General features: G+C 65.3%; 218 protein-coding genes, 1 tRNA gene and 1 pseudogene (2 of these 220 only partly in view). 87 read left to right on the top strand and 133 right to left on the bottom strand.

Annotated elements, in window-relative coordinates; genetic code table 11:
- Positions 1-493, bottom strand: the 5' end (the start) of a protein-coding gene (gene leuA, locus ACP4XC_RS10995) for a 2-isopropylmalate synthase (RefSeq protein ID WP_427169471.1). It extends 1247 nt beyond the left edge of the window; 493 of the gene's 1740 nt are visible here — the first part of the coding sequence; its start codon is at positions 491-493; the stop codon falls past the left edge of the window.
- Positions 494-746: 253 nt separating this feature from the next.
- Between leuA and ACP4XC_RS10990 the strand changes: the two genes are divergently transcribed.
- Complete coding sequence (locus ACP4XC_RS10990; protein ID WP_427169469.1) at positions 747-2699, top strand: M13 family metallopeptidase; 1953 nt, start codon at positions 747-749, stop codon at positions 2697-2699.
- Positions 2700-2827: 128 nt separating this feature from the next.
- Here ACP4XC_RS10990 and ACP4XC_RS10985 read toward each other — a convergent pair whose 3' ends face one another.
- The 5 genes from ACP4XC_RS10985 to ACP4XC_RS10965 all read right to left on the bottom strand — a co-directional run bounded on the left by ACP4XC_RS10985 (position 2828) and on the right by ACP4XC_RS10965 (position 8336).
- Positions 2828-4399 (bottom strand): LCP family protein, encoded by a 1572-nt coding sequence (locus ACP4XC_RS10985; protein ID WP_427169467.1) that lies wholly within the window; start codon positions 4397-4399, stop codon positions 2828-2830.
- Between the two features lie 107 nt (positions 4400-4506).
- A complete protein-coding gene (gene era, locus ACP4XC_RS10980) occupies positions 4507-5466 on the bottom strand; it encodes a GTPase Era (protein ID WP_427169465.1) in 960 nt (319 codons plus the stop codon).
- Positions 5450-6781: a hemolysin family protein gene (locus ACP4XC_RS10975; protein ID WP_427169462.1), complete on the bottom strand. Its 1332-nt coding sequence runs from the start codon at positions 6779-6781 to the stop codon at positions 5450-5452. The genes era and ACP4XC_RS10975 overlap by 17 nt, the downstream gene beginning before the upstream one ends.
- Positions 6778-7251: an rRNA maturation RNase YbeY gene (ybeY, locus tag ACP4XC_RS10970; RefSeq protein WP_427169460.1), complete on the bottom strand. Its 474-nt coding sequence runs from the start codon at positions 7249-7251 to the stop codon at positions 6778-6780. Before ybeY ends, ACP4XC_RS10975 begins: the two co-directional genes overlap by 4 nt.
- Positions 7248-8336, bottom strand: a complete 1089-nt coding sequence (locus ACP4XC_RS10965) for a PhoH family protein (RefSeq protein WP_427169457.1) — start codon at positions 8334-8336, stop codon at positions 7248-7250. Before ACP4XC_RS10965 ends, ybeY begins: the two co-directional genes overlap by 4 nt.
- A 452-nt stretch (positions 8337-8788) precedes the next feature.
- Here ACP4XC_RS10965 and ACP4XC_RS10960 point away from each other — a divergent pair, with 452 nt between their 5' ends.
- Entirely contained in the window at positions 8789-9748 is a 960-nt protein-coding gene (locus ACP4XC_RS10960; protein WP_427169455.1) for a GerMN domain-containing protein, read from the top strand.
- Positions 9749-9783: 35 nt separating this feature from the next.
- On the opposite strand, the gene ACP4XC_RS10955 is transcribed toward ACP4XC_RS10960, so the two are convergent.
- The 3 genes from ACP4XC_RS10955 to hrcA form a co-directional block, all read right to left on the bottom strand.
- Positions 9784-10554: a 16S rRNA (uracil(1498)-N(3))-methyltransferase gene (locus ACP4XC_RS10955; protein ID WP_427169453.1), complete on the bottom strand. Its 771-nt coding sequence runs from the start codon at positions 10552-10554 to the stop codon at positions 9784-9786.
- A 2-nt stretch (positions 10555-10556) separates the two neighbouring features.
- Positions 10557-11684, bottom strand: a complete 1128-nt coding sequence (gene dnaJ / locus ACP4XC_RS10950; protein WP_427169450.1) for a molecular chaperone DnaJ — start codon at positions 11682-11684, stop codon at positions 10557-10559.
- Positions 11685-11780: 96 nt separating this feature from the next.
- On the bottom strand, positions 11781-12794 hold the full coding sequence (hrcA, locus tag ACP4XC_RS10945) for a heat-inducible transcriptional repressor HrcA (protein WP_427169448.1): 1014 nt from the start codon (positions 12792-12794) through the stop codon (positions 11781-11783).
- A 223-nt stretch (positions 12795-13017) separates the two neighbouring features.
- Between hrcA and ACP4XC_RS10940 the strand changes: the two genes are divergently transcribed.
- Positions 13018-13869 carry a DUF3097 domain-containing protein gene (locus ACP4XC_RS10940; RefSeq protein WP_427169446.1) on the top strand — a complete coding sequence of 284 codons (852 nt, stop codon included), beginning with the start codon at positions 13018-13020 and terminating at the stop codon, positions 13867-13869.
- A gap of 173 nt (positions 13870-14042) precedes the next feature.
- A complete protein-coding gene (locus ACP4XC_RS10935) occupies positions 14043-14462 on the top strand; it encodes a DUF4870 domain-containing protein (protein WP_427169444.1) in 420 nt (139 codons plus the stop codon).
- Between the two features lie 35 nt (positions 14463-14497).
- Here the strand turns inward: ACP4XC_RS10935 and hemW are convergent, their stop codons facing one another.
- Positions 14498-15727, bottom strand: coding sequence for a radical SAM family heme chaperone HemW (gene hemW, locus ACP4XC_RS10930; protein ID WP_427169442.1), 1230 nt, complete (start codon positions 15725-15727; stop codon positions 14498-14500).
- A gap of 60 nt (positions 15728-15787) precedes the next feature.
- The gene (gene lepA, locus ACP4XC_RS10925) at positions 15788-17641 is read right to left on the bottom strand and encodes a translation elongation factor 4 (protein WP_427169440.1); all 1854 of its coding nucleotides are present in this window, start codon (positions 17639-17641) and stop codon (positions 15788-15790) included.
- A gap of 178 nt (positions 17642-17819) precedes the next feature.
- Here lepA and ACP4XC_RS10920 point away from each other — a divergent pair, with 178 nt between their 5' ends.
- Positions 17820-18347, top strand: a complete 528-nt coding sequence (locus tag ACP4XC_RS10920; protein WP_427169438.1) for a type II toxin-antitoxin system PemK/MazF family toxin — start codon at positions 17820-17822, stop codon at positions 18345-18347.
- A gap of 253 nt (positions 18348-18600) precedes the next feature.
- The gene (gene rpsT, locus ACP4XC_RS10915) at positions 18601-18861 is read left to right on the top strand and encodes a 30S ribosomal protein S20 (protein ID WP_426995864.1); all 261 of its coding nucleotides are present in this window, start codon (positions 18601-18603) and stop codon (positions 18859-18861) included.
- A gap of 93 nt (positions 18862-18954) precedes the next feature.
- On the opposite strand, the gene holA is transcribed toward rpsT, so the two are convergent.
- The 9 genes from holA to ACP4XC_RS10870 all read right to left on the bottom strand — a co-directional run bounded on the left by holA (position 18955) and on the right by ACP4XC_RS10870 (position 31465).
- Entirely contained in the window at positions 18955-19971 is a 1017-nt protein-coding gene (gene holA / locus ACP4XC_RS10910) for a DNA polymerase III subunit delta (protein WP_427169435.1), read from the bottom strand.
- Positions 19905-21836, bottom strand: a complete 1932-nt coding sequence (locus ACP4XC_RS10905) for a ComEC/Rec2 family competence protein (protein WP_427169432.1) — start codon at positions 21834-21836, stop codon at positions 19905-19907. The genes holA and ACP4XC_RS10905 overlap by 67 nt, the downstream gene beginning before the upstream one ends.
- A complete protein-coding gene (locus ACP4XC_RS10900) occupies positions 21833-22858 on the bottom strand; it encodes a ComEA family DNA-binding protein (RefSeq protein WP_427169429.1) in 1026 nt (341 codons plus the stop codon). The genes ACP4XC_RS10905 and ACP4XC_RS10900 overlap by 4 nt, the downstream gene beginning before the upstream one ends.
- A gap of 119 nt (positions 22859-22977) precedes the next feature.
- Positions 22978-23163, bottom strand: a complete 186-nt coding sequence (locus ACP4XC_RS10895) for a hypothetical protein (RefSeq protein ID WP_427169427.1) — start codon at positions 23161-23163, stop codon at positions 22978-22980.
- A 48-nt stretch (positions 23164-23211) separates the two neighbouring features.
- Positions 23212-24216, bottom strand: coding sequence for a DegV family protein (locus ACP4XC_RS10890; protein ID WP_427169425.1), 1005 nt, complete (start codon positions 24214-24216; stop codon positions 23212-23214).
- A gap of 59 nt (positions 24217-24275) precedes the next feature.
- Positions 24276-26801: a leucine--tRNA ligase gene (leuS, locus tag ACP4XC_RS10885; protein WP_427169423.1), complete on the bottom strand. Its 2526-nt coding sequence runs from the start codon at positions 26799-26801 to the stop codon at positions 24276-24278.
- Positions 26802-27157: 356 nt separating this feature from the next.
- The gene (glpK, locus tag ACP4XC_RS10880) at positions 27158-28672 is read right to left on the bottom strand and encodes a glycerol kinase GlpK (RefSeq protein ID WP_427169420.1); all 1515 of its coding nucleotides are present in this window, start codon (positions 28670-28672) and stop codon (positions 27158-27160) included.
- Positions 28673-28762: 90 nt separating this feature from the next.
- Positions 28763-29512 carry an MIP/aquaporin family protein gene (locus ACP4XC_RS10875; RefSeq protein WP_427169418.1) on the bottom strand — a complete coding sequence of 250 codons (750 nt, stop codon included), beginning with the start codon at positions 29510-29512 and terminating at the stop codon, positions 28763-28765.
- Between the two features lie 162 nt (positions 29513-29674).
- Positions 29675-31465 (bottom strand): glycerol-3-phosphate dehydrogenase/oxidase, encoded by a 1791-nt coding sequence (locus ACP4XC_RS10870; protein WP_427169416.1) that lies wholly within the window; start codon positions 31463-31465, stop codon positions 29675-29677.
- Between the two features lie 123 nt (positions 31466-31588).
- On the opposite strand from ACP4XC_RS10870, the gene ACP4XC_RS10865 reads away from it, so the two are divergent.
- The 4 genes from ACP4XC_RS10865 (at position 31589) to ACP4XC_RS10850 (ending at position 35509) form a co-directional block, all read left to right on the top strand.
- The gene (locus tag ACP4XC_RS10865; protein WP_427169414.1) at positions 31589-32551 is read left to right on the top strand and encodes a sugar-binding transcriptional regulator; all 963 of its coding nucleotides are present in this window, start codon (positions 31589-31591) and stop codon (positions 32549-32551) included.
- 70 nt (positions 32552-32621) lie between these two features.
- Positions 32622-33491 carry an aldo/keto reductase gene (locus ACP4XC_RS10860; RefSeq protein WP_427169411.1) on the top strand — a complete coding sequence of 290 codons (870 nt, stop codon included), beginning with the start codon at positions 32622-32624 and terminating at the stop codon, positions 33489-33491.
- 12 nt (positions 33492-33503) lie between these two features.
- Positions 33504-34433, top strand: coding sequence for an alpha/beta fold hydrolase (locus ACP4XC_RS10855; protein WP_427169409.1), 930 nt, complete (start codon positions 33504-33506; stop codon positions 34431-34433).
- Positions 34430-35509, top strand: a complete 1080-nt coding sequence (locus ACP4XC_RS10850; protein WP_427169407.1) for a glycosyltransferase family 4 protein — start codon at positions 34430-34432, stop codon at positions 35507-35509. The genes ACP4XC_RS10855 and ACP4XC_RS10850 overlap by 4 nt, the downstream gene beginning before the upstream one ends.
- A gap of 33 nt (positions 35510-35542) precedes the next feature.
- Here ACP4XC_RS10850 and ACP4XC_RS10845 read toward each other — a convergent pair whose 3' ends face one another.
- The 13 genes from ACP4XC_RS10845 to pyrR form a co-directional block, all read right to left on the bottom strand.
- Positions 35543-37705 (bottom strand): primosomal protein N', encoded by a 2163-nt coding sequence (locus tag ACP4XC_RS10845; protein WP_427169405.1) that lies wholly within the window; start codon positions 37703-37705, stop codon positions 35543-35545.
- Positions 37706-37843: 138 nt separating this feature from the next.
- Complete coding sequence (gene metK, locus ACP4XC_RS10840; RefSeq protein ID WP_427169403.1) at positions 37844-39079, bottom strand: methionine adenosyltransferase; 1236 nt, start codon at positions 39077-39079, stop codon at positions 37844-37846.
- 80 nt (positions 39080-39159) lie between these two features.
- Positions 39160-40395, bottom strand: a complete 1236-nt coding sequence (gene coaBC / locus ACP4XC_RS10835) for a bifunctional phosphopantothenoylcysteine decarboxylase/phosphopantothenate--cysteine ligase CoaBC (protein ID WP_427169401.1) — start codon at positions 40393-40395, stop codon at positions 39160-39162.
- A 27-nt stretch (positions 40396-40422) separates the two neighbouring features.
- A complete protein-coding gene (gene rpoZ, locus ACP4XC_RS10830; protein WP_011692102.1) occupies positions 40423-40683 on the bottom strand; it encodes a DNA-directed RNA polymerase subunit omega in 261 nt (86 codons plus the stop codon).
- 39 nt (positions 40684-40722) lie between these two features.
- Positions 40723-41295 (bottom strand): guanylate kinase, encoded by a 573-nt coding sequence (gene gmk / locus ACP4XC_RS10825; protein WP_427174967.1) that lies wholly within the window; start codon positions 41293-41295, stop codon positions 40723-40725.
- Entirely contained in the window at positions 41292-41639 is a 348-nt protein-coding gene (mihF, locus tag ACP4XC_RS10820) for an integration host factor, actinobacterial type (RefSeq protein ID WP_427174966.1), read from the bottom strand. The genes gmk and mihF overlap by 4 nt, the downstream gene beginning before the upstream one ends.
- Before the next feature lie 90 nt (positions 41640-41729).
- Positions 41730-42602: an orotidine-5'-phosphate decarboxylase gene (pyrF, locus tag ACP4XC_RS10815; RefSeq protein ID WP_427174965.1), complete on the bottom strand. Its 873-nt coding sequence runs from the start codon at positions 42600-42602 to the stop codon at positions 41730-41732.
- Positions 42595-45909 (bottom strand): carbamoyl-phosphate synthase large subunit, encoded by a 3315-nt coding sequence (gene carB / locus ACP4XC_RS10810; protein WP_427174964.1) that lies wholly within the window; start codon positions 45907-45909, stop codon positions 42595-42597. Before carB ends, pyrF begins: the two co-directional genes overlap by 8 nt.
- Positions 45909-47165 carry a glutamine-hydrolyzing carbamoyl-phosphate synthase small subunit gene (gene carA, locus ACP4XC_RS10805; protein ID WP_427174963.1) on the bottom strand — a complete coding sequence of 419 codons (1257 nt, stop codon included), beginning with the start codon at positions 47163-47165 and terminating at the stop codon, positions 45909-45911. Before carA ends, carB begins: the two co-directional genes overlap by 1 nt.
- Positions 47146-47664, bottom strand: a complete 519-nt coding sequence (locus ACP4XC_RS10800; protein WP_427174962.1) for a hypothetical protein — start codon at positions 47662-47664, stop codon at positions 47146-47148. Before ACP4XC_RS10800 ends, carA begins: the two co-directional genes overlap by 20 nt.
- Positions 47664-49049, bottom strand: a complete 1386-nt coding sequence (locus ACP4XC_RS10795) for a dihydroorotase (RefSeq protein ID WP_427174961.1) — start codon at positions 49047-49049, stop codon at positions 47664-47666. Before ACP4XC_RS10795 ends, ACP4XC_RS10800 begins: the two co-directional genes overlap by 1 nt.
- Complete coding sequence (locus ACP4XC_RS10790) at positions 49049-50086, bottom strand: aspartate carbamoyltransferase catalytic subunit (RefSeq protein WP_427174960.1); 1038 nt, start codon at positions 50084-50086, stop codon at positions 49049-49051. Before ACP4XC_RS10790 ends, ACP4XC_RS10795 begins: the two co-directional genes overlap by 1 nt.
- Positions 50083-50667, bottom strand: coding sequence for a bifunctional pyr operon transcriptional regulator/uracil phosphoribosyltransferase PyrR (pyrR, locus tag ACP4XC_RS10785; RefSeq protein WP_427174959.1), 585 nt, complete (start codon positions 50665-50667; stop codon positions 50083-50085). Before pyrR ends, ACP4XC_RS10790 begins: the two co-directional genes overlap by 4 nt.
- Positions 50668-50897: 230 nt before the next feature.
- On the opposite strand from pyrR, the gene ACP4XC_RS10780 reads away from it, so the two are divergent.
- Positions 50898-52184 (top strand): PrsW family intramembrane metalloprotease, encoded by a 1287-nt coding sequence (locus tag ACP4XC_RS10780; protein ID WP_427174958.1) that lies wholly within the window; start codon positions 50898-50900, stop codon positions 52182-52184.
- 71 nt (positions 52185-52255) lie between these two features.
- Here ACP4XC_RS10780 and nusB read toward each other — a convergent pair whose 3' ends face one another.
- From nusB to ACP4XC_RS10700, 16 genes are all read right to left on the bottom strand, one after another.
- On the bottom strand, positions 52256-52666 hold the full coding sequence (gene nusB / locus ACP4XC_RS10775) for a transcription antitermination factor NusB (RefSeq protein ID WP_427174957.1): 411 nt from the start codon (positions 52664-52666) through the stop codon (positions 52256-52258).
- The gene (gene efp, locus ACP4XC_RS10770; protein WP_427174956.1) at positions 52666-53229 is read right to left on the bottom strand and encodes an elongation factor P; all 564 of its coding nucleotides are present in this window, start codon (positions 53227-53229) and stop codon (positions 52666-52668) included. The genes nusB and efp overlap by 1 nt, the downstream gene beginning before the upstream one ends.
- 177 nt (positions 53230-53406) lie before the next feature.
- Positions 53407-53925 carry a tetratricopeptide repeat protein gene (locus ACP4XC_RS10765; protein ID WP_427175087.1) on the bottom strand — a complete coding sequence of 173 codons (519 nt, stop codon included), beginning with the start codon at positions 53923-53925 and terminating at the stop codon, positions 53407-53409.
- A 14-nt stretch (positions 53926-53939) separates the two neighbouring features.
- Positions 53940-55031 (bottom strand): 3-dehydroquinate synthase, encoded by a 1092-nt coding sequence (gene aroB / locus ACP4XC_RS10760; RefSeq protein ID WP_427174955.1) that lies wholly within the window; start codon positions 55029-55031, stop codon positions 53940-53942.
- A complete protein-coding gene (locus tag ACP4XC_RS10755) occupies positions 55028-55627 on the bottom strand; it encodes a shikimate kinase (protein ID WP_427174954.1) in 600 nt (199 codons plus the stop codon). Before ACP4XC_RS10755 ends, aroB begins: the two co-directional genes overlap by 4 nt.
- The gene (gene aroC, locus ACP4XC_RS10750; RefSeq protein WP_427174953.1) at positions 55627-56826 is read right to left on the bottom strand and encodes a chorismate synthase; all 1200 of its coding nucleotides are present in this window, start codon (positions 56824-56826) and stop codon (positions 55627-55629) included. Before aroC ends, ACP4XC_RS10755 begins: the two co-directional genes overlap by 1 nt.
- A gap of 25 nt (positions 56827-56851) precedes the next feature.
- Complete coding sequence (locus ACP4XC_RS10745; protein WP_427174952.1) at positions 56852-57712, bottom strand: shikimate dehydrogenase; 861 nt, start codon at positions 57710-57712, stop codon at positions 56852-56854.
- A complete protein-coding gene (gene mltG / locus ACP4XC_RS10740) occupies positions 57709-59466 on the bottom strand; it encodes an endolytic transglycosylase MltG (protein WP_427174951.1) in 1758 nt (585 codons plus the stop codon). Before mltG ends, ACP4XC_RS10745 begins: the two co-directional genes overlap by 4 nt.
- Positions 59463-60062: a Holliday junction resolvase RuvX gene (gene ruvX / locus ACP4XC_RS10735; RefSeq protein ID WP_427174950.1), complete on the bottom strand. Its 600-nt coding sequence runs from the start codon at positions 60060-60062 to the stop codon at positions 59463-59465. Before ruvX ends, mltG begins: the two co-directional genes overlap by 4 nt.
- An 8-nt stretch (positions 60063-60070) precedes the next feature.
- Complete coding sequence (gene alaS / locus ACP4XC_RS10730; protein ID WP_427174949.1) at positions 60071-62749, bottom strand: alanine--tRNA ligase; 2679 nt, start codon at positions 62747-62749, stop codon at positions 60071-60073.
- A 145-nt stretch (positions 62750-62894) separates the two neighbouring features.
- The gene (locus ACP4XC_RS10725) at positions 62895-63125 is read right to left on the bottom strand and encodes a DUF6167 family protein (RefSeq protein ID WP_427174948.1); all 231 of its coding nucleotides are present in this window, start codon (positions 63123-63125) and stop codon (positions 62895-62897) included.
- A gap of 19 nt (positions 63126-63144) precedes the next feature.
- Complete coding sequence (locus tag ACP4XC_RS10720; RefSeq protein WP_427174947.1) at positions 63145-63519, bottom strand: DUF948 domain-containing protein; 375 nt, start codon at positions 63517-63519, stop codon at positions 63145-63147.
- A 147-nt stretch (positions 63520-63666) separates the two neighbouring features.
- Positions 63667-64293 (bottom strand): 30S ribosomal protein S4, encoded by a 627-nt coding sequence (gene rpsD / locus ACP4XC_RS10715; RefSeq protein ID WP_011692125.1) that lies wholly within the window; start codon positions 64291-64293, stop codon positions 63667-63669.
- A gap of 220 nt (positions 64294-64513) precedes the next feature.
- Entirely contained in the window at positions 64514-64909 is a 396-nt protein-coding gene (locus tag ACP4XC_RS10710) for a cupin domain-containing protein (RefSeq protein WP_427174946.1), read from the bottom strand.
- A 205-nt stretch (positions 64910-65114) separates the two neighbouring features.
- Complete coding sequence (locus tag ACP4XC_RS10705; protein WP_427174945.1) at positions 65115-65756, bottom strand: cation transporter; 642 nt, start codon at positions 65754-65756, stop codon at positions 65115-65117.
- Between the two features lie 148 nt (positions 65757-65904).
- The gene (locus tag ACP4XC_RS10700) at positions 65905-67317 is read right to left on the bottom strand and encodes a replication-associated recombination protein A (RefSeq protein ID WP_427174944.1); all 1413 of its coding nucleotides are present in this window, start codon (positions 67315-67317) and stop codon (positions 65905-65907) included.
- A 66-nt stretch (positions 67318-67383) separates the two neighbouring features.
- Between ACP4XC_RS10700 and ACP4XC_RS10695 the strand changes: the two genes are divergently transcribed.
- The 5 genes from ACP4XC_RS10695 (at position 67384) to ACP4XC_RS10675 (ending at position 72956) form a co-directional block, all read left to right on the top strand.
- Positions 67384-68031, top strand: coding sequence for an acVLRF1 family peptidyl-tRNA hydrolase (locus ACP4XC_RS10695; protein ID WP_427174943.1), 648 nt, complete (start codon positions 67384-67386; stop codon positions 68029-68031).
- 506 nt (positions 68032-68537) lie between these two features.
- Positions 68538-68831, top strand: coding sequence for a hypothetical protein (locus ACP4XC_RS10690; protein ID WP_427174942.1), 294 nt, complete (start codon positions 68538-68540; stop codon positions 68829-68831).
- A 50-nt stretch (positions 68832-68881) separates the two neighbouring features.
- Positions 68882-70171, top strand: coding sequence for a glycosyltransferase (locus ACP4XC_RS10685; protein WP_427174941.1), 1290 nt, complete (start codon positions 68882-68884; stop codon positions 70169-70171).
- Between the two features lie 42 nt (positions 70172-70213).
- On the top strand, positions 70214-71836 hold the full coding sequence (locus ACP4XC_RS10680; protein WP_427174940.1) for an ArnT family glycosyltransferase: 1623 nt from the start codon (positions 70214-70216) through the stop codon (positions 71834-71836).
- A gap of 10 nt (positions 71837-71846) precedes the next feature.
- Positions 71847-72956 carry a glycosyltransferase gene (locus tag ACP4XC_RS10675; protein WP_427174939.1) on the top strand — a complete coding sequence of 370 codons (1110 nt, stop codon included), beginning with the start codon at positions 71847-71849 and terminating at the stop codon, positions 72954-72956.
- Between the two features lie 105 nt (positions 72957-73061).
- Here ACP4XC_RS10675 and ACP4XC_RS10670 read toward each other — a convergent pair whose 3' ends face one another.
- The 5 genes from ACP4XC_RS10670 to ACP4XC_RS10650 all read right to left on the bottom strand — a co-directional run bounded on the left by ACP4XC_RS10670 (position 73062) and on the right by ACP4XC_RS10650 (position 78722).
- Positions 73062-73385: a 2Fe-2S iron-sulfur cluster-binding protein gene (locus ACP4XC_RS10670; protein ID WP_427174938.1), complete on the bottom strand. Its 324-nt coding sequence runs from the start codon at positions 73383-73385 to the stop codon at positions 73062-73064.
- 16 nt (positions 73386-73401) lie between these two features.
- Positions 73402-74661: an NAD(P)/FAD-dependent oxidoreductase gene (locus tag ACP4XC_RS10665; protein ID WP_427174937.1), complete on the bottom strand. Its 1260-nt coding sequence runs from the start codon at positions 74659-74661 to the stop codon at positions 73402-73404.
- Entirely contained in the window at positions 74654-75925 is a 1272-nt protein-coding gene (locus tag ACP4XC_RS10660) for a cytochrome P450 (RefSeq protein WP_427174936.1), read from the bottom strand. Before ACP4XC_RS10660 ends, ACP4XC_RS10665 begins: the two co-directional genes overlap by 8 nt.
- A 221-nt stretch (positions 75926-76146) precedes the next feature.
- Positions 76147-76887 (bottom strand): IclR family transcriptional regulator, encoded by a 741-nt coding sequence (locus ACP4XC_RS10655; protein ID WP_427174935.1) that lies wholly within the window; start codon positions 76885-76887, stop codon positions 76147-76149.
- Positions 76888-76994: 107 nt separating this feature from the next.
- Positions 76995-78722: an FAD-dependent oxidoreductase gene (locus tag ACP4XC_RS10650; RefSeq protein WP_427174934.1), complete on the bottom strand. Its 1728-nt coding sequence runs from the start codon at positions 78720-78722 to the stop codon at positions 76995-76997.
- Between the two features lie 141 nt (positions 78723-78863).
- On the opposite strand from ACP4XC_RS10650, the gene ACP4XC_RS10645 reads away from it, so the two are divergent.
- The 6 genes from ACP4XC_RS10645 to ACP4XC_RS10620 all read left to right on the top strand — a co-directional run bounded on the left by ACP4XC_RS10645 (position 78864) and on the right by ACP4XC_RS10620 (position 84329).
- Complete coding sequence (locus ACP4XC_RS10645) at positions 78864-79649, top strand: IclR family transcriptional regulator (protein ID WP_427174933.1); 786 nt, start codon at positions 78864-78866, stop codon at positions 79647-79649.
- 106 nt (positions 79650-79755) lie between these two features.
- A complete protein-coding gene (locus tag ACP4XC_RS10640) occupies positions 79756-80517 on the top strand; it encodes an SDR family NAD(P)-dependent oxidoreductase (protein WP_427174932.1) in 762 nt (253 codons plus the stop codon).
- Between the two features lie 83 nt (positions 80518-80600).
- Positions 80601-82295, top strand: a complete 1695-nt coding sequence (locus tag ACP4XC_RS10635) for an FAD-dependent oxidoreductase (protein WP_427174931.1) — start codon at positions 80601-80603, stop codon at positions 82293-82295.
- Between the two features lies 1 nt (position 82296).
- Positions 82297-82626, top strand: coding sequence for a Dabb family protein (locus tag ACP4XC_RS10630; RefSeq protein WP_427175086.1), 330 nt, complete (start codon positions 82297-82299; stop codon positions 82624-82626).
- A gap of 10 nt (positions 82627-82636) precedes the next feature.
- A complete protein-coding gene (locus ACP4XC_RS10625; RefSeq protein ID WP_427174930.1) occupies positions 82637-84058 on the top strand; it encodes an MFS transporter in 1422 nt (473 codons plus the stop codon).
- 43 nt (positions 84059-84101) lie between these two features.
- On the top strand, positions 84102-84329 hold the full coding sequence (locus tag ACP4XC_RS10620) for a hypothetical protein (protein WP_427174929.1): 228 nt from the start codon (positions 84102-84104) through the stop codon (positions 84327-84329).
- Positions 84330-84355: 26 nt separating this feature from the next.
- On the opposite strand, the gene ACP4XC_RS10615 is transcribed toward ACP4XC_RS10620, so the two are convergent.
- Together ACP4XC_RS10615 and aspS are read right to left on the bottom strand one after the other, a co-directional pair.
- Complete coding sequence (locus ACP4XC_RS10615) at positions 84356-85129, bottom strand: GNAT family N-acetyltransferase (protein WP_427175085.1); 774 nt, start codon at positions 85127-85129, stop codon at positions 84356-84358.
- Between the two features lie 122 nt (positions 85130-85251).
- A complete protein-coding gene (gene aspS, locus ACP4XC_RS10610) occupies positions 85252-87036 on the bottom strand; it encodes an aspartate--tRNA ligase (RefSeq protein WP_427174928.1) in 1785 nt (594 codons plus the stop codon).
- Positions 87037-87135: 99 nt separating this feature from the next.
- Between aspS and ACP4XC_RS10605 the strand changes: the two genes are divergently transcribed.
- The gene (locus tag ACP4XC_RS10605; RefSeq protein ID WP_427175084.1) at positions 87136-88392 is read left to right on the top strand and encodes an APC family permease; all 1257 of its coding nucleotides are present in this window, start codon (positions 87136-87138) and stop codon (positions 88390-88392) included.
- Positions 88393-88432: 40 nt separating this feature from the next.
- Here the strand turns inward: ACP4XC_RS10605 and hisS are convergent, their stop codons facing one another.
- The gene (gene hisS / locus ACP4XC_RS10600) at positions 88433-89779 is read right to left on the bottom strand and encodes a histidine--tRNA ligase (protein WP_427174927.1); all 1347 of its coding nucleotides are present in this window, start codon (positions 89777-89779) and stop codon (positions 88433-88435) included.
- A gap of 245 nt (positions 89780-90024) precedes the next feature.
- Between hisS and ACP4XC_RS10595 the strand changes: the two genes are divergently transcribed.
- The 3 genes from ACP4XC_RS10595 to ACP4XC_RS10585 all read left to right on the top strand — a co-directional run bounded on the left by ACP4XC_RS10595 (position 90025) and on the right by ACP4XC_RS10585 (position 93276).
- Positions 90025-90831 (top strand): peptidylprolyl isomerase, encoded by an 807-nt coding sequence (locus tag ACP4XC_RS10595; RefSeq protein WP_427174926.1) that lies wholly within the window; start codon positions 90025-90027, stop codon positions 90829-90831.
- 61 nt (positions 90832-90892) lie between these two features.
- Positions 90893-92566, top strand: coding sequence for a DUF349 domain-containing protein (locus ACP4XC_RS10590; RefSeq protein WP_427174925.1), 1674 nt, complete (start codon positions 90893-90895; stop codon positions 92564-92566).
- Between the two features lie 89 nt (positions 92567-92655).
- Positions 92656-93276 carry a hypothetical protein gene (locus ACP4XC_RS10585; RefSeq protein ID WP_427174924.1) on the top strand — a complete coding sequence of 207 codons (621 nt, stop codon included), beginning with the start codon at positions 92656-92658 and terminating at the stop codon, positions 93274-93276.
- On the opposite strand, the gene ACP4XC_RS10580 is transcribed toward ACP4XC_RS10585, so the two are convergent.
- From ACP4XC_RS10580 to pdxT, 9 genes are all read right to left on the bottom strand, one after another.
- Positions 93273-95666 carry a RelA/SpoT family protein gene (locus ACP4XC_RS10580; protein ID WP_427174923.1) on the bottom strand — a complete coding sequence of 798 codons (2394 nt, stop codon included), beginning with the start codon at positions 95664-95666 and terminating at the stop codon, positions 93273-93275. The two genes, ACP4XC_RS10585 and ACP4XC_RS10580, sit on opposite strands and share 4 nt — an antisense overlap.
- 135 nt (positions 95667-95801) lie before the next feature.
- Positions 95802-96821 carry a protein translocase subunit SecF gene (gene secF / locus ACP4XC_RS10575; protein WP_427174922.1) on the bottom strand — a complete coding sequence of 340 codons (1020 nt, stop codon included), beginning with the start codon at positions 96819-96821 and terminating at the stop codon, positions 95802-95804.
- Complete coding sequence (gene secD, locus ACP4XC_RS10570; RefSeq protein WP_427174921.1) at positions 96822-98579, bottom strand: protein translocase subunit SecD; 1758 nt, start codon at positions 98577-98579, stop codon at positions 96822-96824.
- A gap of 118 nt (positions 98580-98697) precedes the next feature.
- Complete coding sequence (gene yajC, locus ACP4XC_RS10565; RefSeq protein ID WP_427174920.1) at positions 98698-99111, bottom strand: preprotein translocase subunit YajC; 414 nt, start codon at positions 99109-99111, stop codon at positions 98698-98700.
- A 228-nt stretch (positions 99112-99339) separates the two neighbouring features.
- Positions 99340-100425: a Holliday junction branch migration DNA helicase RuvB gene (gene ruvB, locus ACP4XC_RS10560; protein ID WP_427174919.1), complete on the bottom strand. Its 1086-nt coding sequence runs from the start codon at positions 100423-100425 to the stop codon at positions 99340-99342.
- The gene (gene ruvA / locus ACP4XC_RS10555; RefSeq protein WP_427174918.1) at positions 100418-101062 is read right to left on the bottom strand and encodes a Holliday junction branch migration protein RuvA; all 645 of its coding nucleotides are present in this window, start codon (positions 101060-101062) and stop codon (positions 100418-100420) included. The genes ruvB and ruvA overlap by 8 nt, the downstream gene beginning before the upstream one ends.
- Positions 101063-101153: 91 nt before the next feature.
- Positions 101154-101741 carry a crossover junction endodeoxyribonuclease RuvC gene (gene ruvC / locus ACP4XC_RS10550; RefSeq protein WP_427174917.1) on the bottom strand — a complete coding sequence of 196 codons (588 nt, stop codon included), beginning with the start codon at positions 101739-101741 and terminating at the stop codon, positions 101154-101156.
- 49 nt (positions 101742-101790) lie between these two features.
- Positions 101791-102546: a YebC/PmpR family DNA-binding transcriptional regulator gene (locus ACP4XC_RS10545; RefSeq protein ID WP_427174916.1), complete on the bottom strand. Its 756-nt coding sequence runs from the start codon at positions 102544-102546 to the stop codon at positions 101791-101793.
- A 3-nt stretch (positions 102547-102549) separates the two neighbouring features.
- Entirely contained in the window at positions 102550-103251 is a 702-nt protein-coding gene (pdxT, locus tag ACP4XC_RS10540; RefSeq protein WP_427174915.1) for a pyridoxal 5'-phosphate synthase glutaminase subunit PdxT, read from the bottom strand.
- Positions 103252-103342: 91 nt separating this feature from the next.
- Between pdxT and ACP4XC_RS10535 the strand changes: the two genes are divergently transcribed.
- The 7 genes from ACP4XC_RS10535 (at position 103343) to ACP4XC_RS10505 (ending at position 110877) form a co-directional block, all read left to right on the top strand.
- The gene (locus tag ACP4XC_RS10535) at positions 103343-104659 is read left to right on the top strand and encodes a MurT ligase domain-containing protein (protein WP_427174914.1); all 1317 of its coding nucleotides are present in this window, start codon (positions 103343-103345) and stop codon (positions 104657-104659) included.
- Positions 104656-105423: a type 1 glutamine amidotransferase gene (locus ACP4XC_RS10530; RefSeq protein WP_427174913.1), complete on the top strand. Its 768-nt coding sequence runs from the start codon at positions 104656-104658 to the stop codon at positions 105421-105423. The genes ACP4XC_RS10535 and ACP4XC_RS10530 overlap by 4 nt, the downstream gene beginning before the upstream one ends.
- A 51-nt stretch (positions 105424-105474) precedes the next feature.
- Entirely contained in the window at positions 105475-106683 is a 1209-nt protein-coding gene (lhgO, locus tag ACP4XC_RS10525; protein ID WP_427174912.1) for an L-2-hydroxyglutarate oxidase, read from the top strand.
- A gap of 174 nt (positions 106684-106857) precedes the next feature.
- On the top strand, positions 106858-107790 hold the full coding sequence (locus ACP4XC_RS10520; RefSeq protein ID WP_427175083.1) for a S1C family serine protease: 933 nt from the start codon (positions 106858-106860) through the stop codon (positions 107788-107790).
- 179 nt (positions 107791-107969) lie between these two features.
- Positions 107970-109100 carry a serine hydrolase gene (locus ACP4XC_RS10515; RefSeq protein WP_427174911.1) on the top strand — a complete coding sequence of 377 codons (1131 nt, stop codon included), beginning with the start codon at positions 107970-107972 and terminating at the stop codon, positions 109098-109100.
- 681 nt (positions 109101-109781) lie between these two features.
- Entirely contained in the window at positions 109782-110417 is a 636-nt protein-coding gene (locus tag ACP4XC_RS10510) for a matrixin family metalloprotease (RefSeq protein WP_427174910.1), read from the top strand.
- A gap of 166 nt (positions 110418-110583) precedes the next feature.
- Complete coding sequence (locus tag ACP4XC_RS10505; protein WP_427174909.1) at positions 110584-110877, top strand: protein-tyrosine phosphatase family protein; 294 nt, start codon at positions 110584-110586, stop codon at positions 110875-110877.
- A 19-nt stretch (positions 110878-110896) separates the two neighbouring features.
- On the opposite strand, the gene ACP4XC_RS10500 is transcribed toward ACP4XC_RS10505, so the two are convergent.
- On the bottom strand, positions 110897-111859 hold the full coding sequence (locus ACP4XC_RS10500) for a 1-phosphofructokinase family hexose kinase (protein ID WP_427174908.1): 963 nt from the start codon (positions 111857-111859) through the stop codon (positions 110897-110899).
- A 31-nt stretch (positions 111860-111890) separates the two neighbouring features.
- A complete protein-coding gene (locus ACP4XC_RS10495; protein ID WP_427174907.1) occupies positions 111891-113075 on the bottom strand; it encodes a cytochrome P450 in 1185 nt (394 codons plus the stop codon).
- Positions 113076-113220: 145 nt separating this feature from the next.
- Between ACP4XC_RS10495 and ACP4XC_RS10490 the strand changes: the two genes are divergently transcribed.
- Positions 113221-114549 (top strand): nicotinate phosphoribosyltransferase, encoded by a 1329-nt coding sequence (locus ACP4XC_RS10490; RefSeq protein WP_427174906.1) that lies wholly within the window; start codon positions 113221-113223, stop codon positions 114547-114549.
- 90 nt (positions 114550-114639) lie between these two features.
- Positions 114640-116652, top strand: a complete 2013-nt coding sequence (locus ACP4XC_RS10485; protein WP_427174905.1) for a M3 family metallopeptidase — start codon at positions 114640-114642, stop codon at positions 116650-116652.
- A gap of 149 nt (positions 116653-116801) precedes the next feature.
- Here the strand turns inward: ACP4XC_RS10485 and pdxS are convergent, their stop codons facing one another.
- From pdxS to ACP4XC_RS10455, 6 genes are all read right to left on the bottom strand, one after another.
- Entirely contained in the window at positions 116802-117728 is a 927-nt protein-coding gene (pdxS, locus tag ACP4XC_RS10480) for a pyridoxal 5'-phosphate synthase lyase subunit PdxS (protein WP_427174904.1), read from the bottom strand.
- Positions 117729-117925: 197 nt separating this feature from the next.
- Positions 117926-118564, bottom strand: a complete 639-nt coding sequence (gene pgsA, locus ACP4XC_RS10475; protein WP_427174903.1) for a phosphatidylinositol phosphate synthase — start codon at positions 118562-118564, stop codon at positions 117926-117928.
- The gene (locus ACP4XC_RS10470; RefSeq protein WP_427174902.1) at positions 118557-119147 is read right to left on the bottom strand and encodes an HIT family protein; all 591 of its coding nucleotides are present in this window, start codon (positions 119145-119147) and stop codon (positions 118557-118559) included. The genes pgsA and ACP4XC_RS10470 overlap by 8 nt, the downstream gene beginning before the upstream one ends.
- A gap of 22 nt (positions 119148-119169) precedes the next feature.
- Positions 119170-121179: a threonine--tRNA ligase gene (gene thrS / locus ACP4XC_RS10465; protein WP_427174901.1), complete on the bottom strand. Its 2010-nt coding sequence runs from the start codon at positions 121177-121179 to the stop codon at positions 119170-119172.
- A 133-nt stretch (positions 121180-121312) separates the two neighbouring features.
- Positions 121313-124831 (bottom strand): DNA polymerase III subunit alpha, encoded by a 3519-nt coding sequence (locus tag ACP4XC_RS10460; RefSeq protein ID WP_427174900.1) that lies wholly within the window; start codon positions 124829-124831, stop codon positions 121313-121315.
- Complete coding sequence (locus ACP4XC_RS10455) at positions 124828-125160, bottom strand: DUF6504 family protein (protein WP_427174899.1); 333 nt, start codon at positions 125158-125160, stop codon at positions 124828-124830. The genes ACP4XC_RS10460 and ACP4XC_RS10455 overlap by 4 nt, the downstream gene beginning before the upstream one ends.
- 154 nt (positions 125161-125314) lie before the next feature.
- Between ACP4XC_RS10455 and ACP4XC_RS10450 the strand changes: the two genes are divergently transcribed.
- A complete protein-coding gene (locus ACP4XC_RS10450; RefSeq protein ID WP_427174898.1) occupies positions 125315-125701 on the top strand; it encodes a hypothetical protein in 387 nt (128 codons plus the stop codon).
- Between the two features lie 62 nt (positions 125702-125763).
- Here the strand turns inward: ACP4XC_RS10450 and ACP4XC_RS10445 are convergent, their stop codons facing one another.
- Positions 125764-126090 carry a chorismate mutase gene (locus ACP4XC_RS10445; RefSeq protein ID WP_427174897.1) on the bottom strand — a complete coding sequence of 109 codons (327 nt, stop codon included), beginning with the start codon at positions 126088-126090 and terminating at the stop codon, positions 125764-125766.
- A 14-nt stretch (positions 126091-126104) separates the two neighbouring features.
- Here ACP4XC_RS10445 and ACP4XC_RS10440 point away from each other — a divergent pair, with 14 nt between their 5' ends.
- A complete protein-coding gene (locus ACP4XC_RS10440) occupies positions 126105-126527 on the top strand; it encodes a VOC family protein (RefSeq protein ID WP_427174896.1) in 423 nt (140 codons plus the stop codon).
- A gap of 42 nt (positions 126528-126569) precedes the next feature.
- On the opposite strand, the gene ACP4XC_RS10435 is transcribed toward ACP4XC_RS10440, so the two are convergent.
- A complete protein-coding gene (locus tag ACP4XC_RS10435; protein WP_427174895.1) occupies positions 126570-127319 on the bottom strand; it encodes an SOS response-associated peptidase in 750 nt (249 codons plus the stop codon).
- 183 nt (positions 127320-127502) lie between these two features.
- On the opposite strand from ACP4XC_RS10435, the gene ACP4XC_RS10430 reads away from it, so the two are divergent.
- The 3 genes from ACP4XC_RS10430 to ACP4XC_RS10420 all read left to right on the top strand — a co-directional run bounded on the left by ACP4XC_RS10430 (position 127503) and on the right by ACP4XC_RS10420 (position 129733).
- Positions 127503-127760, top strand: coding sequence for a mycoredoxin (locus tag ACP4XC_RS10430; protein ID WP_011692168.1), 258 nt, complete (start codon positions 127503-127505; stop codon positions 127758-127760).
- 258 nt (positions 127761-128018) lie between these two features.
- Positions 128019-129104, top strand: coding sequence for an S-(hydroxymethyl)mycothiol dehydrogenase (locus tag ACP4XC_RS10425; protein WP_427174894.1), 1086 nt, complete (start codon positions 128019-128021; stop codon positions 129102-129104).
- Positions 129101-129733, top strand: coding sequence for an MBL fold metallo-hydrolase (locus ACP4XC_RS10420; protein WP_427174893.1), 633 nt, complete (start codon positions 129101-129103; stop codon positions 129731-129733). The genes ACP4XC_RS10425 and ACP4XC_RS10420 overlap by 4 nt, the downstream gene beginning before the upstream one ends.
- 51 nt (positions 129734-129784) lie before the next feature.
- Here ACP4XC_RS10420 and ACP4XC_RS10415 read toward each other — a convergent pair whose 3' ends face one another.
- Positions 129785-130531, bottom strand: coding sequence for a lipoate--protein ligase family protein (locus tag ACP4XC_RS10415; protein ID WP_427175082.1), 747 nt, complete (start codon positions 130529-130531; stop codon positions 129785-129787).
- A gap of 16 nt (positions 130532-130547) precedes the next feature.
- Between ACP4XC_RS10415 and ACP4XC_RS10410 the strand changes: the two genes are divergently transcribed.
- Positions 130548-130931, top strand: a complete 384-nt coding sequence (locus ACP4XC_RS10410; protein WP_427174892.1) for a DUF2177 family protein — start codon at positions 130548-130550, stop codon at positions 130929-130931.
- 5 nt (positions 130932-130936) lie between these two features.
- Here ACP4XC_RS10410 and ACP4XC_RS10405 read toward each other — a convergent pair whose 3' ends face one another.
- Positions 130937-131740: a thioesterase family protein gene (locus tag ACP4XC_RS10405; protein WP_427174891.1), complete on the bottom strand. Its 804-nt coding sequence runs from the start codon at positions 131738-131740 to the stop codon at positions 130937-130939.
- Positions 131741-131912: 172 nt separating this feature from the next.
- Between ACP4XC_RS10405 and ACP4XC_RS10400 the strand changes: the two genes are divergently transcribed.
- The 5 genes from ACP4XC_RS10400 to ACP4XC_RS10380 all read left to right on the top strand — a co-directional run bounded on the left by ACP4XC_RS10400 (position 131913) and on the right by ACP4XC_RS10380 (position 137870).
- Positions 131913-132620: an endonuclease/exonuclease/phosphatase family protein gene (locus ACP4XC_RS10400; RefSeq protein ID WP_427175081.1), complete on the top strand. Its 708-nt coding sequence runs from the start codon at positions 131913-131915 to the stop codon at positions 132618-132620.
- Positions 132621-132758: 138 nt separating this feature from the next.
- Positions 132759-134027 (top strand): alkaline phosphatase family protein, encoded by a 1269-nt coding sequence (locus tag ACP4XC_RS10395; RefSeq protein ID WP_427174890.1) that lies wholly within the window; start codon positions 132759-132761, stop codon positions 134025-134027.
- The gene (locus ACP4XC_RS10390) at positions 134024-135217 is read left to right on the top strand and encodes an alkaline phosphatase family protein (RefSeq protein WP_427174889.1); all 1194 of its coding nucleotides are present in this window, start codon (positions 134024-134026) and stop codon (positions 135215-135217) included. Before ACP4XC_RS10395 ends, ACP4XC_RS10390 begins: the two co-directional genes overlap by 4 nt.
- A 129-nt stretch (positions 135218-135346) precedes the next feature.
- A complete protein-coding gene (locus ACP4XC_RS10385) occupies positions 135347-136039 on the top strand; it encodes a DedA family protein (protein WP_427174888.1) in 693 nt (230 codons plus the stop codon).
- Positions 136040-136178: 139 nt separating this feature from the next.
- Entirely contained in the window at positions 136179-137870 is a 1692-nt protein-coding gene (locus tag ACP4XC_RS10380) for a SulP family inorganic anion transporter (RefSeq protein WP_427174887.1), read from the top strand.
- Between the two features lie 51 nt (positions 137871-137921).
- On the opposite strand, the gene ACP4XC_RS10375 is transcribed toward ACP4XC_RS10380, so the two are convergent.
- Complete coding sequence (locus tag ACP4XC_RS10375) at positions 137922-139607, bottom strand: DUF5671 domain-containing protein (protein WP_427174886.1); 1686 nt, start codon at positions 139605-139607, stop codon at positions 137922-137924.
- Entirely contained in the window at positions 139604-140068 is a 465-nt protein-coding gene (locus ACP4XC_RS10370) for a hypothetical protein (RefSeq protein WP_427174885.1), read from the bottom strand. Before ACP4XC_RS10370 ends, ACP4XC_RS10375 begins: the two co-directional genes overlap by 4 nt.
- A gap of 114 nt (positions 140069-140182) precedes the next feature.
- Between ACP4XC_RS10370 and ACP4XC_RS10365 the strand changes: the two genes are divergently transcribed.
- A complete protein-coding gene (locus ACP4XC_RS10365; RefSeq protein ID WP_427174884.1) occupies positions 140183-141667 on the top strand; it encodes a DUF5129 domain-containing protein in 1485 nt (494 codons plus the stop codon).
- A 33-nt stretch (positions 141668-141700) separates the two neighbouring features.
- On the opposite strand, the gene mctP is transcribed toward ACP4XC_RS10365, so the two are convergent.
- The 6 genes from mctP to ACP4XC_RS10335 form a co-directional block, all read right to left on the bottom strand.
- Positions 141701-143410, bottom strand: a complete 1710-nt coding sequence (gene mctP / locus ACP4XC_RS10360) for a monocarboxylate uptake permease MctP (protein ID WP_427174883.1) — start codon at positions 143408-143410, stop codon at positions 141701-141703.
- Positions 143407-143721 (bottom strand): DUF3311 domain-containing protein, encoded by a 315-nt coding sequence (locus ACP4XC_RS10355; RefSeq protein WP_427174882.1) that lies wholly within the window; start codon positions 143719-143721, stop codon positions 143407-143409. The genes mctP and ACP4XC_RS10355 overlap by 4 nt, the downstream gene beginning before the upstream one ends.
- 114 nt (positions 143722-143835) lie before the next feature.
- The gene (locus ACP4XC_RS10350) at positions 143836-144678 is read right to left on the bottom strand and encodes an amino acid ABC transporter permease (protein WP_427174881.1); all 843 of its coding nucleotides are present in this window, start codon (positions 144676-144678) and stop codon (positions 143836-143838) included.
- Between the two features lie 10 nt (positions 144679-144688).
- Positions 144689-145336 carry an amino acid ABC transporter permease gene (locus ACP4XC_RS10345; RefSeq protein ID WP_427174880.1) on the bottom strand — a complete coding sequence of 216 codons (648 nt, stop codon included), beginning with the start codon at positions 145334-145336 and terminating at the stop codon, positions 144689-144691.
- A gap of 10 nt (positions 145337-145346) precedes the next feature.
- Positions 145347-146327 (bottom strand): glutamate ABC transporter substrate-binding protein, encoded by a 981-nt coding sequence (locus ACP4XC_RS10340; protein WP_427174879.1) that lies wholly within the window; start codon positions 146325-146327, stop codon positions 145347-145349.
- 175 nt (positions 146328-146502) lie between these two features.
- Positions 146503-146697, bottom strand: a complete 195-nt coding sequence (locus ACP4XC_RS10335; protein WP_427174878.1) for a DUF1918 domain-containing protein — start codon at positions 146695-146697, stop codon at positions 146503-146505.
- A gap of 72 nt (positions 146698-146769) precedes the next feature.
- Between ACP4XC_RS10335 and ACP4XC_RS10330 the strand changes: the two genes are divergently transcribed.
- Together ACP4XC_RS10330 and ACP4XC_RS10325 are read left to right on the top strand one after the other, a co-directional pair.
- Positions 146770-147426: a TMEM175 family protein gene (locus tag ACP4XC_RS10330; RefSeq protein ID WP_427174877.1), complete on the top strand. Its 657-nt coding sequence runs from the start codon at positions 146770-146772 to the stop codon at positions 147424-147426.
- A 253-nt stretch (positions 147427-147679) separates the two neighbouring features.
- Positions 147680-149176, top strand: coding sequence for a polysaccharide deacetylase family protein (locus tag ACP4XC_RS10325; RefSeq protein WP_427174876.1), 1497 nt, complete (start codon positions 147680-147682; stop codon positions 149174-149176).
- 86 nt (positions 149177-149262) lie between these two features.
- Here ACP4XC_RS10325 and ACP4XC_RS10320 read toward each other — a convergent pair whose 3' ends face one another.
- Positions 149263-150762 (bottom strand): FAD-dependent oxidoreductase, encoded by a 1500-nt coding sequence (locus ACP4XC_RS10320; protein ID WP_427174875.1) that lies wholly within the window; start codon positions 150760-150762, stop codon positions 149263-149265.
- 162 nt (positions 150763-150924) lie between these two features.
- Here ACP4XC_RS10320 and ACP4XC_RS10315 point away from each other — a divergent pair, with 162 nt between their 5' ends.
- Together ACP4XC_RS10315 and ACP4XC_RS10310 are read left to right on the top strand one after the other, a co-directional pair.
- Positions 150925-151179 (top strand): hypothetical protein, encoded by a 255-nt coding sequence (locus ACP4XC_RS10315; protein ID WP_427174874.1) that lies wholly within the window; start codon positions 150925-150927, stop codon positions 151177-151179.
- A gap of 58 nt (positions 151180-151237) precedes the next feature.
- Positions 151238-152386 (top strand): cation:proton antiporter, encoded by a 1149-nt coding sequence (locus tag ACP4XC_RS10310; RefSeq protein WP_427174873.1) that lies wholly within the window; start codon positions 151238-151240, stop codon positions 152384-152386.
- A 51-nt stretch (positions 152387-152437) separates the two neighbouring features.
- Here the strand turns inward: ACP4XC_RS10310 and ACP4XC_RS10305 are convergent, their stop codons facing one another.
- Positions 152438-153115, bottom strand: coding sequence for a DNA alkylation repair protein (locus tag ACP4XC_RS10305; protein ID WP_427174872.1), 678 nt, complete (start codon positions 153113-153115; stop codon positions 152438-152440).
- A 238-nt stretch (positions 153116-153353) separates the two neighbouring features.
- On the opposite strand from ACP4XC_RS10305, the gene ACP4XC_RS10300 reads away from it, so the two are divergent.
- Complete coding sequence (locus ACP4XC_RS10300) at positions 153354-154142, top strand: ABC transporter ATP-binding protein (RefSeq protein ID WP_427174871.1); 789 nt, start codon at positions 153354-153356, stop codon at positions 154140-154142.
- Positions 154123-154977 carry an ABC transporter permease gene (locus ACP4XC_RS10295; protein WP_427174870.1) on the top strand — a complete coding sequence of 285 codons (855 nt, stop codon included), beginning with the start codon at positions 154123-154125 and terminating at the stop codon, positions 154975-154977. Before ACP4XC_RS10300 ends, ACP4XC_RS10295 begins: the two co-directional genes overlap by 20 nt.
- Positions 154978-155065: 88 nt before the next feature.
- Here the strand turns inward: ACP4XC_RS10295 and ACP4XC_RS10290 are convergent, their stop codons facing one another.
- The 18 genes from ACP4XC_RS10290 to ACP4XC_RS10205 form a co-directional block, all read right to left on the bottom strand.
- Positions 155066-155581 (bottom strand): mycothiol transferase, encoded by a 516-nt coding sequence (locus ACP4XC_RS10290; protein WP_427174869.1) that lies wholly within the window; start codon positions 155579-155581, stop codon positions 155066-155068.
- 488 nt (positions 155582-156069) lie between these two features.
- A complete protein-coding gene (locus ACP4XC_RS10285) occupies positions 156070-156525 on the bottom strand; it encodes a universal stress protein (RefSeq protein ID WP_427174868.1) in 456 nt (151 codons plus the stop codon).
- Between the two features lie 94 nt (positions 156526-156619).
- Entirely contained in the window at positions 156620-157060 is a 441-nt protein-coding gene (locus tag ACP4XC_RS10280) for a universal stress protein (protein ID WP_427174867.1), read from the bottom strand.
- Complete coding sequence (locus ACP4XC_RS10275; protein WP_427174865.1) at positions 157057-157695, bottom strand: V-type ATP synthase subunit D; 639 nt, start codon at positions 157693-157695, stop codon at positions 157057-157059. The genes ACP4XC_RS10280 and ACP4XC_RS10275 overlap by 4 nt, the downstream gene beginning before the upstream one ends.
- Positions 157692-159137, bottom strand: a complete 1446-nt coding sequence (locus ACP4XC_RS10270) for a V-type ATP synthase subunit B (RefSeq protein ID WP_427174863.1) — start codon at positions 159135-159137, stop codon at positions 157692-157694. Before ACP4XC_RS10270 ends, ACP4XC_RS10275 begins: the two co-directional genes overlap by 4 nt.
- On the bottom strand, positions 159134-160882 hold the full coding sequence (locus ACP4XC_RS10265; RefSeq protein ID WP_427174862.1) for a V-type ATP synthase subunit A: 1749 nt from the start codon (positions 160880-160882) through the stop codon (positions 159134-159136). The genes ACP4XC_RS10270 and ACP4XC_RS10265 overlap by 4 nt, the downstream gene beginning before the upstream one ends.
- Positions 160870-161391, bottom strand: coding sequence for a hypothetical protein (locus ACP4XC_RS10260; RefSeq protein WP_427174861.1), 522 nt, complete (start codon positions 161389-161391; stop codon positions 160870-160872). Before ACP4XC_RS10260 ends, ACP4XC_RS10265 begins: the two co-directional genes overlap by 13 nt.
- Positions 161388-161609, bottom strand: a complete 222-nt coding sequence (locus ACP4XC_RS10255; protein ID WP_427174860.1) for a V-type ATP synthase subunit F — start codon at positions 161607-161609, stop codon at positions 161388-161390. Before ACP4XC_RS10255 ends, ACP4XC_RS10260 begins: the two co-directional genes overlap by 4 nt.
- 17 nt (positions 161610-161626) lie before the next feature.
- Entirely contained in the window at positions 161627-162070 is a 444-nt protein-coding gene (locus ACP4XC_RS10250) for an ATP synthase subunit C (protein WP_427174859.1), read from the bottom strand.
- Positions 162067-163395, bottom strand: a complete 1329-nt coding sequence (locus ACP4XC_RS10245) for a V-type ATPase 116kDa subunit family protein (RefSeq protein WP_427174858.1) — start codon at positions 163393-163395, stop codon at positions 162067-162069. The genes ACP4XC_RS10250 and ACP4XC_RS10245 overlap by 4 nt, the downstream gene beginning before the upstream one ends.
- Complete coding sequence (locus tag ACP4XC_RS10240) at positions 163382-164308, bottom strand: hypothetical protein (RefSeq protein WP_427174857.1); 927 nt, start codon at positions 164306-164308, stop codon at positions 163382-163384. Before ACP4XC_RS10240 ends, ACP4XC_RS10245 begins: the two co-directional genes overlap by 14 nt.
- Positions 164305-164769 (bottom strand): hypothetical protein, encoded by a 465-nt coding sequence (locus ACP4XC_RS10235; RefSeq protein ID WP_427174856.1) that lies wholly within the window; start codon positions 164767-164769, stop codon positions 164305-164307. The genes ACP4XC_RS10240 and ACP4XC_RS10235 overlap by 4 nt, the downstream gene beginning before the upstream one ends.
- A 139-nt stretch (positions 164770-164908) precedes the next feature.
- The gene (locus ACP4XC_RS10230) at positions 164909-165319 is read right to left on the bottom strand and encodes a hypothetical protein (RefSeq protein WP_427174855.1); all 411 of its coding nucleotides are present in this window, start codon (positions 165317-165319) and stop codon (positions 164909-164911) included.
- 41 nt (positions 165320-165360) lie between these two features.
- A complete protein-coding gene (locus tag ACP4XC_RS10225) occupies positions 165361-166083 on the bottom strand; it encodes an SDR family NAD(P)-dependent oxidoreductase (protein ID WP_427174854.1) in 723 nt (240 codons plus the stop codon).
- A 20-nt stretch (positions 166084-166103) separates the two neighbouring features.
- Positions 166104-166871 carry an SDR family NAD(P)-dependent oxidoreductase gene (locus tag ACP4XC_RS10220; protein ID WP_427174853.1) on the bottom strand — a complete coding sequence of 256 codons (768 nt, stop codon included), beginning with the start codon at positions 166869-166871 and terminating at the stop codon, positions 166104-166106.
- A complete protein-coding gene (locus tag ACP4XC_RS10215) occupies positions 166868-168262 on the bottom strand; it encodes an MFS transporter (RefSeq protein WP_427174852.1) in 1395 nt (464 codons plus the stop codon). The genes ACP4XC_RS10220 and ACP4XC_RS10215 overlap by 4 nt, the downstream gene beginning before the upstream one ends.
- Positions 168262-169149 carry a polysaccharide deacetylase family protein gene (locus ACP4XC_RS10210; RefSeq protein WP_427174851.1) on the bottom strand — a complete coding sequence of 296 codons (888 nt, stop codon included), beginning with the start codon at positions 169147-169149 and terminating at the stop codon, positions 168262-168264. Before ACP4XC_RS10210 ends, ACP4XC_RS10215 begins: the two co-directional genes overlap by 1 nt.
- Before the next feature lie 53 nt (positions 169150-169202).
- On the bottom strand, positions 169203-170222 hold the full coding sequence (locus ACP4XC_RS10205; RefSeq protein ID WP_427174850.1) for an asparaginase: 1020 nt from the start codon (positions 170220-170222) through the stop codon (positions 169203-169205).
- 280 nt (positions 170223-170502) lie between these two features.
- On the opposite strand from ACP4XC_RS10205, the gene ACP4XC_RS10200 reads away from it, so the two are divergent.
- Entirely contained in the window at positions 170503-171528 is a 1026-nt protein-coding gene (locus ACP4XC_RS10200) for a LacI family DNA-binding transcriptional regulator (protein WP_427174849.1), read from the top strand.
- Between the two features lie 126 nt (positions 171529-171654).
- Here the strand turns inward: ACP4XC_RS10200 and ACP4XC_RS10195 are convergent, their stop codons facing one another.
- Positions 171655-173097 (bottom strand): PucR family transcriptional regulator, encoded by a 1443-nt coding sequence (locus tag ACP4XC_RS10195; protein ID WP_427174848.1) that lies wholly within the window; start codon positions 173095-173097, stop codon positions 171655-171657.
- A 119-nt stretch (positions 173098-173216) separates the two neighbouring features.
- Here ACP4XC_RS10195 and pxpA point away from each other — a divergent pair, with 119 nt between their 5' ends.
- The 9 genes from pxpA to ACP4XC_RS10150 all read left to right on the top strand — a co-directional run bounded on the left by pxpA (position 173217) and on the right by ACP4XC_RS10150 (position 181440).
- A complete protein-coding gene (pxpA, locus tag ACP4XC_RS10190; RefSeq protein ID WP_427174847.1) occupies positions 173217-173969 on the top strand; it encodes a 5-oxoprolinase subunit PxpA in 753 nt (250 codons plus the stop codon).
- A 37-nt stretch (positions 173970-174006) separates the two neighbouring features.
- Complete coding sequence (locus ACP4XC_RS10185; RefSeq protein WP_427174846.1) at positions 174007-174252, top strand: acetyl-CoA carboxylase; 246 nt, start codon at positions 174007-174009, stop codon at positions 174250-174252.
- Positions 174249-175598: an acetyl-CoA carboxylase biotin carboxylase subunit gene (locus tag ACP4XC_RS10180; RefSeq protein WP_427174845.1), complete on the top strand. Its 1350-nt coding sequence runs from the start codon at positions 174249-174251 to the stop codon at positions 175596-175598. The genes ACP4XC_RS10185 and ACP4XC_RS10180 overlap by 4 nt, the downstream gene beginning before the upstream one ends.
- Positions 175595-176500: a 5-oxoprolinase subunit B family protein gene (locus ACP4XC_RS10175; RefSeq protein ID WP_427174844.1), complete on the top strand. Its 906-nt coding sequence runs from the start codon at positions 175595-175597 to the stop codon at positions 176498-176500. The genes ACP4XC_RS10180 and ACP4XC_RS10175 overlap by 4 nt, the downstream gene beginning before the upstream one ends.
- On the top strand, positions 176490-177476 hold the full coding sequence (locus ACP4XC_RS10170) for a biotin-dependent carboxyltransferase family protein (RefSeq protein ID WP_427174843.1): 987 nt from the start codon (positions 176490-176492) through the stop codon (positions 177474-177476). The genes ACP4XC_RS10175 and ACP4XC_RS10170 overlap by 11 nt, the downstream gene beginning before the upstream one ends.
- 143 nt (positions 177477-177619) lie before the next feature.
- On the top strand, positions 177620-178012 hold the full coding sequence (locus ACP4XC_RS10165) for a GntR family transcriptional regulator (RefSeq protein ID WP_427174842.1): 393 nt from the start codon (positions 177620-177622) through the stop codon (positions 178010-178012).
- Complete coding sequence (locus ACP4XC_RS10160) at positions 178009-179091, top strand: DUF1648 domain-containing protein (RefSeq protein WP_427174841.1); 1083 nt, start codon at positions 178009-178011, stop codon at positions 179089-179091. Before ACP4XC_RS10165 ends, ACP4XC_RS10160 begins: the two co-directional genes overlap by 4 nt.
- Before the next feature lie 204 nt (positions 179092-179295).
- Positions 179296-180324, top strand: coding sequence for a transglycosylase domain-containing protein (locus ACP4XC_RS10155; RefSeq protein ID WP_427174840.1), 1029 nt, complete (start codon positions 179296-179298; stop codon positions 180322-180324).
- 285 nt (positions 180325-180609) lie between these two features.
- Complete coding sequence (locus ACP4XC_RS10150) at positions 180610-181440, top strand: hypothetical protein (protein WP_427174839.1); 831 nt, start codon at positions 180610-180612, stop codon at positions 181438-181440.
- A 66-nt stretch (positions 181441-181506) separates the two neighbouring features.
- Here the strand turns inward: ACP4XC_RS10150 and ACP4XC_RS10145 are convergent, their stop codons facing one another.
- Positions 181507-182469, bottom strand: coding sequence for a DUF389 domain-containing protein (locus ACP4XC_RS10145; RefSeq protein ID WP_427174838.1), 963 nt, complete (start codon positions 182467-182469; stop codon positions 181507-181509).
- Between the two features lie 268 nt (positions 182470-182737).
- Between ACP4XC_RS10145 and ACP4XC_RS10140 the strand changes: the two genes are divergently transcribed.
- The gene (locus ACP4XC_RS10140) at positions 182738-184717 is read left to right on the top strand and encodes an amino acid transporter (RefSeq protein ID WP_427174837.1); all 1980 of its coding nucleotides are present in this window, start codon (positions 182738-182740) and stop codon (positions 184715-184717) included.
- Between the two features lie 465 nt (positions 184718-185182).
- Positions 185183-185803, top strand: a pseudogene (locus ACP4XC_RS10135) (HNH endonuclease); the annotation flags it as partial.
- Between the two features lie 140 nt (positions 185804-185943).
- Here ACP4XC_RS10135 and ACP4XC_RS10130 read toward each other — a convergent pair.
- Together ACP4XC_RS10130 and ACP4XC_RS10125 are read right to left on the bottom strand one after the other, a co-directional pair.
- Positions 185944-186912 carry an IS481 family transposase gene (locus ACP4XC_RS10130; protein WP_427174836.1) on the bottom strand — a complete coding sequence of 323 codons (969 nt, stop codon included), beginning with the start codon at positions 186910-186912 and terminating at the stop codon, positions 185944-185946.
- Positions 186913-186998: 86 nt separating this feature from the next.
- Positions 186999-187649, bottom strand: a complete 651-nt coding sequence (locus tag ACP4XC_RS10125; protein WP_427174835.1) for a TetR/AcrR family transcriptional regulator — start codon at positions 187647-187649, stop codon at positions 186999-187001.
- A 78-nt stretch (positions 187650-187727) separates the two neighbouring features.
- Here ACP4XC_RS10125 and ACP4XC_RS10120 point away from each other — a divergent pair, with 78 nt between their 5' ends.
- Positions 187728-188240, top strand: coding sequence for a cupin domain-containing protein (locus tag ACP4XC_RS10120; RefSeq protein WP_427174833.1), 513 nt, complete (start codon positions 187728-187730; stop codon positions 188238-188240).
- Positions 188241-188451: 211 nt separating this feature from the next.
- On the opposite strand, the gene ACP4XC_RS10115 is transcribed toward ACP4XC_RS10120, so the two are convergent.
- The 7 genes from ACP4XC_RS10115 to ACP4XC_RS10085 all read right to left on the bottom strand — a co-directional run bounded on the left by ACP4XC_RS10115 (position 188452) and on the right by ACP4XC_RS10085 (position 194527).
- Positions 188452-189345: a ribonuclease Z gene (locus ACP4XC_RS10115; RefSeq protein WP_427174830.1), complete on the bottom strand. Its 894-nt coding sequence runs from the start codon at positions 189343-189345 to the stop codon at positions 188452-188454.
- 112 nt (positions 189346-189457) lie between these two features.
- Positions 189458-190282 carry a DUF1206 domain-containing protein gene (locus tag ACP4XC_RS10110; protein ID WP_427174827.1) on the bottom strand — a complete coding sequence of 275 codons (825 nt, stop codon included), beginning with the start codon at positions 190280-190282 and terminating at the stop codon, positions 189458-189460.
- Between the two features lie 240 nt (positions 190283-190522).
- Entirely contained in the window at positions 190523-192064 is a 1542-nt protein-coding gene (locus ACP4XC_RS10105; RefSeq protein WP_427174825.1) for an alpha-N-arabinofuranosidase, read from the bottom strand.
- Between the two features lie 38 nt (positions 192065-192102).
- Entirely contained in the window at positions 192103-192951 is an 849-nt protein-coding gene (locus ACP4XC_RS10100) for a carbohydrate ABC transporter permease (protein WP_427175080.1), read from the bottom strand.
- Complete coding sequence (locus tag ACP4XC_RS10095) at positions 192939-193241, bottom strand: hypothetical protein (RefSeq protein WP_427175204.1); 303 nt, start codon at positions 193239-193241, stop codon at positions 192939-192941. Before ACP4XC_RS10095 ends, ACP4XC_RS10100 begins: the two co-directional genes overlap by 13 nt.
- Positions 193242-193249: 8 nt before the next feature.
- Positions 193250-193972: a hypothetical protein gene (locus tag ACP4XC_RS10090; protein ID WP_427174823.1), complete on the bottom strand. Its 723-nt coding sequence runs from the start codon at positions 193970-193972 to the stop codon at positions 193250-193252.
- 141 nt (positions 193973-194113) lie between these two features.
- Positions 194114-194527: a hypothetical protein gene (locus ACP4XC_RS10085; RefSeq protein WP_427174821.1), complete on the bottom strand. Its 414-nt coding sequence runs from the start codon at positions 194525-194527 to the stop codon at positions 194114-194116.
- A gap of 1136 nt (positions 194528-195663) precedes the next feature.
- Here ACP4XC_RS10085 and ACP4XC_RS10080 point away from each other — a divergent pair.
- Positions 195664-196089 (top strand): class I SAM-dependent methyltransferase, encoded by a 426-nt coding sequence (locus tag ACP4XC_RS10080; protein ID WP_427174820.1) that lies wholly within the window; start codon positions 195664-195666, stop codon positions 196087-196089.
- 274 nt (positions 196090-196363) lie between these two features.
- Here the strand turns inward: ACP4XC_RS10080 and ACP4XC_RS10075 are convergent, their stop codons facing one another.
- Both ACP4XC_RS10075 and ACP4XC_RS10070 read right to left on the bottom strand, forming a co-directional pair.
- Positions 196364-196978, bottom strand: a complete 615-nt coding sequence (locus tag ACP4XC_RS10075) for a carbonic anhydrase (RefSeq protein ID WP_427174818.1) — start codon at positions 196976-196978, stop codon at positions 196364-196366.
- Between the two features lie 150 nt (positions 196979-197128).
- Positions 197129-197569, bottom strand: coding sequence for a VOC family protein (locus ACP4XC_RS10070; protein WP_427174816.1), 441 nt, complete (start codon positions 197567-197569; stop codon positions 197129-197131).
- A 114-nt stretch (positions 197570-197683) separates the two neighbouring features.
- Here ACP4XC_RS10070 and ACP4XC_RS10065 point away from each other — a divergent pair, with 114 nt between their 5' ends.
- Positions 197684-197992 carry a hypothetical protein gene (locus ACP4XC_RS10065; RefSeq protein WP_427174814.1) on the top strand — a complete coding sequence of 103 codons (309 nt, stop codon included), beginning with the start codon at positions 197684-197686 and terminating at the stop codon, positions 197990-197992.
- Positions 197993-198161: 169 nt separating this feature from the next.
- On the opposite strand, the gene ACP4XC_RS10060 is transcribed toward ACP4XC_RS10065, so the two are convergent.
- Positions 198162-198461, bottom strand: a complete 300-nt coding sequence (locus ACP4XC_RS10060) for a hypothetical protein (RefSeq protein WP_427174812.1) — start codon at positions 198459-198461, stop codon at positions 198162-198164.
- A gap of 978 nt (positions 198462-199439) precedes the next feature.
- Here ACP4XC_RS10060 and ACP4XC_RS10055 point away from each other — a divergent pair.
- The 4 genes from ACP4XC_RS10055 to ACP4XC_RS10040 all read left to right on the top strand — a co-directional run bounded on the left by ACP4XC_RS10055 (position 199440) and on the right by ACP4XC_RS10040 (position 200913).
- Entirely contained in the window at positions 199440-199775 is a 336-nt protein-coding gene (locus ACP4XC_RS10055; RefSeq protein ID WP_427174810.1) for a hypothetical protein, read from the top strand.
- Entirely contained in the window at positions 199765-199992 is a 228-nt protein-coding gene (locus ACP4XC_RS10050; RefSeq protein ID WP_427174808.1) for a GNAT family N-acetyltransferase, read from the top strand. Before ACP4XC_RS10055 ends, ACP4XC_RS10050 begins: the two co-directional genes overlap by 11 nt.
- Before the next feature lie 118 nt (positions 199993-200110).
- The gene (locus tag ACP4XC_RS10045) at positions 200111-200314 is read left to right on the top strand and encodes a tautomerase family protein (RefSeq protein ID WP_427174806.1); all 204 of its coding nucleotides are present in this window, start codon (positions 200111-200113) and stop codon (positions 200312-200314) included.
- A 44-nt stretch (positions 200315-200358) separates the two neighbouring features.
- The gene (locus ACP4XC_RS10040) at positions 200359-200913 is read left to right on the top strand and encodes a hypothetical protein (protein WP_427174803.1); all 555 of its coding nucleotides are present in this window, start codon (positions 200359-200361) and stop codon (positions 200911-200913) included.
- Between the two features lie 156 nt (positions 200914-201069).
- Here the strand turns inward: ACP4XC_RS10040 and ACP4XC_RS10035 are convergent, their stop codons facing one another.
- A complete protein-coding gene (locus ACP4XC_RS10035; RefSeq protein ID WP_427174801.1) occupies positions 201070-201726 on the bottom strand; it encodes a DUF1345 domain-containing protein in 657 nt (218 codons plus the stop codon).
- Between the two features lie 544 nt (positions 201727-202270).
- Here ACP4XC_RS10035 and ACP4XC_RS10030 point away from each other — a divergent pair.
- The 5 genes from ACP4XC_RS10030 (at position 202271) to ACP4XC_RS10010 (ending at position 204757) form a co-directional block, all read left to right on the top strand.
- On the top strand, positions 202271-202519 hold the full coding sequence (locus ACP4XC_RS10030; RefSeq protein WP_427174799.1) for a helix-turn-helix domain-containing protein: 249 nt from the start codon (positions 202271-202273) through the stop codon (positions 202517-202519).
- The gene (locus ACP4XC_RS10025) at positions 202519-203166 is read left to right on the top strand and encodes a helicase associated domain-containing protein (protein WP_427174797.1); all 648 of its coding nucleotides are present in this window, start codon (positions 202519-202521) and stop codon (positions 203164-203166) included. Before ACP4XC_RS10030 ends, ACP4XC_RS10025 begins: the two co-directional genes overlap by 1 nt.
- 182 nt (positions 203167-203348) lie before the next feature.
- Complete coding sequence (locus tag ACP4XC_RS10020; protein ID WP_427174796.1) at positions 203349-203741, top strand: N-acetyltransferase family protein; 393 nt, start codon at positions 203349-203351, stop codon at positions 203739-203741.
- A 166-nt stretch (positions 203742-203907) separates the two neighbouring features.
- Entirely contained in the window at positions 203908-204060 is a 153-nt protein-coding gene (locus ACP4XC_RS10015; RefSeq protein WP_427174795.1) for a hypothetical protein, read from the top strand.
- Between the two features lie 67 nt (positions 204061-204127).
- Positions 204128-204757: a hypothetical protein gene (locus ACP4XC_RS10010; RefSeq protein WP_427174794.1), complete on the top strand. Its 630-nt coding sequence runs from the start codon at positions 204128-204130 to the stop codon at positions 204755-204757.
- Between the two features lie 105 nt (positions 204758-204862).
- Here ACP4XC_RS10010 and ACP4XC_RS10005 read toward each other — a convergent pair whose 3' ends face one another.
- Together ACP4XC_RS10005 and ACP4XC_RS10000 are read right to left on the bottom strand one after the other, a co-directional pair.
- Complete coding sequence (locus ACP4XC_RS10005) at positions 204863-205465, bottom strand: hypothetical protein (RefSeq protein WP_427174793.1); 603 nt, start codon at positions 205463-205465, stop codon at positions 204863-204865.
- A gap of 190 nt (positions 205466-205655) precedes the next feature.
- A complete protein-coding gene (locus ACP4XC_RS10000; protein ID WP_427174791.1) occupies positions 205656-206021 on the bottom strand; it encodes a DUF6994 family protein in 366 nt (121 codons plus the stop codon).
- Positions 206022-206065: 44 nt separating this feature from the next.
- Between ACP4XC_RS10000 and fdh the strand changes: the two genes are divergently transcribed.
- From fdh to nrfD, 3 genes are read left to right on the top strand one after another with little or no spacing between them, the layout of a single operon-like run.
- On the top strand, positions 206066-209380 hold the full coding sequence (gene fdh, locus ACP4XC_RS09995; RefSeq protein WP_427174789.1) for a formate dehydrogenase: 3315 nt from the start codon (positions 206066-206068) through the stop codon (positions 209378-209380).
- Positions 209381-210391, top strand: coding sequence for a 4Fe-4S dicluster domain-containing protein (locus tag ACP4XC_RS09990; protein ID WP_427174788.1), 1011 nt, complete (start codon positions 209381-209383; stop codon positions 210389-210391). It begins immediately after the preceding gene.
- A complete protein-coding gene (gene nrfD / locus ACP4XC_RS09985; protein WP_427174786.1) occupies positions 210388-211476 on the top strand; it encodes an NrfD/PsrC family molybdoenzyme membrane anchor subunit in 1089 nt (362 codons plus the stop codon). Before ACP4XC_RS09990 ends, nrfD begins: the two co-directional genes overlap by 4 nt.
- Positions 211477-211523: 47 nt before the next feature.
- On the opposite strand, the gene selD is transcribed toward nrfD, so the two are convergent.
- Positions 211524-212528, bottom strand: a complete 1005-nt coding sequence (gene selD, locus ACP4XC_RS09980; protein ID WP_427175079.1) for a selenide, water dikinase SelD — start codon at positions 212526-212528, stop codon at positions 211524-211526.
- Between the two features lie 63 nt (positions 212529-212591).
- Here selD and ACP4XC_RS09975 point away from each other — a divergent pair.
- The 5 genes from ACP4XC_RS09975 to ACP4XC_RS09955 all read left to right on the top strand — a co-directional run bounded on the left by ACP4XC_RS09975 (position 212592) and on the right by ACP4XC_RS09955 (position 217927).
- A tRNA-Sec gene (locus ACP4XC_RS09975) sits at positions 212592-212686 on the top strand.
- Between the two features lie 37 nt (positions 212687-212723).
- Positions 212724-214055 carry an L-seryl-tRNA(Sec) selenium transferase gene (gene selA / locus ACP4XC_RS09970; RefSeq protein WP_427174785.1) on the top strand — a complete coding sequence of 444 codons (1332 nt, stop codon included), beginning with the start codon at positions 212724-212726 and terminating at the stop codon, positions 214053-214055.
- Positions 214056-214058: 3 nt separating this feature from the next.
- Positions 214059-215849, top strand: coding sequence for a selenocysteine-specific translation elongation factor (selB, locus tag ACP4XC_RS09965; RefSeq protein WP_427174783.1), 1791 nt, complete (start codon positions 214059-214061; stop codon positions 215847-215849).
- 53 nt (positions 215850-215902) lie between these two features.
- Positions 215903-216982: a hypothetical protein gene (locus tag ACP4XC_RS09960; RefSeq protein ID WP_427174782.1), complete on the top strand. Its 1080-nt coding sequence runs from the start codon at positions 215903-215905 to the stop codon at positions 216980-216982.
- A gap of 492 nt (positions 216983-217474) precedes the next feature.
- A complete protein-coding gene (locus ACP4XC_RS09955) occupies positions 217475-217927 on the top strand; it encodes a hypothetical protein (RefSeq protein WP_427174780.1) in 453 nt (150 codons plus the stop codon).
- A gap of 546 nt (positions 217928-218473) precedes the next feature.
- Here ACP4XC_RS09955 and ACP4XC_RS09950 read toward each other — a convergent pair.
- The 7 genes from ACP4XC_RS09950 to ACP4XC_RS09920 form a co-directional block, all read right to left on the bottom strand.
- Positions 218474-219601: a Gfo/Idh/MocA family protein gene (locus tag ACP4XC_RS09950; RefSeq protein WP_427174779.1), complete on the bottom strand. Its 1128-nt coding sequence runs from the start codon at positions 219599-219601 to the stop codon at positions 218474-218476.
- Complete coding sequence (locus ACP4XC_RS09945; RefSeq protein WP_427174777.1) at positions 219598-220410, bottom strand: ThuA domain-containing protein; 813 nt, start codon at positions 220408-220410, stop codon at positions 219598-219600. The genes ACP4XC_RS09950 and ACP4XC_RS09945 overlap by 4 nt, the downstream gene beginning before the upstream one ends.
- Positions 220407-221507 (bottom strand): Gfo/Idh/MocA family protein, encoded by a 1101-nt coding sequence (locus ACP4XC_RS09940; RefSeq protein ID WP_427174776.1) that lies wholly within the window; start codon positions 221505-221507, stop codon positions 220407-220409. The genes ACP4XC_RS09945 and ACP4XC_RS09940 overlap by 4 nt, the downstream gene beginning before the upstream one ends.
- Before the next feature lie 61 nt (positions 221508-221568).
- On the bottom strand, positions 221569-222465 hold the full coding sequence (locus ACP4XC_RS09935; RefSeq protein ID WP_427174775.1) for a carbohydrate ABC transporter permease: 897 nt from the start codon (positions 222463-222465) through the stop codon (positions 221569-221571).
- Positions 222465-223322 (bottom strand): carbohydrate ABC transporter permease, encoded by an 858-nt coding sequence (locus ACP4XC_RS09930; protein ID WP_427174774.1) that lies wholly within the window; start codon positions 223320-223322, stop codon positions 222465-222467. Before ACP4XC_RS09930 ends, ACP4XC_RS09935 begins: the two co-directional genes overlap by 1 nt.
- A 77-nt stretch (positions 223323-223399) precedes the next feature.
- A complete protein-coding gene (locus tag ACP4XC_RS09925) occupies positions 223400-224740 on the bottom strand; it encodes an ABC transporter substrate-binding protein (protein WP_427174772.1) in 1341 nt (446 codons plus the stop codon).
- Positions 224741-224933: 193 nt separating this feature from the next.
- The gene (locus tag ACP4XC_RS09920) at positions 224934-225947 is read right to left on the bottom strand and encodes a LacI family DNA-binding transcriptional regulator (RefSeq protein WP_427174770.1); all 1014 of its coding nucleotides are present in this window, start codon (positions 225945-225947) and stop codon (positions 224934-224936) included.
- A gap of 557 nt (positions 225948-226504) precedes the next feature.
- On the opposite strand from ACP4XC_RS09920, the gene ACP4XC_RS09915 reads away from it, so the two are divergent.
- Positions 226505-226987, top strand: coding sequence for a hypothetical protein (locus ACP4XC_RS09915; protein ID WP_427174769.1), 483 nt, complete (start codon positions 226505-226507; stop codon positions 226985-226987).
- Positions 226988-227273: 286 nt separating this feature from the next.
- On the opposite strand, the gene ACP4XC_RS09910 is transcribed toward ACP4XC_RS09915, so the two are convergent.
- Positions 227274-227888 carry a TetR/AcrR family transcriptional regulator gene (locus tag ACP4XC_RS09910; protein ID WP_427174768.1) on the bottom strand — a complete coding sequence of 205 codons (615 nt, stop codon included), beginning with the start codon at positions 227886-227888 and terminating at the stop codon, positions 227274-227276.
- Positions 227889-227984: 96 nt separating this feature from the next.
- Here ACP4XC_RS09910 and ACP4XC_RS09905 point away from each other — a divergent pair, with 96 nt between their 5' ends.
- Positions 227985-228326 carry a hypothetical protein gene (locus tag ACP4XC_RS09905; RefSeq protein WP_427174767.1) on the top strand — a complete coding sequence of 114 codons (342 nt, stop codon included), beginning with the start codon at positions 227985-227987 and terminating at the stop codon, positions 228324-228326.
- 1389 nt (positions 228327-229715) lie between these two features.
- Here ACP4XC_RS09905 and ACP4XC_RS09900 read toward each other — a convergent pair.
- Positions 229716-230686, bottom strand: partial view of a BTAD domain-containing putative transcriptional regulator gene (locus ACP4XC_RS09900; RefSeq protein WP_427174766.1) — the 3' portion only. The gene runs 793 nt beyond the window's last position; 971 of the gene's 1764 nt are visible here — the last part of the coding sequence; its start codon lies beyond the right edge, outside the window; the stop codon is at positions 229716-229718.

The following is a 230686-nucleotide window of genomic DNA, read 5'->3' as shown; positions in this document are numbered from 1 at the left end:
GGGCGCCCTGTAGCGCGATGTCCAGGATGCCGTCTTCGTCCTGGTTGAAGACCACCCGGCGCTGGAGGATCGAGGTGGAATTGTAGAGGTGGACGATTGCCTGCTTGGCTCCCACCAGCGACTCGTACGTCCGCTCGATCAGGTGCTCGCGGGCCTGCGTCAGCACCTGGATGGTGACGTCGTCCGGAATGTGGTTTCCTTCGATCAGCTGCCGGACGAAGTCGAAGTCCGTCTGGGAGGCCGACGGGAACCCGACCTCGATCTCCTTGTAGCCCATGCGGACCAGCAGATCGAACATCTTCATTTTCCGGGCAGGGCTCATGGGGTCGATCAGCGCTTGGTTTCCGTCCCGGAGGTCCACAGCGCACCAGCGCGGGGCCTTCGTGATGACCTTGTCGGGCCAGGTGCGGTCAGGCAGCTCAACGTTGATCTGATCCTGGAACGGGATGTAGCGGTGGACCGGCATTCCCGAGGGCTTCTGTGCGTTTCGCATTAGTATCGTGGCCTTTTCTATGATTCTTGGTGAAAGGGTGGCCGGGCAACACAAACTCCGCAGCGAGGGTGGGCCTTGCGCTAGATAGCGTCTGAAGCCTCGCCGCGGCAGCTAAGAAGAAGCAGTTCTGCGCGCACCATTTCACAGTAACACGGGTGCGTAAGATGAAGGAGCAACACCTCCCGCCACGTCCACCATGCAGACGCCGCACCGGTGCCAGCACCGGCTGCAGCCCTCACACGAAGGAGCACCTGTGCCAAACTCGGGGATCGCCCTGTCCAACATCGACGCCAGCGTCAGGCCGCAGGACGACCTGTACCAGCATGTCAACGGCGCATGGCTCAAGAGCACCACCATCCGGGACGACCGCGCACTGGAGGGAACCTTCACTGCCTTGCGCGATGATTCGGAGCTCGCGGTCCGGGAGATTATCGAGGAGGCGGCCGGCCGCGGGGCCGACGCCAGCGGGATAGAGCGCAAGATCGGCGACCTGTACAACAGCTTCATGGACGAAGCCGCTGTCGAGGCCAAGGGCATGGACCCCATCCGCGACCGCCTCGCCGCGGTGTACGCCACCGGGTCCACCACCGACGTGATCGAGCTGGCCGGCCGCCTGTTCCGCTCGGATGTTTCGGGCCTTTTTTACATCTACCCGGCGCCGGACGCCGGCAATCCCGACCGGATCCTGTTGTACACCGGACAAGGTGGCCTGGGGCTGCCGGATGAGTCCTACTACCGCGAGGAAAAGTTCGCCCCGATGGTTGAGGCGTATCGCGATCATGTGGGTTCGATGCTTCGCCTGGCAGGCGTGGAGGATCCGCAGGAAGCCGCAGCCCGCGTGGTGGGCCTGGAAACGAAGCTCGCCTCCCACCACTGGGACAATGTGACCCTCCGCGATCCGCAAAAGACCTACAACCTGAAGTCCGCGTCCGAGGCGCATGAGCTATTCCCACTCATGGAAACCTGGTTCGACGCCGCGGGCATCGTCCCCGAAAAGCGTGAGGAACTGGTGGTGGCGACCCCGGACTTCTTTGCCGGGGCCGCTTCCCTGATCAACTCGGAATCCCTGGCTACCTGGCAGGACTGGCTCGCCATGCGGGTGGTCAGTTCCGCGGCGCCCTATCTTTCCGCTGAGTTCGTTGACGCCAACTTCGCCTTCTACGGCACCACCATCAGCGGAACACCCCGGAACAAGGACCGCTGGAAGCGCGGTGTGGCAGTGGTCGAAAATGCACTCGGCGAGGCCGTGGGCCAGATCTACGTGGCCAAGCACTTCCCCGAATCACATAAGGCCCGGATGCAGTCGCTCGTGGCTAACCTCATCGAAGCCTACCGGCAAAGCATTTCCGGCCTCGCCTGGATGGGTGAGGACACCAAGCACGAGGCGCTCAAGAAACTGGAAGCCTTCCGTTCAAAGATCGGATACCCCGATGAGTGGATCGACTACTCCGCGGTGGAGATCGAGCCCTCCGACCTTCTGGGCAACGTCGAAAGGGCGCACAGCGCCGACGTCGACCGTCACCTTGACGAGGTGGGCAAGCCGGTGGACCGGAACAAGTGGCTGATGACGCCGCAGACCGTCAACGCGTATTACCACCCTCTGCTGAATGAGATCGTCTTCCCTGCCGCGATCCTCCAGGCGCCCTTCTTCACGGCCGACGCCGACGACGCAGTCAACTATGGCGGGATCGGTGCCGTGATCGGACATGAGATCGGGCACGGCTTCGATGACCAGGGCTCGCAGTTCGACGGCAGCGGAGCGCTGCGCAACTGGTGGACGGAGGATGACCGCACGGCCTTCGAGGAATTGACCTCGAAGCTCGTGGCACAGTTCGACGCGCTGTCCCCCTATGCCGCGCCCGGCCATCGCGTGAACGGCAAGTTGACCCTCGGGGAAAACATCGGCGACCTTGGCGGCCTCACGATCGCCTACAAGGCCTACCTGATCAGCCTCGATGGCGCGGAGCCTGACGTCCTGGACGGTATGACCGGAGAGCAGCGCTTCTTCGCATCCTGGGCGGCCAGCTGGCGGCAGGTGATCCGGGCCGAGGAGGCGATCCGCCGCCTGGCCACCGACCCGCACTCCCCCAACGAATTCCGAGCCAACGCCATTGCGAAGAACCTCGACGCGTTCCATGACGCTTTTGGCGTGGCCGAGCAGGACGGCATGTGGATGCCCCCGGCGGAGCGCGTCAGCATCTGGTAGCGCGGTGCAGCGGCGCTGCACATGAGAAGGACCGGACCAGCGGTGCTGGTCCGGTCCTTTGTCCACGGCGCTGTGGCCACCGCGTCGCTCGTCGCTACCGGCGGGCGGTGTGGCAAACGCTGCGGCCCCTAGCGAACAATGAGCTCCGGGTTGGCCTGCTGGCACACGGTATCGCCCGCCGTTTGATTGACAATGTCCTTTGGAAGTGGCGCTGCCGGCAACGTCGTGCCGGTGGCGAAGTCGGACCCTGCATACACCTGCACCCCAACCACTCCCGTGGCCGGAAGGACCTGGCTGGCTGGAATATCCAGCAGGGCCGCCACATCGGCGGCCACATCGGCAAAGCCTGCACCGTAGTACACGGCGGTTTTGTCGACGGGCCGGGCTGCAAGCTGCCCCACCTTGGTGAAGCCGCCGGCCATGACGGCCTGGGCGATTTCCTGTGATCGGGCGGGAACGCCCGTGCCGTTGGCAATGGTGACCGGCTGCAGCGCCTTCTCGTAGGCGGAAGCGGAAGGTGAAGGCGTGGCTGACGGCGTGGGCGCCGCGCTGGAACTGTCCGACGGCGCCGGGGAGGCGCTCGGTGTCGCGGTGGGGTTTGTCAGGTCCACATTTTTCCGCATGGCTGCGAACAGCTGGGACGCGGCAGGTTCCGCCATCTGCAGGCGGTTCGGGTCGGACGCTGCGGGGACGGTGGGCACGGCCACGAAGGCCACCTTGCCGACGTCGATGTTCTTCAACCGGTTGGCCACGGTCAATAGGGTGGGGATCGATGCCAGCCCGTTGTCGATGGTCAGGTTCTTGGTGACGGCATCCGCGATGTCCAGCATTTTGGCTGGGTTCGAGAGCGTGCCCTCGGACTTCAGCTTGCGTGTCAGCGAGGACAGGAAGCCCTGCTGGGCTTTGATGCGGCCAAGGTCGCCGCCATCGCCGAAAGCGTGACGCGTGCGCACGAACGAGAGCGCCTGCTCCCCCTGCACCGTGGAGGTGCCCTTGGGGAGCCGCAGCTTGGAATCGGGGTCGTAGACCGCGTCGCTGACGCAGACCTCCACGCCGCCGACCGTGTTGGAAAGTTCCTTGACCGCGTTGAAGTCGGCCATCATAAAGTGGTCGATCTCCATGCCGGTGAGCTTGTTGACGGTGTCCACCGCGCAGCCAATGCCGGCCTCTGACATCGCCGAGTTGATCATCACGTTTTTTTGCGCCGGGTACTCGGTTCCGGTCTTCTCGTCCTTGCACTTCGGGACGTCCACCAGCAGATCACGGGGAAAGCTGATCACATTGACGTGGGAGTTATCCGCCGAGATGTCCAGGAGCATCATGACATCCGAGTGCCCGTAGCCGGCTGAATCGTCGGCACTGCCGTATTGCGAATTCTTTCCGTCACGGGTGTCCGAGCCCAGGATCAGGATCTGCATCCTGTCCGTCGAGTCATTCACGGACCCTTCGCTCTTGCTGCTGCCCGCGCCCAGAGATGAGGTTGTGAGGTTTCCCTGGAGCCGGATCACCCAGTAGGCGCCAAACGCCAGGACGCCCACCAATAGGATGGCAACAGCAGCGGTTATCACTTTGAGCCAGGCAGGCATCGACCGAAGGGGACCCAGATGCCGGGCAGCGCCGAGCGGCGTGTTGTCCGTGTGCCGGGCAGCGGAACCGGGCACGCCAGTTCCTGCCGCAGGGTCGTCGGGGCGTCTCACCACGTGGTGAACCTTCCTCTATAAAAACGGGATCGACCCATTTTACGGGCCTAATCTGGGAAAACGCCCGATGAGCCGTCAGCCACGCGCGTCCGGGAGCCCGGTGCGGCCTAAAATCCCAGCTTTACCAGCTGCTTGGGGTCCCGCTGCCAGTCCTTGGCAACCTTGACGTGCAGGTCGAGGTAAATGCGGGTGCCCAGGAGCGCTTCGATGCCTTTCCGGGCGTTGGTTCCCACCTCGCGCAACCGGGCACCTCCCTTGCCGATGATGATCGCCTTTTGCGACGGTCGCTCAACGTACAGGTTGACCCGGACGTCGAGGAACGGGCTGTCCTCCGGACGTCCCTCCCGGGGCACGATCTCGTCAACCACAACCGCCAGGGAATGCGGAAGTTCGTCGCGCACACCCTCGAGGGCGGCCTCGCGGATGAGTTCGGCCACCATAACGGCCTCGGGTTCGTCCGTCAGCTCTCCGTCCGGGTACAACGGAGGCGACGGCGGCATGTGACTGATCAGGACGTCGGCCACAGTCTCCACCTGGAAACCGTCAGTGGCCGAGACAGGAACGATGTCCTTCCAGCCCTCTTCGCCCATTACTTCGCGGCCCAGTTCCGCGACGGCGAGCAGCTGTTCAGTCAGCGCCTGGCGGTCCACGGTGTCGGACTTGGTCACGATGGCGATGATCGGCTTGTTTCCCACAGCGGCGAGCTGGGCGGCAATGAACCTGTCGCCCGGACCGATCTTCTCGTTGGCCGGAAGGCAGAATCCAATGGCATCAACCTCGGACAATGTGTCCGCCACCAGGTCGTTGAGGCGCTTCCCCAGAAGCGTTCGCGGGCGGTGCAGGCCGGGCGTGTCAACGAGGATCAGCTGTGCATTCTCACGGTGGACGATGCCGCGGATCGTGTGGCGGGTGGTCTGCGGCTTTGCCGAGGTGATGGCCACTTTCTTGCCCACCAAGGCATTTGTCAACGTGGACTTGCCCGCGTTGGGCCGGCCCACGAGAATGGAAAATCCTGCGTGGAAGCCGCCGAAGGCCTCCCCGTCGTCCGCTTTATTCTGCTTGCTCACGTGGAACTCCCTGTTGCGTTGTTTTGGCCTCGTCGAGAAGCTCTTCAAGGTCAGTGTCTTCCTTTGGCGCAAGCGCCGCAATGATGTGGCTGACGCGGTTGCGCCGGCCCTCGAGCCGGTCGGCCCGCAGTGAGACGCCGTGGACTTCCACGGAGCTGCCCACGATCGGAACCCGGCCGAGTGCCTTGGCCAGCAGGCCGCCGACGGTGTCCACCTCGTCGTCGTCGAGTTCGACGTCGAACAACTCGCCGAGGTCATCGATGCTCATGCGGGCACTCACCCGGTAGCTGCCGTCCCCGAGTGCCACCGCTTCGGCGCTTTCAGTGTCGTACTCGTCCACGATCTCCCCGACGATCTCCTCGATGAGGTCCTCGAGCGTCACCAGGCCTGCCGTTCCGCCGTATTCGTCGATCACGATGGCCACGTGCGTGGACTCTTTCTGCAACTCGCGCAACAGGTCGCTGACCGGTTTGGAATCCGGAACGTACCGGACATCCCGGGCCAGTTCATCGACCGTGGGCGGTACCTCGCCCGGTCCCAGGCTGTGCAGCACCGCCGCCACATCCTTGAGGTAGACGATCCCCACGATCTGGTCCGCGTTGTCGCGGATCACCGGAATGCGCGAATAGCCCGAACGGAGGAACAACGACATTGCGCGGTGAAGGCTGGAACCGGAATCAATGGTCAAAACGTCGGTCCGCGGCACCATCACCGCACGGACCAGCGTGTCGCCAAAGTCAAACACCGACTGGATCAGTTCGGCCTCGTTGTCCTCGATCATGTCCGACTCGGTGGCACGGTCAACGAGTTCGCGGAACTCTTCTTCGCTGAAGAAGCCTTCGTCGCCGCCGGGGCCGCCAGGAGCTACAGCACTGCCAACACTCACGAGCCAGCCGGGGATGGGGCCCAGCACCCAGCACAGGAACCGGATGACCGGAGCGGTGAACCGGACCACGGCCGCCGAGTGGACCCGGCCGAGCTGGCGCGGCGAGACGCCCACGATGACAAAACCAACCAGCGCCATGATCCCGGTGGCGGCCAGGCCGGCGAGCCACACATTCCCCAGGACGCTGTGGAGGAGGACAGCGACAGCCACGGCCGACGCCATTTCGAACCAGATCCGCCAGAACCGCAGGGACCGCATGTGGGAAACCGGTTGGTCCATAATCCGCTTCAGCGCACCGCCGCGGCTTTTGAGTATGGCGTCTTCGGCATCGTGCCGGGGAAGGAAGCTGAACGCGGATTCCGCCGCGGTCAGCAGGGCTGCAAAGCTCAGGAATACCAGCGCCATGCAGACCAGGATCAGTGGGGTCACTGAATCGTCTCTGACGGGGCGTCCTTGCCCGTGAAGTCAGCCAGCAGTTCGCGCTGCAAGCCGAACATCTCCGCCTTCTCCTCGGGGTCCGCGTGGTCGTAACCGAGCAAATGCAGGATTCCGTGCGTGGTGAGCAGCAACATTTCGTCCTGCGTGGAGTGGCCCGCGTTCCGTGCCTGGGCTTCCGCCACCTGCGGGCAAATGGCGATGTCGCCGAGCATCCCCTGGGGGGTTGGCTTGTCCGGCGTCCCCGGGGTGAGCTCGTCCATGGGAACGGACAGGACGTCCGTGGAGCCGGGCTCGTCCATCAGTTCAATGTGCAGCTTTTCCATGGCAGGCTCGTCCACCAGAAGGATGGACAACTCGGCCTGCGGGTGGATGTAGAGCCGCTCGAAGATAAACCGGGACAGGGCCACGAGCTCCGCTTCGTCCACCAGGACACCGGATTCGTTGTTCACTTCGATGCTCATGCGTGTTCTCCCCGCTTGTCCCGGGGCACGGAATGCTTCACCCGGTTCCGCTGTATCTCGTCCCAGACCCCGTAGGCATGGACGATGTCGCCCACCAGCCGATGGCGGACAACGTCCGAAGCATCAAGCACCGTGAAATTGACATCTTCAATTCCCTGCAGGATTTCCTCGACGATCCGCAGCCCGGACCGGGTGCCGAACGGCAGGTCCACCTGTGTCACGTCGCCGGTGACCACCATCTTGGAGCCGAAACCCAAACGGGTCAGGAACATCTTCATCTGCTCGGGGGTGGTGTTCTGGGCCTCATCCAGAATGATGAAGGCGTCGTTGAGGGTGCGGCCGCGCATGTAGGCCAGGGGCGCCACCTCGATAGTGCCGGCCGCCATCAGCCGTGGAATCGACTCCGGATCCATCATGTCGTGAAGCGCGTCGTACAGCGGCCGCAGGTAGGGGTCGATCTTGTCGCTGAGGGTTCCGGGCAGGAAACCGAGCCGCTCTCCCGCTTCGACGGCGGGCCTGGTCAGGATGATGCGGCTGACCTCCTTCTGCTGAAGGGCCTGGACGGCCTTGGCCATGGCCAGGAACGTCTTTCCCGTGCCGGCGGGCCCAATGCCGAAAATCACCGTGTTCGCATCGATGGCGTCCACGTAGTTCTTCTGGTTCAGTGTCTTGGGCCGAATGGTCTTGCCGCGGCTGGAGAGGATGTTGTGCGTCAGCACCTCGACAGGATTCTGCAGGGACTGGCTGCGCAGGAGGGCGGCGAGCTGCTGCAGCACTGCCGGTGTGATGACTGTGCCGCGTTCGACCAGGCCGCGCACCTCGTGGATGAGCCGCATGATCCGCGGAACGTCCGCGGCGGGGCCGCTGATGGCCAGTTCGTTGCCACGGACATGGAAATCCACAGCGGGGAACTGCTCTTCGATAAAGCGCAGTGCTTCGTCATGGCTGCCCAGGGACTGCACCATCTGCTCGGAGTTGTCGAATATGACCACCTCCGTCCGGACACCGGGAAGACTATGGGGAAATTCACCTGTGGTGCGCTCTCCGGCGCTGAACCGGGGCTTTCCGTTTGTTGCTTCAGTCATGGTGCCGGCCTGCTGGCCTCTGGTCCCCTCCAGTTAGGAAATAGTTGCTCCGAATGATCCATTGACCCGCCGGCCTACCGGGCAGGTTCCGTGTTAAGCGGAGTCCTTCCATCTTACGCCAGCGACCCGACCGGCGGCCCCGGCCCGGCCACGCGATGCCCGTCCTGGAACGATTCCGTTGCGCGTTTCCGTCATTAGGTATCAACTTTGTATCGGCCTCATATCGTTCCTGTTGCAGTTCGGTTCACCGTGCCCAAAGGCCGCGGGCGGCCGGGGACCGTGTGTAATGCTGGGATTCAGCGGCCTTGCGCCGGCAGTCGAGGGTGCCAACGGGCCCTTCCCGGCGGTTTCTGCCGGACCTGCCACGCGCTCGTAAAGCAAGAGTCACACAGCGGGCCCCGCCGGGGCGCGCATCCGAAGGAACACACGAGGGCGGGGGAACACCGGAGCCGATGGGATTTAGCGGGATGGGGCACAGAAGGAGACCAGCGGGACAGCGTGTGCGTTCCGCCGTTCTGCTCTGGGTGCTGCCTGCCGCGATCCTGCTCTCCGGCTGCGTCGCCACTCCCCAGCCCCCGGAGGACTCGGCAGGCACACCGCAGATGCTGTCCGGTTCCGCCACTGCGGGGGTTCCCAGCACCAGCGCGCCGTTGGAAACCACCCAGGCCTCCAACAAAGCGCCGGTGTACTGGATTGGCCGCAGCAACGACAATGTGTTCCTGTACCGCGAGTTCCGCGACGTGCCTGAGCAGGATAATCCGGTGACGCGCGCACTGCGCGCCATGATGTCCCAGAAGCCCCTCGATCCTGACTTCTTCACCCCATGGCAGAACCCGAAGAAGCTGGCCACGTCCATCTCCGGCAAGAATGTCATCACGGTGGATGTCTCCGCCGACGCTTTCAACAGCAACGTTGACACTTCCATGGCCGAGCGCGCCATCCAGCAGTTGGTCTATACCGCGACCGCGGCGGGAGCCAGCTCCGGGCTGGTGGATGCCGGCCAACAGATCCAGGTGGTGATTCTCGTGGACGGGCATACAGACTATCTCGCCTTCAACCGCGTCCGGCTGGGGACACCGATGTCACGAAGCGCGGGCATGGTTGCCCCCGTGTGGATCATTGACCCGCAGGAGGGGACCCAGGTCGCCGATGGCAGCGTCAAAGTCAGCGGCCGGAGCATCGTCCCCGGCGGCAAGCTCCGCTGGAAGATCCTCCGGGTAGACGGCAGCGCGGACAAGTCACCGTACCTGAGCGGGGACATGACAGCCTCCTCCGATGCCTCACAGTCCGGACTGTTCTCGCTGACGGTGAACCTGGGCCCGGGAAACTACGAAGTCAGGGTATGGCAGATTGACCCCAGCCGAAATGACACGGAGCTGAACGTCGACAGCCGCGGCTTCTCGGTGAAGTAACAGATTCCCGAAGGAGTAGCAGGCGGGCTGCGCCGCTACCATCGGCCAAGCACGTCGCTGGCCAGGACCGTTGCCGCCGGGCCGGCCGTGGATGATCGAAGGACATGGTGGCCAAGCAGCGCGGTGACCGCCCCCGCGCCGCAGAGCCGGGTGACTTCCCTCGGACTGATCCCGCCCTCAGGCCCCACGATAAGCAGGATCTCCCGGGGCCCGGTTCCCGACGGCATCGAGTCCCGCCATGACTCCAGCACGCCGCGCAGCGGCCGCACGGCATCCTCGTGAAGAATGACCGCCAAGTCGGCGGCAGCCACCGCCGCCTGCAGCCCGGGGCCGTCGACGGCGGCACGGACCTCGGGAATCCACGCCCGGCGGGCCTGCTTTGCGGCCGCAGTCACCACGGACTGCCATTTTGCGTGCGCTTTGGCCGCGCGTTCGCCTTTCCACCGCACGATGGCACGTTCGGACTGCCAGGGGATGATGGCGTCGATGCCCAGTTCGGTGGCTGTCTCGGCCGCCAGCTCGTCCCGGTCGCCTTTGGCAAGCGCCTGGACCAGGACCAGGCGGACGTCCGGGCGGCTTTCGATTTCCAGCGCCGAACACTGCACCGTGAGCTGGCCAGGGCCAACGGCGGCCACCGTTCCGGTAAGGCGTTTTCCTGCTCCGTCGGCTATGTCCACAGACTCCCCCACGGCGAGCCGTTTCACCGTCACGGCATGCCGCGCCTCGGCGCCGTCGAGAACGAATTGCGAACCGGGGACCTGGTCATCCAAGGTTCCGGCGGCGGTGAAAAAGACCGGGTTGCTCACTGCTACAGGTTACCGAGCCGGTCCCGCAGCTTGGCGAAGACCCCGCCGCTGGCGGCAAGTTTCCCTTCGGTGTATTGCTCCCCGCGCAGCTTGGCGAGCTGCCGGAGCAGGTCCTCCTGGGCAGGGTCGAGCTTGCTGGGGGTCTCCACCTGCAGGTGGACCTTCAGGTCGCCACGGCCGTAACCGCGCAGGTGGGTGACGCCGAGGCCACGCAGGGTGATGATCTCGCCGGACTGGGTTCCCGCCTTGACGTCGATTTCCTGCGTGCCGTCGAAGGTCTCCAAGGTGACCTCAGTGCCGAGCGCCGCCGCGGTCATGGGAATGTTGAGCGTGGCGTGCAGGTCGTCGCCGTCGCGCAGGTAGGTGGGATCGTTGTTGACCCGGATCTCCACATAGAGGTCTCCGGAGGGTCCGCCGGCAGGTCCGGCTTCGCCCTGGCCGCCGAGCTGGATCCGGGTTCCGGTCGCCACACCGGCGGGAACCTTGACGGTCAGTGTTCGCCGGCTGCGGATGCGTCCCTGCCCGTTGCACTCGTTGCACGGGTCCTTGATGACGGTTCCGAAGCCTTCGCAGGAGCCGCACGGAGCGGCCGTCATAACCTGGCCCAGGATGGAGCGGACGGCCCGCTGGACCTGACCGCTGCCGCCGCAAATGTCGCAGCGCTCGGGGTGGGTCCCCGGCCTGCAGCAGGAGCCGTCACAGGTGGGGCACGTCACGGCCGTGTCCACTTCGAGCTTCTTATTGACGCCGAAGACAGCGTCCCGAAGGTCGATGCGGACGCTGATGAGGGCGTCCTGCCCGCGGCGGACGCGGGAAGCCGGACCGGAGGAGCCGCCGGCGCCGAAGAAGGTGTCGAAGATGTCCTGGAAGGCGAAGCCCTGGCCCGAGTAGCCGGCACCGCCGAAGCCATTGTCCGTGCCGTTCTCGTTGCCGGTTGCGTCGTAAATGCGGCGCTTCTGCGGGTCGGAGAGCACTTCATAGGCGTGCGTGACCGCCTTGAAGCGGTCCGAGGCGTCCTCACCGGGGTTAACGTCCGGGTGGAGGGTGCGCGCAAGCTTTCGGTAGGCCTTCTTGATCTCTTCGCCCGTCGCTTCGGGTGAGACTCCAAGAACGTCGTAGTGGCTGCTCAAAGTTCGTATCTCTTCCTGGTTGTACTGCCTGTGATGCTGCTGCCGTGTCCGGGAAACCGGGACACGGGAAGGCCTGGTTGGCTGGTGCCGGACCCGTCAGGGCCCGAGGATCCTGGAAAGGTAGCGTGCCACGGCCCGGACCGCGGCCATAGTGGTGGGATAGTCCATCCGGGTGGGGCCGAGCACCCCCACCTTGGCAGTGGAACCGGGACCGTATCCCGTGGCCACCACCGAGGCTTCCGCAAGACCGTCATAAGGGTTCTCGCGGCCAATGCTGACGGTCACGCCCCGGGGATCCTGAGCCATTTCGCTCAGCAGCCGGAGCATCACCACCTGCTCCTCGAGCGCTTCAAGGACCGGACCGATGCTCAGCGGAAAGTCAACATTGGACCGTGCCAGGTTGGCGGTCCCTGCCATCACCATCCGCTCCTCGCGGGTGCTGCTCGCCAGCGCGTCCAGTCCCCGTGCCAGAGCCTGCGCGGCATGGCGGCGTGAGGGTTCGCAGCCGGCGACGACGGCGGGCAGCGCCTGCGGGAGGAGGCTCAGCGGCGTGCCGGCCAGGCTCTTGAGGAAGCGCGTGCGAAGTGCCGCGACCGCATCGTCACTGAGTTCCTGGCCGGTGTCGATGACCCGCTGATCAACTTTTCCGGTATCGGCAATCAGCACCACAAGGACCTTGCGCGGCGCAAGCAGCACAAATTCGATGTGCCGCACCATGGCGCGGCTAAGGTGCGGGTACTGCACCACGGCCACCTGGTTGGTCAGCTGGGACAGCAGCCGCACCGTGCGCTCCAGGACATCGTCCAGGTCCTCTGAGCCTTCCAGCAACGTCTGGATGGCGCGCCGCTCGGCCTGCGAGAGTGGCTTGACGGCGGAAATCTGGTCGACGAACAGGCGGTAGCCCTTGTCCGTGGGAATGCGGCCGGCACTTGTGTGCGGCGCGGTGATGAGTCCCTCATCTTCCAGCGCCGCCATGTCGTTACGGATAGTGGCACTGGAAACACCCAGATGGTGCCGTTCCACCAGCGCCTTGGAGCCCACGGGTTCGCGGGAATGCACGTAGTCCTCCACGATGGCGCGCAATACTTCAAGCTTGCGTGGCTCGCTCATTCTCCACCTCCGATCGGCTTTTCCCGGGCGACGGGCTGGGACTGCACCCAGGCAACCGTTAGCACTCGTCATGTCTAAGTGCTAACCAGTCTAATATGAGTCGCCGCGTTGTTAGCATTGGTACCGCTCCGGGCGAAACTCCGGGCTGGGAATGGACGTGCACATTCGCGAAGCCACTGCCTCCCAATATTCAAACCTCCTAGAGCAAGGCAGTGTGTAACGGATGTCGTACCAGAACTGGGGCCCGCAGGACATCTCGGCTCCCCGGAAGTCCGAGCTTCCCGAAGTGCCGGTTGAACGCGGCATGGTGCTGGAAGAGGTGCAGTCCGGCTGGGTTGGCGCTGTGACAAGAGTGGAGAAATCCGGCGGCATGCATGTGGTGGCTCTCGAGGACCGGCGGGGCAAATCACGCAGTTTCCGCCTTGGCCATGGTTTCCTGCTGGAGGGACTGCCCATCCGGCTGATGCCTCCCGCACCCCGGGCGCAGGCAAGCGCGGCCGCCCCGGCCAGGACGGCGTCAGGATCCGTCCGGGTGGACGGGCAACGCGCCCAGGTGGCGAAAGCCAGCCGGATCTGGGTGGAAGGAAAGCACGACGCCGAACTGGTGGAAAAGGTCTGGGGCGACGACCTGCGGGCGGAGGGCATCGTCGTCGAGCCCCTGCACGGAATCGATGACCTTGCAGGTGCCGTAGCGGACTTTGGTCCCGGACCGGGGCGCCGGCTGGGAGTGCTGGTGGACCATTTGGTGCCCGATTCCAAGGAATCGAGGATCGCCGAAGGGGTCATGCGATCCTCCGGGGCGGCCGGAAACGTGCTGATTGTGGGCCATCCCTATGTGGACGTCTGGCAGGCGATCAGGCCAGCAGTCCTTGGCATCGAGCAGTGGCCGGTGATCCCACGCGGCGTTGACTGGAAAACCGGGATCCTGACGGCGTTCGGCTGGCCCCACTCCACGAAGGAGGATATCGGGCTCGGATGGCAGAAGCTCCTCGGTGCAGTCCGGAGCTACGCGGACCTGGAGCCCTCGCTGCTGGGCCGGGTGGAAGAGGTCATCGACTTCCTCACCGCGCCATAGCCAGCCCCTGTGCTGTAACCCGGCGCTGACCTGTGTGTTTCCCGCGCGGCAGGGTGCCGCACTCTTCGAATGCGGGTCCCACCCAGTATTCTTGATACGGCGGTTGCTGCTCCTAGCTCAGCCCCCGCCTTTTCCGGGAACCAACGCACCACTGCAATCCGAAGGACGAAACCGTGGCAGAAGACGCACGTGAACACAGGGACAACCAGGCCGGGCATGGCCAGCCCCAGTATCATGGTGTGCCGGCAAACGCGCTGCCGCTGACAGCCAGCGAAGACCGGCAGTGGGCCACCCTGGCGCACTTCGGCGGCATCCTCGGGTGTGTGCCCTCATTGCTTATCTACCTGATTTTCAAGGACCGGGGACCGTTCACGGCCCAGGAGTCCAAGGAAGCATTGAACTTCACGCTACCGCCCACCATCGCGGCGGTTCTCTGCAATCTCCTGGTGATGCTGCCGGTGGTGGGGAACATCTTTGCCGTGCTGGCCACGCTGATCTGGATCGCGGTTACCTGCTTCTCGGTAGCCGCCGGGATCCACGTAAACCGCGGCCAGCCGCACCGCTACGAGTACAACCTGCGCTGGATCAAGTAGGGCGGATCACGTAGAGACCTGGTCAAGTAGCCCTGTCAGTCCGGCAGAATCCTGCGGACCACTGCGTCCGCGAGGAGCCGGCCCTTAAGGGTGAGGACGAGGTTGCCCTTGAAGGCCGCGGCGGGGTCCACCAGGCCGTCCGCTATCAGTCCCGCGACGGCATGCCTCCCGGATGTCCCCAGCGATTCGACAGCCAGGCCGGAGCTGAGCCTGGCCTCAAGCATGACCCGTTCAACATTGCGGGTCTCGGCGTCCAGGGTCTCCCTGCCCGCGGCCGGCGAGGCGCCTGACGCCAGCCGCCCGGCGTAAGCGGTGGGGTGCTTGACGTTCCACCAGCGCACCCCGCCCACGTGGGAATGCGCGCCGGGGCCAACGCCCCACCAGTCGTCCCCCCGCCAGTAGGCAAGGTTGTGACGGCAGGCCTGGCCCGGGGTGCGGGACCAGTTGCTGACCTCGTACCAGGCGAGGCCTGACGCGGTGATGAGCTCATCGGCGAGTTCGTATTTGGCCGCGTGGTCATCGTCGTCGATCCCGGGGACTTCTCCCCGCCGGATCTGAGCCGCCAGTTTGGTGCCCGCCTCCACGATCAGGGCGTACGCGCTGATGTGGTCGGGCTGGTAGGACAAGGCGGTTTCGAGCGAATAGCGCCAGTCCTCGAGCGACTCCCCCGGCGTCCCGTAAATGAGGTCCAGGCTCACCGACAGGCCAGCGGCCCTGGCCCACTCAACAACTTGCGGCACCCGGCTGGGCGTGTGGGTGCGGTCCAGGACTTTCAGCACATGCGGTACCGCCGACTGCATGCCGAAGGAGACCCGGGTGAACCCGGCGTCGGCCAGCAGTTGGAGGGACTGGGGCGTGACTGAGTCCGGGTTGGCTTCGGTGGTCACCTCCGCCCCGGGGGCAAGGCCCCATTCCTCGACGGCCGCCGCGAGGATGCGCGCCAGGTCAGCCGCCGGAAGCAGGGTGGGTGTGCCCCCGCCAAAAAAGACGGTCTGCAGCCGACGTTCCGGCAGGCCCGACGCCGTCAGGGCGGCGCCGGCAAACTCCACCTCGGCGATGGCCGTGGACGCGTACGCGTCCTGGGACGCCCCGCCGCCCAACTCGGTGGCCGTGTAAGTGTTGAAATCGCAGTATCCGCAGCGCACTGCACAGAACGGGATGTGCACGTACAGTCCAAATCCGCGGTCCGCCGCGCCGTCGGCGGCCTGCGCAGGCAAGTGCCCGTCCGACGGCGCGGGGTCGCCCAAGGGAAGAACGCTAGGCACTGGTGCGGCCTCCTCCAGGGATTTCCGCCACAGTCGTTGCCGCGGTTGTTACTTTCACTGCTACTTCTTGGCCTTGTCCTTGGATTCGTCCGTGGTGAGCGCTGCGATGAACGCTTCCTGCGGGACCTCCACGCGGCCCACCATCTTCATGCGCTTCTTGCCTTCCTTCTGCTTTTCCAGCAGCTTGCGCTTTCGGGTGATGTCACCGCCGTAGCATTTGGCCAGGACGTCCTTGCGGATGGCCCGGATGCTTTCACGGGCTATGATCCGGGATCCGATCGCGGCCTGGATGGGCACCTCGAACTGCTGGCGGGGTATGAGCTCGCGCAGCTTGCCCGTCATCATCACGCCGTAGGCGTACGCCTTGTCCCGGTGGGTGATGGCGCTGAAGGCGTCCACCTGTTCGCCCTGGAGCATGATGTCAACCTTGACCAGGTCGGCAACCTGGTCGCCGTCGGCCTTCCAGTCCAGCGAGCCGTAGCCGCGGGTCTTGGACTTGAGGATGTCGAAGAAATCGAAGACGATTTCGGCCAGCGGCAGCCGGTACCGGATTTCGACGCGGTCCTCGGAGAGGTAGTCCATGCCGCCCATCACGCCGCGGCGGCTCTGGCACAGTTCCATGATGGCCCCGACAAACTCGTTCGGCGCCAGGATGGTGGCGGAAACCATCGGCTCCCGGACCTCGGCGATCTTCCCGGTGGGGTATTCACTGGGGTTGGTCACATGGACAACCCTCTTGTCCTCGAGGGTGACCTCGTATTCCACGTTGGGTGCGGTGGAGATCAGGTCCAGCTTGTACTCGCGTTCAAGGCGTTCACGGGTAATTTCCAGGTGCAGCAGCCCCAGGAAGCCCACGCGGAAGCCGAAGCCAAGCGCGGCCGAGGTTTCCGGCTGGTACACGAGCGCGGCATCGTTGAGCATGAGCTTCTCCAGCGCATCACGAAGGACCGGGTAGTCCGTGCCGTCCAGCGGGTACAGCCCGGAGAAGACCATGGGTTTGGCATCCGCATAGCCCGGGAGGGATTCGGAGGCAGGCTTGGCCAGGTTGGTGACGGTATCTCCCACCTTGGACAAGCGAACGTCCTTCACGCCGGTGATGAGGTAGCCCACTTCGCCGACGCCGAGGCCCTTGGAGGGGGTCGGTTCCGGGGAGCTGACACCGATTTCAAGGAGTTCGTGGGTGGCGCGGGTGGACATCATCTGGATGCGTTCGCGGGGGTGCAGCATGCCGTCGACCACGCGCACGTAGGTGACCACGCCGCGGTAGGTGTCATAGACGGAGTCGAAAATCATGGCGCGGGCAGGCGCGTCCGGGTCGCCGACGGGCGCGGGGAGATCACGGACGATCTTGTCGAGCAAGAGCTCCACGCCGGCGCCGGTCTTGCCGGAGACCCTCAGCACGTCCTCCGGCTCGCCGCCGATCAGGCTCGCCAGCTCGGCGGCATACTTCTCCGGCTGGGCCGCCGGGAGGTCGATCTTGTTTAGGACCGGGATGATGGTGAGGTTGTTCTCCATCGCCAGGTAGAGGTTGGCCAGGGTCTGCGCCTCGATGCCCTGGGCCGCGTCTACCAGAAGGACCGCGCCTTCGCAGGCTGCCAGCGAGCGGGAGACCTCATACGTGAAGTCGACGTGGCCAGGCGTGTCGATCATATTCAGCGCGTAGCTGACACCATCGAGCTCCCAGGGCATACGGACTGCCTGCGACTTGATGGTGATTCCGCGCTCACGTTCGATATCCATACGGTCCAGATACTGGGCCTTCATGTCGCGGGATTGAACGACGCCGGTGAACTGCAGCATGCGGTCGGCCAGTGTTGATTTGCCGTGGTCAATATGCGCAATGATGCAGAAGTTCCGGATGATGGCCGGATCTGTTGCGGCGGGCACCGGGGCGGTGCGGGCCATGGGAGACACGCAGGGTCCTTACTGTTGGCATTTCCGCGGCGGTGTTCGGGATGGCCGGGGCCGTCGCGGAACACACCGCATGTGAGCTTCTAGTGTCCCACGTCCGGCCCCCGGCCGGTGCATTCTCAGCCAAGCTCCAGCTCCGGGAGGTCCTGCCCGGTCGTTACAGGGGCAGTATCGTTGCCTCATGACCCTGAACCTCCGCTCCCTTGGCAATGCCGTCCGCGCCACATGGCGCTACCTTGAAGGACTCCGGTCACCGGGGCGGCCAGTCCGCCCCGCTCCCGGGCGCCGGGTCGCGGCCGGACTCTCGGGCAAGTATCCCGGCGACTTCCAAGGCGCTGTGAAGGTTCGGTACGCCCCGTCTCCCAACGGCAAGCCCGAGCCCGGCGAGGTGGTCTGGACGTGGGTGCCCTACGAGGAGGACTACTCCCTGGGCAAGGACAGGCCAGTGCTCCTGATCGGCAACCGCGGCACACACCTGCTGGGCCTCATGCTCACCAGCAAGGACCACGATCAGGACCGGAGGGATGGGGATTACGTGGACCTCGGCCAAGGTAGCTGGGACCGCCAGCGCCGCCCCAGCGAGGCGAAGCTGGACCGGGTGCTGCAGATCAGCCCTGCGGACATCCGCAGGGAAGGCTCAGTCCTTGACCGCAAGCGCTTTGATCTTGTGGCCGCGGCACTTCGGGCGCGGCAAGGCCAAACCGCCTGACCCCACGTCGGGTACTTCACACGCCGTGGCAAGGCGTGCCACGCCCTGCCAATGGGCAGGATTGGTCCTCAGCCGCGCCGGATTGCCGTCAACGCACAGCTTTGCACCACGTCTGCTATTATTGACAGCTGTGTGTCCGTGCAGGTCGACGGCCACTGATGGTTGGCCGCCATAGGTATCCCCACGCCGCTCAGTCAATGGCCAATCTGAAAGCCCTCTAGACCATCTTCCGCATTAAAAAGAGAGTTCACACGTGGCTAATATCAAGTCCCAGAAGAAGCGCATCCTGACCAACGAGAAGGCCCGCCTGCGTAACAACGCAGTCAAGTCTGAGTTGAAGACGGCCATCCGCGCCGTCAACACCGCCGTTGAGTCCACCGACAAGGAAGCCGCTGCTGCTGCGCTGGTTGCTGCAGGCCGAAAGCTGGATAAGGCTGTCAGCAAGGGCGTTCTTCACAAGAACAACGCTGCAAACCGCAAGTCGGCGATCTCCAAGAAGGTCAACGCACTCTAAGGTTTTCCAGTTCAACTGAACTGATGATTGTGGCCGGCACCCTCGGGTGCCGGCCACATCCAGTTAACGGGCGCTTGCCCCGTAACTAACCAATTAGTTCCGACGCACGGACATTGCGATGACCCTCACGGCGTGTTCCACAGCGTAGACCGGGTCCCTCGACAGACCCTTCACCTGTGCGTCTGCCTCGGCCGTCACCTGGATGGAGCGCACCAGTCCCTCCGGCGTCCAGCGCCGCACGTCACGCTGCGCCTGCTCCACGAGCCAGGGCTGCATGCCGAGCTGACGCGCAATCTGCGCCGAGGATCCCTGGGCTCCGGCCACTTTGGCCACCGTGCGCAGCTTCGCCGCCAACGCCGCCACGAGCGGCACAGGATCGGCCCCTGTGGCCAGGGCATGCCTCAGGGTGGACAGTGCCGCCGGGCCGTTCCCTGCCATGGCCGCGTCGGCAACTTTGAAGGCGGTGGCCTCGATGCGGCCGCCGTAGTACCGGTCAACCATTTCGGTATCGACGGCGGTGGCGGCGTCCGCGATGAGCTGGCTGCAGGCGGCCGCCAGCTCCGAAAGGTGGGCACCCACCGCATTGACCAGGGCATGAACCGCATCCGGCTCGATGCGGCGGGAGGCCGCTTTAAATTCAGCGACGACAAAAGCGGACTTGTCCGCGTCCCTTTTCAGGGGCTGGCAATCCACTACGGGCCACCCGCCTGTTTTGATGGCATCAAGCAGCTTCTTGCCCCGCACGCCGCCGCCGTGACGCACCGCCAGTACTGCGTCGGGCTCAGGGTGCGCCAGATAGGCGAGGGCGTCAGCGAGGAAGGCGTCATTCATTGCCTCAGCCGCTTCGACCTCGATCAGCTTGGATTCGCCGAAAAGCGAAGGGCTCACGAGCATGGTGAGTGATCCCGGCTCATAACTTCCAGCGTTGACCCTGGTGATTTCCACATCCGGCTCAGCGGCCCGCACCTGGGACCGGATGCGGTCCATGGCGCGGATGCCCAGGTACTCCTCGGGACCGCCGATCAGCACAACGGCGGCCGGCGTCACGTCCCGCCACGTGGCGGTGTTCGACGCCGTGGACTTCGATCGTGGGGTCTGTGCAGCGGCCACTCTTGGTTCCTCCCGGAAATCGGATTTCTCCCTCTAAGGTTGTCACGGCCGAGGCGGTGCTCCAAGCCGCGGGTTCGGCGGGGAAGGCCCGGGAGGAGACGGTCCAGCCAGACGGTGATGCCACCGTGGCACCGCCGGACCAACCGGGCGGTGCACCGCGGATGGGCGGCCACCCAGACCGACGCCAGGGTGGTGGCGGATAACATCAGCATGGTGGCAGCGCCCAGCGGGCCGTCCGGCCAGGGAAGGGCCGATCCGGGGAGGCCGGCGAAGAACCTGGCGATGGCGGCCACTCCTCCCGCGCACGTGCCGCCGACGGCGATGGGAGGTACCGCGGCCCAGGGCAGAACCGGCACCAGCGGAACCGCCGCCGTGCCCAGGATGGTCACGGGCGCCACAAGAGGAGCCGCCGCGACGTTGGCCACCAGCGCATACAGCGAGAATTGCGGCTGGAGCAGGACGATCACCGGCCCGCAGAGCAGCTGGGCAGACAACGGGACGGCAATGCCGGCAGCGAGCCACCGCGGGATGACCTGCGGCAACCACGCCACAATACTCCGCCCGAGGACGATGATCCCCAGCGTGGCCAGAACGGAGAGGAGGAACCCGAAGCTGGTTCCCAGCGAGGGGTCGGCCAGCAGAAGCCCGATGACCGCAAGGCAGAGAAAGCTGAGTCCCCGGCCGGCCCGGCCGCCGGACAGCGAGGCCACCCCGACGCCTCCCATCAATGCTGCCCGGAGCACGCTGGCGTCCGGGCCGACCATAAGGACAAACAAGGCCAGGCCGCCGAGGGCGAAGGCGGCGGCCGGGGCGCGGGGCAGGCGAAGGCTCCGCGCCGTCAGGAGCAAGGCCCCAAGGATCAGGCTGCAATTCGCCCCGCTCACCGCTGTCAGGTGGGTCATGCCGACGGTTTTCATGGCACTGCCAAGCTGTTCATCCAAAGTGCTGGTATCGCCCGTGACCATGCCCGGCAGCAAACCCCGGGCATCGCCGCCCAGCCACGCCGCGGCAAGGGCAAAACGGCCGCGGAGCTCCGCGGGCCCCTCCTGCCAGGCCCCGGGGGCTTCGCTGGTGAGCGGCGCCGTTGTGGCGGACAGTAGTCCGGCCTCGGGCTGCCCGTCTTGCGGCGGCTTCAACTTACCGGCGGTGCGGATCCGCTGCCCCGGCACCATCTCCTCCCAACCCGCGCCGCCCATGATCATCAGTTGCGCTGCCGTGTGGATCTCCGTGCCGTTGGAAATGACCACCAAGGCCGTGGCTGGCACAACCCACCGGTCATCCCCAGAGCGGCCCGGAGCTTTGAGTGCCCGCGGCGCCCCTGTGATCTCAGCCTCGACCACCACGGCCAGACGCTGCGCCACTGCATCCGCTACCGCCCCCTCTGCCCGCTGCGTCGCGGCGACAGCAGAATGCGCTGCGGCCGCGGCGGCCAGCAGGAGCGCTATGTGGAACGTCATCAAGGCACTGCGAGGCCGCGGTCGCGTGGAGAATTCCCTGGCCCGGTGACGGAGCAGCACACCGGCCAGCGCCACGGCGCCGGCCACCAGAAAGGCAAAGCCTGCCACGATCGCCGCCGGCGGCAGCCAGACGCCCGCAACCGCAGCTGCCCAGACCAGCACCGCCGGAGGCACCAACCGGAGATCCGTCCGGTGGCGTGGTTTGTCCGCCGCTCGAGTCCCTGCCGGATCCGGCACAAGAGCACTTGCGAGGCGGATGCGCACTTCCCTGGCTACCGTGAAGGGACCGCGGTCCGCAGGGGCTGTCCGCGGCTCCGCAGAGGATGGCATGTCCGAACGGACCGCCGCGTCCACGTAGCGCTGCCAGGGGCTGGCCTTGCCACCGTGTGGGGGACGTGCCGGGTTCATACCTTGACCAGCGGCAGCAGGGTTTCCAGCATTTTCGGACCCACGCCGTCCACGGCATCGAGTTCCTGAATGGTCTTGAACTTCCCATGCTCTTTCCGCCATGCGACGATTCGCTGGGCCAGGACAGGTCCGACCCGCGGCAGGGTCCCCAGTTCCTCCACGCTGGCAGTGTTGAGATCGACCTTGGTGCCGGCCGCACCGGAGGTGCCCCCGGCGCCGCTTCCCGCGCCCCCGCTGGCTGTCCCGCTGCCGGCAGCACCGCCGTCATCAATCGGTGCTCCTTCCGGAGTGCCCTCACCGGCTTGCGGGACATAGATTTTCTGGCCGTCCTCCAGCACGGCGGCGAGATTGAGCCGGTTCAGATCGGCTGCTGCGGTGCTGCCGCCCGCGGCCGTGATCGCCTCGTGGATCCGACTTCCCGGGGGCAATTCCACCACTCCGGCCCGGCCCACTGCGCCCGCGACATGAACCACGATCTTCCCGGCGGTGGCACCGCCCGAGGCGCCGGCCCCCGGCGACGCTCCAGGCGGGGCCTCCGTACTGCCGCCGGCCGCGGCAGCCTCGCCGGCTGCACTGCTGACATCACCGAGCGGAACCACCGTGGGGGCGCTGACCGCCACACGCCACCAAAACCAGGCACCCAGGAGCACACTGACAACTCCGAGCAACACAGCCACACGGGTTCCGGTCCGCCACCTGAACCGCGGCGTCCCCGCGCCGGCGCCGGATTCGCCAACCTCGTCGTTCTCACCGCCGGCGCTCCCTGAGCCGCCCTGGTGACCCCGGCCGCCGCCGTACACGAACTGCCCCGATGGGGTGCCAGCCCCCGGGTTCAGGACCGTGCTGCCATCCAACAGTCCACCGCCTACGGCCCGGAGACCGGGGAGGGCATTCGCCGCCCCCTCTCCTCCCCCGCTTGCTCCCGCGCGGGCGCCTGCCGGGGCATTCAGGGATGCGGACAGCCTCCCCCTGGCGCGGGTGACGGCGGCGTGGGCTCCCGCTTCCGCGTTCCGGCGTGACATACGCCAACCCTAGGAGAACCGCGGGGACCCGGAACAGCGCGAACACGGCCTATGTGGAAACCGGCGGAACCTGGCAGCAATCCGCACTGGCGGCGCAGCGCGGCCAGGACAGCCGCAGGCTACTGCTGGTAGGTGATGTACGCCTCGTACTGCACGCGCCACTTCTCCGGGGCCTTGGGATCGGGAATGGTGGTGGTGAGGAACTGGACGCCGGTGACCTGCCCCTTCAGGTACTTCAGCCACTTGGTCACTTCTTCCGCAACATCCCTGTCCAACTGGGCGACGTGGTGGACCTGTATTGCCATGGGAGCCTCCTTGCTTGGTGAGGCGACTTTACTCCCCGCGTTCGGGCTTCAACCAGTCCCGGTTGCCGGGGCGGTGACCGGCGTGCTGCTTTCGCCCACAATCACGGCAAGGACTCCGAGGCCGGCATGCGCCGCCAGGACAGCAGGAAGCGAGCTGATTTGCGCGGGAGGGGTGCCGGGCAGCGCCAGCGCCAGTCGGGCGGCCAACTGCTCCGCCTCGCCGGGGTTCCCGAAGTGGTGGACGGCCAGCCGCGCCTGCCCCGGGAGGCGGCCGGCGGCGTCGGCCGTCACAATCTCCTCAAGCCGTGCGACCGCGCGTGCCCCGGACCTGACTTTTTCGAGCGGTATGATCCTGCCGTCCTCCACCGCCAGGATCGGTTTGATGGCAAACATGGTCCCCCACAGGGACGCGGCGGCACCGATTCTGCCGCCCCGGCGCAGTTGCTCCAGGCTGGGAACGTAGAAGTAGACATTCGTGCGGGACAGCCGCTGCTGGGCAAATTCCCTGACTTCAGCGGCCGTGCGGCCGTCCGCCGCGGCCACCACTGCGCTCTGGACGCCCATTCCCAGCGCCATCCCCACGGTCTTCGAATCGACCACCTCCACCGGGATGTCCACCCGGCCGGCGGCGAGCCTGGCTGAGTCGGCGGTGCCCGACAGGGCGCCGGACAGATGTATGGAGACAACGGCTTCGAAGCCCCGCCGGCGGGCCGCCTGGTAGGCCTGTTCGAACTGGCCAGGAGAGGGACGCGACGTCTTCACCGGCGTCCCCGCGGCCAGGGCGACGGCAATGGTCTCGGTGATGTCGTCTTCACCTTCGCCGTAGATCTCATCCCCCACCATGACAGGCATGGGCACCACTGTCAGCCGGCCGTCGCCGGTAAACGCGGCCACCCAGTCCGCGGGCAAGGCAGCGGCCGAATCGGTCACCACTGCGGTGCGCACGACGGCGGCAGGCACCTCCGCGGGGACAGCCTCCGGCCTGGTGGACTGACGGAGCCGGATGAGGCGGTCCCTTAGCCACGGCCAAGCGGCCGGCTCGCGGTCAGGCAACGGCGCTCCTCTTACAGTCATGGCCGGCCGCCGGCAAGGAGCCGGCGGCCGGTGTCCGGCTAGGCCGGGACGATGTTGACCAGTTTAGGGGCACGCACGATGACGGTGCGGATTCCCCGTCCATCCATGGCGCGCTGGACGTTCTCCGAGGCCAGCGCCAGTTCGCGGAGTTGGTCCTCTGTGATGTCCGGGGAGACTTCCAGCCGGTCACGGACTTTCCCCTGGACCTGGACCACGGCGGTCACCGTATCCTGCACCAGGAGCGCCTCGTCGTGGGTGGGCCAGCCGGCGTTCGCCACGGAAGCCGGGTGGCCGAGCACATTCCACATGTCTTCGGCCGTGTACGGCGCAAAAAGGCTGAGGATCACGGCAACGGCCTCGGCGGCCTCACGGACGGCGGGGTCGGCGCCGCCGGCACCGGAATCGATGGCCTTGCGGGTGGCGTTGACCAGTTCCATCAGCTTGGCGACCACCACGTTGAACTTGTTGTTGTCCAGCAGGGCGGCCGCATCCGCAATGGTGCGGTGCGTGACGGTGCGGAGCGCACGGTCTCCGGCGGAGAAATCGATGCCGGGTTCGCTCGTGACGTCCTGAGCGAGGCGCCAGGCCCGCGCCAGGAACTTTGCCGAGCCCGACGGCGAAACGTCCGCCCAGTCGACGTCGTCCTCGGGCGGCGAGGCAAAGATCATGGTCAGGCGCACGGCGTCCACACCGTACTTGTCCAACTGTTCGCTCAGGTCAACGCCGTTGCCCAGCGACTTGCTCATGGCCTTGCCGCCGTTGAGGACCTGGCCCTGGTTCAGCAGCGCGCTGAACGGCTCGTCGGCCTCAAGCATTCCGAGGTCGTGGATGACTTTGGTGAAGAACCGTGCGTAGAGCAGGTGCAGGATGGCGTGCTCGACGCCGCCCACATACTGGCCCACGGGCATCCAGTCGTTGATCTTTTCCGGATCGAACGGGCCTTCGGTGTACTGCGGGGAGACGAAACGCAGAAAATACCATGACGAGTCCACGAAGGTGTCCATGGTGTCGGTGTCCCGTTTGGCCGGTCCGTGGCAGTTGGGGCACTCGACATTGACCCAGCCCTCCGCTGCCGCCAGCGGGGACGTTCCCTTTGGCGAGAGATCCTCGCCGCGCAGGTCTGCCGGCAGGGTCACGGGAAGCTGCTCGTCCGGAACCGGCACTTCGCCGCAGGCGGGGCAGTGGATGATCGGGATGGGCGTGCCCCAGAACCGCTGGCGGCTGAGCAACCAGTCACGCAGGCGGAAGTTGACGAACTTCTCGCCCGTGCCCTGTTGCCGCAGGATTTCGATGGCCGCCGGAATGGCCTCAGCCTTGGGCAGCCCGTCCAGCGCGCCGGAGTTGATCAGCTTGCCCTCGCCTGTGGTGGCCGTGCCGCTGACCGCTGGGTCCTCTTCGCCGGTGTCCAGGACCGCCCGCACGGGGAGGCCGAAAGCCTTGGCAAAGTCGAGGTCGCGCTGATCGTGCGCGGGGACAGCCATGATGGCCCCGGTGCCGTAGTCGGCAAGGACGTAGTCAGCAGCCCAGACTGGCAGCTTTTCGCCGTTGAGGGGGTTAATGGCGTAGCGGCCGGTGAACACGCCGGTCTTCTCGCGCTCGGTGGACTGGCGCTCAATTTCGGACAGTGCCTTGACCTGCTCGCGGTAGGCGTCCAAGGCTGCGGCGTGCTCGTCGGTGACGAGCTCCACTGCCAGGGGGGCATCCGCGGCGACGACGAAGAAGGTGGCACCGTAGAGCGTATCCGGGCGCGTGGTGAAGACCGTGACGTCCTTGGCGGGTTTGCCGCCGTCGGCCTCAATCACGAAGTTCACGTGGGCGCCCTCGGAGCGGCCGATCCAGTTCTTTTGCATGGCCAGGACGCGCTCGGGCCAATGGCCGCGCAGTTCGTCCATGTCATCGAGCAGCCGGTCGGCGTAGTCAGTGATTTTGAAGTACCACTGGTTCAGCGACTTCTTCGTTACGGGCGTGCCGCAACGCTCGCAGGCGCCGTTGACCACCTGTTCATTGGCCAGCACGGTCTGGTCCTTGGGGCACCAGTTCACCGGCGAATCCTTGCGGTATGCCAGCCCGCGCTCGTAGAACCGCTTGAACAACCACTGCGTCCAGCGGTAGTACTCCGGGTCGGAGGTGTGGATGCGCCGCGACCAGTCTGCGGAGATGGCATAGCGTTTGAACGACGCCGCCTGGGTTTCGATGTTGGCGTAGGTCCACTCGCTGGGGTGCGCGTTCCGCTTGATGGCCGCGTTCTCCGCCGGCAGGCCGAAGGAGTCCCAACCGATCGGGTGCAGCACGTCGTAGCCCTGCTGGCGGAGGTAACGGGCCACGACATCACCCATGGCGAATGCCTCCGCGTGGCCCATGTGAAGGTCGCCGGAGGGGTACGGGAACATGTCGAGCACGTAGCGACGCTCCCGGGAGCCGTCGTCGACGGGGGTGAAGACCTTCAGGTCCTCCCACACCTGCGGCCATTTTGCCTCCATCGCCGCGAAGCTGTAGGCGCCCTCCTCGGGGCCGTCCGTTGCGACTGCTGCTGTTCCGGTCTCTGTCTCCGGCTGAACGCTCACTGCTGCCCTCTTCTGTTCTGTACCGCTTTTCGTACGGCCAGGGCTTCCTGTTCCGCCCCGGCCCCCTAATCCCCTGCTGCCCGCCCCGAAAGGCTCCAGACACACAAAAGCCCCTCGACATGGAGGGGCGGCCGCGCGGTAATCCGATGTGTTTCCGGGATACCGGGCGGCTAGCTAAGCAGAAGGATCGCACGCATACAACTACTTTAGCGCACCCGCACCACCCGCTGAACGTAAGTCGCCACGAGCGGCTGGATAGCTGACGGATGAGTTGATGGCAGCCGCACCTCGCCCGGGTGTGGTGGGCACCGCGAAGCGGGCGGGGCAGGTGCGGCTGCCATCAACGACAGGTCAGACTACTTCACGTCCTCGTCGACCCAGTCCATGGACTTCGTGACGGCCTTCTTCCACAAGCGCATCTGGCGCTCGCGCTCGGCCTGATCCATCTTCGGTTCCCAGCGCTTGTCCTCCGCCCAGTTGGCCGAGCACTCGCCCAAGTCCTTCCAGAATCCGACCGCGAGGCCGGCCGCGTAGGCGGCGCCCAGGGAGGTCGTCTCAACCACCTTTGGCCGGATTACCGGAACACCAAGGATGTCGGCCTGGAACTGCATCAGGGCATCGTTGGCGACCATACCGCCGTCGACTTTCAACTCTGTCAGGGGGACCCCTGAATCGGCGTTGACGGCGTCGAGCACCTCGCGGGTCTGGAAGGCCGTGGCCTCCAGCGCCGCGCGGGCGATGTGGTTCCTGTTCACGAACCGGGTGAGGCCCACGATGGCGCCGCGCGCGTCCGAGCGCCAGTAGGGTGCGAACAAGCCCGAGAACGCAGGCACGATGTAAACCCCGCCGTTGTCCTCCACCGACGCGGCCAGGGTTTCCACTTCCGGGGCGCTGCTGATCATGCCGAGGTTGTCACGCAGCCACTGGATCAGCGAACCCGTGACGGCGATGGAGCCTTCCAGCGCGTAGTGCGTGGGGGCGTCGCCCAGCTTGTATCCCACAGTGGTGAGCAGGCCGTTCTTGGAGTGGACGATTTCCTCACCGGTGTTGAAGATGAGGAAACAGCCCGTGCCGTAGGTGTTCTTGGCCTCGCCCGCGTCGAAGGCCGCCTGCCCGAAGGTGGCCGCCTGCTGGTCCCCGAGGATACCGGCCACCGGGACCTCGCGGAGCAACTGGGAGGTGTGGACCGTGCCGTAAACCTCGGAGGAGGACTTGATGGCGGGCATCATGGACGCGGGTACCCCGAAGGCATCCAGGATCTCCTGGTCCCATTTGAGCGTGTCCAGGTCCATGAACATGGTCCGGGAGGCGTTGGTGACGTCGGTGACGTGCACGCCGCCGTCCACGCCGCCGGTAAGGTTCCACAAAACCCAGCAGTCCGTGTTGCCGAAAACGAGGTTTCCGGCTTCGGCTTTGGCACGCGCGCCTTCGACGTTATCGAGGATCCACTTGATCTTGGTGCCGGAGAAGTAGGTTGCCAGCGGCAGGCCCACCTTCTGCTTGAAGCGTTCCGGGCCGCCGTCCTTGGCCAGTTCGTCCACGATGCCCTGGGTACGGGTGTCCTGCCAGACGATTGCGTTGTAGACAGCCTCGCCGGTGGTCTTGTCCCAGACCACGGCTGTTTCGCGCTGGTTGGTGATGCCGACGGCGGCGATGTCGTGTCGCGTCAGGTTCGCCTTCGACAACGCGGAGGCGATGACCTCGCGTGTGTTGTTCCAGATCTCAGCGGGATTGTGTTCCACCCAGCCCGCCTGCGGGAAGATCTGTTCGTGCTCCATCTGTCCCGAGGAAACGATGTTCCCGCTGTGGTCGAAGACGATGGCGCGGGTGCTGGTGGTGCCCTGGTCGATGGCGATTACGTACTGGTTCATAACGACGTCCTTGTCTGCTGGTCTTTACTGCTGGTCTTTACTGCGGGTCTTTACTGCGGGTGGTGTGAACTGGTGGGGCCGATGAGGAGATCAGGAAGCGGCCTTGGCGATGATGGGAACAACAGCGGCCACGGCGCCGGCGATGGTTCCGCCGAGCAGGGGGCCCACGACGGGAATCCAGGAGTAGCTCCAGTCGCTGGAGCCCTTGCCCTTGATGGGGAGCAGCGCGTGCGCGATGCGGGGGCCGAGGTCACGCGCCGGGTTGATGGCGTAGCCCGTGGGGCCGCCAAGAGATACACCGATGCCGACAACCAGCAGCGCGACGGCGAGCGGGCCGAGGCCGGAGGGTGTGCCGCCGAACGTCAGGATAACGAAGACCAGCACGAAGGTGCCGATGATCTCGGTAATCAGGTTCCACGGCGCGGAGCGGATGGCGGGGCCGGTGGAGAACACGGCAAGTTTGCTGGCGGGCAGGGGCTCGGCGTCAAAGTGCTGCTTGTGGGCCAGCCACATGACCACTGCCCCCAGGAAGGCCCCCAGAAGCTCGCCGCCGAAGTACGTGAACGTTGACGCAAGATCGACCTTGACGCCGGGAGCATATTCCGCCTTGCCGTTCACCAGCAGGCCAAGGGTGACTGCCGGGTTCAGGTGCGCGCCTGACCTGGCTGCAACGTAGACGCCGGAGAACACCGCAATACCCCATCCCCAGGTGACCATAAGGAATCCGCCGTTGTTGCCCTTGGTGCCTTTGAGCGCGACGTTTGCCACAACGCCGCAACCCAGCAGGGTCAGCATTGCGGTTCCGAATACTTCGGATAGGAAAACAATTCCAAGAGACATCTTTGACTCCTCTATTTTCTGTTGTGGCCCCTCGCGAGTTTTGAGGTGCCGTTGAGCCGGGATTGTTGTGGCAACCCCGGCCAGCTGCCGCGCCGGCTGCTCCTCTGCGGAACCGCGCAGCCCTTGGCCGACCGGGCACCGCTGCCCGGGCGGGCAAATTCGTCAGGCGACCAGGCTGTGGACCTGGACACCGTGGAAGCGTTCAAGCACCTCCTGGGCGTGATGGATTTCGGCTGCCTTTTCTTCAGCGCTCCAGCCGAGGGCCCCGGCCAGGACATCGGCCACCTCGTTGAGGAGTTCGCCGGTCACCAGCCCGCGGAAGGCCAGTGATGTCCGCCGGATCAGAACATCGATCAGCCGCCCAATCTGTTCCTGTCCGGCCATGAATTCCAGCTCACGGACGCTCAGCTCCCTGGTGGAGTGCAGGAGCCGGTCGGGGCCGCCGTCGAGGTGCTCCAGCACATCGGAGGCGCGGGTTCCGTAACGGGTCAGCAGGCCCGATATCCGGTCCGCATCCCGGCCGTCCGTCATATGCGCCTTGATCCACTGCTGGATTCCGGCGTCGGACTCCGGGAAACCAGCGCCGCCGCCGATGGCGAGTTTCGCCGTCGAGACCTTGCGTTCCCGGCCGAGCACGTCAAGCACCTCATTGCTCAGGTGTTCGGCCAACGCCCGGAAAGTGGTCCACTTGCCACCCACGAGGCTGAGAACGACGGCGCCGCTGCCGCCGGATAAGGGGGCTCGTTCAATGCGGTAATCCCGGCTAACGAATCCCGGCTGGGTGGCGTCATGCTTCGGGAGCGGCCGCACTCCGGAGAAGGTGTACACGATCTGCTCCCGGGCCACGTCGATGCTGGGGAAGACGTGGCCGATGAGGTCGAAGAAATAGTCGATCTCGGCGTCGGTGCAGATGGCGTCCTCCGCCATGTCGGCGTCGACATCCGTGGTGCCGACCAGGACGCGGTCGCCCATCGGGTAGATCAAGACGATCCGGCCGTCGGTGTGCTCAAAGAAAATCTCGCGGCCGTTGCAGGCCTCGAGAAGTTCGGGGTGGTCCAGCACGATGTGCGAGCCCTTGGTGCCTCCCATAAAGCTGGAGGCGGCGCCCATGGCCTGGTTGGTCATGTCAACCCAGGCGCCGGTGGTGTTCACAATAACGTCAGCTGTGAAGTCGAAGACCTCGCCGGTCAACTCATCACGAAGCTGGACCGTGCTGGTCTTTCCCGCGCCCGCCCTTTCCGCGCCCGATGACGTTCCCATGGAGACGACTGAGAGGTAGTTGCTGGCCCGCGCGTCGGCCGGACCGAGGGAACCGGCTTTCTCACCGTCCCGCAGCACGTCAAGGGTGAGCCGCTCCGGGTTGTGCACCGAGGCATCGAAGTAGGTGGCCGCGTATTTGATGCCGGGGTGCAGTTTGGGCAGCTCAGCCAGCGCCCGGCTCCGGCCGCGGAACTGGTGCCTGGGGACGGACCCGCCGTCCCTGGAGAAGAAGTCGTACATGCTCAGCCCGAGCTTGATGAGGAAGGCGCCCCGTTCCCGGGGCTTGCCCTGCTGCTTGTGGGTGAGGAAGCGAAGGGGGGCATTCAGGACACCGGAGAAGGTACTGAAAATGGGGATGGTGGTTTGGAGCGGCTTGACATAGTGCGGGGCGATCCGAAGGAGCCGGTTCCGTTCAACCACGGATTCCCGGACCAGCCGGAACTCGCCGTTTTCGAGGTAGCGGATCCCCCCGTGGATCATGTGGGACGAGGCACCACTGGCTCCCTGGCAGTAGTCACCGCGCTCCACGAGGGCCACATCGATGCCCTGCAGCGCAAGGTCCCGGAAAGTGCCGACTCCGTTGATTCCACCACCGATGATGAGGACCTGGGCGCGTGGCCTGATCCGCAGTTCCTGCACTGATGCGCGGGGGGTGGTGGACGCCGTATGGCCTGATGAATCCGTGGGTCCCAAATCTGCTCCTTCGGGTTTGGTCCTGTGCCAGCGCCTCGCGGCGCGGTGCCGTTCATCACTATTGTTTGGACTAATGGAAAATGGAGTCAAGCACTATGCACAAACGTGCAGAACGGAGGCGGGATGCCGCGCTCACGCCACTCAGAAGCCCTCAGGGCTGCACAACTGTATTACCTTCAGGACCTCACGATGGACGCCATAGCCAGGGAGCTTAGGACCTCCAGATCCACGGTCTCGCGCCTGTTGTCGGCTGCCCGCGAGACCGGCCTGGTCCAGATCCAGATCCGCAATCCACTGGATACCGGGCCGGAACTGGAAAGCATGATCCGTTCGGAGTACCGGGTGGACGTTCATGTTGTCCCCGTGGTGGACACCCTTAACGAGGCGGAGACGCTTGACCGGGTTGCCATGCAGGCGGCCAGGACCATCGGCCCGCTGGTGGATTCAAATGCCATCATCGGGGTGGCCTGGGGATCCACGCTAAGCGCCGTCAGCCGGCATCTGACCAGGAAGATCACGCACGATAGCGTCATAGTCCAGCTCAACGGCGCGGGAAACATGCAAACCACGGGCATCACCTACGCCAGCGACATCATGCGGCGCTTCGGCAGCGCCTATGGTGCCCGCGTTGAGCAATTCCCCGTTCCCGCGTTCTTCGACCACGCCGCCACCAAAACGGCAATGTGGAATGAGCGAAGCGTCCAGCGGATCCTGGAGCTGCAGTCACGCATGAGCATCGCGATCTTCGGCGTGGGATCCGTCGACGCCGACTACCCCAGCCATGTGTATGCCGGCGGCTACCTCGACGAAAGCGACCTCAGAATCCTGGCAAGTTCCGACGTGGTGGGAGATGTGGCCACGGTGTTTTTCCGCGGAGACGGGTCCTCCGACGGCATCACGCTCAACGAGCGGTCGACCGGCCCGGCGCTGGCGCAGCTCCGGCAGGTGAGGCGGCGGATCTGCGTGGTGTCCGGGGCGTCCAAGATTAACGGCCTGCGCGGCGCGCTCGCCGCCGGACTGGCCACCGACCTCATCCTCGATGAAGCCACGGCCCGTCGCCTGGTCGGTTCCGACGGCCTGTCCTGAGCGCCGGACTGAGGGGCGTGACCGGCCTGTCCACAGCCGCGCTGCCCCGCCAATGGGTAGAGTCTTTGCTATGAGAATTTCCCCCCGGCTTGCCCTGAACAACGGCGTGATGATCGACCGTCTGGGATTCGGGCTGTATAAAGTGCCTTCCGCAGACACCTCAGGGCTCGTGACCATGGCGCTGGAGGCCGGTTACCGTCACTTCGACACGGCGGCAATGTACGGAAACGAGACGGGTGTGGGAAAAGCCGTGGGCGCGTTGTCCGCCTTCGACGGCTCAGCCGGTGGAGGCGCGGAGACGGCCCCCTCCCTGCGCCGCGAAGACTTGTTCATCACCACCAAGGTCTGGAACGAGGACCACGGCTACGACGCGACAATGCGCGCCTTTGATACCTCCATCTCCAATCTTGGCCTGGAGTACATCGATCTCTACCTGATTCATTGGCCGTGTGCGAAGCGCGGGCTCTACCCGGAGACCTACCGGGCCCTGGAGACGCTGTACCGCGAGGGGAAGGTACGGGCCATCGGGGTCTCGAACTTCCAGCCGGCCCACCTGGACCGGCTCCTGGACACCGCCGAAGTGGTGCCGGCGGTCAACCAGATCGAGCTTCACCCCTGGCTTCAGCAGGCCGAACTACGCGGGAAGCATGAGGCCCTCGGGATCCGAACTGAGGCGTGGAGTCCGTTGGGCCGGGGGCAGGTCCTGCAGGATCCTGTGATCCTCGCCCTGGCGGCTGAGCACGAACGCACTCCGGCGCAGATCATCCTCCGCTGGCACTTGCAGCTGGGCAACATCGTGATCCCCAAGGCCAGCTCCTACGCGCGCATCCGCGAGAACCACAACGTGTTCGGTTTTGAACTGTCCGGCACGGACATGGCCGACGTCGCCGCGCTGGAGCGCGGCTTCCGAACCGGCTCCCACCCGGACAACGTCAACTAGGAGACGAGTCGAATGGAACAAGTGGACACCCCGCCCTCCCACCCGGCGCCCCTCTTCAGCCCCGGGCTCGACGGTCGGACGCGCGCAGCCGAAGTGGAGCTCAACGGCACCAGAGTCGCGTATTGGACCTACGAACCGCTCCACGTGACACCGGCAACGCGCACCATCCTGGTAATCCATGGTTTCCGCGGCGACCACCACGGGCTGCTCCGGGTTGCCGACCAGCTCCCGGAAATGCGCCTGATCATGCCGGATCTTCCCGGTTTCGGAGAGTCCGGGACCTTTACGGATGCCGAGCACAGTGTGCAGCGCTACGGCCGTTTTATCAGCGATTTCATGGCCGCCCTGGGCCTCGGACCGGAGACGGTCCTGCTGGGCCACTCCTTCGGTTCGATCATCGCCAGCCACTTTGTGGCGGCCAGCCCCGGCGCTGTGGGAGAACTGATTCTCATCAATCCGATCGCGTCGCCCGCGCTTGAGGGCCCGAAGGGGCTGATGACCAAGCTGGCCGTGCTGTATTACGAGGCCTCCGCCCGCCTTCCCCGCAGCCTGGGGCTCTCCCTTCTCCGCAGCCAACTGATCGTCCGCGTGATGAGCGTGGCCATGGCAAAGACCAAGGACAAGGCGTTGCGGCGCTTCGTCCATGCCCAGCACAGCGCCTACTTCTCGGCGTTCGCGGACCGGAACAGCCTGCTCGAAGCGTTCAAGGCCTCGGTGGGCAGCAACGTGGCCGAGGTCGCGGACCGCCTCACTCTGCCTGTGCTGCTGGTGGCCGGGGAAAAGGACGAAATCGCCGTCCTCCCGGACCAACACAAGCTCGCGGCGCTGCTGCCGGACGCCACTCTGAAGGTGATCCCCGGCGTCGGGCACCTGATCCACTACGAAACTCCGGAGCCGGCCGCCGGTTTCATCAGAAACTTCCTGAAGGACCACCCCGCGTGAAAATAGTCATCGACGCCCGTTTCACCCGGCTGGACCAGCACGACGGCATTAGCCGTTACGGCGCCAGCCTCATCGCGGCGACGGCTAAAATCGCCGATGTTTCGATGCTCATCAGCGACCCCAGGCAGCTCGACCTGCTGCCCGATGTCCCGTACACCCTGATCAACAGCCCCCTTTCCCCCGCAGAACTTTTCGTCGCGGCGAAAGTCAACAAGCTCGGCGCCGACGTGGTGGTCTGCCCGATGCAGACCATGGGAACCTTCGGGCGCAGGTACGGACTGGTCCTGACCCTGCACGACCTCATCTACTACGAGCACCCTGCTCCCCCGGGCTTCCTCCCGGCGCCCGTCCGGCTGCTGTGGCGCTTGTACCACAAGGCGTACTGGCCCCAGCGCGTCCTGTTGAACAGGGCCGACGTCGTGGCCACAATCAGTCACACCACCGCCGCCCTGATCACCAAGCACCATCTCACCAAACGGCCCGTCCGGATCGTGGGCAACGCGCCCCAGCAGGGGCACACTCCGCGCGACCCCGGAGCGGGCGCCGACAAGACGCTCCTCTACATGGGCTCCTTCATGCCCTACAAGAACGTGGAAACCATCATCCAGGGCATGGCTGAACTGCCGGACATGACGCTGCACCTGTTGAGCCGCATCACTCCGCAACGACGCGCCGAGCTCGAAGACCTGGCACCCGCGGGGGCCCATATCGTGTTCCATAACGGGGTCACCGACGCCGAATATGAGGTGCTGCTGGCACGCACCACAGCCCTTGTGAGCCTCTCGCGCGCGGAAGGATACGGGCTTCCCCTCGTGGAGGCGATGTCACACGGCACGCCGGTCATCGCCAGCGACATCCCTATTTTCCGCGAGGTGGGCCACGACGCGGTCAGCTATGTCCACCCTGGTTCTCCCTCGGAGTTCGCCGAGGCCGTGCGGCGCCTCGAGGTGCCGGAGCTGTGGAAAGCCCGCTCGCAGCGTTCGGTGGAACGGGCCGCCGAATTCAGCTGGGAACACTCGGCGCAACAGCTGCTGCAGGCGGCCGAGGAGGCCGTCGCGCTCAGGCGCCGACGCTGAACCCCGGCGGGGAACCCGAGAGCCGGATCCCCGCTAGAGGACGTCGACGCCGTCAAGCCTCAGCTGGACCGGATCGTCGGTGCGCCGCGCCGCCGCGGCCGCCTTCACCGCCCGCATCACCCTCGTGGCCTCGGCCGCCTGGGCATACGGGATAAAGAGTAGTGTCCGCACGTCCTCGCCGCTTTCGGGCCGCGCTGCGTCCCGGCTGATTGCGTCCCTGCTGGCTGCGCGGTGGGCTGCCGCTCCTGTGAGCACCAGGGGTGCGGGACCGGCGGTGCGGAGCACGATCCCCACGCGGGCCAGGTGTTGTTCGATCGCTTCGGTGAAATGCACGACGGCGGTCCTTGCGCCAGTGACGGATGCGATCCGGACCGCGGGCGGCAGGTGCAGTTCCTGCCGCAGGGCAAGCTCGCGCCCGGCGTAGCCGCCGGCATCCCAACGCAGGAGCGCACCGACGCCCGCCGTGTCGTCGGCCGTGATGACCACGAGCCCGCCTTCCTGAGCGGGCCGGACCAGTACCGCCGCGTTGAACCACCGCCGCACGGCGTCTTCCCCGGCGCGGAGGTTTTCACGGCGCAGCAAGGAGTCACCGTCGAGCAAGAGGGCCGCGGCATAGCCGCCGGCGGCAACCGGTTCGGCGCCCACTGTGGCCACCACCAGGGACTTGGCGTCCGGCACATCGGCTTTGACCTGGTCCCCGGACGAGGTGACAACCGGTGTGCCCGGGAAGGCCCGGCCCAGTTCCTCGGCTGTGCGGAGCGCACCCGTGGCTGCACGGCGCAGCCGGGGGCTGTTGCAGTGCGCGCACCGCCAATCGGGCGCCGATAGTGCGCACCATCGGCATTGCGGCACCGCCGAGGCGCCGCTGGCTCCCGCGATCGCCAACGGTCCGCCGCAGGTGGTGCAACGGGCAGGTTCGCGGCAGGAGTCGCAGACCAGCGACGGCGCGTAGCCGGAACGGGCCACCTGGACCAGGACCGGTCCTCGCTCAAGGCCGTCCTTGGCCGCCCGCCACGCAGCGCCGGGCAACCTGGCGATCCGTGCCAGCGGGTCCCGTTCCTGCTCGAAGCTGTCGGCCGTATTGAGTACGCGCGGGACCGTGCGCCGCACCTCCGCTCGCTCGGCTTCCACGGGACGGGCCCACCCGGCCTCCACGAGCCGCTGCAGTTCCGTGCTGCGCGTGTGCGCAGCCAGGAGGCACGCCGCGCCCTCCTGCTCCGCCCTCAGGAGCAGGACTTCGCGCGTGTGGGCGTACGGCGACCGCTGTTCAATATGCAGGTCATCACCGTCGTCCCAGCACACCACGAGACCCAGGTTGTGTACTGGGGCGTATGCGGCCGAGCGCGTGCCCACGGCCACTGCCGCGGTTCCCTTGAGGATCCTGAGGTAGCTGCGATACCGGGGCGCCTGGCCGTCGTCGGCTGTGAGCCGGGCAATGTCCTCCCGAGGGAGGAGTTCGGTGAGTGCGCTTTCAACGCGATCAAGGTCCCGGTGGTCGGGCACCACCACGACGGCGCCGCGGCCTGAGGCCCTGACGGCCGCCACCGCTTCGGCGATGAGCCGGGGCCATCCGGCCGGACCGAAACCCTGGAGGGCGCTGAGCACGGCGCGGGGAGACTCCCCCGCGGACAGATGGTGAAGGAACGCGGCCCCGTTGACATAACGGGCCCAGACGCCGGGACCCGGCGCTGCGGAAGGCGCCTCGGGTGGCGCCAGCATAACCGCGGGCACCCCGGCGGCCAGTTCCTTCTCCACTTTCACCACGCGTGGCGGGATGGCGACGCGCAGCACATCGCTCACAGTCCCGGCATAACGGGCGGCCACCCGCCCGGCCAGTTCGGCCAGGGCCGGCGACAGGACCGGCACCGGCGACACCACTTTGCGCAGCGGCAGGAGGGTGTGGCCGGCGTCGGATTCCGCCATGCGGTCCAGGATGTAGCCGTTGAGTTCCTGTCCGTTGAACGTGACTTTGACCCGGGCGCCGGGTTGAGCGGCCTGGTCAATCGCGGCAGGCACGCTGTAATCGAACGGCCGGTCCAGGTGCGGCAGGGACGACTCGATCAGGACTCGTGCCACCGGCAGCTCAGGGGCCAGGGGCGGCCCGGAAGGTGACGGAGCCCGGTCCGGAAACCCGTGGAGCAGCGAGAGCTGAACGGGTTCCTCCGGCACATGGCGTGCGATGTGAGGGGCCACCATAAGAAGAACCTCCGTTCAGCAGCCTCGGGCGGACCGTGTCCGGCCGGACCTGGGTCTGGTCCGCTTGAGCGGCGGCCCTGCTACAGCAAAGCACAGCCCGCCGACAATATAACCGTCCACCAGCTCCGGTCCGTGGACTTAGGCGTTGAAGAAGGCCTTCAGCTCGTCCACGCGGTCCAAGCGCTCCCAGGTGAAGTCCGGATCATCCCGGCCGAAGTGGCCGTGCGCGGCGGTCTTGGCGTAAATGGGCCGCTTGAGGTCCAGGGCGTCGATGATGGCCCGCGGTCGCAGGTCGAAAATCTCGGCAATGGCTTGGCTGATCTTCTGCGGGTCCACCGTTTCGGTGCCGAAGGTTTCCACGTAGGTTCCCACGGGGCGGGCCTGGCCAATTGCGTAGGCGATCTGGATCTCGGCCCGTTTGGCGAGTCCTGCAGCCACAACGTTCTTGGCCACCCAGCGCATGGCGTAGGCGGCCGACCGGTCCACCTTCGACGGGTCCTTGCCGGAAAAGGCACCGCCACCGTGCCGTGCCATGCCGCCGTAGGTGTCAACAATGATCTTGCGTCCGGTAAGACCCGCATCACCCACGGGACCGCCGATGACGAAGGCGCCGGCAGGGTTGAGGATGTTCACGGTGCGGGAAATATCCAGGTTCGCGGACGCGAGCACCGGGTCGATCACGTGGGTGGCCAGGTCGGCGCGAAGGCGGTCCAGGCTTGCGCCCTCGGCGTGCTGGCTGGAGATGACGATGGTCTCCACCGAGACGGGACGGTCACGGTCGTAGCCCACGGTGGCCTGGGTCTTGCCGTCGGGACGGAGGTAGGAAAGCTCGCCGTTCTTGCGCACTTCGGTGAGGCGCTCCGAGAGACGGTGTGCGATCCAGATGGGAACGGGCATGTAGGACGGTGTCTCGTCACTGGCGTAGCCGAACATCAGGCCCTGGTCCCCGGCACCCTGAAGGTCGTAGTCGTCCTCCTGGCGTCCTTCCCTGGCCTCCAGCGAATTGAAGACGCCGCCAGCGATGTCGTTGGACTGCTGGCCGATCGAGACGGACACCCCACAGCGGGCGCCGTCGAAGCCGTTGGCCGAGGAGTCATACCCGATCCCCAGGATGGTCTCCCTGACAATCTGCGGGATCTCCACGTACGCGTCCGTGGTGACTTCGCCCGCGACGTGGACCAGCCCCGTGGTGGCCAGCGTTTCCACGGCTACCCGGGATTCCGGGTCCTTGGCCAGCAGTGCGTCCAGGATGGCGTCACTGATCTGGTCACAGATCTTGTCCGGGTGACCTTCGGTCACTGACTCCGACGTGAAGAGCCGAAGGGACGGGGGCGTGGCGCCGTGGGCTGCGGGGATGTGCAAGGGTAAAGTCACTCAACTACCTTACTGGTTGGAAAACGGACAAGCGGCAGCATATGTCCCCCTGCTAAGGCGGATTTGCCGACGCCGCCCGTTCAGGCTCGGGGAAAGACTCGGCTCAACTCCGAGCTGATGCGGTCAATGACAGCGGCGGCAACATCGTTCTTGGAGCCGGACGCTGCTTGGGGTTCGGAGCCGGAACGCGAAAGGATGACTACGGAGTTGTGGTCCTGGCCGAAGACCCTGCCCCCACCCACGTGGTTGACCACCAGGAGGTCGCAGCCTTTGCGTCGGAGTTTGTCCCCGGCATAGTCCAGGATATCGCCGCGCTCATCTCCGGTTTCGGCGGCAAAACCCACGATCAGCTGTCCTGGCCTGCCCGCATCACGTACTTCCACAAGCTCCTTCAGGATGTCCGGGTTCCGCAGCAGCGTGATGACGGGGTCCGTGGCGTCGTCGCGCTTCTTGATTTTGGTGTCCGAGACCTCAGCCGGCCGAAAGTCCGCCACAGCGGCGGCCATAATCACGACGTCGGAAGTGACCGCTGCGGTCAGGGCGGCTTCGCGGAGCTGCAGCGCGGTCTCAACTTCCACGACCTCGACACCGGCCGGGGCGGGCACCTCCATATGGGCGGCGATCAGCTTCACGCTGGCACCGGCGTCGCGCGCGGCGGTGGCAAGGGCCACGCCCTGTTTGCCGGAGGAGCGGTTGCCCAGGAAGCGGACCGGGTCCAAAGGCTCGCGGGTGCCCCCGGCGCTGATGGTCACGGTGCGGCCGGCCAGGGGAAGGTGGCCGCGGATGGCTCCGTCGTGCACCAGGGCCATGGCGGCCGCGAAGATGGCGTCGGGCTCCGGCAGCCGGCCGGGCCCGGAATCCGCTCCCGTCAGCCGGCCGCTGGCAGGTTCGAGCACCGTCACGCCCCGGCTGCGGAGCGTCTCCACATTGGCCTGTGTGGCGGCGTGCTGCCACATTTCGGTGTGCATGGCCGGGGCCATCAGCACCGGTCCACTGGCCATCAGGAGGGTGTTGGTCAGGAGATCGTCGGCGTGGCCGCCGGCAGCGCGGGCAAGAAGGTCCGCTGTGGCCGGGGCAACCACGATCAGTTCGGCCTCGTGGCCAAGGCGGACGTGGTTGACCGAGGGCACGTCGTCGAAGACGCTGTTGCTGACGGGGTTTCCGGACAGCGCTTCCCAGGTGGCGGTGCCGACAAACCGGCTTGCGGCCTCCGTGGGGATGACCGTGACGTTGTGCCCGGCTTCAGTAAAAAGCCGGAGGAGCGATGCCACCTTGTAGGCGGCGATCCCTCCCCCGACTCCGAGGACTATGCGCACGTGACCTCCGTCAACAGGCAGTCTGTTTTACTCTGCGGGTTCGATCGGCGTGGAGACGAGCTTGCCCTCATTGATTTCGCGAAGCGCGATGGACAGCGACTTCTCGTTCAGCTTGGTGTCGACCAGCGGGCCAACGTATTCGAACAGGCCCTCGTGCAGCTGGGCGTAGTAAGCGTTGATCTGACGTGCACGCTTGGCACCGAAGATCACCAGGCCGTACTTGGAATCGGCCGCTTTGAGCAGCTCGTCGATCGGCGGGTTGATGATGCCTTCAAGGTTCGTGGACACGAATTCTCCAAATTCTAACGGGCCGGTGCGTCCCGGCGGCTAGCGCGGGTGCGGGGTCAGCCCCATGAGTGAAACAAGCTCGTCCGCTGCCCGTCGAACGTCATCATTGATGACGGTGTGATCGAACTCCGGTTCAGCGGCAAGTTCTAGTTTAGCGGTTTCCAGCCTTTGCTGTTGTTCCTCCGCGGTTTCGGTGCCGCGGCCCACCAGTCGGCGGACCATTTCATCCCAGCTCGGCGGCGCGAGAAAGACGAATTGGGCGTCGGGAACCGCCTGTTTGACCTGGCGTGCTCCCTGCAGATCTATTTCCAGCAACACCGACCGTCCCTCGGCGATGGCGTCCTCGACGGCGCTGCGCAGTGTGCCGTAGCGGTTCCGGCCGTGGACCACGGCCCATTCCAGCATTTCGCCGCGCTCCACCAGATCATCAAATTCCTCGGCGGACTTGAAGAAGTAGTGGACTCCATCCTTCTCACCCGGACGCGCCGGACGCGTGGTGGCTGACACGGAGAGCCAAACCTCGGGATAGTTGTCACGGATGTAGGTGGACACGGTGCCTTTGCCAACAGCCGTGGGGCCGGCGAGGACTGTCAGTCCCGGTTTCTTACTCACATATTCCTTTGGGCGGTATTCGAATGGCGCTTCTCGTTCATAAAATCTACCAGCGCCCGGCGCTGGTGAATGCCGAGCCCCCGCAGCCGGCGTGAGGCGGCAATGCCCAGCTCATCCATCATGGCCGCCGCCCTGACCCGGCCTATGCCTGGCAGCGCCTCGAGCATCTCGGACACCTTCATTCTTGCGATGGCCGGGTCCGAGGCGCCCGAACTGATGAGATCGTCAACAGAGAGCGCACCGGACTTGAGCTTCTCCTTCGCCGCCGCCCTGGCCGCCCGCGCCGCGGCGGCCTTGTTCAGCGCATCACCGCGCTCCCCCGGTGTTAAGGGTGGCAAGCTCACTTACGTCATCCCCGTCTCATCCGACCGGTCCACGGCTGCGGACGCGGAATCACCTGAACGTACACTTTGGCTGTCTCCCAAATCAATGCCTCAGCCGGGCAGCAGCGGATCCAACGTCCGCCGGGCGGCGTCGCGAAGGGAGGTGACGGCGGGGCCAGCGGAGAGGATATCCCGGCTTGAAGTGCCCAGAACCTGGGCATAGGCGGCACCGAAAGTTGCCCGGAGGTCCGCCGCGGTTGCACCCTGTGCACCGAGGCCGGGCGCGAGGATCACCCCGCGCACAGCTGCCAGATCAAGTTCAAGATCCTGCAGGGCTCGCCCCACGGTGGCACCGACCACGAGGCCCACGGACCCCAGGGAACCTTCGTAACGCCGGTTTTCCGAGGCTGCGGACTCCGTGATGCGGCGCGCCACCGAATCGGAGCCGCCCACGTGCTGCACGGACGCACCCTCCGGATTGGAGGTCAAAGCCAGTACAAACACTCCGCGGCCGGACTGTGCGGCCAGGTCGAGGGCCGGCCGCAGGGATTCGAAGCCAAGATAGGGGCTCAGCGTCACCGAGTCCGCGGCCAGGGGGGAGCCGTCCCGCAGCCAGGCGTCGGCATAGGCAGCCATCGTGGAGCCGATGTCCCCGCGTTTGGCGTCGGCAATGGTCAGCACGCCGGCGTCGGAGGCAGCTGCAAGCGTCCGCTCCAGCACTGCCATCCCGGCTGAACCGTGGCGCTCGTAGAGCGCCACCTGCGGCTTGAGCGCTGCAGCGAGCTGTCCCACTGCCTCCAGGACCGTGAGGGAAAAACGCTCCAGGCCAGCGGCGTCGTCGTTCAGGCCCCAGGCCTTCAACAGCGCGGGGTGCGGATCAATCCCCACGCACAGGGGGCCGCGTTCGGCCATGGCCCGGCCCAGCCGGGAACCGAAAGGCTCCCGGCCGGGCACCGTGCCGCTACCGGCGACGACCTCAGGCATTCTGCGCGGCTTTTTTCTGGGATGCAGCGAGGTTGGCGGCGTGCTCCTGCAGGCTCGTGACGGACCACTCGTACGTGCGCAGCGCCTCGATGGCCTGGACGGCGGCGTTGAACTCGGCCACCGTTGTGATGCACGGGATGCCAATCGACGTCGCGGCGGCACGGAGTTCGTAGCCGTCGCTGCGGGCCTCGCCGCCGGAAGGCGTGTTGAAGACCATGTCGATCTCGCCGGCGATGATGAGGTCCGCGATGGTGCCCTCGCCTTCGGCGCTGGAGCCTTCGGCAACCTTCCGGACCGGGGTGGCCTGGATGCCGTTACGGCGCAGGACATCTGCCGTGCCGCCGGTGGACACGATTTCGAAGCCGAGGTCCGAGAGCCGCTTGACGCCCATGATCACGGACCGCTTGTCCCTGTTGGCCACCGAGACGAACACCTTGCCCTCAGTGGGCAGGGCGTTGTTGGCGGCGGCCTGGCTCTTGGCGAAGGCGGTGTCGAAGTGCTTGTCGATGCCCATGACCTCGCCGGTGGAACGCATTTCCGGGCCGAGGAGGGAGTCGACGACCTTGCCTTCGGGGGTCCGGAAGCGGCTGAACGGCAGCACGGCCTCCTTCACCGAGACGGGAGCGTCCAGGGGCAGGGTGGAGCCGTCCCCGGTTTCCGGCAGCATTTTGTAGGCGCTGCGCAGCTGGTTGATGGTGACGCCGGTGCCGATCAGGGCCGCAGCCTTCGCCATCTGGACGCCGGTCGCCTTGGAGACGAACGGCACGGTCCGGGACGCCCGGGGGTTGGCTTCAAGGACGTACAGCACGTCCGAGGCCAACGCGAACTGGATGTTGATCAGGCCGCGGACCCCCACACCCTCCGCGATGGCCCGGGTGGCCGTGCGGACCCGCTCCAGCACGTTGTTGCCCAGCGTGATGGGAGGCAGGACGCAGGCGGAGTCACCGGAATGGATCCCGGCCTCCTCGATGTGCTCCATAATGCCGCCGAGGTACATGTCCGTTCCGTCGTACAGGGCGTCGACGTCGATTTCGACGGCGTCCTCAAGGAACCGGTCGATCAGCACCGGGTGGTCCGGCGTGATTTCCGTGGCGTTGGCGATGTAGCGGGAGAGGTTGGGCTCGTCGTAGACGATCTCCATGCCGCGGCCGCCGAGGACGTAGGACGGGCGGACCAGGACCGGGTAGCCGATTTCATCGGCGATCTTCTTGGCGTCTTCGAAGGAAACGGCGGTGCCGTTCTTGGGCGAGATGAGTCCGGCTTCGTCGAGGACGCGGGAGAAGGCGCCGCGGTGTTCGGCCAGGTCGATCGCCTCCGGGGACGTGCCCAAGATGGGAACGCCGGCGTCGGCGAGCTGCTGTGCCAGCTTCAGCGGGGTCTGGCCGCCGAGCTGGACGAAGACGCCCATCACGCCTCCGGTGCGCTCCTCGGCGGCGATGACTTCGAGGACGTCCTCGAGGGTGAGCGGCTCGAAGTAGAGGCGGGTGGAGACGTCATAGTCGGTGGAGACGGTTTCCGGGTTGCAGTTGACCATCACGGTCTCGTAGCCGGCCTTGCGCAGCGCCATGGAGGCGTGCACGCAGGAGTAGTCGAACTCGATGCCCTGGCCGATCCGGTTCGGTCCGGAGCCGAGGATGATGATGGACGGCTTGGCGTGCAGCGCCACCTCGTCTTCCTCGTCGTAGGACGAGTAGTGGTACGGGGTGTAGGCGGCGAACTCGGCGGCGCAGGTGTCCACGGTCTTGTAGACCGGACGGATCCCGAGGGCCTGCCGAACGCCCCTGACCACGGCCTCGGAGTTGTGCGTGAGTGCGCCGATCTGCTCGTCGGAGAAACCGTGGCGCTTGGCGCGCTGCAGCATCTCCTGGGTCAGGGCGGTGGACTTGCGGATTTCGACCGAGATCTCGTTCAGCAGCTGGAGCTGGTCCAGGTACCACGGATCGATCTTGGTGGCTTCGAAGAGCTGCTCGACGCTGGCTCCGCCAAGCAGGGCGCGCTGGACCTGGTGCAGGCGTTCGGTGGTGGGCCGCTTGGACTTCTCGATCAGTTCCGGCACCTCCCACTCCGGGACGTGGCTGAAGTCCAGCTGCGAACCCTTCTGCTCCAGGGAACGCAGGGCCTTCTGCAGCGCCTCGGTGAAGTTGCGGCCCATGGCCATGGCCTCACCCACCGACTTCATGGTGGTGGTCAGGGTGGGGTCCGCCGCCGGGAACTTCTCGAAGGCGAAGCGCGGAACCTTCACCACGACGTAGTCCAGGGTCGGTTCGAACGAGGCGGGCGTCTTCTGGGTGATGTCGTTGGGGATCTCGTCGAGCGTGTAGCCGAGGGAGAGCTTGGTGGCGATCTTGGCGATGGCGAAGCCGGTGGCCTTGGATGCCAGGGCGGAGGACCGAGAGACCCGCGGGTTCATTTCGATCACGACGACGCGGCCGGTGTCGGGCTCCACGGCGAACTGGATGTTGCAGCCGCCGGTGTCCACGCCCACTTCGCGGATGACCGCGATGGAGATGTCGCGCAGGCGCTGGTATTCACGGTCCGTGAGGGTCAGGGCGGGCGCCACCGTGATGGAGTCACCGGTGTGGACGCCCACGGGGTCGAGGTTCTCGATAGAACAGACAACCACCACGTTGTCGTTCTTGTCACGCATCATCTCGAGCTCGTATTCCTTCCAGCCGAGGATGCTCTCTTCGAGCAGCACCTCGCTGGTGGGGCTGTACTGCAGGCCCTGGCCCACGATCCGGCGGAGATCGTCCTCGGTGTAGGCGAGGCCGGAGCCCAGGCCGCCCATGGTGAAGGACGGACGGACCACCATCGGGTAGCCCAGGTCCTCAGCGGCCTCAAGTGCCTGGTCCATGCTGTGGATGATGTGGCTGCGGGCCGACTCCGCGCCGCAGCGCTCCACGACGCCCTTGAACTTCTCGCGGTCCTCGCCCAGCTCGATGGCAGCGATGTTCGCGCCGATCAGCTCGACGTTGTACTTCTCCAGCACGCCGTTCTTATCCAGGGCGATCGCCGTGTTGAGGGCTGTCTGGCCGCCCAGGGTGGGCAGGATCGCGTCGGGGCGTTCCTTGGCGATGATCTTTTCCACCACCTCAGGGGTGATGGGTTCCAGATAGGTGGCGTCGGCGAACTCGGGGTCCGTCATGATGGTGGCCGGGTTGGAGTTGACGAGGATGACGCGCAGGCCTTCCTCCTTGAGGACGCGGAGAGCCTGGGTGCCGGAGTAGTCGAATTCGGCCGCCTGGCCGATCACGATGGGGCCGGAACCGATGACCAGGACGCTCTTAAGGTCAGTTCTCTTAGGCATTACTTCTTGTCCTCAGTCTTGGAATCGGTGGCAGTCTTTGTTGTGGATGCGGTGTCGGCCATCAGCCCGATGAAACGGTCGAACAGGTAGGCGGCATCGTGCGGGCCAGCTGCGGCCTCCGGGTGGTACTGGACCGAAAATGCCGGTATATCCAGGCAAGAAAGCCCTTCCACGACGTCGTCGTTGAGGCTCACGTGGCTGACCTCGACGCGGCCGAAGCGCTTCTCGGGTGCCGTGGTGGCGCCGTCGAGCGGGGCGTCCACGGCAAAGCCGTGGTTCTGCGAGGTGATCTCCACCTTGCCGGTGCGGCGGTCCATCACGGGCTGGTTGATGCCGCGGTGGCCGTACTTCAGTTTGTAGGTGCCAAAGCCCAGGGCGCGGCCCAGGATCTGGTTGCCGAAGCAGATGCCGAAGTAGGGCAGCTTCTCATCCAGGACGGACCGGAGCAGCTTCACCTGTGTGTCGGCGGTGGCGGGGTCGCCGGGACCGTTGGACATAAAGAAGCCGTCCGGGTTCACGGCCCGGACATCCTCCAATGTGGCGGTGGCCGGCAGGACATGAACGCGTACGCCGCGCTCGGCGAAGCGGACGGGGGTCATGCGCTTGATGCCGAGATCGATCGCGGCAATGCTGAACCGGGGCTCGCCTTCCCAGCCGTGGTCCTTGGGCTCCACGGTGTAGGCCTCGTCGACACTGACTTCCTCGGCGAGCCGTGCGCCCTCCATGGGTGCGCTGGCGAGGACGGCGTCCAGCAGTTCCTTGTCCGTCCGGCGCGCCGCGTCGCCGGAGAAAATGCCGGCGCGCATGGTCTTGTGCTCCCGCAGGTGGCGGGTAACGGCGCGGGTGTCCACGCCCTGGATGCCCACGATGCCCTGTTCGATGAGTTCGTCGTCGAGGCTGCGTTCGGAGCGCCAGTTGGAGGGGCGGCGGGCGGCGTCGCGGACGATATAGCCTGCCACCCAGATGCGGCGTGACTCGGCGTCGTCCTTGTTGACCCCCGTGTTGCCGATATGCGGGGCCGTCTGGACCACCAGCTGGCGGGCGTAGGAGGGATCGGTGATGGTCTCCTGGTAGCCGGTCATGCCGGTGGCGAAGACGGCCTCGCCCAGGGCCGTTCCGGTTGCTCCGTAGCTGGTGCCGCGGAAGAGCCGGCCGTCCTCGAGCACAAGAACTGCGGGGGTGGATGCTGCAGCGGGTGCAGTGTGGTTTGCTGTCACTTTGGAATCCGTCACTTTGTTACTTTCCACTATCGGCATCTGCCTGAGGGGCTGCGGAGATCAGTTCTTGGAATGCTGCAAGCAGCGTTTTTTTGTCTTCGGCGCGGCGGGTCCGGAAGCCGGTGTCCAGTTCGCGGGAACCCAGGGACCAGGTGAGGACCAGCAGCCCGTCTTTCTCGACGAACTTTCCGGCCATTCCGCTGTCCTGGCGAGCTCCGTGGAGGGCGGTCACCGGAATAAAGACCGGGCCCGATCCGGAGCGTTCGAACAGCACGCCTTCGGGGTGCACGCTCAGTTCGGCGTTGGTGCGGATGCCCAGTCCCTGCACGGCAATGCGGTCCAGCCAGTCACCGGCCGTGGTGGTGGCAACATATTGGCCATCAGCCGAGGCAAGCGCGCGGCCGAGTTGGGCCGGGACGGCCGGCAACTCTTCGACGTCGGCCTGCCGGCGGAGTCGGCTCCGCCAGCCTACGCCGAGAAGGACGAACACGACGGCGATGATCGCCAGCATGAGCAGTCCGGGAAGGATTTTATCCATCAGTGCCGGCCCGCCGGCACGTCGGCGGCTGAGACATCAACAGCCGACTCCGCCGCGTGGCGGTAGGGGGTGTTGAGCTTGCCGTCCAGCACAGTGGGGTGGCCCTTGAAGAACGTCGCCACCACCCTGCCGGGGAGTTCCCTGCCGGCAAACGGAGAGTTACGGCCCATGGTTGCCATCTTAGAAGGCTCAACGGTCCAGCGCGCAGACGGGTCCACGAGTGTGACGTTTGCGGGCTCCCCGGCTTCCAGCGGCCGTCCCTGGTCTGTTACCCGGCCGATCGCGGCGGGGGCAGTGGACGTGACGCGGGCAAAGTCGGCCCAGCCCATCAACCCTGTTTCGATCATGGTCTGCTGCACCACGGAGAGTGCCGTTTCCAGGCCTGTCATGCCCATGGCCGCCTGCGCCCATTCACATTCCTTGTGCTCGCTGGGGTGCGGGGCGTGGTCGGTGCCGACGACGTCGATGGTGCCATCGGCGAGACCGGCGCGCAGGGCCTGGACATCGGAATCGGTGCGCAGTGGAGGGTTCACCTTGTAGACGGGGTCGTAGCTGCGGACAAGTTCGTCCGTAAGCAACAGGTGGTGCGGCGTCACCTCGGCGGTGACGTTGATGCCGCGCGCCTTGGCCCAGCGGACGATCTCCACCGAGCCCGCGGTGGAAACGTGGCAGACGTGCAGCCGTGAACCGACGTGCTGGGCGAGGAGAACGTCGCGGGCGATGATGCTTTCCTCGGCGACAGCGGGCCACCCGGTCAGTCCCAGCACCGCCGAGACTTCGCCTTCGTTCATTTGCGCGCCGGCTGTGAGGCGGGGTTCCTGCGCATGCTGGGCCACCACCCCGTCGAACGCCTTGACGTATTCGAGGGCGCGGCGCATCAGCACAGGATCGTGGACGCAAATACCGTCATCGGAGAAGACGCGGACCTGGGCGCGGGAATCGGCCATGGCGCCGAGTTCGGCGAGTTGCTCGCCGGCGAGTCCCACGGTGACCGCGCCCACGGGACGGACGTCCACCCACCCGGCGGTCCGGCCCAGGCTGTGCACCTGTTCGACGACGCCGGCCGTGTCCGCCACGGGGGTGCTGTTCGCCATGGCGTGGACGGCGGTGTAGCCGCCCAAGGCTGCGGCACGGGTGCCGGTTTCGACCGTTTCGGCGTCTTCCCGCCCCGGCTCCCGGAGGTGCGTGTGGATGTCCACCATGCCCGGCAGCGCCACCAGTCCGGCGGCCTCGATGACGGTGGCGCCGTTGGCGTCCAGGTGCTGGCCGCGGGCGGCGATGACGCCGTCCCGGATCAGGAGGTCTTCGGCGTCTCCGCCGAGGATTGCGGCACCGCGGATGAGGTAGGTGGCGCCCTTGGCCGCGTCCTGTTGATCGTGTGCCATCAGTGGCTCTCCCTGTTCAAGTTGGCGGTGTTGGAGTGGGCCGCGCTTGGGGCGACGGCAGTTACGGCGGGTTCACGGGTATCCCCGGACAGCAGCAGATAGAGGGCCGCCATCCGGATCGAGACGCCATTGCGGACCTGCGCCAGCACGGTGGAGCGGGGCGAATCGGCGGCCGCGGCGGAAATTTCAAGCCCCCGGTTCATCGGGCCCGGGTGCATGATGATGGTGTCCTTGAGCCCCAGCTCGTCCAGGGCGCGGAGCCGGTTGTCGTCGAACCCCCAGCGGCGGGAGTATTCGCGTGTGGAGGGGAAGAAGGACGCATTCATCCGTTCGCCCTGGACCCGCAGCATCATGACCGCGTCGACGCCTTTCGCGAGCGTTTCGTCGATGTTGTAGCTGACGCTGCACGGCCATTTTCCGACGCCGATGGGCAGCAGCGTGGGCGGGGCAACGAGTGTTACCTCGGCGCCGAGGGTGCGGAGCAGCCAGACGTTCGAGCGGGCCACCCGGGAGTGCAGGACGTCGCCGGCAATGGCGACGCGCATGCCCTTCAGGTCGCCCCCGGCCGACGGTGTCCCGTGGAGCTTGGCCCAGTGCCGGCGCATGGTGAAAGCGTCCAGCAGCGCCTGGGTGGGATGTTCGTGGGTGCCGTCGCCGGCGTTGATCACGGCGGCGTCGATCCAGTCCGTGGCTGCCAGGCGGTGCGGCGCACCGGAGGCCCAGTGGCGGATGACGACGGCGTCGGCCCCCATTGCGGCGAGCGTTTGGGCCGTGTCCTTGAGGGACTCCCCCTTGGAGACGGAAGATCCCTTCGCGGCGAAGTTGATGACGTCCGCGGAGAGCCGCTTCGCTGCCGCCTCGAAGGAGATCCGTGTGCGGGTGGAATCCTCGAAGAACAGGTTCACCACCGTGCGGCCGCGGAGCGCGGGCAGCTTCTTGACTTCGCGGTCCCCCACGGCCGCCATCTCCTCGGCCGTGTCGAGGATGCGGATGGCGTTGGCAAGGCTGAGGTCCCCGGTGGAGAGCAGGTGTTTCATGCGCCTGCCTCGATGACCACTTCGTTGACGGGGGCGCCGTCCACGGTGTCGGTTTCTTCAAGCCGGACCCGGACCTTTTCGGAGGAGGACGTGGGGAGGTTCTTGCCCACGTGGTCGGCGCGGATCGGCAGCTCGCGGTGCCCGCGGTCGATCATGACAGCCAGCCGGACGATGCGCGGGCGGCCAAGGTCCACGAGGGCGTCAAGGGCGGCGCGGATGGTCCTGCCGGAGTACAGCACGTCATCGATCAGGACCACGACTTTGTTATCGATGCCGGTGCGCGGCAGCTGCGTGGGATATGGCGGCCGTGTGGGCTGGTGGGACAGATCGTCCCGGAACATGGTCACATCCAACTGGCCCACGATGGCGGCGGCGTCCACGGTGGGGTCTGCGGCGGCGATCTTCTTGGCCAGGCGGACGGCCAGCGGGTAGCCGCGGCGTGGAATACCAAGCAGCACCAGATCCTGGGAACCTTTGTTGGCCTCGAGGATCTCATGGGCGATACGAGTGAGTGCACGGTCGATATCCGCAGAGTTGAGCACAACCCTGGCCGGAACCGGCGCTTCTGTGACTGAAGTCAAAGCTCGTCTCCCCTTTCCCCGCCTCACGGGACGGAATTAAAAAAGGAACATTTGCTTTCCAAAATTACCACACTCAGCATCCAGGACCGGCGGTGTGGCCGGGGCCGGGAAGGCGTTTAACGTCACACGTGCGGGGCGGTGAGGCCAGGGCGATCCGTGTCACCGCCGATCTGTCCGCCCTTATGGGCCAGACAGTGACGCGAAGGTTACCTGACATTAGGCTCAGTCCCATGACATCGAACGTGCCGCAGCACGACCCCTCGGACGGACCTGGCTTCCGGCCGCCGGCGCGACTTTGGCAGGAGCGCAATCCCACCTGGATGGGCCAGGTCCAGGACCACCATTACCGGGCCGCACCGGAACACCCTGCCGGCGGCAGCCACCCCGGGCCGCAACCGGCGCTTGCGTCGGCCTTGCGGTCCGCCGCGCTTCCTGCCCCGGGCGGGCGGTCCGCCGGGGTGGTCCTCCTCGTGGCAGGGGGTGGCGCCCTGGCGTTTGCTGGCTTGTTCCTTGTTCTTCCCTATCTGCTGGCCAACACCGGCCTTGCCGGGTTTGTGGTGGGGTTCGTCGCGTCGTTGATCCCACTGACGGCTGTACTGCTCGCTGTGTTCGTCATTGACCGGTGGGAGCCGGAACCCAAGCGCCTGCTTGTATTTGCCTTCATTTGGGGCGCTGTGGTGTCCGTTGCCGCCACGCTGGTGATCCAGCCCGTGTTCGCCATGGCCGCCGCACCGCCGCCCGGGGTGGACTACAGGACCTTCGCACTGACCGTGCAGGCACCCGTGGTGGAGGAATTCGCCAAGTCACTGGGACTGCTGTTGCTGCTCCTCTTGGCGCGGAAGCACTTCGACGGTCCGGTGGACGGGGTGGTGTTCGCGTTCACCATCGCCGGCGGTTTCGCCTTTACGGAGAACATCCTGTATTTCGGCAGCGCCATAGCCCAATCAAGCACCCCTGGCGCCGACCTCGCCGTGGCCTTCTTCCTGCGCGGTGTGATGTCCCCGTTTGCCCACGCCATCTTCACCGGATCCACGGGCCTCATTCTTGGCCTGGCAGCGCGCCGTTGGCGTGTTGGCCTGACCCTGGGGGCGTTCATTGTGGGCCTGGTGCCGGCCATGATCCTGCACAGCACGTGGAACAGCATGGGCCAGGACTTCCTTGCCCAGTATGTGCTTGTTCAGGTGCCCATTTTCCTGCTCGCCGCGGCTGTCATCGCCCTGCTGAGGGTGGCCGAAAGCCGGCTGACGCGGCAGCGGCTGACGGAATATGCGGCGGCAGGCTGGTTCACGCCGGCCGAGGTGTCCATGCTGGCTACGGGACGCGGGCGCCGGCAGGCCGTCCGCTGGGCGAAATCATTCGGCCATGGCGCGCAGATGAAGTCATTCGTGGGCTCCGCCACCGAGTTGGCGTTCATCCGCCAGCGCATCCTCAGCGGACGGAACGTGGCTGAGCATCAGCGGGACGAACAGCAGCAATTGCGCCGGATCGCCGCTGACCGGGATGCACTCCTCCACTGAGGACGTGGCCGCGCACGGCAAAGGGGCCGGTGCCCGCCATACGGCGTGCACCGGCCCCTTCTGGAATCAAATCAGGCGAGCAATGAGGGCTTCAGTTGCTGAAGCCGGCCCAAGAGCCCGTTGATGAACGACGGCGACTCATCGGTGGACAGAGTCTTGGCCAGGGCGACGGCCTCACTCACGGCCACACCGTCCGGGACGTCGTCGTTATAGAGCAGTTCCCAAGTGCCGATGCGCAGGATGATGCGGTCCACCGAAGGCATACGCTCCAAGGTCCAGCCCTGCGAGTAGGTCTCGAGGAATTCGTCGATGGCCGCCTGGTGGGACACCACGCCCTCGACGATTTCGAGGGTGTAAGGATTAACGATCTGGTCCGTCTGTTCGCGCCGCGCCCTCAGCACGTCGAAGGCAGAGACGGAGCGTTGCTCCGCCTCGAAAAGCACATCCAGGGCCCGGTTACGGGCCTTACCGCGGGCGCTCACTAGTCGTTGACCCGGCCAAGGTAGCTGCCATCGCGGGTGTCGACCTTGACCTTGGTGTTGTTCTCGACGAACAGCGGGACCTGGATCTCGTAGCCGGTTTCGAGAGTGGCGGGCTTGGTGCCGGCCGAGGAGCGGTCGCCCTGCAGGCCAGGCTCCGTGTAGGTGATCTCGAGCACGACGCTCGGGGGCAGCTCGATGTAGAGCGGGTTGCCCTCGTGGATGGCGATATTGACCATCTGGTTCTCAAGCATGAAGTTCGTGGCGTCGCCCACGGTGGCGCCGGAGACGGTGAGCTGGTCGAAGTCCGTGGTGTCCATGAACACGAAGTCAGCGCCGTCCTGGTACAGGTACTGGTAATCGCGGCGGTCTACCGTGGCGGTCTCGATCTTGAGGCCGGCGTTGAAGGTCTTGTCGACGACCTTGCCGGACATCACGTTGCGCATCTTGGTGCGGACGAAGGCGCCGCCCTTGCCCGGCTTGACGTGCTGGAACTCGATGATGTTCCAGAGCTGGCCCTCGAGCTTCAGCACTGTTCCGTTCTTGATGTCGTTTGTGGTTGCCACTGTATCCTCTTAGTTTCTATCTGGTTCTGTCGCCCAGACGTTCTATGCCACGCATGCACGCCTATTGGCCCGCCAGCGAGTATTTGTCAAAAATCCAAGACCTATTCTACCGGTTCCGCGCGCGCCTTGCCGGACGTGGTGGTGGAGGGCCCCCGCGGAGGGCCGGCCTGGCCGGTTTCAGGTGCCGAGATCCAGCACGTCGCGGGCGCGTTGAAGCGCCACAGTGGAGGCGTAAATCAGGGCCGCGTCGGCGGCCCCGGCCACGCGCAGGTCCAGGGCCCGGGCAAAGCTTTCGACGGCGGCAGCGATATTGCCGCTGGCGAAGTAGGACCGTCCGAGGTGCTCGCGGATAACGGCCTCGTCCGGCGTGCCGTGTGTCTCGGCCAGCAGCTGGCGGAACAATCCAACCGCCCGGTCGAGCCGGTTGGAGACCCGGAGTACATCTGCTTCGAAGATGCGCAGCCGCAGCGAGGAGGGGTCGTTGTACCGGGCCTCGGCGAGAAGCTCGGCGGCCTCGGCGGGGCGTCCTTCGACGAGCCGCACGAAAATCAGGTCACCGGGGTCCGCGGAGGCCGCCAGCGCTTGGGCGACGGCGTCGCCGCTGACGATCTGCGGAACCAGCGTGACCGGGTTGATCTTGATTCCGGGAAAACCTGCATCCGGCCACTCGCTCGTACCGCCCATGGCATCCATCATGACTTCGCTCATCATCAAGAGGCAATCTCCTGGTATGCGGCGAACAGCAGGGACGTGTCCGGGACGTCGAGGATTCCTGGCCGGGCAATGCCGTCGAGCACCACGAAACGGAGCAGGTCGCCACGGGATTTCTTGTCCCGGCGCATGCCGTCCAGGAGGCCCTGCCAGCGGTCCCGGCGGTAGGTGATGGGCAGTCCGAGTGTTTCCAGGATGCTGCGGTGGCGGTCGGCGTCGGCGTCGCTGAGCCGCCCCACGCTGCGTGCGAGTTCGGCGGCAAACATCATCCCCACCGACACGGCTGCGCCGTGACGCCAGGAGTAGCGTTCCACCAGTTCGATGGCGTGGCCCAGCGTGTGGCCGTAATTGAGGATTTCGCGCCTGCCGGATTCTTTGAGGTCTTCCGACACGACGTCGGCTTTGACTGCGATGGCGCGCTCAATGAGCTCCCGCAGGACCGTCGACTGCGGATCGGTGACGGCGGCGGGATCCTTTTCCACGAGGTCGAGGATTGCCGGGTCAGCGATGAAGCCGCATTTGATGACCTCGGCCATTCCGGAGATGATCTCGTTGCGCGGCAGCGTGTTAAGCGTGTCTAGGTCCACCAGGACACCGGCCGGCGGATGGAAGGCGCCAACAAGGTTCTTGCCCTCGGCGGTGTTGATCCCGGTCTTGCCGCCCACGGAGGCGTCCACCATGCCAAGGAGGCTGGTGGGCACATGGATGACTTTGACGCCACGAAGCCAGGTTGCGGCCACGAATCCGGCAAGGTCGGTCACGGCCCCTCCGCCCACGGCCACCACAGCATCGGAGCGGGTGAAGTCGTTCTGGCCGAGAACCTGCCAGCAGAACGACGCCACCTGGATGTGCTTGCCTTCTTCGGCGTCCGGGATTTCGGCGGTCAGTGCCGTGAAGCCGGCGGCAGCCAACTCGTCGCGGACAGCGTCACCGGTGAGCCTCAGGGCGCGGGGGTGGACCACCAGGACGCGTTTGACGCGTTCCCCCAGGAGCGCCGGAAGGCGTTCGAGCAGGCCGCGGCCCACAACGACGTCGTAGTTGTCCGCGGCAGACTTGCCGGTGACTTTGATGACAGTTGATTCGCTAGTCACTTATTAACTTCCTTTGTTGCGGCCACGCTGTCCGGAGCGGTCGTTTTCGATGCCGCGAACTCACGCAGCGCCTCTTCCAGCCGGCGCCCGAGATCGGCAACCGAGCCACGGCGCACATCGAGAACGAGGTCGGCAAGCCGTTCATACACGGGTTTCCTGGTTGCGAAGAGCGCCCGCCAACGTCCCATGGCGTCGCCCGCAAGAAGGGGTCTGCCCGAATTCCTGGCGATGCGTTCGGCCACGGTGTCGGCGTCGCACTCAAGGTAGACCACTGTGCAGCGTGCCAGGAGCTGCTGGGTGCCTGAATCCAGCACCGCTCCCCCGCCAAGGGAGATGACGGTCCTAGTGCGCTCGGCCTCCTCAATGGCCTTGGCCACGGTGCGGGCTTCCAGTTCGCGGAAGGCGCCCTCACCGCGTGCGGCGAAGATGTCCGCGATGGTCCCGTGGTTTTCCACGATTATGACGTCGGTATCAACGAACGCCGCACCCAGTTGCTGGGCCAGTTGCTGTCCGATGGCTGACTTGCCCACAGCCATGGGCCCTATCAGCGCAATAGGCCGCTCCACTGCTGTGCTTTTACCGCTACTGACCGGCACTAGTGTCCGATCGAGTCCAGGGAAGCCGGAATGTTGTCCAGGTAACCCTTGATGTTCCGGGCCGTTTCAGTCACGGAGTCGCCGCCGAACTTTTCCGCAACGGCTTCGGCCAGCACCAGTGCCACCATTGCCTCGGCGACCACGCCCGCGGCGGGGACTGCACAGACGTCCGAACGCTGGTGGTGGGCCTTTGCGGCCTCCCCCGTGCTGACGTCAATGGTCCTGAGAGCCCGGGGGACGGTGGCGATGGGCTTCATGGCGGCGCGGACGCGCAACACGTCGCCGATGCTCATGCCGCCTTCGATGCCGCCGGCGCGGTTGCTGGTGCGAATGATCCTGCCATCGGAGTCCTTGACGATCTCGTCATGGGCGGCCGACCCGCGGCGGGAGGCGGTGAGGAAGCCGTCGCCGACTTCAACGCCCTTGATCGCCTGGATGCCCATGAGTGCGGCAGCAAGCCGCGAATCAAGACGACGGTCCCAGTGGACGTAGCTGCCGAGTCCGGGCGGGAGGCCGTAGGCGAGGACTTCCACCACTCCACCGAGAGTCTCGCCTTCCTTATGGGCGGCATCCACCTCGGCCACCATGGCGTCGGAAGTCTGCCGGTCAAAGCAGCGCAGCGGATCGGCGTCGAGGGCCATGACGTTGGACGGGACCGGCAGCGGACGTCCTTCCGGCACGGCGACGCTGGCGATCGAGACGGTGTGGCTGACCAGTTCGATCCCGAGAGCCTTCAGGAACTGCGCGGCAACTGTTCCGAGGGCCACGCGGGTGGCGGTTTCCCGGGCGCTGGCGCGTTCCAGCACGGGACGCGCCTCAGCGAAGCCGTACTTCTGCATGCCGGTGAAATCAGCGTGGCCGGGACGCGGACGTGTCAGGGGCGCGTTGCGTGCCTGATCGGCCAGAACCTGAGGGTCCACGGGGTCCGCGGACATGATCTGCTCCCACTTGGGCCATTCTGTGTTGCCCACCTGGATGGCAACGGGGCCACCCTGGGTTATTCCATGGCGGACTCCACCAAGGACGGTGACCGCATCTTGCTCGAACTTCATCCGGGCGCCGCGGCCGTAGCCGAGGCGGCGGCGGGCGAGGGCATCGGCGATCTGGCCGCTGGTGAGTTCAACACCGGCGGGCACGCCTTCGATTATTCCGACCAGGGCCGGACCATGGGATTCTCCGGCAGTCAACCAACGCAACATAAATCCATCCTGCCACGTCGGGCGGTCAGAACACTCGTCGGGGTACCCCGACTGCGTCACACATCACATCTATGACTTCAGTGGCCACGTCCCCGCCAAGGTCCGTGAAGAGGCGCACCTGCTCCACGGCCTGGTACAGGAGCATTTCAATGCCGGGGACCACGGTCCCGCCGCCGCGTTGCCACACCGATGCGATCCGGCTGGGCCACGGATCATAGGCCACGTCCAGCAGGATCCCTGGCGTGGGCTCCCGCAGGGTGGCCAGTTCCTCAGCCAGCGTGTCGGCCCCGAGGGGAGGGAGGGTGGATATGACGATGTCGGCCGCCGCCATCACAGGCGGCGCCGCGGACAACGGAAGTACGCGGATGGGCAGGTCCACTCCTGCGGAGGCGGCACGGGCTTCGCTGGCTCGGCTGACGTTCCGCACGAAAACGTCAGCCGATGGGGCACCGAGCTCTTTCAACGCCGCAATCGCCGCAGCGGCGGTACCTCCTCCGCCGAGTACAACGGCTGAAGGGGCAGGTGCAACGCCTGCATAACGCACCGCGTTGACGATGCCGGCCACGTCGGTGTTGTAGCCGATCCGGCGCACAGTCGCTCCATCCGTTTCGAACGCCACGGTGTTGACCACGCCCAGGATTCCGGCCACGCCACGGACTTCGTCCACCTCGGCCACCATGGCGGATTTCAACGGCATGGTCACCGAGAGTCCCCGCCAGCCGGCCTCTTCACGGACGGACGCCATAAACGCGGGCAGCGACGGTACGGTGACGTCGATGGCGGAGTAGGCCATGTCCACGCCAAGTTTGGCATAGGCCGCCCGATGGAGGGCCGGTGACTTGGAGTGGCTTATCGGATGGCCAAGAACGGCCGCCCGCTGGCTCACGTGCAACGGTTCGCGTGGGCCGCGCACCAGGCGTTGTACTGGTCAACGTAACCGAGGTGCTCCGCGAGCGTCTTGGAGAACTTGGTCTCCTTGGTGTCGAGGTTGATGGTCACCCAGTACAGGTAGTCATTGCTCTTCGGCTTCGCTGCGGCGTCGATGGCCGTCTTACCGGGTGAACCAATGGGGCCCACCGGCAGGCCCGGGTTGGCGTAGGTGTTGTACGGATTCGACTTGTCCGCTTTCTGGGTCTCGTCGAGTTGGAGGCTCTTGATGCCCAGGCCGTAGGTGACGGTGGCGTCTGACTGGATCAGCCCGGCGGTCTCCGTGTTGTTGGGCTTGAGCCTGTTGTAGATGGCACCGGCCACGTCGCCGTAGTCCGCCTGGCCGCCCTCGGCCTGGACGATGCTGGCCACGGTGATCACGTCATATTGTTTCGCCGGATCCGTGACTCCCTGTGCCTTGAGCTCGTCCTCGGTGCTGCCAACCAGGTTCTGGAGGATGTCCTTCGCGGACGTACCCAACGGGAACCGGTGCTCCCCCGGCGCCAGGAATCCTTCGAGGTTCTTGGCCTTCGCCGGCAAGCCAAACTGGGCGGGCGCGTCGCTGAGCGCCTTGAGGTCTGCGACCGGGATGCCCGAACCGTCCGAGATCGCCTGCAGCGACTCACCGACGCGCAACCCGGCTTTGAGCGCAAAATACATCACCTTGCCCTGTTCCTTGCCAATGAGGATGGCGACGGCGTCGGAGTTCTTCATTTCCTGTCGGAACTGGAACTGGCCGGGGGCAAGGGTGCCGCCGGCGGCGGTCAGTTCGCGCAGGAAGGTGTCCGCGTTGGCAATGACCTTCTGGTCCGCGAGCTTGGTGGCGACGGATCTGGTTCCTTCGCCGGGCTCCACGGAAACGTTGACCTGGCCGGAGCCGGGCCCGGGATAATCAGCCACCTTGTCGCCGCCCAGCAACGGCTTGAGGAACTGGGCCCCCACCACTAGGGCGGTGGTGAAGACGGCAAGCGTCAGCAGGAGTGCGAGTAAACGGCGTCGTCGCCGGACCTTCTTGGACTTGGCCGGGCTCACCGCTGCCGTGACCTCTTCGGCCGCGAGCGGGTGCCCGGGGTCATCGGCATGGTGGTCGTCGTGGAAGACGTCGGCGTCGTCGTAGAGATGGTGGGCCTCATCTTCGTGGTGGTCTGCGTAGGCGTGTCCTGGCGCATCGTGGGCGTGTGCCTCGGGGTAAGCATCGTAATCATGGAAAGCGTGATCATGGACGGCGTGATCATCGATGGCGTGCGCGTCATGGACGTCATGGGCTGGCGGGGCGTACTCGGAAGCGCCATGCGTCTCGGCGCTTCCACCGTGGGCTGCGTCCTCAGACAAGGGCTCGGGATCAGCCGGAAGGTGATGCATGGCGTGGTCCTCGTGCTGCTGGTCCTCGTGCTGCGTGGAATGTGCGGCGGGATGCTCAACAGTTGTCGCAGCTTCCGGCATGTCCGGCACCGGCGTTTGTTGAGCCGCGGTTTCGTGAACTGACGGGGCTACGGGAGGGACCTGCGGATGCACTCCGGGGTGCTCCTCAGGTTCAGCCTGCTCTGGCGGCTGGACCGGTTCGTGACCGGTTACGAAGGCTTGCGGGGGGACCACGTCATTGTTCTCCGTGGCCAGGAACTTCTCCCTGGCACGGATTTCCTTACGGGTCAGCTGACGTCCCAGGTCACTGAATTCGTCACCTGAGGACTCGCGGCTGTTGACCGGGCTCACTGTAGCCTTCCATCTTCTGAAGATTGCATGTTTGTTCCGGGAACGGCACGTGCAGCACCTTTGGCTGCGGCCTCCCCGGAATGCCCCGTCTGCGGTGCCGCAATGACGCGGCTCCCAACATCCGTTCCCCTGGCTTTTTGCATGTCGATTGCGTGCTGCAGAATGCCCGCAGCCGCGACCTGATCCACTACCTTACGGTGATCCCTGCTGCTCATGCCAGCTTCGTGCAGGTTCCGGTGGGCCGTGACGGTGCTCAGGCGCTCGTCAATCAGCTGGACGGGAATGGCATGGCCGCCCTTTTGCAAGGCGTCGACCAGCAGTTGGGCGTAGTCCGTGGCCATGCGGGCGGAGGCATGCTCCTCACCCTTGAGGGTCCGCGGCAGGCCGACGAAAATCTGCACGGCGTTGAGTTCGGCGGCCAAAGCCGCCAACACACGCACATCCGTGTTTTTCTTCACGTTCCGGTCGAGGGTCTTAAGGGGCGTGGCCAGGATTCCGTCGCGGTCGCAGACTGCGACTCCCACCCTGACCGTGCCCACGTCCACCCCCAGTTTGATCCCCTGGGGGTAGGCGCGGGACGCAGTAGATTCATTCACAGGTTCAGCTATCGACGGGTGATGGCATCCACGACGGCGGTAAGCGCCGCCTCCACCTTCGTGGTGTCGGTGCCGCCGCCCTGGGCGACGTCGTCCTTGCCACCGCCGCCTCCACCGAGGATCCCGGCGGCGAGCCGGACGAGGGCTCCTGCCTTCACGCCCGCCGTGCGGGCCGCCTCGTTGGTGGCAATCAGGATGATGGGCCGGTCATTGCTCACTCCGGCCACCGCCACCACGGCCGCCTCGGAGCCCATCCTGTTGCGAAGGTCCAGCGCCAGTCCGCGAAGGTCGTCTGCTCCGCTGACCTGCCCGGCGTCGTGGGCGATCACCCGGACGCCGGCGGCATCGCGTGCGGTTCCGACGAGCTGGCCCGCCGCTGCCGCCAACTGCTCCTTGCGCAGGCGCTCCAGTTCCTTCTCCACGGTCTTGAGCTTGGTCAAGGTGGTGGCGATGCGGTCTGCGAGCAGCCCGGAGGGCACCTTCAGCATTTCGGTAAGTTCGGTGACGAGGGCGCGCTCGGCGGCGAGGTGGCGGAAGGCCTCCATGCCCACGAAGGCTTCCACGCGCCGGTTCCCTGAACCCACGGACTGATCCCCGAGCAACGAAAGGCTGCCGATGAGCGACGTGTTGGCAACGTGGGTGCCGCCGCAGAGTTCACGCGACCAGGCGCCGTCGATCTCCACAACCCGGACCTCGTTGCCGTAGTTCTCGCCGAACAGTGCCATGGCGCCTAGAGCCTTGGCATCAGCAAGCGCCATGACCTTGGTCTCAACCTGGAAGTTGTTACGGATGGCCAGGTTGGAGACTTCCTCGATTTCCGAGCGCGTTGCGGCGCTGAGGCCCTCGCCCCAGGCGAAGTCGAAGCGCAGGTAGCCGGCCTTGTTGTAGGAGCCGCGCTGGAGTGCCTCCGGGCCCAGGATCTGGTGCAGGGCGGCGTGCACGATGTGGGTTCCGGTGTGAGCCTGTTCGGCCGAGTGGCGCCGTTCGCGGTCAACTGCTGCGTGGACCAGGGAGTCCGCACCGATTTCGCCCTCGCGAACGATTGCCCGGTGCACGCTCAGTCCCTTGACGGGGCGCTGGACGTCCAGGACCTCGACGACGAATCCGTCACCGGTGATGAGGCCCGTGTCCGCGGCCTGGCCGCCGGCTTCGGCGTAGAACGGGGTCTCGGCCAGCACGAGTTCGATTTCCTCGCCGGTGGAGGCCTGAGCCACCTTGCGGCCCCCGGTGAGAATGCCCCGGACCCGGGATTCGCCGGCAAGCTCGGTGTAGCCGGTGAAGACGGTCTCGCCTTCGGAGAGCAGTTCCTGGAATGCGCTCAGGTCCGCGTGCGCACCCTTCTTGCCCTTGGCGTCCGCCTGGGCGCGCTGTCGCTGTTCCAGCATGAGCTTGCGGAACCCGGACTCGTCCACCCTGAGGCCGGCTTCCTCGGCCATTTCCAGGGTGAGGTCGATCGGGAAACCATAGGTGTCGTGGAGGGCGAAGGCGTCTGCTCCCGAGAGCGGGTGTCCGGCCGCCTTGGATTCCTTGACGGCGTCCTCGAGCCGGGCCGTACCGGAGGCGATGGTCCGCAGGAACGCCTTCTCTTCGGCGTATGCGATCCGGCTGATGCGGTCGAAGTCGGTCTCCACGATGGGGTAGACGCCCTTCATGGCGTCCCGGGACGCGGGAAGGAGATCAGGCAGGCACGCCTTCTCGACGCCGAGCAACCGCATGGAGCGCACGGCGCGGCGGATGAGGCGGCGCAGCACGTAGCCGCGGCCCTCGTTGGAGGGTGTGACGCCGTCGGCGATCAGCATAAGGGCAGAACGGATGTGGTCAGCGACCACTCGCATCCGTACGTCATCGGTGTGATGGGGGTCATCGGCGGACTCGGCCGATGTGTACTCCCTGCCGGAGAGTGCCGCGGCCTTGTCGATCACCGGACGGACCTGGTCCGTCTCGTACATGTTTTCGACGCCCTGCAGGATCATGGCGAGCCGTTCCATGCCCAGCCCGGTGTCGATGTTCTTCTTGGGCAACTCGCCGACAATGTCGAAGTCGTCCTTGGAGCGGACGTTATCGATCTGGTACTGCATAAATACGAGGTTCCAGATTTCGACATAGCGGTTCTCGTCAGCGATGGGGCCGCCGTCGACCCCGTAAGCCGGTCCGCGGTCGTAGTAAATCTCGGAGCAAGGACCGGCGGGCCCGGGCTGGCCGGTGTTCCAGTAGTTGTCAGCCTTGCCCATGCGCTGGATGCGCTCCGCCGGGACGCCGGTGTTCTTCAGCCACAGCTCCTGGGCTTCGTCGTCCTCTTTGTAGACGGTGACCCAGAGGCGTTCGGGCGGCAGTCCGTAGCCGCCGTCGTCCACGCTGGTGGTCAGCAGTTCCCAGGCGAACTTGATGGCGTCTTCCTTGAAGTAGTCGCCGAAGGAGAAGTTGCCGCACATCTGGAAGAAGGTGCCGTGCCGGGCGGTTTTGCCCACTTCTTCGATGTCGCCGGTGCGGATACACTTCTGCACGCTGGTGGCACGCTTGTAGGGCGCCTCCTCGCGCGCGGTCAGGTAAGGAATGAAAGGCACCATGCCGGCCACCGTGAACAGCAGGGACGGGTCGCTGGAAACCAGGGAGGCCGAAGGAACCGCCGTGTGGCCCTTACTGACAAAAAAGTCGATCCAGCGCTTGGTGATCTCCTGCGACTTCATGAGCTGATTACTTACCCTTCTTAGTTCACTGCGCATAGTTTGCGCGGCGTTCCCGGCCATCGCCCGGAACACCCATATCAATTCTGCCTCGTCTGCGCTGCGGTTTGGTTCCCGCCTGGTCAAACGAACGGCCGTTCTTTCCGCGCTAGCGGCGGACGATGTCCTGGGTATCGATTCCCAGGGCCGACCGCAGGTCCGACTCCCGCTCGTGCATTCCTGTCCGCACGGCGTCCGCGAAGTCATACATGCCGTCGGCGAGGCGCCCCACGGCCCGGTTCAGGCCCTCGGGGCCCAGGCTGGACTGCGCTTCGCTGATCTTCCGGAAGGCGATCACGCCGATAGCGACGCCGATACCCATCCAAACAATTCTTTTCATGTCGGTTCTCCGTCCGGACTCAGCGGCTGCGGCGGCCGGTAGCGGGATTTTTGCGTGCCGAGAGCGCGGAACGTACGCCGTAGCTGAAAGCCGCGACCTTGATCAGCGGCGAACCAACTGTTGCGGCAACCAGCGATGACAGAGCGGAAATGTTCGCTGAGGCGTCCGAGACGTTGGAGGCGATGCCGTCCACTTTCTTCAGCTGCTCGTTGGTGGTCGACACGGTGGCCGTCACTTCGTCCATGAGGGGCGTGGCTCCGTCGCTGATGGAACGGATGGATGTCCTGACTTCGTCGAAGACGCGCCCAAGCTTAAGGATCGGCACGGCCAGGAGCAGCACGAGGAGTGCGAACACCCCCGCTGCGATCAGGCCGGCAATATCGCCACCAGACATAGACGTTCATCTCCTTGAATTTCCGTGGACTGCTGCGCGTTCCGCGACGGCGCAAATTGCCGCAATCGTGGAACTCCCCCAAGTACCTTACATACAAAGAAGCCCGTGGCGCTTGCCACGGGCTTCTCTGGATACGCTGCGGTTTATTTAGCGTGCGTAGAATTCGACGACGAGCTGCTCTTCGCAGGTTACGGGAACCTCGGAGCGCTTCGGGCGACGGACCAGGCGTGCCTGCAGGGCGTCAAGCTTGACGTCCAGGTAGGCCGGAACCTGGGGCAGAACGTCGCGGTGAGCGCCGGCTGCTGCAACCTGGAACGGAGGCATGGTTTCGCTGCGGCTGTGAACGTGGACCAGCTGGCCCTCGCCGACGCGGAACGACGGACGGTCAACGCGGATGCCGTCAACCAGGATGTGGCGGTGCACAACCAGCTGGCGGGCCTGGGCGATGGTGCGGGCGAAGCCTGCACGCAGCACGAGGGCGTCGAGACGCATTTCGAGCAGTTCGATCAGGTTTTCACCGGTCAGGCCCTTGGTGCGGCGTGCTTCTTCGAAGGCACGGGTCATCTGTGCTTCGCGGATGCCGTACTGAGCACGCAGACGCTGCTTTTCACGCAGACGAACGGCGTAGTCGGAGTCCTGCTTCTTGCGGGCACGGCCATGCTCACCGGGGCCGTACGGGCGGCGCTCCATGTACTTGGCGGCCTTGGGGGTAAGAGCGATGCCGAGTGCACGCGAGAGGCGTGCGGTACGGCGAGCACGAGTGTTGTTAGCCACTTGTGTCCTTCCAATATCTGCGGTGTGTCAGTGTTACTGGCCTCCACGATGGAGAGCATCGGCCAACCGCTGCCTTTTGCTACTGGGCACAGGGCAACCCGCATCAAATAACGAATTTGGTGGAGTGTGCGTCCGTGCCTTGCCAGACAACGAACAATCCTACCATGGGGGGCACCCGTGGATCCCGGAGCGGGCCGCCATTCCGCTCCCCGGCCCGCCCTCAGGTCCGGGCATGCATGCCGCGGCTGGGCTGGCCGTAGGATGCCGTCCCGAGGAACTCGACGGCCACAAAGGGCTCCGAGCCCACAACCCATTCGTCGTGCCCCGGCGGAATTGCATAGGTGTCATTGGCGTGAATCGTGGAGCGCAGGCCCTCGGACGTGGCGACCTCCAGCATTCCGGAGACGCAGAAGCCCAAGTGGTTGTGCTGGCAAAAGGCCGTCTTTTCAAGCGGCTTGATGCACTCGGACCACCGCCAGCCCGGGCCGAGAATCAGCCTGGCCACTGAATAGTCATTGACGGTGACAAGATCGAATTCCGCCTTTTCCGGGCAGCGTTTCTTGTCGGGTATGTCAAGGGATTTCACCGCAAGGGAGGTTACGAAATTTGCGGACATCGGGACACGACCTGGGACTGAGGGAGGGGCGCTTGGACTAAACCTGAGCTAAAAGGGCGCCACCTGAGCTAAAAGGGCGCCGGCCGCCGACCTGAGGCCTGGTGTACGAACAACCGGCAATATGTGCCGCCGTCCCCCTCAACGCACTCACGCTCAGCAGATCCGTGCTGAACGTAATTCAACGTTAGACCTCCGGAGCCGGAAGTCAACGGGCAATCCTTCCCGACGGCGGGACGGCGCAGGAGCACGTTTGCCCGCGCGCGGCTTCCAGGCCTTCCCGCACCGCGACGCCGGCGATGACGAGCGCAGCCACGGGGTCGGCCCAGGTCCAGCCGTAGAGCATGTTAGCCAGTAGTCCCAGAAACACCGTGCCGGAAAGGTACGCGCACAGCAGGGTCTGCTTCGAATCGGCGACGGCGCTCCGGGAACCCACCTCCCGGCCGGCCCGCCGCTGTCCCCAGGACAGCAAAGGCATGATGACCAGGCTCAGCGCGGTCAGCACCAGACCGGCCGGAGAATCGACCGGCTCGTTGACGCCGAACAGCTTCAGCCCCGAGGTGAGAACGAGGTACGCGGCGAGGGCAAAGAATGAGAAGGAAATGACCCGCATGGCCGTCTTCTCCCTGGGCCCCGGATCCCTGCCAGCGAACTGCCAGGCCACTGCGGCCGCGGAGAGTACCTCCACCACTGAGTCCAGGCCGAAGCCAATCAGCGCTACCGACGAGGCGGCCGTCCCGGCAACGACGGCGACGACCGCCTCGATCACGTTGTAACTGATCGTGGCCGTCACGAACCACCGGATGCGCCGGTTCAAGACGTCCCGCCGCTTTACCGTGACGGCGCTCATGAGGCACATCCGCGGAGCGGGCAGATGAATGGAACCTCCACAAAATGATGGTACCCAGATATCCGTGCAGAGCGATGGCCGCCCCGCCATCGGCCGCCGCCAGGGCCCCAACGGGCCAGGCCTGACGCATCGCTCCCGTCATCGCGCGTCAGCGCCCCCGGATGATCTTCCGAAGCCGTTCCAGGCGCGTGGAGATTTCCCGTTCCGCGCCGTTACCCGTGGGCTCGTAGTAGTCCCGGCCCACGAGATCATCCGGCGGATACTGCTGTTCGGCCACCGAATGCGGGGCGTCGTGGGCGTACTTGTAGCCCTGCCCGTGGCCCAACTGCTTAGAGCCGGGATAGTGGGCGTCCCGCAGGTGTGCCGGCACACCGTTGCCCAGGCCCGCCCGGACATCGGCGATGGCCTTGTTGATCCCCATATACGCCGCGTTCGACTTGGGCGCCGTGGCGAGGTGAACCACGGCTTCGGCAAGGACGATGCGTCCTTCGGGCATGCCAATCAGCTGCACGGCCTGCGCGGCCGCCACCGCTGTTTGAAGCGCGGTGGGGTCGGCCATCCCGATATCCTCCGCCGCCGAAATCACGATCCGCCGCGCAACGAACCGGGGGTCCTCCCCGGCCTCCAGCATCCGGGCCAGGTAGTGCAGTGCAGCGTCGACGTCGGAGCCGCGGATGGACTTGATGAAGGCGCTGGCCACGTCGTAGTGCTGGTCCCCTGCCCTGTCGTAGCGAACGGCGGCAACGTCCAGCGCGCGCTCCGTGTGCCTGAGTTCGATGGTCACGGTGGCATCTTCGGCGTCATCGGCATCTCCGTAGGCCACCCCGGCAGCCGCCTCCAGCGCCGTCAGGGCGCGGCGGGCGTCCCCTCCCGATAACCTCACCAGATGGGCCATCGCCTCGGCGCTCAGCTCCACCTTGCCGTTGAGCCCGCGGGGATCCGTCACCGCCCGCACGAGCAGCCCCTCGATGTCCATGTCGGTGAGCGGCTTGAGAGTCAGCAGGAGTGAGCGCGACAGCAGTGGCGATACCACTGAGAACGACGGATTCTCCGTGGTGGCCGCCACGAGAACCACCCAGCGGTTTTCGACCCCGGGCAGCAGCGCGTCCTGCTGCGCCTTGTTGAAACGGTGGATTTCGTCGAGGAACAGGACGGTGGTGGTCTTGTACAGGTCACGCGCGGTGAGCGCCTCGTCCATTACCCGGCGAACGTCCTTCACTCCGGCCGTGATCGCGGAGAGCTCGACGAATTTCCGGCCCGGCCCCTTGGCGATCACGTGAGCCAGGGTGGTCTTTCCGGTACCGGGAGGACCCCAGAGAATCAGCGAGCTGGGCCCGGCGGGACCCACCGCGTCCGTGCCGGCAGCCAGTTGCCGAAGCGGGGATCCCTGGCCGAGGAGGTGCTGCTGCCCCACGACGTCATCCAGGGTCCGGGGACGCATCCGGACAGCGAGCGGGCTTCGGGGCGAGGACCGATGGCCGGCGGAAGCCGGCTGGCCTTCGGGCGCGGTGCCGCCGTCGTCGTCCTCGCTATCCGGGCCCTGCCCAAAGAGATCATCCACATAGATAGGCTACTTGTAGTTCCTGCCCCCACCGACAGCTGCATCCCCACCTTGGAGACCCCCGAAATGACGACCCCTGACTCGCGTGTGGCCTTTGTCTCCGGGGACCGGCTGACAGGCTGGGTTTCGCGTTTCGCCGCAAGCCATGGCGAGCTCACCTGGGAGGAGGTCGACGGCGGGTTGCAGCTGCGCGCCGTGGACGGCGCAACCGCACTGCTGCAGCCGCCGTGGCCCGCTGACGGGAGGCCGGGACGCGGCGAGGACGCGGTGTCGCGGCTGGCTTCGTTGGCGGCACAGTCCCGCGTGCTCGGCCTGGTGCTCGTCCGGCGGGGAGGCTATTCGGTGGCGGTGGTGAGCGGCGGCGCCGTCCTGGCGTCAAAGACCGGGTCGCGGCACGTCCAGTCCCGGACTGCTGCTGGCGGCTGGTCCCAGCAGCGCTTTGCCCGCCGCCGCGCCAACCAGGCGGATGCGCTCGTGGAGGCCGTGGCGGGGCACGCCGAGAGGATTTTCGCGGCGCACCGCGTGGAGTACCTTGCGCCGGGCGGGGACCGGGCCCTGGCCGAGCAGGTGCTCGCCGAGCCGGGCCTCAAGCGCTACGCCGGGTTGACCCGTCTGCCCTTCCTCGACGTTCCGGATCCGCGTGCCTCGGTGCTGAAGCAGGCTGCGGCGGACCTCTGCGCGGTCAAAATCCTGGTGACCGATCCCCGGGAGTAGCGGGATCCCGACCGCACTTACGTAGCGAACAAGGCGGTCCCGCGTCCGAAAACACCAGTACCGCAGCTGGCGTCGGCCTGCCCTAAAACTGGTTACGCAATCGAGTAGACAAATCTCAAGTGGAGTGTCGTCCACCGATGAACAAGTATTGACTACTCGTTTTTTCAGTAGATTCCCGTAGTTAGACTCGCCCCAAGAATTTGTCGCAAAGAACATCAAATTTGGGGGTCTTTAATGTTCGGCATTGTCGGGTCGATCCCACACGGATCAATTCAGGATGAATTTTCCTTTCTGCCTCCCGCAAGAATTTCCCGAATGTTGCTGGGCGCATCATTATGAAACCGCAACGACCCCGGCCAGGAATTACTGCGGGACGGAACAGTGGCCGGGCAGCTTCGGTCGCAATCCAGGGCTACTCGCAGGGTGACCGCAAGCAGGAGGCAGCGGCCTCGGATTGGACGCTGTCGGAAGCTACCAGCCCGGTGATTCCCGAAGGAACAGACCAAATGACATTTGGGCTTTCGTTCGGAACAAACGGGACGCTAATTACTGACGACTATTCTCTGACGCAGGTTTCCGTTCCGCCTTCAAGCGGAGCTGGAGAATTCATAGTAAATGGAAGCCTGGCCACCGGAACCAACATTCCCACATGCTTTATGACGGCCGGCTGGGGTAATAGCCAAGTAAATTCCGAGGTCCGCGAGTACTTCAAAGACGGCTTAATTGTCCGCAAGCCAAACGTGGACCCGCAAAATCTCGACACCAACAAGGACGGCCCTGCCTGCGGTCCTGGTGACTGACCTCGTTTTTGCAATCCCTCTGCCTACGCCTACTTCATTGGAGCCTCACCATGACCACTTCCATGCTGGCCAGCGCCCTGGTTGTCCTGATCGCATTGGCATTGTTCGCGATCGCGCTGTCCACGCTGTACCTGAACACCTATGCCTGGTGGGACCCCAAAACGCAGGTCCGTACCTCGTATTCGGGCCTCCAGGAGACCGAAGGCTGTTCATTTTCGCTCATCATGCCGTGCAGGAATGAGCGCGAAGACGTCATGAGGGCCACCTTGGCCGCACTTCTGAAACAGACCCATTCCCACAAGGAGGTCATCATCTCCGTAGGCCACGACGACCCGGAGACTGTTAGGACGGCCCGTAAGCTCGCTGCGGAGTTCCCTGACTTCGTCCGCATCAGCGTTGACGTCAGTGAGACGAAGAACAAGCCCCGCCAGCTAAACAAGGCACTGTCCATGTGCCGAAACAGCGTAGTAGGTGTGTTCGATGCTGAGTCTATCGCCGCTGAGGCGCTGCTGGCTCACATTGACAGTGTGTTCCTCACCAAAAACGCGGACGTCGTTCAAGGCGCGGTGCAACTGATCAACTACAGGGACACCTGGTATTCGCTTCGCAACTGCCTTGAATATTTCACGTGGTTCAGGTCCCGGCTCCATGCACATTCCCGGCAGGGGTTCATACCGCTCGGAGGCAACACTGTGTTCATAAAACGGGACCTTCTCAAGGAGGTCGGCGGATGGGACGGAAACTGCCTTGCAGAGGACTGCGACCTTGGAGTCCGGTTGTCCACGCTCGGGCGGAAGATCATTGTGGCTTACGCTCCGGAGCTCGTTACGCGTGAGGAGACCCCCGATACCCTCAGCGCGCTGGTCCGGCAACGGACGCGCTGGTCGCTCGGATTCATGCAGGTCTTCGCTAAAGGGGACTGGAAGAAGCTCCCCACCACGAAGATGCGCGTCATTGCCTGGTGGACCCTGATGCAGCAGCACTTCATGGCTTTCGCCGGAGTATGCATCCCGGTAGCGGTTGTCGCGGCAGTCTGGGGCGGCTTTCAGCTGGTTGTAACGCTCGTGTCGTTCCTCCCCCTCATCCCAACGCTGGCAACGATTGCTTTTGACATCTGTATGCTCCGTGAGTTCGGCCGGGACCATAAGTTCGCCATTACTCGCTATGACTACTTCCGGCTCGTGGTGGGCACTCCGTGCTACCAGCTGATCCTTGCGTTCTCCGCTCTCCGTGCCCTGATCAAGTTTGTTCGCCGCGATTTCGGGTGGGAAAAGACCGATCACTCCGGGTCCCATCTCTCCTACATTGAGCGCGGTGTGGCCGAGCCGGTCCGGCCCTAAAGACGCGCCTGTTAAGTCCTTCAAGTCCCAGAGGAAACAATCGTGGCAGTAGTGCAGCTTGAACCGAACGCCCCCGCCACCGGCCACCGGACGGGTGGTGCGCCACAGCACCGCGGTCCCTCGACCGGAGCCCCCTTCGCCCTGACGGCGATGATGTTCTGGGACAAGCTCACGTTTGCGGCGCTTACCGTCGCAGCCGCGGTGTTGAGCCTGTGGAACCTGACGGGTTCGCCAAGCTATCAGGACGACGAAGGAACCTACACGTCCCAGGCTTTCGCAGTCCACTCCGGAGCCCTGGCTCCTTACACCTACTGGTATGATCACCCTCCCCTCGGCTGGATTCAGATCGCGGCACTGAACTGGCTCCCCACCTGGCTAGGGGCAGGTGACGGCACGGCCATTGGGGCGACCCGGTACGTCATCTCGCTGTTTTTCGTGGCCAGCGCCGTGCTGCTGTACATGCTGGCCCGCCGCATGAGGGTACGCATCCCGTTCGCCGCCCTGACCACAGTGATTTTCATTCTTTCGCCCTTGTCCCTCGTACTGGGACGCCAAGTGTATTTGGACAACATTGGCGTTCCCTGGCTCTTGCTGGCGTTTTATCTTGCCTTGTCATCGCGCGACGCCCTCTGGCATCACATTCTTGCGGGCCTGTGCTTCGCCATTGCTGTGCTCTCCAAGGAGACCCTGGCCATTTTCGGGCCGGCCCTGCTGCTGGCGCTGATCTACCGACCCCGATGGAGCAACAGATCATTTTCCGTGGTGGGGTTTCTGACGGTGGGCGGCCTGGTCCTCGGCTTCTACCCCCTGTCCGCTCTGCTTAGAAATGAGCTTGTGGCGGGACCGGACCACGTGTCACTGCAAAACGCCCTGAGCTACCAGTTCCTGGAGCGCTCCGGATCTGGAACTATCTTCGAGTCGGGCTCCAGTCGGGCTGAGTTGTTGGCGGGGTGGCTCTACTTCGACAAGTACCTTATTGCTGCCGGGCTCGTTGCCGCGATTGTGTGTCTGTCGCGGCAAAGTTCACGCGTGATCGCCGTTGCCATTGCGTCTTTCGCCATCCCCATCGTGCTCGGCCAAGGCTACCTTCCTGCGATGTACATCATTGCCGTTATTCCCTTCCTTGCGCTGGCACTCGGCACTTCGGTGGACATCTGCTGGAGCGGAATGGAAAGGCTCGGCCGGCAGCGGAAGACCTGGATCCGTCCGCTGCGGACTGGCTTCGTGGCAGTGCTCTCCAGTGCGCTGGTCCTCATGTCCATGCCCCAGTGGTTTGAACAGGACCGGGTCCTGTTGACGGCAGATAACAACGCCAATTGGAGAAGCGCCATGACCTGGGTACAGGACAACGTCTCCCGTAAGGATGTTGTCCTGGCGCCGTACTCCATGTGGTACGACCTGAACTCGAGTGGCTGGAACGATTCCTGGACGATGATCGCAACCGAAAAGCCCGATCTAGATAAACAATTCAATACCAAGCATCCCGGTGGCTGGACTGACATTGACTGGGTCATCGTCGGGCCGTCTGTGACGTCCAATATCGACAGTCTGGGACTCAACCTCGCCGCCAGCGCAGTGCAGCACTCCGAGACCGTTCAAACGTATGGCGAGTGGAGTATCCGCAAGGTCACGAAGACCACGGCATCGGCCGACGTCAAGCGATAGGAGCAGGGACTTGAAACTTTCGGTGATCGTACCCACATACAACGAAGCGCCCAACGTCGACCAACTGGTCCGCCGCGCCACGGACGCCTGCAGCGACGTTGATGCCGAGCTCGTCTTCGTGGACGATTCGACGGATGAGACCCCGGACATCATTACAAGGGCCGCGTCGCAAACACCGATGCCGGTCCGCCTGATGCACCGGGCAACGCCGATGGGCGGACTGAGCGGGGCGGTCATCGAGGGGATGGCGTCAAGTTCGGCGGAGTACTGTCTGGTGATGGACGGGGACCTCCAGCATCCACCAGAGTTGATCCCCGTTCTTCTTGCAGAGCTTGAACGGAATCGGGGCGACGTGGTGGTGGGCTCGCGGTACTGCGGACAGGGCGGGAGCTGCGAGGGCCTTGCCAACTCGTACCGTCGTCTGGTGTCCACCGGAGCGACACTCCTCGCCCGGAGTCTTTTTCCGGGCAGGCTGCACGGCTGTTCGGACCCCATGACCGGCTTCTTCGCCGTTCGTCGGACAGCCGTGGACTGTAGCGCCCTGCGGCCAAGCGGGTTCAAGATACTCCTTGAGATCCTTGCCAGGCAGCGCCTTGCGGTGTCCGAAGTCCCCTTTGTCTTTGGCCGACGAACGGCGGGCGAGTCCAAGGCAAACCTGAGCCAGGGGCTGCGTTTCGTTCGCCAGCTTGCGGAGCTCCGGGTGGGTACGGCCGGGCTCTTCGCCGCGGTGGGGGCAGTGGGCGCTCTTTTGAATCTGCTGATCATGGCCTTCCTGCTGCGCCTTGGTGTTCACTATGTCGCGGCGGCCATTGTTGCCGCCGAGCTGACCATCGCGTCCAACTTCCTGATGCAGGAGCACGTTGTATTCGGCACGATTCGCCACAAGACGCATAGCTGGCGTCATCGATTTTTGCAGTCTTTTGGTTTCAATAACGCAGAGGCCCTGCTGCGCCTGCCGGTCCTGATGCTGGCCGTCGAAAAACTGATGCTCAATACCGTCGTAGCGCAGGCGGCGACGCTGCTTGCAGCGTTCGCGCTGAGGTACCTGTACCACTCCAGATTCGTCTACTCGTCCGGGCCAGTGCCCGGCAGGGAAATGGCGACGGTCCCGGAGGTCTGAGAAGAGGGAGAGCCCCGCCTGACCCGAAAGTGCCGCCGCTCCGTCCCCCCAATATCCGCAGACGGAGCACCGGCCTCTTCGCTGTCTTGCTGCCGGACGGCGCGGCTATTCTTCCGGCGCCAGGGTGACGGTGACTCCGTTGAGTTCCTCGCTGAAGCCAAGCTGGCAGGAGAGCCTCGAGCCGCACTCCTGGTACCCCTCGGCATCGACCAGAAGCTCGAACTCGTCCTCGCTGCGTTCGTTGAGAGTCTCAAAGACCTCCTTCTCAAGGAAAACGTGGCATGTGGCGCAGGAGGCGGTGCCGCCGCAGGATGCCAGGACCGGGAGGTCATTGTCGCGGAGGGCCTCCATCAGGGTCTGGTCCGGCTCCCACTCGAGTTCGTGGCTGGACCCCTTGCGGTCAATAATGGTGAGTTTGTTGTTGCTCATGGTGGTTCCTTAGTGCTCAGGCAGCTGCGAACACAGCGTCAGTCAGTCGGGTGCCGGGATCGGCGGCAAGCAACGGGTCAATCCGTGCTTTGTGGGCGATCAGTTTCTTGGCAGGACGGAAGTCGGTCAGGCTCCCGATGGTGTCGACGGCGGCGAGGCACCCATTCCGGAGATAGACGACCGAGAACTTGCCCTCAGCTGGCGCGCCGCGCACGATCACCTCGTCCTCGGGATGACGCACACCGGCCGTCTGCAGCCTGATCCCTTGCTGTACCGTCCAGAACCACGGGATTTCCGGTTCGCCAGCGTCCTGGCCGGTAATGTGCGCGGCGGCACGGTCGGCCTGGGCCAAAGCATTCTGGATGCACTCGAGCCGCTGGCTGGCGCCGTCGATGGTGCTCATGAAACGGGTGACGTCACCGACCGCATAGATAACCGGATCGGAGGTCAGTCCGTCCCCGTCCACGTGGATGCCGTCCCGGCACTCCAAGCCCGCGGCCTCGGCCAGTTCCTGATTGGGGACCACGCCTATGCCGGCCAGTACGACGTCGGCCGGGTGGACGCTCCCGTCTGCGGTGACGATGCGCTCCGCCCGTTGAGAGCCTTCGACGGCGGTCACTGCGGCGCCGAAGACGAACCGGACCCCATTCCGCCCGTGGAGCTGTTCAAAGAAGCGCGATACGGAGGCCGACGTCACCCGGCTCATCACCCGGTCCTGGAACTCAAGCACCGTAACGTCGCAGCCTTTCGCGGCAGCGGCGGCGGCCACCTCCAGGCCGATGTAACCAGCCCCGATAATGACGACGCGGGCTGCCGGGACCAGGAGTCTCTTGAGTTCGAGGGCGTCATCCCTGGTCCGCAGCGCCTGGATGCCGGGAAGACCGGCGCCGGGTACTGTCAGTGCCCTGGCCCTCGAGCCGGTGGCTATGACGAGCCGGTGGTAGGAGTGGCGGCTGCCATCGGACAGCAGGACGGTGCGCGCCTGCCGGTCGATGGCAGCCACGGTGGCCCCGGCGATCCTGTCAATGCGCTTGTCCTCGTAGAACCTGCCCTTCCGCAACAGGGTGGATTCGTCCGACGCGCCTGCCTTAAGGAGTTCCTTGGAGAGCGGGGGCCGTTCGTAGGGCATTTCCTTTTCGGCCTCGAGAAGGAGAATTCCACCGTTCCAGCCGCGGGTGCGAAGACACGCCGCCAGGGCGACGCCAGAGTGGCCGGCGCCGATGATCACGATCTGCGCGCATCCCTGAGCCGGGTCCGTCAGCATCTGTTCAGCCACTAGACTTCTCCATGTGCACGTAGAGGTGTTCCGGACCTGAGTTGGTCAGGTTGTTGCCGCTGACGTATTCGATCGGTTTGTCCTTGCTGACAGTCAGGGAGGCCAGCTTCGCGGCGAGGATTTCCACGGTGACCTGGGTTTCAAGCCTGGCAAGGGGGGCGCCGAGGCAACTGTGGACGCCGTGTCCGAAGCCGAGGTGCCCGTCGGTGTTGCGGTCGATGTCGAAAGTCTCGCCCTCGGGGTACTTGCTGCTGTCGCGGTTCGCGGCGGCGGGCAGGAGCCTGACGATGGCACCGGCGGGAATCCTCACCCCGGCGACCTCGACCTCTTCAGTGGTGATGCGGCTGGCGCGCTGCACCGTCCCGCGGAAACGGGCCAGCTCCTCGACGAAAAGGGTCGCATCGGCCGGGTTCGCGCGGATTCGGTCCAGGAGTTCGGGCTGTTCGCTGAAAACCCGGAAGGCGTTGGCGAGCAGGATGGTGGTGGTGTCATGGCCCGCGACGAAGACGAATGCGCAAAGTTCCTTGGCTTCCTTTTCGGTGAGCAAGCCGTTCTTCCACATCCGGGCAATGTGGCCGCCCACGGACTCGCTTTCCTCAAGGTAGAGGCGCTCCATGGTGTCCTTCAAGTACGCGAAGAACTCGAAGGTGCTCTGTTCGTCGGTCCCCGTGCCCTGCGCATTGCGGGCCAGCCTGCCGAAGTAGCTGAAGGTCTCATCCGACCAGAACTTCATCTTCTCGAAATCCGACGCCGGCACGTCCAGCAGGGCGCTGATGGTGGACATGCTCAGCGGAATCGCGAACTCGTCGACGGCGTCGCCGCCGCCGGCTGCAATCATCGGGTCCAAGTATTTGTGGGCGTTCTCACGGACCCGGTCCTCGAAACGGGCAATCGCCTTGGGGGTGAAGGCCTGCGCCACGACCTGGCGCATGCGGGTGTGGTTCGGGGCATCGAACAGAGTCAGGAAGGTCAGCGGCACTGGGTCCACCACCTGGGAGGAGAAGACCTTGGGGGCCCGCATGGCCTTGCGGACATCGTCGTAACGGGAAATAAACCAGACGTCCGAGACCGGCGATGCTGCGCGGAGAACCGGGGCGTTGTCCCGCATCCATGCGTAGTGCGCATACGGATCGCCCTGGGTTCCGTCGTCGACGACCTTGAACGGCGCCATGCCATCCGGCCAGGCGAGTTCATGGGAGTAAGGGGGCGGTTGGGCTGGTGCTTCAGCCGGGAGGGCCGAAATTTCAATGGTGGAGGCAGACATCGTTGTCCTTCTTTCATGCGTAACTGTCCTGGCTGGCTTCCCTAGGTGGCTTCCCTGGGTGGCTTGACGTGATCCACGTCTCAACCCAGACTGCCCCCCCGGCCCCGCGTCGGCCCCATAGGGCTTCCGTTCATCGGTTGTGAAAGTCCGCCTGTACGGTGAGGTCCACCCCGGCCGACTGTCCATGCTGGCCGCGGTTGGAATGCAGGAGGAGCCGTGTTTCAGGAAGTGGCGTTTGGGACAAGGTTGGCCCAGTTTGGTGATGCCCGTATTTCTTCCGTCGGTACGGGACCGGCGGCCTTCAGCGCGCGGGAGATCCCGTGGGCCGCCGTCAGTAGCGCCGGAACCGTGGACGGGACGTCCGCGTCGTCCCGCGGAACGATGGCATTCAGTGCCGCCGCAACCATGCCACCGTGGCCGAATACGGGCACGGCGATGCCTGTCCACTCCGTGACACCAATACCCGGGAGCGCCACAAAGCCCTGCCGCCGGATCTCGGCCAGATGCTTGCGGATCAGCGCCGGATCCGTAATGGTCTCCGGCGTCACCCTCGCTAAAGGACGGGACAGCAGGTGATCTTGGAACTCCCGGGAAGCGTGCGCCAGCAGCACCAGCCCGGAGGATGCCGCGTGTATCGGCATCCGCTGGGCGATATGCGCCGCGTTCAGGCTGGATTTCGGCGAGGACAGCCGTTCAACGTAGAGCACGGTGCCGTGATCGAGGACCGCAAGTGTGGTGTGCTGGTGCACGGCGGCCTGGACATCGCCCATGAACGGCAGTGCCAGCTCACGCAGGTTCAGTGCCCTCGACCCCCGCGCGGCAAGCTCCCACATCCTCATCCCGGACCGCAGGTTCCCTTCAGGGAGCCGCTCAATCAGGCCGTGCGCGACCAGATCGTCCACGAGACGGTGGGCAGTGGTGAGGGGCAGGTCCGCGCGGCGTGCCAAGCCGGAGAGCGTCATGGTGGGCAGGGGTCCCGATCGAACGCGCTCATCAGCCGCACAACGCGGCTGATGACCGATTCGCCGGTGGGCGAATTCGCCATGGCGGGCTCTCCGGTCCGTCGCCGTCAGACGCCGGCCACTCGAGCCACGGCGCGATCGGCGGCGAGCTTGGCGACGTCGCGCCCCGCCCGGTAGCCGAACACCAAGGCCGGGCCGATGTGGGAACCATAGCCCGGGTAGCCGCCACCGAAGACGCTGACCGCTGCCGCGCCGACGGCGATCAGGCCCGGAATCGCGGCTCCCTCGTCAGTGACCACCTCGGAGCTGTCGTTGACGCCGATCCCGGTGAAGGTGCCCAAATCGCCCATCTGGATCTTTGCCGCGTAGTACGGGCCCTTGCCCACCGGGGCGAGGTTCGGGTTCGGCTTGTGCTCCATATCCCCGCGGAAGTGGTTGTACGGTGTGGAGCCGCGGCCGAAGGCCGGGTCTTCGCCGCGCTCAGCCGCCGGGTTGAACTCCGCCACGGTCCTCTTCAGCTCCGCGGCGTCAATGCCGAGCTTGCCGGCCAGTTCCGCCAGAGTGTTCCCCTTGACCAGGTAGCCGGTCTTGTAGAAATAGCCGCGCGGCATTGGCCAAGGCTTGGCGTAGCCGATGCCGTACTTGTGCATGGTTTTGGCATCGCCGATCACAAACCCGAACGTCTTGTCCTTGTCCTTGTTGTGCGCGATCATCGTCCCACCAAAGTCGTGGTAGCTGAGGGCTTCGTTGCCGAAGCGCCTGCCGTGACGGTCGACGGCGATCAGGCCCGGCAGGCCGATGGCCCGCAGGTGCGGGAAGAGGCGCTGCCTGCCGTTGAGGAACCTAAAGACGGTCACAGGCGCCCAGGACCCCACGCTGAAGACGGAATTGTCGATGTGGCCACCGGCGCTGATCGCCAGCGTGGCGGCGTCACCGCCGTGGCCCACGGTCGGGGTGAAGTGGTCGTCGCCGTCGGCGTCGTGGGGGAAGTACTGCTTTCGCAATTCCGTGTTGCCGGAAAACCCGCCTGCGGCGAGGATGACGCCGAGCCGTGCGGTCACAGTCCCCGCGCGGTCTCCACCGATGACCGCCCCGGTGATGGTGCCGGCGTCGTCGCGCGTGAGTGAGAGGGCAGGCGAGGAATTCCAGAGGCGCACGCCCAGGTCGTCGGCGCTTTTCACCATGCGGGTCATCAGGGCATTGCCGTTGGACCGCAGGACCGGGCGCCGGTAGCGGGCCGCATCCGCCCAGGTGCGCAGCAGCTTTTTCGCCACGTAGACGAACGACTTGACCGACTGATTGACGTGGAAGAACTCATTGATGTCCGGGCCCACCTGCGGCATGTAACCGAAGACCGTGTAGGAGCTCATGTAGGGCTGCATCAGGAGGCGCTTGTCCCGAAGTACCCGGGCGTCAACGTCCTGGGGCAGGATGGCACGCCCGGAGAGCTTCGCGCCGGGCAGGTCCATCTTGTAGTCCGGGGACTTCTCCGGATAGGTGAACTTCACCTCCGTCTCGTTCTCGAAGAAGGAGATGGCTTCGGGCACGGTATCCAGGAAGTCGCGGACGCCCGCCTCGTTGAACGTCTCCGGGGCCAGGTTCCTCAGGTAGGTCTCCGCTTCCTCGCGGGTGTCCCCCTGCTCCACGCCCTGCTTGTTGCCGGGGACCCACGCCCATCCGGCGGAGATCGCCGTCGTGCCGCCGAAGTACTGCTCCTTCTCCGCAACGATCACGCTCAATCCCTGCGACGCGGCTTTCAACGCTGCGGCCATGCCGGCCACACCGGAGCCGATGACGAGGACATCGCAGACAGTCCTGCTCATGGTCTTGCTCATGTTTTGTTGCTCCGTTCAGTCGGCCACACGCATCAGCGCGCTGGCCGGGTGGAATGCTAAACCCCCAGTACAGCCGGTGACAGGAATCCCAGTGAGCAGGATTACCATTGAGCGGGAATCTGGTTTCCCCGAGGAGGGCGTGTGGCGAATTCCCCATCAGGCGAGTCGATCATCGGCCGCTTCGTCAAAATCGTCAGCGCGTTCGATGACCGCCACACCTCAATGAGCGTCGCCGAACTGGGGCGCCGGACCGGACTGCCCGTCACCACCACCTACCGACTGGTCAGCGACCTGCTGCACGAACGGCTCCTCGAACGCGAAACCGGCGGAGACGTCCACATCGGCACCCGGATGTGGGAACTGGTCTCCCGCGGGTCCAAAATGCTGGGCCTGAGGGAGGCCGCCCTGCCGTTCATGGAGGACGTCCAGGCCGTCGTCCAGCACTCCACCACGCTGGGGATCCTGGATTCGGACGAGGTGCTGTACATCGAGCGCCTCGGCTCAGACAAGACCATCGTGGACATCACCAAAATCGCCGGCAGGCTGCCGCTGCACGCAACATCCTCCGGCCTGGTCCTGCTGGCGCACTCCCACGCCGCCTACCAGGACACCATTCTGGCCCGGCCCCTGACCAAGTTCACCGAAACCACCCTGACCGACCCTTCACTGCTGCGCCGCCACCTGGCCGAGATCAGGCAGCGGGGATTTGCGGCCATGCCGGGCGTGATCGTGCCCGAATCCAGCGGCATCGCAGTCCCCGTGTTCGGCCCGGACAACACCATCCGCGCCGCACTAAGTGTGGTGGTGCCGCGGAACGAGGAGAACGCAGCCTCCCGCGTCCCTGTCCTGATGGCCGCAGCCCGTGGCATCTCACGGGCGCTCGGCTGGCGGGGCGAGCTGAAGGGGACCCTCCGCCAGAGCCACTGAGCGTTCATTTTTCCGTTCATCGGCAATTGTGTGGTCGCTGTCACAACTCCACTGTCACTCTGGCTTAGACGCAGCGAAGATGCTGCAGGAGTACGAGGAGCACCACATGAACCCCACACAAAACCGCGTGGCCGGGAAGACCGCCATCGTCACCGGCGGCCGCGGAGATTTGGGCAGCGCCACCGCCGCCCTGCTTGCCCAGCACGGCGCGAAGGTCGCCAGCCTTGACGTTGCGGGCATCCCGTCCGCCGCCACACACGTAGACATCAGCCAGTACGACGTCGACGTCACGAGCGAGGGCAGCGTCGCCGACGCGATCCGTCGGGTGACGGACAAGCTGGGCGCGGCGGACATCCTGGTCAATGCCGCCGGCATCATCGGCCCGGCCGGAGCCTCCCACACCGCCTCCGTCTCGGACTTCGACGCGATCTTCAACGTCAACGTCAAGGGCGTCTGGCTGATGACCAAGCACGTGGTCCCCGGCATGATCGAGAAGGGTGCCGGCAGCATCATCAACTTCTCGTCAATCCACGGCATCACCGGCGGCAGGAACGTGCCGCTGTACCACGCCACCAAGGGCGCGGTCCGCCTGCTCAGCAAGTCCGACGCCGCGGCCTACGGACGCCACGGCATCCGGGTCAATTCCATTCACCCCGGGTCCATGAACACCCGGATGAGCCGCCGCTCAGCCGAGCAGTCCGACATCGGGTCCGAGGCCTACTACAAGCAGCTCGTCGGTTCGAACCCGTTGCCGCGGCAGGGCGAGCCGCACGAGATCGCCTACGGCGTGCTGTACCTGGCCTCGGACGAGTCCCGTTTCACCACCGGTTCCGAGCTGGTGATCGACGGCGGCTACACCGCCGTCTAAGGCTCGTCCCCCAGCTCCTCCCCCAGCGGCAACCGGCGTCCCCACCGGCGCCCTTGTTCATTTCCCCTGAAAGGCAAACACCCATGAAATTCGTCAATGGCACCGAGTCGGACAGCTACGACGTCGTTGTGGTCGGCTCCGGTGCCGGCGCCCTCACCGCGGGGGCCACCGCCGCCCGCGCCGGCAAGTCCGTCGTCGTCCTGGAGAAGAGCGAGCTGCTGGGCGGGACGTCGGCGGTCTCCGGCGGCATGCTCTGGGTGGCGGACAATCATCACGCCCGGGAGGCCGGCATCACCGATTCCAAGGAAGCGGCCGCCCAGTACGTCCGCGCCGTGGCGCGGGGACGCGGCCGCGACGAGCTCCTGGACTCCGCGCTGAACTTCGGGGACCAGATGCTCCGGTTCGTGGAGGAGGAATGCGGCGTCCGCTTCATCTTCCTCCACAACTTCCCGGACTACCGCCAGGACCTGCCGGGCGCCGTCGAGGGCGGCCGCACGGTGGAGCCCGAGCTTTTCAACGGCAAAGAAGCCCTCGGCGGCATCACGGCGCATGTCCGCACGGACGGCCGCGCACCGTTCACCATGCAGGAATACGAAAACTGGGGCGCTTTCACCAGGTTCCCCTGGGACGAACTGAACCGGCGCCAGGCCCGCGGGCTGGTGGCCAAGGGCCAGGCCCTCGTCTCGATGCTGCTGGCCAGCCTGGTCCGCGACGGCGCCGCCCTAGTCACCGGCGCGCGTGGTCACCGGCTGTTGACCGACGGCGGCCGGGTGACCGGCGTCGAACTCGAAACCGGCGAAGTGATCCGGGCGAACGACGGCGTTGTGTTGGCCACCGGTGGTTTCGAATGGGACAAGGCGCTGGCGGATTCTCTGCTGGCCTCACGGCTGTTCACCATGTGCTCGCCGCCCTCGAACACCGGCGACGGCCTGCGGATGTCCCAGCGGATCGGGGGCCAGACCCGCGGCACCCGTGAAGCGTGGTGGGCGCCGATGTCCGTCACCGGGGACACCCGCGACGGGCAGCCGGTGGGCACCCTGCTGCGTTTCGAGCGCCAGGGCCCCGGATCCCTGATGGTCAACCGGCACGGCAAGCGGTTCGCCAACGAATCGCAGAACTACAACGACCTCGCCCGCAGCCTCCAGTCCTGGGACTCCCCCCGCAACCAGCCGCTCAACACGCCGGCCCACGTGATCGTGGACCACAACTATCTGGAGCGCTATGGCATCCTTGCCCATCGCGCCGGCCAGCCCACGCCCGCCTACCTGGTTGAGGCGCCCACCCTCGCGGAGCTGGCAGCCAAGCTCAACGTCCCCGCGGAGAGCCTCGAAGCCACGGTGGCGCGGTTCAACGAGTTCGCTGTCAAGGGCGAGGATCCCGACTTCGGCCGGGGCGAGAGCGCCTACGACAAGTACTGGGGCGACGACGACAACCCGTACCCCAACCCGTCCCTCGGCCCGCTGCTGACCGGACCGTTCTACGCCATGGAGGTGGTCAACGGCGCGTTCGGCTCCAATGGCGGAGTCGCCACCGACGGATTCGCCCGAGTGCTCGACGTGGACAACCGCCCCATCGAGGGCCTGTACGCGGCCGGAAACACCACCGAAAACGCCTACGCCGCCGGCTACCCGGGGGCCGGGGCCACCCTCGGCCCCATCATGACCATGGGCTACCTGGCTGGGCGCACCATCGCCGGCCAGTCCCCGGAATACGAGTCCACGGAGTACGGGTCCCCGGAGCATTGCGCACCGCACGCCCGGGTACGGGTGAGTGCCTGAAATGATCCGCCACGCTGTTCTCTTCAAGTTCAAGCCGGACTTCCCGGCCGCTGACAAGCAGGCCTGGATCGAAGGCCTGGACCGGATGGCGGGGAACATCCCCGGCATGCTGAACCTGACCCACGGTCCGGACGTGCTCAACACCGAACGCTCCTTCGATTACGCCATCGTGGCCGACTTCGACAACGTCGAGGACATCGCCGTGTACAACACCCATCCGCTTCACGAGCCGCTCAAGGCGTACTCGTTCCCCAACAGCCAGCAAATCCTCTCGGTGGACTTCCACCTCGGGGCTTCGACGCCGGCTTCCACACAGACAACGCTGTCTTAAGGAGAAATCCATGCAACCTGCTTCCAACGCCCCAATGATCAAAACCCCGGTGACCGCCGATTCGGTGTCAGCTGTTCCCGGGGCGCAGCGTAAGACTCCCGGGAAGGCCGCCCTGGCGTCCTTCCTCGGCAGCACCCTGGAGTATTACGACTTCTTCATCTACGGAACCGCTGCCGCCCTCGTCTTCCCGCACCTGTTCTTCCCGACGGCGGACCCGGCCATCGGGCTGATCGGCGCCTTCGCCACCTTCGGCGTGGCCTACGTGGCGAGGCCCATCGGGGGCCTGGTCATGGGCCACTTCGGCGACAAGCTGGGGCGCAAGAAGATCCTGCTGCTCACCCTCGGCATCATGGGCTTGTCCTCATTGGGCATTGGCTTCCTGCCCGGTTACGGGCAGGTGGGTATTTGGGCCCCGATCCTGCTGGTGGCCGGCCGCCTGGCACAGGGCTTCTCCGCCGGCGCGGAATCGGCTGGCGCCTCCGCGCTGACCCTTGAGCATTCCCCCGAAGGCAGGCGCGGCTTCTTCACGAGCTTCGTGATGACCGGGTACGCCTCCGGCATGGTGCTTGCAACGCTCGTATTCATCCCCGTGACCGCGCTGCCCCAGGAAGCCATGATGAGCTGGGGCTGGCGCATCCCGTTCTGGCTCTCCATCGTGGTCCTGGCCATCGCCTACTGGGTGCGGACGCACCTGGACGAAACCCCGGTGTTCGGGGAGTCCCGGGAGAGCAACCAGGTGGCCCCCATGCCCCTGAAGGAAGTACTCCGTTTCCAGGGCCCTGATGTGCTCCGTGTCGTGGGGATGTCAATCATGTCGGTCATGCAGACCATCTTCACCGTCTTCGGCCTGGCCTACGCCACCTCCACCGCGGGCTTTGACCGCGCCGCCATCCTGACCGTAAACGCCGTCGCCATCGGGTTAAGCATGTTCGCCATGCCGCTGGCAGCGAAACTTTCGGACCGGATCGGCCGCCGTCCCCTGCTGCTGACGGCCGCGATCGGCTGCTCCCTCACGATCTTCCTGTACTTTCTGGCACTGTCCTCGGGGAATATCGTTCTGGTCTTCCTCGTGGCCTTCCTGAACATGACAGTCCTCTATTCGGGCTTCAACGGTATCTGGCCGTCGTTCTTCGCCGAGCAGTTCGCGGCGCCGGTCCGCTATACGGGCATGGCCCTGGGCAACCAACTCGGACTTGTGCTCGCCGGCTTCGCCCCGATGATCGCCGGCATGCTCCTGACCCCGGCCATCGACGGCTGGGTCCCGGTGGCGGTGTTCGGCACCGCCTGCATGCTGATCGCCGCAGTCTCCGTTTTCTTCTCCCGGGAAACGGCCAAGACACCGATCGAAGCCCTTGGAGCTCCGTACACGGAGGGTATCGCCCGGCGCCGGGGGCAGCTGCCCGAGCAACAGCCTGCCCTCCACATCCCCTAGATCCGTACCACCAGCCCAGTCCCGCCGCACGAAAGGAAAGCACATGCCCCGTATGATCAGCCATGGGAGCGCCTATCCGCACCACTGGCCAGCCCATCCCAACGGCAGGAAGTCCTCCGCGCCGATTGCCCCGGAACGCGGCTCCGGCACCGTCCTGGCCGGTTCGGCCGCACCCGGATCCGCTGCCGCCCCCGCCGTCACGCCCACGGACCGCGGTCAGTTGACGGCAGCACCGTGGATCGGGCTCCACTACGAAACTGAAGTGGCCTGACGCTCTTTCCTGGCGCGGGGTCTTCACTAGCAACCCGTCAGGTGCCTCCTGGGCCGTTCCTGCCGATAGATATAGCGGCCCGCCTCCTGGAATCCTGCCTCCCGGTAAAGGCCCCTCGCGCCCGTGTTGGATGCCATGACCAGCAGCCAGTATCCCGTCAGCCCGCGTGCCGCACCGGCGGCAAGCAATGAGTGGAGCACCCGCATGGCGTACCCCCGGCGTCTGGCGTCCTGCCTGGTGGCCATGCAGTACAAGCCTCCCTGCCTGCCCGCCAGGGCAAGGCGTCCGACGGCGGCGGGCATACCGTCATCGTCGCGCACCAGTGCGTACAGGGAGGGGCAGCCGGTCAGGATGTCGCGGGCAACGCCCATTTCGGTGTCCCCGCCGCGGCCGTCAACGCCCCACCACAATCCCAGCCACTCATCTGACGGCTCGTCCAGGATGTGGACGCCGGAGTCCGCTGGCGGGGCGGCCGTGCCCCTGCGCTCCAGGATCACGGTCTCGGACTGCCGGGTGAAGCCTTCATCATCGAGGACGGCGTTCAGGGCAGCGTGGCGTGGACCGTCGAAAACCTGGAAAATCAGGGGCAGGCGGCGGCTCCGGTACCACAGCCGCGCCTCCCGCAATGAAGCGAGCCGATCCTGGCCTGTGCCGGTCCCGGGGATGCTAAGGGCACTCCACGTGCTGTCCGTTTCCCAGCGGGGCCACACCGAGTTGGTCCGTTGCGTCACCCCGGACGCCGCCCGGAGCACCCAGGCGCCCGCTTCGTGACGCTCGGCGGCCGGCCAGGCGGCATCCATCAGCAACTCAAGTTCAGGACAGGCTTCCTCTTCAGCCACACCTTCCACCTTCCGTTATTCGGTCTTAACGGGAAAGGGGCTCCCCGGTAACCCGGAGAGCCCCTTCCATTGGCCCTGTTCGTCTACTTCTTGGTGTCCTCGGCCTTCCTGGCCTCCGGCTTGAAGTCGACGCCGGCTTCCTTGCGCTGCTGCGCGGTGATCGGCGCAGGCGCGTCCGTGAGCGGGTCGTGACCGCCGCCGGACTTGGGAAAGGCAATGACGTCGCGGATGGACTCCACGCCGGCCAGCAGGGCCACAACGCGGTCCCAGCCGAAGGCAATACCGCCGTGGGGCGGAGCACCGAACTTGAACCCCTCAAGGAGGAACCCGAACTTGGTCTCCGCATCTGCCTTGTCCAGGCCCATGAGCTCAAAGACACGCTCCTGGACTTCGCGCTCGTGGATACGGATGGAGCCGCCGCCGATTTCGTTGCCGTTGCACACGATGTCGTAGGCATAGGACAGCGCGGACTCGGGATCCTGGTCGAAGCTGTCCATGTACTCGGGCTTGGGCGAAGTGAAGGCATGGTGCACGGCGGTCCACTTGCCGGCACCGACGGCCACGTCTCCAGACGCCACGGCGGCTGCGGCCGGTTCGAACATGGGGGCGTCAACCACCCAGCAGAAGGCCCAGTCTGTGGGGTTGATGAGCCCGGTGCGGTGGCCGATTTCGACGCGGGCCGCGCCCAGGAGGGCGCGGGAGGGGGTCTTCTCGCCGGCGGCGAAGAAAATGCAGTCGCCGGGCTTGGCGCCCACGGCATCGGCGAGTCCGGCACGCTCTGTGTCGGTGAGGTTCTTGGCCACGGGGCCGGCGAGTTCGCCGTCCTCCTTGTACAGGACGTAGGCCAGGCCCTTGGCGCCGCGCTGCTTGGCCCATTCCTGCCAGGCGTCCAGCGCACGGCGGGCCTGCGAGGCGCCGCCCGGCATCACAACAGCGCCAACGTAGGGTGCCTTGAAGACGCCGAAGTTGGTGTCCTTGAAGAATTCGGTGAGTTCAGTGAGCTCCAGGCCGAAGCGGAGGTCCGGCTTGTCCGAGCCATAGCGCGCCATGGCGTCGGCATAGGTGATGCGCTGGATGGGCGTCGGAATCTCGACGTCGATCAGCTTCCAGAGTGCCTTCACGATGCTTTCGCCGAGCGAAATGATGTCGTCCTGCTCCACGAAGCTGGCCTCGATGTCCAGCTGCGTGAATTCGGGCTGGCGGTCGGCGCGGAAGTCCTCGTCGCGGTAGCAGCGGGCAATCTGGTAGTACTTTTCGAAGCCGCCCACCTGCAGGAGCTGCTTGAAGAGCTGCGGGGACTGCGGCAGGGCGTACCAGGAACCCGGGGCCAGTCGTGCGGGGACCACAAAGTCGCGGGCGCCTTCCGGCGTCGAACGCGTAAGGGTGGGGGTTTCGATCTCCACGTAGCCGTCCCGGTGGAGCAGCTCGCGGGCCACGCGGTTGGCCTCCGAGCGCAGGCGCAGATTGCGGCTGGGGCCGGGGCGGCGCAGGTCCAGGTAACGGTGTTTGAGGCGCGCTTCCTCGCCAACCTCAACGTGCTCGTCGATCTGGAACGGCAGCGGGTCGGAGGTGTTGAGGATGGTCACCTTCTCGGCGATGACCTCGATCTCGCCGGTGGCCAGCGCCGGGTTCTCGTTGCCTTCCGGGCGCTTGGAGACCGTGCCCACAACCTGCAGCACATACTCATTGCGCAGGCCGTGGAAGACCTCTTCCTCACGGACAACTACCTGGGCAATGCCCGAAGCGTCACGCAGGTCAACGAATGCGACACCACCGTGATCACGACGACGGCCCACCCAGCCGGCCAGGGTTACGGTTTGTCCAATGTGCTCGGAGCGAAGGGACCCGAGGTCATGTGTGCGCAGCACAGCTTACCTTTCAGAAGGAAGACAGAGGTGAAGTTCATTATGATCGTTGCGGGAACGATCCCGTTCGAGTTTACCCGTTGGAAAGGCGTCCGCTCCCCCATGCAAAGCCATCAGCAGCTACAACGCAGGCTCGGAGTGTTCGACGCCACGGCCATCGGTCTCGGATCCATGCTGGGCGCCGGCGTGTTTGTGGTCTTCTCCCCCGCCACCGCCCTGGCTGGCAGTCTCATGTTCATTTCGGTGCTTGTGGCCGGCGCCATTGCCTACTGCAACGCGGTGGCTTCGGCCCAGCTGGCGGCGAAATATCCGGCCAGCGGCGGCACTTATGTCTATGGGCGTAGGCAGCTGGGCGAGTGGCCCGGTTTCATCGCCGGGTGGGGATTTGTCACGGGCAAAACGGCGTCATGCGCGGCGATGGCATTGACGTTCGGCCATTATGTGGCACCCGCCTACGCCACACCGGTGGCGCTCGCGGCCGTGGTGGCCCTCACGGGCGTTAATCTGCTCGGTATCACCCGCACCGCCTTGCTGACCCGGATACTGCTGGCGGTTGTCCTGTCCACCCTAGTGTTTGTGGCGGTAGCCAGCATCGTGGGTCCGCACGCCGCCTCGTCAGCGGGAACTGCGCACGCCGGATCCACGGTGGGTAGCGCGTGGGGGATCCTGCCGGCGGCCGGGCTGGTGTTTTTCGCGTTCGCCGGCTATGCCCGGATCGCCACCCTCGGCGAGGAGGTCAGGAACCCCACCGTGACCATCCCACGGGCCATCCTTGCCGCCCTGGGCGCCGCGTTCGTGATCTACCTGGGGCTGGCACTGCTCCTGCTCTGGCACCTGACTCCCGGGCAGCTCTCGGAGTCACTGTCCCCGTTGCTCGACGCCGTGAAGATCTCCGGCCTCAGCGCGGGGGCCCCGTTCGTGCAGGCAGGCGCGGCGGCAGCGTCCCTGGGCGCCCTGCTGGCCCTCATCACCGGGGTAGGCCGGACCACCCTGGCCATGGCGAGGGAACGCGACCTCCCCGCCCCACTCGCCCGGGTGGGCGGACGGCACACAGTTCCCTACCTTGCGGAGCTTTCGGTGGCCGCAGCGGTGATCGTGCTGCTGCTGACCACGAACGTGCTGACCGTGGTCGGATTTTCGAGCTTCGGCGTGCTGATCTACTACTCGGTCACCAACGCCGCCGCTTTCACCCTGTCTGAACGTCCGCGCCATGCGCCCAAGTGGCTCAACGCGGCGGGCTTTGTGGGCTGCCTCATCCTGGCCGCCACACTGCCAGCCACCTCCGTGCTGGTCATGGCGGCCGTCCTCGCTGCCGGCATGGCCGGGCGCCTGGTGGTCCTGCGCCTCCGGCGCCCGTAGCGAACCACAGCTGAAGCCGCCACTGGCGGGCGCAGCGCGGCTAGGCCTTGGTGACGCGAACGTGCAGGTCCTCTTCCGACGGCGTCCAGGTGGCGGGATCGGCGTCTGTCTGTTCGCCCGAGCGGAGGTCCTTGACCTGGTGCTTGCCGTCGTCGTCGGTGAACCAGACGAAGGGGATGCCCCGGCGGTCGGCGAACTTGATCTGCTTGCCGAATTTCTCCGCCTTGGCTGCAACCTCGGTGGAGATTCCACGGCTGCGCAACTGCGCGGCAACGTCCTGGGCGGCGTCCCAGCTGTCGTCGTTGTTCAGGGCGACGAGCACGGCGGTGGGAACGGACCGTGAGGCACGGGCGAGGTCCTGGCTGAGGATCCTGGAGACGAGCCGAGTGACGCCGATGGAGAGCCCGACGCCGGGGAACTTGCGGTTTCCTTTGCTGGCCAGCGCGTCATAGCGGCCGCCGGAACAGATCGAGCCGAGCTGTTCGTGGCCCACCAGGACGGTTTCCACTACGGTGCCGGTGTAGTAATCGAGTCCCCGTGCAATACTCAGGTCGGCCACAACCTTGCCCGGGGCGCGTTGGACGGCCGCCGCGATGACCTGCTCCAGTTCATTGAGGCCTTCCTCGAGGAGGTCGTCCTTGACGCCGAGGGCGCGCACCTTTTCCACAAAGGAGGTGTCTTCGGTCCGGATGCCGGCAAGACTCAGGGCCAACTGCGCCTGCTCCTCGGTGGCACCCAGTTCGGTCTTGAGCAGATCCGCCACCCTGGCCGGGCCGATCTTCTCGAGCTTGTCGATGCTCCGCAGGACCCCAGCGGTGTCAGTCAGGCCAATCCCCCGGTAGAAACCCTCCGCGAGCTTGCGGTTGTTGATCCGCAGCCGGAAGTCAGGAATCGGAAGCGCGTTCAGGGCTTCGGCAATCACCAGTGCAATTTCGACGTCGTAACGGAACGGCAGCTCGCCGTCACCCACCACGTCGATATCCGCCTGGGTGAACTCGCGGGCGCGGCCCTCCTGGGGGCGTTCGCCACGCCACACCTTCTGGATCTGGTAGCGGCGGAAGGGAAACGCAAGGTACCCGGCGTTTTCCACCACGTACCGGGCGAACGGCACGGTCAGGTCAAAGTGCAGGGCCAGGGAGTGGTGGTCGCCTTTGGCCGCCTTGGCGTCTTCGCCTTCGTCGTCCTGCAGGCGGCTGAGTCCATACACCTCTTTGTCGATTTCACCCTTGCGGAGCAGCTGGCCCACCGTTTCCACGGCGCGGGTCTCGATCGAGGAGAAGCCGTGCAGCTCAAATACGCGCCGCAGGGTGTCCAGGACATGCAGTTCCACCAGCCGCTCCTCGGGAAGCCACTCGGGGAATCCGGACAGGGAGGCGGTGCGTGCCATGGTGGATTTTCTCCTCAGGTAACAGCAGGCCGGGAGTCCTCTGCGCAGTATTCCGCCCAAAACGGGGCGGGAAGGGCGGGAGATCAGCCAGTCATGCATAAACTATGTGCGGCAGTCAGTTTATGCTTCCGGCGCCGGCAACTCTAATGCGGGGCAGCCCGGGCGTTGCCTGCCGTACTGCAGCTGGACACCGGACGTCGCCCCTGGCCCGTCATGGCGGATCAGCCCGACAACCAGGAGGACTTTTGGCGGCCAGTTCACGGAGCGCCCGCGAAGCCAAGCGGCGCATCCAGCAAATGGAAGCGAAGCGGGAGCTGCGCCGGCAGCAGGACAGGCGGCGCCGGCGGGACAATATCCTGGCGGCAGGTGCGGGCACCGCCGCGGTGGTGCTCGCCGTCGTCCTCCAGCTCACAGTCTTCTCCAGCAACCCGACGGAAGCGGAATACGCGGCCGCCCAGGCCGGACTGACCAGCCCGTCCGCCACGCCAACGCCCACCGCTGGGCAGAGCAACGGTCCCAACATTCCCAAGCCCGAAACGGCTGCCGGCAAGGTGTTCACCGGAGAGCTTAAACTGAACAGCGGCTCGGTGGGCGTGGAGCTCGACGGGACCAAGGCCCCGCAGGCCGCCGCTGTCTTCAAGTCGCTGGCCGACCAAAACTACTACAACGGCGTCAGTTGCCATCGCCTCACCACGGCAGACACCTTCGGGGTGCTCCAATGTGGTTCCAAGACCGGGGACGGCCAGGCAGATCCCGCCTATGCCTGGGGGCCGCTGGAGAACACACCGCCGGACAACAAGTACCCAGCCGGGACCATTGCCGTTGCCCGGACCGGCGACAACGCCTACGGCAACGGCACGCAGTTCTTCATCGTCTACAAGGACACCACCATCCCGGCGGATTCGGCCGGTGGCTACACGGTGGTGGGCAAGGTGACCTCGGGGCTGGATGTGGTGACCAAGATTGCCGCCGCAGGGATTAAGACAGGTGGAAATGCAACAGACGGCGCACCTGCGGAACCAGTCACGATAGACTCGTTCTCTCTGAAGTAACAAGCCCCGGGCTCCAAGCTGCGGGTGCTGGTATTTCCCTCCAAGCGAAAGACTTTTAGCGGTGACAGACAGTCAGAAATCCGACGAAACAGTAGAAGCAGCTGCCAGCGAGGCCCAGGCTCCCGAGGCTGAGAGCCAGGCAAGCCCCGAAACCACGGTGGTGGAAGCAGCCGCGGACGCAGCGCCCGCACAGGAAACACCGTCCGGCGACGCGACCGCTCCCGAGGCTCCAGGTGTGGATACCCCCGCGGCGGAGGCGCCGGCGGCGCCCGAGGCCCCGGTTGCCGAGGCTCCAGTAGCGGAGGCGCCGGCGGATGACACTCCGGCCGCCGAGGCTCCCGCTGCCGCTCCTTCGCCAAGCCCCGCCCCTTCGCCAAGCGCCGCCCGGCGGCCTGCGCCGTCTCCGGCTGCTTTTGCCGCACGGCCCAAGACTGCACCTTCAGCAGCCGTGCCCGTTCCCGCGCCGGTTTCCTCGGCGGCATCGCTGGCTGAGGCCGCACGGTGGGGCCGGGTTGAGGGCGATGGACAGGTGTTCCTGACCATTGATGGCGAGGAACACCCCGTGGGCCAGTACCCCGGCGTCAGCGACGACGAGGCACTGGGTTACTTTGCCCGCAAGTTCGACGACGTCGTTGCACAGATTGTCCTGTTGGAACAGCGAGTGGGTTCCAAGGCCCCCACCACGGACATGCAGAAGACCGTGACGCACCTCCGCGAGCAGTTGGCCGAACGGAACATGGTGGGCGACCTCCGATCGGCAGAAGGCCGCCTGGACACCTTGGCCGGCCAGATCACGGAACTGGAGAAGGCGGAAAAGGCCGAGCACGACGCCGTCCGGGCAGCGGAGCTTGCAGCCCGGGAGGCCATTGTGGCCGAGGCCGAGACAATCTCCGGCCAGGATCCCGCCCAAATCCAGTGGAAAACCTCCAGCGCCCGGATGAACGAGCTCTTTGAGAGCTGGAAGACGGCGCAGAAGAGCGGTGTGCGCCTGGGCCGCAGCAACGAGGACGCACTCTGGAAGCGGTTCCGGGCCGCACGCACCGTCTTTGACCGGCACCGCCGGGCCTACTTCTCGCAGCTGGATAGCAACAACTCGGCGGCGAAGTCTGCCAAAGAGAAGCTGATCTCCGAAGCCGAAGCGCTGTCCTCATCGACCGATTGGGGCTTCGCAGCTGGTGAATACCGCCGCCTCATGGACGAATGGAAGGCATCCCCCCGCGCCAGCCGCAAGGATGACGACGCCCTCTGGGCTCGCTTCCGTGCCGCCCAGGACGTCTTTTTCACGAACCGCCAGGCAGCCAACGACGAGATCGACCAGGAGTACGGCGCCAACCTCAAGGTGAAGGAAGCGCTCCTCGTCGAGGCCAATGCGCTGCTTCCCATCAAGGATCTGACGGCCGCCAAGAAGGCCCTCCAGTCCATCCGGGACCGCTGGGAGGAAGCCGGCAAGGTGCCCCGCGCCGACATGGGACGCATCGAAGCCGGTCTCCGAAAGGTGGAAGACGCAGTGCGTCACGCTGAGGACGAGAACTGGAAGCGGTCCAATCCTGAGACCAAGGCCCGGACCAACAGCGCCTTGAGCCAGTTGGAAGCAGCCATTGCAGGGCTGAAGGAAGACCTCGCCAAGGCAGAGAAGGCCGGCGACCAGCGCAAGATCAAGGCTGCCCAGGAAGCCCTGGATGCACGCCAGGCATGGCTTGACCAGATTTCGCGCTCCGCCAGCGAACTCGCCTAGGCACCGCTTCGCCGCAGGCCCCGTTCCGGTTATCCACATAACCGGAACGGGGCCTGTATCTGTTAACGGCTGCAGGCGAGGATGGCAGCATGGCTATCCCCTCCCGTCTCGTGACGCGCCCCCCGGCAATTCGGGCCCCGCAGGCAGAGCTGTACTCACCGGGCCCGGTATTCTCCTGGCCGGAGTTGCAGGCGATGGCGGCGGACGGCGTCCTGACGCAGCTCTACCAGAGCGGATATGCGCTTCCCGGCACTGCGCTGACACCACAGCTGCGCGCGAGGGCCGCCTCCTTCGCCGTGCCCCCGGCCATCCGCCGTCGGGTCGTGGCGGGCCGAATGACAGCAGCCTGGATTTACGGGTGCGCGCCGGAACCGGACAGGCTGGCCCTGCTCGTCGATGCAAACCGGCGGATCTCCAGCCTGCGGACAACCCGGGGCTGCACCCTGCACGAGGTCAAGCTCGGCCCATTCGACGTCGTGAGCCTGGGCGGTCTGCTGGTGTCCAGCCCGCTGCGGACCGCTGTGGACATCGCCCTGCATGTGGATGCGGAGCGCGCGGTGCCGGCGCTGCGGCGGATGCTGGCCTTGCCTGAACTCGACGTCAGGCTGCGGCTGCTGACCCGTGCCGTGGAAGCCACACCGCGGGTTCCGTACAAGAAGGCCGCGCTGGAGGTGCTTGCGGCCCTGCCGACCGAGGCAGGCGGCGGCTAGCTGCGCCGGCGGTTGCCGGTGGTCCGGTAGACGTCGAACACGCCGTCGATGCGGCGCACGGCACTGAGTACGTGGCTCAGATACTTCGGGTCGCCCATTTCAAAGGCGAACTTTGAGATAGCCACCCGGTCGTTGGAGGTGTGCACGCTGGCCGCGAGGATATTGACGTGGTTTTCGGACAGGATCCGGGTCACGTCCGACAGCAGGGACTTGCGGTCCAAGGCCTCGACTTGGATCTCCACCAGGAAGACGCTCGATTGCGTTGGAGCCCAGTCCACCTCCACGATGCGGTCCGGCTGGTCTTTGAGGTCCGACACGTTCGTGCAGTCGGTCCGGTGCACCGACACTCCCGAGCCGCGGGTGACGAATCCGAGGATGGGATCCGGCGGCACGGGCGTGCAGCAACGGGCCAGCTTGACCCAGACGTCGCCCACACCGCGCACAATCACGCCGGAATCGGCGTACTTGGTCTTGCTGACCTGAGTCGGGATACTGACTTCGGTGAGATCGTCTTCCGGGCTCTCGTTGCCGCCCAATGTCTCAACGAGCCGCTCCATCACGGACTGCGCGGAGGTGTGGCCGTCTCCCACGCCGGCATAGAGCCCGGAAATGTCGACGTACTTGAAGTGCTCCGCCACCTCGGCCAGGGCGTCATGGGTCATAAGCCGCTGTAGCGGCAGGTTCTGCTTCCGCATGGCCTTGGTCAGCAGGTCCTTGCCGCGGTCGATCGCTTCCTCGCGGCGTTCCTTGCTGAACCATTGCCGGATCTTGTTCCGGGCCCGGGCACTCTTGACGAAGTGTTGCCAGTCCTGGCTCGGGCCGGCGCCTTCCGCCTTGGATGTGAAGATCTCCACCCAGTCGCCGTGGTTCAACTCGCTGTTGAGGGGTACGAGCTTCCCGTTGACCCGGGCGCCAATAGTCCGGTGGCCCACCTCCGTGTGAACGGCGTAGGCAAAGTCCACCGGGGTCGAGCCGGCCGGCAGGGCCATGACCTCGCCCTTGGGCGTGAATACAAACACTTCACGGGCATTGATTTCGAAGCGGAGTGAGTCGAGGAACTCTCCGGGATCAGAGGTTTCCTGCTGCCAGTCAACAAGCGACCGCAGCCACCCCATGTCGCCGTCTCGCGGGCTTCCGGGCCCCGTGGCGGTGCGGTTGGGCTGGTCCTTGTACTTCCAGTGGGCGGCCACGCCGTACTCGGCGCGGCGGTGCATTTCGTGGGTCCGGATCTGGATTTCCACGGGTTTGCCGCCCGGCCCGATCACGGTGGTGTGGAGGGACTGGTACATATTGAACTTGGGCATCGCGATGTAATCCTTGAACCGCCCGGGCAGCGGGTTCCAGCGCGAATGCAGGGTGCCCAGCGCCGCATAGCAGTCGCGGACCGAGTCGACGAGCACCCGCACGCCCATCAGGTCGTTGATGTCGTCGAAATCCTTGTCCCGGACGATCATCTTCTGGTAGATGGAGTAATAATGCTTGGGCCGCCCGGTGATGGTGGCCTTGATCTTGGCCGCGCGCAGATCTTCGGTGATCTGGTTACGGATAACGCTCAGGCTCTTTTCTCGCTCCGGCGTGCGCTCCCCCACCATCCGCACGATTTCCTCGTACACCTTGGGGTATAGCGCAGCGAAGGAGAGATCCTCCAGCTCCCATTTGATGGTGTTCATACCCAACCGGTGCGCCAGCGGGGCGAAGATCTCCAGCGTTTCACGGGCTTTGCGCGCCGAGGACTCCGCAGAGACAAAACGCCAGGTCCGCGCATTGTGCAACCGGTCCGCGAGCTTGATCATGAGCACCCGGATGTCCTTGGCCATGGCCACAACCATCTTGCGCACGGTTTCGGACTGGGCCGCCTCGCCGAAGCTGACCTTGTCCAGCTTGGTGACGCCGTCCACCAGCATGGCCACTTCCGGGCCGAAGTCGGCCTTGAGGTTCGCCAGTGTGTACGGCGTGTCCTCCACGGTGTCGTGCAGCAGCGCGGCCGCCAGGGTGGTCCCACTCAGTCCGAGCTCCGCCAGGATGGTGGCGACCGCCACGGGGTGGGTGATGTACGGATCGCCGCTCTTGCGCTTCTGGCCCCGGTGACTTTGTTCGGCAACAACAAACGCCCTCTGGATGAGGTCGAGGTCTTCCTTGGGGTTGTTCGCGCGGACGGTCCTCAGCAACGGCTCAAGAATGGGCGAATACGTCGGAGTGGCGCGCCCGGTAAGGCGGGCCAGCCTGGAGCGGGTCCGTTCACGTCGCCCGGGGAACGTGGGCCGGGCTCCTGAATTATCCACCGGAACGGCTTCGTCCGGACGTCCGGAAGCCACCAGACCGGTCTGCTGACCCTGGCCAGTACCTTCACTTCCGCCGGCAGTAGGCACCGGCGTCGAACGTTCTTCCAATGAAGCACCCCTCACGACCCATTTAACTCTTCCAGTCTATTCCCGCGGGAGGGCACTTCGATAACCGGTGCGGCAATGCGAACGGCCGGGCACCGTCACGAATGACGGTGCCCGGCCGTTTGGCACGACCGAGACTCAGGCAGTCACAGTTTCCGAGGAGCCGGAAGCCTTTGCGGCCGCTTCGGTCCGGCGGCGTTCAACGCGGCCGGCCTGCTTGACGAGCGGGGGCTCGCCCTGCCGCAGCCAGGCATAGAGCGGGGCGGCGATGAAGATCGTGGCCGCCGTTCCGATCAGGATTCCCACGAAGAGCGCCAACGAGAGATCCCGCAGCGTGCCGGCCCCCAGCAGTCCCGCACCGATGAACAGGATGGCGCCCACCGGCAGGATGGCCACCATCATGGTGTTGATGGACCGCACCAGCGTCTGGTTGACGGCCAGGTTGACCTCCTCGACAAAGGTGCGCCTCGTGGAAGCGTCGAGGCCCGCGGTGTTCTCGCGGATCTTGTCGAACACCACCACTGTGTCGTAGAGCGAATAGCTGAGCACTGTCAGGAAGCCGATGATGGCTGACGGGGTCACCTCGAAATCGCTGAGGGCGTAAACACCGGCGGTGACGAACATGGTGACAAGCATGCCGACGATCGCTGAGAGCGACATCTTCCAGGTCCGGAAGTACAGCGCCATAAGCACCGCGGCAAAGGCCACGAAGATCACGAGCCCCAGCAGGGCCTGCTTGGTGACATCCGCGCCCCAGGTGGGCCCGACGAACGTGGAAGTCACCTCATTGTCGGTGACGCCGTACGCCGTGGTCAGCCCCTCCTTGATCTTCAGGGTCTCGTCATCCGTCAGCTTGTCCGTCTGGATGCGCATGGTGTTGCCGGCTACGTTCGCAACGCGGGGAATACTGCCGGCGACCACGTTCTGCACCGCCTTCTCACCGAGGTTCGAATCGGTCGACTTAACGTTCGAAACCGTGAACTCGGACCCGCCCCGGAACTCAATGCCGAGGTTGAACCCGCCCTTGGCCACAGGGATGAGGATGGAGAGGGCGACGGCGACGGCGGCCACCAGGAACCAGATCTTCTTGGCTCCCACGAAATCATACGAGCGCTTGCCCGTGTAGAGCTCGTTACCGAAATTGGCGAAGCTGGGCATTTACTTGCCCTCCTTGGTTGAGCTCTTGGAGGAACCGGCGAGTTGGTCCTGCTTTTCAGCGAGACGGCGCTCGGCGATGGTCATCCGGCGTTCGGCTTCCGCCGCGGCTCCGGCATTCTTGGTCCGCGCCACGGGCTTTTTCTCGTCCGGGCTGCGGAGCCTGCCGGCGCCGCGGTAAAGGGGCACGGCGCCGAGGCGTTTCGGATCAAGGCCGGAGAACTTGTGGCCTTCGCCAAAGAACCTCGTCCGCGCCAGGAGCTGCAGCGTGGGGTGGGTGAACATAAAGACCACAATGAGGTCGGCGATGGCAGTCAGGCCCAGGGTGAATGCGAAACCCCGCACGTTGCCGACCGCGACGAAATACAGCACCAAGGCGGCGAGGAGGTTCACAGCCTTGGAGGCCAGGACAGTGCGCTTGGCGCGCTTCCAGCCGTTCTCCACGGCAGATACCAGTCCGCGTCCTTCGCGCAGCTCATCGCGGATACGTTCGAAGTACACAATGAATGAGTCCGCGGTCTGGCCGATCGCGACGATGATACCGGCCACGCCGGCCAGGGACAGCCGGTAGTTCTCGGTCCAGCCAAGAATTCCGATGGCCAGGTAGGTCAGGGCGCCGGCCACCACCAGCGATGCGATGGTGACGAAGCCGAGGGCCCGGTACTGGAAGAGCGAGTAAACCACCACCAGCAGCAAGCCGATGAGGCCTGCCAGCAGACCCATCCGAAGCTGCTCGCCGCCCAGCGTGGCGGAAATCTGCTGCTCACTCTGGATGTCGAAGCTGATGGGAAGTGCGCCAAAGCGGAGCTGATCGGAGAGCGCCTTGGCGGACTGCTCCGTGAAGCCGCCCGTGATCTGGGGGCGTCCGTCGGTGATCACGGCAAGTGAGCGGGGCGCCGAGATGACCTGGTCATCAAGGACGATGGCGAACTGGGCCTTGGGGTCGGAGCCGGACTGGCCGCCACCAGCGGCGTAGAACTGGTAGAGCCGTTCGGTGACCTCTTTGAACTTCGCGGTCCCGGCGTCGTCGAACTGGATGTTGACTGCCCACTCGTTGGTGACTGCGCCCTGCGCACCGCGCTGAAGCTGGAAGGAAGAGGACTTAATGTTGGAGCCCTTCACCTCAACCGGGCCCAGGATGTACTTGATGGCAGGGGAGGTTGCAGTTGCCGGCTCACAGGTCACGAGTGGCTTGGCGGGATCGGAACGCTCCTGCTTGTCCTGGGACGGGTGGTCGCAGTCGAGGGTTTCGAACTTCTTGTAGACGTCCGCGGTGATCCAGTTGACGTCGCTGCTGTTCGCGGGCGCGGCGGTCGGCTTGGGCAGCTTGTCGTCCGGGGTCAGGGACGCGGCAGGCACGGGCGCGCCGGCTCCGGCCTGCAAGACCGGACGGAAGTTCATGTCCGCCGACGCCTGGATCAGTGCGCGGGTTTCCTTGGAGGGAGTCCCGGGAAGGCTCACCACCACGTTGCGGCCGGACTGCGTGCTGATCTCCGCTTCCGCCACGCCCGAGCCGTCCACGCGTTGGCGGATAATGGCCACGGCCTGGTTCAGCTGTTCCTCATTGATGCCTGAACCGCCCTCGACCTTGGGCGCCAGGATCATCTGGGTTCCGCCTTCCAGGTCCAAGGCGAGCTTGGGCGCCCAGCTCGCCTTGCCGGCCATGTTGCCGCCCGCAAGGACGGCCGTCATGACGGCAAGGATAACGCCGAGCCACACCAGCACCCTGAGGGCTGGGTTTTTGGGGCCAGTTCGTGCCATTGTCGATCTTTCTATTGTTTACGGAGGAGCCGCCGGGCCGGGCTGACGAGCCCATCCCCGGCGGCGGCCCGCAGCCGTAAGAGGTGGTTACCTGGCTTGATGGGCGGGAAAAGTCAGACTAGCTGTCTTTCTTGCCTTCATCGTTGAGACGCTTCAGCGTTTCGTCCGGAGTTTCAATGTCCGCTGCGGCGGGCTCCGCATCCCGCGTGGTCAGGGAAGAAGCGTCGTTGGGGACAACCGTGTGCTCGGCCTCGACGGGCTCGGCCGTTGCGGCTTCCGCCACGGGCTCAACGATCTTGGTGACGGACTGGCGGTGGACCGTGGCGAGGTTGCCGGGGGAAAGCTCCAGCACAACCTTGTTTTCGGCCTCGTCGATCTCGACGATGCGGCCAAAGAGCCCGAAGCTTGTCATGACCTCAACGCCGGTGCCGAATTTCGACTGGAGCTCTGCCTGCTGCTGCTGCGTCTTTTTGTTGCGGCGGAACATCATAAAGACGAAGACGCCAAGCATGACGAACAGGAGAATTGTCATTGGATCCAAGGGGAAATTCCATTCTTTTGCTTTGAAGCTGGTATTCAGCAACGTCGGCTTTGCTCTGGGCTTCGACCTGGCGGGTGGCCCGCCGGCAGCAGAACCTGGCGTCCGGCCCGGCGGATATCCGGGCCGGTCCAGCAGCGGCGGCATGCTGCCGCCCGCAGAACAAAGACCCGAACGTGCCGAGCGTTATACCAGTCTAAAGGGAAAGCAAGCCAGCCGGTGCTATTGGGGGTGCGGAAGCCACTCCGGAACGGATTCCTCGCCGCTGTCGTCTCCAAACAGGGCCAGCGCTTCCTGGCCGAAGACGCCGTCGGGCACGGCAAACCCCAGATGGGTCCAGGCCGGGGCCATCGCTATCCGTCCGCGGGGCGTCCGGCCCAGCAGGCCCTCCCGGACAAGGTAGGGCTCAGCGACGGTTTCCACCGTTTCGGGCTCCTCCCCCACGGCGATTGCGAGGGTGGACAGCCCCACGGGGCCGCCGCCGAACTTGGTGATCAGGGCCTCGAGGACGTTGCGGTCGAGGCGGTCGAGGCCGCGCTTGTCCACTTCATACATGTCCAGTGCGGCGGAGGCGGCCCGCGCGTCGATCTGCTCGATTCCGTGGACCAGCGCCCAGTCGCGAACCCGGCGCAGGAGGCGGTTGGCGATGCGGGGCGTGCCCCTCGATCGGCCCGCGATCTCACTGAAGCCGGCAGAGTTCACTTTCAGGTCCAAGAGCCCGGCCGAACGCCGAAGGACCAGTTCCAGTTCCTCAACGGAGTAGAACTCGAGGTGGCCGGTGAAACCGAACCTGTCACGAAGTGGCCCGGGAAGGAGACCGGCCCGCGTGGTGGCTCCCACCAGGGTGAACGGCGGCAGCTCCAGCGGAATGGCGGTGGCTCCGGCTCCCTTGCCCACCACGATGTCGACCCGGAAGTCCTCCATGGCCATGTACAGCATTTCCTCGGCGGGCCTGGACATCCTGTGGATTTCGTCCAGGAACAGGACTTCTCCCTCGGACAAGGAGGACAGGATGGCTGCCAGATCCCCCGCGTGCTGGATGGCGGGGCCGCTGCTGATGCGCAGCGGTGCGTTCATCTCCGCCGCGATGATCATCGAAAGGGTGGTCTTGCCCAGGCCGGGAGGGCCCGACAGCAGAACGTGGTCCGCACTGCGGCCCCGCATGCGCGAAGCCTCCAGGACCAGCGACAGCTGTTTGCGGACGCGGTGCTGGCCCACGAAGTCGTGGAGGTTCTTGGGCCGCAGCGCGGCCTCGATGACGCGCTCCTCCGGCTCCTCGCCGCCGCCGACAAGGGACGGTTCAGCCACGGCTGCCTACCCGGTTGCCGGCGCGGGCGCCGTCCTGGCCCAGCCAGCGAAGAGTGGCCCGCAGGATTTCAGCCACCTGTCCCTTGTCCGCCAGCTCCGGCGAATCGGCCAGGGCCTTGTCGATGCTTGACGTGGCGTCCTTTTCGGACCAGCCCAGGCTCGTCATGGCGGCAACCACTTGGGGCTTCCATTCGGCGGGCGCGGTGGTGCTGGCGGCAGGGCCTTCCCCGGTACCGTGCGGGACGAGTTTTCCGGCGAGCTCAAGGACGATCCTGCCCGCCACCTTGGGTCCGATGCCGGGCACCTTGGTGAATGATTTGCCGTCTCCCGTGTGGGCGGCCACCCGGATGGCCTCCGGATCGTGAACCGCCAGGACCGCGAGGGCCAGCCGCGGCCCCACGCCGCTGACGCTAAGCAGGACGTCAAAGACCTCCCGTTCGTCGTCGCTGGCAAAGCCGAACAGCGTCAGCGAATCCTCCCGCACAATCAGCGAGGTGAAAAGCTTGCCCTCCTCGCCCGTGCGGAGACGGCTGAGGGTTTGAGGCGTCGCGTTGACGCTCATGCCGGCGCCGTTGAGATCGATCACGGCCGAGGACAACCCGACGTGCGCTACGGTTCCGCGGAGAAAACTGATCAAGGCCGGGCTCCTGGGTTTACAGCTGAATGCAGCCGGGAGAACCCGGCTATCCGAACATATCTACGAATACCCTAGCAAGCGGCCCGGACATTCACCGTGCACGGCGCGCCTTCGCCTCGGCCTCGGCCCATGCCCGCTGCGCCGGCGTCAAGGACTGGCTGCCCGGGCCCGTGGTGACTGCGCCTGTGGTGGAGATTCCGCTGCCGGCCCGCCAGGCGTGCGTGATGGCAAGGGCCAGGGCGTCGGCGGCGTCTGCCGGCCGCGGCGGGGCATCCAGCCGGAGGATCTTAGTGACCAGCTTGGTCACAGCGTCCTTGTTGGAGGTTCCGCTGCCCGTGACTGCGGCCTTGACTTCCGACGGAGTGTGGAGGGCCACGGGGATGCCGCGCCGGGCCGCCGCTGCGATCACCACTCCGGACGCCTGGGCCACGCCCATCACGGTGCTGACGTTCAGCTGTGAAAAGACGCGCTCCACTGCCAGCACGTGCGGCTCATAGCGGTCCAGCCACTCATCGATGGACGTGGCGATGAGCAGAAGACGCTGGTCCAGGGACTCGTGCGGGGACGTGCCCACCACACCGACGGCCACCAGGGTGGCACGCCGGTTCTTCTCGACGTCCACCACGCCGATACCGCACCGCGTGAGGCCCGGATCGACGCCCAGCACGCGAAGAGTCACGGCCGGGATTCCGGTGGGCGGGGACCCGCCCACCATCGCAACGGCCGGGTCACTCAGCTTCCAGTGCGGCCTGCACTTCGTCGCTGAGGTCCGCGTTGCTGTAGACGTTCTGGACGTCGTCGAGGTCTTCCAGCGCGTCAACCAGCTTCATGAACTTCTTAGCGGCATCCAGGTCCAGGGGCACCTGCATCGAGGGCACGAACTCGACCTCGTCGGTGTCGTATTCCATTCCGGCTTCCTTGAGGGCATCCCGAATCGCCGGAAGATCGGTCGGCTCGGAGTGGATCTCGAAGGAGTCCCCGTTGTCCTTGACTTCCTCGGCCCCGGCATCCAGGACGGCCATCAGGACGTCGTCCTCGGCGAGCCCGTTCTTCGGCAGTGACACAACGCCTTTGCGGGTGAAGAGGTAGCTGACCGAGCCGGGATCGGCGATGGTGCCCCCGTTGCGGGAGATGGCAAGGCGCACTTCGGACGCGGCACGGTTCTTGTTGTCCGTGAGGCATTCGATCAGCAGTGCCGAGCCCTGGGGTCCGCGGCACTCGTACATGATCTCGGTGTAGTCCACGACCTCGCCGGTGAGGCCGGCGCCGCGCTTGATGGCGCGGTCAATGTTGTCGGCTGGCACCGAGGTCTTCTTGGCCTTCGTGACCGCGAGTTCCAGGCCCGGGTTGCCGGACAGGTCCGGCCCGCCCATGCGTGCGGCAACTTCGATATTCTTGATCAGCTTGGCGAACGACTTGGCCCTGCGGCTATCAAGGATGGCCTTCTTGTGCTTGGTCGTCGCCCATTTGGAGTGGCCTGACATGCTTTACGCTTCCCCTCTGATCATTCGAATAAACAGTTCATGCACGCGCTTCTCTCCCGTCACTTCCGGGTGGAAGGAGGTGGCCAGCAGCTTGCCGGAACGCACTGCAACAATTCTAGCCGCCCCGTGCAGAGTCTCCGGGTGGGAGACGTTGGCCGGCGCCACCTGGGCCAGCACTTCGACATCAGGGCCCACGCGCTCAACCCACGGGCCGCGGATAAAAACGGCGTGCACCGGTGCCACCCCGTTCCCGGCGGCGCTGAAATCAAGGCCCTTGAAGTCCAGATCCGTTTCGAAAGATTCGCGCTGGCGGCCGAAGGCGTTCCGGCGCACTGTGATGTCCAGCCCGCCAAACGTCTCCTGCGGCTTGCCTGCGAGGTCGGTGGCCGGGTCCGCGATTTCGTCCGCCAGCAGGATCATGCCCGCGCAGGAACCGTACACCGGCAGGCCCGCCCGGATGCGTTCACGCAGTGGATCGGCCAGTTCGAAAATGCGGGCGAGTTTGTCGATGGTGGTGGATTCGCCGCCGGGAATGATGAGTCCGTCGATGCCGTCGAGTTCAGCAGGCCGCCTGATTCCGACGCCGGTTGCGCCGGTGGCCTCGGCGGCACGCAGGTGTTCGCGGAAGTCGCCTTGGAGCGCCAGGACTCCGATGCGCAGGCCTGAGCCCACACGGGGAGAGTCCGTGGAAAGGGGATTGGTCATTAAAACAGCATAATGCTCTGTCCATGGCCGGAATTCACGCGCGGGCCTGCACGGACCGGTTGGATGCCGGGGCTGGGATATATTACAGAGCATGCTTTACATCAGCGTTCCGCTCGGCAAGTTCGTCCGCCGGGTCTCCCGGCTCAGGGGCGGAGGCTCAGCCCTTCCCGGCCTTGTGGTGGAGAAGATCGACCCCGGATTCATGCAGCGGACACTGTCCACCCTGCCCCTGGGCGTCGCCGTCGTCAGCGGCACCAACGGCAAAACCACCACCACCAAAATGGTGGTGGAACTACTGGAAAGCCAGGGCCTCAAGGTCTTCACCAACCGCACCGGCAGCAACTTCACCAGGGGCGTGGCCGCCGCTCTTTTGGGTGAGGTCGACTGGCGCGGCCGCCTCGACGCGGACGTCGCGGTGCTCGAACTCGACGAGGCCCACGCGGTGCATTTCGTCAACAGGGTGCCCCCGCGCTACAGCCTCCTGCTCAACGTGCTGCGGGACCAGTTGGACCGCTTTGGCGAAATCGACACGACCGCACAGCTGCTGCAGCACATCGCGTCCAAGACCACGGGAACCGTTGTCCTGAACCGCGAGGATCCGCGCGTCGCCCGGATCGCCGACACCCTTGACCGGCGCGAACGCGGCGGCCCGGAAGTCCTCTACTTCGGCCTTGACGACTCCTTGTTAAGCACCTTCCCGAACGACGACGATATGCACGCCGCGGCTCCCGCGGCGGAGGCCTCAACCGGGAAGCCGGCTGCCGACGTCGTCCTGCGCAGGGTGGGGGTGGATGAGGCTGATTTTGAGTACGACGGCGTCACAGTCACCACCGGGATGAAGCTGCGCGGCGTGTACAACATCTTCAATGCCGCGGCCGCGCTGACTCTGGCACGGGCCATCGCGGTGCGCGACGCCGGCAAGGGAAAGATGGTGGCCGCCAACAACGACAGCCTGCTCGCGGCCCTCTCCCAAGTGGCGCCCGCCTTCGGCAGGGGCGAGAGCCTCGTCGTCGACGGCCACCCGCTGGAACTGGTACTGGTCAAGAACCCCAGCGGCTTCAGGCTTGGCCTGAAGTCGTTTCCGGCGGCCGGCTACGCCACCATGATCGCCATCAACGATAACTACGCCGATGGCCGGGACATGTCCTGGCTGTGGGACGTGGATTTCGACACGCTTCGGGCCTGCGGGGTGGATCAGCTCAGCGGATCCCGTGCCTACGACATGGCCCTGCGGCTGCAATACGACGACGTCGCCATCGGCGCCGTGGACACCGAGATAGCACCGGCACTGGCAGCCTTCATCAGGGGCGCCAAGGACAAGCCCAAGCGGATCTTCTGCACCTATACGGCCATGCTCGCCATCCGCCGCGAGCTTTCGAAAATCACCACAGTGGAGGTGGTCTCATGACCCACGTGTCCGGGCACGGGCTCCCGCCGGCGGAAGCTCCCGCGCCCAAAGGAACCATCCGAATCCTGCAGCTATATCCGCGTGACATGAACATCTACGGCGACTGGGGCAACGCGCTGGTGCTCGCGCAGCGGTTGCGCTGGCACGGCTACACCCCGGAACTCCTCGAATACAACGTGGGGGACGATTTCCCCGCTGACGTGGACCTCATCGTTGGCGGCGGCGGCCAGGACAGCGGTCAGCTGGTCATCCAGGACGATCTCCTCTCACGGGAGTCCACCCTCAAGGAGCTGGCCGAAGAGGGCACGCCCATGCTGCTGATCTGCGGCCTCTACCAGCTTTTCGGAAAATTTTTCAAGACGCGGACCGGTTCGGTCATACCCGGCATCGGAGTCCTCGATGTGGAGACCCACGGAACGGACGAGCGCCTGATCGGCAACGTGAAGGTGTCCTCCACCGAGTTTGGTGACATCCTCGGTTACGAAAACCACAGCGGTCAGACCACCCTGGGCCCGGGGGTCCGGCCGCTGGGCACAACGGCCAAAGGCACCGGTAACAACAGCAAGGACTGCCAGGAAGGAGCCCGCTACCGCAACATCGTGGCGAGCTACCTGCACGGATCACTCCTGCCCAAGAATCCCGCCATCGCGGACTTCCTGATCCGCACCGCGGTGGAGCGCAAATACGGCAGTTTCAGCACCGGGTCTCCGGACGACCGCTACGCGGTGCTGGCCCGTGAGCATGCGGGGCGCCGACCGCGATAGGCAGCCTCAGGGACGATGGACGCAAAGCCCCCCGACGCGGGAAGGACCACCATGACGGAAAACATCGGCATCATCGGCGGAGGAATCGTCGGGATCGCCGTCGCGCGGGCCTTGGGCATCCGTGGCCTGGGGAACATCACCGTCCTGGAGAAGGAACACCGGGTGGCCATGCATCAGACCGGCCACAATTCCGGGGTGGTCCATGCCGGCCTCTACTATGCCCCCGGGTCGCTGAAGGCCAGCCTTTGCGCACGAGGCCGGGAACTGACCCGCGAATTCTGCGCGGAAAAAAACCTGCCGTACCGCGAACTGGGCAAGCTTGTGGTGGCGCTGACAGAGGACGAACTGCCCGCGCTGGCTGCGATCGAAAGCCGCTCCGTCATGAACAAAGTCCCGGGCCTGCGCCGCCTGGACGCCCGCGAACTGCGGGAAATCGAACCCCACGCGGCAGGGGTGGCGGCGCTGCACTCGCCACGGACTGCCGTGGTGGACTACTCGGCCATCACCGAAGCGATGGCCGACGACGTCCGGGCCTGCGGCGGACGAATTCTCCTCGGCCATGAGGTCACGGCCATTACCGCCGGTCATGGCGAGGTCCGGGTCACCACGGGTCACTCCGAGCTGGTTTTCGACCGTCTCATCGTTTGCGCCGGTCTGCAGTCCGATGTGGTCGCTGGCTTTCTTGGCGCCTCACCGGCGCCTAAGATTCTGCCGTTCCGGGGCGAATACTGGGCCTTGTCCCCCGCGAAGCAGCACTTGGTGAACGGCATGATTTACCCGGTTCCGGACCCACGCTTCCCCTTCCTGGGTGTGCACTTTACGAGGGGCGTGTACGACTCCATCCATGTGGGACCCAACGCCGTGCCCGCCCTTGCCCGGGAGGGCTATACCTGGACCAGCTTCTCCGGCAAGGACACCCTGGCTTCGTTGACGTGGCCCGGTGCGGGGGCCCTGGCCAGGCAGCACTGGCGAATGGGAGCGAAGGAGATAGCCGCGTCGCTGATCAAGCGCCTGTACTACCAGCAGGCCCGCCGCTTTATCCCGGAGCTTCACATCAGCGATCTCACGGCGAAAACCGCCGCCGGAGTCCGAGCCCAGGCGTGGGCCAGGGACGGCTCGCTCCTCGATGACTTCGCCATTGACCAGGTGGGACCGGTGACGCTGTTGCGCAATGCTCCCTCCCCTGCTGCCACGTCGTCGATGGCCATCGCGGACCATCTACTGGAACACCACGTCCTGCCGGACAGCCGGCGGCCCTGAGTGCGCGACCACCACGTGCCAGCCTGTGAGCGGATTTCACTGACGGCGTAGGCCGCAAAGGACTAGCCTGCCGCGATCGGTCGTTGAACCAGTATCAGGTCAGGGAGGTCCGGGAGGTACATCGTGGCCACGATCAGAGATCCGCTTTTAGGCGCCGACGGGGACGAAGACCCCATGGACTCATATTCGGCTACCGTCATCCGGGTGGCCGGCATGGTTACCAGGCACGTTGCCGCCATCCAGATGGCCGCCAACGGGCGCAGGGGCCCGTACCGCGTTGGCGCGGGCTCGGCGGTGCTGTTCACCTCGGACGGGTTCCTCGTGACCAACGCCCATGTTGTCGGCAGTGCCGAGAAGGGCAGCGTGGTATTCGCCGACGGTTCCAGGACCGCCGTTGAAGTTGTTGGCGCCGACCCGCTCTCTGACCTGGCTATCGTTCACGGTAAAGCTCCGGACGCGACTCCGGCCGAGTTCGGCGACGCGGAGACCCTCCGGGTGGGGCAACTGGTCGTCGCGGTCGGAAACCCGCTGGGACTCGCCGGGTCGGTGACCGCCGGGGTGGTCAGCGGCTTAGGCCGTTCAATCCCGGTGTGGTCGGGGCGGAACCGCCGTGTCATCGAAGATGTCATCCAGACGGACGCCGCCCTCAACCCGGGCAATTCGGGCGGCGCACTGGCGGATGCCCGTGGACGCATCGTCGGGATCAACACCGCCATTGCGGGAGCCGGGCTGGGACTCGCCGTTCCCGTCAACGCCACGTCCCGGCGCATCATTGCCTCCCTGCTGCAAACGGGCCGCGTGCGGCGTGCCTACCTTGGCCTGGTGAGCACCCCCGTCAGGCTGGGGGCGAATGCCATAGTCCGGACGGGACATCGGGACGGTCTGTTGGTTGCGGAGGTGCTGCCCGGGTCGCCGGCCGAACGCGCGGGGCTCCGGGCCGGAGACACGGTGCTGAGCGTGGGCCTGAAGTCCGTGTCGAACGCAGAGAGCCTACAGAAATTGCTCTTCGCCGACGCCATCGGCGTCCCATTGGACATTGCGGTGCTCCGCGACGGGAAGGAGCTGGTGCTGGTGGCAGTACCCGAGGAAATGACCGACGGGGCGTAGGGAAGGCGTCCCCGAAGGCCCGTGAGCGCAAGACAAGTAGCAGCCACTCTGTTGAGTCGTTGAAGCCGCATCGTATCTTGGGCATACCGCGCCAGCGGTGCAGCACTAAGGGATGGCTGCCAGTGTGACCGGCATCCTCAGCGGCCCCACCGCCTCCGTCCGGGACGGGGGCGTCAGCGGTGCCATCACGCATCAGGATTCTGGGCGCGCTGGGAGCAATCGTGCTCCTGACGTCAACTGCCGCCGTCCACGCCTCGGTCCACGTCCTGCCGCAGCCGGCGTCACAGGCGGCGCCGGCCGCGCAGGCCGCGCCGGCCGCGCCGTTGATTACCGCAGGCGCGGAGAAATCTTCGACGCCGGCTCAAGGGACAGTGGCCCCGACGCCTGCTCCCGAGTCCGGGCCGCCAGCGGAATCCACGTCCACACCTTCATTTCCGGCAACACCGGCGCCGGCAACACCGGCGCCGGTGACATCGGCGCCGGTGACATCGGCGCCGCCCTCAGCGGGCCAGTCCGCTGCTCCGGTGGCGAACCCGCCGAGCCCGGCCGGGGGGGCCGCTGACCCGCCGTCGGAAGGGGCCGCCGTCGTTCCGCCTCCCGAAAGCGAAGCAGTTGAGGCCGGACCGGATGCCGGACTTGACGCGCAAATCACCGGCATCATTAACGCAAACAGCACGTACCAGGTGGGGGTGGCCCTGATTGACTTGTCCGACGGCGTGGTGCATGGCTACGGCGTCACAGACAAGTTTGTGGCGGCAAGTACCGCCAAGATCCTGGCCGCAGCAGCCTACTACCACCTTGCCGAAACCGGCGTGGTGTCGCTGGCCGCCCCCATGGCCGGTTCCACCGCCGCCGTCCGCATCCAGCAGATGGTTCAGCAAAGCGATAACCAGGCATGGGACCTGGTGGTGGGCGGAATCGGATACCAGGCGCTCGACGACTACGCAGCTTCGCTGGGGATCGACTACTACAGGCCGGCAAACCTGCTGACCCCGGAAGAAACGGCCATCACCCTGGAACTGCTATACACCGGTCAACTTCTGAACGAGACCCACACGGAGCAACTCCTGTCCTACATGCAGGACACCAACTACGAGTCGCTGATTCCCGCCGCCGTGCCGGCGGGCATCGAAGTCTTCCACAAGTACGGACTGCTCAATGGCTACCTGCACGATGCCAGCATTTTGGCGCAAGGCACCAACGCATACGTCTTCGTCGTGTACACGCTGGGGCAGGACACGAACGACATCCCTGCCCGCACGTGGATCATCCACCAACTGACGCAGGCGGTGGTGGCCCACCTCTTCTAGCAGCATTCAAGGCCGGGGCGCGGGGGCAGTCGGCGGGCTTACAGCCCTCCGGGCCTGAAGCACTTCCGGGCCTACAGCACTTCCGGGCCTGAAGTGCCCGGCCGTGGCCACACGCCGGCTAGTGCCTGAGCATCTCCTGTGCGTCCTGCGGTCCGACGAAGTGGCATGGGCCCCCGTGCCGGAAGGGCAGCAGGCATGTGCGCCCCGTTGCTAGATGGACGTTGCCACAGCGTCCGGCCCTCGCCACGTCTTCCCGGACATGGATGTTGCTGATGTCAGAGCGTTCCTGAACAAAGCCGTGTGACCGGAAAGTAGAGGTGGGGCTCAATTCCTGATCAACCATCTCTTGTGCGACTCCTCGCTGAATCTTTGTTCCGCTGAATCTGTGCTCCCAGGGCGCCTGTCCGGCAGATAAGGGACAGCCGTGTCGCTGATACCTCGTGGGTATTAACAACGTTACCGGGGCGCGGCATGGGGGTAAACAGGCAGTTTCGGCGTCCAACCGGCGCGCGTTCAGCGACCCGTGGCCGGTTCTGCGCGGCGCCTCAGAATTGCGAACGGGTCGGGTCTGCAGTGCTTCCCCCTCTCCCGGGCAAGCTAAGGGGATCATTCTCCCGGATTGCTAAACTGGTGGAAGTATCCACTCAGTTCGCGTGAAGTCGGGGAACACTCATGGGCGGTATGCGCTTTCTCAGCGTGGTGGTACTGGCCACTGCAATGGCGGCGACGGCGTGCACGGCCCCTACCTCCCCTGTGTCCCCCACGGCGCCGGTTCCGCCCGTCACCGCCAGGCAATGCCTCGCGCCGGATAACGCCGTTCAACAGGATGTTTCCTCCCGGGATTCGCCGGAGAAGCCCTGGCCGCATTCCCCGGGCACCGAGGTTACGGTCAACTTCGAAACCAGCGCACTATCGAACCGGTATGCGGATCTTGTGCGGAAAGCGACCGGGATCTGGTCCCAAAGTCCGTGCATCCAGGCAGTCCCGGTTGCCACCTGCCCCCCAAACACAAACTGCATCGCCATCCAGGAGAAGGTGAGCTCAAACGACCGCGGAACGGACGGCGAATTCCGTGGCAGCGGCCGGGGCACGTACCGCGACGGCGGAACGATCACCCTCTATACCGGATTGTTGGACCGGGCCACCGACAACGGCGCCCTGGCCACCATTGTCCATGAGATGGGCCATGCCCTGGGGCTCGTCCACCGCCGGGCCAGGACGAGCGTGATGAACTCGAGCACCAACGACAACACCAACCCGGTCCCGGACGACGTCGACTTCGCGAACCTGTTGGCCATCTATGGAAAGCAGGACTAGTCCGCGCAGGGAACGGAGGAACGTGGACCGCATATGGGAGCCGGGTGAAGGCGTGGTGGTTCTGCCGTCGGGTCGTCAAATTCGAGGGCGCGCGCTGGGTCGTCCGCTTCCGCCTGGACGGCACCCCGACTTTGGCCTCTATCTGCTGGGCGCTGAGCCACCCGGCATGGAGTGGGACGCGAGGTGGCTGCGGTGGCCGGACTTCCGTCTGCCAGCCGACAAACACGACGCCGTGGACGCCCTGACCGAAGCGTGGCGCCGAGCCGAAACCGAACGGGTGGAGGTCGCCTGCCGGTGCGGCCGCGGACGAACGGGCACTGCCCTGGCGTGCATTGCCGTCCTGGATGGCGTACCGCCAGCACAGGCCCTCTCATACGTGCGCCGGCAGTACCCTCGGGCAGCCGTGGAGACGCCCTGGCAGTGGTGGTACATCAAGCACTTTCAGGAGCAGCCGCACTGACCGCCGCCGCGGCAGATCCTCAGGTCAGCCCGGCGGCGAGTTCGGTCTCCAGCCGTTCGACATCCTCCCGGTGGCACAGTTCTGTGGCCGGCGTCATCACGGTCGCACTTCCGGCGGCGACGGCGGCACGGAACGCAGCCTCGGGGCTGCGGCCTTGCGCTATCCGGAGCACAAAGGCCGCGAGAAAACTGTCACCGGCACCCACGGTGCTCCGGACCTGAACCTGTGGCACGGGGAGACGGGTGACACCGGACTTTGACGCGAGCACCGCTCCTTCCCCGCCGAGGGTCAACGCGACGTGTTCGGCGGACCCGTCGGCCACCAAGGCGGAGGCTGCCGCCACCTGGCTCTCGTACGTCTCGAGCGTTGCGCCGAAGTGGAGACCCAACTCCCTCCGGCTTGGCTTGACCAGGAACACCCCCTCCGCCAGGGCCTCGGCAAGTGCCGACCCGGAGGCATCCACGATGCAACGAGCCCCGCGCTCCCGCGCCAGCCGGGCCACCCTCGCGTAAAAGTCCTGTGGAACTCCCGGCGGGAGGCTGCCGCTGGCCACCACGTACCCGCCCACCGGGATCGATCCGGCCACGAGCGCCAGGCAGGCATGCCACTCGGCGTCACTCATTTCGGGCCCCTCGAGCACAAAACGGAACTGCTCCCCGGTGGCCGTCTCGTCCACGGTGAAGTCCTGACGTGTGCTGCCCTGGATCGGCACCACCAACGAGGGAATGCGTTCGGCCTCGATAAGCCGGCGGTAGGCCTCGCCCGTGGGGCCGCCGGCGGTGTAGACGGCCAGCGTCTGCCCTCCAAGCCGCTGGACCACCCTGGCCACGTTCACCCCGCCGCCGCCAGGGTCCAGGCGGCTGGAACCGCACCGCAGCTTATGACCGCTGATGACCCGGTCCGTTGAAGTGCTGACGTCCAGGGCCGGATTCACGGTGAGCGTGAGAATAGGCTGCATCGCCGGCGGGATTGAGGCTTCCATGTGCCAAGCATAGGAGACCTCCGCGGGGCCTTTACCTGTGGGCTGGCTTCCAGGTCACAGGAAGTGCCTTAACGCCGTAGATGATGGTGCTTTCCATCCGCTCGAGCCGCGCGTGAGGCACCACCGCAAGGCCGGGCAGCCGTGTGATCACGGCCTGCAGCGCGATCCTGGCCTCAAGGCGCGCAAGCGGCGCGCCAAGGCAAAAGTGGATCCCCTGACCGAAGGCCAGATGACGGTTTGGGGACCGCCCGGCGTCGAACTGGGCGGGATGCGCAAACTGCCTCTCATCCCGGTTGGCCGATCCAATCCAGGCGACCAGCGGCGCGCCGGCGGGGATGCTGTGTTCCCCAACGGTGGTAGCGGCGGCGGCGACGCGGTACATGGACTGGACCGGCGACCTGTACCGCAGTACCTCTTCGATCGCGGAGGGGAGCAGCGACTCATCCGCGGCGAGGCGCTCGAGGAGGCCCGGCTCTTCGGTGAAACACAGCACCGCGTTGCCGATCAGATTGGTGGTGGTCTCATTCCCGGCCACGAGCAGCAAAGCGCAGAATCCCAGGAGCTCCACCACGCTGAGCCGCTGGCCCTCGATCTCCGCCGCCAGCAGGTTGCTGATCAGGTCATTGCCAGGGCTTCGCCTGCGCTCCTCGATCATCGCCATGAAATACTCGGACATTTCACGGTGCGCGCCGCTTTGGTCCGCCTCCCCGCTCTCCTGGTCATTGGTCGGACGGGTTTGGCTGACAATGACGTCCGACCACTTCTTGAACCGTTCACGATCGGCCGCCGGGATCCCCATGAGTTCCGCGATGACGATCACCGGCAACGGATAGGCCAGTTCCTCGATGAGGTCCATGCTTCCCGCGGGGGCGACTGGACTCAGCAACTCATCGGTGATCTGCGAGATCCGCGGCGCGAGGGCCTCCACTGCACGGGGAGTGAAGGCCTGGGTCACCAGGGAACGCAACTGCCGGTGCCGGGGCGGGTCTGTGTTGATCAAACTGGCCGCGAAAAGCTGCCCGGTCTCCGAAGGATTCTCTCCGGCCATCCTGGAGGAAAAGGTGGCGTGCTCGGAAAGGACCCGCTGCACGTCCTCGTACCGGAAGACATGCCAGAGACCAGTCTCCTGGTCGTAAAAAACGGGGGCGTCGTTCCTCATCGATTCGTAGTGGGGGAACGGATTCAGCGGCTGCTCCACAGCTGGGATGTGCGTCATTGCTGGCCCTTCCTGTTCAGGCGGCGGCTCTTCCGTCCTGGTGACGGACCAACCGCCGAAAGCGACGGGCCGGGGGCCCGTGCAGCTTCCATCATGATAGCGGCGCGCACGTTTTCCGGCGCCCCGCCCCGGCCTAGAGTGAGCTATGAACAACTCTCCCGGGTGGGACCGTCCACGCACCTCGCTGTACACCGATCATTACGAACTGACGATGCTCCAGGCCTCGCTGCATTCCGGGGCCGCCCACCGCAAAACCGTCTTCGAGGCCTTTGCGCGGGGGTTGCCGGACGGGCGCAGATACGGCATCGTGGCCGGAACCGGCCGTCTGCTGGAGGGGATCGCCGACTTCCGCTTCGGGGAGGCCGAACTGGACTTCCTCGCCCGGACCGGAGTGGTCAACGCCGCAACGCTGGACCATCTGGCGGGTTATCGGTTCACCGGCAACATCTGGGGTTATCCGGAGGGCGAAGCCTACTTCCCAAACTCACCGGTCCTGATTGTCGAATCAACGTTCGCCGAAGCGTGCGTGCTGGAGACCTATGTCCTCTCGGTGCTCAACCACGACACCGCCATCGCCTCGGCCGCCTCCCGGATGATCAGTGCCGCCGGCGGAAGGCCCTGCATCGAGATGGGCTCCCGCCGCGCGCAGGAGGAATCGGCACCTGCCGCTGCCCGGGCAGCCGTGATCGCGGGCTTCGCGAGCACCTCGAACCTGGAAGCCGGGCGGCGCTACGGCCTCAAGACCGTGGGCACCGCCGCGCATTCCTTCACGCTCCTCCACGACTCCGAGCGCGAGGCGTTCGCGGCGCAACTGGCCTCGCTCGGGCCCGGCACCACGCTGCTTGTGGACACCTACGACGTCGAGACCGCCGTCCGTACCGCCGTCGAGCTCGCCGGGGACAAACTTGGGGCCGTCCGGCTGGACTCCGGAGACCTCGTCGCGCAGGCCAGGTGGGTTCGCGCTCTTCTGGACAGCCTGGGCAACGTCCACACCAAGATTGTGGTCACCTCGGATCTGGATGAATTCTCCGTCGCCGCCCTTCAGTCTGCCCCCGCTGACTCTTATGGCATCGGGACCGCCTTGGTAACCGGTTCCGGTGCTCCCACTGCCGGCATGGTCTACAAGCTGGTCAGCCGCACCAACAACGACGGGGAGTTCGTTCCCGTGGCCAAAACGTCCAAGGCCAAGATCAACGTGGGAGGCCGCAAGCACGCACTGCGCAGATTCGATGACACAGGAGTGGCCACGCACGAGGTCATCGGGGTGGGCCGTCTCCCCGATGACGGCGGGCACGGGCGCCCGCTGCTCCGCCAGTTCATGGAACATGGTGAGATCATCCCGGGCTGGACCGGCGCGGAAGCCGTGGCCCGCGCGCGGCAGCGTCACGTGGACACCATGGCCGAACTGCCGGCCGCGGTCAACCGGCTGCAGCACGGCGAGCCTGCCATCCCCACCATCTACGAGGCGGGCTGATCACCGCACGGCAGGCCGGGGACCACGGCGCGCCGGGGACCGTCACCCCGGACCGTTGAGAACGAATGCCCGGCATGAAAGTGTTGCTTCATGACCAATCCTCTTCTGACTGCCAGTCCCCTGCCGTTCGGGCTGCCCCCTTTTGCCGACATCGAGGAACAGCATTACGCCGAAGCCGTCCAGGCCGGACTGGACCAGCACCTCGCCGAGATCCAAGCCATCGTGGACAACACCGAAGCACCGAATTTCGAGAATACGGCGCTGGCCATGGAACGGGCGGGACAGCTTCTCCAACGCGCCGCGGCCGCGTTTTTCACCCTGGCGTCCGCTGATGCATCGGAGGGCATCAAGAGCCTTGAGACCGAGCTGTCTCCCAAGTTCGCCGCCCACGATGACGCCATCTACATGAACCGGAGGCTGTTTGACCGGTTTGCCGCAATCGACACGGCCGGACTGGATGACGAATCCGGCCGCCTCGTGGCCGAGTACCTGAAGGAGTTCCGCCAGTCGGGCATCCAACTCGACGACGCCGGCCAGGAGCGGCTCAAGTCCGTTAATGCCGAGCTTTCCCGGCTTGGCACCGAGTTCGGGCAGCGGGTCAAAGAAGCCATGAAGTCTTCGGCTCTTCTGCTGGACAGCGAAGAGGATTTGGCCGGGTTGCCCGCCGACGACGTCGCCAGCGCCGCGGAGGCGGCGCGGGCGGCAGGCCACCACGGTAAATACCTGCTGACCCTGATCCAGCCGAGCAATCAGCCCGCCATGGCCTCGCTGGACAACCGTGAAGTCCGCAAGTGCCTGTATCTGGCATCCATCAGCCGCGGCAGCAGCGGAGGGGAACTCGACGTCAGGGAGCTGGTGAAATCGATGGTGGCGCTCCGCGCCGAAAAGGCGGGGCTCCTCGGATTCGCCAACTATGCCGAACTTACGGTGGACCGCCAGACGGCGCCGGATTTCGGAGCCGTTCAGGGCATGTTGAGCCGGCTTTCACCCGCAGCTGTCCGGAACGCGGACTCCGAGGCCGCGGCCCTGGCGGAGGTCGCCGGACACCCGCTCGAGGCCTGGGACTGGGCCTATTACTCGGCCAAGGTCCGGCAGGAGCGCTACGAAGTCGACGAACAGGCCCTCCGCCCGTACTTTGAGCTGAACCGGGTGCTGACTGATGGTGTCTTTTTCGCCGCCACCGCTCTCTACGGCATCACCTTCCACGAGCGTCCCGATCTGCAGGGTTATCACCCCGACGTCCGGGTCTGGGAGGTGCGCAATGAGGATGGCACGGCGTTGGGTTTGTTCCTTGGCGACTACTACGCCCGCGAATCCAAACGCGGCGGGGCCTGGATGAACTCACTCGTGGATCAGTCCGGGCTGCTGGGGACCAGCCCGGTGGTCATCAACAACCTCAACATTTCCAAGCCTCCAGCCGGTGAGCCCACGCTGCTGACCCTGGATGAGCTGCGGACCGCGTTCCACGAGTTCGGCCATGCCCTGCACGGGCTGTTCTCCAAGGTCACCTACCCGCGGTTCTCCGGGACGTCGGTGCCGCGTGACTTCGTGGAATACCCGTCGCAGGTCAACGAAATGTGGATCATGTGGCCTGAGGTTCTGGCCAATTACGCCCGGCACCACGCCACCGGTGAGGCGCTGCCCCAGCCGGTCATTGACAAGCTCAACGAGTCCCAGATGTGGGGCGAGGGCTTCGGGACCACCGAGTACCTTGGCGCGGCCCTGCTGGATCTTGCCTGGCATGTGCTGGATGGAACCGGGATCCCGGATGACGTCCTGGAGTTCGAGGCCAAGGCTTTGTCAGCGGCTGGGGTGGCGCACAGCCTGATTCCGCCCCGTTACCGCACCGGCTACTTCCAGCACATCTTCGCTGGCTCCGGCTACGCCGCGGGCTACTACTCGTATATCTGGAGCGAGGTCCTGGACGCCGACACGGTGGAGTGGTTCAAGGAACACGGTGGGCTGAAACGGGTGAATGGGGACTTCTTCCGCGCGGAACTGCTCTCGCGCGGCAACAGCCGCGACCCCCTTGACTCCTTCCGCAGCTTCCGTGGCCGGGACGCGGACCTTGGGCCGCTGCTGAAGCGCCGCGGCCTGGAATAGCCTCGCCGCCCTCCCAACTGACTGGCAGTTGATGTCGCCAAATGGAACTTTCGCGACATTAACTGCCAGTTAGTTGGGTTAACGTACGACGCCGGGCCGCCACCTTGTGGGGTGACCGCCCGGCGTCTTGGTTTTAAGCCTTGCTGCTGCTACCAGCCGCGCTCTGCGAGGCGGTGCGGCTGCGGGATCTCGTCCACGTTGATGCCCACCATAGCCTCGCCCAGGCCGCGGGAGGCCTTGGCGATGACGTCCGGGTCATCGTAAAAGGTGGTGGCCTTTACGACGGCGGCGGCACGCTGGGCCGGGTTGCCGGACTTGAAGATGCCCGAGCCGACGAACACGCCGTCGGCGCCGAGCTGCATCATCATGGCGGCGTCGGCCGGGGTGGCAATGCCGCCGGCGGTGAACAGGACCACGGGGAGCTTGCCGGTGGTGGCGATTTCCTTGACCAGTTCATACGGGGCCTGCAGTTCCTTGGCGGCAACGTACAGTTCGTCTTCCGGGAGGGAGGCAAGCTTCAGGATCTCCGCGCGGATCTGGCGCATGTGCGTGGTGGCGTTGGAGACGTCTCCCGTGCCTGCCTCGCCCTTGGAGCGGATCATGGCAGCACCCTCGTTGATGCGGCGCAGTGCCTCACCGAGGTTGGTGGCGCCACAGACGAACGGGACGGTGAAGTTCCACTTGTCGATGTGGTTGGTGTAGTCGGCCGGGGTCAGGACCTCGGACTCGTCGATGTAGTCCACGCCGAGGGACTGCAGGATCTGCGCCTCCACGAAGTGGCCGATCCGGGCCTTGGCCATGACCGGCACGGAGACGGCGTCGATGATCGCCTCGATCATGTCCGGGTCGGACATCCGGGACACGCCGCCCTGGGCGCGGATATCGGCGGGAACGCGTTCGAGCGCCATCACGGCAACGGCACCGGCGTCTTCGGCGATGCGCGCCTGCTCGACGTTGACGACGTCCATGATGACGCCGCCCTTGAGCATCTCCGCCATGCCGCGCTTGACGCGCTTGCTGCCCGTGACGCTGCTGGCGGTCGAGCCGGCTTCGTTGCTTACATCAGGTGTAGACACAAAAACCCCTATGGGTAGATAGACGTTACGTTGATCCGGTTTTTGATCCGGTGCGGCGGCACGGAAAAGCCGTTCGCACTCACCGGATTGCCGGATCCATTGACCAGGTACAGCTAATACTAGTCCCCCGCCGGGACGCGATTGAATTCGCGTTACCCGGGCTGGGCCGGCGGGTCCAACAGCCTGCCGGATGGCGGTCAGGCCGCCTGCTGGGACGTGCTTCCGTTGTTCTCGCCCAGGGACTGCCGGTGCACGGTGGTGATCCGCTGGACCACCGTCACCAGGCTGGCTGCGGCGAGCAGGATAAGGGTGACCAGCAGTACGGCGCTCGGCAGTCCAAGTCCGGTAAATCCGGTGACCACCAGAACTGAAACCAGCCTCTCGGCACGTTCTGCGATTCCCACGTTGGCGTGGAAGCCCAGGGCTTCGGCCTTGGCCCGGGCGTAGGAGACCACCATGCCAAGCACCAGGCAGAGGACGGCGGCGATGGCTATGGCTTGGTTGGCTCCGCCGGTGAAAAACCAGACGGCGAGTCCGGCAAACAGGGCTCCGTCAGCTACCCGGTCCAGGGTGGAGTCCAGGAAATTTCCCCAGCGGCCGCCCCGTTCCTGCATCCGCGCCATGATGCCGTCAATAACGTCCGAGAAGATGAAGGCTGTGATGAAGATGGTGCCCCACCACAGCTGGCCCAGGGGATAGAAAACAAGCGCTCCCACCACCACACCGGCTGTGCCGACGATCGTGATCGCGTCGGGTGATACACCGATCTTGAGCAGCCACCGGGCAAGCGGGGAGAACAGTGCGGTGAAGAAACCGCGGGCATGCCTGTTAAGCATGTTCGTCCTCCGGCCACACCTGGGCGACCTGTTGACGCACCTCGCCGAGGGTCTGCGTGATGGCTTTCGTTTGCGCGATGATGGGGAAGAAATTACCGTCGCCGCCCCAACGCGGGACCACGTGCTGGTGCAGATGGCCCGCTATCCCCGCGCCGCCGGCCACCCCCTGGTTCATGCCGAGATTAAAGCCGGCGGGATTGGACACCTTGCGCAGGACCCGCATGGCGGTCTGCGTCAGTGCTCCGAATTCGGCCGTTTCCTCCACCGTCAGGTCCGTGTAGTCGGGCACATGGCGGTAGGGGCAGATCAGGAGGTGGCCGGGGTTGTACGGGAACAGGTTCAGCACCACGTAGCAGGTGCGGCCCCGGTAGACGATCAGCGATGCCTCATCTGCGCGCTCTGGGGCAATACAAAAGGGGCACTCCGACTGGTCCTTGAACTGGTGCTGACCGCCCTTGATGTAGGCCATGCGGTGCGGGGTCCACAGGCGCTGGAATGCGTCCGGAACGCCGGCGAGACCAAAGTCATCGGTCACATCGTCGTCGCCCGGGTATCCCCCGCCTGCGCCTGTGGTGTCCTGCACGTGTGCCGCCCTTCCGGTTCTGCTAGCTGGTCCGGTTACGCACGGCGTCGACAATGCGCTGCACAGCCTCGGCCACCGGTACGCCGTTGTCCTGGCTGCCGTCGCGGAAGCGGAACGAGACCGCGCCGGCCTCCGCGTCGTCACCGCCGGCGATCAGAACGAAGGGAATCTTGTCCTTGCTGGCTGTGCGGATCTTCTTGGGGAAGCGGTCCGAGGAAATGTCCACCTCGGCGCGGATGCCGGCCGCCTTGAGCTGGCCCACGACGTCGAACATGTACTCATTGAACGCCTCGGCCACCGGAATTCCCACCACTTGGACGGGAGCCAGCCAGGCGGGGAAGGCTCCGGCGTAGTGCTCGGTGAGCACGCCCATGAACCGTTCCACGGAGCCGAACAGGGCACGGTGGATCATCACCGGGCGCTGTCGGGTGCCGTCGGCAGCCTGGAATTCGAGCTCGAACCGTTCGGGCAGGTTGAAGTCCAGCTGGATGGTGGACATCTGCCAGGTGCGGCCCAGCGCGTCCTTGGCCTGGACGGAAATCTTGGGGCCATAGAAGGCGGCTCCGCCCGGATCCGGCACCAGCTCAAGGCCGGAGGCTTCGGCCACCTCGGCCAAGGTGCGGGTGGCTTCATCCCAGGTGGCGTCGTCGCCTACGAACTTCTCCTCGTTCTTGGTGGAAAGTTCAAGGTAAAAGTCGTCCAGCCCGTAGTCCTTGAGCAGACCGAGGACGAAGTTGAGCGTGGTGGTGAGCTCGTCCTTCATCTGTTCGCGGGTGCAGTAGATGTGGGCGTCGTCCTGGGTCATGCCGCGCACCCGGGTGAGTCCGTGCACCACGCCGGACTTCTCGTAACGGTAGACGGAACCGAATTCAAACAGCCGCAGGGGCAGCTCGCGGTAGGACCGTCCGCGGGAGCGGAAGATGAGGTTGTGCATGGGGCAGTTCATCGGCTTGAGGTAGTAGTCCTGGCCGGGCTTGCGGACGGTGCCGTCCTCGTTCAGTTCGGCGTCGATGTGCATCGGCGGGAACATTCCGTCCCGGTACCAGTCCAGGTGGCCGGAGACCTCGTAGAGGTGGCCCTTGGTGATGTGCGGGGTGTAGACGAACTCGTAGCCGGCGTCAACGTGTCGCTGGCGGGAGTAGTCCTCCATGGCCTTGCGGATGATCCCGCCCTTGGGGTGGAACACCGGCAGCCCGGAGCCCAGCTCATCGGGGAAGGAGAAGAGGTCCAGTTCCGCGCCGAGCTTGCGGTGGTCGCGGCGCTCCGCCTCGGCAATGCGCTCCTGGTACGCCTTTAGGGCGTCCTTGGTGGGCCACGCGGTGCCGTAGATGCGCTGCAGCTGCTGGTTGTTCTGGTTACCGAGCCAGTAGGCGGCGGAGGAACGGGTGAGCGCAAACGCGTTGGAGATCAGCTTGGTGTTGGGCAGGTGCGGGCCGCGGCACAGATCGCACCAGACGGTGTCCCCGCTCTTGCGGTCCACGTTGTCATAGATGGTGATGTCGCCGGCACCCACCTCAACGTTGACGCCTTCTCCGGCCTCGGCGGCGTCGTTCTTCCTGCCCAGGAGCTCGAGCTTGTAGGGCTCCTCCTTCATCGCCTCGCGGGCCTCGTCTTCGGAGACAACCCGGCGGACGAACTTCTGGTTCTGGTTGATGATCTTCTGCATCATCTTTTCCAGTTGGCGGAGGTCTTCCGGGGTGAACGGCTCGGCGACGTCGAAGTCGAAGTAGAAGCCGTCGGTGATGTAGGGGCCGATCCCGAGCTTCGCGTCGGGGCGCAGCTGCTGCACGGCCTGGGCCATGACGTGGGCGGTCGAATGCCGGAGGACATTGAGCCCGTCCGGAGACTCGATGGTGACCGCCTCAACTTTCGCGTCGTCGGGCAACGGCTGGTCAAGGTCTTTCAGTTCGCCGTTCACACGGGCAACAACCACGTCACGGCGCTCAAAAAAGAGTTCCGCGCCGGTTGTCCCGGTAGTCACCTTGGTCTCTTCGCCGTCAACGATGAGGGTGATCTGCTGGGCTTCTGACACGGGTGTCTCCTATTCAAAGTTAAGGCTTCGTAGCTTGTGGCATACGGGGACCACAGCCAGCCTCGTCCATGCTATCGGTTCCGCGATGGGCCGACCAACGCGGCTCGGACGGCATCGGGGGGATGAACGGCGGTCAGCCGCCAAGGCCGGTAATGGCGAGATTGCGGTTGATTCCGTCCAACGGCCCGGGTAACCGCAGGCGCGGATCCCAGGGATCTGCGGGTTGTTTGTCCGGGAAACACGGTTTGTCCGGAAACGGCAAAGTTTCGGTGCGGCTCAGGTCCCACGCCATGCTCGCACTGATGCTGATGCCCCGAGGCCCGGTACGGCGGGTGTTCCCGCGGATAAGGAGCAGCCTGGTTCCGAACAAAAGGGGGCCCGCCTGTTCCTGCGCCTCGTGGAAAAAGACCGAGTCCACGCACCCTGTTCCGTCATCAATGCTGATGAACACCACCCTGCGTCCACCCCGCATGGGTGGAGTCTGGGTGGCGATACGCACGCCGGCCACCAGGACTTCAGAGCCATTGCGGAGACTCAGGAGTTTATCCGCAGTGGTCACTCCCAACCGGTCCAGCAGGGGCCGGTGGCTTTCCATGAGGTGCTCGCTGACATCAACCGCCATCAGGTCGAGTTCGGCCCGAACGGTTTCCACCCTGGTGGGTGCGGGAAGTTCCGCCTTCAGGTTTTTCAGCTCAACATCCCCCAGGGGGAGGGAGAGTTGGCCCTCAATGACGTCAAGGCCCTTCCGTCCCGGACGGTTTTGCAGGTTTTGCAGGTGCTGGACAAGATCGGCCCGGTTGGCGGCTCCCCCGGCTTCGCGGTGCAGTGAGTCGAAGGCGCCCAGTTGGGCCAGTCTCTTGATGCTTGGCTTGCTCAGCCTGGACCGTGCGCGCAGATCTGCCAGGGAGTCATAGGGCTGTCCCGCCACAATCCGCTTCAGTTCAGCGCCGGACAGCCCATAGATGCCGTTCAGACTCAGCCGGATCCCCAGCTTGCCGCGGTCCGGGCCGGTGGTCACACGTTCCACCCCGTATTCGGCCCGGCTCCTGTTGATGTCGAGGGGAAGGATGGGTATCCCCAGCCGGCGTGCTTCGGCCACCAGGAGGCGTTTGGGATACATGCCGGGATCGTGCTCCCAGAGCCCGGCCAGGAACGCCTCCGGATGGTGGGTCTTCAGCCACGCCGACTGGTAGGTGGGGACGGCGAAAGCCGCGCCATGGGCCTTGCAGAAGCCAAAGCTCCCGAAGGCCTTAAGAGTCCCCCACACTTTGTCCACCACTTCCGGGCTGTAGCTCCTGGCCCGGGCCTCCCTGCGGAAATATTCCTCCACTTTCGGTTCCAAGCCCTCATTTCCCAGGGCACGCCGGAATTCGTCGGCCCGGGCCAGGCCGCACCCCGTCATCACATCGAAGGTCTTGAGGATTTGTTCATGGAAGACTGTCACGCCGTGGGTCTCCTGCAGCACCGGTTTCAGATCCGGATGAGGATAGACCTCCGGCGCGAAGCCGTGGCGGTGTTCCAGGAAGGGCCGCACCATGTCCGACTTCATCGGCCCCGGACGGAACAACGAAATATCAATGATGAGGTCGTTGAACTCCCGCGGTGCCATCTTGCCGATCAATTCCCGCTGCCCGGGGGATTCAATCTGGAAGCAGCCCAGGGTGTGGGTGCTCCGGATCAGCTCGTAGGTGGGTTCGTCGTCCAGCGGAACGGCATTAAGGTCAATATGCCCATTGGCAGCAATGTAGTCAGGACCACTGCCATCCGGGCCGGTGGGGTGCGAGCCGGCGGCCACCACCTCGGCCTTGGAGGGGTGCAGACGGATGACTTCCCGGACTGCGAAGGCCATGGCGCTCTGCATCCGAACCCCCAGGACGTCGAGTTTCAGCATGCCCATCGGGTCCATGTCGTGCTTGTCGAACTGGCTCATGGGCAGGCCTAATCCGCTGGGCTGGACAGGGGTCCGGTCCAGCAGCGTGGCGTCCCCCAGAATCACGCCGCAGGGATGCATGGAAATGTGCCGTGGCAGCCGGTCCAGCCGTTCCGTGAGGTCCACCAGCAGGTCCAACTGCTGGTTCTCCGCAAAATCGCGTTGCTCCACCCGGTCCGCGAATTCCTTCAGCTCCGGTTTTTCCACCAGGGCCTCACGAAAATTCCGGGCCGAAAAACGCCACAGCTGCTTGGCTATTTCGCCAATATCGCCGTCATCCATGCCCAGGGCAAGTCCGGCATCACGGACGGCACCGCGAGCGCGGTAGCCGTTTTGCATACTCATCAGCGTGACACGCTCCGCGCCGAAGCGGTCAAAGATCCGGCGGTACACGTTATGCCGTTCAGCACTCTCGACATCAATATCGATATCGGGAAGGGTGGCCCGGTCCCGGGAGAGGAACCGTTCGAAGATGAGGTCGTGCTGCAGCGGATTCACCTGGCTGATATCAATCAGGTAGTTGACCAGGCTCGAGGCACCGGAACCCCTGGCTGCGGCCCGGACACCCATTTCCAGGATCATCCGGGAGACCTCTGCAACCGTAAGGAAATAGGCGGCGAACCCCAGGTTCGCGATGATCCGCAGTTCATGTTCCAGCCGGGCGCGCATTTGGGCCTCGGCTTGTCCGGCGATTCCCGGGAACCTCCGGCCGATGCCCGCTTCGCAGCGTTCGGCCAGTTCCACGAGGGGATCACCGGCGATGCCTATCACCGAGGCTTCAGGGACAACCGGCTGTTTCCACCCCATGTCGGTGACGGGATCCATGCGGCAGCGGTCCGCGAGCGCCTCTGTTTGAGCCAGCAGTCGTTTGAGGTCCACCGCCCCATACCCTGCGGCGTGAATGATCTCCTTGCCCACCTGAAGCATCTGGGCCGCGGATTTCAGCCAGGCCTGGCCATTGGGCTGGAGCAGCGGTTCCGCAGACAGTTCGGGCAGTGACTTCAAGGTGCGGGCGGAGTCCAGGACATCCGCTGTGGCGGCGCCGTCCTCGGCGCAATATCGCACCGCGTTGGTAAGCACCGCTGGGGTCCCATGCTCGGCGGCCAACTTAAGCATGCGCACGGCGTGGGCGGTGCTTAGCGGCCGGCCGGGGGCGCTCAGCTGCGACACCACCTCGGCCACCACGGTTCCCTTGGGCATGGTGTCCAGCCACCGTTTGAAGAGGGTCCGCGGGCGCAGGTATCGCCTGCCGCCCATGGCCCTGCCGACGTCGGAATCCGGCCCGATCAGTACCGTGAGCACAGGTTCAAGGGTTTCCGGGTGGAGGGTGCGTGAGGCGAGCTCGGCCCGGGTTACGCCAACTGGAACCACTCCCCCGGCTTTGCCCGAGGTGCGGGCGTGCGCATCTGAAATCAGTCTGCAGAGTGCCCGGTAGCCGGCTCCGTTGGTGTGCCCGTGGGCCAGCACAACGACGCGGCCCGCAAGCTGGGTGCGGAGGTCGCCGTCGTCGTCGAAGACCGCAAGATCAACTCCCACAATGGGGTCAATCCCGGCTGCCATGCAGGCCTTGAGGTGCTTGACGGTGCCATACAGCCCGTCGCGGTCAGTGCAGGCAAGTGCCGTGGCGCCATCGCTGGCTGACACCTGCGCCAGTTCATCGGGCCAGGAGACGCCATAGTGCGCGCTGAAGGCCGTGGAGACGTGGAGATGGGTAAAGCTCATGCTGTGTTGGGCCGGAGGGCGTCGTGGATCCGCAGGAGCCTCCAGCGCCCGCTGCTGATACTTCTGGTGAGATCCAGGGTGAGGGGTTCCGCCGGCTCAGTTTTTGCCAGATTCCCGGAGGGCCGGACCTGAACGCGCCAGATCTCGTGGTCCACCAGGCCTGGCCCGGTGCCCAGCGGGGCACGGGTTTCCTCGGCCCACCACTGGCGGCGTTCATACCAACGGAGGGGCTCGGCGCAGACGGTGTAGTGCCGCCCTGACCATCTCAGTTCCAGGGGCTGGCCTTCCGGGGTGCACAGAACGTCCACCCCCTCGCTGAATAAGCCCATCGGCACCTCCCCGGAACGCCCGCCTGCCCGAAGCGGGGCAGGGCTGACAATGATTGTTCGAATATATCTTCGAATAATTCAAGTCTACGCCGGAGCAATGACAAAACCTAGATCAGGGGTGGACGCACGCCGATGCAGGTAGCAGGATTGGGACATGAGCTCCCACGAAGCACTCCTCAAGCACGTAAGCATCGCCGCCAAGGACTCAACCCTGGTGGCGACGTTCGATATAGACGGAAACATTCCCGGATCGGGCGCCTACGTGGTGGGGCTCGTGGCAGCCACGCCGGACCATTCGCATCAACGCAGGATGGGAATCGAGTTCATGAACGGCGAGGCCGTGTCCTTCTACTGCTTCAGCCATGACGGCACGGAGGAGAACTTTGACCTCAAGGGGGTGGAACATTCCGGGAACACCATCACCGGAAACTTCCCGATTGGAACGGTATTGGGTCTGCCCAAGGGGCACCTTATGACCGCATTCAGCGACGCTGACGGCCGCGGCTACCAGGCCAACGTTCCAGTGGAAGAAGCTCTCTGACCAAGGACAGCGCGTGGCCGCGGATACCGGGCAGCGGCAACTAGACCATCAGCCGCGCAATCTCAGCTGCTGGCTTTGTGCACCTTCAGTTCAAGCTCGGTGAACGCCGAGATCATGGCCCGATAGGTCTTTTCCACGATGTCCGGATCGATATCCTTCTTTTCCGCGGCGTTGCGGACGTGCTCGATGACCCGCTCCACCCGGCCGGGCGCCCGGACTTCGGCATCATCGCCCTTCAGCGTTCCGGAAATGCGGATCAGCCGCTCGCGGCGTGCGATCAGCGTGACGATTTGCTCGTCGACTTCATCCACTGCCACCCGGACGGCCGCGAGCTGCTCTTTGTCGGCCTGGGCGTCTTTATCGTGTCCGTGATTTGTGGGCATGTGCATGACAGTATCTAAAGATGCAGCCTCGAGTCGACTTCATTTCACTAGGCGTCCGGAGTGTCGATGCCTCCCGCAGGTTCTACGTTGAGGGCCTCGGCTGGCCGGTCCACCGGGAAGTTCCCGGTGAGGTGGTGTTTATCCAGGCCAACCACGGGCTGATCCTCTCCCTCTGGGACTCGCGCCAGATGCAGGCCGAGGCCCGGGTGAACAGTCCGGCGGGAGTCCCTTGCATCACGCTGAGCCATAACGTGGGCAGCGTGGAGGAGGTTGACGGTGTCATGGCGGAAGCGCAGGGGGCAGGCGCAACCATCGTGGCTCCCCCGAAGACGCAGCCGTGGGGCGGCTACACCGGTTATTTCGCCGACCCCGACGGATTCCGCTGGGAGATCGCCTTCAATCCGACCTGGGCTGTGGATGACAGCGGCAAGGTGACCGTCTGAGGCCGGTGGGCCCCTGAGGCCGGTCAGCCCCCGCTTCCGGTTTTAGAACAAACCTTCCACAGGCCGGATCAGCTCCGGCGAGTCATTGCGCACATTTCCCACAGCGTGGCCCACCGCCTCCACCCTCCACCCGGCGGCGACATCCCTCACCCCGGCACGGACCACATCGACCAGCGCCGCGGCGTCATCGGCGTGGGGGTCCAGCCATGCCCCCATCGATTCCTGGCTCATGGGAAGCGGGACCCGGTCATGCAGGGCCGCCAGCTCGCCGAACACGGCTGACTCCGCGCACTGTGGCGGCGTGTCCGCTGTGAGGATGGACATCGAAAGCATCCACTGACCGGGATCCCCGGCAGCCGCTGAGGGTTCGTTCCACCATTCGCACAACCCCGCGAACACCATGCCGCCGCCCTGTTCCGGTCGGACATAATACGGCTGCTTAGTGCGCCCTTCACCACGTTTCCATTCGTAGTATCCGTCAGCGGGCACGGCGCAGCGCCGCGCCCGGACGGCCTCGCGGAACGCTGGCTTCTCCAGGACGCTTTCGCTGCGCGCATTGATCATCCGCGAGCCGATCGCCGGATCCTTCGCCCAGGAAGGCACCAGTCCCCACCTCGCCAGGCGCAGTCGTCGCACTGCCTTGCCGGCGACGAGCCGCTCCAGCAGTATGGGCACATCGGAGGTGGGCGCCACATTCCATGACGGCGGGATGCTGATCTCCTCATCCAGTTCTGCGTCGAACTGTGCCAGGAGATCACCCACGGCCCTGGCCATCACGTATCGTCCGCACATTGCTCCAGCATGCCACCGCCGCCCCACCGGTTCATAGACGGTCCTCGTCACAGCTAGAGGTTGCCGTGCAAGTGGGCAGCGCCCACGTCCTGTCATGGCCGTTCGAATGCCTGTTCCGTCGCCGTGGAATATGTGCCCTCGGGTTACCGTTGAGAGAACGACACCCAAACTGAGGAGAGCTCCGTGGACTTCACCCCCGAATCCGGCACTATTACCATGTTTTCGACCACCTGGTGCGGCTACTGCAACCGGCTGAAGAAGCAGCTGGACGCCCAAGGCATTGGCTACACCGAGATCAACATCGAGGAAGTCGAAGGCACTGCCGATCTCGTGGAGCAGCTCAACGGAGGAAACCGCACCGTTCCCACCGTCCTTTTCCCTGACGGCACCGCCGCCACGAACCCCTCCGCCGCCGAAGTCAAGAGCCGGCTGGCCGCCTAGCGTTGAGGGGCTCCAGGTCCACGCGACCGGAGCCCCGCACGCGACCGGAGCCCCGCTGGCGCCGCAGCCCCGGAGCCGCCGCAGCCGCGGTGGCGCTGGAGCACAGGGGCGCGCCCCTCGGAAACCCCGTTCGGAAAACGCAACGAGTTGTCCATAGCGCAACAAGTTCTAGAATTTGGTCTCGGCCGTGTGATAGACAGTTCAGAGTCATATCCGCACTGAATCCATTTCCCGCACTTGTCCCCAAGGGAGCTTTCCGTGGTCCATAAAGTCAAAGGCGTAGTCGCCCGCTCCAAGGGAGCACCCGTCACCCTCGAAACCGTCCTGGTGCCGGATCCCGGTCCGGGCGAGGCGCTGGTGGACATCCTCACAAGCGGCGTCTGCCACACGGACCTGCACTACAAGATCGGCGCCATCAGCGACGATTTCCCGTTCCTGCTCGGCCACGAGGCCACCGGAGTGGTGAGCGCCGTGGGACCGGACGTCACGGACCTGGCGCCCGGCGACCGTGTGGTGCTCAACTGGCGCGCAGTGTGCGGGAGCTGCCGGGCCTGCAGGCGCGGACAGCCGCAGTACTGTTTCAACACGCATAATGCCACCCAGAAGATGACCCTCGAAGACGGCACGGAGCTCTCCGCCGCCTTGGGCATCGGCGCTTTCATTGAGAAGACGCTCGTCGCCGCCGGCCAGTGCACCAAGGTGGACCCCGACGCCGACCCCGCCGCGATCGGCCTGCTCGGCTGTGGCGTGATGGCGGGTATCGGTGCCGCCATCAACACCGGAGGCGTTAAGCGCGGCGATTCCGTTGCGGTGATCGGCTGCGGCGGGGTGGGCGTTGCCGCCATCGCCGGGGCTGCGCTCGCGGGTGCCACCACCATCATTGCCGTGGACATCGACGCCCAGAAACTCGACCGGGCCAAGGGCCTTGGCGCCACCCACACGGTGGACTCATCCGCCGTCGACCCCGTGGAAAAAATCCGGGAACTCACCGGCGGTTTCGGCGCTGACGTGGTGATCGACGCCGTCGGACGCCCCGAAACCTACAAGCAGGCCTTTTATGCGCGCGATCTCGCCGGCACCGTGGTCCTGGTGGGCGTTCCCAGCCCGGAAATGACGATCGAACTGCCGTTGCTGGACGTCTTCGGCCGGGGCGGCTCTTTGAAGTCCTCCTGGTACGGGGACTGCCTGCCCTCCCGGGACTTCCCAATGCTGATCGATCTTTACCGCCAGGGCAAGCTGGATCTGGACGCCTTTGTGACCGAGCGGATCACCATTGACCAGATCGAGGAAGCCTTCGAAAAGATGCACGCCGGCTCGGTGCTGCGCTCAGTGGTGGAACTGTGAGCGGGGTTCGGATAGACCGGCTGGTCACCTCCGGAACGTTTTCGCTCGATGGCGGCACGTGGGACGTTGAGAACAACGTGTGGATCGTCGGCAACGACGATGAATGTGTCATCATCGACCCGGCCCACGATGCCGACGCCGTGGCAGGGGCCGTTGCCGGCCGCAAAGTCACGGCGATCCTGCTCACCCACGGGCACGATGACCACATCGGCGCAGTCGGCAAAGTCCGCACCCTGGTCAGCGCCCCGGTCCACCTGAACCGGGAAGACTGGATGCTCTGGGAACAGGTCTTCCCCGGTTCGGAGCCGGACCACGACATCAGCGACGGCGAGACTTTCAACGTCGCAGGCACCCGGCTCGTGGCCCTGCACACGCCTGGGCACTCGCCCGGGTCAATGTGCTTCTACCTGGAAAGCGAAGGCACGGTTTTCAGCGGCGACACCCTGTTTCAGGGCGGCCCGGGCGCCACGGGACGGTCGTACAGCGATTTCCCCACCATCATCGACTCCATCCGGAACAGGGTACTGACGCTTCCTTCGGGAACAGTGGTGCGAACCGGGCATGGAGATACGACGACGGTGGGCGCCGAGGCCCCGCAACTTCAGGAATGGATAAAGCGGGCGCACTGACCCTGACTTGCACGAACGGCCGGGCACCGACGGTGGCCGGCCGTTCGTGCATCAGCGCAGAGTCGAGAAATGCGCGTAGCTGAGCGAGGCGTAACCGGCGTAGGCGTCGATAACGGCGTTTTCAATGGCGGCCACGTCGAGACCCGGGACCAGATCAGTCACGGCGCCGGCGGTGGCGGGATCCCAGTCCAGGCCGAGTGCCTCATAGCTTGCGGTCAGCACCTCGCGGATCGGTGTGGAGTTTTCCACCACGATGACCGAACTGAACAGCCAGCCTCCGGAAACGACCCGCTGGGCCGTGCCGATGAGCTTAACGGGATGCTGCGGATCCGCCGGATTGAGGCCGTGGACACTGAACTCACCAGGGCAATACTCGCCCGGGATTTCCCCGACGGCTGCGTGGACCCCCGCGCCGCGCAGCGCCCCGGCCAGCATTTCACCGAAGAAGGCGAAGCGCCCTTTAGCCCCGGCGATGGCATCCGCATTCGGCTCCACATGGTCGATCACCAGGGTCCCTTCATGGTAGGCGGCCGCACGGCCCCCCGCCTTCCGCACCAGTGGCTCAAAGCCGAGGTCACGGCAGGCCCGGGCAGCGGCCTCGAAACCCGGCAGATGGGCGTCGCGCTGGCCGAACGCCACGGTGGGGGCCGGCCGGTAGGTCCTGAGGGTGGGCCCCACTTTGCCCGTCCTGGCCAGGCCCAGCAATTCGATTCCAAACTCAAGGTCCCGTGCCGCGCCCAGCGAATGCTCCTGCCGGACAATCGTTAGCGTCCGTGTGCCGCCCGCGGCGTCCTGCATCTTGCTAAGCTCCCTTATGGTCATTCTGCAATTCCTCGTCGTCGCCGCTGCGTTCGCCGTGATTGACGCCGTCTGGCTGAAGTCCATGAATCCGTTCTACCGCAGGCAGATCGGCGCGCTGCTGGCCGACCGGCCCAATCTAGGGTACGCGGTGGTCTTTTACGTGATGTACATAGCCGGAATAGTGTTCTTTGCGCTTCAGCCGGCGCTCGACGGCGGCAGCTGGCTGACCGCCGTCGGCTACGGAGCGGCGCTGGGCGCCTTCGCCTACGCAACGTACGACCTCACCAACGCCGCCACCCTCAAGACCTGGCCCCTGCAACTGATCATCGTCGACATTCTCTGGGGCGCCGCGTTAACGGCCCTCGCCACCCTCGCCGGCTGGCTCGTCTTCCACTAGTCCTGTCAGGTCCTTCGCAACGTCAGGATCTGCTCGGCCCGCCCGAACGGCCCAGTCAGGTCATGGAGCACCGTTGAGGTGAGCCCGATGCCGTCCGCGCCGAACGAAACAGCGTTGTCCAGCCCAAGCCACTCCCCAGTTGGCCGCCGGTACATGTGGATCTGAAGGTCCAGATTGGGGAAGGCATAGCTGCCCTTTCCCGGCGGAACCCGTGCCGCGATCCCGTTCGCCGTGTCCACCATGCCCATCAGCCGCGCCAGGTCTCCGCTGTCGGCCCGGTCAGTGAGCGGGTGGGCGGTGCGGATCCACACCGTCCCCGAGCCGGCGCGGTGACCGTCGGCCACGCGCATTTCCAGGGAACGGATGTAACCGCCTGGCCACACCCCTGCGGCGTCGTATGGCTTGCACTCCTCCGGCGTGGGGATGGCGTGGTCTTCGACGGCCGCAATGGCGGAGGTGTCGCTGGTGATCATGCGCCACGCGGTGGCACGGATGGCCACCCGCCCTCCCGCCACAAGCTCCGCCTGGAGGAGCTCGATGGTGCGGCCAGGCCGCAGGGTGGCGGTGACGACGTCACATTCGCCCTCTGGAATCAGCCCCAGGATCTCGTAGCTGAGGCGGGCCATGCGCATATCGCCCCGCGGCTGGTGTCGTTCAAGGCAGTCAGCCATCAGCCCTGAGGCAGGCGCCATGTGCTGCTCGTGCTCGTTCCAGGCGCCCTGGGCGTGGATGGTGGAGCGGAAGCGTCCGGCGCCCAGATCCTGATAATAGAAGTCGCCTTCGGCAAGTTCCGGAAGTGCAGCAGTCAACGTCGCCCCTTTCGCGCGGCGGGAGATGATCCCAGAACACACTATCGCTTCCCGCCCTGCTCCCGCTTCCTGAACGGGAGCTGCGGAAACCGCGGGCCTCCTGTGCTGCGTGGCATCTACTGGGTAGACTCAGGAACTGGTTCTCCTTACTACCCTCAGAAGAGGTATTCCCCTGTTACGAGTCATTAGCTACAACCTCCGCAAGCACAAGGCAAGTGGCGAGCTGGTCGATCTGGCAACTGATTTCGGAATAGATGCGTTGTGTCTGCAGGAGTGTGACACCTCGGATCTGCCCGAAACGCTGGGGCCGCTGCATCTTGCCGACTCCACCAAGGGAAACCGGCTCGGTCTGGCGATCTACTACCGGATGGACCGCTTCACGGCCTTCGAAACCAATACGTTCGCCCTGAAGAAGTCACTCCACGACCGTGTGCTGGCCCCGGCGCATGAGCGCCTGATCGGCACGCGGGTGGTGGACAACGAGACCGACCACGAGCTGGTGATCGCGTCCTTCCACGCGGCCCCGCTGACGGCATCGAACTCGCTGCGGCGCAAGCAAATCAAGGCGGCGCACGCGGAACTCCTCGGTATGGGCAGCGGACTGATGACCCTGATGGTGGGAGACTTCAACTACCCGTTCTTCACCAAGAGCCTTACCGAACACATGAAGAATGCCGGGTATGAGCTCTCACTCAGCGACCGCCGGACCTACACCCGTTACAAGGTCTTCAAGGGCCATTTCGACTTCGCAACCTCCCTGGGGCTGGATATCGAGAACGTCGAAACCCTGCCGCGCGGGGCATCCGATCACCTCCCCATCCTCGTGTCGGCCGAATATGGCCAGGACTCCACCCCGATCCAGGGAACACCGGACGCCTGACCCGCCGGAGGCGGTCACGCGCAGGTCCCGGGCGGGGACCGGAGAGAAAACGGCCTGGGATGAACAGCCGGTTAAGGCTCGGTGGACCAAGGGGTTATCCACGGGATTACGCAACCTCGATGTGATCTACTTTGGGGCGTGAACTTTACCCGACGTAAACTTATGACCGCGGCCGGCACCGCCGCGGCCGCCGCCTTGGCAGCGGGAAGCGCCCTGCGCCCGGCTTCTGCGGCCACTGCGCCGCTTCCTTCGGCCGCCGCTTCCGGGATCGAGCACATCATCGTGGTAATGATGGAGAACCGTTCCTTCGACCACTTCCTCGGATGGATGCCCGGTGCCGACGGCAAGCAGTCCGGACTGAGCTACACGGACCGCTACGGGATTCCGCATGTGACCCACCATTTGACGGATTTCCAGGGCTGCGGGCATCCCGACCCGGACCACTCGTACGAGGGCGGCCGCATACAGTACAACAACGGCAGCAACAACGGCTGGCTGCGTGCCGGCGAAAACGACGAGTTCGCCGTCGGCTACTACGATGCCGCCGATCTGGACTTCTGGCGCCAGGCCGGACCCGACTGGACCGTGTGCGACCGGTACTTCGCCGCGACGATGGCCGAAACCTATCCGAACCGCTTCTACCAGCACGCGGCCGCCACCGACCGCCTCCACAACTCCACGGTGACGTCCACGCTCCCCACCATCTGGGACCGGCTGGCCGCCGCCGGGGTCTCCGGAAAGTACTACTACGGTGACATCCCGTTCACGGCGCTGTGGGGCACGAAGTACCTGGGCATCTCGCACCCCTATGCCGAATTCCTCACCGACTGTGCCGGCGGAGCCCTCCCCGCGGTGTCCTTCGTGGATCCCCGTTTCACCGATGAAGGCTCCGGCACTTCCGGGGACGACCACCCGCACGCCGATATCCGCTCCGGGGAGACATTCCTGGCCGAGGTCTACAAGGCGGTGACTACGGGCCCAGGCTGGGCCAACACCCTGCTGGTCATCAATTATGACGAATGGGGCGGGTTCTACGACCACGTCCCCCCGGCCACAGCCCCGGACACGAGCACAGAGACGGCACTGCGCGGTTTCCGCGTGCCGTCCGTGGTCATCTCCCCGCGCGCCCGACGCCGGTACGTCGCCCACGACGTCTACGACCACACCTCGGTCCTGAAAGCGATCGAGTGGCGGTGGAACCTGGCGCCGCTGACACCACGGGACAAGGCTGCGCGCAACATCGCCGAAGTCCTGGACTTCAGCGGCGCGCCGAACCTGGCGGCCCCCCACTACCTGGTCCCGCCCTTCGTCGCCGGGCCCGCCTGCTCCCCTGTGGGTCCTCCGCCGGCCGAGGAATGGTCGGGACTGAAAGATAAAGCCCTCGCGGACGGATGGACACTGCCATGACCACTCACCACGAAGCCGGAAAAGCGACAAGCCCGGAGCGGCGGCGCCGTATCCGGAGAATCCGCCGCGCCGCGGCCGCAGTCCCCATCATCCTGACGGCGGCGGTAGTCGGCTACGGGGCCAGCCAGCCCCCTGCGACCGCCAGCGTGCCGGCAACGACTGCCACATCGACCCAGGGCTCGGGCTACCTGCCAGGAGCCCAGCACTTCTTCGTCATCAATCTGGAGAACAAAGGCTACGACACGACGTGGGGCCTTGGGTCGGCGGCGCCCTATCTGTCCCAGACCCTGCGGAGCCAAGGCGTGCTGCTGAACCAGTACTTCGGCACCGCCCACAACTCCCAGCCGAACTACGTGGCACAAATCTCGGGGCAAGGACCGAACCCGCAGATGCAGGCCGACTGCCAGAGCTACGCACCGTTCCTCGGGTCGGGAACCGCCAGCCCCGGCCAGGCTGTCGGCGACGGATGCGTCTTCCCGGCCGATGTCCCCACGGTCGCCGGCCAACTGACCTCTGCCGGAAAGACCTGGAAGGGCTACATGGAGGACATGGGAACCGCGTGCCGGCATCCCGCCCCGGGCGCGGTGGACGACACCCAGAAGGCGAAGGTCGGGGATCAGTACGCCGCCCGCCACAACCCGTTCGTGTACTTCGCCGGTATCACCGGGTCACCCGACTGCGCCAGGAACGACGTCGACCTAGCCGCCCTGAAAACGGACCTCGCCTCCACCGCCACCACCCCGAACCTGTCGATGATCACCCCAAACCTCTGCCACGACGGACACGACTCCCCCTGCGTGGACGGCCAGCCCGGAGGCCTCGCCAGCGCGGACCAATGGCTCAAGGACTGGGTCCCGGCCATCACCTCCTCCCCCGCCTTCAAGAAAGACGGCGTCCTGGTGATCACCTTTGACGAATCAGACAGCCCGCAATCGGATGCGGCCGCCTGCTGCGGCGAGGGGCCCGGCCCTAACTCGGCGTTGCCGGGCATCACCGGATTGGGTGGCGGCAGGGTCGGCGCCTTGGTCCTGTCGCCCTTCACCAAGGCAGGCACCTGGTCCACCACCCCCTACAACCATTACAGCCTGCTCGCCAGCATCGAAGACACGTTCACCCTGCCATACCTCGGCTACGCCGGAACGCCCGGGCTCAACCGGTTCGGACTGGATGTCTACAACGCAGGAGTCTGATCTGCGGGGAATCTTGTGAAGTTCTTGGAGTCCGTGGGGAAGAGTGGCGGGGACGGCCACAGGGCGCCCATCCGGGGGCCGCGGGCCGCGTGCCAGGTCAGCTGCCGCCGCCGACATTGAGGAATCAACGTGTACCCGTCCCTGCTCCACACGCTCGCTCCCGTCCTGTCCGCCGCGCCTGTTCAGGCACTGGATCCGGCGAGCCTCCTGCAGGGGCTGGGACCGGCCACCCTGGCAGTGATCGCTGGCATGGTGTTTATCGAGTCCGGTGTGCTTTTCCCTTTCCTCCCGGGCGACTCGCTGCTCTTCACAGCAGGCCTCCTACACCGGGAACTGAACATCGGGCTGCCCGTCCTGATCGGTGTTGTCACTCTTGCCGCGGTGGCCGGTGACCAGGTGGGCTACATGCTCGGCAGGCGATTCGGCCGGAGGTGGTTTAAGGACGATGCCAGGATGCTTAAGACCGCGCACCTGGACGCCACGGAAGACTTCTTCCGCCGCCACGGCGGGCCCGCCGTCGTCCTTGCCCGTTTTGTTCCCCTGGTGCGCACCTTTGCGCCCTTGACCGCAGGCATCGGCCGCTACCACTACAAGTCGTTCACTCTGTGGAACATTGCCGGCGCCCTGGCCTGGGCCTCGTCAGTGACCCTGCTGGGTACCTGGCTGGGACATTTCAAGATCATCGCCGAGAACATCGATGTGATTGCCGTAGCCATGGTGCTGCTATCGGTGGTGCCGTGGGCCGTGCAGTTGCTCAAACGCCGCCGCGCAAACAGAGCGGCCCCGAAGGAAGACGAAGCGGAACTGGCAACGAAAGAGTAGCCTCCCGCCGCGAAATGAATGTCCGCTGCGCCCAGGCCATTACGGAGCAGACTTCGGCAACATAGAATCGAACATGGTCCGTGACGGAACCGGTTCCGCCCCTTGCGCGGAAACGGCACAGGGTTAGTACCGGGGCCACATGCGCGGAGACTGGATCCGGAAAGCCCCGCCGGGCATCAGGGTGGCCCGTGGCTATCAGCGGTCCTGGCTGAAGTCCGATCTCGCTGCCGGTGCCGCGCTGAGCGCCGCGCTCATTCCGGCGGGAATGGCCTATGCCGAGGCATCCGGCTTGCCTGCCGTGACAGGCCTGTACGCCTCCGTCGTACCCCTTCTCGTCTACGCGGTCTTCAGCCCGTCCCGTGTGCTGATCGTGGGGCCGGATTCCTCCCTGGCGCCGATGATTGCCGCGGCCGTGCTTCCGCTGGCGGCCGGGGACCCCGGGCGGGCGGTGGCCCTCGCCGGCGTCCTGTCCATCCTGATTGGTGCCATTCTGATCACCGGCCGGCTGTTTAGGCTGGGGTTCGTGACGGGATTGCTGTCCAAGCCAATCCGCGTGGGTTACCTCAACGGCATCGCCTTGACTGTCATTGTCAGCCAACTGCCGCGCCTGCTGGGCTTCTCGGTTCCGTACGGCTCCCTGTCCGAGAGGGTGGCGGCCACGGCCGGAGCGGTTCTTCGCGGGGAGACCAACACCACCGCGCTGGTCTTCGGCGCCGGAGTGGTGGCGGTGGTTGTCCTGTGCCGCTTCCTGAGCTGGCGCCTGCCCGGGCTGCTGCTGGCCGTTATCGCGTCCACGGCCATCACGGCGGCCTGGAACCTCACGGCGGTACAGCCGACTGTCGGCGCCCTCCCCAGCGGCTTCCCCGCGCCAGCCTTGCAGGGCGTTGCCGCGGACGATGTTCTGGCCCTCATCGGGCCCGCGGCCGGCATTGCCCTCATCGCTTTCGCCGATACCTCCGTGCTGGCCAAGAGCCTCGCCTCCCGCCAGGGCGCCCGTGTGAATGGCGACCAGGAAATGGGCGCCTTGGGGATCGCGAACGCCGCCTCCGGTTTTTTCGGTGGTTTCCCGGTGTCCGGAAGCGCATCACGCACCCCCATTGCGATCGACGCTGGCGCGCGGAGCCCCCTCAGTGGTGTGGTGGCGGCGGTCCTCGTCACGCTGTTCATGGCCCTGGCACCCCAGGTAACGGCGTTCCTGCCGGCCAGTACCCTTGCCGCCGTCGTGATAATTGCGGCTGTATCCATCATCGATGTGCGGACCCTCGTCCGACTGGTCAGGATGAGCCGGACGGAAACCGCACTCCTTGTCGCCACGTTCCTGGGTGTTGCCTTTGTCGGTGTCCTGGAAGGCATCGTCATCGCAATTGCGTTGTCCTTGGTCGCCTTCATCCGCCAGGCCTGGGACCCCTACCGGACCGAGCTTGCCGGACTCGAGGATGTGCCGGGCTATCACGATCTCAGCAGGCACCCGGAGGGGCAGCGGGTCCCCGGGTTGGTGATCGCACGGTTCGATGCCCCGCTCTTCTTCGCGAACGGCGCGGTTTTCACCGAACACATCAGGAACCTCGTGGCCCGCGCCCCGGGTCCCGTCCGGTGCGTCATTGTTGCCTCCGAAGCCATTACCGGCCTGGATACCACCGCACTTGATGATCTGGTGGAGCTCGACGACGAACTCGCCAAGCGTGGGATCAGTCTCGTTTTCGCCGAGATGAAAGGCCCGATCAAGGACCGCCTGATCAAGTTCGGCGTGAGCAGCCGGTTCGGACCGGACCACTTTTTCCCCACCGTGACGAACGCGGTCAGGAGCTACAAGAGAGCGTATGGCCTCTAAGCCGGGGCCGGCCAAGAGGTCGGCCCACCCGTGCCTGCTTCCGGCGGCCGGTCACCCGGCAGCGAGCGGAATCACCTCCAGGTGGGACCCGGGACCGGTAATGACGAGAACCCGTTCGGCTGCCAGCCCCTCCAGAGCCCGCGCCAGCTGCTCCGTCAATTCCGCTGCGGCGGGCGCGGCCTCACCGGCGGGGAGGCCGCTATCGGCCCGCCGCCAGGCGATGACTTTGGCCCCGGTGACTTCTTCAATCGCCCTCGAGAGCGGGGCGGGGTCGCCGTCGGCCACGAGCATGACCTGGCCGATGGTCCGCCGGCGGTAAGGGGCTGCGGCCGCCACCGACGCCCGGTCCCGGCGCCACACCGCGAAATGGTATCCGGCCGCGAGCCCGGTGGCCACGAGCAAGCCCAGGGGCGCCCTGACCCGGTCCACGAGCCCCCCGCCGCTGACAGTGTCCAGCAGGAATTCAAAGACGCGGTAGCCGATCACCAGCAGGGTGATGACAGACACGATCGCACTGAGGCCAAAAACGGCGACCAGGTACACCCTGCGTCCGCGCAGGCCCAGCTCGGTTGGTTCCGGCGGGACTAACGGTTTCCACGTGACCCACCACAGCGGGCCGCCGACCACCAGGGAACTGATCCCGCCCAGCAGCAGGGTGCGGGTGTCTGCCCCGGCCAAGGGTGTGGCGGCTATGCCCAGAGCGGAGTTCACGATGACGCCGATTCCGGTTGCCGCGGCTGCCAGCGCCGCCCCGGAAGTCACCAGCTTGGCGGACTGCCGGGTCTTTTCGTCGCGCTGGGCGGCAATGCCGCGGTGATACGTCCAGATCAGGGGCCCGACGGCGGCGGCTGCGAGGGCAGCGCCGAGCGGCTCCAGCAATTGGCTCAAGGGGTCCGTCCGGTCAAAGGCCAGCCGGAGGAGCACGAACAGGACCGTCCCCGCACCGCCAAGGGCCAGAAGGATGGAGCCCAGGATACCCACAACCACCAGCGCCACATTGGCGAGCCCTGTTTGCAGGCGCGTGCCGGCGTCGTGAATCCAGTGCCACCACCAAATGATGCCGCCGCCGGCGGCCCACACCACCGATTGCAGGGCGTACCGCCACCATGGGTCTCCCAACGCCGCGGAATCGGTGAATCCGCGAACGGCGGTGTCCAGGAGGTCGGCGAGCGCCGTGACCGCTCCTCCCACACCAGTGATCAGCCCGAACACGTGGCCCGCTACCGTGGGTACGGTGGCGAGCTGAACGGGCCCTTTCCTCGGATGGCGTCCCATCCACCGGTGCCATGCCCAGACGCCGGCCCAGACCAGGCCGTTGGCCAACCGCTGCTGCCATCCCTGGCGTTCGCCGCCGATCAGCGATGAGAACATGCCGAGCAGTGCGGTGCTGAAGGTGATGAGGGACACCGTGTATACGGCCGTCAGGTACAGACCCCACGCGAGGGATTGGCGTTCCGTCGCCTCGTGGAGCCGACGCCATACAACCCACCAAAGGACGGCGGCGAGCGGGCCTCCGATCAGGGTGAACGCGAGCGAACGCGCAAGCCCCGCAATATCCCCTGCCGCGAGCACCGTGCCCGAGGAGAGCAGCCTGCCAAGCAGGCCACTGAGGCCGATCGCGCCTACCACCACGAGGGCAAACAGCAAGGTGTACATGACCAGGCGGCGCACCGTGGGCTGGGCGGTTCCCGGCGCCGTGGCCGGTGCGGGGGCAGGAGCTGTTCCGGCCGTACTCACTTGGTCACCGCCTTGTTAGGGCAAACGCGCAATTGGTAGGGAGCGGAGTCCACCAGCCACCGGCCATTTGTCTTGACCAGATCGAACACGTCTTCGGTTTCATACTCGGAACTGCCAAAGGGACCTCCCCCGTTCGAAACAGTAATCAGGACCTTCACGTCGGCGGAGGCGGGACGTTCCGTGGTGGAGACGAGCGTGACCCGCAGTTTGTTGGTGAACGGGCTCTCGAAGTTGATGCACTGACTCCGTGCGGCTTCCGTGAGGTAGGTCGCCGCCGTGGCCTCATCACCCTCGATGACGGCGGCCGTGTAGCGCTGCACTACACCCTGCGGGGTGGACTCGTCCAGCAAGGGCGCCGTGCCCCGCGAAAACACCACGGCGAGGGCCACCACCACGAGGAGGGCGATCACTGCGAGGATAACGGTCAGGGTCCGGTCAGGCTTTCTCGCCGCGGCGTTCATGTCGACAGTATTGCGCACTCCCCACCGGGTGGCCACGGTGACCTTTGGCCCTGTCCGGGACGGAATGGCATGCGCGAGGCTGGAGAGAACCGTTGCCTCAGGGGAAAAGGGATCATGCGCAAATCGCTGGCATGCGCACTGTTGGCACTTCTCGCGCTGCTCGGGGGTACATTGCTGGGCGGTGCATTGCTCGGCGGCGCAACGGCGGCGCCGGCCGTGGCACCCGTTGAAGTGGTGGTGCAGGACGATGCCGGTGTGCTCTACCAGGCTCAGTTGTTGCCGGCACTGCGGTCGATCGACTTCTACGAGCCCACCGAGGTGGCGGTATACACATACAACGGTTCAGCCAGCGACAATCTCAACGAGAAAGTCCTGCAGTACGCCCGCAGCAACCATCCGGAGTGGATCAGCGCGGACGGCCAAAAGTGGGCGGATGGCCTCTTTATCTTCGCGCTGGATCCAGTGGGACGGCATGTGGGCACGTACATGGGCGAGGACCGCAAAGTTTCCCTGGCACAGCGCGAGGACATCCAGAATGCGGGCAAGGATCTCTTTCGGGATGCCCAGTGGACGGAGGGGACCATCGCCGGCATCCGTCGTGGAGCCGAGCTGATCAACCAGCCGTGGTACCGGTTCTGGGCCTTCGTCGGCATGTTGTGGGCCTCCGGCGGGGTGGTCGTCGCGGGTGCCTTGGTATGGCTGATTGTGCGGGTCCGGACCAAAACCAAGAGCCGCGCGGAGCTTGCCCGGGGCGAGCGGAGCTATGCAAACGTCAGCACGGACCTGCAGGTCACGGAGCTTAACGCCGCAACCATCCCCGAGGGCTCCCGGTACGGAAGCATCGTGCTGGAGAAGCACCGCACGTTCCTAAACCGGTATAACGCGGCCACCGAGCTGTCCAACGCCGTCCATGACCTCACACCGGCGGCGCTGGGGCAGCGGAAGAACCTGAAGCTGGTGCGCGAATTCGCCGCCGCGACTACCGAACTGGACGCGCTTGACGACGTCATTGCCGATACCAATGCCCTGCTCAACCACGCGTCCGGCTGGGCGACAGCCTGGGACCGTCAGGTGGCCCCCTTGCGAACCGACTTGGACGGGATTGAGGACTTGCTGGCACGGGACGACGCGCAGGGCGATTCCGCCACCGCAGCGGCGCTGCGCGCCTTCCGGGACGCCACCAGACGCGATCTTGAACAATGGGCCGCCGAGCTGGAAAGCGGCAGGATCAGCCCCGAATCCGCACTGGACCGGCTGAGGGACGCCCGGACGGAGTTGAGCACCCTGCTGAAGAACCACGCCGAAACCGTCATCGAGGGCTACGCCCGGAACGAGCGGGAAGCCAGGTTGATGCGCAAGGAAATGGAAGGGGCCCCGAACCGCGGCGGGAAGGGCAACCCGGGACAGACATACGGGCCGGGCATCCTGGGCACCGTCTACCCCTCCACCTATTTCTTCTCGGTCCCCGTGTTCAACATCGGCTTCAGCAGCGCGGTCTCCGATATCAGCGCAGCGCGTGCCGGCGGAGGCGGCAGCACCACCGGTTACGGCAGCAGCGGGGGCAGCTTCTCCGGGTCCGGCAGTTCTTCCGGCTTCTAAGCGCCCGCTGCGGGCGACGTCGGCCAGGTAATTTCAGGCAATGGGCGCCGGGGGTAGCTGGGGCGCCATTTTGATGACTTTCGGGTCATGTTCGTCGGCGCCGTAGTCGGAGGGGCGGGTGATGTCGGTGCCGTCCGCGAGCTTAAGGGCCCGGAAGACAACGCTCAGCACCGCTGCCACGACAAGGTTCAGTCCGAAGGCGACCACGGCGATGTACACCTGGACGTCCGTGCCCGGAATGGCCGCGATGGAGCCGCCAAAATGCTGTTTCGTCACTGGGTTGACCACGTTGTAGGCGGCCACGGTGCCGTAGATAATCCCGGCAGCCCAGCCTGCGAGGAGGGCCCAACGGTGGAACCAGCGTGTGTAGAGCCCGGCCACGATGGATGGAAAGGTCTGCAGGATCCAGATCCCGCCCAGGAGCTGCAGATTGATCGCTGCCGATTGGTCCATCGCGATAACAAAGATCAGGGCGCCGAACTTCACCACCAGCGACACGATCTTTGACACTTTCGCCTCGGTCCTGGGGGTCACGTCGGGCCGGAAGATGTCCCGGTAAATGTTCCGTGTGAACAGGTTCGCTGCGGCGATGGACATGATGGCAGCAGGAACCAGGGCGCCGACGGCGATTGCTCCCAGGGCGATCCCGGCGAACCAGGACGGGAAGTTGTCCAGGAACAGCTGCGGCACCACGAGCTGGGGATTGATGGTCTTGCCGTCCAGTTCCGTGGGCTTGGTCCCTGCCGCGATTGCCACGTACCCCAGCAGAGCCAGGAAGCCCAGAACCAGGGAGTACAGCGGCAGCAGCGCGGCGTTCTTTCGGATGGTGTTCCGGCTCTTCGTGGCCAGGACGCCGGTGACGGAGTGCGGGTACATGAACAGGGCCAGGGCCGAGCCCAACGCCAGCGTCCAGTAGGCGGAGTAGCTGGCCGCGCCCGGGATGACCGAACCGACGGGCTTGCCGGTGGCCGGGCTGACCGCTGTCAGCTTGGTCTGGGCGGCATCGAAAATCGGGCCCCAGCCGCCGAATTTTGCCGGCAGGTAGACGATTGCCACGATGACGGCCAGATAAATCAGCACATCCTTGACCACCGCGATCATGGCCGGAGCCCGCAGCCCGGAGGTGTAGGTGTAGGCGGCGAGGACCACGAAGGCGACGATCAACGGCAGGTCGCTGAGCAGGACGTTCTCCGCGCTGCCGACGCCGAGGACGGTCAGGACCGATTTGATGCCCACCAGTTGCAGCGCGATGTAGGGCATTGTGGCCACGATGCCGGTGAGCGCGATCGCGATGGACAGCGGTTTGCTGCCGTAGCGCCCGCCCACGAAGTCAGCCGTGGTGACGAAGCCGTGCCGGTGCGAAACAGACCACAACCGGCTCATCAGCAGGAAAACGATGGGGTACAGCACCACCGTGTAAGGGACCGCGAAGAATCCGCTCACGGCGCCGGTGGCCCACATCGCCGCCGGCACTGCCACAAATGTGTAGGCCGTATACAGGTCTCCGCCGAGCAGGAACCAGGTAACCCATGAGCCGAATTTCCGGCCGCCCAGGCCCCATTCATCCAGCGTGTGCAGCCCTGCCTTGCCGCCCCCGCGCCATCGGGCGGCGTAAAAGCCCAGCACACCCACCAGGATGAAGAGGAAAACGACGACGGCGAGCGCCACGCCGTCGATCGCCCGTGGCGCGTCCGCGGCCAGGACCAGCGACGACGCCGTACTGGAGCTAAATCCTGTGCTCATAACCGCCCACCGCCATCGTCAACCGCTGCCGCGCCGTCCCCGTTTGTCTTCAGCACCTCGCGGCGGCGCCTGTCCTCCACCGTCAGCACCCGGTAGCACAGTCCGATCATTGCCGCCTCGATTGGCACCAACAACATCTGGAACCAATAGAAGAAGGGCATCCCGGCCAGCCGGGGAGCGTCGCTGGCATAGATCGGCACAATGAGTGGGAAGGCAATTCCCAGAACAAGCAGAATCCCGCTGATCACATAGGGCCCGGTTCTGGCCGGACCGCGGGTCGGTGCATCCGAAGGGTCTGTCGGCATTGACATCTCGGCTCCTCAATGGAGAGCACAGTAAAGTCATCCCAGAATACGACTAATCGTTCCGGGCTCCTATAGCCGGGCGGTGCTCCATTGGGGCGGCGCCGTGATGGCCGACGTCGCCTACCCGATGCCCACTTCCAAGGTTTCCTGCCCCATACGGGCGGCCCGGCCGGACATCCGGCGTTCCAGGTACCGGGCCAGGTGTGAAATCAGGACGTTCGTGACCACGTACACCGCCGCGATGATCAGGTACGTCTGGATCAGGTGGTTGGTGTACGCCGTGAGATTGTTGGAGGTTTTCATCAGTTCGGGATAGCTGACGGCGTAGCCCAGGGTGGTGTCCTTGAGGAGCACCACCAGCTGGGCCACCATGGACGGCACCACAATCCTGATGGCCTGTGGCAAGACGATGCTGCGCAGGAGCTGCCCTTGCGACAGGCCCAGGCTGAGCCCGGCCTCACTTTGGCCTGAGGGAAGGGCTTTGATGCCTGCCCGGAAGATCTCCGCCATAACCGCCGAACTGCACAGTGTGATGGGGATGACCAGCTTCCAGAAGATATCCGGGTTGATCCCGTACTGGGGAAGTCCACTGACAAAGATGTAGACCACCAGGAGCAGCGGCACCGAACGGAAGAATTCGATCCATCCCGTCGAAAGGCGCCGAAGTGGTGTGCGTACCGACAGCCTGCCAAGGGCAAGGACAAGTCCCAGCGGCAGCGCAAAGACCGCGGACACAGCCGCCGCCACCACCGTATTGCCGAGCCCGGCAAGCAGGAAGAGCAGGTAAGGCCCTTGCGTGAATTCAGCCCAGCGGTCGGCGGCGAGCTGGCCGGCCTGGCCGAAGCGCAGCAGCACCACCGCGGCGAGGGCAGCGATGCCGACGAGGCTCAGCACCGTGATGATGCGGATCCGGCGCCGGGCTCTCGGGCCGGCCGCGTCGAAGAGGCTGTCCTGCGTGCTCATGGCAAGCCCCTCACCGCTGAACCCGCAGCCGTTGTTCCAGCCGGGCTCCCAAGCCGCCGGCGAGCAGCGAAATGACCACATAGGCGACCGCGGCCAGCAGATACGTGGTCAACCCCAGCGCCGCTTCGTTATTGATCTCAGAAACTTGCAGCGTTAGGTCCTTCACGCCGATGACGCCAGCCAGGGAGGAACTGAGCAGGATGCCGATGAACACGTTCACCACCGGCTGGATGACGCTGCGGAAGGCTTGGGGAAAGAGCACGTACCGGAGCACCCCGAAGAAATCCAGGCCAATGGAACGTGCGGCCTCAACCTGGCCCACGGACACGGCATTGACGCCGGTCCTGATTGCCTCACACGTGAACGCACCGCCCAGCAGAATCATGGAAATGGCCGCGCAGGTGAACAGGTCGAAGGTGACGCCGATGTCCGGGAGGCCGAAGGTCACCACCACCAGCAGGCTGATCAGCGGAATGTTGACGAAGAGCTCCACGTACAGCCGCCCGAGCGCGCGCAGGGGCACGATGGGGCTGACCCTGCAGGCCGCGATTGCCGTGCCGACCACCAGCGAGCCGAGGAAGGAGACGGCAGTCAGGCGCACCGTCATCCAGAGGCCGGCCAGCAGATCATCCAGGTAGGTGGTGAACAGCTGGTCCACAGGCGCGGCCTCAGGCGCCGATGGCGGGCGGCTTCGGCGGGTCGGTCTTGAGCACCTGGCCTACCGTGGCTTTCCAGAGTGCGTCCCAGGAGCCGTCGGACTCAACGATTTTCAGCCACGCGTTGACGAAGGCCAGCGCGTCCGTGCCCTTGTGCAACCCGATGCCGTATTTGTCGCTGTTGCCAAACGTCTCGCCGACGATCTTCACGTCCTTGTTCTTGGCTGCATCGGACAAAAGGATGGACTGATCGATCACGTAGGCCTCCACCCGGCCCTGCTGAACCGCCGCCAGGCACTTGGGGTTGTCGTCAAAGGTCTGGACATTGGCCTGCGGGGCCACCTCCTTGAGGAGCGTGACGCCGGTGGAGGCGCTTTGGGTTGCCACCGTTTTGCCAGCGAGGTCCGCCACGGACTTGATGGAGGTGTTGTCCGCCTTGACCAGGATGGCCGATTTTGACTCGTAGTAGGGGCCGCCGAAATCGACTTTCTCGGCACGCTTGGCTGTGATGGAGTACGTGGCAAAGATGACGTCCACCGAGTTGTTCTGCAGCAGCGTCTCGCGCGTGTCCACGGTGACCTGGGAGAGGTTCTCCTTGGGCTCCCCAATGATGTATTTGGCCAGCAGCTGTGACAGTCCGGCGTCGAAACCGGCGACTTTGCCGGTGGCCGGGTCCCGCAGCGAGAACAGCGTCGACGTGTCGGTGCCGCCACGCACCAGCTGGCCCTTGGCCTTGATGGCCTTCGCCCAGGCGCTCGCCTGCACCAGGGAGTCCGCGGCCACCGCACCCTTTGCCAGGACAGCATCGTAGGCGGCCAGATCGATGACCGATCCGCCCGCCGCCCCGCTGGACGTGCCGGACCCGGACGGAGTCGGCAGGGACGGTGTCCCCCCACACCCTGCAAGGGCCCCGGCCCCCAACGTTCCCAGCCCAAGGGCAAGCAGTCCTCGCCGGCTCAGCAGCAGTGACGAAACGCGTTCAAGATCTGACATGAGTTGGTCCTCTCGTGGCCGGCGACACCCACCCGATCGCCGTCGTCGGTTCCAACCTATGACCGAAGCCCCATCAAATTCGCGAACGCCACAAAAAACGGTCCCGGATCGTAACAATAAGCACGCTGACATGCTCAGCCGTGAAATGCTGCGGGCCGGGACCGGGACGGGGCCGTCAGGTCGTTTTGCGGACCGGGTCCACCACAAAATCACCGCCGGGAAAAACGATGGTCTCGTGTCCGTCATCGAACCGCACCTGGTAGGGCGGCGCACCGTCCGCCCCCCGAACCTCAATGATCTCGCCGTGCCTGTCTGAGGATTCGACCGTCTTTCCCCTGATGGTGATGCGGTCTCCTTGTGCTGCCTTCATGGAAATCACCTCCCAGAACCAGACTACGAGTCCGGGGCGGCGGTGGGAACAGTGCCAGAGACAGGGAATCGGATGACGTTCGCTGTGGGCGGCGGCCGGTTTACTCTGGAGGCATTCGCATCCGTCGAGGCTAGGAACCAGATGAACAAGAACCGGCTCGAGGCATTCAGTGACGGAGTCCTGGCCATCATCATCACGGTCATGGTCATTGAGCTCCACACACCGGCCGAACCCACCTGGCACGCGCTGGTCGACGTGCTGCCAACAGTTTTGAGCTACCTGCTCAGCTTCGTTTTCGTGGGAATTTACTGGAACAACCACCACCACATGCTCCACCTGGCCGGGCACGTCAATGGCGGCATCCTGTGGGCGAATCTCCACCTCCTGTTCTGGCTGTCGCTGGTTCCCTTCACCACCCGCTGGATGGGCGATACCGGCTTCGTGGAGATTCCGGTGCTGACCTATGGCGTGAATCTCCTGCTCGCGGCAATCGCCTATTTTGTCCTAAGGTCCGCCATCATCCGCGAGCAGGGTGCCGACGGGCCCCTGGCCCAGGCAGTGGGCCGTGACTGGAAGGGTAAGCTCTCGCCCCTGCTTTACGTCCTGGGCCTGGTCCTGGCCGGGCTCAATCCGGGCTTCGGGATGGCCGCGTACGCCCTGGTGGCACTGATCTGGCTCATTCCGGACCGGCGGCTGGAACTCTTCGTCCGTCAGCAGGGCCGGAGCTAGCCCAGCACTCCCGCAATGCCGGGGCCCTCGCCCTGAGGCGAGTACTTATACTTGGATTTTGGTTTTGTCAAATACGAGTGTTTTGCCCCTCGGGGTTCCGGCGTATTCTACGTGCATACAGTCGGCGGAGTGCAGCACTCTTGGAGGTCCCCTCATGCGCTCGTTGAACAAGCCCAGCAATGTTCAGCAAGGTCCAACCGCACCTCGAGGTCCCGATGGGCGTGGAAGGCCCAACCTGCGGCTGAGCGCCGTAGTGAGCGCGCTGCTGCTGGCGGCGGCATCGCTTTTTGGTGCAGTGGTTCCCGCGCAAGCGGCGAACAAGACGATCGTGAGCCTGACCTTTGACGACGGAAACGCCAATCAGCTCCAGGCGGCGCAGGTCCTGAAGGCGCACGGGCTGGTGGGCACCTTCTTCATCACCACCAGCTGGATCGGGACGTCCGGGTATCTCACCCAGGCGAATCTGCACACACTGGCCACGGACGGCAACGAGATCGGTGGCCATACAGTCACCCACCCGGATTTGACCACGCTCACCGCCGCGGCCGCAACCTCGGAAGTCTGCAACGGCAAGACCACCCTTGAGGGCTGGGGCTTCCATGTAACGGACTTCGCCTATCCGTTCGCCGCGGTCAACGCAACCGCCCAGACAGCCGTTAAAGACTGCGGATACGCCAGTGGCCGCGGTCTGGGCGATATCCGTTCGCCGGCGAGCTGCCCCACCTGCCCCGTCGCCGAAACGCTTCCGCCACAGGAACCGCTGGTCACCAAGGCCCCGGACGAGGTGGACAGCACCTGGACCCTCAAGAATCTGCAGGACCTGGTCACCAACGCCGAGACAACCGGCGGATGGCTCCAGCTGACGTTCCATCACATCGCAGTGGGAACGGACCCGACGCTGACCATCAGCCCCACGCTTTTCGATAGTTTCATCACGTGGCTGGCGGCGCGGACTGCAAATGGGACAACCTCGGTCCAGACGGTGGCCCAGGCCCTGGGCCAGTCCGTCGCACCCGTTCCCAACCCGTCTCCGTCTCCGTCCCCCTCGCCGTCACCGTCTCCGTCCCCCTCGCCGTCACCGTCGGGCGGCTACGCCACCACCGGCGCGATCGGCGCGGCCTGGACGGCGCAGGGTTCGGCAGCCGGGTCGCTGGGCAATCCGATTTCCAATGAAGTCACCGGACTGAAGAATGGCGGGGCGTACCAGGCCTTCCAATATGGAAAGATCCACTGGTCCCCGGCCACGGGGGCGCACATCACCAAGGGCGCGAACGCCGCGGCCTGGGCCGCCCTGAACTGGGAAAACGGTCCACTTGGCTATCCGACGTCCGATGAAGTGGCCGGGTTGAGGGGCGGCGGCGTGTACCAGTCGTTCGAAGGCGGCCAGATCCACTGGTCCTCCGGTTCCGGGGCGCACTTTACCAAGGGGGCCATCGACGCCACGTGGGCGGCACAGGGCTGGGAAAACGGCTCGCTCGGCTACCCGACCACCGATGAGATCGGCGGACTCAAGAGCGCGGGCGCCTACCAAGGGTTCCAAGGCGGCCAGGTTCACTGGTCGGCCGCCTCCGGAGCGCACATCACCAAGGGCGCCATTGACGCTGCGTGGGCGGCGCAGGGCTGGGAAAACGGCCGGCTCGGTTACCCCACCAGCAACGAGTACGCCGTGGCGGGCGGCATGGCCCAGAACTACCAAGGCGGCGTGGTCACATGGCAGGCGAGCCGCGGTGTGGTCATCACGTACGGCTAACTGAGCGACAAGCCGACTGAACAGTAAACGTTCGGCGGTAGGGGCCGGGGACGGCGGGTTTGATACGGCCCGCCGTCCCCGGCTTGTTAAGCCGGCGGGTTATGGAGGCCAGCCTCAGTGCGGGGGGCAAGGTTCCGCGTGGCGGGACCTTGGATGACGGCGCCGTCGACGGCGAACCGCGAGCCGTGGCAGGGACAGTCCCAGGTGAGGTCCGCGGCGTTGAACTCCACCGTGCAGCCCAGGTGTGTGCAGACGGCCGAAAGGGCGTGGACCCCTCCGGCGGGGTCGACGTACACCGCGGTCTTTTCCCCCGCAATGTCCACCACGGTCCCTTCACCGGGTTTGGGACCACCCGCAGCTTCTGCACCGGAAGCCCCTTCCCGGGATTCCATCGGGGCGGAGCGCGGGGCCGGCCTGGTGCTGTCGAATGCCGATGCCCATTCGTTCCGGCGCCCGGACAGGATGTCGGTAAGCATCAGCGCCGCTGCTGTGCCGTTGGTGAGGCCCCATTTGCGCAACCCCGTGATCACGAAGATGTGCGATACATCCGCGGACATCCTGCCAACATACGGCAGTCCGTCGACCGGCATGGCGTCCTGCGTGGACCAGCGGAAAGCCACGTCGCCGGTGCCCAACCGGTCTCGGGAAAAAGCCGCCAGGCGCCTGTACCGCTCGGTCGTGTCGCCTGCAGCCGGTACGCGGTGGCCTTCGCCGCCGACCAGGACATAGTGCCAGCCATCAACGTCGATACTCAGGATGGAGCGCATGGGCTCGTCAACGCTGATGAAAGTGCCATCCGGCCCCTGGCCCTCCGTGCGGCTGGCAACGAGGTACGAGCGGTGCGGATAGCAGCGTGCCCCAAACGCGCCCTGGTCACCGAACGGAGTGTTGGTGGCCACCACGACCTCGCGCGCCCGGACGGAGCCCATCCCGGTGTCAACCACGGCCGGGGACCCGTCGTGGAAGGCCTGCGCGAACGATTCCTCGAACACGGCGCTCCCGCCGCCGTGCACCGCCCGTGCGAGGCCCTGCAGGTATTTCACCGCGTGGAGCTGAGCCTGGCCATCAAACCGCACGGCGCCTTTGACGCCGAACGGCAGCGGCACCTCCGTGGTGAAGGCCGCAGGCAGCCCGAGCCTCGCGGCAAGTTCTGCTTCTTCGCGGACGAGGGGCAGCGTGGTGTCCGTTTCGGCGTAGGTGTAGTTGGCCACGCGGCCGAAGTCGCACTCGATCTCCTCTTCCGCGACGACACGGGCAACATGCGCGACGGCGGCCTGGTTGGCCTCGCCGTAAACGCGGGCGGTCCCGGCGCCGTGGCTGCGGGTGAGTTCGGTGTAAACCAGGCGGTGAAGCGAGGTGACCTTGCCGGTGGTGTGACCGGTGACGCCGGTCCCCACCCGTGCTGCCTCCAGCACCGCGACGCGCTGCCCCGCGCGTTTGAGGGCCAGGGCGGTGGTGAGCCCGGCGATCCCGGCCCCGATCACCGCGACGTCAACCTCGACGTCGGCCGTCAGGGGCGGGTAGCCGGTGGCACCGGCCGTTGCGATCCAGAGGGACACGGCCCTGCCTGCCAGATTCTCGTCCACCGTCGCACCCTCCCAAAAGCTGTGCGCCGTCGTCCGCAGCGGGCAGGGCGCACAGTGAAGATGCTCGGAAACTAACACCATTCCCGGCGCCTGTACAGGACGTCACGGAGAGGAGTCCGCATAGGATGAGGGCATTAGTGATCCGTGAAGCGGAGGTCCCCGATGAACAGCCCCTGTGTCGCCATCTGCCAGTTGAGCACTCAGCCCCAGAAGGACTTTGACATCAATACCGAGCTGTTAATCCTGGAAGGCGGCAGAGTCCACGTCCTTACCTGGGATGCCGAACCCCGGGACGGGGGCTTTGACGACCACATGCTCAATGACCGGGTCAGCGCCCTGGGTTTTATGGTGGTTACCGACTGGGAGTACCTCGATGACAAAGCCTACGCGGTGGTCGAGCGGCGTTCGGGCGGATAAGTGCAATGCCCCAGGTGAGTCCGCTTGTGGCCCCTGACGAGCCTGAGCGCGGCCCGCGGTGAGCTTCCTGTCGCTGGCGCTGATCGCCGTCGTCGCCCTGGCCGGACCGGTGCTGGCACTGCCCGTGCGCTGGCGCCTGCCGGTGGTGCTGGGCGAGTTGCTGGCCGGCATCGTCATCGGGCGGACAGGGCTCGCGCTGGTGGACCCGGGCGATCCCACGTTCAGCCTGCTGGCGAACATCGGGTTTGCCCTGATGATGTTCGTGGCCGGGACCCACGTCCCGGTGCGGGACGAGCAGATCCGCTCCGCCCTCGGCCGCGGATCGCGGCAGGCCGCGGCGGCGGCAATCGGCGCAGCCGTCCTTGGGCTGCTTGTGGGACTGGCCTTCGGCACGGGCCACGCTCCCCTGTATGTGGTGCTGCTGGCATCCTCATCGGCGGCACTGGTTCTTCCCATTGTCGATTCCCTGCACCTGGTCGGCCCTCCGGTGGTGGCCATGACAGCGCAGGTGGCGATCGCCGATATCGCCTGCATCGTTGCCCTGCCCCTCGTGGTGGACCCGCCCCATGCCGGGATCGCCGCGCTGGGGGCGCTCGCAGTGGCGGCGTGCGCCGCGGTTCTCTTCTTCGCATTGCGGTCGCTGGAGCGCAGCGGCGTCCGCGGCCGCATGCACCGGCTCTCGGAAAACCGCAAGTTTGCCTTGGAGCTCAGGATCCAGCTGGCCCTGCTCTTTGCCCTGGCAGGGGTGGCGAACCTGAGCCACGTGTCCGTGATGCTGGCCGGCTTTTCCTTTGGCCTGGTGGTGGCCGCTGTGGGCGAGCCAAGGCGGCTTGCCCGCCAGCTCTTCGCCGTGAGCGACGGCTTCCTGGGGCCGGTCTTTTTTGTGTGGCTGGGCGCCACGCTGAACCTGAAGGACCTCGCCGGGCATCCGGAGATGATCCTGCTGGGCCTGGCCTTAGGGGCGGCAACACTGCTTCTGCACGCCGCCCTCAGGGTCTTTGGGCTCCCCGTGCCGCTCGGGGTCCTCTCTGCCGCCCAATTGGGAGTGCCCGTGGCGGCGGCAAGCATCGGCACTCAGCTCCATGTGCTGTTGCCCGGCGAGGATGCGGCAATCCTGCTGGGCGCGCTGGTCACCATCGCCGCAAGCGCGGCGGCGGGCTCCCGGGCCGCGAAGTCGTTCAGCCAGCCGGCGCCCACGGGCGGCTGAACACCGGGAGTTCCGGCGCGGTGTGCTGCGGCGGGTTCGGCTGCGCTGCCGTCAGGCCCCGGCTGCGCTGAAGCGCAGCTCGGGTCTGCTTTTCGCCACGGCATCGAGGATGACGTCGATCGCCTCGCGGGCGGCGGTGGCGCCGTCCGGAACGCTGTCGGCCGCTTCGGAGCCCCGCCGCGGAGAGGCAAGCGACATCCTCGCGTGGCGGACGAAACGGTCCCAGTCCCCCGTCCCGGCCCGCAGTTCCTGGAGCGGCGAAAGGAGCGCGGCCCGGCGGAGCCAGGGATCCGGCTCCCGCGCCCAGCGGTCCAGCACACTGTCCGCGCGGACCCGGCGCACCAGATCGAGTCCCGCGATTAACGGTCCAACCACGTCCACGGCGAGCGGATCCACCAGCTCCCGGAGGCGGGCCTCCCTCACAAAGCCCTCCAGGCGGGTGAGGTCCGAATTCCTCAGCAGCCGAACGTTTGACTGCAGCAGAACGATCGCCGCAAGGCGACGTTCGAAAACGGGGACTGCCCACAGCTCAGAGCTGAGCGCGGTAACTTCATCGTGTGTCAGGCCCTGATGGCGGCGCAGGGCGTCCCTCACGGTCCCGCGCACGGCTCCCACCGAAGATCCGTAATACCGCAGCCCGCTTCCCAGCCGGTCCCGCGACTGCTCCGCGCGGATCCAGGACGCCTCACGCTGCAGGGCGAGGTCAATGAAATCAGCCGGATCACTCATGCGTTCATTGTTTCTCTCCGCATCGTCGGCGTCGAGTTGCCCCCTGGCGGGGCAGGGCTTTGTTCCCTGTTGCCCTGCCCGAGCATGGGCTTCACTGAAGGGGTACGCAGGAACGCCGAACCGCGCCGACGGCGATGACGGTCGAGGCCGGGGAGAAGGAATCCGCCCCCGGCAGCGGCCACGGGCCGGACAACCGGGCGCGGCCCCCGGCAACGTGCTCTGGAGAGGGTGGGTCACTGTGGAAGCCGTTCCCGCGGTCCGGTGCAGAGGCATCCATTACAATTTTGGCGAAACCGCGGCCGTCGACGGGGTGGACCTGGACGTGGACGCCGGAACCATCTTCGGGCTGCTCGGGCCCAACGGAGCCGGAAAAACCACGGTCATCCGGATGATCACCACTCTGTTGAACACAAAGATCGGCTCGATCGAGGTCTTCGGCGTCGATGTGGCCCGGCACAAGCTCGAAGTGCGGCGCCTGATCGGTTACGTGCCGCAGCAGCCCTCGGCGGACGCCGACCTTACGGCGCGGGAAAACGTCAACCTGTTTGCGCGGCTGTTCGATGTGCCACGCCAGGAACGACGCCGAGTGGTGGGCTCCGCCTTGGCGGCCGTCGGCCTGTCCGACGTGGCCGACAGGCGGGCGAAGGCCCTTTCCGGAGGGATGGTCCGCCGCCTCGAGCTGGCTCAGGCCCTGGTCAGCGCACCCCGGCTCCTGGTGCTGGATGAGCCCACCATTGGCCTGGATCCGATTGGACGTGCCGCGGTATGGGCCCGCATCCGGGAGGTGCGCGCCAGCACCGGCATGACGGTGCTGGTGACCACCCACTACATGGACGAGGCCGATCAGCACTGCGACCGGATCGCCATGATGCACGGCGGCCGGATCCACGGTCTCGGAACACCCGCGGAACTCAAGAAGGGGCTGGGACCCGAGGCAACCCTGGACGATGTCTTCCTGGCGTCCACGGGGGCCGCGCTCGGCAGCGCCCCGCCGGAGGAAACCCCCCATGGCAAGACCCAGCGCTGAAACCCGCGCCGAGCGGCGGCAGCCACGCACCCGGGTCACACGCAGGGCCGGACCCGCCTCGTTCGTGCAGCTGGCGTCCCTCCTCGGATCGCGGGTTGTCACCATGTGCGTTGTGGAGCTGCAGAAGATGAGGCACGACACCACCGAACTCCTCATCCGCGCCATCCAGCCGGCGCTCTGGCTGCTGATTTTCGGCGAGACGTTCACCCGCCTCCGGGCCATCCCGACCGGCAGCGTGCCCTATCTCGACTATCTGGCGCCGGGCATTTTGGCCCAGTCCGCCCTGTTCGTTGCCATTTTCTACGGCATCCAGATCATCTGGGACCGCGACGCCGGGATCCTTGCCAAGCTGCTTGTCACCCCTACCCCCAGGGCGGCCCTGGTGGCAGGCAAAGCGTTCGCGTCCGGGATGCGTGCGCTGGTCCAGGCCGTCGTGGTGCTGGTGCTCGCTGCTTTGCTGGGCGTGGCCCTCACCGCGGACCCGCTCAAGCTGCTCGCTACCGCAGGCTTTGTGGTCCTCGGATCGGCCTTCTTCTGTTGCCTGTCCATCACGGTAGCGGGGCTCGTGTTGAGCCGGGAACGCGTCATGGGAATCGGGCAGGCGATCACCATGCCCTTGTTCTTCGCATCGAATGCGCTGTACCCGGTCAGCCTCATGCCCGGCTGGTTGCAGGCGCTCAACCAGGCCAATCCGCTCGGCTCTGAGGTCGACGCATTGCGCGGGCTGCTCATTGGCACGCCCGCCAACCTGCTCCTCGATTTCACCGTGCTACTGGTTGCCGCGACCGCCATGATCAGCATCTCAGCGGCGCTGCTTGGCCGCTTGGCACGCTGAGGACGGCCAGCCTAACCCGACGAAGGGCTATCCTGAAGGGCCTTAATGCCAGCCTCCGCCAGGGCAAACCTTGGCCGGGCGTCCGGCTCTAAACGCGCATGTGGGCGGGATTCAAGCCTTTTGCATAGGCGGCCTGTCCCACGTGCTGGAGGCAATCGGCAATAGTGCTGACCAGCCGCACACCGAGGGTCACGGGCGGGTCCCAGCGGGTGTCGACGATGCGGTCGAAGTCCTCGTCGCCGAGGGTTTGGAGAAACCTCGCGGTCTGGCCGTGAACGGCGTCGTAGTATTCCCCCAACAGTTCCGGCGGTGCCTGCACCGCGTCCACCTGATGGGTCGAATGGCCGTACCCGGTGTCGCGTTCGGGCAGCGGCAGGCCGAACCGGCCGGCAAACCCCTGCGAGGTCCACACCTGATCGATGCCGGCGGCGGAGGCCACCTGCACGTCTTCCACGCGGCTGAGGTGCCAGATCAGCCAGGCTATCGAATTTCCGTTGCCCGCTGGCCGGCGGAACAGGGTTTCGTCCTCGACCCCGTTGAGTGTTTCGGCCACGGTGTCACGAATTCGGCCGAAGGCGTCCAGCAACAGTTCGTTTGACTTCATCGGGTCCCCTCGCCGTGCATTTTCACTGAGTCATCAATGGTTGAGTCATCATGCTTGGACCGTCATCGTTGAGGCCGTCATGGTTATCGGCGCCCGCGACAAAAGGCGGTTCCTCCGGAGTCCCGGAGCTTTGACCTGGAGGGGCGGCCAATTTGCACGGTCAACGCGCCGCCGCCGGACCCGGCGGGCGCATCTCGATCTCCAGGCATGCCTATCCCCCCGGTCCTGGTTGCTGATGTGGTGGTGGCCAATGGCACACCGGCTCGAATTATGTGCCGCCATGTACCTCACGACACACTAGCCGGGCGGACAACAACCCCAACAGGGACTTAGGACCGTATCCCAAAGCGTCCACATAGGGCAGGAACCCCGGGGCGCGGTCGGCAACAGCCAGCATTTACGACCTCATCCCCGGTGGGGTCACAGCTGAAGAGCCGTCGCTCCGAGCCCGTGACCGCGAATGCCCCTATTCGCCTCGGGGCCGGCAACTACGCCCTGGAGCGGACCACCAGGACAGGACATGGTGCGTGGTTGATCACCTGTGTGGAGACCGAGCCGAGGTGCAACCCGGGAAATCCCCCATGACCCCGGGAACCGACCACCACAAGATCCGCGTCCTTGGCCGCCTCAAGTATTGATGAAGCCGGTGAGTCGCTGTTAACTACCTGGCCGCTGGCTGCCACGCCCTCATTTGCAACCGACTCCAACGCGTCAGCCTGTAGCGTCCCAGCAATTTGTTCAGGCGACTCTTCCGCGACTATTTCACCAACCGCAGTTTCCAGCACGGCCGGATACCACGCCATCGGCGGCTTCTTCCAGGCTGTGATCAGGCGGAGCTGCCCGTCGCGATGGCGGGCCTCGTCCACGGCCCATTTCAGTGCGGCCTGAGAATGTTCGGAACCGTCAAAACCAACCACAATCATGAACGAACCGGTGCCGGTCATTTGTCTTTCCTTTCACTAGCCTTCACTGGCATCCTAGGCTTCGCGTGCCCCGCCATTCAGAGGCATTGGTACCGTCCCCATGGCGCCCCCGCAGTCACGGCGTCCCACGCAGGGGTACCACCATCACGGGCACGCCCGAGAACTCCAGGACCCGCAGGGTGTGGCTTCCGATGTAAGGCGTTGCGCTGCCGGGACGATCCACAAGGGCCACGACTATCAGGGCCGCGTTGACTTCACGAGCCTCGGCCAGGATTTCGGCGGCGACCCGTCCGGAGCGCCGGCTGACGGACATGCTCACTCCTGCCGCCGCTGCCAGCGCGGCAACATGGCTGACTGCCGCTTCGGCGGCCAGATCGGCATGCCTGGCCAGGGCGGCCGGGTCGATGCTGCCGGGATGCTTGTCCAGCGCCCCGGGGTCCATGACCGTCACCACCCTCAGGCTCGCGCCGAGCCGGCGGGCATAATCGACGGCCACTTCGGCTGCCCGGAAAGCCGCTCGGGAGTCGTTCACCGCCACCAGTATCACCTCGCTCATGCACCCTCCTTCCTCTTGGCGTCCCGCGCCGGCCCACCTGCGGCCGCTACGTTCCGGTCAGCGGCCCAGCGCAGGCGGAGGCTCTCTTCGAGTTCCTGCGCGTCAAGCTGCCGGCGGATATCCAACAGTTCATTTTCGAGTTTGGGAATCCAGCGGTTCTCAACGGCCCGCTGCCGGGTCCGGGTCGCAGCCAGCTCCGCGGTCAACAGACTCTCCGCCCGTTGGACGGCGGCTAACCGAACCCCGGCTTCCAGCACGCTGCGATGAACCGCAGCCGTGTAGGACAGTGCCGAGCTTCCACCCGTGACGGGCCCCGCCGGGAGTTGACACTCCGGATCCTCGGGATAGGCCACGCCCATCGTGCTGCCCCACCGCAATTGGACTCCTGCCGGCTCCAGCGGTGCGGCCGCCTCGATCCGTGCGCTCCCGTCCAGTGCGGCTGAGCGACGCAGCCAGAGCGCGGCTTCTCTGGCCAGCTCATCCCACTCTGTGCGGGCCAGTTCCGCACGAAGCTGAAGCCGTTCCAGCTCATCCGCCAAAATGTGCTGCTTTCGGTCCAACAGCCGTGCGCCGTGACGCGCGATCATCAGCCGGCGCTCGACCCGGACCTTGCCTGCCCGGCCCATGCTGCTCATGGACGCTCATCCCTGCCGGGAAGGTAACGCTCCAGGAAACTGGTCGGCACCATGGTCAATTCCTGTTCCGGCAGCGCCGCCAACGCAGCCCAGGCCCGGCTCAAAGTGTCGTCCAGGGACCGGATTTCGTCGCGCCCCTGGTTAAAGAGACCGTTTTCCACCAGAGTCCGGTACTGGATGTAGCTGCGGTCGGTTTCGCTCAACGCCGCCGCGCCCACCAGCTCGGCCAGTTCGGTGGCCTGCCGTGCCCGCGCCATGGCGGCAAGAACCTGGGCCGCCACGTCGAGGTGGTCCTCGCGGGTCCGCTCCTTGCCGGCACCGCTGCGCATCAGCCGCGACAGCGAGGACAGGACGTCCACGGGCGGGTAGATGCCACGGGCGGCTATCTCAGGGGCAAGGACTATCTGCCCCTCCGTGATGTAACCGGTCAGGTCCGGCACCGGATGGGTTATATCGCCCGCTGGCATCGTCAGCACCGGAACAATAGTTACCGAGCCGTCGTGGCCCTTGGCCCGCCCGCAACGCTCGTAAAGGGTGGCGAGATCGCTGTACAGGTATCCGGGGTAGCCCCGCCGGGCAGGAATTTCCCGCCGTGCCGCGGACACCTCACGGACCGCTTCGGCGTAACTCGTCATATCCGACATGATCACGAGAACGTCGTGACCTTCGGTGTATGCCAGGTGTTCGGCGATGGTCAGGGCGATCCGAGGGGTGAGGATCCGTTCAATGACCGGATCGTCGGCAGCGTTCAGGAGCAGAACCAACTCTCCCCCGGCAGAACGTTCTTCAAGACGGTCCCGAACGTATGCGATATCCGCATGGGTCAGCCCCATGGCGGCAAAAACCACCCGGAATGACTGGCCGCTCGAGGTCGCCTGTGCCGCGATCTGGGTGGCCAGTGTCAGGTGCGGGAGACCGGGCACCGAGAAGATGGGGAGTTTTTGTCCCCTGACCAGGGTGGTCAGTCCATCGATGACCGAAATGCCGGTCAAGACTGGTTCCTGCGGCGGTTCCCGGTAAACGGGGTTTAGCGGCCAACCGCTGACAGGAAGGGTTTCCGTGCCCGTAACCGGCGGGCCGCCGTCGAGCGGTTCACCGCGTCCATTGCAGACGCGCCCGAGCCATTGCGTTCCCACCTCGATGTGGAGGGGGCGTCCCTCAAAGCGGATCCGGGTCCCTCCCAGGGACATACCGTCAGTGCTTTCGAGCACCTGCAATGTGGCAAGGTCCTGGTCCACTTCAAGGACGAGGCCATGGCGCCGCTCGCCACCGTCCATATCTATGGTGGCAAATTCATCCCAGCCCACACCGTCTATCCCGCCCGCAATGAGCAGTGGCCCGCGGAGCTCCCGAACGTCTCCATGGGAGATCTGCGCGGCGAAGCCTCGGGATAACGGCAACGGCCCGGCGTCGCCGGAGTCCGGGACTTCCGCGCGGTTCATCGCAGGGCCTCTAATGCCCTGAGTACTTCGCCGCTGCGGGCTTTGACGGCCGCTGCATCCGCGGGCCCCGTTTCTTCGCGGGCTCGAAGGACCGCACCGTGGTCTGCTTGCTCGATGGTTGTGGCGGCCACGCCCCTTTCCACAAGTCGCTGGCAGGCGTCGACGACGTCGAGCACCAGGTCCAACAAGGCTGCACCCTTTTCCGCGGAACAGAACCCGTCGTTGGCGCTCAGTGCATTCTGCATCAGCACGCCGTCCCGAAGCAGGCGGCCGCCCAGAAGCACCATTCGTTCGTGGCCCGGCAACGACGAAGTCCCGATGATTTCGGCCAATTCGGCCAACCGGTCCGACTCGGCCAGCAGGTCGGCGGCCCGGGCCCTGCGGGCGGCCCACCCCGGATGCCCGTTGGCCCCATGCCAGATGCCAAGGGCTTCCGCGTCGCGGGCAAAAGAGCCGGTCCAGCTCACGGCGGGATAATGCCGGGAATAGGCCAAGTCCCGGTCCAGCATCCACAGGGACCGGATGAACCGCTGGGTGTCCGTGGTGACTGGTTCCGTCATGTCACCGCCGGGCGGGGAAACAGCCCCGATCACCGTTACGGACGCCGTCTTCCCACCGAGCGTCGTCACACGGCCGGCCCGCTCGTAGAAAGAGGCCAGCTCGGACGCGAGGTTGGCCGGGTAGCCCTCCTCGGCAGGAAGGTCACCGTTGCGGTTGGCGAATTCGCGCAGCGCTTCGGCCCAGCGCGACGTCGAGTCCGCGATCACGACGACGTCGTATCCCATATCGCGGTAGTACTCAGCCACCGTGATCCCCGTGAAGATGCTTGCCTCACGCGCCATCATGGGCATGTTTGACGTATTGGCGATGATGACTGTGCGGTCGATCAATTTGCCCCCGGTGCGCCCGTCCTCAAGCTGTGAGAGCCCGTCGAGGACGTCGGCCATTTCATTGCCCCGTTCTCCGCAGCCCACGTAGACGATGACGTCGGCATCGCTCCACTTTGCGATCTGCTGCAGCATCATCGTCTTGCCCGTCCCAAATCCGCCCGGAACAGCCGCGGCCGCCCCGCGCGCCACCGGAAACATCAGATCCAGTACCCGCTGACCAGTGTGCAGCGGCACGGTGCCGGTCTGCCTGGACCGGAAAGGACGCGGCCGGCGCACCGGACAGCGTTCCGAAAGCGCCACCTCCCGGCCGGCAATGACAGCTACCGCGTCGAGCACGTGGACCCTGCTCTCCGGCGCCAGCCAGCTAAGCTCCCCGGACACGTCCGGCGGCACCAGCACCCGGTGCTCCACAGACCCCGAGTCAGGCACGGTGCCGAGGACATCACCGGGAGAAACCCGGGCACCGGCCACGGCCTCCGGCTTGAAGGTCCACTCCCGCGACAGCGCTGCGGGGTCTTCCGCGGATCCGGACCGCTCGGGTGTCAGCCACATCGGTGCCGACGACAACGGCCGCATCAGGCCGTCGAACACCTGCCCGAGCAGACCCGGGCCCATCAGCCCGGAAAGCTCACGGCCGGTAGGAACGGCAACATCGCCGGCTTTCAGCCCGCCGGTGTATTCATAGGCCTGCAGTGTTGCCCGTGTCCCGGTAATGGCCACCGTTTCTGCGCTGATGCGCCGGGGGCCGACGGCGATCAACTCAAGCATTGACAGCGCTTCCACGCCCTCGATCTCGACGAGGGGCCCGCTGACATGCACCACGGTGCCGTCCCGCCGGGCAGCTATCGGGTCCATAGCTCACGCGCCCCGGGAACGGAGTCCAATGACATCTCGGCCAGCACTGGCAGGGAAAGATCGAGACGGCGGGAGCCGGCCTCGGCGACGACGCCGCCCTCAGGGCTTTCGGACACGACAGCATCAGGGCCGAGCAATTCCCGGCACTGTTCCGTCAGCCGCGTCACCAGCGCAACGTAGCGGGCGTCTGACCTGAGTCCAACCGCCGCCTCCCGCACCCGGCGGCGGAGTTCCAGCCGGAGGGAACTGCGCTGCGCCAGGACCAGTTCGTGTGCTTCGCGGCGGACCCGCGCCGAGCGCAGTGCCGCCTCGGAGCGGGCGGTGGCCTCGCCCTCCTTGGCCGCGGCGGAAAGGATCGCGGCGGCCTCCGTCCTTGCGGCATCCACCAAGGCACTGGATTGCCTGCGGGCGTCGTCCCGGAGCTCAGCGGCCCGTTTCTGGGCCACGGAGCGGAGTTCCTTGCGCACCGGTTCCAAGGCGGCGTTGGATTCCGGTGCCAGCCCGGTCATGGAAGCACCACCGTCATGGGCGAGCGGGGATCGGCCATGACGGGCGCCAGCGCGTGTGCAGATCGGGGCGTGAGAATGACGATTGCCGTGTGAGCGGGCAGTGCCGTCCATGCGCGGCGGATTTCCTCGGTGGTGGAAGCTGCAAAGACGCTCACGCCGGCGAGCCGGAACCCGGCCAGCAGGGTCTGTTCACCGATCGCGGCAATGGTTTCGGGCACCGTTTCCACTCCCCCGCTCAGGCCTTGCCGATGAGGATAATGGCAATGATGAGTCCGTAGATAGCGATCCCTTCCGCCAGCCCGACCACAACCATGGCCCGTCCGAAGATTTCCGGCCGCTCACTCATCGCGGCGAGGGCAGCCGATCCGGTGTAGGCAACGGCAAACGCCGCGCCGATCGAGGAACCGGCCACGGCGATGGCGGCCGCGATAAGTGCTGAGCCGCCGGCGCCTGCCGGTGTGTCGGTGGCCGCCGCGGCGAGGGCCGGGACCACGCCGCCGGAAGCGGCTGCCGGCGCTGCATTCAGTGCCCCGGCCAGTAGCGCCAGCGATCCGCCCATAACGGCGACGTTAAGGGCCGCCAGTATCTTGAAGGCGGACCTTCGCCAGCGTCTGACCAGGAGGATGGCCCCCGTTGCAGCGATGAGGAAGACAGGAACGGTTCCGAACCAGAGGTTCACAGGAGGTGCCTTTCAGCAGGTGTGCCGGAGGGGACAATCGGGACACCGGTTCCGGGCGCCCCGCCAGCGGTGAGCTCGGGTGACCACGGATGGAATGGGCGCCCCTCGGACTGGAAAATTCGTGAAAACAGTTCGTAGTATTCAAGGCGCAGAGCCTGGATTCCTGCCACCAGCGCTTCAAGCGCGAAGGTCACAATATTGCCCACAACAAACAGCAGGACCGCTGCGGCCGCGCGCCAATCCGGCGCCCACAACGCCGTCGTCCCGTTCCAGACCACCATCAGCAGCGCGGCGTGGGTCAATCCGAAAGCAGCCAGGCGCGCAAAGGAAACGAGGTTCGAGCCCAGGCGGATCACAGTGTCAACGAGTTCGACGCCGGCTTGGAAGGCGGCCGTGGCCCCTCCTCCGGCTTCAACGAAGAGACCGATGAAGATGAAGACCAGCGCGCCAAGCGCTATGACGGCTGCCGCGGCAGTCAGAAGCTCGGTGCCGGTGGTGAGTCCCCAGACGAGAAGCCCCACGGCGAGGAACAACAGGGAGCCTGCGACCCCGGAGCGGGCATACAGGGCATATCCCCAGCCGCCTTCCCTGACCCGGTTGATAGTGCCGGCGGCATAGGCACCGGCAAGCAGGAACGCTCCAACCCCCAGACCCGCCACCAGGAGCGGCACAGGATTGGCCAAGGGTTCCAGCCACAGCACGGGCACCAGGCCGGTGGGCCCGAAAGCCTCGCCATACAGGGCTCCGAAGACCATGGCGGCCAGCCCGGCCCCGCTCACGAAAAGCCAGGTCCGTTGCAGCTTGGCCAGTTTCTTGATGCGCCCGCCGCGCAACACGAGCCCGGCGGCAAGCAGGATCGCTCCGTGTCCCATGTCGCCGAACATCATCCCGAACATCAGAACGTAGGCAATCCCGGCGAGGCGCGAGGGATCCAGATCCTCATAGGGGACGGTTCCGTAAGTATCCACCAGGGTCCGTGAGACGCGTGTGGCTCCGCTCCCCCCGCCGAGCATTGTGGGCGGCTGGATCCACCGCGGCCGGGGCAGGGGGACCACCGCTGCCCCGAGCCTGGCGAGCCTTGCCGCGAGCCCGGGAATCTCGTCATTGGGCATCCACCCCACCCAGGCCGCTGACGGGCCGGATACGACAGCGGCGGCCGCCGCCTTCTCAAGTTCCTCGGAACCCTTGCCCGGCGTGTACGGGAGGTCCAGCTCGACGAGGGAGCTGCGCGCCACTTCGACGAGCATGCGTCGCCGGTACTGCTCGGGCACCACCAGGGCTACCCGCTCCATCCGGACAGGGGCCGCCGATTCACGCCGCCTCATCGAGCACCTCGCTTGAACCGGCGGCCGCAGCAGCGGCAGTCAGTGCCGCCCGAACACGCCACGCATCAGTGGACAGGACTGCAATGGCGCCCAGCACAACGTCCGGTCCGGGCATCGAGCCACGAAGCAAATGGAAGCCATCCTTCTCCACCGCGGCGCAGACCCGGGCCTCGGCACGCCACAGCTCCTTCGGAGACGAAATATCCAGGATCACCGTGCGCAGGGACGGCGGTAGCGCGGAAGAGAACTCGCCGATGCTCGTGGCGGCCTCCCACGAACGGCCGATGACAGGCCGCAGCAGGTGAAGGACCGGCGCCGACGGCGTCACGCGGTCGACAGTCAGGATCCGGGCCGCGGTGAGGGCACACACCGCACCGCACCACGGCCGCGCCGGCGGTGCCACGGCAGCCAGCCGCCGCAGCCAGGCCACGGTCAGTGCGTCCCTCAGCATGCCCGGGCCGGCGTCGCCGGCGCTGCCCCAGGCTGTGGCGCGAAGGATGGCGGCCAGTTCTTCGCTCGATCCGGCCGTCCGCAGGCGGGGCCATCCGGTGGCAAGGGCACCCAGGTCATAGGGCTCGGGGGCCTTTGCCCCGCCGGCGAGTTGGTGGGCCAGGGCAATGACGTTCTCGATTTCAAAGATCCCGGCAGCCGCCCGCGCGAGAGCGGTGCCCGACGCCGGCAGCCACCCGGCAAGAACGCGCAGCTGCCATAAAACGGTCTCCTGAAGGGCTCGTTCAGCGACCGCCAGTCCTGGTGCCCCGCTGAGTCGTTCCGCATAGCTTGACCCTTGAAGCAAGGACAGCGCACGGTCCAGGCTCGGTTGAGCTGCCACCTCCCGGCTGGTGGCGGCGCCCACCCGGCGCTGCGCCATGGACCGCGCCCGTACGGAGGCGGCCACCCAGTCGGCCTTCATTTCTGCCCTGGATTCTTCTGTCCCTGATTCTTCTGTCCCGGGTTCTGCGGAGCCAGCAGGGTGCCGATGACCTTGCTGACGACGGCCGGGATGAGCGCCAGGCCAGACTCTTCCAGCGCCGCTGCCTCGTGGCGGGCCTGCTCCAGCAACTGCCCGTCCCGCTCCGAGGCTTCCTGTTCAATGCGGGAGGCGGCCTTTGCGCGCTCCGCTCCGGCGTCAAGCCGGGCTTGGGACAGGATCGCGGCCGCTTGTGTCCGGGCCCGTGCCACATCCTCTTCCGCGCTCAGGCGTGCTTCCTCGACGAGCGCCGCACACCGCGCGACGTCGGCGGCGAGCGCCGTGAACACCGGCGCCAGTTCCGCGGCCGGACCCTGGTTGTCCGCTGCCGGCACGCCGGCCGGGCCGGCAGGACCGGGAGCACCGACAGGCCTGAATCGGTCCAGAATGCTCAATCGCGCCATGGCACCTCCCTCGGAAATGTCCTCTGAGCCACAGTCTAGGCCCGGGGTGCCCCTGGCGGGACTGATGGAACACGAAGCACATCAGCGACTGAGGGGAGGAGCGCAAACCACGGCTTGCGCTTGAATACGCATCTTCAGGTCAGTGCGCCATGTGCGCAGCCCGCGCCATCTGGTGGCCAAGATTCAAAACCCGTTTGGACAAGTCTTCCGGGCACAAGGCCCCTACCGCCGAGTGACCAGAGCCAAGGACCTCCTCCTCCAAACCCCCTATGCCTGCCGCGGCGCCAGCATCTTCCGCAGCACCAGATGCTTCCGCAGGCTGCAGATCCGGAGGTCCCGCCTGCGGACGGCTTCGAAGAACAGCGGACCACAGCGCTTCCACCGTCGCGACGGCCACGGTGGCGCCCGTCGGCCCCGAAACCAGCCAGCCGTCGCCGGTGGCGGCCACCTTCGGGGTCCCCGGCCACGTTTGGCAGACGCCGTTGACCGTCTGGGCGACAATCAGATGCTGCCGCATCGTGCGGACCGGCCCCAGTACCGGGTCGCTCACGACACTTCGTCCGCACGCTCCGCACATGCCAAGGCCCTTCCCTAAGGCATAACGTCGCCGGAATTTGGCCCCAGCGTCTGGCCGACATACAGGTTGCCGCCCGGATCGCTGGCGAGAAGCAGTGCCGTGGGCGCGACCTCGGCCGGAAGACCGAAGCGCAGCAGCGGCAGTCCGGCACGCTTCGCCACTTTCCAGTCCTCGGAGATGCCGTCCACCAGGGGCGTCTCGATGGGGCCTGGTGCGATGCTGTTGACCAGCACGTTGTCACCGGCCGTTTCCAGGGCCAGAGCCTTGGTCAGTCCCACCACTCCGGCTTTGGCGGCGCTGTAGTGGCAGAGGCCGGTGCCGCCCTTGATGGCCGGTTGGGAGGAGATGTTGATGATGCGGCCCCACTTCTGCTGCCGCATTTCCCCCACCACCTCCCGGCAGCACAGGAAGACACCCGTCAGGTCAACGGAAATCGTCTCGTTCCACATGGCCAGGGTCATGTCTTCCAGCGGAGATTCTGTCAGCAGACCTGCGCTGTTGACGAGAACATCGATGCTCCCAAGCTCGGCCCGGGCGGCGGCGAAGGCGGCCCTCACGCTCTCTTCGTCGGAGACGTCGACGGCGATCGTTCCCGCCGCGCCGGACCGGTCGAGGACCGCCACTCTGTCGCCGTTGGCGGTGAAGGCTTCGGCGATGGCCTTGCCGATGCCGCTGGCCCCACCTGTAACCACCACAGCCCGGCCCTCAATAGGGCGGGAGGCTTCAGGGTTGTTCATTCTTGTCCTTTCGCGGCATTTCAGGCGCGCATCTTGATGGTGAGACCACCGTCGACTATCAGGGATTGGCCCGTGACATAAATGGCGTCATCGGAGGTCAGGAAGCCGATCACGCTGGCCACCTCCTCGGGCCGTCCCACTCGACCCCAGGGGATCTCCAGCCCGGCTCGCTGCAGCCCCTCGGGCCCCAGCGAGTTCACGGGATCCAGGGATTGCGGCGTCTCGATGAGTCCGGGAATCACCGCGTTGGCGCGAATGCCGCGTGGTCCGAGCTCGGCGGCCACGCTACGGATCAGCCCGAGCACGCCGGCCTTGGCGGCCGCGTAATGGGCATGTTCCTCCCATCCGTAGACGCCGCCGGCTATGGAGGACACCGCAACCATCGCTCCGCCGTCGGCCATCCTTGCAGCCCCGGCACGCAGGGTCCGCAGCACTCCGGTGAGGTCGACGTCGAGCATGTCATCCCAGCGTTCGTCGCTCATCTCGCCCAGCGGCGAGTTGCGCAGGATTCCCGCGTTGGCCACCGCGTAATCCAGGCGGCCAAACTCCTGGATGGCGCGTTCGGCGAACGCATCCACGGACGGTGTGCTGCGGACATCAACTTCGTGGACGATCCCCTGGCCGCCAGCGTCCTTGACCAGGCGCAGGGTTTCTTCCGGGTCGTGCGGGTCGCCGGAAAAGGTGCCGATCACCGAATGCACGCCACGGTGGGCGTAATGAACCGCGAGGGCCCGTCCAATGCCGCTGGCCGCTCCGGTGATCACTGCCACCTTTGTCTCCGGTGTCATGCGTCGACCTCGTGTGGGTGGTCCTCGAGCAGGGCCTCCACCGGCGGCTTGGCAGCGATCATCAGGAGGCCGGAGAACAGCGTTCCGGCAGCGCCGACCCACAGGGCTGCGGCGCCGGTTCCCGCGCTGGCTGCCGCTGCCGTGAACAGCGCGCCGCCGAGAATGGTGCCGGGCTGGCTCATAGCGCCGATGAAGGCGGTGCCGGTGGCACGGCAGCTGACGGGGTAGCACTCGGCCATGAAGTACTGGATCGCGGCGTACGGTCCGACCAGGAAGAACAGTCCGGCGCCGTAGGTGACGATGATCATGAACGGGCTCGTGGCGATGGGGCTGAGCATGATGGTGAAGGAGATACCGGAGAGAATCCAGCCACCGATGATGGTGCGCTTGCGGCCGATCTTGTCGCCGATCCATCCGTGGAAGACGTAGCCAAAGTACGCCAGCATGTTGATGACGATCAGCATCCAGAAGGCGTCCGAGAGCTCCACACCCTTGGCGTTCTTGAGGACGGAGCTGCCGAGAATGCTGAAGATCAGGATGCCGAAGAAATTGAAGATCCACGCCAGCGAGAAGACAATCGTGTTCCGGCGCAGGTGCGGCTCCCAGATGCGCTTGAGCGGGGCCGCGGAAGAGTGTTCGACCCCGTAGGCACGCGCCAGGGAGTGGGCGTCGGCGGACTGGCCGCTCTTTTCAAGTTCGGTCAGCTTGTGGTGCAGTTCGAACTGAGGGGTTTCCTTGAGCTTCTTGGCAATGACCCACACGATGATCGCTGCCGGAACAGTGGCCATGAGGTACAGGGCGCGCCAGCCTAGGGACGGCAGGAAGGCGAGGGCAAGTGCACTGGCGAGCAGGAAGCCGAGCGGCCAGCCGCCCTGGATGAAGGAGTAGTGGAAGCCGGGGCGCTTGCGCTTGTCGGAGACCTCGGTGACCTGGTAGACCTCGTTCATGTAGGTTGCGTTGACAGCCTGCTCCGAGAATCCAAGCCCCCCGAAGGAACGGACCAGAATCAACAGGCCGTTGCTGAGGAACGGGATCCCGGTCGGGATCAGGGCCGTCACGCCGGAGATAACGGCGGTTCCGCCGACAGTGGTCATCATGCCCTTGCGGCGGCCGAGCCGGTCAATGACGGGGCCGATGCCGAAGCAGACGATTGCGGTGCCGACGGCGATCCAGGTGTTGATTGCGTACGCTTCGGTCGCGGTCCAGCCGAAGTCCTGCTGCATGGCCGGCAGGAGGGTGCCGAAAAGTCCGAAGTCGAATACGGCGACGGTCCAGGCACATAGCGCCAAGACGGTGGCGACGGTTGTGTGGTGCTTCGAGAAGACCGGGAAACGGCGTTTCTCGTTGGGTGCGGGTTTCGTCAGGTCGACGGCGGGCTGCTGGATGGTCATTACTGGTTTTCCTTTCGGGGGCTGCGTGCGAGGAAGGAGTCCGCGATCTGGTCGAATGTGAGCCAGCTGACCCCCTCGTGGGAGTTGATGTGTTCGATGAGGCGTTCGAGCATGAGCAGGACCTGGGGGCGGCCCGAGACATCCGGGTGGATGGTCATGGTGAAGACGGCCTGGTCCATTTCCCGGTGCACCCAGTCGAATTGGTCGCGCCACATTTGTTCGATGTCCCGGGGGCTGACGAAGCCGTGGGAGTTAGGGGAGGCTTTGATGAACATCATGGGAGGCAGGTCGTCCAGGTACCAGTTGGCCGGGATCTCGACGAGGTCGGTCTCCTCGCCCCGAACGAGCGGCTCCATCCAGGTCTCCGCGGCTTTGGTGTAGTCGATCTTCTTCCAACTGTCACCGACACGCACGTAGTAGGGTTCGAAATCGCGGTGCATCAGGGAGTGGTCGTACTTGATCCCGCGTTCGAGGAGGATCTCGTTGGTGACCGGGGAGAACTCCCACCAGGGAGCGACATAGCCTGTGGGGCGGCGGCCGGACACCTTTTCGATGAGTTCGATCGACCGGTCCAGGATGGCCGTCTCCTGCTCGCGGGTCATGGCGATGGGGTTTTCGTGCGAGTACCCGTGCACGCCGATTTCGTGCCCCGCGTCCACGATCATCCGCGTCAGGTCCGGGAAAGTCTCGATGGAATGGCCGGGCACGAACCACGTGGCGGGCAGGCCGTACTTCTCGAAGAGACGGATGAGTCGCGGGCCGCCCACCTCGCCGCTGAACAGGCCGCGGGAGATATCGCAAGGGGAATCCTCGCCGCCGTAGGAGCCGAGCATTCCGGCCACGGCGTCCACGTCGACGCCGAATGCCACTTGGATGTCCTTAGTCATGAGATCAACCTTTCACTGCGCTTGTTGTTGAGGTTTGGTTTGGTTTGGTGGACCTAGTCAGGGAGCGTGCCCCGGCGGGCGAAGGTTTCCGCAATGCGGGCCGGTGCGGTGCCCAGTCTGAGCAAAAGGCTCAGAAGGACCAGCGACTGGGATGGCCTGAGCAGCCCGGAAGGTATGGCACCGGCCGCATGCAGGTCGGCGCCGCCGCCGTCCCCGTATCGGGGAACGACGGCGCCCGCCTCCACCCGCGTGCTCGTCACGACCACGACGCCGGCAGCGGTCGCGCCCGCGACTTCGAGGCACAGCGCGCGGTTGGCGTTGCCGGTCCCCGTCCCCTGGAGCACGACACCGGCGGCCCCGGCCTGCAGGGAAGCCCTCAGGAGGGTCGAATCCGCTCCGGGATAGGCAGCAATAAGGTCCACGCGCGGCGAACCGGCGCCGGCGCCCGGTAACGGCAACGGGGCAATGCCGGGCCTGGCTGCCTGCATGCTGACCTCACCGGATTCGGACACCGAACCGGCGGTTCCGAAATCCGGGTTGGCGAACGCCTCGAGCCGGGTTGTGTGGCTCTTCCGGACTCCGGCCGCGGGGAAGATGGCCCCAGCAAACGCCAGCAATACGCCCCTCCCCCGGGCGTGCGGGGAACCGGCGACGGCGATGGCACGGGACAGGTTGCCGGGACCGTCCGGCATTGTGGCATCGGCGGCCTGCTGCGCTCCGGTGAACACCACGGGGCGGGGATCATCGTGGGTAAGGTCCGCGAGGTAAGCTGTCTCCTCCATCGTGTCCGTACCGTGGGTGACCACGACCCCCAGAACGTGCGGGTCGGCGAGGGCTTTCCTGATGTTGGCGCAGATGGCGATCATGTCATCGACCGTCAGCAGGTATGAACCCTTCCGGAAGAGATCGACCACGCGGACCGGATGCGAGGCCGGCACCGCCATGCTGGCGAACACCTGTTCTCCCGTATCCGACGCCACGGCGGCGCCCCCGGCCTCCGACGCACGGGAGGAAATCGTTCCCCCCGTCGCCAACAGCACCACATGAGGGCCAACCAAGTCTCTGCCAGTCATTTCCACTCCGCTTGTCCTGCATCTGCTGCCAGATGCTTACCCAATCGATTGGGTTATCGGATAAAAACCATCTTTGAGATGTTTCCCCTGCGCTTCCGTGCGTTTCGAGGACGTAAACCCTTTGCCGATTGGCGCTGGAGCCCGGACAACCCAATCGTTTGGGTTAGGCGGTGAAATGACTATAGAATGTGAGGTGCGCCACGTCAAGGGCTCCCTGCGATCCCCAAGATCTCGGGCAGTCTTAGTGGTGTCGTCTTTTTGAGCTGAGGCAGGGAAACGTATGGAAGAAACCACGGCCGGGGACCGCACGGTCACATTGAAGGACCTGGCGAGCGAGCTCGGCATCCATCCCTCGACCGTGTCCAGGATCCTTCACTCCGGCTCCGATGTGGCGCGGGGGGCAGCCTCTGTGGCGACGGCCGAACGCGTCCGCGAGCTGGCACGGAAGCGGGGTTACTCCCCCGACCCGCAGGCCGCGGGCCTGCGGACGCGGCGCACGCGCCTCATGGGGGTCATCGTGCCCCGGCTTTCAGACCTTGTCCTGGCCATCATGTACGAGGGCATCGACGAGGCCGCGGCGGAGCTGGGCTACTCGACGTTCGTCATGAATTCCCGCGACGATCCGGAGGAACAACGTCGGAAGACGGACACCATGCTGGCGCGCCGCGTGGACGGGCTGATCATCGGGGACGCCCATCTGGACAGCGGCCTGTTGCGGGAGTTGACGGCCCGGAAGGTGCCGTTCGTGCTCATGAACCGCCGCGTCCCCGGCTACCCGTCCGCCACTTGCGACGACATCCTTGGCGGCGAGCTTGTGGCGGACCACTTGTGGAGCAAGGGGCATCGGAACGTCGCCGTGATCGCCGGCGAGCCCTACGCCAGCACCGCCGTTGACCGGACCGCCGGCTTCGTGGACCGCTGGCGTTCGCTGGGCGGCAAAATACCACGGAAGGCCGTGGTGTGGTCGCCGTTCGATACCGCGGGCGGACGGGAAGCGGCCGAGGATATTCTGGCGCACTGCAACCCCCATCCGACCGCACTGTTCGCCGTCAATGACTTTGCGGCAATCGGTGCCATGGGAGCACTGCGGTCCCATGGCCTCACTGTTGGCGAGGACGTTGCCGTAGTTGGTTTCAATGACACCTCGCTGGCCGCGGAGCTTCCCATTCCGCTGTCTTCCGTCCGCTCGCCCATGCTGGACATCGGGCGCACGGCGGTGCAACTGCTGAAGCGCGTGCTGGACGGCGAAAACGTGAGTCCCGTCAGGCTGGAACCGAAACTCTGCGTGCGGGAAAGCAGCGCCTGAGGCAGTGCAAGATGGCCCGGCAAGGGAACCTCCCGTCACCTGAACGGGAGGGCTGGCTCGGCGCGGCGACGGTCCGTCAAGGACACGGCCGGTCAGGCGCCTAAGGCAATAAGCGAACCGGAATATTCAGCGGGACGCCGCAACGATTCCCAGGGCGAGCATGCATGTGGCGCGGACTTCGCCGTCGGACAAATCCAGTTTGAGGAGCTCCTCGATTTTCCGCAGCCTGTAGCTGAGCGTGTTCCGGTGGATGAAGAGTTCCTCGCAGATTTTCGCGGAATTGCCGCTGTGGCGAAGATAAGCGTCGAACGTATCCCGCAAGGCGCTGCCGCCGTCGGAGGACAACGGGGCCAACAGTCGCTGACACATCGCCACCAGGCCCGGGCTGGGGAGCCCCTGCACAATGCCGGCGAGATCAGCCGGCGGAGCCCGGTGCACGCCGGGCCCCCCGATGTGTCGGCGGGCAAGCTGCAGCGCCAGCGGCAGTTCGTTCAGGCTCAAGGATTCGGCGACGGCGACGGAAAGTTCCGGCGCGTCGGTAAAGAACCCGCGCGTGGCTTCGAGCAGTCCCGGTCCGTGCCTGTGCTGCAACAGAAGAGTCGTGAGCCCGGCTTCTTCCATGAACCTCACTGTGGTGAAACCGGCCTGCAGCCCCACGCGCGCGCGCCAGGCGACGGCACGCAGCTTTGCAGGGGCTACTTCTTCTGAACTGGCAATGAGCACCGCGCCCCAGTCGCCGTCGGGGTCAAACCCGGATTCCCGGGCGAAGCGGCGCAACGGCGCCGACGGCTCACCGCGGTCTTCATAGAGGGCCTCCATGAAGCGTGCGGCCTCCCTCGAATGCAGGGGTGAATGCGACCCGAGCGTGTAGCTCAGTTGCATGGCGATGACTGCGGCCACGGGGCCAAGAATGGGCTGCAGCACGATGTTGCTCCCGATTCCCTCGATGGCGAGCCGGAATTGCTCGGACTCGCCGCTGGGCAGGCGTAACGTGGTTCGCGTGGTCCCGGCGCGGGCCGCGCCCGCGGAGACCAGCTCGAACGCATTGTGGTCGATCACGGCCACCCTTGCATTGACCGCGTCCGCCACCCGCTCCAGAACCTCGGCCAGGGAATGCCCGTCGGCCGCCAACCGGGTGCATTCATCGGCCAGCTCCCAGCCTCTTCGCAACTCCTCATAGCGCTCGGCGGCGATGGCCTGCTCCACATGGCGCATGATCAGCACGAATGGCACTTCCGGCGGGAGCTCCAGCAGTGGCAGGCCGTGCGCCTCGCAGGCCTGGATCAGGCCGGGTGGCAGCTCGCGATGCGCGGCGCCGAGCCCGAATGCGAGCCCGGAGACGGGGACGGCCACCAGGCGTTCCACGTAGGCGTCCCAGATCCTGTAGTCCTTGACGTTCAGGCCCATGCCATTGGTCAGCACAAGGGCATTCACGCTGAGGAAGGGTGTGGGATCCATGTGCTCGGTTGGGGCGCACCAAGTGATGGGCCGGGCCAGGCGGCCTTCGCCGCCGGTAACGCGAAGGCGAATGTTGAGTTCGGCGTCGTCCGCCAAGTCTGAGATCCGCACGGAAGCCTCCAGGAACGCGGGAGTCGCCCGCTGAATAGTGCAATAACCATAAGCCAGGCATAAGGATTCAGCGAACTGCACAATATCCGTAACCCCAAATGCTGAGTAGCGTTGCACCCATGCAAACCACTGTGACCCTCGACACCTCGCACGTTACAAGGCGTGTGCTCCTGAACTCGGATATGGGTGAAGGCCTCGGCCTTCACGAGTTCGGCAACGACGAAGAACTCATGCGCATCATCGACGTCGCCAACGTCGCCTGCGGCTATCACGCCGGCGATCCGGACGTAATGAACCGGACCGTTGCGCTGGCCGCCGAACATGGCGTGGCCGTCGGATCCCACCCGGGCCTTCCGGACGTAGTGGGATTCGGACGCCGCCGCATGGTGCTTATCCCGGCTGAGGTCGAGTCCATCATCCTGTATCAGACCGGGGCCCTGACGGCGTTTCTCGCCAAGCACGGGCTTGCACTGAACCACATCAAACCCCATGGCGCCCTCTACGGGATGCTGGCCGGCGACGAGGAACTGATGCAGGCCGCAGCCGGAGCAGCCAAACAGTTTGGTGTGGCCTTCTACGGGCTCGCGGGGACCGCCCACGAAACTGTGTGCCGGGCGATGGGCGTGGAATTCATTGCAGAGCTGTATGTGGACCTCAATTACGGTCCCGCCGGTGAGCTGCTGATCCAGCGCCGCCCGGCTCCCACCGACCCCGGAGCCGCCGCCGAACGCGTCAGACGGGCCCTGGCCGGACAGCCGGTCCTCGCCGTTGACGGAACCGAACTGGACATCCCGTTCCAAAGCATTTGCGTCCATTCGGACGCACCCAACTCTGTTGCAGTGGCCTCTGCCGTGCGCGGGGTCCTGGGCTGATTCCGACTTATCCGACCTTTTGAAAGCGAGAAAATCCGTGGCAACCATCGTCTCCCCGCTTCCCGGTGTCTTTTACCGTAAGCCCGGCCCCGGCAAACCGCCCTTCGCCAGCGAAGGCGACACTATCGAGGTCGGCCAGACACTGGGCATCGTCGAAATCATGAAGCAGTTTACTGAAATCCAATCCGATGTGGCCGGGGTCCTCGAGTCCTTCGAGGTCAACGACGGCGACATGGTCAACCCGGGCGACGCCATCATCGTCATCCGCGAAGGGCAGCCATGAAAAAACTGCTCATCGCCAACCGCGGCGAAATCGCCGTCAGGATTGCACGGACCGCACGCGAAATGGGCATCGAAACAGTCCTGGTTGCCAGCGAACCCGACGCCGATTCCTTGGCAGCCCGCAGCGCCGACAACGTAGTGGTGGTAGGCCCGGCTCCTGCGACCGCCAGCTACCTGAACCAGGACGCCATCATCTCCGCGGCCTTGGACAACGGCTGCGATGCCGTCCATCCGGGTTACGGCTTCCTCTCCGAGAACTCCGCGTTCGCCCGGAAGGTCGCAGAGGCGGCCCTGATCTGGGTCGGTCCGGACGCGGTCGCCATCGAAACGATGGGCAACAAGTCCATGGCGAGGGAGTCCGCCCGCAAGGCCGGCGTTCCGGTACTCCGCGGCTCCGACGGACCTCTGGACCCCGGGACCGATGCCGTTGAAGTGGCCCGGGGCATCGGCTACCCCCTGGTGGTGAAGGCCTCCGCCGGTGGCGGAGGGCGGGGCATCCACTTCGTCCACACTGAACACGAGCTTCTGAAAACGATCGAGAAGGCCCGCGGGGAGGCGGCTTCCGTTTTCGGAGACCCCACGATTTACCTGGAACGTTTCGTGCTGCATGCCCGCCACGTGGAGGTGCAGATCCTCGGCGACGGAACGAGCTTCATACACCTTGGAGACCGCGACTGCTCCATGCAGAGACGCTCCCAGAAAGTCATCGAGGAAGCACCGGCACCGGACCTTCCCGACGCCGTCCGCCAGAGGATCCGGGAGTCCTCCGTTGAGCTCGCCCGCGAATGCGGTTACAGCGGTGCCGGAACAGTCGAATTCCTCTATGACCCCATTAACCACGAGGCCGCGTTCATTGAGATGAACACCCGGATCCAGGTTGAGCATCCAATCACCGAGCAGATCACGGGAATCGACCTGATCCGCGAACAGCTGCTGATCGCCTCCACAGGAGCAATGTCCGTCCGGCAGGGCGACGTCCACTTCAGCGGCCACGCCATCGAATGCCGCATCAACGCCGAAGACCCGGAGCACCACTTTTTCCCCAGCCCGGGCCTCATCAAGGCCGTCGAATGGCCCTCCGGCGAAGGCATCAGGGTCGACACGGGCGTGGAAGCAGGATCCGTAGTGAGCCCGTACTACGACTCCCTGCTCGCCAAGCTGATCGTTCACGCGCCCGACCGTGAAACGGCTATTGAAGCCATGCTGGCAGCCTTGGACGAGACACGCATCGAAGGGGTCAAGACCACCATTCCGGTGCACAAGAGGCTTCTGGCGCGGCCCGAATTCGCCGCCGTGACCCACCACTCGAAGTTCCTTGAATCCGCCAATCTCCTGGAGGCACAATGAGCAACCCGGAACCCGCCGTGTTGCAGGCCCGCTATACCTGGGGCGGAGACGAATTCCTGTTCGTCGAAGTCTCGGAATCCATGAGCCTGGAGGCCAACTTTCGCGTTATGTCCATGGCCTCGAAGCTCGCAGCCATGGAGCTGCCGGGCATCGTGGACGTCTGTCCTGCCAACGCCTCACTGCTCGTGAGGTTCGATCCCGACGTCCTGCCGCCGTCGACCCTGGAAGAGACCGTCCGGACGATTGAAGGTGACCTGGCGCACCATCAGGAGCAGCCCCTCGAAACCCGGATCATCGAGGTCCCGGTCTGGTATGACGATCCCTTCACGGCGGAAGTGGCAACGCGATTCCGTGAAGGGTTCCATCAGGAGCCCGGCGGCACGGACATTGACTACGCGGCGAAGGTCAACAACCTCAAGAACGCCGCCGAATTCATCCAGCGCCACCATGAGCAGCCGTGGCTGGTCTCCATGGTTGGTTTCGTGGCCGGCCTGCCGTTCCTCTTCCAGCTCGTGGAGCGGGAGAAACAACTGCAGGTCCCCAAGTATCTAAGCCCCCGCACCGATACCCCCAAGTTGACGGTGGGCCACGGCGGCTGCTTCGGCTGCATCTATTCCGTCCGCGGCGCCGGCGGTTACCAGATGTTCGGGGTTGCTGCCGCCCCGATCTTCGACCCGGCCCAGAGACTGGAAGACTTCAAGGACTTCATGGTGTTCTTCCGTCCGGGGGACATCGTGAAGTTCAAGCCGGTCACCGAGGGCGAATACAACGGCATCCAGGCCGAAATCGCCGCGGGGACGTTCCGCTACCGCCAAGTACCCGTGAGGTTCGATCTGTCCAAGGCACTCGCGAATCCCGAAGGCTACAACCAGGAACTCATGGAGGTCCTCAATGGCGTTTGACATCAAGAACCCCGGACTGGCCACCACGGTCCAGGACCAGGGACGCACAGGTCACTACAACGTCGGCATCCCGCAAAGCGGGTCCATGGACCAGTACTCTGCCGAACTCGGCAACGCCCTGGTGGGCAACACCGTCAAGGAAGCCGTCCTTGAATGCACGTACATGGGCCCGGTACTGACCACCGACGCGGATGCCGTCGTCGCAGTCACCGGGGCCCCGGTCGAAGTGAAGGTCAACGGCGAATCCCGGCCGCAGTGGACCCGACTGCAACTGAAGGCCGGCGACGAGCTCAGCTTCGGAGTCATCCAGGGCGGCACGCGCTTTTACATCGCAGTCCAAGGCGGCATCGACGTTCCCGAGGTGCTTGGCAGCCGGTCCACCTACGGACTGGGCGCAATCGGCGGATTCCACGGCCGCAAGCTGGAAGCGGGCGATCACGTTCCCGTCGGCAGTCCGCTGAACGGCGGAGCCCCGCCCGTCGCCGCCACGATTCCGGAGGAATTCCGTCCCGTTTTCGAGAAGGAACAAACTGTCAGGATCGTGCTCGGCCTGTACGACCACCTTCTCACCAAGGAAGGATTGGACAACCTTCTCAATGGCGAGTGGAAACTGACTCCGGTGGCCGACCGGATGGGGCTGCGGTACTCCGGCCCCGGCGTGCAGTGGAAGGAACGCGAGCAGCCTTTCGGGGCCGGTTCCGACCCATCCAACATCGTGGATGCCGGCTACGCCGTCGGATCCATCCAGATTCCCGGCGGCACGCAGCCCATCATCCTGCACCGCGATGCCGTCTCCGGCGGAGGGTATGCCATGGTGGGGACCGTCATCAGCGCCGACATGGATCTGGTGGCCCGCGCCGCGCCCGGCACGTCCACCAAATTCATTGCCGTCAGCCTGGACGAGGCGCTCCTGGCGCGCAAGGAACTTGCTGAACGCAAGAAGAACGCGCGTGCAGCCCTCGGCGCGGGCAGCTGAGTAGCAAGCCTGGCGGCTCGCCGCGCGTAACGTGTAGGCACTTCATCGGGCTAGTTGCGCCCTGTGGCGGACTGCGGGTCCGACGTTGCCGTCGGCCGCTCTTTGTTCTATAACTTATAGAACAAAGGCTGGAGGTGGGAGTGATGATCCTCAACGTTGACCTAGCCAGCGAGCTGCCGATCTACCAGCAGCTCCGGGACCAGATCGTGGAGGCCATCGCAGATGGCGTGCTGACCGAGGGCAGCCCCTTACCGGCCACCAGGACGCTCGCCGCGGACTTCGGGATCAACTTCCACACCGTGAACAAGGCCTACGACCTCCTGCGTCGGCAGGGCCTGATCCGGCTGACCCGCAAGGCCGGTGCGGTGGTGACCCCGACGGTCGCGGACCCGCCGTTCCCCGCGGAGTGGACCGCGAGGGCACGAACCCTGCTGGCCGAGGCCGTCGCCCGAGGCTTACCGGCCGACGAGGTTCTCAAGACCTGCCGGTCGATACTCGATTCATTTGATGCCAAGAAGCCAGAGGACACACCGTGACCGTTGCCATCGTCCTAAGCTCGGTGTTGCTGGCACTAGTGCTTGCACTCGCCCTGATGCTGCCCTCGATCAACAGTCCCACCGTTCCCTTCGGGGTTCGGGTACCGGCCCAGCACGCCGGCGACCCGACGGTGATCAGACAGACGCGCATCTACCGACGGCGGATACTCCTCAGCGGGTTCGCCGCCGGCGGGATCTGCGTCGTCATCTACGCCATGACCGCCGAAACGCTGCTCCTGCCGCTGTCCGTGCTGGTGCTCGTCGGCCTCTGGTACGGCTGCTTCTTCCTGGCCAACCACGAGATCCGGGCCGCCAAGGCCGCCGGGGGCTGGTACAAGGATCTGCACCAAGGCATCGCGGTGGACACCGAGCTGCGGACCAACCCACCCCGATTTCCCTGGCTCTGGCTGGCACCGGCGCTGATCATCACCCTCGCCACGGTGGTAATCGGCCTGACCAGCTACCCAACGATGCCCGGGATACTGGCCGTGCACCACGGCGCGAAGGGCGTGCCCGACCGGTTAGCCGCCAAGTCCATCGGCACCGCCTTCTCACTGGTGTTCGTGCAGATCGGAGTGACCGCGCTGCTCGTGGGTATCGCGGCCGCCATCTTCCGCAGCCGGCCCGACATCGACCCGGCACACCCCGTTGCCTCCGCGCGCTGGCACCGCCAGTACATGTCCCTGAGCGCCAAGGCCCTGCTCGGGCTGGCCGCGATGATCGACCTGGGGATGCTTGGATCATCCCTGCTGATGTGGACCGGGACCGTCACGTCGTGGGCGCCGCTGGTGGTCGTGCTGCCGATCCTGGCCGCGGTCCTGGTGGCCATCGTGGTACTGGCCAGGAACAACCGCGAGCGGGACGACGCCGAGGGGAACACCGGCCTGACCCACCGGGATGACGACAAGTACTGGCGCGGCGGCCTGTTCTACATCAACCGCGAAGACCACACGCTGCTCGTTCCGCGCCGGTTCGGTCTGGGATGGACACTCAACTTCGGCAATCCCAGGGCAGCGATGCTTCTGGCCGGCGTGGCTGCCCTGCTCGGCCTGCTGATCACCCTCCGTTTTGACGGCTGACCCGACCTCGCCCCCGCGAGTGGACCTGGTCCCTCCAAAACGCTGCGATGGCCTCGACCTGCGCTCCGATGAGGATTTCACCAGTGATGGGTCTCATAGGAGCTCCCCTGTATTGGTGACCGCGCACGGAAGAACCAGAGCCGCCCGGTAGAATCTTGTCCCATCATCTTCAGGGGCACGCGGGCAAGAAGCAAAGGCATATCGATGGACATCAGAACAACGCGGATCCCGAAGCGGCCGTCACCGCCACGGAGCGCCCCGTCGGCAGACCGCCCTGAGAACGAACCGCCCCGGTTTGTCAGCTACCCGATCCCCGGCACCGGGACGTCGCCGGATCCCGCGACGCCGACCACCACCCAGCCCCCGGCCGGAGCGGATCAGGCCCAACCGCCGGTCCAGCCGGGCACGCGATCCAGGCGCAAATGGCGCCGTAAGCTGCTGCTGGCCCTGATCGCCCCCCTTGTTCTGGCCCAAATAATTGCGTTCACATTCAGTTTCGGCATGACCCCGCCGCGCACCGCATACATGCTGGAGGCCGGCGAACCCGTCGTCTACCAGTTCGTCTCGATGAACCACATCAGCCGCCACCTGCTCGCCGCGACGGTCGCCCACGAAGACGAACAGCTTGGCACCCGCGTCGGTGCCTTCGACATAGGGGATTTCCAGGCCAGGGCCGGAGCTTATTTCCAGGGCAAGCCCGATCCGAGCGGCTCCACCATTCCCCAGCAGCTGGTCAAGAACATCTTCTTGTGGGATGACCAGAGCGCCGTCCGCAAGGGACTTGAAGCCGTCCTGGCAACACAGTTCAGCTACACCCTGAGCGCCCCGCGCACCCTGGAGCTCTACCTGAACTACGCCCAGTTCGGCCCCCACCTGTACGGCGTCTGCGCCGCCAGCTGGTACTACTTCGGCACGCCTCCGTGGAACATGTCGGACTACCAGTCGGCGCAGCTGATGGGCGTCCTGCCGCTGCCCGACCTGGTCCGGCGGGATCCGAACGGAGGGATCTACCTGGGCCAAGGTGTCCATCCGGCGGTGTGGAACCTCGTGAACGGGGCCGCGAACGTCTGGGTGCCTCGGCAGATCGCGGGCCTCGGAGGATGGCAGGCGGCCGTCGCAACGGTCGGCATCACGGACACCGCCGACAGCCATGCGGACCGGCGCGCCGACAGCGACTCGTGCTCCACCATGCCGCAAAGTGTTCAGGACCGTATCCGGAGTGAGGCCGGATAGCGCCGCGGTCGCGCGATGGAATGCGGACTACCCGGCGGTCTGAGCGCCTCCGCGAGCGCTTGCCGCAGGAACCGTGCAGCAGTCTGTCCAAGTGAGGCCGAAAGCCCCTCGTGAGCCAGGCCGGCGTGCCGCTACTTTAGGTGTGATACTCAGCAGCCGCTCGCAAAGCGGAGGAGCGCGCCTTGGGCGGGCGCCCCATCGGATTATCACGGATCCCACATCAGCCCGCCGGACGGGCCGCTTCAGGGAACGAGCCCGTGGGTGCACTGAAAGTAAGGACGAGTGATGGGCAGTCCGAGGGATCCTGACGACGGGCGGGAACGCGACCAGGAAAGGGACGACGCCACCGTCCCGCCGGGCCGAGGAGATACGGGCACCTCGGACAGTACTGAGCACGGCTTCTACGAAGAACCCCCTGGCGTCCGCCCCTCCACCGACGACCCTGCCTACACTGACGACCCGGGATACACCGACGACCCTGGGTACACCGATGAGGCCGGCACCCCGGTGGAAGCTTTCTTCCCGGAAGACCAGGTCGCAGCCATCCGTGAAATAGTGGTTGCCCGCCAAGAGGAGCGGTTCGGCGGCATCAAGATCGGTTCCGCCTTCTTCGGCTGGCTGATCTCCACCGCGATGGCTGTTCTGCTGACCGCTCTGGTCATAGCGGCCGGTGATGCCGGCTTGCTCCGGGGCACGGGCCTGATCGCGGAACCCGGCCGGGCATCATCACCGGATGGCGTGAGCGGGACGATAATGCTCCTGATAATCCCTTTCCTCGCCTTCCTTTGCGGCGGGTACGTCGCAGGAAGAATGGCGCGTTTCAACGGCATCGGTCAGGGCCTCATGGTGTGGCTGTGGGCTGCCGTTGTGGCCGCGGCACTCGCCCTGCTTGGGATTATCAGCGGTGGCCGATTCAATGTCCTGACCACTCTCGATAGTTTCCTTCAACCTCCCATAGACGAGGGCCCGCTAACTACCAGCGGCATCATCACCGCCATCGCGGTGGCCGCAGTAGCTTTGGTGGGGGCCGTTCTGGGTGGTATGGCTGGAGTGCACTACCACCGAAAAGTGGATCGTGTGGGTTTCATGCCGACGGACGAGTACTACCAGCCCTAGTTGAGGAACGACGACGGATATCGGCTGAGCTGGACCGCTGCATCCCGTCCCCGCTCCACAGCGAACTCAGGCAGAGGTCCTTCCTCCCGGATGCCGTCGCAGGCGTAGCAGCGGCCCTTTTTCGATCCATCGGTAAACGAGAAGGACGGCCACGGCGGAGAGCACTATTCCGGCAAGGTTGATGGCGAGCTGAATACCGGATTCGAGCGCCTTCACCTGCTCACCCAGGACCAAGGCCACGGCGACGAAGCCAGCGGCCGGCACAGTGGTGACCGAGATGAACACGCCAACCAGCGCCGCGGATTTCCGGCCGATCATCGACATCATGCCCACTGCTCCGGCCAGGACGGCAACGATGAGTGAGTATGGTCCGGGATGATAAATGAAGTCGGCCGCGGACTCACCATGTTCCAGCAAACCTCGGGGCACCAGTCCAAGAGGGATCGAAGCGGCTGCCGCCGCGGCTGTGACCGCCATGGCTGCGGTGAAGCCAACGACCAGTGTCATAAGAGCCCTTCTGGCGAGGTCGAAGCGGCGCTCCACCAACGCCAGCGACAGCGCCGCCAAGGGCCCAAATTCGGGGCCGACCACCATTGCCCCCACGATGGCGATCGTGGAGTTGGTGACAATGCCAATCCCGGCGAGCTGGGTCGCGATGATGATGAACACGAGAAAGGTCCACGACAGCTTGGCTTCCTCGCCTGTTTCGTTGGTCACCTGGTCCCAGATCACCGCGTCCGCGGAATCGCCAGGCACCCGGCGTTTCGCTTCCTCTGCGGCGTCCGAGAGGACAAGCCGGGGTTCAATCAGCGTGATGGATCCCACCTGCGGGACCTGCAGGTCCTCCAGCGCTTTCAGAAGCTCACCGGCGCTCTCCCTGGCTGAATGGATGATCACGACGTCGCCCGCGGGGCGCAAGGATGCACCGCGGTGCAGGGCAATATCCGACGTGCCGTCGGATGCGGCAGCCGCCGCAACCACTCGGTCGGTAAGCCCGGGCGGAACGCCTACGCGCACCTGAAGTGTCATCTGAACCTCTCTCCCTCGCCGTGACCACAGAGTACGCCACGGGCCGCCCGCGAGCGTTCGCACGAGTTGCACTCCTGCCCTTACCGGCACGCCTAGCCCACTGCCCTGCCATGGACGTCGCCATGTTCTACGCTGTTCCCTATAGCGGGCGGGCATCATCAGGCGGCTTGACGTGTTCGGAGGCGCAAGGAACGCGGCCTCAGTTCGCAGGTTGGTTTCCTCCCGGCCGCAGGGCCACGTTGGGAACCGATGGAAAAAGGAGACCGAGATGGACGGTACAGAGCGGCGCACCGTTCCTGCGGAGGTCAGACGCCCCACGACTCAGAGGTCGACGGCGAATGGCCTGGCACGGTGGTTGTTGGAGCACCGTGTGCAGCCTGTGGTGGGACCTGAAAGCGAAGAGGAGCACGCTACTCCGCAGGCGTGGTGGAAGGTCATGTGCCTTACCGGTGTGGATTACTTTTCCACGCTGTCCTATTTGCCGGCAATCGCCGCTTTGGCGGCCGGCGCACTGTCACCCCTGGCGACGCTGCTGATCGTTGCACTGACCCTTCTGGGCATGCTGCCCATGTATCGCCGGGTCGCGGAAGAAAGCCCGCACGGCCAAGGGTCCGTGGCGATGCTGGAAAACCTCCTGCCGTTCTGGCGGGGAAAGATTTTCGTTCTGATCCTGCTGGGTTTCGTGGCGACGTCGTGGATCATCACCATCACGCTTTCCTCGGCGGATGCCACGGTGCACATGCTGGAGAATCCGTACGTCCCTGAATTCCTGCATGGTCAGGCGGTGCCGGTCACTGTGGCGCTGCTGCTGATCCTGGGCGGGGTGTTCCTCCTCGGGTTCAGCGAAGCCGTGGTGGTAGCAATCCCCCTCGTCGCGGCATTCCTGCTATTGAACGCTGTGGTCATCGCCGCCGGGGTGATCCGGGTTCTCAATGATCCCGCGTCCCTGGCCCGGTGGACCGGGGAACTGGCAGGACGCGGCGGACTCTCGGACATCGCGGGACCGGCCGTGATTGCCTTCCCGCTGCTCGTTCTTGGGCTCTCCGGATTCGAGACCGGTGTCAGTATGATGCCACTGGTTGCCTCCACGGGCACGACGCCGGAAGAACGCCTCGCGTCCAGGGTGCGGAACACGCGAAAATTGCTGACCGCGGCGGCAGCAATCATGAGCGTCTACCTGCTGGGCAGCAGCTTCGTCACCACGGTCCTGATCCCGGCCAACGAATTCGAGCCCGGCGGTGGCGCCAGTGGACGCGCCCTCGCCTACCTTGCCCATCAGGAATTGGGAAACACGTTCGGCACGGTCTATGACATCAGCAGCATCCTGATCCTGTGGTTTGCCGGCGCGTCAGCCATGGCGGGCCTGATCAATATCGTGCCGCGTTACCTGCCCTCCTACGGGATGGCACCCGAATGGGGACGCGCAGTCCGCCCTGTGGTCCTCGTCTACACGGCGGTCAGCGTCCTGATCACCGTTGGCTTCCACGCCGACGTCAACGCGCAGGCGGGTGCCTACGCTACCGGCGTCCTGGCCATGATGGTCTCCGGATCGGTTGCCGTCACTATCTCAGCCTTCCGGCGCCGGCAACGCCGGGCCGGTGGTGCCTTCGCGCTGCTTACCCTGATTCTGGTGTACGCGCTCACAGCGAACGTCATCGAAAAGCCGCACGGGCTGACGATCTCAGCGTTCTTCATTCTCGGTATCGTAGCCATCTCCCTGGTGTCGCGGGTGGCGCGCACCACGGAACTGCGCGCGGACGTCATCCGGTTTGACCACGCCGCCCGCCAGTTCATCGCCGACTCTCTGGACTACGACGGCGCGTTGAACCTGATCGCCAACCGTCGCCAAGCCGGCGACGCGCAGGAATATGCTGAAAAGGAGTTCGACCAACGCGGCCAAAACGCAGTGCCCGGCGCCGCAGACGTCATCTTCCTTGAAATCGACATCATCGACCCCTCCAACTTCGGCGACACCCTCGACGTGAAAGGCAACCACGTCAACGGGCACCGCATCCTGCGCGTCGAAAGCCCCGCCGCACCCAACGCCATCGCGGCGGTGCTGCTGGCGCTGAGGGACGCAACGGGCGTAATTCCGCACGCCTACTTCGAATGGTCCGAAGGCAACCCACTGGCCCACCTGATGCGATACCTCCTCCTTGGCCGCGGCGACACACCCCCCGTGGTGCGTGAAATCATCCGTAAACATGAGCCGGACCCCACCCGCAGGCCACGCATCCACGTCGGCTAGGAGCAGCTGGAATATGGACGACCACGGGCCCGTGTACCGGTGTAACGGCGCGGAGCATTTCGCATGAAAATACCCCATGGGGTATGCTGGTGAGATTATCCAAGCTTCAAGGGAGCAACCAGATGTGCCGTGCGGTGACATGTAAGAAATGCGGTAAGACGACGTGGGCGGGCTGCGGCCAGCACGTAGACCAGGTTATGCGCGGAGTCCCAAGCTCCGAGCGCTGCCGCGGGCACGAGCAGGAGAAGTCGGCCGGCAAGGGTTTCTTCGCCAAGCTGTTCGGCCGGTAGGACTGCCCTGCCCTCACGGAGGCACACTCAGGAGCCTGCATCGGCCCCGGAAGCAGCCCGCGAAGACGGGACGGTCAAGGACCTGATCCGGCTCCTGACTGCCGTCCTCCCCTGTCATGAAAGTGCGGGGCTGATCGAACAACTGCGGGAGCTGGAGGACCTGAAGTCCGCAGCAGCGGGCCTACAGGCTCGGATCGCCGTCGCGTTCGACGCTCTGCAGCGCCGTTCCCAGGCCCGCCACGCGGCCACCGACCGGTATGTGAGCCTGCGCCCGGCGCCGGACACTATGACATAGCTGAGTGCGCTGCTTCCGGTGTCCGCCGGCGTGGCCGTCCACGCCGCCCTGACACGCCATGCCGGTTCCCTGCGCTCATGCGGGGACGCCCGCTCCCGCGGACAGATCATGGCCGATGACCTCGTCGAACGCATTACGGGAACGCCCGCCGGCATTACCGGGATCGAAATCCAACTAGTCATGACGGACCGCACCCTCTTCCAGGGCGACAGCGAGCCGACCCGCCTCTCCGGATACGGCATAGTCCCTGCGGAGTGGGCACGGGATACGCTCAACCAGGTCCCGGGCTCCGCGCGGAAATCAGCGGGAGCGCAGGCGAGGGGGGCCTCCGCCCTGAGTGTCTGGCTGCGTCGGCTGTACACCACTCCCGGCGCCGGAGACCTGGTGGCGATGGACGCCCGGGCCAGGCTTTTCCCTCCCGGACTGCGACGATTCATCCGAGCGCGCGACGACACCTGCCGTACGCCCTACTGCGATGCACCCATCCGGCACCACGACCACCGCCACTGCCGGGCACACCATTCCCCGGCATTCCGCAGCCGCTGCCGCCAAACCGCCGCCTCCGTAGAGAGCTTCGGCACCGCGCGAAGACGCTCAAGCGTGGCCGCATGCGGGACGCCCTTGCTGCCTAAACTTGTTGCCTAGATGTATTGACCTGAGAGGTTGGTAACACGGCTGGCCGGTGGCTGACCTTTGAGTGAAGTGTGGCCTCGGTGATGATTGTAATGATGGAGCCAGTCAGCGAAAGCGGCAGCACGCTCGGTTTCTGATCCATAGGGTTTGGCGTAGGCCCATTCGTCGAGCATGGTGCGGTTGTAGCGTTCGACTTTGCCATTGGTTTGGGGCCTGTAGGGGCGGGTGCGTTTGTGGCTGATGTCCGGGCCCAGCGCGTCCTTGAAGGCGTGGGCGCGGTAGCAGGAGCCGTTGTCCGTCAACACCCTTTTGACTACGATTCCGCACGATTCGAAATAGGCGTTGGCGCGTTCCCAGAACCCCGCTGCGGTGTCCTTCTTCTCATCGGCCAGGATCTCGGTATAGGCAAGCCGAGAGTGGTCATCAACGGCATTGTGCAAGAAGGCGTAGCCCGGTCGCCGGTTCGCCGTCGTGCCGGTCTTGTTTTTATTACCCGCGGCCCGGCCGGTGACGCGGTGGCCGCCGCCGTCCGGGATCCGTCCGAGCTTCTTGATGTCCACGTGGACCAGCTCCCCGGGGCTGTGGTGCTCGTACCGGCGGATCACCCGGCCTGTGGCCCGGTCCATCCACGACAGCCTCGCCAACCCGAACCTCGACAGAACCCGGTGCACTGTGGACGGATGGATCCCCAGCAGAAAGCCGATCCGTGCCGGACCCCACCGGCGGTTGACCCTAAGCGCGATGATCCGCCGCTCCCGCCGCACGGACGTCCGCTGCGGGGAGCTGACGGGCCGGCTGGAACGACCACCCATCCCGCGCTCACCGTGCTCCCGGTAACGGGCCGCCCACCTCGCCGCGGTTGCCACCGACACCTGGAACCGCTCAGCAGCACGGCGCAGGGACCACCCGTCCTCGACAACGCACCTAGCCAGCCGGAGCCTGCCCTTCGGCGTCAGGAGCGCGTTAGCATGGGACATTGAAGACCTCCTTGTGGATCGGACTCTAGACAAGCCCCACTCCACTCGGAGGTCTTCTTTTTGTCACCTATCCACGCCGGGCGTCCCTAACGTCCGTGGACAATACACCTAGACGTCCCTACTGCCCCTCGGGCTTCGGCCGTCGTTGTGATGAGCGTTGACATGATTTCGACGGCGTCATGGTTGGAGAGGCCGTTGTCATGGCAGAGCGACCGCCAGGTCCAGAAGGAAACCGCGTGGCTCAAGGTGGCGAGCAGCCTGCCGCTCCTGCTCGACTCAGGGAACGGCTCGAGCAGGACGTCCCGGAAAAAGGCGTTCCTGGATTCGAGGTCTCCGCGATGTGCTTCTGGGAGCGCATTCCAGTCCGCATAAATTCGGGTGAGCATGGCCTCGCCGTCGCGGTAGAACCGATACAGGTCGGACAGGCCAACGGTGACGCGTTCGAGGGCGTCGGCCTGCCCGGACCATGCCGTGGGGTCCGGTAGCTGCTGTTGCGAAAGCCAATGCGAGGAGCAGGCAGAGAACAGTGCCTCGTCGTCGGGAAAGTGCCGGTAGACCGTCAGCCTGGTGACGCCGGCTTTCTCGGCGATGCCCGCGATGGTGGTGCGGGCCGGCCCAATGGAACCGTGCAAGGTCACAGCCGCGTCGACGATGCGCTGGTGCGTGCCGCTTATCTGTTCGGTCCGTTTGCTCATCTCGTAGCGCCGGTTTTTGGATGAACGGTAGTGTTCAGTCAATGTATTGACACTGATCCTTCGCCGCTGGACAATTTCGGTAGACACCATTGTATATCGAATATTGAAAGGTGGTCTGTCATGGATATGGACAAGGCTCCACGGCTGACAGTCGTGCAGCCGGGCCAGGGGCGCGAGGGCAGTCTTGGATCGATCGGGGTTGTTTTCAAGCTCTTCGGCGAGCACACCAATGAACAGATCTCGATTGTGGAGCACCCGTTCCCTGTTGGGGCTCTGGTCCCCCCGCACACCCACACCCGGGAGGACGAGTACTCGATCGTCATTGAAGGGGAGATAGGGTTCCGGTCCGGCGAACGTGAGGCCGTGCTCGGTGCCGGCGGCTACATCACGAAACCACGGGGGGAACTCCACACGATGTGGAACGCCGGCAAAGTCCCCGCGCGGATGATCGAGGTGATCAGCCCCGCGGGGTTTGAGCATTTTTTCTGGGGGCTGGCCGATCATTTCGAAGCGGGTCCGCCGGATCCCGAGTTCATTGGCAAACTGGCCGCCGAATACGGGCTGCAGTTCGGCGAACCGCCCTGGCTGCCGGACATCATCGCCCGGTATGGGCTGACGCCTCCGATGGGCTGACATCAACTCCACTCAGGCCTTTGGCGCGGGGATCGGGGCGGCCGCGTATCTGCTGTGGCACAGTACCTGGGTCCCCCACCGGCCTCATGGTCCGAATCCTGCGCCCGCTCATGCGCAGCATCACGCGGCCCTGGCTCTCTGCAACCGTCGCAGTCAGCATCGGGTACTCACATCTCGCCAGGGAACGGTCGCCTTTATGTGGGACCAACATTCACGACCAACGCCGCCGTTTGGGGAAGGCCATCCGGTCCAGGTCGTTTGCCGCTACAACGCTGGCCTCCCCGGCACGGTCCCGAGCCTGCTCGGCGAGCAGGGTGACATCAGCGCCATACCGGGATGAGAAATGCGTGAGCACAAGCGTGCCGACGGCGGCGCGCGCCGCCAGCTCCCCCGCCTGCCCGGCGGTTAGATGGCCATACTGGCCAGCGAGTTCGGCGTCGTCGTTGCTGAACGTTGACTCCGCCACGAGCAGATCCACACCGTCGGCCAATTCCTCGGCGCCGGTGCAAGGGGCCGTGTCCATCACGAAGGCAAAGCTCTGACCGGGCCGGGGAACGCTCACGTCCTCCAGCCGGACGCGTCCCAGGTTCCCGTCACGCAGCAAGCGTCCCACATCGGCGCCGTCTACTCTCGCGGCGGCGAGCCGGTCCGGCAGGAGGCTGCGGCCCTCAGGTTCGGTCAGCCGGTAGCCGTAGGTCTCAATCCGGTGTCTCAGCGGCTGCACCTCGAGGCCCGGTGCGATGGTTCCAGCGCCGCCATGCGGGCGCAGCTTCAGGTCAACTTCGGCAGAGCTAGCTGACACCAGGGCCCGGACCACGTCCTCGCCCGAGGACGGATAGTGAAGGTTGATCGTACGGGTCACCCCGTCCAGGGCGAGCCGGGACAGCACACCCGGCAGACCGAAGCAGTGGTCACCGTGCACGTGGGTGAGGCAGATGCGGGTGATCTGGCTGGCCGACACCCCGGCATGGATCATCTGGCGTTGCGTTCCCTCACCGGGATCAAAGAGCAGCCCCTCGCCGTCCCACCGCAGAAGGTAGCCGTTGTGGTTCCGGGTACGGGTCGGGACCTGGGAGGCGGTGCCGAGCACAACAAGTTCGCGCATGGAACCGAGTGTCCCACTCACCAACGCCGGCAACCATAGAGCGACTGCTCCCCGGGAGCGGAGCCACAGCGGTGGACGCTGCGACGGACGGACGGCGCCCGTGACGGACTGGCTAGAACTTTCCGTACCGCGCGCGGGCCATCGAATACACCCCGTAGCAGACCAGCCCCGCCGCGGTTCCGGCGAGCAGGAATACGCCGTACGGCTGGGAGCCGAGGGCCTTCAGGCCGCCGTCCAGGCCGGAGGATTTCGACGGATCCGCGGTGGCCGCGGCAACGATGATCAGGATGCCGACGACGGCGAGGACCACGCCTTTGGCGGCGTAGCCTATGGTTCCGATCCATTCGACCGCCGTACGGGCATTGCCCGGGTCCTGCAGATCCTCCATGAACTTGCGCGTGAGGCCGCGGTAGACGTAGAACACGCCGGCTCCGATGATCGCGAGACCGACCGCGATCAGCAGCACCACGCCGGCAGGGGCGCCCAACAACTTGGCAGTGAAGTCACTGGCCGACTGGCTGGAGTTCTTGCTGCCGCCGGAGGCGAAGACCGCGAACGTGAAGGCCAGGAAGCCGAACACCACAGCCTTCCCCACGGCCGCGCCCGCCTTTTGCAGCTTCTTCTTCGAATCCGCTTCGGAGCGGGCCTCGAAGACGGCCTCGCTGACCATCCAGAGGGCCAGCGCGGCGCACGCCGCGAACCCGGCCCAGAGCATAAAAGGACCGCCCGGCTTCGAGGCGAGGGATCCGATCGCACCGGACTGGTCGGCGTGGCCGCCCTGCCCCCTGTCGATCTGCAGGGCGATGAAGCCGATCAGGATGTGAACCAGGCCGATGAAGACGAATCCGGTGCGCGCCAGTATCCGCAAGGCGGGGCTTCGGCTCACCGACGCCGCTTCGGATGCCGCCCGATTAGCTTTCTGCGAGGCATTGCCCATGGCCAGCCCTTCCCGATACGTGCTTCTCTTTGGTTGCGCGCCGGGCGTCGCCCGCCGCCAGCATGACTGAATGCTTCAGTCTAGATCCGTCCCCGGCGTCCCGACAGGCCCGTAGCGGCCCGCCGCAAACCACCGTTCCTCGCTGGCGCGCTCTTGCCGACTGCTACTGTGCCGGAGGGCCGCTGGGATCTGGGCGCTGCCGAGGCCCTTTCATGTCCCTGCAGCGCCCCTGCTGGGGAATCAGCCCCGGGTCACCCCCAGTTCGACGACGGCCCAAGACAGCGCGGGCAGACTTAGCCGCAGCTCGCTACCGGCGGCTTTGACTCCGTTCAGGGGCTTCATTCCCACCTGCTCACCGGCTTGAAGGTTGTTTCCGGCGTGCCGGTCCTTTCCTTCGGGAGCCTCCAGCACTTCCGCGCGGTGCACTGCGCCCGTCTCAAACCCGCGGAGGGCGACTTCCACGTCGGCCGCTTCTTCCAAGCCGCGGTTAGCCAAGAACAAGGCGACGCGCCCGTTCTCCTCGTCCCAGGTGGCGCTGACGTCCACCAGATCCGCGTCGCCGAACGTGGCCGTCCCGTACTTGTCGGAGCTAATCGCGGTGTGCAGAATCCGGCCTTTCGCCAACTCCGCCATCCGGGCGAACGGATAGAAGATGCTTTGCCGCCAGGCCGGTCCGTTCTCCTCGCTCCGGATGGGGGCAATCACGTTCACCAGCTGGGCTTGATTGGCGATTTTGACGCGGTCGCCGTGCCGCAGCAGTGAGTTTAGAAGTGTCCCCACCACCACCGCGTCGGTGACACTGTATTCGTCCTCGATAATGCGCGGGTGCTCACGCCACTGGCCCGTTTCCTGGATCCGGTGCAGCTGGTCCTCGGTGTTGCGTCCCCGCTGATACCAGACGTTCCACTCATCGAAGGAGAGGTTGATGCGCTTCTTGTGCTTGCCCTTGGCGCGCACCGCATCCGCGGTGGCTACCACTGATTCGATGAAGTAGTCCATGTTGACGGCGCTGGCCAGGAAGCTTGCAGCGTCGCCGTCATGCTCCTGGTAGTAGGCGTGAAGGGACACGTAGTCGACCTCGTTGTAGGCGTGGGTCAGGACCGTCTGTTCCCAGGCCCCGAATGTGGGCATTGCGGAATTGGAGCTGCCGCAGGCGACGAGCTCAATGTCTGGATCCACATAGCGCATGGCTTTGGCGGCTTCCTGGGCCAGCCGGCCGTACTCCTCCGCGGTTTTGTGTCCGATTTGCCAGGGTCCATCCATCTCATTGCCCAGGCACCAGAGCTTGATGTTGAACGGTTCCTTAGAGCCGTTCTTAGCGCGGAGGTCGGATAAGTAGGTACCGCCAGGATGGTTGGCGTATTCGACGATCTCCCGGGCGGCATCAACGCCGCGGGTGCCAAGGTTGATTGCCTCCATGATCTCGGTGCCGGCCTTATGCGACCAGTCCACGAATTCGTGCAGGCCGAAGGCATTCGTTTCGAGGGTGTGCCAGGCTCCGTCCAGGCGGCGGGGTCTCTGATCCATGGGGCCGACGCCGTCTTCCCAGTTGTAACCTGAGACGAAGTTGCCGCCCGGATATCGGATCACTGTGGCTCCGAGCTCCTTCGTTAGTTCCAAAACGTCCTTGCGGAACCCCTGGTCATCCGCCTCAGGATGGCCAGGCTCGTATATGCCCGTGTAGACGCAACGGCCCATGTGTTCAACAAAGGAGCCGAAGAGCCGGCGGGGAACCTCCCCAATGGTGAAGTCGCGGTCAATGCTGATCCGGGCGCGGGACATAGTGTTGTTCTCCTTGCGTTTTCGGTTGGCAGGGAAGCTCAGGTGCCGGCGGGGCCGGAAGTCGCAAAGCCTGTGACGATCTGGCGCTGAAAGAACAGGAACACCACTATCAGGGGCAAGGCGGCGAGCAGGGCGGAGGCCATGTTCTGGGCGTACTGGATGCCGTAGGCGCTCTTGATGGTCTGCAGCCCCACCGGGAGGGTTAGTAGGGAGTTGTCATTGGTCGCGATAAACGGCCACAGGAAATTGTTCCAAGCGCCAATGAAGACGAAGATCGCCACAGCGGCCAAAATGGGCCTGGAGAGGGGAACGACGATCTGCGTGAAGATACGCAGTCGGCTCGCGCCGTCCATGACAGCAGCTTCCTCCAGTTCACGAGGAATCTGATCAAAGAACTTCTTCAGCACAAAGACCATGGCTGGGTGGATGACCTGCGGCAGGACTATCGCCCACGACGTGTCAATCATCCGCAACGCCACCATTTGGTTGAACAACGGAATGATCAGCACGGGCGGCGGGATGATGATCGGCGCGATGATGACACCCATCAGCACCCGCTTTCCCCTGAAGTCGATGCGGGACAAGGCGTAGGCGACGAGGGAAGAAATCACGAGTGTGATCAGAGTAATAGCGGCCGAGGTATAGAACGAACTCCACGTCCAGAGTGGGATGTTTCCATCCTGAAAGACCTTGACGAAGGCATCGATGGTAAAGCCGGACGGCGGCACCCAGGTGACTTTCGGCGCTGCGGCGTCAGTCTCGCTTTGGAAGGCCGTGGCAGTCGCCCATGCGAAGGGAATGACCCAGACGGCAAGGAACGCTGCGGCCATCAGCGCGGCCATTTTGCCGGGGGTCATCTTCCGGCGGGACTGGATCACCAATACCAGGCAGGAGGGACGAAGGCAGCGCCGGTTACAAGAAGGCCCAGGACAGTCACAATCCAATTCGACACCGACCGCTCCGAATAATGCACTATTCCGATCAGGCCGAGGATCAGCGCGACCGCTGCGGGCATTGCCCAAGCGCGGCCCCATGAAAGCAGGAAAAAAACCATGCCCTGCGTGGGGGACGTGGCGCCCCCAACCGCGAGGGCGGCCAGCACTTCGATGAAAAGGAGGCCGCCGAAGAGTGCTGCCCATCTTCCAATGGGCGTGTGAGGCTTGAGCGCCGTTGCCATTTCAGCTCCTAGTGTCCGGGAAAAACGAACTCGGAGATCGTCCAATAGACGGCGGCCATTGCCACCAGCCCCGTCAGAACGAGGACCAGGGCAGACCGCTCGCGGTAGTGCAGAATAGCGATTAAGCCCGAGGCGGCCGCCGGCCCCCACAGCAGAACGCCCAACTCGGTCACGATCTGCACGAGCAGCGGGTCGGCGTCGAATGGCAGCAGCGGCGAAGCCATGATCGAGGCAAGGGCGACCAACGATAGGCAAAGCGCCCAGGTGCCGACCGCCGTGCGTGGCAGAAACGTGACGTGTTGGGCCGCGGCCCGGAAGGAAGCGAAGGACCCTGTGAGGGCGGCCGCGAAGGCCGCGGCTCCGCCGAGCAGATAGAGGTCCGCGTTTCCGATGGCTGGCCCGACGATGGTCAGGACGAGTGCAGCCGCAGCCAGTGTGAATGCCCAGCGACCGAGACCGGCAGCGAGGATGCGGCCCAATGCCTGCTTCCTAGACCGAACAACGGCCGACAGTGCGAGTGCGATGCCCGCGATGACACTGGCCCATGCAACGGGCCCGGTCACCTTGTCGATGTCGGCGAACTGGGTTCCCGCTTCAAAACGGAGCAGCGGGGTCAGATCAAGCAGAAGCTGGAAAAGGACGAAAAACGCCAGCGCCCAGCGGGCAAGCGACGAGCGGGGAAGGAACCGCGTGTCCGGCGCAGCCATACCGGTTTTCAGGGACGAACTCATAAGGGCACTTTGCCCGACGCTGTCAGAGCGGGTAAGGGCTGAAAGCCCCGGTCCGGCGGTTAGGGCTGTCGAAAAAGGAGAAAGACAAAGGCCAAACCCCTAGGCATGAATGCTCAGTTCTGGATGCGAGACCGGGCCGCATCAATCCTTAATTTCGGGATGCAGCCCTCTAACAAGCCCTGCCAGGGCGGCCGGCAGGGCAAAGAGGCCGGCGATCTGTGGAGTCAGAGAGGGGGGCGTCGCGGTCATCGTCGCCATGCCCACCAACGCTGCCGGCGCGGCAACGCAGATCGTCACCCACAGCGGGTTGCTCCGGGCCTGAGACCATACGGCTGCTGCAAGCGACGTGGCAGACCCGGCGAGCATGAACAGCCGGCCCACGCGCACCCGCTCGATGAACTCCGGGACCGGAACATAGACGAAGAATGCCGTCCGTTCCAGGGCAATGCCTGTCAGGACAATGGAGACAACTACCAAGGCCGCCCAGGGCAGTGATCTTGCCCTCCACCAAGGGCGAACGACATAGCGTTCGTTGCCGTTTTGCGAACTCATCACAAGGCGAGCCTACCGACCTGTCAGCTTCACGCGATCGATTCTCCAGCAGTAGAGTTCGTCCGTGTGGCGGTCGTACTCGAATACCTTCGCCATCTGCTGCCGTTCCCGAGCGGACTTCGCGCCGGACACCTCATTGCAAGGCTGCGTTTTTGGTCACTTGTGCTGGTCCACCCGTACCACGTTCCTCCGTAGCTAGTGTCTGTGAGACTGTTCAATGTTCCGCTTTAGTACCGACAGCATTCGAGCCTGCATAACCCAGACAACCGGGACGTAGAGCCAGTAGAAAACGAAGCCTTCAAGCCACCGGGGCCGGAGAGTCTGATAGCCCCCGATAACGAGACGTGTGCGCCGGCCGGGTAATTCCGTCAAAAGAAAGCCCCAGAGCCCTTCAATGTATGCCAGGGGCCGCGGTTGCTTCGCGTCGAGGTTACGGCCCCGTAAGTCACTCAGACCATGCAGTCCCAAGAACCGATTCGCTTCAAGGACCGCGACCGAATAGGAGTCCACCAGATGGCCGCCCGGTGCCCAGAACTTCAAGTAGTCGCCCACAGCGAGGTGTTGCCACTCCGGGTGGACTTCCCGGGCGCTGGGACGTCCTGCGTTGTCGAGGCGGTCCCAGGAGTACCAACCTCCACGGTCCCCGCCCATTTGGACGAGCCACGGCCAGACCTGATCCGGCGGCGCGTCAATCGTGACAGCCATCGTCGCCGCCCTCTGTCCGTACGGGACCACTTCAGCACCAGGAAATGGGGCGGCAACTTCCTCATCGCTTGCGCCCCAGCGCATGAGTCTAGGGCGCACCCAGCCCCCATAGATGCAGGCAGCCGCCCCGCCCACGCTTACGATCTTGCGTCCGAGTCCCACAGACCAATTGTCGGAGTCTCCGTATTGCCTCGCAAGGCGCCCGATCCGGGCGGCCTCTCGAGGTGACTGTTCAGGCTGCTGTCGCCAATGAGCCCGACGGCGATGGACCTCGATCACCTAATCCAGTGGAACGAGATGCTCTCATAATCGACAGCTGACCTGCGCATAAACCCGCCCGCAAACGCTGGGTGGAGGTCGTTCCACCCGACGCCGCTTCTGCCCATGCAGATCACGCCGTTCGGGTGGAACCGGGTCGTATAGGCTCGGAGCTGATGACGGAGACAGAGGTTCGTGATGCGTATGCCAAGCGCGCGTCAGAGTACATCTCCCTGTTCGGATCGGTGGACAAGGCGAACGAGCAGGACCAGCGGTTTATAGCGCACTGGGCGAAGTCGCTGCTGGGTCCGGTAGTCGACGTCGGCTGCGGCCCAGGTCACTGGACCGCTTTCCTGACGAGCCTGGGCGCCGACGCCGAAGGCGTCGACCTCGTGCCCGCGTTCGTGAAGGAGGCGAAGGCGCGATTCCCGGATACGTTGTTCCGCGTCGCGGCGTTCACCAACCTCGGGATCGACGACGGGCAGAGCGGAGGGATCCTGGCCTGGTACTCGGAGGTGCATACGCGAACAGATCCTGGCCCGCGTGCCCATGCGGCGATAATCGCCCGCCGAAGTCTGTCCCTGAGCGCCGGCCCCCACTGACGCCGACGAAGGGCAGTAGTGTCCGCAGGACCGTCGCAACAAGGCTACCTGTCTCCAGTTTTGAGGGCGGCCGGGCTGATAATCGAAGCGTGATCGCTCTTGTGCATCCCTTCGCAGTGCTTGCCGCCTGGTACTCGCTTGGCGCTACCCCTTGTGGTCGCGCTCCACTATCTCGAACCCGAGTTCGACTCCTTGACCGGCTGCCCCATGCAGGGCTGCACCAGTTCCTGCGCACTTGGGTTGCAAAACAATGATGCCGCTCTGGTGACCGGCTTTAGACCAGGCCGGATTCTGAGACGAGTTGCGCGCGGCCTTCTTCGAGCCGGTACGCGACGCCGATCACGGCGGTGGAGGAATCATGCACGGCGGCGGCGATTACCGGGGAGCTTTCCAGTAGCCGCTCCGCTGTCAGCTTGGCATGGTCGACAACCATATCGTTGATCTCTGTCCTGCCATCCCGCAGTGAGGTCAGCACCGAGGGGGTGATGCGTTCGACCAGGTCCCGGATGAAGCGTTGGGGCATCTCCCCGGTTTCCACCGCGTTTTTGGTGGCAGTGACGGCTCCGCAGTTGTCGTGTCCGAGGACAACGATTAGTGGGACCTGGAGGATAGAAACGCTGTACTCGAGCGATCCGAGAACGGCGTCGTCGAGCACGTGCCCGGCGGTGCGGACCACGAAGGCGTCGCCGAGGCCGAGGTCGAAGATGATCTCCGCGGCGAGGCGGGAGTCCGAGCAGCCGAAGATGACCGCGAAGGGGTTTTGAGTGTTCACCAGTTCGCTGCGCCGCGAGGCGCCCTGGTTCGGGTGCCGGGCGTCTCCGGAGACGAAACGTTCGTTGCCTTCAAGCAGGCGCTGCCATGCTTGGGCCGGGCTGATCTTATTAGTCACCCTGCTTACTTTACGGCCCCGGCAGGGCCTGCTTGGACGCCGGAGCGCCCAAGTCAGTCGCGAGCTGGGAGTGCGCCTGCCGGGACCACATCGTCATTCATCTTCGGCCAAGCCGACGTCCCCGGAGAGGTCGGCGCGGATGAAGGCGTGTCAGCCGATCCGCTCGGCCAGGGCCACGATTATCCCCTCCGGACCGCGCACGTAAGCCATGCGCCAGATGTTCTCATACTGCCCGACGCCGCCGACCAGGCCGTAGCCGGCAGCCGCCAGCCGGTCAACGGCGCCCTGGAGATCGTCGACCTCGAAGGCCACGTTGCGCAACCCCAGCTCAGTGGCCATCGCCGCCGGCGATCCGGGCTGGTGATCGGGCCGGCCAAAGCTCGAGAGTTCCAGCCCGGTACCCCCACCGGGCTGCCGCAGCATGACCATCTCGGTGCGGGAGTCGGGGATGCCGATAACAGTGTCAAGGAACTCCCCCTCGATGAACATCCGCCCCTCGACCTCAAGACCGAGCCCGACGAAGAATGCCGTGACCAAGTCCAAATCGGCAACGGTGATCCCGACGTGATCGAAGCGTTTTACCTGTGACATGAGGTCCTCCTCGGAATTCATCGTGCCGATCCATCCGAAGGACGGAACGACGGGCATTGTGAACACAATTTATCAGCGCTCACGCTCTCTGGGAGGGCTCCTAGGATTGCGCTCATGGACCCCGTCACGCCGGAGTATGCCCGCCTCCGCAGCGCTATCACCCAATGCCTCAATGCCCACGATCTGCTGGGCGTCATGGACCACGGAGCGCCGGAGACAAAGTACGACCCGGAGATGGAGGATTTCGCGGCGCTGATAACCGCGGGCGGTGCCATCACCCCGGAGGTCGTGGCCACCGTCTGGCACAAGTGGTTCGGTGACAGCTTCGGCGAGACCACGGGTGAGTCGGAGCCGCCTACCGCCGGGATGGCTGCCCTGGCCGCTGACCTGCAGGCCATTCAGAACGGATTCGTGCAGTACTAGCCATTGTCGGGGCCCGCGGCCGCCGACTGCGCATGACAATTGCTGCAGCCCTCGGCACCGAAGAAACCCTCGACCTTGGAAAGGCCCCCATCTCCTTTGCGGAGGGTGGAGGCCTTTTCGCCAGCTCGGGTTACCTGACCCGGGAGGCATGAAAGCTTGCCATGGCGGATCAGGCGCCGGCGCCGCCCTGCGTGAAGTAGCTGTGGACGTCGTAGTAGGTCACCTTCGGAGGCTCCGGGATGCCTGCCTCTGCACTAAACGGACCTATCTGATCCCTTGCGAACGCGTCGTACTGCTCGCGTGTCTCCCAGACATCCGTGACGAGGATCCCGTTGTCTGTCGCGGCGGCCCAGTGGGATATGGCGCCCGCTGGGGCAGGCCCTCCTGGGGTAAGGCCCATTTTTTCAATGACTTGGTCGTATTGCGCCAGGGTCGCGCCGTTGAATTCCATGGTTATCGCAGTTGCCATGTTCCGCTCCTAAAGCCGGCGGACCGTCAGCCAACGGCCCGCAGATGGACTGACAAGGCTCGTTCTACGCCCCACCGGATGCTTCGTCAACACGTGACGGTTAGGCGGAGGCGTGCCGCCGCGGAACCGCCCGCACCCAGGACATTGGATTCCTCCGCGAACTCCTACCTGACGCGACGGATGCCGGTGCGGCCATTTGTCTTCCGGCGCGGCGGGATCAATGCCGTGGTGCCGGGCGATGAGCAACACCGGGGCCAAGACGTCCGCGATGTCAGCCATGCAGCCTTCCTCAATCTCGGCCGCGGCCCGGTCAACGTTCCGGAGGTAGGTCCGAACCCGGTCTGTTCCGAGTCGGTGGTTGCCGTTGGCGTAGGCGGGCCGGTCCGAGGAGATGGCCAAGCGGGCGTCCGGGTCGGCGACGATCCAATCGGGTCCTTCTGCTGGAGGGTGCCCGCAGCTCATTTCTTCAGCGTACTCGGAAAGGTTCATGCGGCTGCGCGGTCCCGTCTCCCCGGACACACGAAGAGGGTCCCCCAAGGACCCTCTGCCGTGCGGCCCGCAAATGCGGGCCATCCATTCGCACAGTGCAATCATAAGCATGCTTAGGACTTTTTGGCAGCCCCTGAATCCGATATTCATTTTGGGTTCACCGTTTATTCGGGGAACGCTACCCCCCCAACTGCGCGCACATGAAAAGGAAAAGTCCATCCCGCGAAGGGCTATCGACTGCACCGGGCGACCTTGCCGTTTGAAGGGTCGCCGGTCCAGGACGGACTATCTCCCCGGTTTCTTGGCAGTGTTCCTTCCACCAAAATCGGATCAGCCACGGCAGGTCCGTTCTGGATGGCACCGAACTGGTCCTCATCCCGGTTGATGACCACGTTGCCTGCTCATTTCGACTCGAGCCGGCAATCGACCACCCCACGGGAGCGATCGCTCCGATATAAAGAGGCGGCCGGGTTCTGCGATGATGGCGCGATGACGATGACCGAAGAATCCTGGACGTCCCGGAAAACAGCAGCGACCAGACTCCATCTTGTACATGTGCCGGCTGACGTATTGTGTGCGCTGGCACGCGAGGATCTGGAGTCCGCCCGCGCCATGATGCCGATGAAACTGACGCCCTACCTTGTCAGCGACGAATGCAGCGGCACGTGGCGCAGACGGAGCGGACAGATTGCCAGGAACCCGGGCGACGCCGCCTGGGTAACCCGCCTGGCCGTGGAGCCTCATTCCAGACAAGTGATTGGCCGGGCCGGCTACCACGGACCACCCGATGAGGCTGGCATGGTCGAGATTGGCTATGCAATTTGACCCCGCTCACCGCCGCCAAGGATTCGCCCGCGCTGCCCTGGTCATTCTGCTGGAGACCGCAAGGAGCCATCCCCAGGTGACCGTTGTCCGGGCCACGGTCCGTCCTGACAACCTCCCATCCCGGCGGTTACTGGATCAATACGGCTTTGAGGAAGTGGGATCGCAGTGGGACGACGAAGACGGCCTGGAAACCATTCTTGAAGTGGGTGCGTCATAATCCGGTCAACCGACGTTGGAGACCAACCGCATCCAGCCTGCCCGCTGCCGGACGATCATGGGCGGCACGGTCAAGCTGCCTCCCTCTTCATTGTGGCGGATCATGCCAGACTCGACCGATGCCCATCATCCAGGTTCATAATGCGTCCCCGTCGTCCGCCGAGAAAAAGCGCGAGCTGTTGGCCGCGTTGACAGCCACGTATGCGAAGGTCATGGCGATCCGGCCGGACACTGTCCGGGTCATCCTGCACGAGGTGCCGCGTGAGAACTGGTCCGTTGCCGGGGTGACGCTGGCCGAATCCGGTCAGGACGAATCCGTGTAGACCGGCTGCCGGGCGTTTCAGGGATCAGACCGTAGACTCAACCCATGCTTGACCGTGGGGGAACCGGACGGATGCGCTGCGCCACCGCATTGCTGACCGGCCTGCTCCTGGTGCCGGGTCTGGCTGGCTGTGAGTACCGGGAAGCCGGCGATCCGCCGGCTTCCGCCCCCGCCCGGCAGATCAGCTCATCCCCCACGGCCTCTCCGACGACTAACCGGGCCATGTTGGACGTGGAGGCGAAGAACTTCACCGAGCTGCAGCAGCGCCTGGGAGTCGCATCAGGGACACTGCTCCTGGAGGACTCGGTCGCCGTCGGTGCCCCTGGTGTGTGGTTCCAAAAGAACGCCATGGTGAAGACTGCCGGCACCTACACAGTCACAGCAGCCTGCGTCGGAGGTCCAGATGTCCGGCTGAGCCTGAATCAGGATCCGCGGACCGGAGCCACACCGGTTCAGCTCGTCCTGGACTGCTCCCAGGTCACCTCCCAGCTCGTCCAACTGCAGGCCGGCTACGTCTCGGCCGCGCTGGTGCAGTTCAACCCGGGATCGGCTCCCTGGACCGGAGCCGTCGCTGGCGTGAGAATCACGGCCGACAACTGAACCCGGGCATAGCCTCGCTCACCGGAGCAGAGTCTGGGCAAGTCATCCTGGAGGGAATGGGTGAACTGATGACGTTTTCAGGATGGAACCCGTTGATACCTCTGGCGGAAGTCGCGATCGTGGTGAACAGGTCCGGTCCCCGCGCGGCAAAACCCGTCAGTGGACGAGTCCGGAGACGAGGTTGATGACGGTGGCCAGGACGATGGCGCCCAGGACGTAGGAGAGCAGGGCCTGGCGGAGGGCGGTGTACCGGATGGCGTCGGTGGTCAGGTCGGTGTCCGAGACCTGGAAGGTCATGCCGATGGTGAATGCCAAGTAGGCGAAGTCCCCGTACCGGGGCGGTTTCTTTTCGTTGAAATCCACTCCGTCGTTCTCCCTGTAGTACAAGGTGGCGTACCGGAGCGTGAAGAGCGTCTGCACCAGCAGCCAGGAGAGCGTGATCACCCCCAGCGCCAGGGCAATAATGGCCGCCTTCGTCCCGCCCTGGGCCGACCCGGCCTCCAGCAGGATCAGCGCGACGCCTCCGAAGCTGCCCATGGTGGCGACCAGCACCAGCACGTCCGCGGCGACCCGGCCCGGGTCCTCCCCACGGGCACAGGCATGGGCTGCGGTTCCGGCCGCGTCCAGACGGCCGATGACGGACCAGACCAGGATCAGGTAGGTAAGTGAGGCGGCGGCCCAGCCCAGGGCCGGGGCGTAGGCCCACGACAGGAACGTCCCGACGGATAGCGCGACGGCCAGTCCGACCACGGCCATGATTGCCAGCCGCGTCCCGACGCGGTGGACGGGGGTGCTGAACGCAGAGATTGTCATGGATCGATCATGACACTGGAGCCCGGCCGGTCTTGCCAGGATGCGGTGTCGGCCACCGAACGCACGGTCAGGCCTTCGTGCAGAATCCGTTGGACTTGATGACACTGATGATCTGCCCGGGCCTCCGCAGATGGTCCCCGACGGAGTTCACTGTCTTGCCGCCCCGCTTCATTGGACAGTGAACCAGGCATCATGGCGCGGACGATGTGCCGGATATGTCACAAACGCAGGTTTGTGTCGATTGATCAATATCTGGCACAAACGAGGGACGACATTCTTGACGCCGCAGCCGCCACAGTCCCGGAGGAACCGGATCCCATATCAGCCCGCTTCAGCATGGACCCGATGAAGCCCCGGCCCGGGGAGGTCGTCACTCTGACGCTGGTCGCGGGTCCTAACCTTGCGGGTGGACAGCGCCTGACCATTCAGCTCGCCCCACACTAAGCCCGAAGCGGGCAGAGGTCGGGTAATCGGCCCCTAGTTCCCGTCCACATAGCAGCCGTTCCTGAACCAGCCGTCCACCAAGCGGCTCTATTATGGCCCAGTGACAGAGGACAAGACGCCGCCGCGCTTCAAGGCCATCGAACAGGCCGCCGGGGAAGTGAACGTCTCCGAAAGCCAGATCCGGGGACTGCTCAAGGCCGGGGACCTCCGGTGGATCCAGATCGGCCCACGGGGTCCCTGGCACATCGGGACGGCGGATTTTGAACGGTACATCGAGGAGGCGTACGCCCGGACCCCCGATCGGGTCGCAGCCGGTGCGATCGACGATTCCGGCCGGGAACAGGACTGATGGGCGAAGTCGCCACAGCCGAGGACTGGATTCGGATGTACCGCCAGGGCGTCAGCGGCGTCGGCATCGCCCGGATCTTCAACGTCGATGACATCCTTGAGGTTTTGACCACGCTGGCCGCCGCCAAGGAAGAAGATCCCTCCGTGGCGGACGAGCACGCGGCCAACCTCGCCACCCAGGTCCATGCCGTCGAATCCACCCTGCCCAGCCTGAGCCTGCTCACCCCGGCGTTCCGTGCCCGGGTCGAGGAACTCGCCGCCTTCGTGAAAGAGAACGGCCGGATGCCGAGGCAGAGCGGCGGCGGCCGGGAGGAAACATCGCTGGGCCGGTGGCTGCACGCCCAGCGGAGCAATGTCGATAAGGGAAAGCTGGATCCGCGGCAGCGGGCCGCCCTGGGCGCCCTGGGTGCCTGGGAGTCGCCCTATAAGGCCCGGCGGGAGGAGGCGCGGTTCCCGGGACGACTCCGCGCGCTGGCCGCGTTCCAGGCCCGGAAGAAGCGCCTGCCCTCCTATCGGAACCGCGACGACGACGACGAACGAGCCTTGGGAATCTGGCTGCACACTCTACGCCAGGCTGCCGGCGAGGACCGGCTGCCGGACAGTTTCCGGAGAGCCCTGGACCAATCAATTCCGGGCTGGAACCTTTGACCGCCCGCAGGTTGCACTGCCGGGCGGGGATCTCCGGGGGCCCGTCCGTACACATGATTCCCAAAGCCTCTTTCGGAGCGCGGGGGAACTTGCCGACGTAGCTGACCTGCGAGTTCATGGGATCGAGTGCGCTCACACGGTTAGGAACTTGGCGGCCACCAGGTCGCAGATAGGCTGTGCTGATGAATGCACTCAACGGAGTCCGACCGGCCGAAAGCCGCGATGCGCAGCGGTTGGCGGAAATCCATGTTGAATGCTGGAAGCAGACCTATTCTGGACTGCTGTCCGGTGAGTTCTTTGCCAGACAATCCGTCAGTGACAGGCACGCCATGTGGTCACGGCTCCTGGCCGGTCCCCGGCGTCCCCGGCATCACGTAGTTGAAGTTGACGGTACCGTCGCAGGGTTCTCTGGAACCCGGTCAGTTTCGCTTGACGATTCGCCTAGAGAGATCGAGCTGTGGGGGATCTATTTGTTGAAGGATCACCATGGCTCAGGTTTGGGCCAGCAGCTGCTGCACGCCTCACTGGGCGACAGTCCGGCAATGCTCTGGGTCGCTGAAGACAATCCTGGCTAGCTCCCGGTCGGTCATGTTCTGTTGCTCGAGTCCACCGTGTCCGCGCCGGCGTTCTTCCGCTGCGCCAGACGCTACCGATGAGTAGGCCGACAAACCAGCCTCGGGGCATGTCGCCGAGGGCGTGTTCGTCCCCTGTCGCGGGACTATTTCCGTCTATCGTTTGGGTATGTGTTGCGGGGCGGACGGTGAGCTGACGGGCCAGATTTCCATCAACGAGCTGCTCATCGCGATGGGCGAACCGCCCGTTGAACCAATGCTCCCCGCCGTCCCTGACGACGCCTCGTCCCTGACCGGTCCGCCGGCGCTGCCCGGGCTCTGAACCGGTGACCCGGGCCGGCCCGTCACCCATGATGTGCGTCTTTGTTCTCCTCTGAAAGCAGTTCCCTGTGAAAAAGTTCCTCCCCCTCACCGTGGTCCTGGCCGGCATCGCCCTGGCGGTCTCCGGCTGTTCCACCGCAACCCCGGGACCCGGCACCGCCGTGCCCACCACGAGCGCTCCGGCCTCTCCGGCGTCCCCTTCCGCAGCTGCGGCCACCGGCTGGGAGATGACCCCGAAGGGCGGAGCGGACCGGATCAAGGCAGCCGGTCTGGAGGTCCTGAACGCCGAAGGCGCCGCCGAGCACTTCCACGCCCACCTGGAGATCTTCGTGGACGGCAAGCCGGTCACCGTCCCGGCCGACATCGGCTTCAGCTTCACCGCGGCGGGCCAGCCCAACGGCATTTCAGCCCTGCACACCCATGACGAGTCCGGCATCATCCACATCGAGGCACCGGTCGCCGGCGAGACCTACACCCTGGGCCAGCTCTTGACCGAATGGGGCGTCCTGGACGGCGCCGACAAGACCCCCGGTTCCGCCCACTCCCCCATCGCCGAGTGGTCCGCCGTGGTGAACGGCAAGAGGCAGGACAGCCCCGCCCAGGCTGTCGTACTGAAAGCCCACGACGAAATCGTCCTCTACCACGGCACGGCACCATCCCCGCTGCCCACGACGTACAAATTCCCCGAAGGAGTTTAAGAGCACATCAATCAGCGAAACCGACGGGCATGCCAGGAAACCGCATCATAGACCTGGCCAATGAACGTTTTATAGCAATTGACCTCAGCAGTTCATTCTTCGTCCTCAACGTCTGTCTCTTCCCGTGTGCTGGCCGGCAGAAGCAGTCCTACCGGTGTACCCCACCGAGGTTGCCGGTCCGGACAGGCCGCTCTGCCACATCGCCACGAACCGCGGCAAACTCTTCCCCGCGGATGAAGCGTTAGCCAGCACGATCGTGTTCGCAGGCGGGGCCTTCCAAAACTGCACCAGATGCCGTTCCGCTGACGTTTCCACCACCAGGTCGTAGTCAGAATCCCGGCCGCTCGCGTGGAGCCGGACACGGTAACTGCCCGCGTCCGCCGCTGAGATGGACCCGACCTCATGCGTGTCCGCGCCAGTGGGCTGGTTAAAGTACACGTTGCCCTCCGGGATGGCCAGAGACACCTCCAGAACGTCTTCCCAACCGGGAGCGATCGTGTCCGGCTCATGATCAAGGACCCCGATTGTCAGGCGGATGGGTCCTGTGTAGATGCCGGCGAAGACCAAAGGGACCGTGAAGGTCGGTGGTGTGTCACCGCGTCGGGTCGCCTTGAGCGCTTCTACGGGATCGGCGGGTTTTGGCGGGTCCACGACGAAGTCAACGACGTGGCTCCATGCTTTGATGGTGAAATCCGCTGATTCGATCACAGGCCCGCTTCCCTTTCTGGTCCCCCGGTTCAGCGTCAGCCTATGGGTGGTTGCCCCTGCCGGGAAAGCAAAAGAACCCCACGGAGTGCCCATGGGGTTCTTTTCGAGGAGCCTGCCACCAGCCGGCCGCCATGAGTAGTCCAGTTAGCTCCGGAATCTCACTGGGACAACTACAGTGAAACGTGGTCGTCTACACGAGATGTGGACCCACGGGCACCTGTCGAAAAGCGCCAGATGCGGACCACAGTGAAACCGCGCGGATGCGATCCATGCTGCGTTGTAAATACTCGAGGTATTCGGGGGTCTTTGGAACTGCCGGTGTCCTGGAGTTGTCGAACGGGTGGAAGAACCGGATGGTGCCATCCTCATTGATGAGGTCTTGCAGTAGGAAGAATTCAACGTATCCATCAAAGTCCTCGAACAGGGCGACGAAGTCTGAATACCTGTCCAGGACTTCTCCGAATTTGTTCGATGGCTCGCCTGAATAATCGCGGCGGATGCATTCCAACGGCCCTGCGGCAACGTCGAAGGCGGCGGGCAACATGGTGAGTTTCATCGAAACTCTAGTCGTTGGCGCCCCGCATTGTGTAGGCTCCTGCCATGGCTCGGCGCAGTTTTCTTCAGTGGCCGGTCGTCCGGCAGTTCAGTACGGGCGACCTGCTGGGCCGCGGACCGGCGGTAACGTCCCCGAGAACGAGGGACATCACCCCGCGGACGGCCACCGCAGACCGAGTGGTGCAGAGCGTGTGCCCGTATTGTGCCGTGGGCTGTGGGCAGCGGGTCTACGTCAAGGACGAAAAGGTCGTTCAGATCGAAGGCGATCCCGATTCGCCTATTTCCCGCGGCCGGTTGTGCCCCAAGGGCTCTGCGAGCGAGCAGTTGGTCAATTCGCCGGGCCGGCAGACCGGAGTGCTCTACCGTGCGCCGCACTCCACCCAGTGGCAGCACCTGGATCTCGAAACTGCCATCGACATGGTGGCGGACCGCTTCATCGAAACCCGCCGCAGGACGTGGCAGCAGGAAGACGAAAAAGGCCGGCTGCTTCGCCGCACGATGGGCATAGCCTCACTTGGCGGGGCAACTCTGGACAACGAAGAGAACTACCTGATCAAGAAACTCTTCACGGCTGCCGGAGCAGTGCAGATCGAGAACCAAGCACGTATTTGACACTCTTCAACGGTTCCCAGTTTGGGAGCCTCGTTTGGACGCGGTGGTGCAACGCAATCACTGCAGGACATGGCCAACGCCGACTGCATCATCATTCAGGGCTCCAATATGGCCGAATGCCATCCTGTGGGATATCAGTGGGTTGCGGAGGCCAAGGCCCGCGGAGCGAAGGTCATCCACATCGATCCCAGGTTCACGCGCACCTCGGCCGTCGCGGACAAGCACATTCCCATCCGGGCCGGCTCTGACGTTGTGCTCCTGGGCGCGCTGATTAACTACGTCATCACGCACGACCTCTGGTTCAAGGAGTACGTGAGCGCCTACACCAACGCGGCCACGCTGGTTCATGCCGATTACCGCGATGCCGAGGATCTGGGCGGACTGTTCTCCGGCTACGATCCGGAGACGGGAGCGTACGATACGGCGTCATGGTCGTACGCGGAACAGGGCGGAGGCACCATCGGCGACGCTGGGGCTGGCACCGAGCACGGCTCCCATGCGTCGGGTCGTGCGGCGGGAGACCAGTTCGGCAGCGGCGGTCCTGCCCTGGAACACGCCCAAGTGCAGCGTGACGATACCCTGCAGGACCCCCGGACCGTCTTCCAGATCCTGAAGCGGCATTACGCCCGGTACACCCCGGAGATGGTGAAGGACATGTGTGGCATCGACGTCGCGGACTTCGAGTATCTGGCCCACGCCATTACGGAAAACTCGGGACGCGAACGGACAACGTGCTTTGCCTACGCTGTCGGCTGGACCCAGCACTCACTCGGAGCGCAGTTCATCCGGGCCGCCGCCATCCTGCAACTTCTGCTCGGCAACGTGGGCCGCCCGGGCAGCGGAATCATGGCCCTGCGCGGGCATGCAAGCATCCAAGGTTCCACGGACATTCCGACCTTGTTCAACCTGCTGCCCGGGTACCTGCCAATGCCCAGCGCCGGGCGCCATGACACGTTCAGCGAATATCTGGATGCGATCGCGTCGAAGAAGCAGAAGGGCTTCTGGGCGGACGCCGACTCCTACACCATCAGCCTGCTGAAGGCCTGGTGGGGCGAGGCCGCGACCGCGGAGAACGACTGGGCCTACGATTACCTTCCCAGGCTGACCGGAGCGCACGGCACGTACCAGACGGTGATGGACATGCTCGAGGACAAGGTGGAGGGCTACTTCCTGCTCGGACAGAACCCCGCCGTGGGCTCGTCTAACGGCCGCATGCAACGTCTGGGCATGTCGCACTTGAAGTGGCTCGTGGTGCGCGACCTGAATCTCATCGAGTCGGCGACCTGGTGGAAGGACGGCCCGGAGATCGAATCGGGGGAACTGCGCACCGAAGACATCGAGACCGAAGTGTTCTTCCTCCCTGCAGCATCCCACGTGGAAAAGGCCGGCTCGTTCACGCAGACCCAACGGCTGCTGCAGTGGCGGCACCAGGCGGTGGCACCGCCTGGTGAGTGCCAAAGTGAATTGCAGTTCTTCTTCGAACTGGGCCAGCGGATCCGCGAAAAACTGGCGGGTTCGGAGGACGAACGCGACCGTCCGCTGCTCGACCTCACCTGGGATTACCCCACCGACGAGCACGGCGAGCCCGACGGCGAGGCGGTGCTGGCCGAGATCAACGGCCGCCAACTCAGTGGCCCGGACGCGGGCAAACCGCTCTCCGCGTATACCGAGCTGCGCCCCGACGGTTCTACGTCGGCGGGCTGCTGGATCTACACCGGCGTCTACGCCGACGGCATCAACCATGCCGCCAACCGGAAACCGGGCCAGGAGCAGGGACCTGCCGCTTCGGAATGGGGCTGGGCGTGGCCGGCCAACCGCCGGATCCTCTACAACCGGGCGTCGGCCGACCCGGCCGGTAAACCGTGGAGCGAGCGGAAGAAATATATCTGGTGGGACCAGGAGCAGGGACGGTGGGTCGGAGACGACGTGCCCGACTTCCCGGTTGACCGCGCACCGGGCAGCCAACCCGACCCCGAACTCGGTGGTCCGGCCGCCCTGACCGGAGATGATCCCTTCATCATGCAGGCAGACGGCAAGGGCTGGTTGTTCGCGCCGACGGGCGTCGTCGACGGTCCCCTTCCCACCCACTACGAACCGCAGGAATCGCCGGTGGCCAATGGCCTTTACCCGCAGCAGCAAAATCCGGCCCGGCTGGTGTACCCCCGCGCGGACAACCTCAGTGCACCAAGCGCCGGTATCCCTGGCTCGGACGTCTATCCCTACGTCTTCACCACGTTCCGGCTAACCGAACACCACACTGCCGGCGGAATGAGCCGCTGGTTGCCGTACCTCTCGGAGCTGCAGCCGGAAATGTTCTGCGAGGTCTCTCCCGAGCTGGCCGCTGAGCGCGGGCTTGAGCCCTACGGGTGGGCCACGATCATTTCGGCCCGCTCCGCCATCGAGGCCAAGGTGCTCGTCACCGAGCGGATGAAACCCCTGGCCGTTGGCGGCCACACCGTCCATCAGATCGGGTTGCCCTACCATTGGGGCGTCGGAGCGGATGCTGTCGTCAGCGGTGACGCGGCCAATGACCTGTTGGGCGTGACGCTGGACCCCAACGTCCAGATCCAGGAATCCAAGGCCGCCTCCTGTGACATCCGCCCGGGCCGCCGGCCGCGCGGGGCGGAGCTGCTTGCCCTGGTTGCTGAGTATCAGGCCCGGGCCGGAGCGACGACCGAGACCGGGAACCGACTCGTTACCGATCCGGGCGGTAGCGTTCCGGATACCGACTCGACGTTGGAGGATTAAATGGGCCAGCTGTCCGGACCGACCGACCCCGCCGCCGATGCCCGGTGGGAGCATCAGCACCCGCGCAAGGGGTTCTTCACAGACACCTCCATCTGCATCGGCTGCAAGGCGTGCGAAGTGGCCTGCAAGGAGTGGAACCACAACCCCCAAGACGGGAACCTGGAGCTGCTGGGATCCTCCTATGACAACACCGGAGGGCTCGGCGCCAGCACCTGGCGGCATGTCGCCTTCGTTGAACAGGGCCAGGAACGCATTACCGAGGCGCGGGAGTCCGGGCGCGCACTGGTCAGCCTCGGCATGCCCCGCATCGGCCCTCCCCCGACGGCAGCGTCCGCCGGGCCGGACCTGGCGAACGTGGATACGACGCCGCCGGACACGGCAGACTTCCGTTGGTTGATGTCCTCCGATGTCTGCAAGCACTGCACGCACGCCGGGTGCCTGGATGTCTGCCCGACCGGAGCGCTTTTCCGCACGGAGTTCGGCACTGTGGTAGTCCAGGACGACGTGTGCAACGGCTGCGGAACCTGCGTCGCCGGGTGTCCGTTCGGCGTGATTGAGCGCCGCAGCGACGGCATGGTGGCGGTGGCCGCCCAGCGGGAGGAGCAGCACGCCAAGCATCCCGCCGTCCCCAACGTCGGCGTCGCCCAGAAGTGCACGCTGTGCTATGACCGCCTGGTCAACGATGAGACGCCCGCCTGCGCCAAAGCCTGTCCGACGACATCCATTAAATTCGGCAACCACGACGACATGGTGGAGACGGCCCGGGAACGCGTGGCCTCGCTGCACGAGCAGGGACTCACGGAAGCCAGGCTCTATGGTGCCAACGAACTCGACGGCGTCGGCGGAACCGGAGCGGTCTTCCTCCTGCTCGACGAACCGGAAGTGTATGGACTTCCGCCGGATCCCAGAGTGCCCACAGCCGACCTGCCGCAGATGTACCGTCGGGCCGGTATGGCTGTCGCCGGCATGGTCGCAGCTGCGGCGCTGGCTTTCCTGGGAGGGCGCGCGTGACCCACTCTGAGTTCGACAGCTTTCGGCCGCCCGAGCCTGCCCGCCGTCGTCGGCCTGGCGGCAAGCGCGGCACCGGCCGCCGCGACGGCGGGGACGGTTCCCGTGAAATGCCTATGGTTCCGGAGCCGGAATTCACCTCGTACTACGGCCGTCCGGTGGTCAAGCCGGCACCCTGGACCGAAGATGTGGCCGCCTACCTGTTCCTTGGCGGTGTCGCGGCCGGTTCCGCGCTGATTGGTCTCGGCGGTCAGCTGACCGGGCGGCCGGTGCTGCGCCGGAATGCCCGGTTGAGTGCTTTGACGGCGGTGAGCTTCGGCGCTGTTGCCCTGGTGAAGGATCTGGGCCGGCCGGAGCGGTTCCTGAACATGCTGCGGACCATCAAGCTGACCTCGCCGATGAGTGTGGGCTCGTGGATCCTCAGCGCGTTCAGCGTCGGCACGGCCGTCTCTGCGGCAGCGGAAGTCGATCGGATGACCGGGGCGCGGTTGCCGCTGGGTCCACTGCGGAACTTGCTGCAAGCGGTCGAGGGACCGGCGGGCATCGAGGCCGCGCTTTTCGCCGGACCGCTGGCGGCGTACACGGCGGTCCTGCTCGGTGACACGGCCACACCCACCTGGAACGCTGCGCACGAGGAATTGCCATTCGTCTTCGTGAGTTCAGCGGCCCTCGCTTCTGCCGGGCTCGCGATGATCACGACTCCAGTCCAGGAGGCGGGTCCGGCCCGAAAACTTGCCGTGCTGGGCGTGATGGGCGACGTGCTTGCAATGCGGGTGATGGAACACCGGATGGACCCTGTGGTGGCCGAGCCCCTGCACGAAGGCAAGGCAGGCGTCATGCTGAAATGGAGCGAGCGGCTGGCGGCTGCGGGCGGACTGGGGACGCTGCTGGGCGGACGCAACCGGGCGGTGGCCGCGGCTTCGGGGCTGGCACTGCTGGCCGCCTCGGCGCTGACCCGGTTCGGCGTGTTCGAGGCCGGCCTTTCCTCGGCCCGGGACCCGCGTTACACGATCGAACCGCAGAAGAACCGTCTCGCCGCCCGCCGCGCCGCCGGCATCACCGGCGATTCGATCACTACTGCCGGCTGACGGGTCTGCCGTGGTCTAGGGGATCCTGGGCTTAGGGGATTTCGGATTCAGCGGATCTCGATGCCCTGGCCGGCGACGGTATGCCCGATCACGGGATAGCCGGGCACCTCGCCGACCACGAGCAGGCCGCCGGAGGTCTGGGCATCTGCCAGCAGCAGCAGATCGTCTTCAGTGACGCCCGCGTCGGCCCGTAGGTGCGGTCGGACCCAATCGAGGTTGCGCCGGGTCCCGCCGGAGACAAAGCCGTCCCGCAACGCCTCCCGGGCGCCCTCTACGAGCGGCACCGCCGTCCGGTCGATCACTGCCCCCACTCCGGAGGCGCGGCACATCTTGTACAAATGTCCAAGCAGGCCGAAGCCCGTCACGTCCGTGGCCGCACGCACGCCGGCCACCACCGCGGACTCGGCGGCGGCGCGGTTGAGGCGCGTCATCGTCGCTACCGCTTCCGCGAACACTTCACCGGTCTGCTTGTGCCGGTTATTGAGCAGTCCGACGCCGATCGGCTTGGTGAGCGTGAGCGGCAGCCCGGGCTGGGCGGCGTCGTTGCGCAGCAACCGGTCGGGATGGGCGACGCCGGTGACCGCCATTCCGTACTTCGGCTCCGGATCGTCAATCGAATGCCCGCCAATCACCGGGCACGCCGCCTCGGAGGCGACGCTCAGGCCGCCGCGGAGTACTTCGGTCATCAACTCCAGCGGCAGTACGCCGCGGGGCCAGCCGACGAGGTTGATCGCCATGATCGGCCGGCCGCCCATCGCGTAAATGTCCGAGAGCGCGTTGGCGGCAGCGATCCGGCCCCAGTCAAAGGCATCGTCGACCACGGGAGTGAAGAAGTCAGCGGTGGACAGTACCGCCAGGTCGCCGCGCACCAGGACGGCTGCTGCGTCGTCGCCGCTGTCAAGACCGACCAGCACGTCCGCGCCCGGCTGGCCGGTAAGGCCGCGCACCGCTTCTTCGAGCTCGCCGGGCGGAATCTTGCACGCGCAGCCACCACCGTGGGCATAGCCGGTGAGCCGGACTGCGCCGACGCCGTCGTTGTTAAGTTGCGGAATAGACGTCTCGGCCTCTTTCACTCCCCTAGGTTACCCCCGTGTGCGATCTGCTACATTGATCCCGGTGGCGTCCGGGTCCTGGTGGGCCCCCCGGTCTTCAAAACCGGTGAGGCTGAGTATCTCGGCCTGGCGGGTTCGATTCCCGTCCGCCTCCGCCAACCAACGGCACGCAATGCTGCGGAAGGAAGAGGGACTGTGGACCAGGTCGATCCCCGCCGCCTGATTCCGCGCACCGACGATCTGCTGGCACTGCCGGCCGTCCGCGGGGCCCGGAAACGCCTGAGTGCACGGCTCATCCGGGAACTCGTCCGGCAAACCCAGGAGCAGGCGCGGCGCGGTGAACTCGATCCCGGCGAGGTGGAACCGGCCCTGCTGGCCGCCGTCGCTGCCCGCACGGCGACCACCCTGCGCCCGGTGCTCAACGCAACAGGTGTAGTCATCCACACCAACCTCGGCCGCGCCCCGCTGTCTGCGGCCGCGGTTGAAGCACTTGTCGCAGCCAGCGGCTACGTCGACGTGGAGCTCGACCTGGCGACCGGCAGCCGCGCCCGCCGCGGCGCCGGTGCCCGGGCTGCATTGCTCGCCGCCTGTCCCGCTGCCGAGGACGCGCTGGTGGTCAACAACGGGGCTGCGGCGCTGGTGCTGGCCACCACGGCCCTGGCCGCCGGCCGGGAGGTGGTGGTGAGCCGCGGCGAACTGGTTGAAATCGGTGCCGGCTTCCGGCTGCCGGACCTGATCGAATCAACGGGCGCGACGCTGCGCGAGGTGGGCACGACCAACCGGACGCACCTGCGGGACTACGCCGGCGCCCTCGGACCGGCCACCGGCTGCGTACTCAAGGTTCACCCGAGCAACTTCCGGGTGGACGGATTCACCTCCGCTGTTGCATTGGACGAACTGAGCCCGCTGGCCGCGGCGCACGGGGTTGCCCTCGTGGCCGATCTCGGCAGTGGACTGCTGGCGCCCGATCCGCACCTTCCCGAAGAACCGGACGCTGCCACAGCGCTGGCCAGCGGGGCCGACGTCGTCATCGCCAGCGGCGACAAACTGCTGGGCGGACCCCAGGCCGGTTTGCTGCTCGGCCGGACGGAGATCATCTCCCGGCTGGCACGCCACCCGCTTGCCCGAGCGGTGCGGGCCGACAAACTCGCCCTCGCGGCGCTGGAGGCGACGGTCGCGGGCGAAGCACCGCCTGTTGTCCGGGCCCTGCACGCGGACCCGGAGTGGTTGCGGAACCGTACCGACCGGCTCGCCGCGGCCCTCGGGGTACCGGTCGTCGCGCACGACGGCCGGGTCGGCGGCGGCGGAGCGCCCGGTGTCGCCCTTCAGGGGTGGGCGCTCCGGCTCCCCGAAGCGCTCGCCGGCCCCTTGCGTAGCGGCGACCCGGCCGTGCTCCCGCGCGTCCACGACGGCTCCTGCCTGCTCGATCTGCGCTGCGTGCCCGAAGACGACGATGACCGGATACTCGACGCGGTGCGCCAGGCGCTGGCAACCCTCACGGGTTCGGATGCAGGCAGGGCGGGCTGAACCGTGCATGTCGTTGCCACCGCCGGACACGTCGATTGCGGCAAAAGCACGCTGGTGCGCGCGCTTACCGGCGTGGAGCCGGACCGCTGGGAGGAAGAGCGGCGCCGTGGGCTGACCATTGACCTGGGCTACGCCTGGACCACGTTGCCTTCCGGGCAGGATGTTGCCTTCGTGGACGTACCGGGCCACGAACGATTCCTCGGGAACATGCTCGCCGGAATCGGACCCGCTCCCGTCGTCTGCTTCGTCGTCGCTGCCGATGAAGGCTGGCAGGCGCAGTCAAGCGACCACCGGGACGCCGTCGCTGCGCTGGGCATTCAGTACGGCGTCGTGGTCATCAGCCGGACCGACCGGGCGCCCGGGCAGGTTGGTGAAGTGCTCGTCCGGACCCGCAGGGAGCTGGCCGGGACAGGCCTGGCGGATGCGCCCGCAGTGCCCGTGTCTGCGGTCGAGGGCACCGGCCTGGCCGAACTGCGTGCCGCGCTCGACGACGTGCTGGCCGGAGTGGCCGCCCCCGCCACCACGGGGCGGATCCGGCTGTGGGTGGACCGCTCGTTTACCATCAAGGGCGCCGGAACCGTGGTGACCGGAACATTGGCAGCGGGAACGCTCGCTCAAGGTGACCGGCTGCAGCTGCTCGGCCACGATGGTTCGCGGTCCGTGGTGGTCCGCGGCCTGCAAAGCCGCGACACGTCATACTCCTCCCTGGGGCCGGTCAACCGGGTGGCGTTGAACCTGCGCGATGTTTCCGCCGCCGACGTCCGCCGGGGAGATGCGCTGCTGACTCCCGACGCGTGGCCTGTCACGGGCGTCCTGGGCATCCAGCGCACTACCGGCGTGGCCTATACGGACGTGCCGGAGCAGCTCATGGTGCATGCCGGCACTGCTGCCGTGCCGGCCCGGCTGCGCCCCTTCGGTGCCGACCACGCCCGGCTTGTCCTGGACCGGCGCCTGCCGCTCGTTCTCGGAGACCGTCTGGTGCTGCGGGACCCCGGGACCCGCTCGGTGCTGGGCGGCGCGCAGGTGCTCGACGCCGATCCGCCGGCCTTGCGTCGGCGCGGGGACGGCGTCCACTGGGCCGAGCGGCTCGCAGGCATGGACGCCGCCGGTGACGTGCTTGGGGAAGTGGCAGGCCGCGGGGCCGCGCAGGAAGAACATTTGCGTCGGCTCGGGCTGTTGTCTGCGCACGAGGCGGCGCCCCCCGGCGTCCGGGTTCTCGGTGACTGGTGGGTTCACGCTCCCCTCTTCGAGGCATGGCAGCATCGGCTACGCACGGCCCTCGGGGAACTGCATGAGCGCGATCCCCTCGCCCCGGGCCTTTCCCGGGGCGCGGCCCGGAACCTCCTCAACCTGCCCGATGAGCGGCTTCTTGACCCGGTCATCCGCGAAGCAGGGCTCGAACAGGAGGGCGGCAACGTCCGGCTGCCAGGCACCCAAGGCAACCTTGGCGCCGTCGGGCCGGCGGTCGCGGAACTGGAACGCAGGCTGACTGCCGACGCCTTCCATGCCCCGGAAGCCGATGAGCTGGCCGCGCTGGGGCTGGGCGCCCGGGAGCTTGCTGCCGCCGAGTGCGCCGGGCGGCTGCTGCGGTTGCGCGATGGGGTGGTGCTGCTGCCTACGGCACCGGCCTTTGCGATGCGCGAACTGGCCCGCTTGGAGCAGCCCTTCACCACGAGCCAGGCACGCCAAGCCCTCGGCACAACTCGACGGGTCGCGGTTCCGTTGCTTGAATATCTGGACTCACGCGGCTGGACCCGGCGCCTGGATGCCGGTCACCGCATTGTGGTGCGGTGATCCGGGGCTTTTAGCCTCTCGCCCCGAAAGGCTGAGAGTCCTACTGTGGAACCATGGACGCCGCAGCAGCTAACGCCTTGGCCATTCCGCCGGTCTCAGTGCACCGTCCCACGACGGTCGCTGAAGACGCCATCACCCTCGCCGCCGGGGTCTGGCTGCTCGCCGGGACGTACGTGGACGGCTGGGCCCACAACAACCTCCACGACCTTGAGACCTTCTTCACGCCCTGGCACGCGGTCCTCTATTCGGGCTTTGCTGCCTGCGCCCTCTGGCTGGCCGCCCTGACGTGGCGCCGGCACGCACCGGGCGCGCGGTGGACGGAAGCGATCCCGGTCGGCTACGGACCCGCGGCTGCAGGCGTCGTCCTCTTCCTGGCCTCCGGGGCGGCCGACTTCGCCTGGCATTCGGTGTTCGGCATTGAGCAGAACCTCAAGGCGCTGTTCAGCCCGTCCCATCTGGGACTCGCTGCGGGCGCATTCCTGATCCTCGGCGCGCCGTTTTCCGCCGCATGGCATGCGCCAGAGCGGTCACGGCCACAGCTGGTGCCGGCCTTCGTGAGCGCGATGCTTTCCGGCATGGTTGTGGCGTTCATCCTGCAGGAGTTCGCTGTTTTCGCGCGCCACGGGCTCGTCCAGACGTACGCAGGCTCCGCAGCCCAGCCCGCGGTGACGGTTCCGACGTCGTCTGGCATCATGGTCGCCTTGGGATCGTTCTTCGTCTCAACGGTTGTGCTCTTCGTGCCCGTCCTGTTGTTGTCGCTGCGCTGGCACCTGAACGCGGCGGTGCCCGCGGCCATGGCATTCGTCCCCTCCGTAGCGATGCAGCTTATGGTTGCGATGCGGGACGCCTGGCTCGTGCCGGTGGCCCTCGTCGGTTCCGTGCTCGTGGGAGTGGTGTGGGCGGTGGTCCGCCCGGCCCCGGGCCGCCACGGAAGGCTCATGACCGCGGCGGCGCTCTCTCCCGTCGTGTTCTGGGCCGCGTACTTCGCCGGTGTGGCGCTCCACGATGGGGCCCTCAGCTTCTCCCCCGAGATTTGGGGCGGGACGCTCGCCTGGACTGGGCTCGAGATGCTGGGGCTGGCCGTGCTCACGCTCAAAGGGGGCGCTACGGCAGGCCTGAAGCACCAGCGGTAGCATCGCCGACGCCCTTCACTACAGCGAGCACCTGCGGCTCGTCCGGGACTCGAGCGCCGTCGTTGTCCGCACTTCGGAAGGAGCGGGTCACCGTTGCAGCTGCCCGGCCAGTCAAGAAGTGGGGCCAGAATTAGCCGTTCTACCAGGGCCATCTAACCTCCTGGTCATTCTCCGTATCCGCGTTGCTCTCCGGAAATCCGCAGTGCAGACTTCGCCTTTGAAGCCTTCGCCGGGAGCCCAGGCGGGCCTTCCGGAAAGGCGGCCCGGGCGGGTATAGCCGGCCGAGGGAGGGTCGTCTCAGGATGGCTGCACTCGCTCATGTCGTACCCTTACCACCGCCGGCAACTGGTGGAGTTCCAGTCGAGGCGGACGATACGGGCGGGCACGGACAATTCCGGAGATAAAGCCGCCGCATGAGGATACGATGCAGTCAACACCTGCCGGGAGCCCCGGGGTCAAGCGTGTTGTCACTGACCGTTTGGGGGAAACACGGTGAAACGTAGAACATGGATCATCCTTGCGGCGGTGCTGGCCGTCGGCGCCGTCGCGTTCTTTTTTGTCCGGTCCGCAGAAGACAAGGTCACCGCCGACATGGTCTCCCGTGCGGAGCGGTTCGCCATTCCCGCGGACTGGAAGGTGGAGGACAGCGTCGTGCGCCGGGAGATGTTCCTGTGCATATCGACCAACCCATGCCCCAGCGTCGCCAAACGCTGGGATGCCGGCAAGAAGCTCACCGTCGATGATTTGAAGGCCGTGAGCTCCGCGGCTGGTGTCCCCATGACCACCGAGGGCACCTGCTCCCGGAAGCCTAACGTCGGCGGGACAACAACGGTCTGCAGCAGCTCGGGAACCGACGGGGAGTACGACTATAAGTTCAATGTGACCAGCCCGGACAAGAGCGACTCGACGAACTTCGTGGTCCTCCTGGTCGAACCGCACCGCTGACCGCCCCGAAAAACTGGGTCCGGATGTTCAAGCTAACGCTCACGGACGGGAAGGTGCACACCGCCTTGTTCAAGTTCAGAAGCTGACGTTCCGCTCCCGCAAAGAAGCACCCCGCGCCTTCCGGTTCGGCGTGCTTCTTGTTTGAGGCCACGGCCCCAAGGACATCGCGGCCATTTGGTGATGCGAAGATCAGGGGGATGAGGCGGCAGTCCGTTTCCCGGAACACTTCGCGCAGGTCCGAGATGAGCGCGTCCCCATGAATGCTCTTTGTGGCCTCCTGGAAATCCATGCGGTCAGGGGTCAACGTGGCCAAGCGCGAAGATTGAGCCATTCCAACGTACTTGGCCTTTTCTCGAGCATTGCACGTCTTTGCTGCTCGGGGGTCCGGAACAGTAAGCACACGAAAACAGCTGCCTGGCCAGCCCGGCGGCCCGCTGTCGCCGTTCCCCCGGAAAGCTGCTAGTCAGCGCCTCGACCGCCCGCCGGTCACGAGCTCCAGCCGTTTCAGACTGGGACAGAAAACGGCTGGGGCCTGTGGCTGTATTGTCAGGCTTGGAGGAGTGCTGACTTGTCGGCGGCGGATTCCTCGATGGCGGCCATGACTCGTTGGACCTGCAAGCCGTCCTCGAATGACGGCGAGGGCGGAGTCCCGTCGCGGATGGCCATGAGGAAGTCGCGGATCTGGTGGGTGAAGGTGTGCTCCCAGCCGATTACGTGGCCTTGAGGCCACCACGCGTTGACGTAGGGGTGCTCGGGCTCGGTCACGACGATCCGCCGGGAGCCCTGCTCCGCAGCGGGGTCAGTCGCGTCGAGGAACTCAAGCTCGTTGAGGCGCTCGAGGTCGAAGGCGAGTGAACCGCCCGACCCATACACCTCAATCCGCAACGAGTTCTTCCGGCCAGTCGCCACCCGGGAAGCCTCGACCGATGCAACGGCCCCACCGGCAAGCGAAAGGGTGGCCCAGACAGCGTCGTCGACTGTAACCTCCTCGACTCCGTCCGGGCCAGGACGGTGGCCGACAAAGGTATGGAGGCGCCCGGAGGCTTCGGTGACGGTGTCGCTCAGGAGGTACTGGACCTGGTCGATCGCGTGCGAAGCGATGTCCCCCAACGCACCGGAACCTGCCGTCTCCTTCCGAAGCCGCCAGCTCATCGGGGCGCTTCGGTCGCTCAGCCAGTCCTGCAGATACGAGGCGCGGACCTGCAGGACCGTGCCGAGCCGGCCGGCTGCGATAAGTTGCCTAGCGTACGCAAGCGCGGGAACGCGCCGGTAGTTGAACCCGATCATGGATTGCACTCCCAGCTCTCGGGCAACCTGTGCGGCGGAAACCATGGCTTCGGACTCAGCGAGCGTATTCGAGAGCGGTTTCTCGGCCAGCACGTGCTTCCCGGCCTGGAGCGCTGCGATCGCGATCTCTGCGTGCAGCCATCCCGGGGCGCAGATGTCCACGATGTCCACATCGTCACGCCCGATGACTTGGCGCCAGTCGGTCGCCGACTCCGCCCAACCATAGCGGGCCGCAGCGTCAGAAACCTGGGCCGTGTCCCTGCCGACAAGGACGCGCTGCTCGATGGCGGGAACGTCAAAGTAGGCTCCAACGTTGCGCCAGGCGTGCGAGTGCGCTTTGCCCATGAACGCGTACCCGATTGCGGCGATACCCAGGGGGCGGCTCACCGGAGCGCCTCCTCGTGCGTCACCGACGTCGGCGCCGTGGGATGCTCCGGTCCGGTGCGATTTTCGTACCAGCCTCGGGGCCGGTTACTCACTTCCGGGGCAGCGCGTGCCACGTCGGGCCGGGCGGCCCAGCCGACCGCGTTGGCTATGACGCGCCGGATTTGCGCGTGGTGATAGACGGGGTATTCCTGATCGCCCGGGCTGAAGTAGAAGATTCTGCCCTTTCCCCGGGTGAACGTCACACCAGAGCGGAAGACCTCGCCACCTGCGAAGGAACTGATGAAGATAAGGTCGTCCGGGTCCGGTATATCGAACAGCTCCCCATACATCTCCTGCTCTGGGATGACGATGGGGTTCTCGATTCCGTCGGCGATGGGATGCGATGGCTTGACTGTCCATACGAGCTCCTGCTCGCCATCGTTGCGCCAAGAGAGAGAGCAGCTGGTGCCCAGGAGGCGGGTAAAGATTTTGGCGAAGTGCCCCGAGTGCAGCACGATCAGCCCCATGCCGCCGAGCACGTGCCGTTGTACACGGTCGACCACATGGTCACTAACCTCGGCGTGGGCCTTGTGCCCCCACCACAGCAGCACGTCTGTCCCCGCCAAGGTCTCCTCCGAGAGGCCGTGCTCCTCGTTTGACCGGAGGGTGGCGGTCGAGATGTCTGCGTCGGGTAGGGCCTCGCCGAGACCGGCTGCGATCGCTCCGTGGATGCCGTCGGGATAGATGCGCCCCATGTGTGCGGGTTCGTTGAGAGTCTCGTGCACTCCCTCGTTCCAGACCAGGACTTTGAGTTTGCGGGCGCTGTTCACAGTTGGACCTCCTTGCCTTCGCGGGCGGACCGGTAGCAGGCGTCGATGATTTCCGCCCGGTTCAGGGCCAGGGAGCCGTCGTGATGGCCCCAGACGGTTTCGCCGGCGCGTACTGTCTCGATGAAATCCTCGACGACGGTCTGGTGGCCGAGCCCGGGCCGGGCTTCGGGCATGTAGTCGGCGTTCTGCCCATCTTTGTCGGTAAAGATCCTGAGTTCGCCGACAGGGGCCGACGGCGATCCCTTGGCCTTCAGTTCCGCTCCCCCATCCGTGCCGTAGACCATGAAGTCGAGCAGGTCATCTTTCTCGCGGTAGCTGGCCCAGCCTGCCTCGATGAGAAGGGTGGCGCCTCCCTCGAGCCGGAGGAAGGCGGAGGCGAAGTCCTCGACCTCGAAAGGGTGTTCGTCATTCATTGGGGAGAAGCGGGCGCTTCCGCCGCGGCCCCGCGGGCCGAGCTCGGCATAGACCGTTGCCGAGACGCTGAGGACTTTCGGCTCGCCCAGCAGGTGGAGAGAGTAGTCAAGGACGTGGACGCCGATGTCGGCCATCGGCCCTCCCCCGGAGAGGTGCGGGTTGGTGAACCAGCTCCCGAGCCGGGGAATGCCTGTGCGTCGCAGCCACGATGCTTTGGCGTAGTAGGGGCGCCCAAGCCCGCCGTCGTCGATGATCGACTTGAGTTTTTGGATGTCGCCACGTCGCCGGTGATTGAACGCGACATCAAGTACCCTTCCCGACTTTCGGGCTGCGGCGACCATGGTGCGGCCCTCTTCGGCGGTGCGGGCGAGCGGTTTTTCGCTCAGGACATGGAGCCCGCGCTCAAGGGCGGCCACGCCGATTGGAGCGTGCAGGAACGTCGGAACGGCAACGCTGATGGCATCCAGGTCTTGATGCTCCAGCATGTCTTCCCAGCGGAGAAAGGCATGAGGAATGGTGTATTCGGCCTGAAGGGAGCGGAGGAGCTCCTCTTCCATCCCGGCGACGGCGACGAGCTCGACGCCGGGAATGCTGCTGTACGCCTTCAGATGCTGTTGGCCGGCCCAGCCGATGCCGACCACGCCGACCTTGAGTGCTGGAACATGGGACTGCTCGGGGTTCACGGAAGTTGTTCCTATCTGGATGTGACTGGGATTTAGGGTGTGAGGGTCCGTATGGAACGGTTCAGCCTTTGACTGCACCGGCGGTCATCCCGGCGACAATCCGCTTCTGGCAGATTAGGACAAGGACGACAAGGGGGATGGTGACGATGACGGATGCTGCACTGATCCGGCCAAGCGGTACGTCGAATTCGCTCATGCCGTTGAAGAAGGCGATTGCCACCGGTACAGGCCTGGCAGCCGGCGAGCTCGTCAGGGTCACCGCCAGAAGAAACTCGTTCCAGACCGAAATGAAAACAAGAATCGCGGTCGTCGCCAAGCCAGGGACGGCCAGCGGAAGGATGACCCTTCGGAACGCCTGAAACGGTGTTGCCCCGTCCACGTAGGCTGATTCTTCGAGTTCCCGGGGAATGTCCCGGAAGAAGGATGTCAGCGTGTAGATGGCCAGCGGCAGGGCAAAGGTTAGTTTGGGAATGATGAGGCCGACAAGGGTGTCGTAGAGGCCGATCTCGCGCCAGATAGCGAACAAGGGAGCAGCGATCGCGATGGCAGGGAATGTCGTGACCGAGAGGATCAAGGTCAGGATGAGGGCTTTCCGGCGCATCTTCAGACGCGCCAGTGCATAGGCGGCGAATGAGGCGAAGACGAGCGCGATGACGGTCGTAACGACGGCGATAATCACCGAGTTACGCATCGCCAGCAGGAAGTCACCGTTGCCGAATACGGCCAGATAGTTGTCGAGGGTCGGCTGGCTCGGGAACAGCTCCCCCTTGCCCAAACTCGCGCCCTTTTTCAGCGAGGTGCTGACAAGCCAGTAGAAGGGCACCAGCGAAAAGCCCATGACGACGACGACGAACACCCACACCAGCGGATGAAGGCGCGTTTTGCTGCGGCGGGGACGGCCGGTACCGGTGACTTCGGCGCTCCCTGCTGAAGGGCGGGCGGCAGTCAGGGTGCTCATCAGTGGTCCTCCCGTGCGATGTCGCGGATGTTCCCGCCCCCGAAACGGATGTAGACGGCGGAGACGATCATGACCGTTAGGAACGTAAGGATCGAAAGCGCCGACCCCTGCCCAACGAGCCGGTTTTCGTTCAGCTGGCTGTACGCCAGCATGGACATTGATTGGGTGCCGTTCGCGCCGTGCGTGAGTACGAACGGCAGGTCGAAGATCCTCAAGGCGTCCAGCGTGCGGAAGATCGCGGCCAGGACGATGGCAGGACGCAGCAGGGGCAGCGTCACGTGCACGAACGTTTTCCAGCGGCCCGCACCATCAAGCTCGGCAGCTTCATACGTTTCCTGGGTAATCGCCTGCAGACCGGCGAGGATAATCAGGGCAGCGAACGGCGTGGTCTTCCACACATCTGCCATCACGATCACGGCCATCGCATACCCCTGTTCGCCGAGCCAGACCACGCCCGCGCCGGGAAGGTGGAGGGCAGCGAGGATCTGGGGCACGAAGCCGGTGGTCGGATCAAACATGGTCTGCCACGTGATGGCGCTAACGACCGTGATGATCGCGTAGGGCACGAGTACGACCGTGCGGAGCACCGCGCGGCCGCGGAAGGCAAGGTTGAGCAGTAGCGCCATGCCTGTGCCGAGAACCATCTCCAGTGAGACAGAACAGGCCGCGAACAAGAAGGTTTGGCCGAACGCCTTCCACCAATCCTGGCCGGTGAGCGCCTCCACGTAGTTGCCCAGCCCGACAAACCGGGAAAGCCCCGCCTGCAACAGGCTGTATTGGTTGAGCGAGAGCCAGATTGCATAGCAAATGGGGACGGCTGCTACGAGGGCCATCAGGATCAGCGCAGGTGCGGTCATCCAGGCGGCGAGGCTACGCTCAGCATGGTCCCGAGTTCTGCGGGGTCGGTCGGGGACGAGGGTGCGGGTGGCTGACATCAGAAGCTGGCCTGCGCGGTCTTGATCTGGTCTGCCATGTTCTTCACGGCGTCCTCGGTGTTCGAAGCGCCCGAGAGGACGGCGTAGACGTTCTTGTTGATGGCCGCTGAAATCTGCGAGTAGACCGGGGAAACAGGCCTGGGCTTGGCACCTTTGACGGAGACCAGTAGTTCCTTGGCGAAGGGCATCTTCGCGAGGACCTCCGGGGCGGAGTACGCTGCCTCCCCTGCCGGGGCCTGTGAGTAGTCCATAGCGACATGCTTCTGCCAGTCGGGCGAGGACTCAAAGTTCACGAACGCGACGGCGGCGCCAGGGTTCGATGCGAAGGCCGAAAGCGCCAGGTTCCACCCACCGAGCACACCACTGCCAGTGGACTTGCCGTCGAAGGACGGCAACGGGGCGACTCCGAAAGTGTCCTTCAGGGGCGTTGCATTCAGCTGACCGTAGACGTTCGGCCAGTTGCGTTCGTATCCGAACTTGCCCGACTCATATGCCAGGCGCGTCGCATTTTCGTCGTACGTCAGGACGGCACGGTCAGCAGAACCGTTCTTGATGCCCTGCGCCATGAAGTCGAGGACCCTGCGGGTTTCGGGCGAATCGACCTTGACGTTTCCCTGGTTGTCAATGACGTCGCCGCCGGCGCTATAAAGGAGCTCCAGGAAGTTCACTGTGAGGCCCTCGTACTGCTTGGCCTGATAGACCACGCCATTGCCCGGGGACTTCGCCGCTTCGGTGTAGAGCTGCTGCCACGTCTCGGGCTTGGCCACCTTGTCCTTCGCGTAGTAGATCAGGCCGGCGTTGGTGTAGAACGGGGTGGCCCACGATTTGCCCTTGTACTGCGTCGTCGCCACCGTCGACGGAATCAGAGTGTCCTTGACGGCGTCGGTGACCTTGGTCATGTCCTGAAGCCAGCCCTGCGAGGCGAACTCGGGGGTCCAGGTGACGTCCGTGAGGTAAAGGTCGCACTCGCTCGACTTAGCTTGAAGTCGCTGCACAGCCTGAGTGCGGCTCTCATCGGTTGTGGCGCCTAAAACGGTGTACTTCGCGGTGATTCCCGGGTTTGCCTTCATGAAAGCGTCAATGGTGCCCTTGTAGAGGCCAACAGAGTCCCTCCCTCCGCAAACCGAAAGGCTCCCGGACGCTCCCTTCGCCGAGGCCGCGTCCACGACGGGTGCCGAAGGGCCGGCAGACGGCGCCGCGGTACCGCCGCAACCGCTCAGGGCGAGACCGACCGCTCCTACAGCCGCAACGACGCCAGCCATCGTCCGGCGGCGCCGCGACCGGGGGCTCCCGCCGCGCGGTCCCACGGACGATGAGGGTGAAGAAAGGGCAGTGTCCATAGCTTGCTCCTTGAAATTCGGTGCCTCGGGGCAGATCGGGAGAGATGCTGAATCGATTCGGCAACTGCGCCGAATTGACCCGTCAGGGATACAAAGAAAACTAGCGCTGGGACCGGGCTTGGGTGTTGCCGGATCGATTCAGCACTGCGTTGATCGTGTCAGGTGACGTGGATCACTGTCAAGCATCTTCTGTCTACGGCGCTTCGTGGCACCCGCACGATTCCCTGACCACAAGTTCCGGCGCAAACACCCGCTGCGGGACTCCCGCGGAGGGCTCCGCGATCTCTTCGAGGAGGAGTTCGGCGGCAGCGCGCCCGAGCATCTCTGGGCGAGTCGCGACAGATGTAAGGGGAGGTTCCCACAGCGCTGCGGTCCGAACGTCGTCGTAGCCGATCACACGAACCTCGCCAGCTCGTCCCGCCCTGCGCAGCGCCCGATAAACGCCAAAGGCAACCCCATCGCTCTGGCAGATGATTGCTTCCGGGAGTCGACCTCGTTCAAGGAGCTGTCGCCCCGCGAGCAGGCCGCCCTCGCCGTTCGAGGGACTCTCAACCTCAATGAGTCGGCCCGGATCCATGCCGGCATCCGCCAGCGCAGATCGAACACCCTCTATACGGTCCCGACGCGAGAGATGACGGGAGAACCCTCCGACGAAGGCGAACGTCCGGCAACCATGGCCCAAGAGGTGCTCGGCCGCCAGGCGTCCGCCCAGCCTGTCGTCGGGTCCAACATAAGGGGCGGATACGCCCTCCAGGTACTTGGTCACGAAGACGTGCGGTATTCGCGAGGCTTCGAGGCCTTCGAGGAAGGTCCTGCCCGACCGGGATGCTGGCATGACGGCAAGCCCCGCCACCTGGTATTCGCGAAGCTCAGCGATGAGTTCGTCCTGCCGCACGGGATCGTCCGAGGATGCGACGACCAGCGACCGGAAACCAGCCTCCGCGAGGGCTGCCTCGAGCCCCACGAGAAGTTCACCGAAAAAGGGGTTGGCAATGTCAGTAACAACAACTCCGACAGTCGTCGTCCGCCGGGTCCTGAGCGATGCCGCACCACGGTTGTAAACGTAGCCGAGTTCACGCATAGCCTGATGAACCCGATCACGGGTCTCAGAAGACACGCGCCCTGTTCCGGTGACCACGTTCGAGGCCGTAGTCCTTGACACGCCAGCGTGGGCGGCAACGTTCTTCAGTGTGACAGCATGGTCCATTCGCAAAAGATAGCAGGATCGATCCAGCGGCGACGACATGGTCAAGTCACGGCCGTCTTCGATCGGTGCCCTGCCGCGGCACCATGGCGGGCGCTAAGCCTGCCAGCCGCCAATGCGGATGCCCCGAGTTTGGCGACTGTCGAACGCCCCTATACCCGCGAGGCCGGATTGAAACCAACCCACCCCGTCTCCTCGGCTTAGACGGAGTCTGTCACCAGCTGGGCGCGGCCTTCTGCGAGCTGGTACGAGACACCGACCACGGCGGTGGAAGAATTGTGCACGCGGCGGCGATTACCGGGTAGCTTTCCAGCAGTCGCTCCGCTGTCAGCTTGGCATGGTCGACGACCATGTCGATGATTTCTGTCCTACCGTCCCGCAATGAGGTCAGCCCTGACGGAGTGATACGTTCCACCAGGTCAAGGCCCGGGACCTGGCCGGGACCCGCCCCGTCGATCATCTGAAGGCCGGCCCCGCTCCCCTGCTCCGTGTGCTCGAATCCTTCCGCTGGCGCTAGCGCCGGCCCTTGAGGGCACCGGCGGGGTGCGTAGCGTTGACCCATGGGGCTCATCTACGACAACCCGGACCTCGCAGCCCTCACGCTGACGCGCCTCGCCGCCGAAGAATCCGAAGGACCCGGCGCCCTGGAAGGACGCATGCGCGATTACCTCCGCGACCTCGAACAGCGAAACGGGACCGCGTATCTGGAGCTGGTGGCCATCACCCTCGCCCGGGTGCACTTCACAAGTCCCTGGACGACCTTGCCCGGGCGGCGGGAGCAGATGCCGTGGAACTTCTCGACGCCGCCGAAGTCGAGGCGCTGGAGGGCTTCTAGGTGCGGCCAGGCATACAGTGTTCAGGTGGAAATTACCGGCACGATTCAAGCACCCGACGGCAGCTACCGTGACAGTGCGGGGCACTCTACTAGCCATGCAACTGCCGCGTCGCGTGTCAGTCAGGACGATCTGCTGGTACAGGGGAAGTGCGCTCTTGGAGTATCGAGAGGATCTCGGGCCGATAGCGCTGCTGCACTCGGTGCTTGATTCCCTTCCTCATCTCCGAGATCAGCTTGCTGATTGACTCGGCATGACGGGATCGCCTGATGACCTCCCTGCGGCGCATCGGCTGAACCTATCCGCGCCGCGAGGGCTGAGGTGCTAGAGCGGCGGCTACCCCTGGGGATCGTGTCAGTGATGGTCGAAAACTGAGCCGCCTTCACAATGGCTCAGTTTTCGACCATCACTGACAGATCGTGCATTCCCTTGGGCGGCGGGCGGCTGCTGAACCTTCAGCCCTCCTCGCCGAGCATGTCGGGGCATGCCGCTCTAGCTAGCCGAGCGCTTCCTGGGGCGCCGCTTGCGCTTCGGCGAGCAGGGCATCGGCGAGCAGGGTGGCGGTCCGCACAATGAACGCACGACGCCGGGCCGTCCGGTCCGGGCTGCTGCCCGCCAGGAGGGTGTCGATTTGGGGCAGGACTGGCCAGCCGTCGCAGAGGGTTATGACGGTGATGAGCAGGTCTGCTGCGTCGGTCCGCTCGATCCCGGGGAGGACGTCCAGAACCTGTCCCACCTTGATGGCGCAGTGGTCCGAGCGAGTGGCGCGGCTGACGGTTTCCTCGCCGCGTTCCAGGCCTTCCCAGAACAGGAGTCGGGGCAGGACGCCGTCAGTGGTGTGGCGGTCGAAGAGGCGGCCGGCATACTCGCCGAACGCGTCGGGTCCAAGTCCACGGATGGGCACTTCGGTCATGACCCGGACCAGCTCGGCGGCCAGGACGGCGTCGAACAGCTCGTCCTTTTTGCCGAAGTACTGGTAGATCCGCTCCTTATTGACTCCCGCGGCAGCGGCGATGCGGTCCACCCGGGCCCCTGCCAGGCCCTTGGAACTGAATTCCGCCGTGGCAGCTGCCAGTAGAAGCTCTTTGGTCCGCTCGGTGTTCCATGCCATGACACAATCCTACGCAATTCCAACCAAGTAGTTGCAATTGCCGCGGGGCCGAATTATGGTCTTTGCAAGAAAGCAACCAAACAGTTGGAGATTTTCATGGACCCCGCCCCCCGCCACGATTCCGCAGCACCGGACGCATCCACCGAACAGGTGCTGCCGCCGGCGCCCCCATCCATCCATGTCCGCGCCGCAATCACCTGGCTGGCCATCTTTCCACTGGTTGCCATCGGAATGATGGCTGCCGCTCCCCTGATGGAGAGCTGGCATCCCATCTTCCGTGCGATGACACTGACCCTGGTGGTGGTACCCACTGCGGTGTACCTGGTGCTGCCACGCCTTTTTGCCGTATACGGCTTCCTGGCGAAACGCCGGAGCACCCGCCTCAAGCTAGCGACGATGCGACCACTTGCCGAGGCTAAGGAGGTAGCGCACGGCTAGACCGAGAAGCGGCCAGCGGGCGCTGACGCCGCGACGACAAATGAACTCCGTCCGGCCTTCTCCCTTGGTGTTCCTCAACTCGATGTCGGAACCAAGTCAACGTAACGTGGATATCTGGAAGGCCCGCCAGTCCCCCATTGGCGGGTCTTCCTTACGCCCTGAATCGGTCAACCCCGTCATTGGTTGACGCCTTCACACCATCCACGCGATACGAATCGCCCGTTGGCGCATCTTCCTGCAATCACTGGAAAATCCGACTTCAGGGAAAGTGCACACCACCCGAGGGACTAGATCGAGCCGTCGAGAGAGTAGGTTAAGGCGGCGAGGGACAAAATATGGACAATGTCCACGACCCCTTTGGCCGGACAAACACGCGATCAGCGCACCCTGTCTGGTCCGCAGAAAGCAGCTATCCGAAGAAGATCCTCGAAGAAAATTCGCCTTCGTCATGTCGTCACCACACCCTTGGCCATGAATGAGTGAGGGCCAACAACTGGCCACCGGAACAGCCAGATAGGACGGGCGCACACCCCAGATTCCAGCGGGCGAAGGGCCCGCCAGCAAGGACCCCGATACCGCCACCCACAGAACCGAACAGGTCACCGCGGCGCCAGGCACAGCCCGCGAACAGTGTCAGCAGGACGCATCCAGGGACAATGTCCACACATTAAAGCAAAAACCCCTCTGACGAGGGGTCATGCGTGCCCGAGGTGGGACTCGAACTGCATTCCGGCCCTTGAATTTCCGCCGCTTCCCCGAAAACCTGCGCATCCGGCCCAGTCCGCCGCCAGTACGACCCGATCCGAGGCCCAATCTGTGGACATTGTCCACACTCCTTTTGCCTACTTCGACGCCCCGCCTAGGCTGCCTGAACGGACGCCCGGGCGGTTCCGGAAGTTCGAAGGGTAGGACTCCGGAGCCGGACCGGCCCCTAACAAGCACAGCACTACGGCGCGGCCCCTATGCTGGCCATCGACCAACATCATGGTGGCGAATCCCTCCTCTCCTAACGTCTCATGGAGAAACGAACAGCGAACTGCATGACCAACTGACAGGCCGGCCCCAGGAACTGACCACGTACCACCCACGGCGCAGCCGAGCCGAACGCAAATGTCCGCCTCTTCCCCCGGCCAAGAGATGCCCGGCTGGCTGCGGCCGAAAACTGATAGCGGATATTGTGTGGTGTTGAAGTGTTCCGATTGCACATTTTGCAGATCGCCCCGGTCTCAGAGGGCGCATCGCCGCCGGCCCCGTTCCAACAGTCCCGCTGGCGTGGACCGAACCGGGAGAAATCTACGCCAATGCCCAAGGTGTTTGCTTCGGGCAAGAGCGCAGATACCGTCGAGGGTCGTCTCCAAGTTAACGGGCCCTCGCAAAAAAACTGTATGCCTAGGACCCACACGCGGCTTGAGTGTCAGCTACCCGTTTTACGCGCCCGGAAGGTTCTGGACAATCAGTGGGCTGTTGCCGTGTCGGGGTGGCGCGGAGTCGCCGCTGCCACGGGCGCTGGAAGGAGGCGTATCCGTCATTCTTCGGGCTTCCCCTCGCCAGTTGTTCAACAAGGTCGGACGCCATGCGGCCTGCCTCGGTGTCGCAGTAGACGAGCCTACTCAGGGTGCTTGCTGTGTGGGGCGCACGTTGAGGCGGACTGGATAGTTCCCGCACGCCCGACCGGTGTGTTGTACGCGCTGAGACCAGCGTGACGAACTTTGGCTTCCGTGGCCAGGTCCCGTCACACCCGCGCCCACGACTGTGCCTCGGCCCAAGGTGCAGAGTCGGCGTGGACTTTTGGCCGGTCTCCACGGGTTCAGGTTGCCGCTGGCTTGCGGGCCTGCATTTGCAGGCGAGAAGGTCATTGTGATTCAAGACGAGCCAGGAGCGCCGCAACTTTTCGCAACGGGGCGGAGTTGCCGGCGGGGTTCGGGCAGCGTGGTCCGGGTTCTTGCTAGGTGCTGCTGAACGATTCGGGGCAGAAATCCTGCTCTCCGTCGGTGTGGATGAGCCGGTGCCGGGCCCCGGAGAATTCCTGCCGAGGTTCACCGCCGATGATTTCTTTGTCGGAAGGGTTCGCTGTCCGGGCGTCCGGTTCCGAGGGGAAAGGCTGCCGGGATCGTTCGACTTTGGACCCACATCGCCTTCCAGGCGTTTCTGTTCGTCATCCGGGCGCCAAGACGGTTGAACGGATGGGATATTCTTGCCCCGCGATACTGTTTCGGCGCTCTTCCCGATCGGTGAGGGGAGACCGCCTGACGGGCGCCCTGCATTCACCCGACCCGGGGACTGAGAGGTAACAGCCAGTACATCGGATGCCTGCAAGCGGGCACCTGACCCTGGATTCTTCGGGCCTTCGGCTCCCCGGT

The sequence above is a fragment of the Arthrobacter sp. 92 genome (genome assembly GCF_050260325.1).
Classification (GTDB): domain Bacteria; phylum Actinomycetota; class Actinomycetes; order Actinomycetales; family Micrococcaceae; genus Arthrobacter.
Note: the sequence above shows the minus strand (reverse complement) of the source record. Positions and strands in the feature narration are given on the sequence as shown.

Bases quoted from the DNA above. Each gene is read 5' to 3' on its own strand.
- ACP4XC_RS09935 (WP_427174775.1), bottom strand. From the start codon at position 222,465: ATGAGCACCCTGACTGCCGCCCGCCCTTCAGCAGGGAGCGCCGAAGTC.
- carA (WP_427174963.1), bottom strand. From the start codon at position 47,165: ATGCCGATAGTGGAAAGTAACAAAGTGACGGATTCCAAAGTGACAGCA.
- ACP4XC_RS10115 (WP_427174830.1), bottom strand. From the start codon at position 189,345: ATGCGCGAACTTGTTGTGCTCGGCACCGCCTCCCAGGTCCCGACCCGT.
- mctP (WP_427174883.1), bottom strand. From the start codon at position 143,410: ATGAGCACAGGATTTAGCTCCAGTACGGCGTCGTCGCTGGTCCTGGCC.
- ACP4XC_RS10105 (WP_427174825.1), bottom strand. From the start codon at position 192,064: ATGTCCCGCGCCCGGATCAGCATTGACCGCGACTTCACCATTGGGGAG.
- ACP4XC_RS10350 (WP_427174881.1), bottom strand. From the start codon at position 144,678: ATGAGCACGCAGGACAGCCTCTTCGACGCGGCCGGCCCGAGAGCCCGG.
- ACP4XC_RS10205 (WP_427174850.1), bottom strand. From the start codon at position 170,222: ATGACTGGCAGAGACTTGGTTGGCCCTCATGTGGTGCTGTTGGCGACG.
- ACP4XC_RS10605 (WP_427175084.1), top strand. From the start codon at position 87,136: ATGCAAAGCCATCAGCAGCTACAACGCAGGCTCGGAGTGTTCGACGCC.
- ACP4XC_RS10025 (WP_427174797.1), top strand. From the start codon at position 202,519: ATGGGCGAAGTCGCCACAGCCGAGGACTGGATTCGGATGTACCGCCAG.
- ACP4XC_RS10095 (WP_427175204.1), bottom strand. From the start codon at position 193,241: ATGGCAACGGCGCTCAAGCCTCACACGCCCATTGGAAGATGGGCAGCA.
- ACP4XC_RS10685 (WP_427174941.1), top strand. From the start codon at position 68,882: ATGACCACTTCCATGCTGGCCAGCGCCCTGGTTGTCCTGATCGCATTG.
- ACP4XC_RS10050 (WP_427174808.1), top strand. From the start codon at position 199,765: ATGCAATTTGACCCCGCTCACCGCCGCCAAGGATTCGCCCGCGCTGCC.
- ACP4XC_RS10500 (WP_427174908.1), bottom strand. From the start codon at position 111,859: ATGGAAGCCTCAATCCCGCCGGCGATGCAGCCTATTCTCACGCTCACC.
- ACP4XC_RS10285 (WP_427174868.1), bottom strand. From the start codon at position 156,525: ATGACCGGCACCGGTTCGTTCATGATTGTGGTTGGTTTTGACGGTTCC.
- ACP4XC_RS10070 (WP_427174816.1), bottom strand. From the start codon at position 197,569: ATGTCACAGGTAAAACGCTTCGATCACGTCGGGATCACCGTTGCCGAT.
- ACP4XC_RS10210 (WP_427174851.1), bottom strand. From the start codon at position 169,149: ATGACTAAGGACATCCAAGTGGCATTCGGCGTCGACGTGGACGCCGTG.
- pxpA (WP_427174847.1), top strand. From the start codon at position 173,217: ATGCAAACCACTGTGACCCTCGACACCTCGCACGTTACAAGGCGTGTG.
- ACP4XC_RS10845 (WP_427169405.1), bottom strand. From the start codon at position 37,705: ATGGTGGCCCCTCACATCGCACGCCATGTGCCGGAGGAACCCGTTCAG.
- ACP4XC_RS10625 (WP_427174930.1), top strand. From the start codon at position 82,637: ATGCAACCTGCTTCCAACGCCCCAATGATCAAAACCCCGGTGACCGCC.
- ACP4XC_RS10380 (WP_427174887.1), top strand. From the start codon at position 136,179: ATGCGCGGAGACTGGATCCGGAAAGCCCCGCCGGGCATCAGGGTGGCC.
- ACP4XC_RS10270 (WP_427174863.1), bottom strand. From the start codon at position 159,137: ATGAACCGCGCGGAAGTCCCGGACTCCGGCGACGCCGGGCCGTTGCCG.
- ACP4XC_RS10690 (WP_427174942.1), top strand. From the start codon at position 68,538: ATGACATTTGGGCTTTCGTTCGGAACAAACGGGACGCTAATTACTGAC.
- alaS (WP_427174949.1), bottom strand. From the start codon at position 62,749: ATGAAGTCGCAGGAGATCACCAAGCGCTGGATCGACTTTTTTGTCAGT.
- ACP4XC_RS10110 (WP_427174827.1), bottom strand. From the start codon at position 190,282: ATGGGCAATGCCTCGCAGAAAGCTAATCGGGCGGCATCCGAAGCGGCG.
- pyrF (WP_427174965.1), bottom strand. From the start codon at position 42,602: ATGCCTGAGGTCGTCGCCGGTAGCGGCACGGTGCCCGGCCGGGAGCCT.
- ACP4XC_RS10635 (WP_427174931.1), top strand. From the start codon at position 80,601: ATGAAATTCGTCAATGGCACCGAGTCGGACAGCTACGACGTCGTTGTG.
- ACP4XC_RS10490 (WP_427174906.1), top strand. From the start codon at position 113,221: ATGAACAACTCTCCCGGGTGGGACCGTCCACGCACCTCGCTGTACACC.
- ACP4XC_RS10355 (WP_427174882.1), bottom strand. From the start codon at position 143,721: ATGTCAATGCCGACAGACCCTTCGGATGCACCGACCCGCGGTCCGGCC.
- ACP4XC_RS10670 (WP_427174938.1), bottom strand. From the start codon at position 73,385: ATGAGCAACAACAAACTCACCATTATTGACCGCAAGGGGTCCAGCCAC.
- ACP4XC_RS10875 (WP_427169418.1), bottom strand. From the start codon at position 29,512: ATGTCTCTTGGAATTGTTTTCCTATCCGAAGTATTCGGAACCGCAATG.
- ACP4XC_RS10330 (WP_427174877.1), top strand. From the start codon at position 146,770: ATGACGTTCGCTGTGGGCGGCGGCCGGTTTACTCTGGAGGCATTCGCA.
- ybeY (WP_427169460.1), bottom strand. From the start codon at position 7,251: ATGAGCATCGAAGTGAACAACGAATCCGGTGTCCTGGTGGACGAAGCG.
- aroC (WP_427174953.1), bottom strand. From the start codon at position 56,826: ATGTTGCGTTGGTTGACTGCCGGAGAATCCCATGGTCCGGCCCTGGTC.
- ACP4XC_RS10015 (WP_427174795.1), top strand. From the start codon at position 203,908: ATGTGTTGCGGGGCGGACGGTGAGCTGACGGGCCAGATTTCCATCAAC.
- ACP4XC_RS10660 (WP_427174936.1), bottom strand. From the start codon at position 75,925: ATGTCTGCCTCCACCATTGAAATTTCGGCCCTCCCGGCTGAAGCACCA.
- ACP4XC_RS10290 (WP_427174869.1), bottom strand. From the start codon at position 155,581: ATGAAGTCAAACGAACTGTTGCTGGACGCCTTCGGCCGAATTCGTGAC.
- ACP4XC_RS10370 (WP_427174885.1), bottom strand. From the start codon at position 140,068: ATGAACGCCGCGGCGAGAAAGCCTGACCGGACCCTGACCGTTATCCTC.
- ACP4XC_RS10335 (WP_427174878.1), bottom strand. From the start codon at position 146,697: ATGAAGGCAGCACAAGGAGACCGCATCACCATCAGGGGAAAGACGGTC.
- ACP4XC_RS10280 (WP_427174867.1), bottom strand. From the start codon at position 157,060: ATGAGCGAGGTGATACTGGTGGCGGTGAACGACTCCCGAGCGGCTTTC.
- ACP4XC_RS10055 (WP_427174810.1), top strand. From the start codon at position 199,440: ATGACGATGACCGAAGAATCCTGGACGTCCCGGAAAACAGCAGCGACC.
- ACP4XC_RS10200 (WP_427174849.1), top strand. From the start codon at position 170,503: ATGGAAGAAACCACGGCCGGGGACCGCACGGTCACATTGAAGGACCTG.
- ACP4XC_RS10410 (WP_427174892.1), top strand. From the start codon at position 130,548: ATGGTCATTCTGCAATTCCTCGTCGTCGCCGCTGCGTTCGCCGTGATT.
- ACP4XC_RS10340 (WP_427174879.1), bottom strand. From the start codon at position 146,327: ATGTCAGATCTTGAACGCGTTTCGTCACTGCTGCTGAGCCGGCGAGGA.
- ACP4XC_RS10260 (WP_427174861.1), bottom strand. From the start codon at position 161,391: ATGACCGGGCTGGCACCGGAATCCAACGCCGCCTTGGAACCGGTGCGC.
- ACP4XC_RS10165 (WP_427174842.1), top strand. From the start codon at position 177,620: ATGATCCTCAACGTTGACCTAGCCAGCGAGCTGCCGATCTACCAGCAG.
- ACP4XC_RS10040 (WP_427174803.1), top strand. From the start codon at position 200,359: ATGCTTGACCGTGGGGGAACCGGACGGATGCGCTGCGCCACCGCATTG.
- ACP4XC_RS10450 (WP_427174898.1), top strand. From the start codon at position 125,315: ATGAGCTCCCACGAAGCACTCCTCAAGCACGTAAGCATCGCCGCCAAG.
- ACP4XC_RS10245 (WP_427174858.1), bottom strand. From the start codon at position 163,395: ATGAGGCGGCGTGAATCGGCGGCCCCTGTCCGGATGGAGCGGGTAGCC.
- ACP4XC_RS10170 (WP_427174843.1), top strand. From the start codon at position 176,490: ATGGCGTTTGACATCAAGAACCCCGGACTGGCCACCACGGTCCAGGAC.
- ACP4XC_RS10965 (WP_427169457.1), bottom strand. From the start codon at position 8,336: ATGACTGAAGCAACAAACGGAAAGCCCCGGTTCAGCGCCGGAGAGCGC.
- hisS (WP_427174927.1), bottom strand. From the start codon at position 89,779: ATGGCACGCACCGCCTCCCTGTCCGGATTCCCCGAGTGGCTTCCCGAG.
- ACP4XC_RS09905 (WP_427174767.1), top strand. From the start codon at position 227,985: ATGGACCCCGCCCCCCGCCACGATTCCGCAGCACCGGACGCATCCACC.
- ACP4XC_RS10535 (WP_427174914.1), top strand. From the start codon at position 103,343: ATGCTTTACATCAGCGTTCCGCTCGGCAAGTTCGTCCGCCGGGTCTCC.
- ACP4XC_RS10390 (WP_427174889.1), top strand. From the start codon at position 134,024: ATGACCACTCACCACGAAGCCGGAAAAGCGACAAGCCCGGAGCGGCGG.
- pgsA (WP_427174903.1), bottom strand. From the start codon at position 118,564: ATGCTTAACAGGCATGCCCGCGGTTTCTTCACCGCACTGTTCTCCCCG.
- ACP4XC_RS10765 (WP_427175087.1), bottom strand. From the start codon at position 53,925: ATGATGGATGCCATGGGCGGTACGAGCGAGTGGCCGGATGCAGGTTTT.
- ACP4XC_RS10305 (WP_427174872.1), bottom strand. From the start codon at position 153,115: ATGAGTGATCCGGCTGATTTCATTGACCTCGCCCTGCAGCGTGAGGCG.
- secF (WP_427174922.1), bottom strand. From the start codon at position 96,821: ATGCCCAGCTTCGCCAATTTCGGTAACGAGCTCTACACGGGCAAGCGC.
- ACP4XC_RS10060 (WP_427174812.1), bottom strand. From the start codon at position 198,461: ATGGCAACTGCGATAACCATGGAATTCAACGGCGCGACCCTGGCGCAA.
- ACP4XC_RS10460 (WP_427174900.1), bottom strand. From the start codon at position 124,831: ATGAGCTTTACCCATCTCCACGTCTCCACGGCCTTCAGCGCGCACTAT.
- ACP4XC_RS10895 (WP_427169427.1), bottom strand. From the start codon at position 23,163: ATGGCAATACAGGTCCACCACGTCGCCCAGTTGGACAGGGATGTTGCG.
- ACP4XC_RS10155 (WP_427174840.1), top strand. From the start codon at position 179,296: ATGGACATCAGAACAACGCGGATCCCGAAGCGGCCGTCACCGCCACGG.
- ACP4XC_RS09960 (WP_427174782.1), top strand. From the start codon at position 215,903: ATGGACGCCGCAGCAGCTAACGCCTTGGCCATTCCGCCGGTCTCAGTG.
- ACP4XC_RS10695 (WP_427174943.1), top strand. From the start codon at position 67,384: ATGACGACCCCTGACTCGCGTGTGGCCTTTGTCTCCGGGGACCGGCTG.
- ACP4XC_RS10940 (WP_427169446.1), top strand. From the start codon at position 13,018: ATGTCGTACCAGAACTGGGGCCCGCAGGACATCTCGGCTCCCCGGAAG.
- ACP4XC_RS10710 (WP_427174946.1), bottom strand. From the start codon at position 64,909: ATGTCCGCAAATTTCGTAACCTCCCTTGCGGTGAAATCCCTTGACATA.
- ACP4XC_RS10240 (WP_427174857.1), bottom strand. From the start codon at position 164,308: ATGAAGGCCGACTGGGTGGCCGCCTCCGTACGGGCGCGGTCCATGGCG.
- ACP4XC_RS10235 (WP_427174856.1), bottom strand. From the start codon at position 164,769: ATGGCGCGATTGAGCATTCTGGACCGATTCAGGCCTGTCGGTGCTCCC.
- ACP4XC_RS10620 (WP_427174929.1), top strand. From the start codon at position 84,102: ATGCCCCGTATGATCAGCCATGGGAGCGCCTATCCGCACCACTGGCCA.
- ACP4XC_RS10180 (WP_427174845.1), top strand. From the start codon at position 174,249: ATGAAAAAACTGCTCATCGCCAACCGCGGCGAAATCGCCGTCAGGATT.
- ACP4XC_RS10795 (WP_427174961.1), bottom strand. From the start codon at position 49,049: ATGGCACACGATCAACAGGACGCGGCCAAGGGCGCCACCTACCTCATC.
- ACP4XC_RS10545 (WP_427174916.1), bottom strand. From the start codon at position 102,546: ATGTCAGGCCACTCCAAATGGGCGACGACCAAGCACAAGAAGGCCATC.
- lhgO (WP_427174912.1), top strand. From the start codon at position 105,475: ATGACGGAAAACATCGGCATCATCGGCGGAGGAATCGTCGGGATCGCC.
- ACP4XC_RS09910 (WP_427174768.1), bottom strand. From the start codon at position 227,888: ATGGCATGGAACACCGAGCGGACCAAAGAGCTTCTACTGGCAGCTGCC.
- ACP4XC_RS10630 (WP_427175086.1), top strand. From the start codon at position 82,297: ATGATCCGCCACGCTGTTCTCTTCAAGTTCAAGCCGGACTTCCCGGCC.
- ACP4XC_RS10090 (WP_427174823.1), bottom strand. From the start codon at position 193,972: ATGAGTTCGTCCCTGAAAACCGGTATGGCTGCGCCGGACACGCGGTTC.
- ACP4XC_RS10120 (WP_427174833.1), top strand. From the start codon at position 187,728: ATGGATATGGACAAGGCTCCACGGCTGACAGTCGTGCAGCCGGGCCAG.
- ACP4XC_RS10485 (WP_427174905.1), top strand. From the start codon at position 114,640: ATGACCAATCCTCTTCTGACTGCCAGTCCCCTGCCGTTCGGGCTGCCC.
- ACP4XC_RS10265 (WP_427174862.1), bottom strand. From the start codon at position 160,882: ATGGACCCGATAGCTGCCCGGCGGGACGGCACCGTGGTGCATGTCAGC.
- ACP4XC_RS10365 (WP_427174884.1), top strand. From the start codon at position 140,183: ATGCGCAAATCGCTGGCATGCGCACTGTTGGCACTTCTCGCGCTGCTC.
- ACP4XC_RS10655 (WP_427174935.1), bottom strand. From the start codon at position 76,887: ATGACGCTCTCCGGCTTGGCACGCCGCGCGGACCTGCCCCTCACCACT.
- ACP4XC_RS10585 (WP_427174924.1), top strand. From the start codon at position 92,656: ATGGCTATCCCCTCCCGTCTCGTGACGCGCCCCCCGGCAATTCGGGCC.
- ACP4XC_RS10505 (WP_427174909.1), top strand. From the start codon at position 110,584: ATGGAGTGGGACGCGAGGTGGCTGCGGTGGCCGGACTTCCGTCTGCCA.
- ACP4XC_RS10215 (WP_427174852.1), bottom strand. From the start codon at position 168,262: ATGACCATCCAGCAGCCCGCCGTCGACCTGACGAAACCCGCACCCAAC.
- secD (WP_427174921.1), bottom strand. From the start codon at position 98,579: ATGGCACGAACTGGCCCCAAAAACCCAGCCCTCAGGGTGCTGGTGTGG.
- ACP4XC_RS10080 (WP_427174820.1), top strand. From the start codon at position 195,664: ATGACGGAGACAGAGGTTCGTGATGCGTATGCCAAGCGCGCGTCAGAG.
- ACP4XC_RS10900 (WP_427169429.1), bottom strand. From the start codon at position 22,858: ATGTCACGCCGGAACGCGGAAGCGGGAGCCCACGCCGCCGTCACCCGC.
- ACP4XC_RS10855 (WP_427169409.1), top strand. From the start codon at position 33,504: ATGGAACAAGTGGACACCCCGCCCTCCCACCCGGCGCCCCTCTTCAGC.
- ACP4XC_RS10295 (WP_427174870.1), top strand. From the start codon at position 154,123: ATGGCAAGACCCAGCGCTGAAACCCGCGCCGAGCGGCGGCAGCCACGC.
- ACP4XC_RS10415 (WP_427175082.1), bottom strand. From the start codon at position 130,531: ATGCAGGACGCCGCGGGCGGCACACGGACGCTAACGATTGTCCGGCAG.
- carB (WP_427174964.1), bottom strand. From the start codon at position 45,909: ATGCCTAAGAGAACTGACCTTAAGAGCGTCCTGGTCATCGGTTCCGGC.
- ACP4XC_RS10175 (WP_427174844.1), top strand. From the start codon at position 175,595: ATGAGCAACCCGGAACCCGCCGTGTTGCAGGCCCGCTATACCTGGGGC.
- ACP4XC_RS10435 (WP_427174895.1), bottom strand. From the start codon at position 127,319: ATGTGCGGACGATACGTGATGGCCAGGGCCGTGGGTGATCTCCTGGCA.
- ACP4XC_RS10920 (WP_427169438.1), top strand. From the start codon at position 17,820: ATGACCCTGAACCTCCGCTCCCTTGGCAATGCCGTCCGCGCCACATGG.
- ACP4XC_RS10725 (WP_427174948.1), bottom strand. From the start codon at position 63,125: ATGAAAAGAATTGTTTGGATGGGTATCGGCGTCGCTATCGGCGTGATC.
- ACP4XC_RS10145 (WP_427174838.1), bottom strand. From the start codon at position 182,469: ATGACACTTCAGGTGCGCGTAGGCGTTCCGCCCGGGCTTACCGACCGA.
- ACP4XC_RS09920 (WP_427174770.1), bottom strand. From the start codon at position 225,947: ATGGACCATGCTGTCACACTGAAGAACGTTGCCGCCCACGCTGGCGTG.
- ACP4XC_RS10705 (WP_427174945.1), bottom strand. From the start codon at position 65,756: ATGAGCGCCGTCACGGTAAAGCGGCGGGACGTCTTGAACCGGCGCATC.
- ACP4XC_RS10065 (WP_427174814.1), top strand. From the start codon at position 197,684: ATGGACCCCGTCACGCCGGAGTATGCCCGCCTCCGCAGCGCTATCACC.
- ACP4XC_RS10640 (WP_427174932.1), top strand. From the start codon at position 79,756: ATGAACCCCACACAAAACCGCGTGGCCGGGAAGACCGCCATCGTCACC.
- ACP4XC_RS10790 (WP_427174960.1), bottom strand. From the start codon at position 50,086: ATGAAACACCTGCTCTCCACCGGGGACCTCAGCCTTGCCAACGCCATC.
- ACP4XC_RS10225 (WP_427174854.1), bottom strand. From the start codon at position 166,083: ATGAACAACCCTGAAGCCTCCCGCCCTATTGAGGGCCGGGCTGTGGTG.
- ACP4XC_RS10275 (WP_427174865.1), bottom strand. From the start codon at position 157,695: ATGAGCAGCATGGGCCGGGCAGGCAAGGTCCGGGTCGAGCGCCGGCTG.
- ACP4XC_RS10650 (WP_427174934.1), bottom strand. From the start codon at position 78,722: ATGAGCAAGACCATGAGCAGGACTGTCTGCGATGTCCTCGTCATCGGC.
- ACP4XC_RS10510 (WP_427174910.1), top strand. From the start codon at position 109,782: ATGCGCTTTCTCAGCGTGGTGGTACTGGCCACTGCAATGGCGGCGACG.
- ACP4XC_RS10530 (WP_427174913.1), top strand. From the start codon at position 104,656: ATGACCCACGTGTCCGGGCACGGGCTCCCGCCGGCGGAAGCTCCCGCG.
- ACP4XC_RS10035 (WP_427174801.1), bottom strand. From the start codon at position 201,726: ATGACAATCTCTGCGTTCAGCACCCCCGTCCACCGCGTCGGGACGCGG.
- glpK (WP_427169420.1), bottom strand. From the start codon at position 28,672: ATGAACCAGTACGTAATCGCCATCGACCAGGGCACCACCAGCACCCGC.
- ACP4XC_RS10520 (WP_427175083.1), top strand. From the start codon at position 106,858: ATGGACTCATATTCGGCTACCGTCATCCGGGTGGCCGGCATGGTTACC.
- ACP4XC_RS10440 (WP_427174896.1), top strand. From the start codon at position 126,105: ATGCAGCCTCGAGTCGACTTCATTTCACTAGGCGTCCGGAGTGTCGAT.
- ACP4XC_RS09915 (WP_427174769.1), top strand. From the start codon at position 226,505: ATGGGGCTCATCTACGACAACCCGGACCTCGCAGCCCTCACGCTGACG.
- ACP4XC_RS10020 (WP_427174796.1), top strand. From the start codon at position 203,349: ATGAATGCACTCAACGGAGTCCGACCGGCCGAAAGCCGCGATGCGCAG.
- ACP4XC_RS10455 (WP_427174899.1), bottom strand. From the start codon at position 125,160: ATGGGCTTATTCAGCGAGGGGGTGGACGTTCTGTGCACCCCGGAAGGC.
- ACP4XC_RS10220 (WP_427174853.1), bottom strand. From the start codon at position 166,871: ATGACACCGGAGACAAAGGTGGCAGTGATCACCGGAGCGGCCAGCGGC.
- ACP4XC_RS09930 (WP_427174774.1), bottom strand. From the start codon at position 223,322: ATGACCGCACCTGCGCTGATCCTGATGGCCCTCGTAGCAGCCGTCCCC.
- ACP4XC_RS10000 (WP_427174791.1), bottom strand. From the start codon at position 206,021: ATGAAACTCACCATGTTGCCCGCCGCCTTCGACGTTGCCGCAGGGCCG.
- ACP4XC_RS10780 (WP_427174958.1), top strand. From the start codon at position 50,898: ATGACATCGAACGTGCCGCAGCACGACCCCTCGGACGGACCTGGCTTC.
- ACP4XC_RS10615 (WP_427175085.1), bottom strand. From the start codon at position 85,129: ATGGATGCCGCCTGGCCGGCCGCCGAGCGTCACGAAGCGGGCGCCTGG.
- ACP4XC_RS10130 (WP_427174836.1), bottom strand. From the start codon at position 186,912: ATGTCCCATGCTAACGCGCTCCTGACGCCGAAGGGCAGGCTCCGGCTG.
- ACP4XC_RS10905 (WP_427169432.1), bottom strand. From the start codon at position 21,836: ATGAACCCGGCACGTCCCCCACACGGTGGCAAGGCCAGCCCCTGGCAG.
- ACP4XC_RS10315 (WP_427174874.1), top strand. From the start codon at position 150,925: ATGAACAGCCCCTGTGTCGCCATCTGCCAGTTGAGCACTCAGCCCCAG.
- ACP4XC_RS10150 (WP_427174839.1), top strand. From the start codon at position 180,610: ATGGGCAGTCCGAGGGATCCTGACGACGGGCGGGAACGCGACCAGGAA.
- ACP4XC_RS10045 (WP_427174806.1), top strand. From the start codon at position 200,111: ATGCCCATCATCCAGGTTCATAATGCGTCCCCGTCGTCCGCCGAGAAA.
- ACP4XC_RS10495 (WP_427174907.1), bottom strand. From the start codon at position 113,075: ATGACGCACATCCCAGCTGTGGAGCAGCCGCTGAATCCGTTCCCCCAC.
- ACP4XC_RS09990 (WP_427174788.1), top strand. From the start codon at position 209,381: ATGGGCCAGCTGTCCGGACCGACCGACCCCGCCGCCGATGCCCGGTGG.
- ACP4XC_RS10720 (WP_427174947.1), bottom strand. From the start codon at position 63,519: ATGTCTGGTGGCGATATTGCCGGCCTGATCGCAGCGGGGGTGTTCGCA.
- ACP4XC_RS10445 (WP_427174897.1), bottom strand. From the start codon at position 126,090: ATGCACATGCCCACAAATCACGGACACGATAAAGACGCCCAGGCCGAC.
- hrcA (WP_427169448.1), bottom strand. From the start codon at position 12,794: ATGAGCGAGCCACGCAAGCTTGAAGTATTGCGCGCCATCGTGGAGGAC.
- ACP4XC_RS10140 (WP_427174837.1), top strand. From the start codon at position 182,738: ATGGACGGTACAGAGCGGCGCACCGTTCCTGCGGAGGTCAGACGCCCC.
- ACP4XC_RS10865 (WP_427169414.1), top strand. From the start codon at position 31,589: ATGCCGCGCTCACGCCACTCAGAAGCCCTCAGGGCTGCACAACTGTAT.
- ACP4XC_RS10800 (WP_427174962.1), bottom strand. From the start codon at position 47,664: ATGGATAAAATCCTTCCCGGACTGCTCATGCTGGCGATCATCGCCGTC.
- ACP4XC_RS10860 (WP_427169411.1), top strand. From the start codon at position 32,622: ATGAGAATTTCCCCCCGGCTTGCCCTGAACAACGGCGTGATGATCGAC.
- ACP4XC_RS10960 (WP_427169455.1), top strand. From the start codon at position 8,789: ATGGGATTTAGCGGGATGGGGCACAGAAGGAGACCAGCGGGACAGCGT.
- yajC (WP_427174920.1), bottom strand. From the start codon at position 99,111: ATGACAATTCTCCTGTTCGTCATGCTTGGCGTCTTCGTCTTTATGATG.
- ACP4XC_RS09925 (WP_427174772.1), bottom strand. From the start codon at position 224,740: ATGGACACTGCCCTTTCTTCACCCTCATCGTCCGTGGGACCGCGCGGC.
- pdxT (WP_427174915.1), bottom strand. From the start codon at position 103,251: ATGACCAATCCCCTTTCCACGGACTCTCCCCGTGTGGGCTCAGGCCTG.